Here is a 204,392-nt window from a genome sequence, read left to right as displayed (position 1 = left end):
CACCTTCGCTCGACAGCAGGTCGACTTCTCATGCAAGGTAGCCATGCACGAGAATACAGCAGAGAAAACAGACTTAACTCACTCATCCGCAACCACTAGCCGCGCTCACTTTCAACGGCATTTCCGCCACGCTTGCAATATAGTACACACTCCACCAACCACCAATTCCTGTCCTAACTTCCCTATTCCCAATACCCTAACCCCTATTCCCTTCCCAACCCCTCCTATGCTCCCCCCGTAGCTCCGCACATGGCTTCCGAGGTAACGACCGGAGCAACTTCCCGAGGAACGATGAGGGTTACTTCTACGGTTACCTCGACCGCTACTTCCTCCGCTGCTTCGCGGGCAACGAGTAGAGTTCCTCGTCCGGTTCCTTGCCCGGTAACGAGTCGGGTTCAATCCCGGGTTCCTTGCCGAGTTGCAGTCGGCTCTCCCGTCAGAGTTCCTTCCCGGATTACTCTGCGGGTAATCTTCCGACCAACGAGTGGAGTTTCTTGGAGAGGAACCTGAGGAGTTGTTGGTCGCGCCGCCGCCCGACTCCGTGGCTGGGGGCTTGGGATCAGGGGCTGGGGACTCGGGACCATGGACCAGGGGCTAGTGACTGCGAGATCGGTCGGCATCATCATGAGCTACTGCCACTTATAGAGGAATCGTTCCCAGGAACCGACATAGGACTGACCGGACCGCGCACAGGGCGGGGAAGCCAAGACTCAAGGCGCCCAGCGGCGGCCGACACTGGGAACAACGCCGGCGGCGCGGAATTGGGTTCGGGCCGGAGACTACATCCGTGTCCATCTGCGTTCATCAGGTGGTTAAGTATCGGATTCAGGGTCGGTTCGTCGTATTGACACGGGGACAGGGGGAACTAGAATCTATTCGGGAGAGGCAAGGCGCGCGGTGCGCCACCTTTCCAATCGGGAAGTATATAATAATGTGTACACCGATAAGGCCGTCTCTAAGTCGCGCCTCAGCGCATAACCCATAGAGGAGGAAACGTGCGCATTTTCAAGAGGCTCTTTCCCATCCTTGCTCTGGTCACGCTGACCAGCGTCGTATCGGCGATGCCTGCCGGGCCGGCCGCAACGGGCCACGGCGCGGGGGCACAGGTGGCGACGCCTCAGTTCGGCTTGCTCTCCGACATCCATCCGAACCCACGCCTCTACTTCGGAACTGTCGTCAGAGACACTTCAGACGAGCAATCCGTCCCAATCGGCACGGGCATGATACCATCCACGCTGCAACAGCAGATACCGATGGGCAATTCCGCCCGGGTTTCGTTGCTCTGCCGGATCTGGGTCATTTTTCAGATGGTTTTGAGATAGGCGCCAGATGTCAATGGTCTGACCGGACACCATGGAAACGTCGAGCGGGCCGGAGGAGATGCTAGAGTCGCCGCTCCTGGCCGAGATGGATCGGGTGATCGACGGTATCGCCCAGCGCGACCGGAAGGGCGCGTACGCGGCCCTGGAAGCGGTGTTCGAGGGTCTCAAGGCCGGTTACGAGCGGTTGAGCGAAGCCGAGATTTCGGAGTTTGCCGAGCTGGTCCACCTCGTGCTCTTGCAGTTCGCGCGCGGTGCGACCATCCGCGTCTCGGGCTCGAAGCAGCACCGCGAGCTGGACGTCTGCCTGAAGTACAACGACGTCTACGAGGCTGCGCTCTCCCGCGCGATGGAGTTCCTCTCCCGCAACCTGATCGACCATATCGAGAAGTACTCGCCCCAGCAGTACCTGCGCGCGGCGCTGCGGGTGCTGGGCAAGGAGTACCATCAGGTGCTGACGGAGTCCTACCATACCGACAGTATCCCGGAGGAGTCGGCAGCGTCGAGCGAGGACGAGGAGAACGCGGTCGCCGCGGCGCCTGAGGAATTCGCGCACAGGCACTCCCGTACCTGCCCGGAGGAGTTGTTGACCGCACTCGGCCCGGAAAACGGCAGCTCCCCGGGACGGGCCGTTGACCAGGAGTTGTTCTACAATTGGTACGAGGGAAACCTGTCGCGCTTCGAGCTGACGCGGCTGTACGACATGACGATGGACGGCGTAGACCGGACACTGGCGCGGGTCGCGCGGTCGTACCACGACGGCCGGCACTTCGGCCTCGTCCGGTGGCTGCTCGAGCTGGGCGATGACGGCGACATCATCTGGCTCCTGTCCAAGGGAATGACGGCAGCGGACGTCGGACGGAAGGTGCAGCGGAACCAGTGGGTCGTGTACAAGCGCCGGGATGCGGTTCTGAGGCGCTGCGCGGCGCTAGGGCTGACCGGGGATGAGGGGCGGGCGTTCTGCGCACGGCTGTTCGGGCCGCAATCCGAGGGGGCACGTCCGCCGAGCGACGCCGGGAATGCGTCGCGGATGTCTCCCCGGCGCGCCGAAGACGTCCCGCCAGTCAGGCGAGATTGGGCGGCCGAGCTGGAAGCGCAGGCCGCACCGGGCTAAGTTAAGGCAAAAGGAGAAAATGTGTCGGCCAGCCCGGCTTCCCGCTCCGCGAACTGCAGCCTGGTCCAGAATCTGATTGCCGACTGGGCCAGAGCCAAGGACAAGCCATTTCCGTATCTGAAGGTCGGCAAGCACCTTGCCGCATGCCCGACCTGCCTTTCGTGGGCCACGGCGATCGCCTACCAGCCTTCCGAGCACTACGTCCAGGCGCTGAGCCTGCGGCTGTCCTGGGTGATTGCCATCCTTGGTCAGTCGGTGCTCCGCGCGTGGTCGAACGACCAGGACTTGAGGTTCGACGTCGTGTGCGCGCAGGACCCCGAGTCGGTGCGGGACAGAATCGCCAAACGCCTGTCGCAGTGCGAGAGCTACAATTCCGAGCTGAAGGAGCGCGTGTCCGCGATACGCGAGTTGATGCCCGACCTTGCCACCGGCGCGCTGCCCGACGGCCTCGAGCCGTACGCGCTTGCCCGCTATTTCATCGAGACCGCGCTGCAGCTCGCGCCGCAATCCGGGCAGCGGCTCAAGCTCCTGGACCAGCTCGGCATTGCCGAATTTACGCGGGCGGCAGGGGAGCGGCGCGCGGGGCGCGAGGAACAGGCAGACCGGCATTTCGAACGAGCGAAGGACTATTACCGGCAGGTCATGGCCGTCGGCGTTCCCGGTCGCTCCGACGGCGCGGAAGGCAGCGTCGGCGAGAAGATCGACCAGGTTTCGGCGCGCTTGAGCCTCGCGCAGGTGGAGTACGTCCAGGGCAGGCAGTCGCGGCCGGCTTTGGAGAAGGCGATCGAGCTCTGCCGCGAAGCGGAGCGATTGGTCAGGGAGCTGGGTCTGGCCGAGCAGGATTTCACGCGAGTCTTGAGCAACCTGTTGATATGTTACCTGAGATTGTGCATTGACCACGGCCGGACCGACGCCCGGGAGCAGGCACGGCGTCTGGCCGAGGATGCCTGCGCCAGTCCGGCGGTGGCCCGAGTTTTCCTGAAGCGTTGGGTGACGGACGGCGAAGACCCGGAGTTGACCGAGCTGCTGGCTTTTCCGCAGGCCGAGGATATCGCGAGCTACCTGCGCCGCGAGGCAGAAAAGGTTCGCGGCGGCGAGGCTGCGGCGGTGAGGCAGTGCTCGCGGGCAATGGAGTGATGCGTGACACGCGGGCCGGAAACCGTGTTCCGCTTGACTCCGGGGTTTTCCGGCCTAAAGTTCTCACTGACTCGGGCCGTGAACGGCCTGAGTCGGCGGTCGACCGTGCTGACCGGCCCATTTTGTTCGGCCGATACGCAGTCGGTCGTTTGACAGCCTGACGGCTGTTGAATCATTCGTTCTTTGATGAGTCCCGGCTGACCTCGGGTGCTCCGCGGGAGCCGCGGACCGGGACCCGCAAATGGTGTGACATAAGGTAGCCGCGCAGCCGCGGCGGAACGTTCCCGGTGCGGGAATCGCTCCGACCGGCTCGGCGGTGAGAGAGCAAAGGGAGGCAGAATGAGTCTGTGGTGTGTTCAGGTCGGGCGCCATCGGCTGCGCAGGCTGGCCGGCGCGACGCTGGGTGCGCTGCTGACCGTGGCGATTTTCGGCTGCGGCCGGACCGCGCCGGAGGGATTCTGGGGGCCGACCAAGGACGATACGGCCGGCATCAAGCAGGTGGTTGAGGCCAACAAGGCCTACTTCCGAACCGGGTTGGCCGAGCTGGCAATGACGATGTGCGACACTGCCCTGCCCGGCACCACCGGGAAAGTCCTGCAGAAGCAGATGATCGGCGACCGGTTCACGCCGCGGTTCCGGCTGAACCAGATGGAGCATGTGCTCGACACGCATCAGTTCGAGTACACGTTCACCGCCAATCTGAATCTGGATACCGTGATGGAAATCGACTCCGCGGTGAATCCGCCCGAGACGACGTGGGTTCCGCCCGACGCCGAGACGACGTGCACGGTGACAATGGCCGAGACGATCCCCGGCACTTTGCGGATGCACGCGTGGGCGAAGACGCCCTACCTGCGGGACTCGATCATCATCGTGAACCCGAGCGATACCATCAGGCTGCCGTTCTACGACAGCGTCATGAAGCCGTGCGATACCGTCATACAGAAGCCGCTGAACGGCTACTCAGTCGAGGGCTGCGTGCTCAAGAAGGAAGGCGATACGTGGCGGCTCTGGAAACTGGCCGGCGGCGGGCGGTTTTATGCGCCCGACCCGAACGACGCGCCCACCATCTACGACGTCTACGTCAGGAGCAGCCGGAAAGACAGCATTACGCTCGACACCGTGGCGCTGCGACCGGACACGCTCCACTATGGCATCCAGCGGTTCTATGCGCTGGACTCCGCGAAACATCAACTGCTGACCTATTCGCCGGGAGACTGGTTCGCGCTGCTCGCTCCGTACACCAACCCGGGCGACGCCATTGACTATTTCTACTTCAACGGACACCGGCATGCAATCACGGATACGGTGAGACTGGATTCGCTGAGCTCCGGGATTTACCGGCTGACAGTCGAGCATCTCCCCGCGACGGTTATCTGGGAAGCAAAGGGCAGCTACAATGCCGTCGTCTGGGGCATTCCGATTCGGATACGGTAGAGGAGGCGAGAGATGAGGAATTTCAATCTTCGCGCTTCATATTTGGCGCTGTCCGTGCTGCTCCTGGCCGGGCTGGCGTTCGCCGCGAACACCGGCGTGGTCAAGGGCAAGGTGACGGATAGGAAAACCGGCGAGGTGCTGACCGGGGTCAACGTGCAGGTCGAGGGGACCGAACTCGGCAACGCCAGCGACGCCGACGGCAAGTACGAGATCATCAACGTCCCGCCCGGCACCTACACCGTGATCGCGTCATACCTGGGCTACAACGAAGAGAAGGTGACCAACGTGCTGGTCGTGCAGGACAACGTCGCGACCGTCGACTTCAAAATGTCGAACACAGTCATCGACATCGGCACGAAGGTCGAGGTAACCGCCGAGAAGTGGCACCCGGTGCAACGGACGAATGTCACGGTGGAACGGGTCATCACCGACAAGGACTTCAAGCGATTGCCGGTGACCAACCTGTCAGACCTGGTCGGCATGCAGGCGGGCGTGACCCAGACCGCCAATACGGGCTGGACCCACATCCGCGGCGGCCGGTACGACGATGTGGCCTACCTGGTCGACGGCGTGTCCGCGCAGGACGCGCTCGTCGGCACGCTCTGGTCGTCACCCAAGCCGACCGCCGACGCCCTGCAGTCGGTTGTCGTCATCACCGGCGGGTTCGACGCCGAGTACGGTCAGGCCATGTCCGGCATCATCAAGGCCGTGACCAAAGAGGGCGGGGAGAAGACGAACGGACACGTTGCCTACACGACCGACGACTTCTTCCCCCAGAACACCGGTTATAACTACGGGTATAACCGGATCGCGCTATCGCTGGGCGGCCCGACACCGATCTGGAACCGTCTCCGCTACTTCCTGTCGGCGGATTTCTTCCGGACCGCCGACGACGCCGGCGTCCGCTACAAGGTCAACGAACCCCGCGGTGAGTACGCGCTCGAGGGTAACGTGACCCTGCAGATGCCGAAGGAGTTCTTCCTGACGAAACAGGGATTGAGGTTTACGCTCGATGCCTATGGTTCTGACTACCAGTGGCAGGCCTGGGGCAACTCCTGGAAGTATGACCTGGCCGCGCTCTACGCGAACCGGGTCCGGTCGTACAAAGCGAACTTCACCATCAACCATATGCTTTCGCAGAGCACGGTCTACGAGGCGAAAGTCGGCATGTTCCAGACCTCGCTGATTCGAACCAACCGCAACTTCGACGCCGAGGCGGCGGACACGACCGGGGTCTGGGGCGCACTCCGAAAGGCCGGTATCTGGAACCGCTACATCTTCCGTGCCGAGGACTGGGTATTCAATAACCCCGAGGGGCTGGACAAGCAGAACGCCATACTCCAGCTCTACCGGTCTTACTGGCTCTCGCCGAGCGGAGACACGGTCTACGCGCACCCGGGCAAGAAGAACTGGCAGTCCCCATACCAGTTGGTTGACAATCCGTGGGGCGTGGCCAGCCTCTTCTACACCGAGGGCGATGCCGGGGTCTGGCACTACCGCGCGACCGACCAGGTACTGGGCAAGGTCGACCTGACCCATACGGTATCGAAAATCCACGAAATCAAGACCGGCATCGACATCACGCAGTACTCGCTCTCGGTCTACGAGAACTCGCTGCCCTGGGACCAGAATCCGTTCTGGGACGCGTACAACTACAAGCCGCTGCTCGCCTCCGCCTACATCCAGGACCGGGCCGACTTCGAAGATCTGGTGGTGCGGGCCGGCGTACGGTTCGACTACTTGGATTCGAAGGCAGAGGTGCGCGCGTTCCCGGAGAGCCTCGGTTCGCGTGAGGTGATCGCCGATTCCATGCTGCCGGTGCCGGCCAAGTACCGGCTGGCCCCGCGGCTCGGTCTCTCCTACCCGATTACCGAGCGGGTCAAGTTCCGCTTCAGCTACGGCCACTTCTACAAGAACCCGGAGTTCATCGACCTTTACACCTACAACGACCGGACCGCGGCCGAGTTGCGCAGCCGCGGCAACGTCATCGTCGGTAACGCCGACATGGGCGCGGAGAAGACCATCGCCTACGAAATGGGATTCGACTCGCAGTTGTCGGACATTTTCGAGTTTGACGTGACCGCGTTCTACAAGGACGTGTTCGACCTTGCGGGTGTGCGCGTCGTCCACGCCCTGCCGCAGCCGTATTCCGAGTACTACAACGTCGAGTACGCGCGGATCCAGGGGTTCGAGGCGACCATGTCGAAGACCCTCAGCCAGTACTGGTCGAGTTCGATCGGCTACACCTACCAGGTTGCCAAGGGAACGGCCTCGACCGCCACTACTCAGTACCAGCGCACGACGCCGCTGCAGCTTGACTACTACCTCGATCAGGATATCCGCCACTCGCTCCATGCCGACCTGGCGTTCCTGTTCCCGTCCGACTTCAAGGTCGTGCCGATGCGGGACGTGGAGCTGTCGGGCGTCTTCAGCTACAACACGGGATCGCCGTATACGCCGACCGACCAGAAGGGCAATCAGATCGGACTGTCGAACTCCGCCCGGCTGCCGAGCAGCTACGACCTCGACGGCCGAATCGGCAAAGACTTCCGCGTCTTCGGCCTGGCGTTCTCGCTCACCTGCGACATCACGAACATACTGAACACCGAGATCATCACGAACGTGTTCTCCACGACCGGCAAGCCGGACTACACCGGCGCCATCATCACGCCCGAGCAGTTTAGCGCCTCCGGGTTCCTGTTCGGCGACTACTATTACCATCCGGCGCGCGACTACAACCACGACGGCTTTATCACTCAGAGCGAGCAGTACCTTTCCTACATGAAGGCCTACACCGACGCCAATACCCCGCCGACATACTACGGTCCGCCGCGCAAGATCAGGGTCGGTCTGAGCCTGTCGTTCTAAGGAGCAACGATGAGAAGAATGACTAATCAACGATGCCTGGCCCCTGCCGGCCCCGGCCCGCGCCTCTGCCTGGCCTTTGCGCTCCTCGCGACCCTGGCGGTTCCACTGGCGTTGGCCCGAACCGCTACCCCACTGCCACCCGGCCACCGTGTCTACAGCCCGCAGACGTGGCTCAACATCAGCCGGTGGAAGTGCCCGTTCTACAACGATGGCAAGTACGGCATCGACAATACGATCAGTACGGGACAAGCCGGCGGCTCCTGGCCCCAGCCGCTCCACAACTGCTACCTCTTCGGAGCGGGTCTGTGGTTCGGCTCCATCAAAGTTGACAGCGCCAACCCGGACAAGCTGGACACGCTTGTCTCATTCGGCTATAACCCGAACTCCGGCGGCACTGAGATGTCGCCGGTCACGGTCGAGCACGCCGCCGATGGTACGGGCAGCACTGACGACCGGATGTTCGTTTACCCGACCGACTGGCCGCCGACGCCGCGCAGCCGCTGGGTTACGTCGTCCGACCTCGACACCATCGTGCCCAGGGAGAATTTTTCACTCCAGGACATGTGGTGCGCGTACTCGGACGTTCTGCCGGAAAACCACATTGCGCCCGGCAAGCCCCAGAACATCGACGTCTTCCAGACCGTCTATGCCTGGAACTACCCGTCGAATCAGGACATCTTCTTCATCAGCTACGTGGTGCGCAACGCCAGCGCCACTGACACGTTGAAGAAATGCTACATGGGCGCGTGCGTCGACCCGGACGTCGGAGTCGCGACCGACAACATGGTCGGAACCCTGCTCAACACGTACGTGCCCGGAGCCGGCTTGGTGACGGGTGTGGGGTATTGCGGCGACAACGACGGCTACGAGGCCCCGGGTACGCTGTGGGACGCCGGCACGCCGGGGGTCATCGCGTACAAGTTCCTCGAGAGCCCGCGTGACACAAACGGCCAGCGACTGGGCATGACCGCGTTCAAGAAGTTCACGATTGACATCGACCCGGTGACCGACGCGGCCCAGTACCTGACAATGGCCGGCTTCGACTACCGGACCGGCGTCTACTCGCCGTACGACTCGGCGCTCGATGTCGCTCCGGCGGACAAGCGGTTCATCCAATGCTCGGGTCCGTTCACGCTGCCGCCGGGCAAGATGACGCGGCTTATCGTCGCCGTCATGGGTGCGCCGTTCGGTGGGGCTAACCAGAAATGGGATAGCCGGCCGGTCGACTCGCTCGTTCATCTGGCCAAGCTGGCCAACCAGGCGCAGTTCATCTATGACCAGGGCTGGCTCCTGCCTGGGCCGCCGGTCGCACCGAACCTCACGATGGTACCGGGCGACAACCGGGTTCGTCTGGTCTGGGATAACCTGTCCGAGATAACGCCGGACCCCTACTGGCAGAAGGTCGCGAGCGACTCGCTCAAGCCGGGCTGGGATCCGAAATACCGGAAATACCCTTTTGAAGGGTATGCCGCCTACCGGTCCAGGAACGGCACCGACTGGGCGCTCATCGGTCAGTGTGACTTGGCCGACTCGATAAAGTTCAACTATCCGCCGGGCGGTGACTCGGCCCTGCCCGACAGCCTCTGGCTGAAGGCGACGGACAACGGAACGTTCTACTCCCTGCTTGATACCAACGTAACCAACGGGTTCACATACTACTACTGCGTTACCGCCTACAATTGGAACTACCAGACGACGAAGTGGGATTCTCTGCACCGAACCCCGCTACAATGGGACACGCTCACTCTGCGCTCCGGGCTCGTAACCAACTTCACGACCGTACCTCGCTGGGATGCGCCCAACTACGTGATGCCGACGACAAGGGTCGCCACCGCGGTGGGCGACACGACCGATACTCTTACTCCCCACAAATCCATGGCCGGCCTGAAGGCAAGAGCCAGCGTGGCCGTGCCGGCGCAGGTGACAAAGGACACGTACGAACTGCGGTTCCTCGGGCCACGTTACGGCGGCACCTCCACGGCAATCTACAGCTACTTCGTCGCCGATGCGCGCAACGACAGCTTGGCCGTTGATACCGCGTCATTCTACTACACGGCCGGTAACACGTTCGTGCGTTCGTTGCCGGTGTTCAACGGGCTGGCGCTCACCTGCACCCTCCACTTCGCCTCGCCGACCAAGGCCTTCGATTCGGCATACGCCGTCCACACGGCGCAGTACCCGGCTGAGTCGGTGAGCGCGGTAGCGGGCAACGTCGCGAGAACAACATGGGCGTTCCGCGGCTCGGACTACATCATCGTCTGGGGCAATACGCCCCGGTACATGACGGCCAAGGTGTTCGATGTCACCCACGGTGGCATCGAGGTGCCGGTGACGCACTGGACTGGGACTACGATGCCGGAATCAGCCGCGAACGGCTGGGCCTTTGTGAACAAGGCCAACCGGTATCCGACCGACACCCTGACCGGGCGGGCTGCCTGTGTATACATCTGCGGCGGTGACGTGGAGTTCAAGCCGTCCGGCGATACGCTGGGTGGATTGCTCTCGGCGATCCGGGCCGGCGACACCTGGCGCGTGGTGGGCCACAAGGCTGACGGCACGGCCCCGTTCTACAATGTCTACAGGGCACTCACGGTGCCAGGCCAGGCGGATACCGTTACCAGGATCAAGCTCAACGTCAAGGTCGTGCCCAATCCCTATGTCGTCTTCAACGGATGGGAGAAGACCTCGGACCAGCGGTACGTCAGGTTCACCCATCTACCCAACACATGCACGATACGCATCTACACACTGGCCGGAGATCTCGTGAAGGTCATCAAGCACACAGATACGAAGGTCCAACCGCTCGACCAGGGCGGGACCGAGACGTGGGACTTTACCAATGAGTCACCGGGGAGCACCGGCACCCAGGTTTCGGGCCAGCTCATCGCCTCCGGCGTGTACATCTACCACGTCCAATCGCCGATCGGCGAGTGTGTCGGCAAGCTTGTCCTCATCCACTAGGGAGGCAGCCATGAAACACAGAATCACTTATCTCCTTACCGCGGTGCTGCTGGCGTCCGTGGCGTTCGTCTCTTCGGCCCAGGCTGCATTCTCCAAGGTCGGCTCGACCGGAGCGGCATTCCTGAAGATCGGAGTCGGCCGGTCGACGGCAATGGGCGACGCCTTCGTCGCCATCGCCGACGACCCGTCGGCCGCCTACTTCAACCCGGCCGGGTTGGCCCGGGTCAGCCGCACGATCCAAGTTAACCACGTTAACTGGATTGCCGACGTCAACCACGACAACCTCACTTTCGTACTGCCGCTGACTAGCTTCGGTACTATCGCCGTGAACGTTACCGCACTAACGATGGGCCAGATCGAGCAGACTACGATCGACAATCCCAACACCACGATTCGTGAGGATGAAGGGACCGGTCTCTTCTTCAGCGCGTCGGACATGGCGGTCGGGGTCAGCTACGCCCGCATCATTACCGACAAGCTCTCCTTCGGCTTCACCGGCAAGGTCATCACCCAGACTGTCTGGGACATGTCCGCGTCGGCGTTTGGCTTCGACCTCGGCCTACTCTACAACACCGGATTCAAGTCCCTCCGCATCGGCGCCGCGGTTACCAACTACGGCACGCAGCTTGCCTTCACGGGTCGGGAGCTGGACTACAGCTTCTCCTGGCCGGACTCGGGTCCCAGCCAGATAAACGGTTCGTACAGCACCACGCCGGTTGGATTGCCCACGAATTTCCGCTTCGGCATCGCCTACGACATCATCGAGGCCCAGAATCCAGACAAAGACTCTCGTCTCACGGCCGCACTGGATATCAACCATCCATCTGACATCAACGAGACGGTGAACTTCGGTCTTGAGTATGGGATCGCCAATGCGTTCTTCCTTCGCGGCGGCTACGTCCTCAATACCGACAACTCCTACCAAGATGAGCTCGGCTGGTCGACCGGAATATGCGCCGGACTCGGCGCACGCGCCAAGCCGGTGCACGGATTGAGTATCGGTCTCGATTACACGTTCCGCTACTTCGAGTACCTGAAACCGACCCACCGATTGCAGTTGACGGTTGGATTCTAGGCCGACGAACAGAAACAGCGCCACAGGGGCACGGCTTGCCGTGCCCCTGCGGTCTTTCATGGTGCTGGCGCTGGTATTGTCGCTGTCGCCGCTGGCTGCCGCACAATGGACGGTGGGCGTGTACATGCCCGCGGACAACGACATGGACAACCAGGCGAACGTCGATCTGGACGAGATGAAACAGGTCGGGTCCACCAGTGACGTCAACGTCGTGGTCCAGGTTGACCGACCCGTCTGGGACCCCCTGCCAGGTTGCCATCGCTACTTCGTAAAGAAGGGCGGCGTGGATACGCTGGCCGACCTCGGTCAGGTCGACATGGCTGCCCCGGCGACGCTGGCGGACTTTGCCGGTTTCCTGCGAAGTCGCTACCCCGCCGCGAATTACATGCTGGTGCTCTGGGACCACGGCGACGGCTGGTATCCGGGCTACGGGCCGAGTACGAGTGCCATCTTCATCGACGATTCGTACGGTCACGAGATGGGGGTTGCCGGCGGCGAATTCGCGCAGGCAATGGCGGGCGTCAAGCAAGCCTTGGGCAGGCGCGTCACAATACTCGCCTTGGACGCCTGCCTGATGGACATGGTCGAGGTTGCCGACGAAATCCGCGACGACTGCGACTACATGCTCGCATCCGAGGCCCTGGTTCCAACCGGCGGTTACCCCTACGACAAGCTGCTCGACCGGCTTGCCAGCCAACCCACAGCCGAACCTTCTGAGTTCCTGCCCGGCTTCTGCTCCGATTACGTTGAGTCATACCCCGGGCAGAGAGTCGAGCTCTCCGCACTCGGCATGCCAGCGCTTGCCAAGTCGCTAGACCTCATGTCCGCGACCGTTCGCGACAGCATCGATGCGGCAAGTCCGGCCGTGAGTGCAGCCCGTGCCGGTGTCCAAACGATGCCGGGTTACCCGTTCCATGCGGACCTGATTGACTTCCTCTCTGGGCTGGCAGGCGACGTGCATTTCCCCGAAGCGCCCCCGATGCCGGTCGTGGAGTCGCTTCGTGCCGCGCTGCGCCTCGCAGTTGTCGTCAACGAGCGCAGCTCAGGATTTGAGCACGCCTCCGGTCCCGCCATCTGGTTTCCGGACAACTATCTCGCCTTCAAGAACTCAATCGAGTCATACTTGACCCTGCGCTTCGCTCTGGAGTCGGGCTGGCCGCAGTTCCTCAATCGCTATTTCGGCAGCGACGACATTAGGCCGGTGCAGCCGGTTGTCACGCAAAGTCAAGCCGGCGGGCGTAACGATGTCCGGCTATGGTGGGAATCCTGCTTCGACCTCTCGCCGGTGCGATACTGCCTCTTCGAGGTGACCGAGCCGCAAGTCTTATTCACTGACTACTGCAATGACTTCACCGCCTGGACTAACCTCGGCTGGACGACGAGCACGCAGGAGGTCCATTCCGGCCAGACCTCGTTCTTCTCCGGATCGGCCGACAACCTCGCGAACTCCATCGAGAGCGCCCAGCCGCTGAACCTGCCGGAAGGCGGTCTGCTGTCGTTCTACGCATGGTACTCCACTCAGGAAGACTGGGATTCACTCACCGGTTTCTTGCGAGACATTTGCTACGTCGAATGGTCGCCGGACCGCAGTGCGTGGCACGGACTGGATTCGCTCTATGGTGACGACGAGACGTGGAACGAGCGGCGGTATCTTCTGCCTGCCGGCGCGAAGTATCTGCGCTTCCGCTACGTGAGCAACGCCGGGATAAACCGACAGGGCGTGTTCATTGACGACATCAAGGTCTATTCGTTTGGCACCATGCGCACCGTGGCCGAAGGCATTCCAGACACGACCGCCTATGTGTTCGGTGTGCCGCACGACACTCTTGGTTACTACTATTTCGTAACGGCCTCAGACTCGTTCGGCAACATCTCGATGGCGAGCCAGTTCTACAATGTCGAGGTCAAGACTTGGGCCGAACCGTACACACGGCCGGCACCGTTCAGCAGCGACTGCAAGCTCGTACTGGACTTCCCGGCCGGAGAAACAACGGACGTCCGCATCTACACGCTATCAGGCACACTCGTGCGCCGATTCGACGATGTGACCCGGCATGTGCTCGACTGGGACGGGGACAACGCTGCGGGCAAACCGCTGGCGGACGGCCTCTATCTCGTTGCGGTCCAGAGCCGCGACTTCAAGAAGCTCGGCAAAATCGCGAAGGTCGCCAGGGAATAGGTCCAACGCCACCTGTGGGCCTTATTGTTCATCAGGGAGAATCTTCCCCGGATTGAGGATGCCTTCCGGATCGAGCGCATGCTTCAAGCTTTGCATCAGAGCGAGTTCTTGCGGTCCAACCGCCCGTTTCATCAACCATTTCTTGGTCGAGCCGATGCCGTGCTCGGCCGAGATCTGACCGCCGCGGCTGAGCACGAAGTCTGCAAGGTCAGAGACAATGGCCCGCTTCCTTTCGAGCCATTGCTGCCTGCTCCCTGTCTTGTCTTCCCTGCACATGCCGACGTGAATGTTGCCGTCGCCAATGTGTCCCCATGGGACAATCGGCACGCCGTGTTTCTGTTCCAGCAGCTCGAGCTTCTCAATCGTCGTGTTGATTTCGCTCAACGGCACCACGATGTCTTCGGTAGCAAGGCCGGCGTAGACCTCCTTCAGAATGTTGTGAAGCTCGCGCCGCGCGTGCCATAGCCGGTCCTGGTCGGTCGGGTTGTCTGCAACCAGCGGTTCGCGAGCGCCCAGTCGCATGGCCAGCTCGCCGACGGCCACGCAGTCGTCCATCACCCGTTGCCGGTCGTTGCCGTCCAGCTCGACGAGCACCTGCACCCTGGCATCTGGGAACGGCAGAGCGTCTTTCATCACCTGGTTCGCAGCGCAGACGCCCTTATGCTCGATGAATTCGACCACGGCCGGCATCAGGCGCTGGTCGTGCACCAGCCTGGCGACGAGCTCCAGGCCCTGGGACATCCGCTCGAAGGGAATGAGCAGGTCAACCAGGTAGCGCGGCTTAGGGATGAGACGCAGCGTGATGCCCGTTATCACCGCCAGCGTGCCCTCGGAGCCGATGAGCAGCCGGTTCAGGTCGTAACCGACGACGTTCTTATGCAGCTTGCCGCCATACCGAATGATTTCGCCGGACGCGAGCACCGCCTCAACACCGCGCAGGTAGTCCCCGGTTACGCCGTACTTGAACGCGCGGGCGCCGCCAGCGTTCTCCGCCACGTTACCGCCGATGGAACAGTCATCCAGCGATGCCGGATCCACCGGATAGTACAGACCGCTGTCGGCGCAGGTCTGCTGAACCCGGGCGGTGGTACTGCCCGGCCCGGTTTCGACCATCAGATTGCCGGTGTCAACCGCCGTGTCCTTCATCAGCTCGAGCGACAGTACGATTCCGCCGCGCAGCGGAACCGCTCCGCCCGACAGGCCAGTGCCGAGGCCGCGCGGAGTGACCGGCACATGCTCCTCGGATGCCAGGCGCAACACCGCGCTCACCTCTTCGGTGGAGGCGGCTCGGACGAGTGCCTCGGGCAGGTGCGGGGTTTCAACACTCTCGTCGTGACCGTAGTCGGCCAGCGCTGCCGGGTCAGTGATGACCCGCTCGGGCGCGCAGAGTTCGGTCAGTCGGCTGATGGCCACCGGGGAAAGCGGGCGGTAAGTCATACGTTAGCCTATCCGCGCACGTGACTCAGTCAACCGCGGCGCAGATCAGAAGGAGCTGGATGCGCTCTACCGATTCAATTCGATTCTGGCTCGAAAGAAGAACCCGGCCGCAAGCCGGGCTCCGGGATAGGCGTCGGACCGGGCCTGACTAGCTCAAGTGAGGCTCGATTACGGCGGCGATGTTTGCTTCGGGCGCGTAACCGACGTGGCGGGCCACTTCCTTTCCGCCCTTGATCAGAATCAGGGTCGGGATGCCGTGGACATCGTACTTTCCAGGAGTTGACGGACTCTCGTCGGTGTTGACCTTGCAGGCCCTCATTTTGCCCGCGTATTTGCCGGCCAGACTCTCGACAATGGGGCCGACCATTTTGCACGGGCCGCACCACGGCGCCCAGAAATCGACCAGCACCGGCAACTCCGACTTCAGGACTTCAGTTTCGAAAGTACCGTCGTTGACGTTCTTCACTTCAGACATCGATTCAATCCTCCTGCTGTGCTTCGGCGACAAGGCCGACCAGCCGGCGGAGCCAGGGTCTTGTCACCCGGTAACATACCTGATTGCCTTTTCGCTCATGGGATACCACACCGGCTGCCCTCAGCACAGCCAGTTGCTGCGAGACCGTGGCCTGAGCAACACCAAGACACTTAGTGATGTGCTTGACATTGCACTCCTGGTCCATAAGACCAGTCACCAACTGCAGCCTTAGAGGGTGGCCCAGCGCTTTGAATGCCTGAGCTATTCTCCGAGCCGCAGCCGGGTCTATGCAGCTTTTCATATACTTCTTGGACGCTCCATGTCTGGTCGGCGATTCCCGTTTCGCATCACGACCTCCGGCGAACCACGATATCGCCGTTGGTGGTCGTAATCATGATGGGAGACGCGCCGGAACCGATGGTTCCGCGTACGTGGTTGCTGGTTTGGGTGTTGTAAGTTACCGTGTAATCGTAGAAGGTTATCGATCCGTTGGTGTTCGTCGCGTCAATCAGCGCCGAAACGTCCACCGGCAGCAGCAGCGTTACCTTGCCGTTCGTGGTTTCGAGATCGACGCTGTCGGCGGCGCCGAGCGAGGAAACGTCACAGTCAATCGTGCCGTTGCTGGTCGTGCCGTGGACCGTGCCGCTGTGAACTTGAACTACCAGCTTGCCATTGGTCGTCGACAGGTTCGCGCTGCCGGTCGTGCCGGTCAATTGGACGTTGCCGTTGGTCGTGCTGGCCCTGATGTCACCGGCCAAGCTGGTCACCGTGATGCTGCCGTTGGTCGTGGAGAGGGAGAGGTCGAGAGTCTCCGGCGCCGCGATGTCGAAATCCGCGCCGTAGGGCCGGTCGCTGCTCGGCATGTCGGCCTTGATCTTGAGCTCGCGTCCGATGACCGTGTCGCCGTACACGACGTTCGCTAATGCTTTCGCCGCATCGGAGCTGTCTCGACCGTATGCATGCCTGGCAACGTCTACTGTGATGGCGGTGTCCGATGAAGCAGTAACGCTGATGGTCCCGTTCAGGGTCGCCGCGCCGAGTGCGCTGATGTCGGTGGCAGCGTACGTGTGCGCCTCCGGTATCACCAGCCTGTAGGTGTAAAGACAGGCAAGTGCCAACAGGACCACCGGGAGCATCCGGCAAAGCGGGCCTCTCATGCGTCTCTCATTTGCTACTGCGTCGAGGTCTCGTTCTGAGCTTCGGGCATCAGCAGCAGGCCGACGGAATAGAAGGGGCCGCCGAGGTGTGTCACCGGTGCGTCGCTGACTTCCGCGTCATTGGACAGGTGCCAAGTCGGCGTGAACGGTGAGTAGAGATAGCCCCCGCGCACAGTGATTCCGATTCGTCCCGCTTTGGTGTTCAGTATGAGACCCAGCTCCAGAGCGCCCATGCCTGCGGGGCGCAGCCCCGATGAGAACGACGCTGTGCGCGGCAGGTCACCCAGGAGCGAATCCAGTGGTGCCTGCGCCGAAGACTTGCTCCGCAGCCCGAACGACTGCGAGAGGCCGCCGAGCCCAAGCAGCGGGACGATGGTAAGGAAAGAGGCCGGCGCCAGCTTCAGGCCCGCCTCGCCGAAAATGCCGTTGGCGTCGGTTCGGAGCTCGTACGAGCTGTTCTCCGCGTCGTCCCATGTCCGGAAGAAAAGCGGGCCGATGAGGAACGAACCGGTGAGCGCGCGGAGTTCGATGCCCCAACCGTAATGGCGGCTGGCTGACGCCGGCATTCCGTGGTTCGCGAACGCCTTGTTGAAACCGGCTACCTGCGGCTGGTAGGCAGCGGCGAACGGGATGAGCCACGCTTCAGCCGAATTCTGCGCCGACGTCGGCACGGCCGCGGCTAGTAGAATGACGATCAGGAATATTCGCATGTTCGAGCTCCCATGAAGTAGTATAGAACGGCAGCTGGGTGTGTCAACGGAGGGACCCCACGCGCGAGGTCCGTCGCTTCGGGGCTATGCACGAAGCCGCCGATGGTAACACCGCCGGCGGCTTCGCAACAGTCGAAAACGGCTAGTTCGCTACCAAGACCTTTCGGACCGCGGCAGCCGATGGTGTGTGGTACCGGCAGAAGTAGACACCGCGGGGCACGAGGCGTCCGCTTCCGTCATCACGGTACCACGTAGCTGTGGCAAGTCCGTCAGCTCCGGTCGCGCAATTGAGCGAGCGAATCAGCCTGCCGGCCGCATCGAGGACTTCGACAATCGGCCTGCCCGATCCCGCGGGCTGCAGCCTGACGGCCATCTGCGTCGTCACGACGGTTGGAATCACAACCAGCCTCTGCAGGGGTTCCACCACGGTAATCGGCTCTTCAATCCCGGTAGTGCCATAGAACATCGCCAATGGCGCGGTGATCTGCGGCCACATGAACCGGTACCACGTGTCGGCTTTGGGGGCCGGGAACGGTGACGCGTTGGGTTGGGCGTCGATCGTTCCGTAGAGCGTGATCGTGTCCGGCCACGAGGGGACGTCGGGGAAATGGAAGGTGTCATTGCCCGACCCAATACCCCATCCCGGAGTGAGGAAAGTGTCAAGCTTCGAACCGACCTTCACGAGGGCCGAGTCCACAATGAGCGTGTGACCGTTCGGGTTAGTTACCCCGTAAAAGGTCGAACCGGCGTGGCTCACGCCGACGGTGGCGAGCGATACCAGGACGGCGGCCAGTCCGGCATAGAGCTTCTTCATACTATGTTACTCCTGTTTGGCGTTTCGCTGATTCAAGCCTGAGCGCACGACACAGGATACTCCTGCGGCCACACCATGTCAAGCTCAATAGCCGCCGCTTGACGAGGGGATTCCGCATTGTAGGCTACTCCCTGTTGGAAGCCTTCGGTCGGAAGTCGTTTGTGGCTGAGGATCTCTGATGCCGGGTCCGGACAGACTCGCCGTGTTGTTGTGCGAGGGGCTCTTCCCGACTGCGGTCGAGCTGGTTGCGGCCGGCCGGTTCGACGATGTCCGCCTGATCTCATTTCCCGGCGAGTGCGCCAGGCACAGCTGCGGGTGGCAGAATGTGGAGCGGGCTGCGGCAGCGGCAGGCGATTGCCAGCAGTTTCGAGTACTTGCGGGCGAGTGTCTTCCTGATTCCGACCCGGTCGACGCAAACGGACGCCCGATATCCGTCATTCGCCGGTGCGAGGGTCTGCCTGCGGCCCTGTCAGCATCCGGACGCGAACGACTCGTGTTGCTCGGCGAGAAGGTCGTTCTTGAGTGGCGACTGGAGTCTCAGCGGGCGCGGCTGAACGCCATGCTCGCAAGCGCTTACCGGCGTCTGACCGACTCGCAAATGGTTGAAGCGCTGGTGAGCGGGCTCGCCGACACCCTGGCCGAGGAGAAGGTGGTTTCGAAGGTGTTCGACCTGTTCGCGACGATGCTCGCCCCGGCCACGATGGTCTTCCTGGCATTGGAGGACGGCAGGCCGCAGCGCATCTGGTCGCAGCCGGCAGGATTCGGCGAATCGGAAGAAGTGAGACAGCGGCTGGCGTCATTCAGTCGGGCCTATGACTGGACCGAGAGCGGGGCCGGGTTCCGGGTGAGCCTGCGGCACCGGACCAAGAACCTGGGCGTGCTTGAGGTCGAGGGCGTTTCTTTCCCCGAACACAGAGATCACTACCTGGACATGGCGCTGGTCGTGGCCCGGGCGAGTGCGCTGGCGATTGCCGATGCCCGGCTCTACCGGGAGCTGAAGGGGCCCAACCGGTCGTATTTGGAGTTCGCCGAGGACTTGCGCGGCGCACTCGACGCGCGGAAGCGGGCCGAGGAAAGGCAGGCGCAGTTGCTGAAGCAGGTCGAGGCGGCGAACCAGGAGCTGGCCGACTTCGCGCACGTGGTCTCGCACGACCTCAAGGCCCCGCTACGGGCAATCGATTCGCTGGCGAAATGGCTCGCCGCGGACTACGAGGAGAAGTTCGACGACGACGGCAGGAAACAACTCGACCTGCTGCTGGGACGGGTCAAGCGGATGCACGACCTGATTGACGGCATCCTCCAGTATTCTCGGGCCGGCCGGACCCGCGAGCAGGTAGTTGAGGTAGACACGGCAGAACTGGTGCCCGAAGTGATAGACCTGCTGTCGCCGCCGCCGCACATCCGAGTGGCGATAAAGACCCGACTGCCCAAGGTCAACATCGAGCGGACGCGCATCAGCCAGGTACTGCAGAATCTGCTCTCCAACGCCATCAAGTACATGGACAAGCCTGAAGGGTTGATCGAGGTCGGCTGCACCGAGGAAGGCGGGTTCTGGAAGTTCTTCGTCAGGGACAACGGGCCGGGAATAGAGGAGAAGGACCGGGACAGGGTGTTCCAGCTTTTCCAGACCCTGAAGCCGCGCGACCAATCCGACAGCACCGGAGTCGGACTCGCGGTAGTCAAGAAGTCGGTCGAGCTGTACGGCGGCCGAGTCTGGATTGAATCTCAGGTCGGCAAGGGCAGCACGTTCTACTTCACCCTGCCGAAACCGACCCCGGCCGTTGGAGCCTAGTCAGGATGCAGGGGTCGGAATGTGAGACGCGAGATGCCGCGCGGCCAGGTCGCGTCAGTCGCGGAGTAAATCATGAGTGATGAGACGACCAGGAAGGATGCAGGAGTGACGTCGTCCGTGCGCTACCGCCTGTTGCTGGTCGAGGACGACGTCATCGACCAGCTTGCGTTCAAGCGGGCGGTGCGCGAGCTTGGTTCGCCCTATGACTACGCAATCGCCGGCTCGGTCGCAGAGGCGCGCGAACTGCTCAAGGGCAACCAGTACGACGCGGTCGTCACCGACTACGCGTTGGGCGACGGCAACGCATTTGATGTGATCGAACTGGCCCGCGGGCTGCCGCTCGTGTTCACGACCGGGGCCGGCGACGAAGAGATTGCGGTCAGGGCGATGAAGAACGGCGCTGACGACTACCTCGTGAAGGATCACGAGCGCGCATACCTGAAGAAGCTGCCGGTCACAGTCGAGAACGCCATCCGCCGGCACCAGGCCGAAGCGCAGGTGCGAAAGCTCACGCTGGCGGTGGAGCAAAGTCCGGCCTCGGTCGTCATTACCGACACCGAGGGCAGGATTCAATACGTGAACCCGAAGTTCACCAGCCTGACCGGCTATGCCTCCGACGAAGTGCTGGGCAAGAACCCGCGTATCCTCAAGTCGGGCGAGCACCCGCGTGAATTCTACCAGGGCCTCTGGACGACAATCCTGGGCGGCCGCGAATGGCACGGCGAGTTCCACAACCGGAAGAAGAGCGGCGAGCTGTTCTGGGAGTTCTCTTCAGTGTCACCGGTCCGCGACCGCGACGGCAACATAACCCACTTCGTCTCGGTGAAGGAAGACGTGACCGAGCGGAAGAGGATGGAGGAAGAGCGTGAGCGGCTGATTTCCGAACTCGACGCCTTCTCCCACACGGTTGCGCACGACTTGAAGAACCCGCTCGCCGCAGTGCTCGGATTCGCCGAGCTCCTGACCACGAAGGGCGTGAAGCTGAGTCCCAAGGACGTCGACGAGTCGCTCCAGGCGGTACACCAGAGCGCGCGCAAGATGAACAACATCATCGAGGAACTGCTGCTCCTCGCCGGCGTGCGCAAGGCCGAAGTCGAACGGCAGCCGGTCGACATGGCAGCGGTCGTACACGGCGCAATCCAGCGCCTCTCGCACATGACCGCGGAGTATAAACCGGCCCTGATTTTCCCCAAGGAGTGGCCGGTTGCGATCGGCTACGGCCCCTGGATTGAAGAAGTCTGGGCCAACTACCTGTCGAACGCGATGAAGTACGGCGGGAAGCCACCACGGCTGGAACTGGGCGCTGAGATCGCAGGAGAGAAGGCGAGGTTCTGGGTTTCGGACAACGGGCCCGGGCTTACACCGGAACAGCAGTCGCGGCTCTTCACGCCCTTCACCCGCCTGCACCAGATCCGCGCCACGGGTTCAGGACTGGGCCTTTCCATCGTGCGCCGCATCATGGAGAAGCTCGGCGGCGAAGCCTGGGTCGAGAGCGAACCGGGCAAAGGCAGCCGCTTTGGCTTCACCCTGCCGCGAGCTTCCGGAAACTCAACCACGGATAAACACGGATAGACACAGACTCCGGCCCGGCCTTAAGAGTCATCCTTGTTCATCGGTTTCTATCTGTGGTTTGTTGATCCCCGTCCTGGAAATGGAATAGCGGGAGGGTCGCTCCCGCTATAGTGGTCCCCTAAGGGGGATTCCCAGTCTTCAAATCAGTCCGTGTCCGGACTGTGGACACTTCACAACTTCCTCTAACCTACCCACCTTGTCCGCCTCTTTAGACGCGCAAGAAGGCTCGCGGATGCTCCGGCCATGTTTGCGCCGTCGCTTCCCTTCAGCAGAACCCCAAGCCGCACCAAGGGGTCTAAGAGTGTTTTAGAAAGAATGTGAGTGACATGAACAGAGATGATGAGATGGAAGTGACCGTGAATGATGAAAGAGGAGTCCGTGTTTATGCATGCGACAGTCTGGATTGTCGCCTGCTAAGCGGCTACGAAGTTAGTGCTGAGTATTGCTAGACGAAGGGTGGGTGCGGATGATATTGAGGCGCAGGGCCTATTCCTCCCAACCCCTGCGTCCTCTACAGCGGGTCATTGTGACCCGCTGTTCTCTTGCCTCCAGGCGGTCGGAGCGTTGTTCCTCTCCGCCGCCTCTGTCCCGAGGCCGCCAAGTTCCTGGCGGCCGCCCACAAATGCCACCACCGCGGCGCAAGACTCGGATTCGGTTCTTCCGGATGACGGGCATTATTCGCACCGGGATTCATCTGAGCAATTTGTGTAGTCTGCGAAATCTGTGGATGTCCTCTCCGGGCCATCTGCGTCATCTGTGACATCTGCGGTTACATCAGGTTTGGTTGCGGCCTCCGAGGCCGCGCTAGGTAATATGCGGTCAATCCTCTCGGGGCCTTGGCGTTCTTGGCGGTTGTCTTTCCGCCCCCTTATCTGCCTTCGTCTGGTATAATTGAACGTGGCCTTCCTGGTAGACCTCCTCATCCTCTTCGTTGTCCTCGCCGGCATCTTGGCTGAAGCGCGGCGCGGGCTGTTCTTCGCGCTGTTCGATGTGGTTCGGATAATCGGCGCCGTCTGGGCCGGGTTTGTTGCCTTCTCTCTCTTCCATCGCCTCTTCCATTCCTACGCGGCCGGGTTCGCCGCCTTCGGAATCGCCGCGCTCGCCACGGTCATGCTCGTCCCGGCGCTGCTCAGGCTGCTCAAGGCAGACCCTGACTGGGGCAGGACACCGCTGGGCCGCCTTGCCGCCGCCGGTATCGGGCTTGTCATCGGCTGCCTCATCGCCGCGGTGTTCGTCCCGGTCATCGGTCGCGGCCGATCGGGACAAGAGGCAGTACTTCGTTCAACCCTGGCCCGGCCGTTCGTCGAGGCCGCGCCTTTGCCTTACTACATTGCTGACGCCGTCAACCTCGATTTCCCGATGCTCAACGCCCGGGCAATCAGGTTCGAGGACGAAGGCAAAGCCGAACAGGCGGCGCTGGTCGAACGCATCAACTACTCGCGGCTGCATGGTGCAACCTGCATCGAGTGCGGGGCCAAGGTTCACTTCGACGGCTACTTCCGCCGCATCGGTGTCTCGGTTTCGCCGCGGTTCACCTGCCCGGTTTGCGGCCGGACATCGGATGGGTGTCAGACGTTTGAGGGATTCCACCGCATGTACGGCCACTGCCCCGTGGAAGTCGCCGAATCACTCGGGCCGATTGACTGCGGAGTCTGGCCAAACGACCGGCCGGTGTACCCCAAGGGCGTTTGTCCGGTGTGCGGCAGGTCGTTCCAACCGAGATAGCCGCAAACAACAAGCCGCAAGCTCCGGCCCACGAAGAACGCAAGCCCAAGCACAGGCCCCGGTTCTGAACTCGTCTCATCGTGGCCAAGTAGGCGGATCCAGTCAGCGGCGCGGCCCCGCTTCGGCCGAGGCTCCCCAGTAAGTTGTCCGGGAAGCTATCTGGTCAGCAACGGCCAGAGCTACCCCGGGACCAACGAGGACGGCAACCCGCGGAGTTAGCCGGACCGCAACGCTCCGACCAAACCGGAGAGGAATCGGTGGAGTAACGGGTGGACTAACCGGGGAAGCTAACCGGAGAGCAACCGGTAGACCAACCCGGCGAGTTGCGGAGGAAGTTCATCCGAGAATTGTGGTGGAGATGACCCTTCGGGCTATGTCCCAACCAATCCCTTAAGCTATCTTGGGGGTAATCCCCCGGGTGGGGGTGTCATTCCCCTCCTCAATCCTAAAGCCACAAGCTGCAAGCAGATACGCCGGAAGGCCGCGTAGGACTAATGATACGAATTAGTCTCATTCGGGCAGGCCAACGATAGCCCGGACCTGATATTGACAGGTCCAGGATTAGTCAAAATGGGTAGCGTCCCTATTTAGTCTCCTGGGGCAGGGTAGGCCGCTTGACTTTGTCAGGCGCGAAACCAAGATACCGCGGTTTCCTTCATGAATGCTGAAGAGTGGGCGCGAGAGAAGATGGACGGAGAGCTCGAAGCCACTGGCTGGGTTGTCAAGGCCCGGCCGGCGATTGACCTTGGAGCGGGACCAGGCGTGGTCGTGAGCGAGCTCACGCTCGACACGGGCGGAGCCGACTACGTCCTGTTCGTTGGCCGCAAGGCCTGCGGGGTAATCGAGATTGCCGACAACCTCGAAGCAGCGCTGTAGCAGTTCCACGGAATAGCGAGGGACTTGGAGGGATAGACATGCGATTCCGTCCTCCTATTTGACGCGCAGCGCCGGTTCCACCGGGTGCCGTACGCATACCGTATCCCCTCGGGGGAAATGACAGTGCCGAATCCGATTCTGTGGGCCGGGGTCTAAGATCGGTCGTTGAGGGTTCGAATGAAAGGAGCTTATCATGAATCGGATTATTACTCTTGCTTTGCTGGTTGCTCTTGCAGGTGTAGCGATGGCGGTCGCACCGGTCCAACGCGGGACAGTGGCACCGGTTGGGCTTATGCCCAGGGTTTCACCCTATCCTACAACCTATCCTGTGCTTCCACCTCGATCGGTGGCGTCGCTGTTCGGCTGGGTGAACCATCTGTTCGCGCAACAGCGGCTTCCGAGCGGCGTGCAGTCGGGCTGCGTACCGGGGTCCTGCAGGCTGGTTGATCCGAGGCTGCCCATGCGAGGGCTTGCGTACTGAGTAGGTGTGGGCGAGCGAACCCGGTAGATCGAAGGTAAGTGCTGGGGCAGCCTAAACTGCCCCAGTCGGGGCGACCTGAGCTGAAATGAAGGGGCGGGACGCAATGCGTTCCGCCCCTTGAGGTTTGTAGAGCCTAGTCTATCTTGATAGCCTTGCGGGTAAGCGTGGTGCTTCCGGTTTCGAGACGCCAGAAGTAGACGCCCTTCGCGACGCGGCGGCCTGAGTCGTCACGGCCATTCCAAGTGACGGAGTATGTGCCGGGGACGAGGGGCTGGGGAGAGGTGAGTACCCGAACCAGGGCTCCGGTCGCAGAGCGGATAGTCACGCTCGCCTGAGCGACATGCGGGATGTTGAATTGGATTGTCGCTTGTCCGCGCATCGGGTCGGGAAGGGGCCGTTCGAGGGAGAGGACTTTCGGCAGCCCGGTTGGTTCGGCGACCCCGGTGGTCGGTCTGACCACGATCGATTCGCGTGACACGTTGTTTCCCGGGTAGACGTCGTTGGCGAGCATTGTGGAGCAGGTCACTGCGAACGTGCCAAGCGCATGCGCGGTCCAGTTGGGGAAGGCGACCGTGTCGGTCTTGCCGGACCCCACCGTGACCGAGACCGTGTCGGCATAGCCGGTGCCGATGGTGAGCCGCGTGCTGAGGGTTTCGATGGCCGAGCCGAAGTTCTTGATGACAGCCCGCGGCGTGAACGTCGCCCCGGAGTCAACCGTATCCAGAGGCGAGAGGATCTGCGTGCACCCGGCGTCGAGCACGCGGACGATGACCCAACCTTGGCTCACGTCATTGCCGGAGTTGTCGTCGCTGAGGGCGGTGGAGCAGCGGGTGGTGTTGGTGCCGCGCGCGGTTGCCGTCCAGGACGCAAAGGTAAGGGTGGCCGAATCGCCGGCAGCGAGGCTAGTCACCCGCTGGGTGTCCGAGTAGGCGCCGATACGGAATTTGACCGTGAACGATTCCGTGTTGGTGCCGTAGTTCTTCACCTTGGCCTGGGGGCTGGCCGTGGCGCCCGAGTCAAAGGTGCCGGTCGGAACGGGGATTGCGGCGACGCCGACGTCGTGCGGCCGTATGAATTTGGCCGGAGCGTAAACTGCGACGTTGTAGTCGGGAATACTGACCGGCGTGTCGGGCGACACGGCGTTCGCGGGCCACATCAGTTGATTGGCAGTGAAGTAGTGGATGGTTCCGGTCTTGCCGTCGGAGACGTCGTCGATACACCGCACAAACACTGAGTCGGCCTCGCCATCCTGGAGGTACGGCGCACCGTCGCTCATGTCGAAGACGATGTTATGGTTCGGAAAGGGTTGGTTAACCAGGGGGTGACGCCATGTCCGGAAGTCCTTGGCCCAGCTCGGATACGCGGTAGAGCCAACGCCGAGTCGGATGCCGACCTTGTCACGGGCCGAGTGCGTTATTCTCACGCGGGCTAGCAGGGTAGGCGAGTAACCGACGAGGTCGTCGAGGTAGTAGCCCTGCTGGGAGGTGAGCGTCGCATTCGTGGCTGCCACGTAGGACATCCACCAGTATCCGGACTGACCCCAGCCCGTGCCCCAGGAGTTCACCATCTTGAAGGCGCCCATCCCGTCGTGCGTGGACTTGTTGTCATCGTACCCGACAATGGTCACCGCGTGGCCGCCGCGGTCGCCGCCGTAAGTGTCGGCCACGCAATAGGTGTAGTTGTAGTTCTGGATGTTGTCGAAGTTGGACCATACGCCGATGCCGATGACCGTCGTCAGCCCGGAGTCGATGCGCGCCTTGGCCTCATCGATGCCGGTAGAATCCTGCATCCAGAAAAAGTGGGCGGCGCCGCCGCGGTTCGGTATGGCGCGGGCATAGGCCGATTCGGAAGGCCAGCTCGTGCAGTCGTTCTGGTTGTAGGGACAGTCGGCCATGGATGCACAGCCCTGGTCGGCAATCAGGGCCATGGCGACGGAGAAGTCCGAGCCCGAGTCAACGCCGCCGTTAATCTGGTTGTAGACAAACGCCGGGCTGAACTCGTGATTGGTCGTCGAGTCGTTCCAATGATGCTCGACCCACTCGTAGTGGGTTTTCTGGTAGTATGCGATGGCCCACGCGGTGCAGGAGCCCTGGGAGCCCTGGTTCCCGACCGGCGGCATCTGGCTGGATATGTCACCCGAACCAAGGGCACGGGCAACATGTGCGGCGGCCGGGGCGGGCTTGTCCTGGATCATCCACGGAATCTTGCTCGCGTCCTCGCGAATCAGTCCGCACGGGTGCAGGGGCTGGGGAATGACGATTGACGATTGGCGATTGGCGATTGACGAACCAGCAGGGTTGTCGCGAGGCGACGACTTCGCCGGCGACTGGGCCCGCGTAGCGGTGGGGCCAACCAGCAACGCGACAAGCAGAAGGACGTGACGGCTACAGAAATGAAGTCTCATATTAGCACCTCCCAAAAAGGGGATCGATGCGGTCATTGTCGAAACGGGAAAACCTGAATTCTAGTGCGACCGTAGCGCCGGGACGCCCACGGCGGTCCTCGCCGGCGAACATCAACACCTGATAATTCTACCCGGCAGCGTGGGCTGACGTCAAGGCTGGTCGCCCTCGGTCCGCAAGCGCCCGGTGAAGCTCGTCCCGCCACTGAGGTCCGGCCGGCGCTAGTCCAGCTTGATGGCCTTGCGCGTGATAACGGTGTTCTCGCACTCAAGCCGCCAGAAGTAGATGCCCGGTGCGACGCGTCGGCCCGAGTTGTCGCGGCCGTCCCAGACAAGGGAGTAGTAGGCCGGGGAGAGTGAGGAGTTGCAGAGGGTTCGCACGACTGCACCGGTTATCGAGCGGACGGTGAGGATTACCTGTCCATGCCGGGGAATGCTGAACCGGATTACGGACTTTCCGCGCATCGGGTCGGGCGCAGGGCAATAGAGTGCGAGCACACGGGGCAGGACCTGTCGTTCGGCCACGCCGGTAGGGGGCAACACGACAACCGTGTCCCGCAGCGAGTCGTTTGCCCTGTTCTTGTCGGTCGGAAGCATGGTGATGCAGAGGATCGGGAATGCCCCGCTCGCTGGCGCGGTCCAGCCCGCGAAGCTCGCCGTATCGGTCGCGCCGGCCGCCAGCGTGAGCGGAACCGTATCTGCGTAGGATGCGCCGATGGCAAGCCGCGCGTTGAACGTCTCGTCGGTGGTGCCCAGGTTCCGTATCACTGCCCGCGGAGTCTCCGTCGCGCCGGAGTCGATCGTATCCGGCGGCGCGAGGAGCTGGATGCAGGCCACGTCGCGCACGCGCACCGCAACCGAGCCGCGCAGCGTGTCGTTGGTGTGGTCGACGTCGCCGCTGAGAGCGGTCGAACACCGAATCGCGTTCGCCCCGCGTGCCGTTGCCGTCCACGAGGTGAAGCTCACGAGAATCGAGTCACCCGCAGGCAGGCTGGACACGCTCTGGGTGTCTGCGTACGTGCCGATGCTCATGGTCACCGGGAAGCTGGCCGCGCCGGTCCCGCGGTTCCTGACGCGAGCCTGCGGGGTGAAGGTTGCTCCGGAGTCGACCGTATCGACCGGCGCGACAATGGCCGCTACCCCGACGTCGATGACTCGTACCGTGACCGAACCAGCCAGCGTGTCGTTGGCATGGACTTGGTCTCCCGTTAAGTTGGTAGAGCAACGTGTGGCATAGGTGCCTCGCTGTCCTGCGGTCCAGTTGCTGAATGATACCAGCACCGAGTCGCCCGCAGCCAGGTTGGAGACTGTCTTGGTGTTGTTATAGCCGCTACCGATGCGGAAGGTGGCCGGGAACGTCGCCGACGCCGTGCCGAAGTTCTTCACCCGGGCCTGTGGGGTGATGGTGGCACCGGAGTCGACCGTACCGGTCGGCGCAACTATGCTGGTCACACCGACATCGGTCACCCGCACGGTCACTGTGCCGGACAGCGCGTCGTTGGAGTGGTTCTGGTCACCCGTCAGAGCCGTCGTGCAGCGGGTGGCCGAAGTGCCGCGCTGCACCGCGGTCCAGTTGGCAAAGGAGACCAGCACGGAGTCTCCGGCAGCCAGATTGCTCACGGTCTGGGTATTGGTGTAGGAAGAGCCAATGCGGAAGGTGGCCGGGAAGGTAGCAGCGGACGTGCCGAAGTTCTTGACCCGCGCCTGCGGGGTGACGGTGGCCCCCGAGTCGACCGTTCCCGTGGGCGCGATGAGCGCGGTTACGCCGACATCTGTGACCGGCGCGTGCGCGACGGTGACCATTCCGGACAGCGTGTCATTACCGTGGATCTGGTCGCCGGTCAGAGCGGTCGAGCAACGCTTGACGTACGTGCCGGGCGGTCCGGCGGTCCAGTTAGTGAACGATACCTGTATTGAGTCACCGGCCGCGAGGTTGGTAACGTTCTGGGAGTCGGAGTAGATGGACCCGATGCGGAAGAAGACAGGGAACGTGGCGGAGTTGGTGCCGAAGTTCCTAACACGGGCTTTGGGTGTGACGACCGTACCCGAGTCGACAGTATCGGGCGGCGCAACGATTGCCGTCACGCCGACGTTTGTCACTCTCACTGTGACTGAGCCGGACATCGTGTCATTACCGCGTACCTGGTCGCCGGCCAGGTTGGTAGAGCAGCGGGTGACAGACGTGCCGCGCTGCACCGCAGTCCAGTCGCTGAATGACACCAGTATGGAGTCGCCGGCGGCAAGGTTCGTAACGGTCTGGGAGTTGGAGTAGAAGGAGCCGATGCGGAATGTCACCGGGAACGTCGCAGAACCGGTGCCATAGTTCTTCACCCGGGCCTGCGGAGTTACGGTCGTGCCGGAGTCGATGGTGCCGGTTGGCGCCGCTATCGCGGTCACGCCGACATTGGTGACGCGCACAACGACTGCACCGGACAGCGTATCATTGGCGTGGATCTGGTCGTTAGACAGTGCTGTTGAGCAGCGCGTAGCCAGCGGACCGCGCGGGGCCGCGGACCAGTTGGCGAAGCTCACCTGAACCGAGTCGCCCGAAGCGAGGTTGCTGACGGTCTGCGTGTTGGTGTAGCTCGAGCCGATGCGGAACGTCACGGGGAACGTTACGGCGTCGGTGCCGTAGTTCCTGACACGGGCCTTCGGCGTGACGACGGCGCCCGAATCGACGGTATCGGTCGGTGTGACAATCGTGAAGACTCCGACGTCGGTGACGCGCACCGTTACGGAACCGGACATCGCGTCATTGGAGTGGTTCTGGTCACCGGACAGCGCTGTCGTGCAGCGCGTGGCCGAAGTGCCGCGCTGCACCGCGGTCCAGTTGGTGAAGCTGACCAGAGTCGAATCGCCCGACGCGAGATTGGTGACGGTCTGAGAGTTGGAGTAGAAGGAACCGATGCGGAACGTAACGGGGAACGTCGCGGCGGACGTGCCATGGTTCTTCACCCTTGCCTGGGGCGTGACGGTCGTGCCTGAGTCGACCGTTCCCGCGGGCGCGACAATCGCGATGACTCCGACGTCCACGAAGGGTGCATGCTTGACGGTGACTAATCCGGACAGCGTGTCATTGCTGTGGACCTGGTCGCCGGCCAGAGCGGTTGAGCAACGCTTCGCGTAGGTCCCGGGCGGCCCGGCCGTCCAGTTAGTGAACGACACTTGAATCGAGTCGCCGGCCGCGAGGCCGGTGACGTTCTGGGAATCGGAGTAGACAGACCCGATACGGAAGAAGACGGGGAACGTCGCGGAGTTGGTCCCAAAGTTCTTCACGCGGGCCTGCGGAGTAACGACGCTACCCGAGTCTACTGTATCAGGCGGCGCGACGATGGCGGTCACGCCAACATTCGTTACTCTCACGGTTACGGAACCCGACAGGGTGTCGTTTGCATGGACCAGGTCGCCCGACAGCGCCGTAGAGCAACGTGTGGCATATGTGCCGCGCTGCCCGGCGGTCCAGTTCGCAAAGGACACGAGCACGGAGTCGCCGGCCGCAAGATTGCTGACAGTTTGGGTGTTGTTGTAGCCCGTACCGATACGGAAGGTAGTCGGGAACGTCGCGGCAGCAGAGCCGAAGTTCTTCACTCTGGCCTGCGGCGTGATGGTAGTGCCGGAATCGACCGTACCCGTTGGGGTCAGGATTTGACTGACACCGACGTCTAAGACGCGGACGATCACGGAACCGGAGAGGGTGTCGTTGTTGTGCACCTGGTCTCCGGTCAGGTTGGTCGAGCAGCGCGTGGCATAGGTGCCCCGTTGCCCTGCGGTCCAGTTGCTGAACGATACCAGCACCGAGTCGCCCGCAGCGAGGTTCGTGACTGTCTGGGTGTTGGAATAGCCACTGCCGATACGGAAGGTGGCCGGGAATGTCGCCGACGCCGTGCCGAAGTTCTTCACCCGGGCCTGTGGCGTCATAGTCGTGCCGGAGTCAACTGTCCCGGTAGGGGCGACAAGAGCGGTCACACCGACATCGGTGACCCGTACCGTCACGGAACCGGACAGGGCATCATTGGAGTGGTTCTGGTCACCGCTGAGCGATGTTGTGCAGCGCGTGACCGAGGTGCCACGCTGCACCGCAGTCCAGTCGGTGAAGCTAACCTGCACCGAGTCACCCGCGGCCAGGTTGGTGACCGTCTGAGAATTGGAGTAGAAGGAGCCGATACGGAAGGCGACCGGGAATGAGACGGTAGTATTGCCGAAGTTCCTGACGCGAGCTTTCGGTGTCACCACCGTGCCCGAGTCGATCGTGCCGGTCGGCGAGATGATCTGGGTCACGCCGACGTCCAGGAACGGTGCGGGTTTCACCGTGACCGAACCCGACAGGGTGTCGTTAGTGTGTACCTGGTCACCGGCCAGGGCAGTCGAGCAACGCTTGACGTAGGTGCCGAGCGGTCCAGCGGTCCAGTTAGCGAACGACACCTGGATTGAGTCGCCGGCCGCGAGATTGGAGACGCTCTGTGAGTCGGAGTAGACGGACCCGATTCGGAAGAAGACGGGGAAGGTTGCAGCGCCGGTGCCGAAGTTCTTCACTCGTGCCTTCGGGGTTACGACCGTGCCGGAATCGACCGTGTCGGGCGGCGCGATGATAGCCGTCACCCCGACGTTGGTGACCCTCACCGTAACCGAACCCGACAGAGTGTCGTTGGTGTGGATTTGGTCGCCCGACAGTGCCGTAGAGCAACGTGTGGCATACGTGCCGCGCTGTCCGGCGGTCCAGTTGGCAAAGGAGACCAGCACGGAATCGCCGGAGGCGAGGTTGCTTACAGTTTGGGTGTTGTTGTAGCTGGAACCGATGCGGAAGGTGGTTGGGAACGTCACGGCCGTAGAACCGTAGTTCTTCACTCGCGCCTGCGGGGTGATAGTAGAGCCGGAGTCGACCGTACCAGTTGGTGCCACAATCGCGGTCACGCCGACGTCGCTTGCCCTTACCGTGACCGATCCGGACAGTGTGTCATTGCTGTGGACCTGGTCTCCGGTCAGGTTGGTAGAGCACCGCGTAGCGTAGGTGCCTCGCTGCCCCGCAGTCCAGTTACTGAATGATACCACCACCGAGTCGCCGCCCGCGAGGTTACTCACCGTCTGGGTGTTGGTGTAGCCTGTCCCGATACGGAAGGTGGCCGGGAACGTCGCGGCAACCGTGCCGAAGTTCTTCACCCTTGCCTGGGGTGTGATAGTCGTGCCCGAGTCAACCGTCCCGGTAGGCGCGAGGAGAGCGGTAACTCCGACGTCGGTGACCCGCACAGTCACTGTGCCCGACATCGTATCGTTGCTATGCACCTGGTCGTTCGCGAGGGCAGTTGAGCAACGCGTAGCCAAAGTACCACGCGGAGCCGCAGTCCAGTTGGCAAAGCTGACCAGGACTGAATCGCCGGCTGCAAGATTCGTTACGGTCTGGGTGTTGTTGTAGCCCGTGCCGATACGGAATGTGACAGGGAAGGTGGAAGCGGCAGAGCCGTAGTTCTTCACTCGCGCCTGAGGTGTGATGGTCGTCCCGGAGTCGACCGTGCCGGTCGGGGCGAGGATCTGAGTAACACCGACATCGGACACACGGACTATCACGGAACCGGAGAGGGTGTCGTTCACGTGGACCTGGTCGCCGGTCAGGTTCGTAGAGCAGCGCGTGGCGTAGGTCCCTCGCTGTCCTGCAGTCCAGTTGCTGAACGATACCAGCACCGAGTCGCCCGCAGCGAGGTTGGAGACGGTCTGGGTGTTGGTATAGCTGCTGCCGATGCGGAACGTGGCCGGGAATGTCGCGGAGGACGTGCCGAAGTTCCTGACACGGGCTTGCGGGGTCAATGTCGTGCCGGAGTCCACTGTTCCCGCAGGCGCGACAAGCGCAGCAACTCCGACGTCGGTGACTCGCACCGTCACGGTACCCGAGAGCGTGTCATTAGTGTGGACCTGGTCGCTCGAAAGCGCGGTGGAGCAACGTGTAGCCAGCACACCGCGTGGAGCCGCGGTCCAGTTGGCGAAGGACACCAACAAAGAGTCTCCGGATGCGAGGTTGGTGACCGTCTGTGTGTTGTTGTACGAGGAGCCGATACGGAACGTCACTGGGAATGTGGCCGCGCCCGTGCCGTAGTTTTTCACTCGGGCCTGCGGTGTAATGGTCGACCCGGAGTCGACCGTGCCGGTCGGGGCGAGGATCTGAGTAACACCGACATCGGAGACACGGACGATCACGGAACCGGAGAGGGTGTCGTTCACGTGGACCTGGTCGCCGGTCAGGCTCGTAGAGCAGCGCGTGGCGTACGTTCCTCGCTGGCCTGCGGTCCAGTTCGCGAAAGACACCAGCACCGAGTCGCCTGCCGCCAGGTTACTGACCGTCTGGGTATTCGTATAGCCCGTCCCGATACGGAAGGTGGCCGGGAATGTCGCCGACGCCGTGCCGAAGTTCTTCACCCGGGCCTGGGGCGTCACAGTCGTGCCGGAGTCAACTGTCCCGGTAGGGGCGACAAGAGCGGTCACACCGACATCGGTAACGCGTACCGTTACGGTGCCGGAGAGAGTGTCGTTGCCGTGCACCTGGTCGCCCGAGAGTGCGGTCGAGCAACGCGTAGCGAGTGTGCCACGCGGAGCCGCGGTCCAATTGGCGAAGGACACCAACACGGAGTCGCCGGCGGCGAGGCTCGTAACCGTCTGGGTGTTGTTGTAGGATGAGCCGATGCGGAAGGTCACCGGGAAGGTTGCAGCCTGAGTCCCGAGGTTCTTGACCCGGGCCTGCGGTGTAATGGTCGACCCGGAATCGACGGTGCCGGTCGGAGCGACTATCGCGGCCACACCGACGTCAGTTACTCGCACCGTGACCGAGCCCGACAGCGTGTCATTGCTGTGTACCTGGTCGCCCGAGAGGCTGGTCGAGCAGCGGGTGGCGTATGTGCCGCGCTGCCCCGCAGTCCATGAACTGAAAGACACAACCACGGAGTCCCCTGCGGCGAGGCTGGTGACAGTCTGGGTATTGGTGTAGCCGGTCCCGATGCGGAAGGTGGATGGGAACGTGGCGGCGGATGTTCCGTAGTTCTTCACCCGCGCCTGAGGCGTAATGGTCGCGCCTGAATCCACCGTGCCGGTGGGCGCGATAATCGCAGCAACCCCGACGTCGGTGACCCGCACCGTGACTGAGCCTGACAGCGTGTCATTGACATGGACTTGGTCGCCGGTCAGGTTGGTAGAGCAACGCGTGGCATAGGTGCCGCGCTGGCCCGCGGTCCAGTTGGCGAAGGAGACCAGCACCGAATCACCGGCCGCGAGGTTGCTCACCGTCTGCGTGTTGGTATAGCCCGTTCCGATTCGGAAGGTGGCAGGGAATGTGGCGGAGACCGTCCCGAAGTTCCTGACCCGGGCCTGCGGCGTAACCGTGGTGCCGGAATCTACTGTTCCCGTGGGTGCGACAATCGCGGTCACGCCGACGTCGGTAACGCGTACCGTCACGGTGCCGGACATCGTGTCGTTGCCGTGAACCTGGTCGCCCGAGAGCGCGGTGGAGCAACGCGTGGCGAGTGTGCCGCGCGGACCTGCAGTCCAGTTGGTGAAGCTGACCAGGATTGAATCGCCTGAAGCGAGGTTGGTGATCGTCTGAGTGTTGTTGTACGAAGAGCCAATGCGGAAGGTCACTGGGAATGTAGCTGCTGCTGTGCCATAGTTCTTTACGCGGGCTTGTGGCGTAATGACCGTACCGGAGTCAACGGTGCCGGTGGGCGCGACAATCGTGGACACGCCTACGTCCGTGACCCGCACCGTGACCGTACCCGAGAGCGTGTCATTAGTGTGGACCTGGTCGCCAGTAAGATTAGTAGAGCAACGCGTGGCATAGGTGCCGCGCTGACCTGCCGTCCAGTTGCTGAAAGATACAACCACCGAATCACCGGCCGCGAGGTTGCTCACCGTCTGCGTGTTGGTATAGCCCGTTCCGATTCTGAAGGTGGCAGGGAATGTAGTGCTCACCGTGCCGAAGTTCCTCACCCTCGCCTGAGGCGTGATGGTCGTGCCGGAGTCAACCGTCCCGGTAGGGGCGACAAGAGCGGTCACGCCGACGTCGGTCACGCGTACCGTGACCGTGCCGCCCAGCGTGTCGTTCGAGTGGACCTGGTCGCCGGTGAGATTAGTAGAGCAACGCGTGGCATAGGTGCCGCGCTGGCCCGCGGTCCAGTTCGCGAAGGAGACGAGCGCTGAATCACCGGCCGCAAGGTTACTCACCGTCTGCGTGTTGGTGTAGCCCGTTCCGATGCGGAAGGTGGCAGGGAATGTGGCGGAGACCGTCCCAAAGTTCTTCACCCGGGCCTGCGGCGTAACCGTGGTGCCGGAATCTACTGTTCCCGTGGGTGCGACAATCGCGGTCACCCCGACGTCGGTAACGCGTACCGTTACCGTGCCGGAAAGTGTATCGTTGCCGTGTACTTGGTCACCCGAAAGTGCGGTGGAACAACGCGTGGCCAGCACGCCACGCGGGCTCGCAGTCCAGTTCGTGAAGCTGACCAGGGCCGAGTCGCCGGCCGCCAGGTTCGTTACCGTCTGGGTGTTGTTGTACGAGGAACCAATACGGAACGTCACCGGGAATGTGGCCGCGCCGGTACCATAGTTCTTCACTCGCGCTTGCGGGGTGATGACCGTGCCGGAGTCAACGGTGCCGGTCGGAGCGATTATCGTCTTGACCCCGACGTCTGTGACCCGCACCGTGACCGTGCCGCCCAGCGTATCGTTCGTGTGGACCTGGTCCCCGGTCAGGTTGGTAGAACACCGTGTAGCGTACGTGCCGCGCTGCCCCGCAGTCCACGAACTGAATGATACCACCGCGGAATCGCCGGCCGCAAGGTTCGAGACGGTCTGGGTATTGGTATAGCCGGTACCTATGCTGAAGGTTGCCGGGAATGTCGCTGTAACCGTGCCCAGGTTCTTGACCTTTGCCTGTGGCGTGATGGTCGAGCCCGAGTCGACCGTGCCGGTTGGCGCGACAATCGCGGTCACGCCGACATCAGTCACACGCACCGTCACCGAACCGGACAGCGTGTCGTTGGAGCGTACCTGGTCGCCGGTGAGCCCGGTCGAGCAGCGGGTGGCGTAGGTGCCGCGCTGACCCGCCGTCCAGGAACTGAACGATACAACAATGGAGTCGCCGGCAGCAAGACTCGTGACGGTCTGGGTGTTGTTGTAAGAGGAGCCGATCCGGAAGGTCACCGGGAATGTAACTGCAACCGTACCATAGTTCTTCACCCGGGCCTGCGGCGTGATGCTTGCGCCGGAATCCACCGTACCGGTCGGAGCGATTATCGTCTTGACCCCGACATCGGTGACTCGCACCGTGACCGTGCCGCCCAGCGTGTCGTCCGAGTGAACCTGGTCGCCGGTCAGGTTCGTAGAGCAACGCGTAGCGTAGGTGCCGCGTTGCCCTGCGGTCCAGGAACTGAACGACACCACCACGGAGTCGCCGGCGGCAAGGCCCGTGACCGTTTGTGTGTTGTTGTAGGATGAGCCGATTCGGAAGATTACCGGGAAAGTCGCGGCCTGGGTCCCGAGGTTCTTTACCCGTGCCTGCGGTGTGATGGTCGACCCGGAATCGACCGTGCCGGTCGGGGCAATGATCGTCCTGACGCCGACATCAGTTACCCGCACCGTCACCGAGCCGCCCAGTGTATCGTTGGCGTGATTCAGGTCGCCAGTGAGGCCGGTCGAGCAGCGGGTGGCGTAGGTGCCGCGTTGACCCGCAGTCCAATTGCTGAATGACACCACCACCGAGTCGCCGTTCTTGAGGTTCGAGACGGTCTGGGTGTTAGTGTAGCCCGAGCCGATGTGGAAGGTAACCGGGAACGTCGTGGTGTCGATGCCGAAGTTCTTTACCCTTGCCTGCGGGGTTATGGTCGAGCCGGAGTCGACAGTGCCGGTCGGGGCGAGAATCACGGTCACACCCACGTCATGCGGTCGGACCATCTTGGCCCGAGCATAGACCCCGACGCCGGAGTCAGGAATGCTCACCGGCGTGTCGGGCGATACGGCGGTCGCGTTCCAGACCAGGTGTTTGGCCGCGAAGTAGTTGATCGTGCCGGTCTTGCCGTCGTGAACGTCGTCGATGCACCGCACGAAGACCGTGTCGGTCTGGCCGTTGGTGATGTACGGCTCGCCTTCGGTCATGTCGAAGACGATGTTGTGGTTAGGGAAGGACTGGTCGACCCATGGGTACCGCCAGGTGCGGAAGTCCTTCGTCCACTTCGGACCTGAGGGGCGACCTACACCCATGCGGATGCCGACCTTGTCGCGGGCCGGGTGGGTGATTTTCACACGGCCGATCATGGTCGGGGTGTAGCCGATGAGGTCGTCGAGGTAGAAGCCGGCCTGCTGGGAGAGCACCGAGTCGGTGGCCGCCTTGTAAGACATCCAGGCGTACCCGGACTGGCCCCAATACGTGCCCCAGGAGTTGACTATCCTGAAGGCGCCGGTGCCGTCGTGTGTGGTCAGGGTGTCGTTGTAGCCGACGATGGTGATGGCGTGATTACCGCGGTAGCTGCCTGCGGGAGTGTCGGCCACGCAGTACTTGTAGCCGAAGCTGTCGATCCTGTCCCAGTTGTGGTAGACCTCGATGCCGATGACCGTCGTGACGCCGGAGTCGATACGCTGCTTGACCATTCTGATGCCGCTCGTGTCCGTCATGTAGAACCAGTGGGCGGTGCTGCCCCGGTTCGGGATAGCATGGGCATAGGACGATTCGGACGGCCACGACGTGCAGTCGTTCTGGTTGTAGGGACAGTCGGCCATCGAGGCGCAGCCCTGGTCTATCATCAGCGTGAAAGCGTCCCAGATACTCGACCCGTAGTCGGCGCCGCCGTTGATCTGGTTGTAGATGAAGGCCGGGCTGAACTCGTGGCTGGTGGTGGAGTCGTTCCAGTGATACTCGCGCCACTCGTAGTGGGTCTTCTGGTAGTAGCCGGTGGCCCACGCGGTACACGAGCCCTGCTGGCCCTGGTCGCCGACCGGTGGCATCTGGCTCGAGAGGTCGCCCGAAACCGAGAAGGTGCGCGGGCCGCCCGGATGCGGCTTGTCCAGAATCATCCCGGGAATCTTGCGCGGGTCCTGTACAATCAGGCCGCAGGGGTGCAGTTGGTAATTGGTGATCGGTGATTGGCGAGTGGCGACGGACGAGCCGGCCGAGCCATTGCCGGGCGACAGATTCGCGGGCAATTGGGGCTGCGCCACGGCCCGGCCAATCAGCACGGCGGCGAGCAAAACGAGCCAGTAAGGACGGACGTTCACCTTCATGCAATTACCTCCCGACCTGAGAAGGTTCGGCAGTTGCGACCCAAACGGAAAGTTTAACCTCCCAGTGTGGCGGTAATGCCGACTGGCCGATAGCAGTCCGTACCCACGGACACATTGCCATCATATTATTTTACGTGAACTTGAGAGAGACGTCAAATGCGTCCACTCGATTCCGAGGAGGCCGAAAGCAAATCCGGCAACGCGGTACTCAGGCGCGGAAGGGCAACGGACGATGGCCGCGCTGGAAGGCTCGGGTCAGTCGATTCTGACGGCCTTTCGGGTGATAACCGTCCCTTCGCTCTCGAACCGCCAGAAGTAGATGCCCGGTGCAACGCGTCGGCCGCGATCGTCGCGGCCGTCCCAGGTCATGGTGTAGTAGGCAGGGGGCAGCGCGGAGTTGCAGAGGGTCCTTACGACGGCGCCGTTTGCGGAGCGGATGACCACGCTTGCCCGGGCAAGGTGCGGGATGCCGAACCGGATTGAAGCCAGTCCGCGCGCCGGGTCAGGGCGGGGTCGTTCGAGGGAGAAGACCTTTGGCATCCCGGACTGTTCGGCAACCCCGCCGTAGGGCGTTACCACAATCGACTCGCGGGACGCGTTGTTCCCTGCGTCCACGTCGGCCGCCAGCATGGTGGAGCAGGTTACGGGGAAACTCCCGAGCGCGAGCGGGGTCCAGTTCGGGAAGGCAACCGTGTCGGTCTTTCCTGCCGCCACCGTGACCGAGACCGTATCCGCATAGCCGGTGCCGATAGCGAGCCGCGTGTTGAAAGTCTCGCTGGCCGTTCCGAGGTTCTTGATAACGGCCCGCGGCGTGATCGTCGCGCCTGAGTCAACCGTGTCGGGCGGCGCCAGGAACTGGGTGCAGGCCACGTCCCGCACTCGCACCGTCACCGATCCCGGCAGAGTGTCGTTGGCGTGGACTTGGTCGCCCGTGAGGTTAGTCGAGCAGCGCGAGGCGTAGGTGCCGCGCTGACCTGCCGTCCAGTTGCTGAAGCTGACCAGAGCCGAGTCGCCGGCCGCGAGGCTCGTTACAGTCTGGGTGTTGGAGTAGCCGGAACTGATGCGGAAGGTGACCGGGAACGTTGCGGCACCCGTGCCGTAGTTCCTTACCCGAGCCTGCGGAGTGACAGTAGCACCGGAGTCGACCGTGTCGGGCGGCACGACAATAGCGGTCACGCCGACATCGGTTACGCGTACCGTCACCGTGCTTGAAAGCGTGTCGTTGTAGTGGTTCTGGTCGTTCGTCAGGGCGGTGGAGCAACGCGTGGCCAGCAAGCCGCGCGGGCCCGCAGACCAGTTGGCAAAGCTCACCAGCACCGAGTCACCGGAGGCGAGGTTGGTGACGGTCTGGGTGTTGGTGTAGCCCGCGCCTATGTGGAAGGTCACCGGGAAGGTCGCGGCGTGGGTCCCATAGTTCTTGACCCGCGCCTGCGGCGCGACCACCGTGCCGGAGTCCAGGGTGCCGACGGGCGCGACAAGCGCTAACACGCCGACGTCGACGGTCGGCGCAGGAGCAACATAGACCGTGCCGGACATGGTGTCGTTGGTCGGTACAGCATCGCTGGTGAGACCAGTGGAGCAGCTCTTGACGAAGCTGCCGCGCTGCACCGCGGTCCAATTGGCGAAGCTGACCATGATGGAGTCGCCGGCCGCGAGGCTCGTTACCGTCTGGGTGTTGGAGTAGCCGGAACTGATGCGGAAGGTGACCGGGAACGTCGCGGCACCCGTGCCGTAGTTTCTCACCCGCGCCTGTGGAGCTAAGACGGCACCCGAATCTACGGTATCGGGCGGCGCGACAATCGCCGTGACGCCCACATCGATTACCCGCACCGTCACGGTGCCCGAGAGCGTGTCGTTAGTGTGGACCTGGTCGCCGGTCAGGTTGGTCGAGCAGCGTGTGGCATAGGTGCCGCGCTGCCCTGCGGTCCAGTTGGCGAAGCTGACCAGAGCCGAGTCGCCGGATGCAAGGTTGGTGACGGTCTGGGTATTGTTGTACCCGGCACCAATGTGGAAGGTGACCGGGAATGTCACGGTGTTAGTCCCGCAGTTCTTCACGCGGGCCTGCGGGGTGATGGTCGATCCCGAATCCACTGTTCCGGTCGGGGCGATAATCGCTTTGACGCCGACATCTGTAACCCGCACCGTCACCGTGCCTGACAGAGTATCGTTGGCGTGGTTCTGGTCGTTCACCAAGGCGGTGGAGCAGCGCGTGGCCAGCAAGCCGCGTGGGGCTGCGGTCCAGTTGGTGAAGCTGACCAGAGCCGAATCGCCGGCCGCCAGGCTGGTCACGGTCTGGGTGTTGGTGTATAAGGCCCCGATGCGGAAGGTAACCGGGAAGGTCGCGGCGTGGGTTCCGTAGTTCTTGACCCGCGCTTGCGGCGCGACGACGGTCCCCGAGTCCACTGTGCCGGTCGGCGCGACAATCGCGGTCACTCCGACATTGGTCACTTGTACCGTCACGGTGCCCGAGAGCGTGTCGTTAGTGTGTACCTGGTCGCCCGTTAGCCCGGTCGAGCAGCGCTTTGCGAACGTGCCGAGCTGTGTCGGGGTCCAGGTGGAGAAGGACACGAGCGCCGAGTCACCGGATGCGAGGTTGGTGACGGTCTGGGTGTTGTTGTAGGTCGTACCGATACGGAAGGTTACCGGGAATGTTACGACATCGGTGCCGTAGTTCTTGACCCGAGCCTGTGGGGTGATGGTCGCTCCGGAGTCGACGGTGTCGGGAGGTACGAGTATTGCGGTCACACCAACGTTGGTCACTCGCACGGTCACCGAACCGGACAGTGTGTCGTTAGTGTGTACCTGGTCGCCGGTAAGGCCGGTCGAGCAGCGTGTGGCGTAGGTGCCGCGCTGGCCCGCGGTCCAGGAACTGAACGACACGACCACGGAGTCACCGGCGGCGAGGCTCGTGACGGTCTGTGTGTTGTTGTAGGATAAGCCGATACGGAACGTCACCGGGAATGTCGCTGCAACCGTGCCGTAGTTCTTGACCCGGGCCTGCGGGGTGACGCTCGAGCCGGAATCAACGGTGCCGGTCGGGGCAATAATCGCTTTGACCCCGACATCGGTGACCCGCACCGTGACCGTGCCACCCAGCGTGTCGTTGGAGTGAACCTGGTCCCCGGTAAGGGCGGTGGAGCAGCGCGTGGCCAGCACGCCGCGGGGAGACGCGCTCCAGTTGGCGAAGCTGACCAGAATCGAGTCACCGGATGCAAGGTTGGTAACGGTCTGGGTGTTGGTGTAGCTGCCGCCGATGCGGAAGGTGACCGGGAAGGTCGCGGCCTGAGTCCCGAGATTCCTGACGCGGGCCTGCGGTGTAATGACGGTGCCGGAGTCAACGGTGCCGGTCGGGGCAATGATCGTCCTGACGCCGACATCAGTCACCCGTACCGTCACCGAGCCGCCCAGCGTGTCGTTGGCGTGGTTCTGGTCGCCGGTGAGGGCGGTAGAGCAGCGCGTAGCGTAGGTGCCGCGCTGGCCCGCGGTCCAATTGGCGAAGCTGACAACAACCGAGTCGCCGTTCTTGAGGTTCGAGACGGTCTGGGTGTTGGTGTAGCCCGAGCCGATGTGGAAGGTAACCGGGAACGTCGTGGTGTCGATGCCGAAGTTCTTCACCCTTGCCTGTGGGGTGATGGTCGAGCCGGAGTCGACCGTGCCGGTCGGGGCGAGAATCACGGTCACGCCCACGTCATGCGGCCGGACCATCTTGGCCCGGGCATAGACGCCGACGTTGTAGTCAGGGATGCTGACCGGCGTGTCGGGCGACACGGCGGTAGCGTTCCAGACCAGGTGTTTGGCCGCGAAGTAGTTGATGGTGCCGGTCTTGCCGTCGGAGACGTCGTCTATCGCCCGCACAAAGACCGTGTCGGTCTGGCCGTCAGTGACGTACGGCTCGCCTTCGGTCATGTCGAAGACGATGTTGTGGTTCGGGAAGGACTGGTCGGTTCGCGGGTACCGCCACGCGCGGAAGTCCTTCGTCCACTTCGGCGCCGACGGACGGCCCACCCCCATGCGGATGCCGATCTTGTCGCGGGCCGGGTGGGTGATTTTCACCCGGCCGATCATGGTCGGGGTGTAGCCAACGAGGTCGTCGAGATACCAGCCGGACTGCTGGGAGAGCACCGAGTCGATGGCCGCCTTGTACGACATCCAGGCGTATCCGGACTGGCCCCAGCCTGTGCCCCAGGAGTTGATTATCCGGAAGGCGCCCGGGCCGTCGTGCGTGGTCAGAGTATCGTTGTAGCCGACGATGGTTATCGCATGTCCGCCCCGGTAGCTGCCCGCGGGAGTGTCGGCCACGCAGTACTTGTAGCCGAAGCTGTCAATCCTGTCCCAGTTGTGGTAGACCGAGATGCCGATGACCGTCGTCAGCCCGCTGTCGATGCGCTGCTTGGCCGTCTTGATGCCGTTCGTGTCCTTCATCCAGAACCAGTGACCGGTGCTGCCCCGGTTTGGGATGGCGTGGGCGTAGGCCGATTCCGACGGCCACGACGTGTAGTCGTTCTGGTTGTAGGGACAATCGGCTACGCTCGCACAGCCCTGGTCGGCAATCAGAGAGAACGCATCGGAGAAGCTCGACCCCTGGTCCGCGCCGCCGTCAATCTGGTTATAGACGAACGCGGCGCTGAACTCGTGGCTGGTCGTGGAGTCGTTCCAATGGTATTCGCGCCACTCGTAGTGAGTCTTCTGGTAGTATCCGACCGCCCAAGCGGTACAGGAGCCCTGTTGGCCCTGGTCGCCGACCGGCGGCATCTGGCTGGAGATGTCGCCCGAAACCGAGAAGGTGCGGGCGCCGCCCGGATGGGGCTTGTCCTGGATGAGCCAAGGAATCGTGCGCGGATCCTCACGAATCAGGCCGCACGGGTGCAGCGGGTATTGGGGAATCGGCGATTGGCGAGTCGCGGCCGACGAGCCGGCCGAGCCATTGCCGGGCGGCAGATTCGTGGGCAGTTGAGGCTGCGCCACGGCCCGGCCGATAAACACGGCGGCAAACACCAGGAGCCGGCGAAAACAGACATTGGGTTTCATGTGATTACCTCCCGACCAGGGAAGAGACTATGGCTGTAACTAAAACGGAAAGAATCACCTCCCAGTGTGGCGGCAGCGCCAACTGGCCGACAGCAGTCCGCGTACACGGACATTTCGTCACGTTAATATCCTAGTTGAACCCTGGAAATACGTCAACTAACTCCGAGGCGACCGACAGCGGGCCACGGACCGCATTGCGCCGGTGGAGAGCCGACATGAGGGCGCCAAGGCCCTCCGAATGGCTGCGTCCGACCGCATTGACTCGACAATCCGGACAGCAACGGGAGGAACAACTCGGGAGATAAGCCTCGGAGCAATCCGGAGAGCAACGGCCGGAGCTACCTCGGGATCAACCCGGACAGGAACCCGCAGGGTTGGTCGGGCCGCAACGCTCCGACCAACCCGGAGAGGAACCGGTGGAGCAACCCGTAGACTAACCCTGAGAGCAAGTTGGAGGGCAACCGGTAGACCAACCCGGCGAATTCCGGTGGAGGTTCACCCGGGAATTGCTGTGGAGGTAACCCCCCTGTCTACTGCCTACTGAATCCTGTCTACTATCTGCGGGGCAATCCCCTAGGTGGGGGTGTCAGTTTCTCGGCTTCAGGCCTAAAGCCACAAGCCGCAAGCAGATAACCTCAAAGACCAGCTCCCGGCGAATGATACGGATTTGTCTCATCGGCTCCGAAGTCGGTTCCCGCCCGCCGGCGGCACTCTGCCGTCGGCTGTAGGCGGCGAGCGGTCAGGTGCCCGCGCGTCAAGAATCGCCGTTTCGTCACCGGACTTGGGGCACCGTCGATGAGCAACGCGCGCGTTTGGCGTTCGCCTGCCTATCACCAACCGTTCGTTCGCATCCTCTTGACTCGCTCCCCCGCGCGACTTACAATCGACTCATCGATCGTGCGGAATTCCCGAAGTCCGCGGAACGCCACGAACCACAGACATTAAGGGCGGAGATGTGACAAAGAAGGTCTACGCTCCTGACCTGATCATTCTCCTGTCCGCTGTCTGCCTTACCTCAATTGCCTCCGCCCAGACGAGTTGGTGGAGAACCTATGGCGGGGCAGGCACTGACTACGGCAACTCGGTACAGCAGACTAGCGACGGTGGCTACATGATTGCGGGCGCCACGTGGTCTTTCGGTGCCGACAGCGGCGCTTTCTATCTCATCAAGACTAATGCTCACGGTAACATGCTGTGGTCTAGAATGTACGTCGGCCCAGGATACTGCGCTGGCTTGTCAGGTCAGCAGACTAGCGACGGTGGCTACGTAATCACCGGCTATGTCGAGTATTCCAAGAGCGAGTTTAAAGATGTCTATCTCGTCAAGACTAGTGCATCTGGCGATACACTCTGGACGCGAACCTATGGCGGGTATGTCGATGACTGGGGCAACTCAGTCCAACAGACCGTCGATGGTGGCTACGTCATCGCCGGCTATACCTGCTCATACGACGCAGGCGGCGGGGACTTCTACGTCATCAGGACCAATTCCCAAGGCGACACCCTATGGACCAGATCCTACGGTGGAACAGACTACGACGAGGCCAGCTCCATCCGACAGACCACCGACGGAGGCTATGTCATCACGGGCACAACCAATTCCTTCGGCGCTGGGTATTCTGACATCTACGTCGTCAAGACCAACGTCTCGGGTGAGACACTCTGGACAAGAACCTATGGCGGGACAAGTAACGATTGCGGTTGCTCCGTTCAACAAACCACTGACGGAGGCTACATCATTGTAGGCTTCACGGCCTCCTTTGGTTCAGGGGTCTACGACCACGTCTTCCTCATCAAGACCGATGCTCAAGGAGACACGCTCTGGACCAGAACCTACGGCGGACCGCTGTACGATGCAGGCAACTCCGTCCAACAGACGACTGATGGCGGCTACATCGTCGCAGGTTATGCCTACTCGTCCCTCGGTCAAGGGCACGACGTTTATCTCATCAAAACCAATTCTCAAGGCGACACACTCTGGACCAGAACCTATGGTGGGACGGGATATGACGAGGCCCGCTCCGTCCAACAGACCTTGGATGGTGGCTACATAGTCAGTGGCACGTACGAGGACAGCGCGCCAGACGGCGATGATGTCTATCTCATCAAGACCGATTCGCTGGGCAACGTCGGCGTCGCGGAGCCTCTGACCGGGCACGCCTTGAGGCCAACTCATTTTCTGGTTCGGCCCAATCCGTTCACTTCCTTTGCCCGAGTCCCGGGGCATGAGACCGAACTCTTCACTCTGTCGGACGTCACCGGCCGGCAGGTCGCTGTGTGCAATGGCGACAGAATTGGTGCCGGCCTCCGGCCCGGAGTCTACTTCTTGTCACCAGCCGGCCCGAGGGCCGGCACGTCGGCTACCGCGACTATCGTCAAGACGGCCTTCTGATATCCGCCCGGCCGTTAGTTGATTGGAGATTGACGTCTGTAGATTGATGCGGCGGGTCAGGCCGATTTGCCGAGCTGGATGAGGACGACAGAAATGACGGTCAGGGCGATACCGAGCCAACTGCGGACGCCGACCTTCTCTTTCCACAAGACCACACCGGCCACGGCCAGCAGGCCGACCTCACCGGCGGCAATCACCGGGTAGACCACGAGCCCGGGCAGGCTCGAGAGCGCCAGAACGAGGAAGAGGTAGTTGCCGAAATTGGCTGAGCCGAGCAGGGTACCCCATTTGAGCGTATCTCTCTGCAGCCCTGGCCGGCGTACGTAGTAGAGCAGCGTGGTGACAAAGAATGCGGATACGAAGATAACCGTCTGGAACGGCATGGTTTCGTTTGTGGGCATTCCCTTGCTGAAGACGAGCGCCGGGATCATCGTGAGCCCCTCGACAAGAAAGAGCAGCACGAGCCAGAGCCGGGAAGGGAGACTTGAGATTCTAGATTCTAGGTTGGAGATTGCCGGGCTTGGGACACGATCCGGATTGTCGGACAATCCGGTCATGTCCCCGCCCTCGGCCCCTGCGTGTCTGGGTGTCCTGGTGGTTGAGTTCAGGGATTGGGGGTCAGGGGTCAGAGACTGGGGAGGAGTCGGAATTCCGGAGTTCGAAACCTTGGCGGTCTTGGCGTCCTTGGCGGTTGTCTCTTCTCCGACGGGCGTTTCACGCCTGGCGACATCGTACAGGACGAGCGCGAGCGCAAGCAGGGCCACGAAGCTGCCGGCTATCTCGAGCATTGAGGGTTGTTCGTGCCAGATGAACACGGCCGCGAGGAGCGGGATGACAACGGCCGTGCGCATCGCCACAACTGAATGGGCAAGCCCGGCTGCCTGTATCGCGCGAGCCCAGATGAGGAGGCCGGCAACGAAGAGAATGCCGGTGACGGCCGCAAGCATTGCTGCGGGACCCGAGATGTGGGCTTGTCCGAGCGCGACTGTGGCGAAGAATCCGATAACTGCCGCGACCGCGTAGTTGATGCGGATAAGACTCAGGCGCTCGAGCGAGAGGGCGTCTGCCCGTTTGAGCACGAGTCCCATGCCGACCGCCGACGCGACCTTGAAAAGGAGATAGACCACGGGGAAGTATCCTCGCCGCGGTTGGCGCGTCAAGCGCGGGAAGGTCGGCCAGGAACACCGAGACATGAAGACGAAGGGATGAAACAGGAAGGGCTGAAGCCCGAAGGGCCAAACCAGGAAGCCGGAGCTGGCGCTCATCCTTCATCCCTCAGCCTTCATCCTTCCCGTAGTTGGCGCTCTCGGCGTCCTTGGCGGTAGTCTTCTTGTTCCGGCTGGCCGGCTTGCATGTCGTCCGGGTTCGGGTATATTGGGCGCGTGATTCCCACCAATGTGCTCAGGCAGGCCACCCGTTTTCATGGCCATCTGGGGCCATGGCTGGTGCTCGGCCTCAAGGCCGGCACCTACGCCCGGCGGAAGCTGGCGGCCTCGCCGTTCGAGCTGAGAGCCCGGGTTTCTTGCCCCGCCGGTACTCCGTACACCTGCTTCGTGGACGGCGTCCAGTTCAGTTCCGGCTGCACTATGGGCAAGGGGAACATCAGCCACGTCCGAGCGAAGGGCTGCAGGGTCGAGTTCATGCGCGACGGAGAGGGAAGCGGGGTTCGACGCACAACCGAAGTCAGAGGTCAGAAGTCAGATGGCAGAAGTCAGAAGTGTGGAGCGGGACGAATTCACCTGACCTTGCGGCCTGAGGTGTGGGAGGAGCTTCACGCTGGGCCGGATGAGGGAATGGCCGGAGCGGCCCGGTTGGGGCGCGAGTTCGCCCGACGGCGGCTGGAGGATCTGTTTACCGAATGAGCCATGGCCGGCCAACCGCGGCTCTACTAGCTGCGTCAAACAGAACTTATGCGCTGGCTTCGTAACCTCGTCCGCGACTGGGGCCCGGTAATCATCGCTGTCCTGCTCATCCGTTCCTTCCTGGTTGAGGCGTTCATGGTGCCGACCGGCTCGATGCTCAACACCATTCTCATCGGCGACTTCATGCTCGTGAACAAGTTCGTCTACGGAGTGAGGCTGCCTTTCACCGACAGGACGATCGTGCATGTGTCGAGCCCGAAGCGCGGGGACATTGTTATCTTTCGGTTCCCGCTGGACCCGGACGTGCCGCCGGGGGCGAGCCGCATCTTCCCCGCCCAGCTTCCGCTGTTGCCTTTGTTCTGGAACAGCTCCAAAGGTTTCTTCCAGTGGTACACGCCGCTCTCCCTGATTAAGCGCTGCGTCGCGGTAGCCGGCGACACGGTCGAGTACCGGGACAAACAGCTCTACGTGAACGGCAAGCAACAGGTCGAGCCCTACGTGCAGCACGTTGATGGAAGGACATTCCCCGGTCTGCCTAAGCTCAGCGATTACCAGCGACGATGGGAGCGGCACGATTTCTTCCGTACCGAGCTTTCCGCCTATGTCCGCGACCAGTTCGGCCCGATCGTGGTTCCATCGGGGTGTATCTTCGTCATGGGTGACAATCGAGACAACTCGGAGGACGCGCGGTTCTTCGGCCCGCTCGATCTGCGCCACATCCGGGGCAAGCCGCTGGTCATGTACATGTCCACGGCCGCGGCCGGGTATCCCATAAACATTCCAAAGATGGCGCTCTCGCCGTGGGCCATCCGGTTCAACCGCATCGGCCGGCTCGTTCGTTAACGCCCTCAGGCGCGCAATCGACGCAAGCAAGTCTCAATGTGCTTGCCACGACGGTCTGCCATCTTGCATCTTGTGTCTTGCACCTTGCACTTTGACCCCTCCTGTCCTATACTGACCGTCTGTGCTGACAACTGACCCAGGCGCTAAGCTGTGAAGGGCGGGCTCGGCTGGCTGCGTAATCTCGGCCGCGAGTGGACGCCGGTGATCATCGCGGTCCTGCTCATCCGCTCGTTCGTGGTCGAGGCGTTCATGGTGCCGACCGGCTCGATGCTCAACACCATTCTCATCGGCGACTTCATGCTCGTGAACAAGTTCGTCTACGGGGTGAAGCTGCCGTTCACCGACAAGACCATTATCCCGGTTTCGAGTCCGAAGCGGGGGGACATCATCGTGTTCCGTTTCCCGGTCGACACCGACGACCCGCAGCCGCCGGAGCGCTACGCAAGGCTGTTTCCCCGCTGGCTGCCGCTGCTGCCGCTCTTCTGGGACAGTCGGGCTCACTTTTTCACATGGTACGTGCCCCGCAATTTCATCAAGCGCTGCATCGCCGTCGCCGGCGACACGGTCGAGTACCGGAACAAGGAGCTATACGTGAACGGCAGGCTGCAGGCCGAGCCGTACGCAGTGCACACGGACTCTCGGACGCTGCCCGGTTTCGAACCCACACCGCCGCAAGCCGATTTCCAAAGAGCCTGGGAGGAACGGGGGTTCTACGAGTCCGACTATTCCGCCTACGTGCGAGACCAGTTCGGGCCGGTGGTAGTGCCGGCCGGGCACGTCTTTGCTATGGGTGACAATCGCGACAATTCCGAGGACGCCCGGTTCTGGGGTCCGCTCGACCTTCGCTACCTGCGCGGCAAGCCGCTGGTAATCTACTTTTCGTCCGACGCGGCACCGAACATCGCCCGCGTAATTCTCTCGCCGTGGGCCATCCGGTTCAGCCGCATCGGCCGAATCGTCAGGTAAGAGAAGGTCGAAGTTGTAAGGACCATGGACGTATCAAGCCGTAAGTCCAAAGTCCTGGGTCAGACGTGGTGATTTACTGACCTGTCCGTCTGGCTTTGTCCCTGGGACTCTGCCTTTCATGCTTGCAGTTTGACCATCTCACTTCAGGTCCGGCTCGCACTTTTCCGGTGCGTCCAGGAACCGAATGTCAATCCGGTTGCCCGAAATGCTCTTGACCGTGAATGGTATCGAGGTTGTGCATCGGTCAATCCGGGCAAGCAGCTGCTGCGATGACTCTTCCGATATCACCTCGACCACCGCCGATTGTCCGTCGAGTGAGCTGGTCACCACCGAGTCGATTCCGGGGGCCTCGCTCCGTATGATCGACTTGAACAGCTCGACGCGCTGGTAGTCGGCGTTGTCGGCGTGAATCTCGGTGATAGTTGACGGGGCCTTCCAGTTGTCGAGTATTCTCGCCGCCAGTTCGGCCGCGGCTGAGTCGGCGGCGCGCTTACGCACGGAATCCGCACCAGACGGGGACTCGACAAGCATCTCGCTCGAACCCAGAACTCTGGTGGTCGCGGCGTCTACCGCCCGGGCCGAAAGCTCGATTCTGAAGACATCGGTCGGTTTGCTGCCCGCGGTCCGGTGTTCGCTCGACTGCTGCACCGTACCGGCTACAACTACCTCCGCACCGGAGCGACGCCCGACCTTGCTCGCGGCCGGGTCGTCGCCTTGGAGGATTCGGAGCAGTTCGTCTTTGTTCAGCGCCTGCATCACTGTGGCCTCGTCCACAACCGGGAAGCCGCGGGAGTGGAATGCTTGTGAGGTCAGCGCCTCGGTCACCCCGGGCCGGAGCATCTCGTCGGTGACGGCAACGATGCCTTCCTTGGGGATGTCCCTGACCAGGACTACGATGGTCGGTCGGCTGAGACCAACGGGGAGTTGCTCGGTTTCCGGCGCGCCGGGGGACGTCTGCGGTCCGGTCATGGTCGGGGGAACGGGCTGAGTCCGCGCCGGGCTCTGGGACGCGGGCGGGGCCATGCAGGCGGAGACAAGAACGACGCAGCAGACGGCACATAGTACGCCGACAGCGCCGGCTCGCATTCGGACTCCAGTATTCCTGCGTCCTTCACTATGCGTCTTGCGCGTCATGGAGCCCTGCTACATTGCCAGCCTGACGAGAACGCGGCCCGTGCCGACCAGGAACTGGATGGCGTTCTTAAACGACATCACCTTGTCCGCGTCCGTCTTGCCGAGGACGATGTCCGTGCCGAGCTTGCCGCGTACTCCTTTGACCTTGAGCACCAGCGGTGGGCGGGCGAAGTCGGGTCTGGAAAGAACCTGCTCAAGCTTGGCGACATACTGCACCACGTAGTTTCCGGACACATCCGGGTTTGTCAGGCAGTCGCGCAGGTCGAGCAGCAGGTTTCCGCTCTCGTCGTATATCTTGGGGGAGAGCGACGGCTTGAGGGCGGTGTTTGCACCGTCGAGGACCAGGCCGGAATATCGACGCAGGAAATCTTGCGACGAGTCGGAGACTTCTCCGGTGTCGGCTGCGCCTGCCGGCGTGTCCGCCGCGGGCAATGAGGTGAGTGCGTTCTCAATGCCGACCGCGCCATACAGGTCGCACTCAAGCTCGACTTCGACGGTCCCGCCCGTGGAATCGTAGGTGGCCGGGCCGCCCGGGCGTGCACCCTTGACGATGGCTCCAACGAGCCAGGACACGGTGTCGTGTTCGGCCATGAGATCCTGGAGCCGGTTGTCGGAGTCAACCCGGAGGCCTTTGACAATCTCGAGCAGGTTGCGTTGAGCGACGGTGACTGCGGCTTGCTCGGCCGTCTGCCACGCCTGGTTTCGGTCGGGGTTGCCCGGGTCGAGTACGCCGGCTCCCCGGGCACGGACAGTCATGCCGGACCAGTCGACGGCGCCGCCCGGTACAAGTTCCTCCACTTCTCCCGGAACGGAGACCTGGCCGACCGGCGTGGGCGCTTCGAACCTGGCCTTGGCTGCGGGAGTCGCTGCGGTGGCGATAGCTCCGGGCGGGACGCTGGCAGCTCTCGTTGCAGGGCTGGCCAGAACCAGCAGTGCCAGGCAGGGAAGCAGGAATCGTCGGCGCGGGAAGAGGTGTTCGGGGTTCATGTCTTAGCGGGACTGACCCTTTCCGTTCTGGATGAGCGGCGCAAGTGCCATGTCGAGAGCGCCGGAGAGCGCTGCGTCCGGCCCGTCAAAGCTCGATCCCTGGCCCTCCGCATAGTAAAGCACTTCGGCATTCCTGACCGATATGATTTTCACGAAGAGCTTGGCCTCGCGCTGTTCTGGGTTGTCTTTGAAGAAGTCGTTGTGTTCGAGCCTGGTTACGTCGACCGTCACAACTGCCTCGGCGCCCATCGATTGGCCAAGACGACGCACGTCACGTGGTTCCAGGATGCGGGGGCCGCCGGACCACTGTTCCTGCAGAATCCGCATGACCTCGGTGCGATCGATGAGAACGAAGCAGCCGGGTTTCATCATGAGGAGCCCGGCGCGGTCGTAGAGGCTGGACAGCTCTTCGTCGCCGTTGTGCGGAGGCAGGACGGCTATGCGCCATGTGCGGTCGAGCTTGAAATCGGGCGCAATGCTGTAGGATTGGTTGGCTTGCTGCATCTGCTGTATCGTCGCGGAGCTGCAGCCGGCAGCCGCCGCGGCAAGCAGCAACAGCGCGCCGAGGTTCATTGATCTTCCAGTCATCGGACATGCTCCCTTCGGTGAGATTGGACCAGAGATTATCAATTGCGCGGGGGCTGGTGTCAAACCGGGCGCGCTGGCGCGGCCCGGAGCAGAGTCATCGGTGCTTTCCGTCCGACCGCAGTTGTGCTCCGGCCCCGATCACCGCGAGCACCAGCCAGCAGACAATCATCAGGCCGTAGAGTGCCGACGGCCTTCCGGCTCCGGCGGTGCGGTGGTGAAACTTGAGCAGCTCGGCCGCCCCGAAAACGATGCCCCAGCTGCCGACAAGAGCCGAGAGGATGGAAACCAGCGGCCGTTCAAGCAGGAGGGTCAGGATGCCACCGACCATCGCGGCGATCACGCGTATGAGCATCGGGTGGTGCCAACCGGCTGCGGTGATAATTACACCCGCGAGCAGCGCTCCCGCGCCTGCGCCGAGCAGGAATACGCCGAACTTGTAGACCGCAGTCGCCAGGACTGCGAAAAGTACCCCGCACACCACGCCGACAACGACGGCAAAGACGTGGCTCGTGTGGGGCATGAGCCTGGCGACTGACAGACCGAGCACGAGTCCGACCCCGAACCCGGCCAGCGCGAGCGTGAGTCGCAGCAGCCGGTACCCGAAGAAGCAGACGACAAAGCCAGCGAGCAGAAGCGCGAACGGCGACAGGGTAGTAATCAAGCGCATCGACACCTCACCGTAATGACTCAAGAGTTCGGGGAATCAGGTGACGAAGTGCGGGGTGCGGAGTCGCTGCCAGAAAGGATAGGGCCGGCAATGGCCGCTTCGTGCTCAGCGCCTTCGGTGTGGATGTGCGTGGTCGCAGTCTGTCCAAGGTGTCTGAGCATATGTGGTGAAGAAGGCCAAGTCAAGTCGTTGGCATCCGTCAGGACCTGAAACGTCCGTCGGTTCACGGCGTCTAATACAGCAAATCATAGCTAGCGCTTAGGAGGTAAATATGGCTAGAAACATAACGACGTGGGATCCCCTTCGTGAAGTCAGCACGATGCGGGAAGATATGGAACGATTATTCGACTCGATGCTGGGCCGCTATCCTCGTGAACGCGAGCAGGCGCTGTGGGCGCCCGCCGTGGACGTCGAGGAAACAAGCGAAGCCGTGATCGTCCGCGCCGAGCTTCCCGGCATGAAACGGGAAGACATCAAGGTGAGGGTCGCGGAAGATACGGTGACGATCAGCGGCGAGCGGAAGTATGAGGCTGAGCAGAAAGACCGTACGTTCCACCGCATTGAGCGTGCATACGGCTCATTCCAGCGTACGATCGTGCTGCCGGTAAGCGTGCAGGGCGACAAGGCCGCGGCCAGCTACAAGTCCGGCGTCCTAGAACTCAACCTGCCCAAAGCGGAGAGGGTCAAGACGCGCGAAATCACAGTCGAAAGCAAGGACTGATAACGACTTAGTCGAGGGTGCGGTCCGCGTAACGTGGGCCGCACCGTTTCCGTGCTTGACCCAGTGCCGGATTCGTGTTCTAATAGAGCTGTCGGTGGACTACGTATGATCCGGTCGTATCAAGTTCCAATCCAGGCGCACTAGAAGGGCGACCAGGATGGTTTGTCCCGCGTGTGGCTCGCCCAATCCCCGCATGGCGCGGTTCTGCCGTACGTGCGGGGCCGCTCTGTCCGATTTACGCAGGAGCCGTTTCAGGTACGAGCGGCAGGTCCTCCGGCGCGCCCGGCCTGCGCCCATTCAGCCCAGGCCACAGACCAAGACTCCCAGCACCATCGGCCTTGTCCTCGGTCTATTATCTCTCACGCCGGCGACATTCGTAGCCGGGATACCTGCGATTATCATGTCCACTCTTGCGCTCAGGTTGCGCATGCCCGGCCGTGGAAGGGCCTACACCGGACTGGTAACCGGCGCGATCGGGACGCTGATACTCACGTTCGTGATGCTGCCGCCCCTATTAGCCTGGCAGCGTGGGCTTCGCCGGATTGCCGTGCTGGAACAGAACATGCAGTCCTATCGGGCCGCGCTGGAAGACTACGCCGCCAAGAATGACGGGGGCTATCCGAAGTCGGGCATCTCATGGGAAAAGGAGGACGAGGACGGGATGGTACTGCACTTCAAGGCCCGCAGCGGGCTTCTCAGCGGCATTCCGTTCAACCCCTACACCCACGAGCGCTATCGCAAAGGCAAAGACTTCTTCTACTGGCCCGAAAGCCTGACCGAAGCCGGGTTGGGTGCGGCAGTCTCACGCACCGACTCCGGTTGCCCGTACGTCGGAATGGCCGCGCCCGGCGGCGTGCCGGGTACCATTATTGTCCTGGGTTGGTCACCGCCTGAGGAGCGGGGCTCGCCGACCGAGTATGCCATTGTGGGTTACGGCCGCAGTACCGCTGAACCGCTATCGGTTCACGGTGGACAGACCTTCTTCGTCCTGCACAACTGAGACCAGACACGTCCGGTCGCTGCCTTGGATGCAATGACTTGACAATCTCGGAAAAGCCACCTATCCTATCCATCTAGACGACAGGAGACACGAATGAGAACGGTAGCGTTAGTCACGGTGATTGTGGCCCTTGCCAGCTTGTCCTGCGCCGGCCACGCGCGTGTGCAGACGTCGACGACAAATACGAAATGGCCGAAGGAAGCGCTGGAAACTCTGACTCCGGACGAGTTGGCGCAGTTCATCAAGGCCTTGCCGGCATTCAGCGGGGCCCTGAAGGCCGCGAAGTGGTCGAACCCTAATACCAAGGAAGTCGATGACCAGCTCGGCACCCTGAGCAGGATGGTAGAGAGCATGAACGTGCCTGGCATCAACGACTCGCTCAGGCCATACGGAGGTTGGACTAAGGTCCGCCCGACGCTCTACAAGGTATTCGCGGCAACGGCTGCGGTCTTTGTTGGTCGACAATCGCCCCAATTCATAGAAGGGTTGAAGCAGGACACCACGGAGCGCGGCAGGCACACTCTCAAGAACTTCGAGTTCTTCAAGACCGTTTGTGCGCAGATACCCGAGTCAAACAAGCAGCTGGTAGCTCAGCACCAGAATGATCTGCAACCTTTGGGTTCCCTTGGCAACTAGGAGTAAGTCACGCCAACCACCAAACCAGCAGCAGAATCTCAAGCTGGCCCGTCAATAGTGGCAGCAGCAAAGGGTTGTTATAGATAGGGTCTAGTAATTTATAGATACTAGCTGCGCGGTGATGGCTGCGGGCTTGATGGCGAGTACCCACTCCGGTCGTTATTGCGTAACACGAAAGAAGCCGACCGGCAATTCTAGAAGGTTACACTTGGGCCAGAACTAGAATGCGCGTCGTGCAGCAATCGCGTAGCCGCCATTGCGGGCCTTGGATTCCAACCGAGTGCCTCATCCCGGAACTGACTCGGTCTCGGCATCGTTATGCCTCTGCCTGACAACTCGAAGAACATGCTGTGTGCTACTGCGCGCATGCAGAACGATCGAACGCCCCCCTACGCGGGGTCCCTGCACCAGCTCGCACTCGGCCGGGCGCGGCCGCTGGGGGCAGTTTGCTTGGTCCGGTCGGCTCGTGATCGATCTGTCTCGACTTGGCTCGTCCGCAGCGATTTGACAGTGGCCGGAATCCCTCTATCCTGTCCGGTTTGTTAGAAAGGAGTAACAATGCGAGAAGCAACACTACTTACGTTAGCCGCGGTCCTTACGCTCTTCGGCTGTGCTCGCAAGGCGACGACTTCGTCCGCGAAGTGGCCGGCTGAGGCATACGGTAACTTGACTGAGGCCGAAATGGCCCAGTTTATCAAGATTCTGCCGACGTTCAGCGCCGCCGCGAAGGCGGCGGCTTGGAAGCCGCCCGCCAAGGGGAACGAGGGCGCAGTCGGTTTGCTCGCTCCCTTGGTCGAGGGCATGAACGTGGCGGGCATGGATGAGTCGTTGAAGAAGGTTGGCTCGGACTGGAAGTCGGTGCGACTGATTCTGTACAAGATAATGGCCGCACATACCGCTTCGGCGGTTGACGCATGGCCCCCGGGTTTTCTTGACCAAGTGAAGAAGGACACAAGCGCGGGCGCCAAGAAGGCCTATCCGGACATGCTGAACATAAAGGCGGTGTGCGCCAGCGTGCCGGCTGCAAACAAGGAGATAGTGAAGAACCACGAGCAAGACCTGATGCCGCTCCGGACGCTCAACCGCTGACCGACGTCGCTAGCGAGGTCGCCGAGAGCGCTGTTGCCTGGAGCGTTGTCCGGTCGGCGAGGTGCTCTGCCGGTTGTGGTGTCTAGTGATTTATGGATGCCCGGCACCGCACGACTACCTGCAACCCCAAGAGCGGGTGCGAAGTCTATGTTAATGCGCAACCCGAAAGGAACCTGAGTCTATGGAAGAATTGAAAGACGACATCAAGCGAGTGCACGAAGAGATTGAGCGCGAGAGCCTCTTCGTCCAGGCAATCACGAACGAGGTCGGCAAAGTGATTGTCGGCCAGAAGTATCTGGTCGACCGGCTCTTGGTTGGGCTGCTGGCGAATGGTCACGTGCTCATCGAGGGCGTGCCGGGACTGGCGAAGACCTACGCGGTAAAGACGCTGGCCCGAGCGATTGCCACCACGTTCCACCGGATACAATTCACACCCGACTTGCTTCCTGCCGATATCACCGGCACCCAGATATACAACCAGCGCACCGGCGAGTTCACCTCGCGCAAGGGTCCGGTGTTCGCCAACCTCGTGCTGGCAGACGAAATCAACCGCGCCCCGCCCAAGGTGCAGAGCGCTTTGCTGGAGGCGATGCAGGAACGTCAGGTCACGATCGGTGAAGACACGTTCAAGATTGAGGATCCGTTCCTCGTGCTGGCTACCCAGAACCCGATCGAGCAGGAAGGCACTTATCCGCTCCCTGAGGCACAAACGGATCGGTTCCTGCTGAAGCTGCGCGTCGGCTACCCGAGCAAGGAAGAAGAGAAGCAGATCGTTGACCGGATGACAACCGGCGTAGAGCCGACGGCATCGCCCGTTGTCGAGCCGGCCGCCATCATCCGCGCCCGGTCGCTCTGCACGCGGATATACGTGGATGAGAAGCTGAAGGACTACATACTGAGCATCGTCTTCGCGACCCGGCAGCCGAAGGATTACAACCTCGCCGACCTCGCGCCGCTGCTTCGGTATGGTGCTTCGCCCCGGGCTTCAATCTACCTGCTGACCGCCGCCCGGGCAATGGCGTTCCTGCGCCGGCGCGGGTTCGTGATTCCCGAGGACATCAAGGAACTGGCGCCGGATGTCCTCCGGCACCGCCTGATTCTGAGCTACGAGGCCGAGGCCGAGGAACTGACGACCGACGACGTCGTGAAGCGGGTGCTCGAAGGCGTCGAAGTGCCGTGAGGCCCGGCCCAGGAAAACCAACAAAGCAGACCGGCCGTAACGTGAAGCGGCCGGATACTGCTGGTCGCTCGCATATTCGCCAGATAGAGATACGTACGCGGCGGCTGGTCAATACTCTCTTCTCCGGCGACTACAAGTCATCCTTCAAGGGCCGGGGCATCGAGTTCCTCGACGTGCGCGAGTACCTGCCCGGAGATGACGTGCGGACGATAGACTGGAAGGTGACGGCGCGATTCGGCCGGCCCTACGTAAAGAAGTATGCCGAGGAACGCGAGCTGGTTGTCATCCTGCTCGTGGATGCATCGGGCTCGGACCGGTTCGGGACGAAGCGGCTGTTCAAGCTGGAGCAGGCCGCGCAGGTGGCGGCCACGCTTGCTTTCTCCGCCATCCGCAACAACGACAAGGTCGGGCTGGTTTTCTTCACCGACCATATCGAGAAGTACGTGCCGCCCAAGAAGGGCCGGGTTCACGTTCTCCGTTTGATTCGTGACATCCTCTACTTTGAGCCGGAACGCTGCGGCACGGACGCCAAACAGGCTCTCGAATTCCTGATGCACGTACTCAAGCGCCGGTCGATTGTCTTTCTGATCTCCGACCTGATGGGAGAATCATATCGACCCGAGACAATCCGGCAGCCGCTCGGCATCGTCGCCCGCAAACACGACCTCGTCGTGGTCTCAGTCAGCGATCCGGCTGAGAAGGAGTTGCCCAAACTGGGGCTCGTTGAGATGGAGGATGCCGAGACGGGCGAGCTCGCCACTGTGGATACATCCGACCCCGTACTCCGGAAGCGCTTTGCCGCAGCTCAGGCTTCGCGGCAGGAGGCGGCGGAGAAGCTGTTCCGGCAGCTCGGCATCGACCACATTCCGGTCTCGACTGCCGAGGACTTCACCAAGAAGCTGCACCAGTTCTTCCAGAAGCGGGCGCGGAGATACAGGTAGGAGAGGTCGAATGCACAGACCGGCACGGAATCTCACCACTAAGACACAAAGGCACAAAGTCCGAGTCGGATTCTGGACTATTAGTGTCTTGGTGTCTTTGTGGTTGATTCCCGGACCGACCCTGGCGCAGCCTGCGCCTGACTCTGCTGCGGCGCGGGACACGACCGTCCGTGATACCGTTGCTCGCGATACCACGCCTACATACCGCATTGTTGCCGGCGGGCCGGTGTCAGTGAGCGCGAAGCTTCTGCCCCGACCCAAGCGGGACCTGACCGTCGGGGACCGGTTCAAGCTGGAGCTGACAGTCCGGCACTACCGCAACACCAAGGTCGGCGAGCCGTTCAGCTCGAACCTGGACCCGTTCATGATTCTCGACCGGAAGAGCATCACCCGGTACGTGGGCGACACGATTGTCGATGTCCACACGCTGACGATGGCGGCGTTCGCGACCGGCGAGCCCAAGATGCCGCCGTTCATCGTGCCTTACCCGGCAGAGGGCGAAGTCGTCGCCGCTGCCTCGGATTCGATACCGGTCAAGGTCGCAAGCGTGATGCCCAAGGACATGAAGGACATCAACGACCTGAAGCCGCAGGTGCAGTTCCCGAACTTCCTGCCGATATGGATTATCCTGGGGATACTAGCGGCGGCCGGTCTGGGCTACGTGGGTTGGCGTCTTTACCAGCGCTACCGCCGGATAAAGCTGTACGGCACGCCGCTACCCGACCCTTGGGTTGAGGCGCTGGCCGCGCTCGACAAGGTGCCGGCCGACGACTGGCTTGCGTCAGGTCACTTCAAGCGCTACTACTATACGGTTTCGGAAGTGTTGAAGCGCTACCTGACCCGCCGGTTCGGATTCCCGGCCCTCGACCAGACGACCACCGAGATTCTGCGGGCGATGAAGGCAGCGAAAACACCGGAGCGCGAGGGCTTCGGCGACTTCTTCCAGCGAGCGGACATGGTGAAGTACGCCAAGTTCGTGCCGCCCGCCACGGAGGCAGCGGAGGTCATCGCCACGGCGCGCGAGCTGGTCAAAGTCACCACTCCGAAGCCCGAGCCCAGTCAGACAAGTCCGACGGGTCAGACCAGTCAGAACGTCAAGCCATGAGATTCGCCCATCCCTGGTTCTTCCTGCTCCTGCTGCTGGTGCCGGCCTACGTTTGGTGGCAACTGATCAAGCGCCGCGCCGCAGTGGTGTTCAGCGACATCGGATTCCTGCGCAGCTCAACGCCGCGCGGCAGTTACGGGCGAATCATCGTCCACACGTTCTACTCGCTTGCGCTGGTAACTATGACAATCGCTCTGGCTCGGCCGCAGCGTGGCCGCCAGTTCCAGGAGGTCGAAACGCGTGGCATCGATATCATGCTTTGCCTCGACATCTCGGGCTCGATGCAGGCCGAGGACTTTTCGCCCCAGAATCGTCTGGCCGTGGCCAAGCAGCGCGCGAAGGAGTTCATCGAGAAGCGCAATGGCGACCGCATCGGCCTTGTCATCTTCTCCGCGACCAGCCTGACCCAGTGCCCGTTGACCAACGACCACCAGATAGTCGAGAACCTTATTGACCGCGTTGACTTCGGGATGCTCGAAGACGGCACAGCCATCGGTCTCGGGCTTGCCAGCGCCGTGGCGCGGCTCAAGGACTCGAAGGCCAAGGACCGCGTGATTATCCTGCTGACCGACGGCGTCAACAACACGGGCGACATCGACCCGATTACCGCGGCCCAAACCGCGGCCAGTTTTGGTATCAAGGTCTACACCATCGGCGTCGGCAGCAAGGGGCTCGTGCCATACCCGGTGAATGACCCGATGTTTGGCCGCCGCTACGTGCAGGTGCAGATTGACCTTGATACTCAGACCCTACAGCAGATAGCTGACATGACCGGAGGCAAGAGCTTCCTTGCCTCGGATGCCCAGGCGCTCGGGCAGATATACGACGCGATCGACCGGATGGAGCCGACCACATTCAAGGTCAAGCAGTACACCGTGTACAATGAACTCGCGGGCCTCTGGCTGCTGCTCTCCGTCCTTGCCCTTGGTGCAGGAGCCGCGCTGGCGATGACCGTATTCCGGAGGCTGCCATGAGCGGAACCGGAGAAATCAGAATTCAGAAGTCAGAGACCAGAATGCAGAATTCGGGCTCCGGACTTTCTGACTTCTGGTTTCTGCATTCTGACTTCTGCATTATCCGGGGGTGCCTGTGATTAAGTGGGGCGAGCCCATCTACCTCTGGTTCCTGCTCGCGGTCCCGCTGGGGATTTCATTGCTCATCTTCCGCGGGGTGAACCGGCGGCGGGTCCTGTCGCGGGCGATTGACGCAGAACTGGTCGACCGGCTGACGCCGTCCCTGTCCCCGGGCCTGGCCACGCTCAAACAGTTGCTCCTGCTCGCCGCGCTTGCGTTCCTGTTGCTGGCCGCGGCCCGACCCAAGTGGGGAGAGAAGCTGCAGATGTACCAGGGCATGGGCATTGACGTCGTGATTGCTCTGGACGGTTCGCAGTCCATGCTGGCCCAGGACGTGAAGCCTTCACGGCTGGTCCGGGCTAAGACCGAACTCGAATCCTTTATCGATGGCCTGACCGGCAACGCCATCGGCGTGGTCGGATTCGCCGGGGACGCCTACGTCATGTGCCCGCTGACTACGGACGCGGATGCGGCCAAGCTCTTCCTCGACATCATCGGCCCGGACATGATGCCCGTGCCCGGTACCGATTTCGGCAAGGCGATCGACGCTTCGCTCTCGCTCCTGAACCCGAAAGAGAATAACTACAAGGCGCTGGTGCTGGTGACCGACGGCGAGGACCTTGGCAAGAACACGGCACAGGCAATCCAAAGGGCGGCCGAGCAGCATGTGCGGATATTCCCCGTTGCCTTCGCCACCGCCGAGGGCTCGCCGATTCCCGACTACGATGCGCAGGGCAATCTCACCGCGTACAAGAAGGACAAGAACGGGCAGGTCGTGATGTCGCGGATGAACGAGCGCGAGCTCATCGTGATGGCGCAGGCGACCGGCGGCCGGTTCCTGCGGGTTGAAGGGTTCTCGAGCGACCGACTCCTTGCCGAACTCGACCAGATGCGTAAGAAAGATATCGGCGGCGGCCAGTTCACCGACTACGTTGAGCGTTACCAGTTGTTCCTCATGGTGGCGTTCGTCCTCTTCATCGCGGGGCTCGGGCTGAGTAACCGTAGAGGAGCGTGGGCGCAGGTCAAATGGCTACGCGCAAAGGGCAAGGTGCAAGATGCAAAAGGCAAGATGCAAGATGAAGAAGCAGCATAGGCTTCGGTTCTTAGTCCTTTGTACTTTGTCCTTTGTCCTTGCCGCGCACGCGGCTGATGTCGGTGGCCTCATGCGGCAGGGAAACGGTCTGTACAACCGCGGCAAATACGACGAGGCGCTTTCTCATTATCAGATGGCCGAGGTGCTGGTGCCGGACGCGACCGCCATTCACTTCAACCTGGGCAACGCCCTCTTCCGGCTCGGCCGTTATCAGGATGCTGCACGCGAGCTTGAGCTGGTGATGATCGACAAGAAACCTGAACGCCGGGCAAATGCGATGTATAATACCGGCAACGTGGCATTCAAAGCAGGTCAGCTCGACCCGGCAATCAAGGCGTACGCCGGCGCCCTTGCCATCAACCCGAACGACAGGCAGGCAAAACAGAACCTCGAGTTCTGCCTGAAGAAGAAGCAGGAACAGCAGAACAAGCCGGATAGCTCCCAACAGAAGCAGCAGAATCAGCAGCAACAGCAGAACCAACAACAGCAACAGCAACAACAGCAGAACCAGCAACAACAGCAGCCGAAGCAAGGCATGGACCGGAATCAGGCCGAACGCATCGTCCAGGCAGTCGAGAACAAGGAAAAGGACCAGCAGAAGAAGCAGCACCAGGCCGGCGGCAAGAAGCAGGTGGAGCAGGATTGGTGAGTCGCTGGTTCTCGGTCGGATCCGTCCTATTGGTCCTATCGGTCCTATTGTCGGCGACAGTTGCCGCAGAACTTAACTTCTCCGCTGAAGCTGACCGGACCACGGTCGGCCTGGGCGAGCAGTTCCAGCTTACGGTAACGGTTGAGGGCACGAACATCGGCGCACCGCGTCCGGAGGTCCCTGCGCTTGATGACTTCGACCAACTCGGCAGCACGTCGTCCCAGTCCACCAACATCTCGTTCGTGAACGGACGAATGAGCCAGCAGAACAGCATCAGCTTCATCTACTTTTTGTCCCCGAAGCGGGTCGGCAGCCTCACCATCCCGCCTTTCAAACTTTCCCTCAAAGGAACGACCTACCAGACGCAGCCCATCTCAATAACGGTCACAAAAGAGAGTCAGGCCCCGCCCCCAGGCCAGCAGCAGCAACAGCAATCGCCCTTCGGTTTTCCCGGCAGCCCCGAACCCAGCAGTTCGGGCCGTGGCGGCGTCCACCTGACGGCATCCACTGACCGGACCACGGTCTATCAGGGCGAGCAGGTGACGGTCACCTTTGTCCTCTACACGCAGGCCCAGATCGGTGACCTCGGTGTCAAGGCGATGCCCGGTTTCACCGGCACTTGGACCGAGCCGCTCTTTGACGCCAAGGAACTCAACTGGCGTACCGCGACCTACAACGGTCAGCGCTACAACGCCGCGACGCTGAAGCAGGTCGCGCTTTTCCCCACGCAGTCCGGCGAGGTGAAGGTCGACAAGATGACGGTCAGCGGCCAGGTAGTCGTCGGCGGGTTCATCTTCCAGTCGGCCGAGCCGTTCGAGGCGTCGTCCGACCCGATTACGATAAACGTCAAGCCGCTACCCGAGGCGGGCAAGCCGCAGGGTTTCAGCGGCGGGGTAGGTGACTTCAAGGTCGCCGCCTCTTTGAGCGGTGACAGTTCGGTCGGCGGCGAGCCCATCACACTGGCCGTCAAGGTTACCGGCACCGGCAACATCGGGCTGGTGGGCGAGCCGCAACTCGCAGCCATTCCCGGCGTCAAGGTGCTGAGTCCGGAGACGAAGCAGAACACGAGCACACAGGACGGACGGATTGCCGGCGAACGTATCTTCAACTACCCGCTGATTCCGACCGCGGACGGCAAGTTTGTGATTCCCGAGATTGAGATGGGCTTCTTCAACCCGAAGACCGGCAGCTACTACACCCAGACGACGCCGCGCCTTGAGTTCGTGGCGACCGGCGCCACCGGCAAGACGCCGCTCGCGGAAACCGAGACCGGCGTCAAGACACTGGGCACCGATATCCTGCACATCAAGCCCGGTCTCGGTCCGGTCTCGCCAATCGCCAATCGCCATTCGCCATTGGCCAATCTCGGGTGGTTCTTCTACCCGGCCGGTATTGTCGTGTTCGGCGTCGGCGTCATGATGGGCCGGCATCGCCGTCGTCTCGAACAGGACCGCGGCTACGCGCGGCGCAGTCGCTCCAGCCGGCTGGTGAAGAAGGGCTTGGCCGAGGCGACCAGGCTCCTCGCACAGGGGAACGAGCGGGAGTTCCACGCTGCGCTGAACCGGGCAGTGGTGCGCTACGTCGGCGACCGGTTCAACCTCGAAACATCCGGCATGACCGGTGACCAGATTCAGGCAGAGCTGTCCAGTCGCAACATCAACGCGGACACGGTTTCGAGCCTGCTCGACCTGATCGCCTCGTGCGACGCGGCCCGGTTCTCGCCCGGCATGACGCGGTGCACGCCGCAGGAGACGCTGGAAAAGGCGAGAACGGTTTTGGAGAGGCTGTGAGAAGGAAAGTGGTCCAGTGGTCCAGTGGTCTAGTGGTCAAGTGGCTCGGCATCTTGACCTTTGCAGCTTGCAGCTTGCAGTTTGCAGTGGCATCGGCCTCCCCGGCGGACTTGTTCAGCCGAGGGAACGCGGCCTACGAGGTGGGCAACTACCAGCAGGCGGTCACGCTATACGACAGCGCGGCCGCGCGGATGACCAGCGCGGAACTGCTGTACAATCGAGGCGACGCCCATTTCAAACTCGGGGAAATCGGCCGGGCCATCGCTGACTACAACCGGGCGTACGTACTCAAACCGCATGACAAGGACATCGGCTACAACCTTGCTTTCGCGCGGCAGTACCGTCCCGACAAGTCTCTCACCATCGACAACCCGCTCATGAGGATGTTCACGGCCTTGCTGTGCGTACCCGACGCGGCGTCGGCGCGGGTGCTCGCTGGCCTTCTCTTCTTCCTGGCGTTGGCCGCGCTGGCCTTGCTCCTGATTCGCGGCCAGCGTCTGTTCGGCTGGATTGCCATCGGGCTCGGCGTCGTCTTTCTCTACTGCTTCATCTCCGCAATAAGCTGGGGTGAGGTCACCAACCCGGCGCATGCGGTCGTAGTTCAACCTGAGCTGACTTTGCGCAGCGGCCCGGGCCCGGACTACAAAGAGATTGCGGTCGTCCACGACGGGCTTGAGGTGATGGTACGCGAGCGGCGACCGGACTACGTCCTCATCCAGATTCCGGGTGGCGACGGCGGCTGGGTGGAATCGAACTCAGTCGAGCAGATCTTCGCCCGCTAGCCGAGGCCTCTGAGGCCAGGCTCGGAACGGACCGGAGATGAACCGCAGATTACGCAGATTGCACAGATGGTCCGGAATCGGAGCGGACCGGAGACTAGCCACAGGCCAGCACTGATGAACACCGATCCCAAGTCGCTATTCGCCGATCGCCAATCGCTACGACAGCGCCGAGTGGACTTTCTTGAGCAGCTCCGGGATGGGCAGTTGTTGCGGGCACTTGGATACGCACTTGCCGCATTCCTTGCAGGCAGAAGCGCGGTTCGCGGCATCCATCCAAGTTCGGTAGACGAGCTTCACCTGGTCTGAGCCTGGGAACATGGTCCAGTCGTTGTAGAGCGCGAAGTTGCGCGGTATGGCAACGCCCGACGGGCAAGGCATGCAGTACTCGCAACCCGTACAAGGGATGCCCCGCAGCTTCCGGTAGGCACGCTGGACCCGGGACACCAGTGCGAGTTCGTCCTTCGACATCGCCCCGACGCGGCTGCGGCTCGCGTAGCGGACGTTATCCTTCACCTGTTGCATCGTGCTCATCCCGGATAGAACCATCGACACTTCAGGCTGGCGCCAGAGCCAGCGCAGCGCCCACTCGGCCGGCGTGCGTTTGACTGGAGAGGAGTCCCAGAGCGCCTTGATGCTCGGCGCAACACGCCCGGCAAGGTCGCCACCGCGCAGCGGCTCCATGATAATGACACCGAGCCCCTTCTTTGCAGCGTAGTGCAGTCCTGCCGTGCCGGCCTGGTAGCGAGTGTCAACGAAGTTGTATTGAATCTGGCACGTGGTCCAGTTGTAGGCGTCCACTATCGGCTTGAACGCGGCCGGGCCGTCGTGGAACGAGAACCCGGTGTGCCGGACACGGCCCTCGCGCATGGCTGACTCCAGAAAGTCGAACACGCCCAGTTGGCGCACGCGCTCGAATGACTTGGCGTTGAGCGCGTGCAGGAAGTAGAAGTCGAGGTAGTCGGTGCGGAGCCGGCGCAACTGGGTCGAGAGCAGCCGCCTGAAGTCGGCGGGTTTCTTTGCCAGCCAGACGGGCATCTTGGTTGTGACCATCACCTTGTCTCGCGGCAGTCCGGCGAGCGCCTTGCCGAGCACCGGTTCGCTCCAGCCCATGTGATAGCCCCAAGCCGAATCGAAGTAGTTCACTCCGTGCTCGAAGGCGTAGTGCATCATCCGCACGGCTTCGTCCGCGTCAACGCCGCAGCGGCGCTTCGAGTTCTTCCGGCCGGGGAGCATGGGCAGGCGCATGCAGCCGAAACCGAGTGCCGGCACTTTGATGCCGCTTGCGCCGAGAGTGCGGTACTTCATAAGACACGAATTCTAACAGCCGCGAACGACTCCTGCAACTTCCATCTGTCCTTGCGAGAATCGAAACAGGAGCTAACCACAAAGGCACAAAGACACAAAGAGAGTCTTCTGTGTCTCGGCTTGACTGTTGCTGAATCCAGGCATATCCTCAAGACCATGGCAGACAAGGAGCGATAATGGAAATACTCAAAATTGCTGTCCCGGCGGCAACCGGCCTGCTGGGCGTAGTGAAACTGTTCGGCCAGCGCAACGCGGTGATGCGTTTCGTGACCACCGCACTCATCATCATCGGCGGCGCCGGCTCGGTCGTGCTCGTCCAGGAAAGCGGCAAGGTGGAGGAACGCCGGGCTATCGCGGCCGAGCAGGCCCAGCAGCGGGCCGAGGCAAAGCTCGATAAGATGACCGATGCCCTGCTCAACATTCAACAGGACCTCGCTGGGCTCCAGGTCGCACTCGCCAAGTCCCCAGGTGGCTCTACGGGTACGGCTGGAGAAGCGCTCAAGGCTACCCTCCAGAAGGTCAGCGATGCAAGACAGATTGTCCGGCTGCCCGAAGGCAAGATTGTTCCGAAGGTCACGCCGATTGTGCCCATACAGCCTGTGAAGAAGCAAACGCAGAGCGTGCCGATTCAGGCCCCAGCCACACCGGGACCCAAGACGGGCGCAACCGGCCAGTAGCTTGCTCAAATCCCTGCTGCTCGCGTTCGCACTCATCGCCGTTTCCCTCGCTCAACCCGACACGGCGTGGCTGTTCACATATCCGGCCAGCGAGTTTGGAGAGTCCCAACCGTTGGCCGCCTTTTTCGACGATACGGGCAACGTCTACGTCGCAGGATGGTCGCAGAAGAAACCAGAACGTCCCGACCTGCTCCTGCTCAAGATTGACTCACTCGGCCATCTGGTCTGGGAGAGGACGTACGATGGTGTCACTGCGGTCGGGGCGGCGAGAGACAAGTCCGGGAATATCTATGTCACCGGCTTCTCGGACGATACCTCCGATGGTTGGCTCCACACGCTGAAATACACGCCGAGTGGTGATTTGGAATGGGCTAAGAGCTATGGTGAACCGCCGCCTCAGTATCAGTACAGTTATGTCGGATCGATAGTCCTCGATGACAGCCAGAACGTCCACGTATGTGATAAGTCTGACTCGGCGTCCTGCACGGTTGTGCGGATCATCAAGTACCGGCCGGACGGCGTGCTAGCGAACGTAATGAGTTACACGCCCGGCAAGACCACGTCCCTGTCGTGGGGCGGCAGGTTCCACATTCTCAACGACGGGGGAGCATACCTTGCCATGACCATCGCGTCCCGCCCCGAAGGCTGGCCTCCCCACCTGCTGGTAGTAAGACTTTCTAGTCAAGGCCAAGTGCTTTGGCAGAAAACCTACAGAGAAGGGGACAGCACGTGGGACGACATAGAGTGGAGCCAGGTTGACGAGAACGCCAACATCTACACTACGGGGCACGCCAACACACACGACGGGCCTGAGAGATTCAGTACTATGAAGATGGATTCGTCCGGCAAGGTGATGTGGACAAGGGAGTATCCGCACTCCAAGAACAATGAGGGAGGTGACGGGTTCCTCTTGCTTCACAAGGGGAGTGTCTATGTCGCCAGCGGCAGGGACACGATCACGCTGGTGAAATACGACTCCCTGGGCAATCAGCTCTGGCTCAGCAAATACGGGAACGGCGACTTCGAGCTTGGGTACGGACAAGGATATGATGAGGATCATCCGGGTTTCTGCCCCATGAGTGTTGACGATTCAGGAAATATCTACATCACAGGGGACGGCCTTGACGAGTACAGAACCGGGAAAGGCACCGCTGTCGACAGCCTCTTCGCCTTTCTCGTGAAGTACGACCCTCAAGGAAGACCTGTTTGGGAGAGGAGGCGGCCCTGGACGAACAAGGGTCCTGATGGACTGTTCGATTTGGATTGGACCGGAGCGATAGTTGGTCTCGACAAGAAGGGCGCCACGTATGACATCGGGGTCAGCCGCGTCTCATCACGCGTGCGCGGCATCTACGTCCTGAAGTACCGGACGAGGTGAAGAAGGTGCCTGGAATTGTACCGGTTTCCTGCCGCGCGGGCGGATTTCTGGGTCACACAAAGCCCAAAAGAACTGACGGTTTAGTGACTCTCTCTGACCGAGCATAACTTCATCACGCTCGGTCGGTTAAGCCCTATCGTGTTGCGGAAAGTCCGCATATAGGGGTCGCCTGCGGGCTAGCTCTCGAAGGAGCGTTCGAAGAAGCCATGAAACAAGCCTTGAAATGAGCTTTGAGTTGAGCTTTCAGAGGAGCTTTGACGCGAGCTTTCGAAGGAGCTTTGAAGTAAGCAATCTAACAAGCGATGCGCTGAGCTTTGAGACGAGCAATGCTTGATGCGATGTGACGAGGTTTGAGCTGAGCGATGGAAGACGCCATGAAGTAAGCTTTCGAGTATGCATTCTGCGATGCTCTCCGGCGAGCTTCGAACCGAACTTCCCGACGAGCTTTGGCGGGTGCTTTGTGAGGCCCAACTGCGCGTGAGACGCGAGACCCGAAGCGCTACGGGCCGCGCGATTCCGAAGCCAGGGGTGCAGACGTTCCTTCGGAATGCCGGCTACCGGCCGCATTTGGGTCGACCTTGGTCTCGGCCTGGCTTTGGCATGGCCTGACTTCGCAAGGCGGGTCAAAGCACCCGCATTGGAATTGCGCGGCTCTAGGCCATCCTGAACTCGGCAGTGGCAGTCACACTGAAGCCGTAACTGAACGCCGCACCTAACTCACGGCTGAGCGCGCAAGTCAGGCTGGCGCTGGTTGCGCGACTCGCCGCGGAACTCAATTCCAAGCTGACTGCGGCGTTGAGGTCCAGAGTCTAGGCGAAGTTGGTCGCAGTCTTGATTGCGCCGTTGAGGGCTGCGCTGAGTTCGGCGCTCTGCCCGGAGCTGAAACGCGCGCTAAGTCCTTGATTGACGGCTACATTGAAAACCGCATCGTGTGCGGCTTTGAATACCGAAGTCACCCCCGGATTGACCCCCTCGATGCCGGTTCAAGTCCCGACTGCACCGCGCTGTGAAGTTCCATGTTGCGTTTTGCCTCTCAGGTTTCACTAATACTAGTGAGGGCCACATGGAGTAAGGACTAATGCCCAAGTCCCAATGACCAAGACGGCCTTGAAGGTTCGAGATGTCAGTAACCAGGCCTGACGGCCTGAAAGGAGACCCACTATGTCCGACGTAACACGGAGACTCTCGCGCTGGAAGGCGAAGTACTCGCCCGAGATTGCAGCGCAAACAACTGCCCGCATCTATGACGAAATGAGCGAACGCTACCAGGCTTCGTTGATTGCCCTGTGCGCCATGGAGACGGACACGAAGCAGGTGCTATCCGCAAGCGGCATCGACACGATGTTCATTGTCTTCTACCTCGACTACGCCCGGCAGTTGTTCCGGCTTTCACACGGCCGGACCATCTCCGGCCCGACGTTGGCGAAGGAAGCGCAGGTGCTACTGGAGAAGTGGCAGCGTCGCGGTCTCGACCCGAACGTGCTCGCTGCTATACGTTTCCAGGTCTTCAGTGTACCGGCGCCCGAGCCGTAGCGGCACGCGCGAGTCCGAAGTCGTACCGTCGTAGCGGTTGGGGCGCGCAAACGCAGGCAGCCCGCGAAGTGCGTCGCCCCACCGCCGACGTTGGACAGGTGGCACTTCGCCATCGGACGCGGGGCCAGTCAGGCGATTGTGTCGCCGACCATTCACGTCACTTCGTTCCCTTACGAGGGTCGTGGAGCGATCCAGCCGTACACAACACCATCGTCGCGTCAGCCCGTCCGCTTCCAGCGGCCGCTTTCATCACGGTGGGATGATAGGCGAAGAGATGTGGTGCGTCAAGAAGGAATCCCGCAAGTGGACGCGACCGACCGGAACCAAGTCACCGTTCGCAGTTCCCGGTCAATGACCAGACAACGACAACCGCGCGAAACAGCATGGAAGCGGTCGGGGATCAACCTCTTGCCCACATGAGTATTCCTCAATGCGTGTCCGCAGCGGTCTCTTTCCTGCGTTTCACACACGGACTGGCCCGATGCCAGTTAGGACGGTTCACGTCGCCTTGGCGTCTTCCATCCACATGGGGTTGGGTATCTCGAAGCGCAGCGGGCACGAGACCAGGTCGGAGAGCTTACATATGGTTTGCCTGCTGGCCGGCAGGCGCGGTCGTGGCGGCAGCCCGAGGAGGAGAAGGGTGTCCGCCCGAGGTCACGGATCGCCGCGGCTCACAGCCGGCGGATCTTGTAGGCACGCTCAGATTGGGCAGTTGCGTGAACCTGGACGACATGGCCGACCGACATTCGAGTGACCTTTGAGCAGTTCCGGCACCTTTCCGTGCAGCGGCCCTCTCTCGCCAGCCGCATGTCATCAGCTAAGTGCAGATAGTGGCATGGGTAAGGCAACACTTGAACGCTTGACATGAGGCGGCGAGCCGGTAGAATCGGCAATCGTGAAACCCTGCAACGCCGCCGAGCGTGCGGACGAGTATGGAGAACGAAGGTCAACAGGCTGGGTTCGGTCACTGTTCGTGCCGAGAACCTGGAAGCGCACCCTGTTCTACGTCATCACCGATGCGCTCGTGGTCGTCTGCGCGAGCGTGTTGACCCATCTGGCCGTCATCCGCCACGTTGGATCTGGTGTTGCCTATTACGAGCACGGCGTGGCGCCATTCACGGCCGCTGCAATAGCTTGCCAGGCAGTTCTGGGGTTTCTCTTCTCAAGCTACCGACTGAGGTGGTCTACTTTCTCGCTGGTTGACGTGCCGCGGATCATGTTGCCCAGCATCGGCACCGCGTCTCTGCTTGGTGGCCTTTCTGCTGCGCGAGTTTTCGGCAGCCTGTCTCCGTGGCCGGCCGTCACGTGGGGACTGCTGAGTATCTGCGGAGTCGTCGCCGTCCGCGCCAGCCGGCGTTTCTATGCCGAGGTGATTCGTCCGAAGTCCGGCAAGCGGGCGCTGCTGGTGATGTGCTCGCACAAGGGCTATTTCCTGCTTGATACGCTGCGGAGAACCCCGAGTTTCAACTATCGGGTCGTCGGTTTCATCGACCCCGAACCGAACAATCGGAACACAGTCAGCCAGGGCCTTCCGGTCCTCGGGACGTACGATGACATAGAGAACGTCGTGGCCCGGCATCGAATCGACACGGTGTTCGTCTTTCTCAGTTCCGACCCGACATTCGCAATCGGTGAATTCTATCAGCGGCTCAACGACCTCGGTCTGGAGGTGCGGTTGGTTCCGTCCATGGCGGATTTGATCGATGACCGAGCGGACATCGGAGCCCTGGAACGTCAGACCATCCACGAACTGACCGGTCAGCAGCCGGTTAGGGTCAACCCGCGCGAGATGCAGCACGTCTTCGGCGGGAAACGCATCATGGTTACGGGCGCGGGCGGTTCGATCGGGTCCGAACTCTGCCGCCAGCTTGCCCGTTTCGACCCGGCAATACTGGTCCTCTTTGAACGGGACGACTCAAATCTGTTCTACGTCGAACGAGACCTGCGCACGTCCTACCCAAAAACCCATGTGATGCCGTTCCTCGGCGATATCACCCGCGAATCGGACGTCGCCCGCATCTTCGGGCAGACCCGGCCGGACATCGTGTTCCACGCAGCCGCCTACAAGCACGTTCCAATCCTCGAGTTCCATCCGGCCGAAGCTATACGCGTCAACGTACACGGCAGCCACCTCGTGGCCCGCGCCGCCATTGACCACGGCGCCGAGAGCTTCGTTTACATTTCAACCGACAAGGCGGTGAACCCGAGCAGCGTGATGGGCGCGAGCAAGCGGATCGGGGAGAGGGTTGTGACGGCCATGAACGACTCCGGCGGAGTCCGATTCCTGGCGGTGCGGTTCGGGAACGTGCTCGACAGCCGGGGCAGTGTCACGACCATCTTCCGTGACGCCATCATGCGCCGCGAGCCGGTCACGGTCACTGACCCGGAGATGAAGCGCTACGTGATGCTCACAAGTGAAGCAGTCCTGCTGGTAATGCAGGCAGTGGCGATCGGCCGCGGCGGGGAAGTATTCGTCCTCGACATGGGCAAACCGATCAGAATAAAGGACTTGGCTGAGACGATGATCCGCCATGCAGGGCTGCGGCCAAATGTCGACGTACCAATTGTCTACACCGGCCGGCGTCCGGGCGAGAAGCTGCTCGAAGAGCTGCTGACCGCCGAGGAGGGCACGACCGCGACCGTGAATCGGCGAATCTATCGGGCCCGCATTTCGAGACCATCCGGCTATCCGGAAGTGCTCGACGATTTGCGACGGCTGGACCAGGTTGTCAAGAGCGGGGACGCGGAGCGGATCCGTGCCGAGATCGCCAAGCAAGTCAGCAGCTATTGCCCGGACACGGGCTATAAGAATGGCCGGCCAACTGCCTCGGGTGTGGCGGAGTATCCGCCCACTGCTCAGAGGGTGTCTGGCGCTGAGCGAAGCGGTGCGAAACCGACCGATCCCTCGGCGCAGCCGCAGAGCACGCCGACAGGAGATCCCGGTGCCGGGAGGCTGGCGCCACGCCCCGAAATTGCAGAGTCGACTGCGACGCACTCCGCGCCAGGTGTCGTTGCGGTCATGTCCCGGTATTCCCGGGAGAACACGAGTTCCATTGACATAAGGGAGGAATCATGAGTACCAAGAATCTGCCGGGCCTGGTCGTACTCGCGCTGCTGGTGCTCGCCGGCTCGGCTCCGGCCCGGTTCAACAGCCCGACGCTTCTGTATGAGACGCCGACTGCCGACGTACTGCCGGCGCGTACGTTTGCGGTTTCAGCTGATTTGACGGGTCCGCTCCTGAAGACAGACATGAACGCAAACTACCCGGAAGTCGACGCCAACGTGCGATTCTCGCCGGTCAGACATCTGGACTTTGCGTTGACTGCCTACACGTTCGCGGACTACGTCCTTGACGCAAAGTACCAGATCATCGGTGGTGATCCCAACCGATTCGGCCTGGCACTCGGTGTCCTTGACGTAGGGCTTCACGGCGATATCTCGCCTATCGGCCACGACACCGCGAATGCCTGGCCTGACTGGAAATATAATCGGGCCCTCCCTCAGTACGATCGCCAGCCCGAGAACTTCTCGGCGTACGCCGTGACGAGTATCCCGGTATCGAGCATACTCCGGATACACGTCGGTCTCGGCCGCGGGCGCTTCGTCGGGTACTCCGAGCGCAGCAAGTACTTCAACACCGGCGTCTTCTCCAGCAAGGGCCACAGCTGGGACTTCGCCCTGTTCGGAGGTGGAGAAGTGTGGGTCAGCCCCAAGGTCGCGCTGGTGCTCGAAGGGTCAAGCCGCGACCTGAACTCCGGAGTCAAGGCCAAGTTCGGCCCGGTCTGCGCGAATATTGCGTGGAACAAGATGGAAGGTCTGCTCTTCGGCCAGGACGAAGGCCGGTTCGGACGCTTCGAGCTCGGCGCAACGTACGAGTTCAGCCCATGGGCGCAACCGAAGGCGCCAACACCGCCGACACGGCCGCAACCGCTTCCGCCGACTCCGCCGCCTGAGACTCTGCCGCCGATCGCACCGGTCATCAGGCTATATCCCATCTGGTTCATGTGGGACAAGTCGGACATCACGGAGGTGGCCGCCGCCACTCTGCGGAGGAACGCTGACGTAATCCTGTCGCACCCGAACATCAAGTCGGTGACGCTCCTGGGTTACGCGTCCGAAGAGGGCACGATTGAACATAACCGTCCCCTGTCGGAACGCAGGGCGAACGCCGCACTTGCGTATCTCAAATCGCTGGGTGTCCCGGCTGACAAGCTGAGCTCACGGGGCATGGGAGTGTCGACGGGCAGGCCGCTGCCGATGCACCGGTCGGTCTACTTCCAGCTTGAACTGGAGCAATAGGTAGAGCCAAGCGAAGCGTGTCCATCGGTCGTAGCTCGATGTCCGTGGTTGCAGGGTAATGGCTGCGGAATCGAGCTACGGCGGCAACTGGTGGCACGAGGGACGCAGCGCGTGACGTGGGGCAGAGTATGGAAAGGCCGACCGGGACAAGGGTCACTACATGAATGACGCACGACCTACGATAAGGAGGACCGATTTGCAGTTCGCCGTTTGCAGTATGCCGGGCGCAGCAGAGCGCGCATCAGGTTCGCCTGCGGTCAGCAAGAAGAGACGTCTGCGGTTCCGTCTCCATGGTTCACCGTCCTCAGTCCTCGGCCCACGGTTCCTGGTACCGGTTCTCGCCGGGCTGCTGCTATTCGCCGGCCGGACGCCGGCCCAGACTCAGCCGCTGAATCCGGTTGTCAAGTACTACGTGTGGGGACAGGTGAGGGCGCCCGGCGCATACCAACTCAGCGTCAATCCGGACCTGGTGGAGTTGCTTTCCGCGGCAGGAGGGCCGACCACAACGGCGGACGTGAGGCACATAGTCCTGGTCCGGGCAATTACCCAGACGCGGACGCGGATCGACCTGAAGAAGGTGCTCGCCTCCGGGCAGGTCATTCAGCTGTCGCCCGGGGACGTGGTCATGATTCCGAACTCCGCCTGGTACGTCATCACCGACGCAATATCCGTGGTGACCGTGGTCGCCTCATTGGCCACGCTGGCCATTACATTCATGACTTGGGCGAGGGGCGGATGAGCCCGGTTCCGGCGGGTCTGCGACTCGTTCCCTTTTGTAGCGCTGAAAGAACGGGCAAGCAACGATGAACGAGCCAACCAACAACGCATTAGGACCTTTGACGGGACCGAGCGCTCCGGCACCTGAAGCGCGGACGAGCTTCCAGGACTACCTGGAGATACTCGTAAGATGGAAGTGGATGGCGGCCGGCGTGTTTCTGGGGGTTCTTGGACTGGTCATTCTCTCCATCGTCCGTACCCAGCCGGTCTTCGAAGCCCACGCAACGCTGATGGTGTCAACGAACAGCCCGAGCGATATCTTCGGCAGCGGCGCCATCGTCTGGCCGACGCAGCCGAACATCAGCAACGTCGTCATGCTGCTGCAGAGTCAGAGCATGCGCGACCGAGTAGCCAAGAGCCTGCCCGATCCGTCAATCTTGCCCGCTGCAGCGGTCAGGGCCGCGCCGATGAAGGACGCCGACCTCGTCTCAGTCGTGGTATCGGCGCCAACGGCAAACGGTGCCGTCGAGGTGGCAAACGGCTACGTCGATGCCTACCAGCAGTACGACCTGGACCTGAACCGGACTGCCGTCACAGCAATCCGGCAGTTCATCGAGGCTCAGTTGGCTCAGTTCGGGAACAATCTGGATTCGAGCGAACACAATCTCGCGGAGTTCAAGGCGACGCACAAACTCACGAACATAAACGAGGAAACTCAGGACTTGGTCGGTCGACAGTCCCAGCTCGGGGCCGAATACCAGGAGGCGATCATCGAGGCCAAGGGTACAGAGGCCCAGCTCGCACAGGTGCGTAACGAGATTCAGCGGGAGGGCAGGAGTATGGCGGACTCGAACGCCGTTTCGTCGCCCCTGGTCACGAACCTCAAGGCTTCGCTGAACCAGCTCGAGGTCGAAAAGACGAACCTATTGATCCACGGATTCGACAAGAACTCCGACCGCGTCCAGGGTCTCGACCGCCAGACTGACAGTACCCGGACGCGGCTGCGAGCGCAGACACAGGTCCTGATTGCCCAGCAGGGACTGGCCGACCCGGTCGGACACCTGAGCGGATTGTTCGAGATGGAACTCACCCTCGGCACGACCTTGGCTGCGTCCAAAGCCCGTCAGGCCGCTTTGGACTCGGCCAGGTCCAGCTTCGATGCCCGGATTGCTCGCCTGCCTGAGGCCGAGCGCCAGCTGGCCAAGCTGACTCGAGATGTAGAAACCGGACGCCAGGTCCACAACCTGCTGTCCCAGCGCTTCGAGGAAGCGCGGATTCAGGAGGTCGGGAAAATATCGTCGGTCCAGATAATCGACCGGGCCGCGGGCGCCAATCAGACCCAGCCAAACGTCCATTCACGCCTCAGCTTCGGGCTGGTGCTGGCCTTGGTCATGGCTTTGGGCTCGGTGTGGGCGGCGGAATTCCTCGATAACTCGATCCACGGCACGCGCGAACTGGAGCACTACGGATACTCAGTCCTGGGCAGCATACCTCAGCTGTTGACCGGGGGCCGGCGAATGCGTCGTGAGGAAATATCTTCTCACCTCATTACCCACACCGACGTGGAGTCCTCGGGCGCAGAGGCTTTCCGCATGCTGCGTACGGCGCTCGCGTTCGTCAGCGCGGAGCGTCCGGTGCGTCTCCTGGCCGTCACTTCGCCTGGTCCGAGCGAAGGCAAGTCGACAGTCGCTGTCAACCTGGCTTCAGTTCTGGCCCAGGCCGGTTCGCGTGTCCTGCTCATAGATGCCGACCTGCGCCATCCGATGCTGCATCACGTCTTCAAACGCGGCAAGAAGCCGGGCCTGTCCGACCTCATAGTTCTCAATACAGACCCGGCCCAGGCCATCTTTGCGACCGGACTGGAGGGGCTCTACTGTCTGACTTGCGGGACGACGCCGCCGAGCCCGGCAGACCTGTTTACGTTAAACGCCACCCGTGACCTTCTGAAGCGGCTGGCCGGGCAGTACGACTACGTCATCATTGACACGCCACCCGTCCTGGTAGCGGCTGACAGCCCGATTCTTGGCGCGCTCGTTGATACTACCATCATGGTGGTGCGCGCCGGACGGACCGCGCTGGAGGCGCTCGACCACGCGCGTACAGCAATGCTCGGCAGCGGCGCCCAAGTATGTGGAGTAGTGATCAACGACGTGAACCGCTCCGGCCGCTATGGCCGTTACTACTACTATTACTACAAGTATCACTATCGGTACTCGAAGCACGCTGCGGCCGCGGCAAAGGAACAGGACCAGACGACGAAGACCTAGGATCGGACCTGAGACCGTGACTAATGACTCGGGCCGGTCTGTGGTCTACGGTCTATGCGAGGGTGATGAGGCCGTCGGCCAGGGACGTAGGTTTTGAGCATCGACTCAGGCTCCAATCAACACCAAGGGCAGCACGAGAACGCCGCAGTGGGATTCTGCAACCGGCGGTAGTCATCGTGCGTTTGTACGGCCTGTAACCGCAGGCTTCGCGCGCTGCCGGGCGAGGAGCGGACGATCAGGGCTTTCCTGACTTCAGCCAGTTGACCAGCGAAACATTCCGGTCTTTCTCGGGACCTCGGACCAGTGGCAGGCCTCGCCTCGCGGTCCGGAACCAGTAGGCACGGACGACGTCTCTCACCCGCAGCAGGTAGTAAGACCAGAGAAACCCCGAGTTACGAGCCGCGGGATACACCGCGGCCATCTCGTCGCGGGACAGGAAGACCCGTCTCCACAGCAGTTTCACCTTGTCTCCGATTGACCTTGCACCTTCCATGTCGAACAGTGACATCCACTGGTGGTAGTCGGTCTGGGTGTATACGAATTGCATCGCCGCCTGAAGTATGGGCCGGTCGATACCGCCAGGCACCAAACCCTCGAGGACGTAGTCGGGGACTGCCGCGTTCAGCATGCGCCTTGCCAGATGGAGTTCCAAGCCCACATGTCTTGTCGCTCCCCATTCGTGGGCCAGGCGAACGACCTGCTGCCAGTCCATCTCGCGGCGGTAGTGGCTGATGGTCTGCGCGATGTCACAGAAGGAGCGCAGGCCAGTGAGGCGGTTGTCTCGGCCGAAGTGAAGACAGAGGTGGAGCAACAGGTCCTCGGGTGAGAGAGCCGTTAGCTGCACACCGGCCACCGTTGCCGGTCGGGCCCGGGCCCAGAGACCGACGGCGTCTATCTCCACCGGTCCGGTGAAGGGCGTGATAGTCCAATGCAGCTCCACAAAGAGGTTGCCGACAACGACCGGCGCAACGTGATGATGTCTTTCCACGCGGAACAGCTCGATGTCTCCGCGTTGCTGAAGAACCCCGCCATTGGCGATCAGGATGGTCTGGGCCTTTGACAAGTCGTCTTTCGGAACCATGAGGTCGATGTCGCACATCGGCCTGAGCGCAATGTCGCCGTACACCGCCTCTGCCAGGAACGCGCCCTTTAACACGATCACCTGGATGCCCGCACTGCGCAGGCAGCCAAGCAAGGACCTGAGCTCTCGATAGAGCCGACCGTTTCTGGCGGCGCTGATGAAGTAGGCCTGGCTCAACTGCGTCCAAACCGCGGGCGGGATGCGAGTCCGTGCGGTGCGTCCCTTCAGGCGCTTGAAAAGCAGTGGCGCAAGGCCGTGGCGGACGGCCGTGTCAGCGACTTCGCCCCAGTCAGCCGTCGTCGAGGTCCGGTCCCCGGCTTCCGGTTCTTCACCGTACAGACAACCGAGGAGCAGTTCGGCGGCTGAGGTGCGACTTCTTATGGGTATGTCGAGTTAGGTGTCGGGGTTCGGGGACCAGGGGGCAATGAGCGCGGATCGGGAAGGTCGTACTCATCAACAAACAGACGGAACGGCGGGCGGACGTGCCACGTCCCGAGGTGCGCATCGAACTGCCCTGCCAGCAACCTGCCCATCAGGAGCTTCAGGTGCGTGTGGGACGAACTGACGAAGCGCACGACCCGCGGCCGACAAGCTTGAGGAAGAAGGCGGTCGAACGGCCCGAGGCCCGCCGCGAGGTGGTACAGCCGGCGAGGAACAGATCCGCCGAACCCATAGAGATTCTGACCAAGTCGCACCCAACGAAGGGCGGCAAACCCGCGCCAACCGCCGTAGATGGCCCGGCGTCTGGCGCCTCGTTGCGCAATCGTAACGCGGCCGATGATATCAGCGGGCCGCAGAGTCCAGAGATCGTCCTTTGGGTTGTTGTCTCCCCGCGTCCGGATTTCGTCCTGCGGGCCACCGTCCCCGGTCTCCCGTCGCCTGACGGACACGACGCGGTGCACGATGGTTCTGCCGTTCTCGGCGGACTTGAAGCATACGACATCGCCCCGCCGCACGCGTTCGGCACAATAGGGCTCAATCCAAAGCAGATCCGGCTCGTGGAGTGTCGGGTTCATGCTCGGCCCGGCATAGACTACACAACGTCTTCCCTTGATAATGACCGATTCGATTGAGCGAAAGTCGATTGCCACGCTGGGTTTGGCCGGGGTTGTCTCGCCTGACCATTCGCCGCCGAGGTCTTCCACCCGACACTGTTCAACGGTCATGGTGATGCAGCCATCGATCGGCGCTTCGCAGGTCATCGCCATCCGCAGTCGCCGACTTCTCAACCGCTGATGGGAATACTACCGGTGAAGAAACACCGTGCCGCGGAGATTCGGCCGTGCTGTTCGGTTTATCCTGGTACCGGGCGGCTTGTGCCGAATAGAGGCGGGCGTAGATGCCGCCGAGATCGAGAAGTTCCCGGTGATTGCCGGATTCCACGACTCGTCCATGCTCGAGAACGCAGATACGGTCGGCCAACCGGACCGTGGAGAAGCGATGACTGACCAGCACTGCGCTTCTCCCATGGATGATGTTGCGGAAGTGTTCAAAGACCTCGGATTCTGCCAACGGGTCGAGCGAACTGGTCGGCTCGTCAAGAACGACGAGCTCCGAGTCCCGCAGAAACGCGCGAGCCAGTGCCACCTTCTGCCACTCGCCGATGCTCAGTTCCCGGCCATGCTTGAATTGATAGCCCAGCGGTGTGTCATAGCCCTGGGGTAGCTTACGGATCGCTGAGTCCGAACCGGAGAGTTCGGCCGCCCTGACAATACGACCCCGGTCGGGCTCGCTTTCCACGTCACCCAGCCAGATGTTCTCCCAGGCGGTCATGCTGTACTGCACGTAGTCCTGGAGAATGACGCTGACCCGCCTCCGCCACTTGTCCGGGTCGAGTCGGCGAATGTCAACGCCGTCAACCGTGATGCTGCCCGAGTCCGGGTCGTAAAGCCGGCAGAGGAGTTTCACGAGCGTGGTCTTGCCTGAGCCGTTGGCACCAACTAGAGCAATCACCTGGCCCGGCGCGATGCTCAGATTGACCGCCTCGAGCACTTTGCGGGAATCGCTCGGGTAGGTGAAGTGCACGTCGTGGAATTCGATGCCCCGGCTGATTCTGGTCGGGGCCGGCGCCGGGTTCGCCGGCGCCAGGAGCTTGGGCTTCAGGTCCAGGAACTTGTAGAAGTTGGAAAGAAAGAGATTGTCTTCGTAGAGCCCGGCCACTCCGCTTAGGACGCTTGCGAACGAGCCAACCGCCAGCTGAAAGAGAGAGTAGTACATCACCAGACTGCCGAGGGTCGTGGTCCCTTTGTAGACCCGATACGCAATGAAAGCAAGGGAGCCGAAGATGGCGGCTGAGGTCAAGGACTGAGCCAACAGACCGGCCACAGTGCGCCGCCGGGCCAGCGCTAGTCTTACCCCTCGCAGTTGCTGACGCAGGGCCTGGAACCGGGTCCGGAACAAAGACCCGAGGTTGAACAGGCGCAGCTCCTTGGCGAACCATGTACCAGTCAGCATGAAGTGGTAGTATGACGCCTGACGTTCCTTTTCCGTCTGCTCCAGTTCGAGGCGGTACTGGCGGCGGGCGTATAGTGACTGCACCAAAGCACCGGGCAGGGCTACGCAGAAAAGGACCAGCGTGATCAGCGGGGAGAAAGCGAGCAGCAGGCCGGCAATACCGACCAGCGAGACCGCATTCCGTCCGATACCGGTGAGGCGGTTGACCACGCCAATGGGGCGGGAGGAGGCTTCGATCTGAGCCCGCTGCATCGTGTCGAAGTAACTGGGATTCTCGTAGTACTCAAGGTCAGCCGCAACCGATTTGCTGTGCACGATGTCGGTCACCTTGTCGGAAAAGACCATGGACTGGTACTGCCCGAACAGCCCGGCCAATGAACCAAGCAGGGCCGAAACCAACGCTGCCGCGGCGGCGAGAGTGACCCAGAACAGGACCGGGCGAAAGGCGACAACCCCGACGTGCACCGTCATGGCGGCCTGAAGGGCATCGATGGTGCGTTTCATGAAGTAGGGTGCAAGCAGGGGCAGCAATCCCTGCACGACAACCATGACAAGATTCGTGACTGTCCAGCCCGGAGCGATGCCCCAGACCAGGCGAATCGCACGGCCAAGGTGGAGGCTCTGTTTCAAGGTCTCGCCAATCCCGGGCACGGCGTTGTCTGCGGTGTGCTCGCCGGTGTGGGCCATCCTTACAGCCGATCGGTCTCGTTCGTCAGTGAGACCTGGTGCACCGATTTTGCCCAAGTCTCTCGGGTCATGTCAAAAGTGAGAGCTAACCTTATGGATTTCGCCCCGGCCCACTGCCCAAGGCTAGCGAACATGCGTCGCTCAGGGCCCGCTTGTCCACGAACAGCCGAAACGGGCGTCGGATGTACCACCGTTCCATGAGTTCGTTGTATCGTCCGACTGTCTGCCGGTCATTTACCAGCCTGAGTAACACGCGACCACGGGCGTCGAAGCGCACTAGCCGGGGCCGCAAACGTCGCGGGAGGAGGTGGTCGAACGGGCCGAGGCCGGCAACATAGTGATACAGCGCGTGAGGGATGAGATAGGCGCTGCCTAGGATGCGTTCTCTCCAGCGTGCCAGCCAGAGCGTCACCAGGCCCCTGCGTCCGCCGTGGATTGCTCGAAATCGGACGCCGCGCCCCGCACCCGTTACTCGTCCGATGATTCCTTCAGTAGTCAAAGTCTCCAGGTCGTCGTGGGAGGCGTTGTCCGCCCGGGTCCGTATTCCGTTGACCGATCCCCGATCCCCGGTCCCTTGTCTTTCGACCGACACGACGCGACGCACAACTGTAGCACCGGTCACCGGTGACTCGTAGCACACGACGTCGCCCGGACGCAGTGGTTGTGTCCCACAGGGCTCGGCTTCAACCAACTCGGGGTCGCGAAGCGTCGGTTTCATACTGACGCCGGTGTAGACCAGACGCAACAAACCGTCGGTGACGCCGCGCGACGGCAGATCGGACTCCGCGGATGGTGGAGAGAATGACGCCGGGGTCAAGTGCGGGACATGACCACGGATTGGAGACATGACACGGTCGGTAGCGTTGGGTCCCTGATCCCCGGTCGCAGCAGGCAATACGCGCTCAATCTCCTCCCAAAATCGGCCAGTCAGGCTGAGCTTCAGCGAGTACGCCGGGACGGCAAGTGCCAGCGCCTTGGCAGCCCTGATTCCGGTGGAAACTGGGAAGGTCGGATCGGGGACCGGCAACAACGGGGTTCGGGCCAGATTCAGAGCCGATTCCATATGCAGAGCGCTCGCTTGCACTGGGCTGACCGGCCTCAACATGTCCGTGGTCCCTCGACCGAGGAAGAACAGCGCACGGAGTGCCACGGCCCGCTGGACGTCCCAGGAACAACCCGTTTCGCCTCGTGCCAAACGACTCCATGTCGGCCATGGGTGTGCCCAATACTGGCCGTTGTCGTCCCGCACGACCAGCGTCATGTCGTCGCACAACGTACGCCAGGGCGAGGGCAGGCGGAGGCTGGCCGTGCTCTTGCCGATTCCGCCCGGCCCGGCCATGATGAAACCGCTGCCGCGGTACTCGGCCAGCGCGCCATGCAGCAGCAGGGATTCTCGCCTGAGGGCCGCACGCGCGACGAAAGCGGCGATCATCTCCATTTGGACGACCTCTAATTCACGGTTCAGGCGGAAGGGAATAAAGCATAGCGGTGCGCAATCGTCGGTCGCGCCGTCGAATAGACCGGCTCGCGTACGACAGACCGCCACGTGAATCTCACGTCCGTGGTCTCCCGGGTCGAGCCGCATGACTTGCATGAGTTCAGCAACGGCTTCCGCCGATTGCCTGTCAGCGGGCCGAACTACCCAACGCTGACCGTCCGCAAGTGCCAGTCGAACCCCGATCCGGGGTCTTTCCCTGGTATTGTCCACTATACGCGTGACTCCTTATCGACTCAGCGGAAATGTCTGCGGGCTGTCTCTCTGAAAGAGCCTTCAAATTGCCAGAGGCCGTCGAGCGCAGCTCGACGGCCTCTGGGTAGTGTAACGGGCTATGCCCCTAGTATCTAAGTCCTCTATACTAGAAGGCAACCGAGGCGCCGTTGCCTGTGCAACTGAATGACGGCGACGTGCCAGTCTGGCATCCGTGCGCACTGCTTCCGTCGTTCAGACACGAGGCGCCTGCAGAAATACCGTTGAAGCAAGCAACTGCACTACCACCGCTGGGTCCACAGTTCGACGTGGCGGTAGTACCATTCTGGCACTCGCCATAGGCCAGTGACCGGTCGTCAAGACGAACGGCCCGCGGAGCTTCGTACTTCGGGTCTAGCGTTTTCTCCATCTCAGCACTCCTTATTCTCTTACAAATTCTGTTTGCCGCGTGTAGCCATTAGACACTTGGATTTTATCCCCCCCCTGCCATCGTGTCAAGATATTTCTTGCCCCCGCTCAATGGCGTCACTCGGACCCTTGGTTCCGTGATTCTTGTGCTTCCTCTGCGCCCGGCCGGACGGGAAAGCACCGCGGCGTGCCGCCTCAGCGCAGAGCCAGTTAGGGGAGACAAGCCGGCCGCTGTGAATGTAATTGTCTGCCACGCAACTCGTCCGGCACCGCTTGGCGAAAATGCACTCGCCGCATATGCCGGGATACGAATCGGCGGCCTCGAGTTCCCGACGCAAGGCGAGGATTATCGGGTTCGAGAGCCAGATGTCCCGAATGCGGTTTTCACCCAATCGCCCATAGACGAATTCCGGATGAGTCTGGCCGATGCCACAGAGCGCGATTTCGCCCGTGCCGAGGATGCCTAGAACGCCAAGCACACCGCAATCACCGGCTCGACCGTGGGTCCGCCAGAGTTCTCGGAATGATACCATCCCGGGCGGCATCTCCAGGATTACTGGAATCGGAGCTTTGGGACGCAAGTCGCCGGAAACCCAGCGGGCCAAGGCCAGGTAGTCGTCAAACCCCAACCCTTCGCCCTGCTCGTGCATCAGCGCCCCTCGGCCGGTCATGGTGACCGGATTCAACTTGACCGAGGCTGCACCGCGACTGGCGGCCAGCTTCACGACGTCCTCGATCTGGTCGCGGTTGCCGTGGTGCACGCTCATGATGACCTGGCAGTTCTTATATCCAGCGTTCACAAGATACCCGAGTCCCCGAAGAACGGCGTCAAACGCACCGGGCACTCGCCGAAACGCATCGTGGGTCTCCGCGTCACGGCCGTCCAGGCTGAGCGAGATGAAGGCGAGCTTCGTTTTCTCCCGCAGGTGGCGGGCGGCCTCGGCAGTGAGCAGAGTACCATTCGTTTCCATGTCCATGCCGATGTTCTCCTCGGTCAGCATGTCCACGATTTCAAGGAACCGAGGATGCAGCATGGGTTCGCCGCCGGTGAGCTTGGCATGACACAGGCCGAGGGTTTTTCCTTCGCGGACCGCCTCACGCAATGCATTCAGGTCAACCACGTTACCCGGGTCAGGCCTGCCGTCCGCCGTGAAACCCGGCGTAATCCAGCAGTGGCGGCAACGCAGGTTGCAGCTGCTGGACAGGTACAGGTAGTACGCACCCAGAGGCGGAACACCCTCGGGCAATGACGGCGGTCGAGTGGCTGGGGAATCGACGTCGGTGTTGGTTTCACACAATGCCATGTCTGGTCCTCACTCCTTGTTCCCTAGGTCTGATTTCTTGCGTGCGGTTCCTTTTCCCGCATTCTCAGTCCGTCGGCGGTCTCAGCGTTGCTGCCGGGTCCGACCTCCGCCCGCGTCTGCCGCCTTCAGCTCTTCGGCGGATGGAGGTTCGTCTTTCTCTTCTCCCTTGAACACGCGGTAGCAAACCAGCGGGTCACGTACATTCAACCTTCCGAACCGGGCCATGGCTGACCCCGGGCAGCCCCCTGCGCAGAAACCCGCATACGAGCAGTCCTTGCACGACGGCAGGGACTGCAGCGGTATCCGGCGGCGATAGCGCACTGCGTTTATTGCCGGGCTTTCGCGCCATACCTCGGCAAGCGAGTGGTGGCCGAAGACACCCATGACAAGCTTGGGCAGCATGTTGCAGGGGACGATGGTCCCGTCATGCAGTATCGCCAGCTTTGTGAAGACCCCTCCGCAGGAACAGAGGGTGCCGCGACCCGGTATACCCGTCTTTCCCTCAGCGCAGGCCTTTTCGATCTCGGCGAAGTGGGCAGCCGCAGCCAGCGGTCCGGCGGTCGCGCTTATCCGTCCATTGTACTTCTTGTTGAGATTCGTCAGGGTTTCCATCGCCTGCTTTCGCTCGGCGTTGGTAAGAACCACGTTCTCGCCGTAGCACCGGGCCGAGCCCATCTGCTCCGCCTCGTTGGTGCTGAAGCCGGGGAGGCCGACATCCTCGATCAGCAGCCGAGCCACGTTCGGCAGGTCATTCACGTTGGCCCGGTTGACCGTTACACGCACGGCGACCGGGAAGCCGGCCTCTTTCAGCAGCCGGAGGCCGCGCAGCGCCCGGTCGAAGCTCTTCGGCGGCCGGCTTTGGTCGTGGATCTCGGCACAGGACCCGTCGATCGAGACCTGAATCGAATCCAGCCTCAGGCGGCGCTTTCCTTTGGCAAACTCCTTGATCGTCTCCTCGGTGATGAGGGTCCCATTGGTGAGGATGCCATAGCGCATCTTGTTGGCGATGATACCGTCGATCAGCTCGAACAGGTCGGGCCGGGTGAAGACCTCGCCGCCCGACAGGGAGACGTTCTGAACCCCCAGCTTGCCCAGCTCCTCAAACAGAGCGTGCCAGCGCGCAGCGGGCATGTCGTTCAGTGCAGTCATCTCGTCGGCGTAGAAGCAGTACCGGCATTTGAGGTTACAGCGTCCGGTCAGCGAGAGATCGAGCGACTTCGGAAAACGGCTCAGGCCCGGCGGCGGCTCGGTGACGTCCGGCATCGGGAGGGGTTCGGGGTAAGTCTGTGCCACGGCTGAATCCCTAGACCGCGCCGTCGGTTTTCTGCTCGACCAGTATGAAGTCGGGTAGAAGTGACTGGATGAACTCTTCGGCGTCGTGAACAGCCTGTTCGCGTGCAATACCGGGGTAGACGGTGGTCAGGTGGCCGGCAATGTCGTCGAGGGTTCGAGGGGCGGTGATGAAGGACCAGACTGCACGTCCTGACGGATTAAGCAGGATGGTGTCGTCCTTGTCCGGGTTGTAGAGCATTGCCCCGTCTTCGCCTTCGTCAACGCATGAGACTACTTCGTTCGCACGGTAGGTCTTCGCATCACTCATCTTTTCACTCCCTCAGCGGTATTTCCTGACCGATGAACCCTTCGCCAGTCAGCTTGGCCAGGATCTCAAGTACGTCATCAGCCACCGAGTCAGGCGCATCCGGGAACCGGCTGCGTACAGCCGCAACAATCTCATCAGTCGTGCGCCTGCCGTCAACCAGCCTCCAGACCAAAGCCCCGGTGTGGTTAACAGCCATGGCCCCTGCCGTATCAGGGTTCACCAGCAGGGTCCAACCATCGGTTCCTTCTTCCTCCACGGCCGCCGGATTGGGTATCGGTCGACCGGGGACGGTTATGTCAGTATTAACTGCGAATTATAGCAATCGGTCGCAGCCTTGGCAATGAGATTCTGCCGTGGCAGCTTGTGGCTAGCAGTCAGTGGTTGACCGAGATCTGAGATGCTGCTTTGGCGTGATGCCCGTACTGCGAGCCGTGCTTGGGCTTGCGGCTCGATGTGCCACCTTGGGCTAGGGCAGAGTCAGTGGTCAGGGTTTCCCTGATTCGAGCCAGTCAATCAGCAAGGCGTTGGCGTCGCGTTCGCGGCCCTGCGCTATCAGACGACGTCGCGTTCGGACGTGAGACATGTAGGTTCCGATGCCGTCCCTGATTCGCAGCACGTAGTAGGGGAAGAGCAGGCGTGAATTGCGGGACATGGGATACCTCTCAGCCATCTCTTTACGGGAGAGGAAGACCCGCCTCCATGACAACCTTGCCTTGCCAACGACTGATCCTTCCCCCAGCAGGTCGAAGAACGGCATCCATTGGCCGTAGCCCATGCCAAGCTCGAAGATAGATTCGAACGCCGCCTCAAGAATGCGCGGGTCAATACCCCCGGGCACGAGCTGTTCCATGGCCGCATCGGGCACTCCCGCACCCAGCATGCTCCGGGCGAGATGGAGTGTCAAACCCACATGCCTTGCAGCACCCCACGCGTGGGCTCGCCCCGTGACCTGAGTCCAGTCTATCTGGTGGCGCATGCGTTGAATGACCTGTGTGATGTCGCAGAGGAAACGCAGCCCTGACATGTAGTGCTTGTGGGAGAAATGCAGACACAGGTGCAACAGCGTGTCTTCCGGCGATAGCGTCAACGCTTCGACGCCGGCTATCGTGGCCGGTCGTGCCCTATCCCAGAGGTCGGAACTGTCTACCCTGAATGGTCCCTTTGGGATGACTATGGTCCAGTGGACATCGACCGGGAGTTCGCGAACGAGAATCGTTGGAAGGTGCGGTTCATACTCGCAGCACGATTCGACGTCCTCAAGATGCTGCTGAATGCCGCCCATTGCTTGCAGAATCGTCCGGGCCTTTGTCAGCTCAGTCTTCCGAACCATCAGGTCCGCATCGCTCATCGTCCGGAGTGCGGGGTCGTCGTAGACCGCCTCAGCGAGGTACGCGCCCTTCAGCACGATGACCGGAATACCGTCGCTGAGCAGGCACTCAAGCACGCGTCGAAGCTCCAGATAGAGGCGCGTGTTCCGCTCGGCGTTGACGAAGTAGAGCAGCCGTAGCCGTTCCCGGGAGTCGGCCGGGACGTCGGTCTGAACGCCGCCTTCCTTCAGCCGCCGGTACAGGAGTGGCGCGAGGTTGTGTTCTTCTGCCAGTTCTATGACTTCGCCCCACGCGGCCGATGGTCGGGATGACCGCTGAAACCGGCCTGACAGAGAACTTAGGAGCAGTTCGACGGCTGGGCTCGTGTTTGCTAGTGCGATGGCGGATTCGGGTTTGGGGACTGGGGTTCGGCGGACACGGGCAAGCTATCAAGGGCCGGGGGCGAGTGAAGCGGATCGGGCAAAGCCTGCGCGTGCACGAACAGTCTGAACGGGCGTTGAATGCGCCACTCGTTGCGCCAGTCGTCGTACTGCCCCACCGTGCGCCTGCCCATCAGCAGCTTCAGGAACACGCGGTAGCGGGCGTCGAACCGTACGAGTCTGGGGTGGAGACTCCGGGGCAGCAGGTAGGTGAAGGGTCCAAGACGGGCTGCGCACTCGTAAAGCGTGTGAGGGACAATACCGGTGTGCTTCCGGATAGCCTGGCCGAGACGCACGCAACGGAGATACGCAAGCCCATACCACCCGCCGGCGATTACCCAACGCCGCGCTCCGCGCTGCGATGCGGTGACGCGACCGATGACGTCACGGGCCTGCAGCACCCACGGGTCTTCAGTGAGGTTGTTGTCGCCCCGAGTTCTGATACTGCCGGTCGGGATTTCGTCGTCCGTCCGCCGTCGCCCGACGGAAACGACACGGTGCACGATGATCCTGCCTGTGTCTCGTGACTTGAAGCAGACGACGTCGCCGCGCCGTACGTGTCTCGATTCGTACGGCCTGACCTTGAGCAAGTCGCGTTCCTGCAGCGTCGGATTCATGCTTGTCCCGGTGCAGACGATGCGCAATGAAACATCTGCGAACCGGGAACGTTCCGATGGCGAGTCCTCGGCCCGCGCCTGTTCCTGAACGACCGGCACGCAACTACGGTCTTCCGTCTTCTGTCCCCGGACTCCGATCTTTGGCAACACCCGTTCTATTTCCTCCCAGAACCGGCCGCCAAGGCTCAGTTGAAGCGAGTACGCCGGCACCGCCCCAGCCAGGGACCTGGCAGCGCGAATTCCGCAGGGAACCGATGACCGGAGGTCGGAAACAGGGGAGGACGCCGCCCGGACAAGGCCAATGTCGGATTCCAGTAGAATGGCGGTCGCCTGCGTGGGGGTGACCGGCTCCAGCTTGTCAACAAGTGCTTGGCCAAGGAAGAAAACTGCCCGAAGGGGTACGGCCTGCTCCACGGGCCACGAGCCTCCGGGCCCGCCAGACCAGAAGAGACTCCAAGTCGGCCACGGATGTGCCCAGTGCTGCCCTTTGTCGTCCCGCACGACCAGCGTCGTGTCGTCACACAGCGAATGCCAGGGCAACGGTAGACGGCGGCTGGCCGTGCTCTTGCCGATAGTGCCGGGACCGGCCATAACGAAGCCGTTTCCTCGATGCTCGGCCAGGGCTCCGTGCAGCAACATGCCCCCGCGAGACAATGCTTCCCGCGCGATTGTTTCTGCGATGCGCATCATCTGGGCAACCAGCATGTCCCGGTCGGTCGGAGCGTGAACACCAAGAACAACCGGTCCGCCGACGTCCGCATCTGACGGGCATGACTCGACGGACTCGTCTCCAAGGGACACGCACAACTCGCGTCCTTCCCGGCTTGGCCGGTCCGTACCGACAACGGGACCCAGCCGCATTACCTTGCCCAGTTCGACGACTATCGCGGCAGTCTCCTCGTCGAGCGAGTGAATCACCCACTGCCGACCGTCGGCGAGGACAAGCTTCAGACTGCGCATCGATTCGGCCCGCTACCAGGACCCAAAGTCGCCGCCGATGGCACGAATAACGCGAACTGGACCGAAACCAGCTACGAAGTTACGTCCTGTCTGAGGAAATGTGACCGAGGTTCTAAGAGTCAGGGATCCGTGCAGCTCTATGTTGTGACGGGAGTCCGACGACCCCTGTTGAGTACCAGCCCTGCTGTCTGACACCTGATAGTCCATGCGGTCCGGCGACGGTTCTCGGACTCAGGGGAGCGCGCTGCTACTCCAGACACTGGCGAATTGCAAGACGGATTCTGTCTTGCCCGAAGTGCGAATCGCCGCCCGCGACTTGCCGGTGCGACCTACCTGAAGGCCCCTCCCGAGCTACCACTATAGCAATGGTTGGCACTGTTACCTGTGCTGTTGCACCCGTTGCCCAGTGCGGAGGACCCGTGCGCGTAGCATAGAGTCGACGCGCTGCTGCCTGACATGCAGTTGTTTGCGGCTATGCCGCTTGCCGCATCGCGCAGGCGTACTGCACGAGGTGACTCGTACTTCCGGCCCGAAGGATCTGAATTAGCTGGTTTCAAGAGCACACCTCCACCGCTAGATTCGCAGGAACGGTACCCTTACAAGACATTAAGCTGATTCTACGCTTCTTGGTCTCTACGTCAAGTATTCCGTGGACACCGTGGACACCGTATTCCGTGGACACCGCTCTCCCAGTCAGAATCGGAAGTTCACCTCGCACACGGTCACCTGTCTATTCGGCACCGTCTTCGGACAACTCCCGTCTGCACCTCTGCATTCCGATTCCTGGTATCCAAGGCCCGCATCTTCGCCATACGCGTACATGTGCGGTTCCATCCGGTTCGGTAGCGGCCCCAGAGGCCGCGCCGCGTAGTCAGCGTCATCCGTAGCCATGACTCCGAGACCATTCGTCTTCTCCTCAGGGCGACGCTGCGCGTCGTCTGCTGGTCACTCCCACGGTATCGTATCCCGGCTTGAAGCCGTCCAAGAGGGTACCCGGGGCGCTCGCCCGTGGCTCGGCAGGGGTCAAGTGTTTTCCTTGACACGCGAACCGTCGCCGGTAGTGTTTTCGCGAGGCTGAGTGCGGATACCGGTGAGACCGGTCACTCTGAACGGTCAACGGTGTGATGAGGTTCTCACTGCCCGGCAGACTGACCGATTCGTTGTCTCTCCGATACCTCGCTCATAGTAACCACCCAACATCAGGCATGGAACCGGAGCCCTTCCGGTATGGAATGGTGCTGCCCCAAAGGTACGCGCGTGCGCGCCCGGGGAATGGCACGAAAGCTGAGGTGTTGCATGAGACAGTCTAAGTCAGCATCTTCGGGCCCGAAGTACGAGTCACCGCGTGCAGTACACCTGCGCGATGCGGCAGGCGGCATGGCCGACGCAGGCCAAAACTGCCAGACGGGGAGCGGCGCGACGTGGCTATGCTTCACCGGAGGGTCCGCACAGGGCGGTGGGTGTCACGACACAGGTAATAGTGCCAGCCATTGCTATAGTGGTAGCTCGGGAGGAACGTTCTAGTAGGTCCCACGTACTAGTCGTGGGCAGCGATTTCTTCGTCTGGGCGGGCGAACAGTCTGGGTTCTCGAGTGACTGGAACAGCAGCATGTCCCTCTGAGTCCGAGAACCGTCGTCTACTTCAAGTCATCCGACGCAGGTAGGACAATCGTGCATCGCGTCGTTTCCATCGGGCGAGGGTGGAATGGGCGCGGGGAACCGACCGGCAGTATTAGAACGCGTGGGGACAACTGTGGGCGGGACGACCCGTGGGTTCTGATATCATCGGTCGGGTCGCAGCAAAGCAGCGCGGAGCGCGGCGCCGCGCAATCGCCGGCGGGTGGCAGGGGCTTGCGTATCTTCGCTGCGTGCGTCTCGGCCAAGCCGTCCGGAAGCACGCCGGTCTTGTTCCTCACACACTTTACGACTTCGCAGCCCGCCTCGGGCCCCTCGACAGTCTGCTGCCCCGGAGTCTTCTGGCCAGACTCGTACGGTTCGACGCCCACTACCGCGTGTTCTTGAAGCTGTTGATGGGCAGTCTGGTGGTCGGGGAGTACGACGACCAGCGCGACCAGTGGCATATCCGCCGGCCCTTCCGGCTGTTTGTGGACGCGCGGGTTCTCCTAGCTGCTGTCTCTTCGTCTTTCGTCACTCGTCCCTCTTCCTCAACTGCTGCCCCCCAACCCCCGACCTCGAATCCACCATCGCAATAGCAGACAGGGCCTCAGCCGTCGAACTGCTACTCAGTTGTCTGTCTGGCCGGCTTCAGCGTTCCGCAGTCAGTCGCCAACCGTCGGCTGCGTGGGGCGAAGTCGTGGAGCTAGCAGAGAGCCACGGTCTTGGTCCACTCCTCTACAGGCGGCTCAAGGAGAGCGGGGTTCAGGCGGGCGTCCCGGCCGATTCCTGGGACCGGCTGCGACTGGTCTACTTCGTCAACGCCGAGCGGAACACGCGCCTCTTTCGGCAGCTTCGACCAGTGCTCCAGTGCTGTAGCGACGCCGATATCCCGGTCATCGTCTTGAAGGGCGCATACCTGGCTGAGGGTGTCTACGACAATGTCGCACTCCGGCCAATGGTCGACGTCGATCTCCTGGTTGCGAGAGCAGACCTACCGAGGGCGCAGGCCAGACTGCTTGGCATGGGCTACGGCCCCCAGAAGCGAGAGGACATTGATGCCCGGTGCCGGAGAAGCTCGGAACTCACCCCGTTTGTAGGGTTAGGTTCCAGCGTGGACCTCCACTGGAGCATAGCCAGCCCCACGAGTCCCCTCAGAGTCGATATCGGTGGACTCTGGAAGAGAGCGCAACCGGCGACCACAGCGGGCGTACAGGTGCTGGCGCTGTCACCTGAGGACCTGCTGCTGCACCTCTGCCTGCACACCTCTTACGAGCACGGCCTTGGGGAAGGACTGCGACAGTTTTGCGACATTGCTGCGACCATTCGACACTTTGGCGAACTGGACTGGCCTCAATTCGTGGACCGCTCTCGCGATTGGGGCGCAGGGCGCTACGTTGGTTTGGCACTCCGCCTGGCGCAAAGCATGTTGGGAGCCGAGGTGCCGGAAGACGTCATTGAGAGGTTGGTACCCGGTGGCATTGACGCACGCATACTGGAGACGGCGAGGGAATCCGTCCTCGCTCGCGCTAGCTACGTACGATGGTTGCCGTTCTTCGATGCGTTTGGCGCTAGGTCCTTTCGTGACAAGGCGAAGCGGTCCTGGCAGAGGGTGTTCCTATCCCGAGCTGAGATGGGGGCGAAGTACCCGGCGTCGCGCGGCAGGAGTCACCTCTGGCCATACTACTTGCTAAGAGTCAGAGACGTCATCCTAGCCTACTGGGCCCACATCTTCCGTCGCGCGCGGTTGATGCTTCGGACTCATGGCCGCGACCGCGCTGCCGACTTGGGCAAATGGCTGGGATCAGGAAAACCCTGACCGCTTCCATCTGCTCAGAACTTGGCCCGCTCCGTCTGCGAATGGCTTGGCTGCTTCCTCTAGCAGCGCCGCACGCTTCGATCCCCCCGCCTCGCGTCAGGTTCAGGATTAGCCAGACGCTGGCCCAGTAATGACTGCAGATAGTCTGCCTGAAGACCTGTCCCCTAAGTTCCGCGTCTACGAAATCCCAGCAGATTCTCCTTGACACGCGAACCGTCGCCGGTAGTGTTATCGCGAGGCTGAGTGCGGATACCGGTGAGACCGGTCACTCTGAACGGTCAACGGTGTGATGAGGTTCTCACTGCCCGGCAGACTGACCGATTCGTTCTCTCTCCGATACCTCGCTCATAGTAACCACCCCACATCAGGCATGGAACCGGAGCCCTTCCGGTAAGCAACAAGTGCCGTCCTAAGGGCGCGTGCGCGGAACGGCACGAAAGCTGAGGTGTTACATGACAAAATCGAGATTGCTGGCGTTGCTGGCAATCGCCGCGGCGGCCGGACTGATACTTGCCGGCTGCAAGGAACCAATGGGCTTTAACCCGGATGCCAATATCGCTTGGCATTGGGAGTCGAGCCCCAAGGTGTACACTCTCTGGGGCTATGGGGCAGGCGGTTGGGGCGGTTGGGGTGGCTGGGGCGGCTCGAGCGACAGCGTCGGTACGGTGAGCGTCTGGAACACGCCGGACACGCTCTATGTTACGTATGCGCTGGCCGGGAACTGGTGGCTGGATGAAGCTCGCCTCGACGCCGAGAATTCACTCAAAGACATCCCCCAGAGGCGCGGTCAGCCCCTCCCTGAGCAGTTCGCCTATGGTGGCAGGTTGCTCCCGCGTGTTCAGACCCGCACGTACGCAATTCCGAAAGACACGGGCTGGAGCGTCGGCGACACGCTCTACATCGCGGCGTACGGCGTAGCAGTCAAACTTGGTCAAGGAGGATGGGGGTGGATAAATCAGCAAGAGAACTGCTGGGCTGGCCCGTACTTCTTCACTGGCGACGGGGGCTTTGCCTGCTGCGGCAAGCAGGGGGCTCGGTACTTCAAGTATGCGTTCCAGAGTGCCCACAAGAACGTGACTCTGCCGAAGGACACGGTCACGATGGTCCCTCACTATCTCGACGGGGCACCTGGTGCGGACTGCTACTGGCGCGTGACGCTTTCGAACGTACCATCTGGATACGACGTGTGGAACGGCGATTGGAGAGGCTGGTGCATCCAACTGATGGCCAGCATGAAGGCGGAAAGCAGCTACCGCGTCCGACTCTGGTCGTCAATCGACCCCAACCTACCTCCTCGCCTGCAGGATACCGCGTGGTGCTACATCAACTATTTGATCAACCACAAGGCACAAGGCGCGACAGCATGGGATATCCAAGAGGCCATCTGGGCTTTGAGGGGTCAACTTGGTTGGCTACCGCAGCCCGATTGGCCTCCACTGACCCTGCAGATGTACAATGATGCACTGGCTCATGGCAAGGGCTGGTACGCAAGCAAAGGAGACCAGATTGCGGTAATCCTGGAGACTCCTGTGCAGGTCCAGCTCTGCATCATCGAAGTCGACCCATGATAGTCTAGCCGGTTACGAGACTGACTGACAACCTGCGGGCGGCGGAGGGTGATCCTCCGCCGCCCGTTCCTGCTGCCGCCGCGTCCGCGAAGGTGTGCACAACCCCTCATTGCTTCCGAGCACGCCCATCTTGTTTGCGCTGTGTGTGGCGGTAGGACGTCTTGTTCCCGGGGCACGAATGCGGCCTTGACTTAGTCTTCCTCGGTCGCTATCTTTATTCGAAGTTAGGTCCGATAGAGGGCACGCCAGCAAGAGCAAAGGCCGCGGGGGTCGGCGAAAAGTCGGCGCCCCGCACCAAGGAGGCAGCATGATCGTCATGGGCGGCTCGTTCGCGACGGCCGCTGTCCTGTCCGGTCTGGTCCAGTTGCTCGTGGTTCTGGTCGGGGCTGTGCTCATTTCGGCGGCAGTGCAGGGGTTCAAGGCCGAGTGGCAGGCTCTGTTCAAGCATCCGTTCGAGGGCGCACCTGCCCGTATCTTGGTCTACATTGTGTCCGCTCTGTTCCAGATATACAACGGTCACGTCCACAGCATCGGCCTTTGGGAGGTCGTGGTGCTCGCGATCCTGACTGCTTTTTCCGCGACCGGTTTGTACGACTTCGCCAAGAAGCGGCAGTCTGCGTAGTAACGACCTGGATACGTTGTTGCGGAGTACCGTCGGGTAGAACCGGATTTCTCTGTCTGGGAGTGCGGGAGCGATCGCTCCCGCTTCCTGTTATGGTGGTGACGGGGGCCGGAGCGGCAGGATGGACAGCATGAGCACGCCGGTGTCCTGGATGGGCGGCGGCTGGCCTTGTCGGGCTAGGTTGTTGAGGCCCGCGCGCGCACTGCATCCCACACGCGCACGAAGTTGAGGCCGAGAATCCCGGCGATGTCGGCCTCAGGGAATCTTTGCTGGCGCAGCCCGGTCCCAATCGCGCCCATCTTGGTTACGTCCTCAAGCCCCGGCAGCGCGCCTCCAAACCCGTCGAAATCCGACCCCAGCGCGGCATGGTCAGGCCCAACAAGCTGGCAGATGTGGTCGATGCAGTCGATCACGTCCTCGATTGACGCGTCGGCTTCGCGGTCGCGCAGGAAGTAGGGCAGGAACACGACCCCAATCACACCGTCGTGCGCGGCAATCGCCCGAATCTGTTCATCGGTGAGGTTGCGGTTGAAGTCGCGCCGCGCCCGGATTCCGGAATGGGAGGCGATGACCGGGGACGTGCTGGTATCGAGGATGTCGAACACGGTCTTGTCGGCGCTGTGCGACACATCCGCAATCATCCCGATTTCGTTCATTCGGCGTATCGCCTGACGGCCGAGTCGCGACAGCCCGTTGTTGGGTTTGTTGTCGTCACCGCTTGAGTCTCCGAGTTCGTTGGAATTGCACCATGTGATGGTGAGCGCGCGCACGCCACGTTCGAAGAACCGGTCGATGTTCTCAAGATTCCCTTCCAGCGCGTGTCCACCCTCGACCCCGAGAACCGCAGCAATCCTGCCTGCGGCCGTCGTCTGTCTGAACTCGTCCGGTGTCAGCGCCGGCGTGACCAGGTCCGGACAGCGTGCGCACACCTCGTCGAAAGTGTCAGCTCCTTTGAGGACGAAGTCACAATACTCGCCCGGCTTGAGTTCGGTCGGACTGACCCAAATGGCAAAGACCTGACCGTTGACGCCACCTTCTTTCATGCGCGGGAAATCGAGATGACCCTTGTCCGACCGCTGCGTGATATCCTTACGGCCGCGAATATGCTCGTAGAGCGCATCGGTGTGAAGGTCCACCAGAAGCGGAATCGGTTGTCCTTGTGCTACTGAGTTAGTCATGATGCTTGGGCACCCAGTATACAGCATACAGTATGCAGTATACAGGCTTTGTTGACTGCGGTCGGCCTGCACAAGAGCCAAGAGCCGGCGAACCGTGCTACAGCCGTGTCCGGCGTAGCCGGAGAGAGTTGGTGACGACGTTGATCGAGGACAGCGCCATCGCCACCTCGGCCATGATGGGATGGAGCAGGCCGAGCATGGCGAGCGGTATCGCGACAACATTGTAAAAGAGGGCCCAGAACAGGTTCTGCCTTATCTTCACGAAGGTCGCCCGTGAGAGCTGGATGGCCGCAACAACACCCGCGAGGCTGCCGCGCACCAGCGTCACGTCGGATGACTCGATAGCCACATCGGTACCGGTGCCGATGGCGATGCCGACATCCGCAGCCTTCAGGGCCGGCGCATCATTGATGCCGTCCCCGACCATCGCTACGCTGCCGAACTCCGTCTGCAGGTCCCTGACGACCTGCTGCTTCTGTGCCGGCAGCACCTCGGCGACCACGCGGCTGATGCCGGCCTTAATTCCTACCTCGGTCGCGGTCTCACGATTGTCGCCGGTCAGCATTATCGGCGTGATACCCAGCGCCTTCAGTCCCTCAATCGCGCGCGCCGAGTCAGGCTTCACCGTGTCGGCAACACCGATGACACCGACTGGCGTGCCCCCTGCTGAAACGTAAAGAGTCGTTCGCGCACGTCTCTTCAGGTCAGTCGCTGCCTGCTTCAGTGCACGGCAATCCACACCGCACTCCGTCAGCAGCAGTTCCTTGCCCGCGAGTACTTCAACACCGTCGACCATTCCTTTGATACCCTGGCCCGGCACTGCTTGCACGTTGGTCGGTAGCACCAGCTTCAGTCCGCGCGACTGGGCCGCTGCGACCACTGCACCTGCGACCGGATGTTCGGAGCCCTGCTCGATCGATGCGGCCAACCGGAGCAATTCGTCCTCTCGGCCTGGGACACCATCCGAATCGACGTCCAATCCGGTCGTGTTCCGCGCCGGAATCACATCGGTCACCGCCGGCCGGCCCTGGGTAATCGTGCCGGTCTTGTCGAGCACGACCGCTCGCACGTCCTTCAGCGTCTGAATCGCTTCGCCCGAACGGAAGAGAATGCCGCGCTCCGCACCCATGCCGGAGCCGACCATCAGGGCAGTCGGTGTCGCGAGTCCCAGGGCGCAGGGACAGGCGATTACCAGCACCGCGACCCCGGCAAAGAACGCGAGCGACACCACCGAGAGATTCGGACTCACCCATGGCAGAAACGTCGCCGCCCATGCGAGCATCGGCTTCAGGCTTGGTGCCAGGAAGAGCCAGGCGACGAATGTCGCCAGCGCAACAAGAACGACTACCGGGACAAATCTCGCAGTGACCTTGTCGGCGAATGCCTGTATGGGGATCTTCTTGCCCTGGGCTTCTTCAACCAGCCGAATGACCTGCGAGAGGAACGTATCTTTGCCCACTCGTGTCGCCTCGACCTTGATGAGACCGTTACCATTCACGGTAGCGCCGATGACGTCGTCGCCGGGCTTCTTCTCGACCGGGAGTGATTCGCCCGTTGCCATCGACTCGTCGATGCTGGTCTCGCCTTCGAGTATTCGTCCGTCGGTCGGTATCTTCTCACCGGGGCGAACGAGCATCAGATTGCCGGGTGCAAGCTGTGCCACCGGCACTTCCTTCTCTACGCCTTCGGCGAGCTGTATGCGAGCCGTCCTGGCTCCAAGCGCAACCAGCTTCCTGATGGCCTGAGAAGCCCGACCCTTGGCTCTCGCCTCGATGTAACGTCCGGTCAGGAACACGGCCATCACCATTCCACCGGCGTCGGCAAAGCTCTTTATCGGCAGGCCGGCCAGCACGGCGATGCCCGAGCCGAGGGCCGCAGCGACGCCGAGCACGATGAGCACGTCCATCGAGGCCGACCCGGCGCGCACCGACCCCAAAGCGCCCCGTACGACGTTCCAGCCCGGCCCAAACAGGACCGTGGCGCATAGGATCACGTCGAGCCAGACCATGCCCGACATGTGAAACACATGCAGACCGTGTAACGCCATGAGCAGCATCGGCACCAGCCCGAGTAGCCAGGCCCAGACCAGCCGGTTGGAGGCACGATGAAGCTCGACTGCGGAGTGGTCCTCGCCGCCGGAGGACTCGTGGATGATATCGTAGCCCACATCGACCACCGCCTTCTCTAGAGCCGGTACCGGCGAGACCTTGGGGTCGAATTCGACTATCGCCTTCTCAATGGCGAAGTTGACGTTCGCATTCTTCACGCCCGGCAGTCGGTTCAAGGCCTTCTCGACCGTGGCCACGCAACTTGCGCAGCTCATCCCTCCAACCGACAAGGTGACGGTCTCTGTCTTACCTAGTTCAGGCTTCTCGAGAATGACCGGCTCCGGCAACACCGGCGCTGTTGTTTCTTCCATCCCGGCCGACTCGGCTGTCTTGAGGAACCGGTCCGGCTCGGCCTGGAACCGCTTGAGGCAGTTCGGGTTGCAGAAGTAGTAGGTTTCACCCTTGTAATCCCACTTGCCCGCCTCGCTTCCCTCTTGTACCACCATCTTGCAGACCGGGTCAACGTGAGATTGACGATTGTAGATTGTAGATTCTAGATGGTCCGAGCTCTTGGCGTCTTGGTGTTTTTGTGGTGAGACGAATTCCTCGGGATTCTGCTGGAACTTGCGGGCGCACGTCTTTGAACAGAAGTAGTAGGTTACACCGTCATATTCCCTCTGTGCCGCCTCCTGCCCCTCGACCACTTCCATCTTGCAGACCGGATCAACGTGAACCGCGGCCTTCTTGCCGTTCATCTACTATTTGACGGGCGGAGTCCCACTCCGGTTCGTCACTGGTAGAATGACTCGATGCCAGGCTTACGGCACTCGCGGGCGCGGTGAACCACTGCTGCTATGCGACGTTGCCGAGTCTCCGCCCGCTTGGCATCCGCGACCCAACGCTCATAGAGACGGCGATAGGACGGCGCGAATCGGTTGAAACCCTGCCAGGCTTTGGGGTCTGCTCTGAGCGCTTCGACCAGGTCCAACGGTACGGCCGACGAGTGGCGATTGAAGTACGCCTGCCGCCACTTACCGGTCCTTCTCGCCGCCATGACCGACTCGAGCCCGGCCTTGCACATCCTGCCTTCGGCCACGAGGCGCTTCACGCGAGCTTTGTTGGATTGAGACCAGACACTGCCTGGCCGCCTTGGCGTCCAGCGCTGACGGAACTTCTCCGCGTCGACGGCCTTTATCTGGCCGTCAATCCAGCCGTAGCATAGCGCTTCGTCCAACGCCTCCAGGTAGCGCAACCCGGCCTTTGCGCCTTTCTTGTACATGTAGACCCACTCGCCCTGCGACTTCGCGTGATTGCGCCGGAGCCACGTCCGCCACTCGGCGGCGCCACGGAAATCAAGCGGTTCAGGCTGAGGGGATGGACTATGGACTTTGGACATTGGATTCAGGCCCTCGGAATTCGAGCTTGATTCGACATTCGTGCTTCGGACTTCGGGTTTCCGTTCTGCTGGCACCAGCCAGCAGAACGGAGAGGGTGGGATTCGAACCCACGGTACCCTTACGAGTACACGTGCTCTCCAGGCACGCCCGTTCGTCCACTCCGGCACCTCTCCGTGGAAAAGGATTCGGGGGGTCGAGGATTCAAGTGGTCCAGTGACAGATATTCGAATCCGCGACTGCCGCTCCGGCTAGCTTAGCGGATGCTGCCCGGCAGTCAAACTTGAAGTTACTTGATCAGGACCAGCGTCCCCGGCTTGACCGCGTCGACAATGGTCTTGAGCGGCATGGAGTCGAGCTCGATGTAGTTGTGGTCAATCGCCTCGGCCGGTACTTCATCGCTGACCTTGCCATGAATCACGATGTCCCCGCCGAGGAAGACTGCGCCCGCGCCAAAGGCGTCGGTCACGACGCGCTGAGCCGAGTCGGTCGGCGGCGGGACGCCCTCGAGCCGGTACAGCCAGTCCGGCCGGCGCCAGCTCGTCCGGACCTGCTTGTTCAGGACTTCGAGCGTTGCCTTGGGCAAGGCTGAGTACTCATCCGGTTCCTCCAAGATCTGGCGGAACTGGTACTTGGCCTCCAGAATCGTTTTGTCCTGAACCGCGAGGGTGATCTTGCGCTCCCCCCGGTTGATGACGAGATAAGGTTCGTGCCGCGACAAGGAAGCAATGCGGTAGTTCAGGTACTGCGCATCCTGTTCGAGCTTCGCCTTCACCGCCTGCAGGCTGTCATACTGGCCGGCAACAGCCCGCGCCTCAGCGTCCGCCTCCAGGGCCGCGCGCTGCAGTTCGCGTTTTCCCACCGCGTCGGTCAGCCGGACCAGGGCCAGGCTCCCGATGATGGTCGCAAGCACTGCCAGGAAACTTCTCATTTGAGCTGTCGGCTGCCGGGCTCGGGATTTCGGAACCGGACAATCCAGAGCCCAGAGTGCTGGGTCCAGAATCCAGAGTGTCGGGACATTCTGGATTCTAGTCTCTGGATTCTGAATTCTGGACTATTCGACTCGTGGCCCTTCATTAGAATATGAACACCTTGGTCCCGACCGGCACCGAGTCGTACAGCACCTTCAGGTCGTTGTACCCGACCCGGATGCAGCCGTGGGTTACGCTCCGGCCGAGCAGGTTCTCCTGCGGGGTGCCGTGTATCATCACTCCGCCGCCAAGGTCGAGCATGAACGCGCCGAGCACGCCCTTCTGCTGGCGCTTCGGCGAGCGGAGCGGCGGAATCGACTCGCCCTTTTCGAGGAACGCCCAGTCCGGTTTCACCCAGATCGGGTCTTTTGCTTTGCGGATGACGCTCATGATTCCACGCGGGGTCTGAAAGACCCACCGCTGGCTCCGGTATTTGAGCGTGTCGTTCCTGCCGGTCGATATCGCGGCCTCGAGTATCACCTTCTGGCCGCGGCGCAGGGAGAGCCGGTTGCCGTTGGGATTGACAACAATGTAGAGCTCATTGGTGAAGGCGGTCGCGAACTGGTCGGCGAGTTGCTTCACCGAACCATTGAGCGCCTCGATCTCGGGTCCGAGCTTCGGCAGCTCCAGCCGCATCGCGAGCGTGCCTGCCCGGGTCTTGTACAAGTTGTAGGTCAGATTCAGGATGTCCAGTCCGAGGCTCTGTTTGACCGGGAAGTAGACCTCCGACCAGGCCAGCACCATCAGCGACAGGACGATGATGCCGAGCGACTTTATCGGACTCATCAGGAATTGACGAATGACGAAGTGCGAATGTCGAATTCAGAAGGCAAACGCCGACCCGGCTCCCGGCCCGGGCCGGACGCGGAACGGTGCTCGGCGCTCATAGCCTGTCGTCTATCGCTCGTCGTTTCCCGTTCGCTATTCGCCAATCGTCATTCGCAACTCGTCATTTCACTGATGCCAGCGGGCAGTCTTGCCGCGAACATCAACGTGGATGAACGGCCCGCGCCAGCGGGTGCGGCTGTACCAGCCGATGCCGCCGGCCAGCTCAGGGTGCTGCTGCTCCAGCTCTTCGGCCCAGGAAGCCAGCAGCTTGGCGTCCTTGCGGTTCGAGTTGCCGTCGTGATTCAGGTCGTCCAGCCGGCCATCGTTGTCGGCGTCGATGATGATATCGGCGGCGCCGCCGTAGATGTGGGCGCTGTTCAGCCCGCGTTCCAGACGCCAGTTGTACGCCGGCGGTCGATAGCCGCTGAATACCGTGAACCGGTCGAAATTGACCCCGTGACGCTTGACGAGATCGGTGAGCAGCTCCAACTTGATCAGCAGTTCCTCGCGCAGGACCGTATACTTGGGGAACCCATCAATCGAGCGCGGCGCGAAGTCGCCGAGCGTGTAGTGCGGCGACACCGGCGTGTTCATGTTGTCGGGTGTCGTCACGATGAACCCTTTCGGCTTCGTGAAGTTCGGGAACGCCGCGATGGGCTTCGGGTACTTTCCGATCTTGACTCCCTTGAGATAACCCTTTTTGTCGAGGCTGTCAAAGGGTATCATCACAAAGGCGTTGATCCGGCGGACCGCCGTGCCGCTGGTGACGATTATCGGATAAAGTCCCGGCTCCTGCGGCGCGACCCAGCACGTCGTGTTTCCCATGTCCACCAGCTCGCCGGCCGAGGCAACCCAGCCGCTGCTGTTCACACGGTCGGAAGTCGACAGGCGGAGCGTCTCGCCCGGCAGCACGAACCGGCCGACGTTGTCCCAATCGTAGACGTAGCCGTTGATGTCGAGCGACAGCTTCGGGTTAACTTGTTCCCTGACAATGGCATCACTGAGGGTGGCGCCGGCCGCGAAGCCGGCGATGAGGACGCAGGAAACCAGTACCGCTCGCATTATTGCCTATGATAGTCAAACGCCTCGACGTGTCGGTTCGGGTCGAAGGCCCGGAAGTATAGCCGCAACAGCCAGCCGTGTCAATCCAGCTCCAAGCCTGCCTCGGTGCGGCAGTTGCGACAGAGGCCGTCTCTCGAACAAAGCGTCGGTGTCACCGCGCGAATCGCAGCGAGAGTCGCGGTGCGAACCGGTCCGCAAGTCCCCTCGCGAATCGAACCGCGAGACACCCTGGAGGTCGCGCGGCAAGTCGCCCTTCGGGTCGCGGCAGAAGTCGCCGCCAGAGTCGGTGTGCGAGTCCTCCTGCCAACCCCGGACCATCTCGCCGCGAGAGTCCCGGCCAGAATCGCGTCGTCAATCGCAGTCCGAACCGCGTCGCGTACCGCCACGCGAACGACCCCCCGAACCGTCCCGGGAACGGTTCCCAGGGCGATTCCCGACGCTAACTTTTCAGCCAATGCCGTGGCTTAACACATCGTGCTTTAATAACTTAGCTTTAGATGAGCGGAAAATGGGTAGCGTCCCCATTTAGATGGGTCTCCTGCGACGATTCGAGCCTTGTCTGCTAGCGCGTCAGGACGACCTTGCGGATGGCTTGGGCTTGGGCTTGAGCCTGTGCTTGGGCTGTCCTCACGAAGTAGACGCCCGGCGCCAGCGCCCGCACATCATTCGCGCCGGGATGCAGGTCCAGCACCTTCCGGCCCGTGATATTCAGCAGCTTCGCCCTGTATCCTGTCTTCTGCCTACTGTCTACTCCTAGATACAGCACCCCGCGGATGATGGTCGGCATCGGCCTGGAGCTTGTGGCTTGAGGCTTGAAGCCCTCCTCGATTCCGGACACAAAATCGCGCAGCACCGAGATGCTGGACCCAGCGCCATTGGCGACATAGACCCGGTTCTGAGTTGGATTCTGCGCCAGCGCGCACGGCCCGGCACCGACACCGATGGTCACGATGACCCCGTTGGTCTTACCATCTATGACGGTCACGTCACCGCTGAATTGGTTCGCGCAATAGACCTCGATGTCGGTCGGGTCATAGCAAAGGGCCCAGGGATAGCTGCCTGCCGTTACGGTGGCGAGGACGCTGTCGGTCGCGCCGTCAATCACGGTCACGTTGCCGCTGCCCGCGTTCGCGCAGTACACCTTGTTGCTGGTCGGGTTGTAGCAGAGGGCACTCGGGCCGCTGCCAGTGGCAACGGTGGCGATGACACTGTCAGTTGCGCCGTCCATGACGGTCACGCTGTCGCTACCCCGATTCGCGCAGTACACCCTATCGTTCGTCGGGTTGTAGCAGAGGGCATAGGGTTCACTGCCCGTAGTCACGGTGGCGATGACGCTGTCGGCGACACCGTCTATCACGGTCACGTTGTCGCTGTAGGAGTTCGCACAGTAGACCTTGTTGCGGGCCGTGTTGTAGCAGAGGGCACTCGGGCCGCTGCCAGTGGCAACGGTGGCGATGACACTGTCAGTTGCGCCGTCAATCACGGTCACGCCGCCGTCAAAGCTCGCGCAGTAGACTTTATCATTGGCCGAGTCGTGGCAGAGAGCGCTAGGACTCCCACCGGTAGCTACTGTAGCGATGACGCCGTCGGTCACACCATCTATCACGGTCACGTCTCCGACCATCCAATTCGCGCAGTAGACCTTGTCGTTGGTCATGCTGTAGCAGAGGGCCTCGGGCATTTCACCTGTGGCGACCGTGGCGATGACCTCGTTACTCCCGCCGTCTATCACGGTCACGCTGCAACTGCTATTGTTCGCACAGTAGACCTTGTTTTTGGTCAGGTTGTAGCAGAGAGCGTACGGCCACGTGCCTGTGCCCACGGTGGCGATGACCTCGTTGCTCTCGCCGTCTATCACGGTCACGTTGCCGCTGTTTTGATTGGCACAGCAGACCTTGTTGTTGGCCAAGTTGTAGCAAATGGCACAGGGGTAGCTTCCTGCGGCCACTGTGGCGATGACGCTGTCGGTGGCGCCGTCAATTACCGTCACATCGCCGCCCGCGTCCGCGCAGAAGACCTTGTCATTAGCGCGATTGTAGCAAAGCGCATCGGGGTGGAGGACTGCAGCCACGGTGGCGATGACACGGTCATTCGCGCCGTCAATCACGGTCACGGTCGTGTCTGCCTCGTTCGCGCAGTAGACCCTATTGTTCGTCGGGTTGTAGCTCAGGGCCCACGGGTGGACACCCGCAGTCACGGTGGCGATGACGCTGTCAGTCGCGCCGTCTATCACCGTAACGTTGTCGCTGCCCTCATTCGCACAGTAGACTTTGTTGCTGGTCGCGTTGTAGCAGAGGGCATAAGGGTGGCTACCTGCTGTCACGGTGGCGATGACGCTGTCGGCGGCACCGTCAATCACGGTCACGTTGGCGCTGCTGTAGTTCGCACAGTAGACCCTGTTATTGGTCGGGTTGTAACAGAAGGCACGAGGATAGCTACCTGTAGCCACGGTAGCGATGGCGCTGTCAGTCGCGCCATCAATCACGGTCACACTACCACTGTGTTCGTTCGCGCAATAGACCTTGCTGTTCGTCGGGTTGTAACAGAGAGCCAAAGGATTGCTACCTACAGTCACGGTGGCGATAACTCCGTTGGTTACGCCATCCACGACGGTTACCTTGTCGCTGTAGAGATTTGCGCAGTAGACCTTGTTTTTGGTCGGGTTGTAGCAGAGGGCGCTTCCGAGCGACCCGATCGGGATTCTGGCCAGCTTCTGGTTGGCCGCGCCATCAATGGCCAGCACGTAGTTGCCGTACGTGCCGGCGACGTAGACAGTGTTGCTGGCCGAGTCATACGCCAGACACTGCGGTTGAGACAGCCCGCCGAGCGAGTCGGGCAGATAGATGGTGGTCTCCAAGGTCTGTCCGCTGGCCGCCGACAGGCAGCAGCAGACGGCCAGCAGTACGCTCGATGTCCTCATAGCGTCTCCTTACCTCGTAATCGCGATCTTCGAGACAGCTTGTGCTTGAACCTGCGTCTGAGCCTCCCTCACGAAGTACACCCCTGGAGCCAACCCCCGCACGTCATTTGCGCCCGGCAGTAGATCGAGGACCTTCCTGCCGCTGATGTCGAGCACGCAGCCTGGGCCTGGGCTTGAGCTTGCTCTTCGGCTTCCTCTCAAGAAGAGCACGCCACGGACTAGTGTCGCGGCAGTGTAGGGACGAGGGACGACGGACGAGGGACGGGTTTCGAGGACGCCCGTGCCCGCAGGGACGCCGTGGAGGTAGTAGACGTCCTGGTTGCCGGTGTGATTGTCGTACCAGACGATGTGGATGCCTGAGACGGCGTCGCAGGCAATTGAAGGGTAGTTGACGCTTCCGGAGTCGAGCGCGGTGAGTGTGGTTGGCGAACTCCAGACCCCGTCGGTATCGCGCTGGGCATAGGCAAGTTGATAGTTGGTGCCGCCGGCCTGGCTGCACCAGACCACGTGGCATCGTCCGGCCGCATCGCACGCTATTGAGGGAAACTCCTGCTGGTATGACTGCTGTCCGCTTACGTCGTCGACGCCGGACCAGGTTCCGGCATCGCATTCTCGGTGAAAGACCTGCTGGTATGAGCCCGCCAAGCCGTGCCAGACGACGTGGACGGCGCCTTCCCGGTCGAACGCGGCGCAGGGCGAATACTGGCTCAGCCCGGCAGGGGCGGAGACAAGTTCGACTCCCTGCCATGTTCCGCCGACGCGGCGGCGGCAGTAGACCTGGCTGTAAGCATCGCCGAGGTCCTTGCCGACCCAGATAACCGCGACATCGCCGTTCAGACCCGCCGCGACCGACACCTGGTCATGGTTGACTGCCGCAGACGAGACTTGCACCACGGAGTCCCATCCGGTTGCCGGATGCCACTCTTTGAGGAAAACCTGGGTGTACATACCGGTGTCAGGCAGTTTGTACAGGGCTACTTCCAAATCGCCGGTGCCGGGCACACAGGCAACCGAGGGATACTGCTGTGGCTGGCTCGTGCCGGTGCTGTCAATCAAGGTGTCGACCCGCCAGTGATGCGTCGAAACGTTGTAACGTTTGGCCCAGGTGCCGACCCCAAGGGGGTTCCAGTTCATGACCTGCCAGGCGACATGTATGTTGCCCGCGCTGTCACAGGCCATTCCCGGTTGAGAACAATTGGCCTGCTGCGTGGTCAGCGTAGTCTCGGCCAGCCACGTGCTCGTGCCCGCGTCGTATCGCCGATACCAGACCTGATACGGGACGGTACGCTGGTCCAGCCAGACGACGTGGACATCGCCCGATGCATCGACCGCGAGGCCGTGTTGACCGGAGCGGCCCGTTACCTGGTTCGCGGAGTTGGCGGTGAGCCTGGTGATTGTGTCCCAGGTGACGGTAGCGGCGTGCGCCGTTGCGAACGCGCAGAACAAGGTAAGACATATAGGTCCAATCCGTCCTATAGGTCTCATGGTCGCCCTGAGCATATTCCCGTCGGCACGCGTGTCAATCTTCGCCTCACCCGGCTTGACCGGAGACCCCGTCGGTATTACGATTTGGGGATGCGTAACACCGAGAACCATGACGAAGAAGCCGGGGCGGTGCGGTTCAGCGTCTCGATGGAGCCGGAGCTGCTGACCGGGTTTGAGGCCCTTCTCCGGAAGACAGGCTGGTCCCGTTCCAAGGCAATCCGCGACCTGGTGCGAAGCCGGCTGGCCGAATCAGAACTTGAGTCCGGCTCAGCAGTGGGCGTGCTGTCATACGTCTACGGGCACGACCAGCCGGAGTTGGCGCGGCGCCTGATGCAGGTGCAGCACGATGCCTTTGCCGAGGTCGTTTCCTCGACTCATGTCCATCTCGACCGGCACGAGTGCCTCGAAGTGCTGATTCTCCGCGGCCCGGCGGCCGACCTGCGGGAACTCGCCAACCGCCTGCTCGCGCTCAAGGGCGTACGACAAGGCAGCCTGACCCTGACCCCGGCGCGCTGTCCGCTCGCCCGAGCACACCAACACGAGGCACACCATGCGAGGAGTTCCTGACATGGCAAAGAAGCTCTTGATGCGATTGTTCCTCGTCGGGGTTACGATCTTCGGTTGCGCCCGGCCGTCAGGCCGAATCCGTGTGGTCGCCTCTACCACGCTCATCAGCACGATTGTACAAACGATTGGCGGTGACCGATTCGCAGTCACTACCATTGCCCCGGCCGGGCTGTGTCCGGGGCAGTTCGACCTGAAGCCGTCGGATGTGACTGCGGCGAACAACGCCCGGCTCATCCTGAACCACGGCTGGGAAGCCTGGTACCCGGCGCTGGAGAAGGCGATCATCCCGCCCGGCCCGAGGAGAGTGACGCTTGCGACACAGGGAAACTGGATGATTCCCGAACTACAGAAGCAGGCAGCCGCTGAAATTACCACCTTGTTGCAGGGACTCGACCCGGGGCACGCCGACACATATCGGCTGGCAGGGTTGCGCTACGGGGCCGATGTCGACTCGGCCGCGGTTGCCGCACGGACGCTGCTCGCAGGAAAGCAACTGCCGGCGGTAATCGCGGCTGACCAGCAGGCGCCGTTCGTCGCGTCACTCGGATTCCGGGTGGTGGCGACCTTTGGTCGGGCCGAGGACTTCACCGCTCAGGGACTCACCCGCCTGGCTCGCGTCGCGCTCGACTCCGGCGCAAGCCTCGTCGTCGATAATCTGCAATCCGGCCCGGACGCGGGCAGGCCGCTCGCCGAGGCGCTCAAGGCAAAGCACGTCACCCTGACCAACTTCCCGCTGCACGGGTCCTACCGCCAGGCGCTGCTCGACAACGCATCGGCGCTGGCGCAGGCAGTTGGGACAGGGGCCGGGGACTAGGGGCCAGGGGTCAGGGCGAGGAACGAGTGACTGAGGCGGTTTCGCTCCGCTCGGTCACGGTCGGCTATCGCGAGCACGTCGCTCTGCGTGACGTTTCGCTCGACATCGGGCGCGGCGACTTCTGCGGCATCATCGGCCCAAACGGTGCCGGCAAGACGACTCTTCTCACCGTCATCAACGGCCTTGCTCGAATTCACTCGGGCTCGGTCAGCATCCTTGGCGAACTCGCCACCCGCGCGAACTTCGGCCGGCTGCGCCGTCGCATCGGTTACGTGGCGCAGCAGGAACGGGTGGACCCGCGTGCGCCAATCTCCTGCCTTGATGCCGTGTTGGTTGGCCGTTGTGGTCGCGCCGGCCTCTTACACCGGTTGACGCCGGCCGACCGAGAGCGCGCATTGGCGATGATGGAACTAACGCGGACGGCACACTTGGCCGAGCGCCCGGTTGGTCGGGTCTCGGGTGGAGAGGCGCGCAAGATATCACTCGCCCGCGCCCTGGTGCAGGAGCCGGAACTGCTGCTGCTCGATGAGCCGACGTCGAACCTCGACCCGCGGGCAGTAAGTGAATTCGGCGAGCTGGTGGTCGACGCCTTTCAACGCTTCCACCTGACCGTGGTGATGGTGACGCACCAACTTGACCATCTGCCGCCAGTCGCGAACCGAATCGTCATGGTCAAGAACGGCCGCGTCACCTGCTCTGGGGGCCGCGCCGCGCTCGACGACAAGCTCCTGATAGCCGAACTCTTCGCCGATGCCGCCTGAACTCGCCATACTCTGGCGGCCGCTTGCTGCCGCAGTTCTCGGAGGGCTGGTCTGCGGCATCGTCGGGGTCTGGGTCGTGATGATGAACATACCATTTGTCGGGGTGGCGATGTCGCACGCGGCCTTTGCCGGTGCGGTAACCGGACTGCTGCTCGGAGTAAACCCGCTCATTACCGCCGCGGTCTTCTGCATCGCCGCGTCGTTCCTCGTCGGCCCGGTTGCCGAGCGCGCTGACATCGAACCCAATGTCTCGCTTGGCATCATCTTCTCGCTCGTGCTCGGCCTCGCCTTTCTTGCCATCGGCCTGATGCGCGGCTCACGCGCCAACGCTCTCGGCCTGATATGGGGCAGCATCCTGCTCGTGGCCGGGCGCGACCTCGCGGTGATGGCCGGCGCGGCAGTAGTGGTGCTGCTGTTTCTCTGGCTGTTCTACAAGGAAATCCAGGCCGTGCTCTACAACCGGGAAATCGCCCGCGCGGTCGGGATACCCGAGCGAGCGCTCTTCTTCGCAATGCTGGTCTTGTGCGGCCTGTCGGTAACCGCCAACTTGAGCACCATCGGCGGGCTCCTCATCTTCAGCCTCATCGTCAACCCACCGTCAGCAGCGTACCAGTTGACCTATCGGCTGAGGACCATGTACTTGCTTTCGGCGTTGTTTGGGATTCTGTCGTGCCTGATTGGACTACTCGTCTCGTGGTTGACTGACGCCCCGGCGGGCGCGGTCATCATAGTAACGTCGAGCGCGTTGTTCGGGCTGTGCCTGCTCTTCTCGCCCAAGAGGCGAGCGGGTAAGGGACTAGGGATTAGGGGTTAGGGACTAGGGTCAGGAACGGTCGACGGAGACGCGGAGCGCTCGCACAAGAGCGCTCAACAGCCTCCCGACATCATCAATCTTGCCCTGGATCTTTGCGGTGCGGTCCGGCTTCACGAAACCCAGCTTCACGACCAGGATAATGTACGTCTCTAGTTCGACCAACGAACCCTTGCTGATGGACAGGTGATTCAGATAGACGGCCCGGTGTCGGGAACCATGGCCTTCGGCAATGTTAGCCTGCACCGATACGGCGGCTCTCGTCATCTGGGATATTAGTCCGAACCTCTCACTTGCAGGCAATTCCCGCGCGAGTCCATATGTCAGCTCGACCAAGGTGATAGCCTCTTGCCAGACCACGAGGTCCTTGTAGCTCCGAATGGGACCCTTCATCCTCCCGTGTCCTCTCTAACCCCTATTCCCTAACCCCTAGCCCCAATCCTACTTCCCCGGGCACTGCCGCACGACTTCGGCCTCGATTCCCTTTCCACCATACGCTTTATCGAACTGGGAACAGAACTCTGCCGCGAGCTTCTTCGCTCGCACGTCGTAGGCGGCTTTGTCCTGCCAGGTGTTGCGCGGGTTGAGCACGGCCGGGTCGGGCACGCCCGGGCAGCTCTTCGGAATGTCGAGGTGAAAAATGGGGTCGGTGAAGCACTCGACACTGGCAAGTGAACCGTTGAGCGCCGACTCGACGATTTCCCGAGTCAGGCTGATATCCATCCGTTTTCCCACGCCGTACGCTCCGCCGCTCCAGCCGGTGTTGACGAGGTACACCTTGGTGCCGTGCTTGTCCAGCTTCTCACCGAGCATCCGGGCGTACACACCCGGGTTCAAGGGCATGAACGGTGCGCCGAAGAAGCGCGAGAACGTGCTCTTCGGGTCAACGATGCCGGTCTCAGTGCCGGCAAGCTTGGAGGTGTAGCCCATCAGGAACCAGAGCATGGCCTGGTTGCGACTCAGGCGCGCAACCGGCGGCAGCACGCCGTTCGCGTCCGCGGTCAGGAAGAGAATCGTCTTTGGGTGCCCTGCGACCGGCGGTGTCTTGATGTTGGAGAGGAATGTCAGCGGATACGAGCCGCGTGAGTTTGGCGTAAGACGCTCATCGTCGAGGTCGAACCTTCCGTCCGGGTAGGTCATCGCGTTCTCGACAATCGCCCCGTGCTCAAGGTAAGGCGCTTCGTGGAAGCAGGCCTTGTAGATATCCGGCTCCTTGACCGGGCTCAGGTTAATGAGCTTGGCATAGCAGCCGTTCTCGAAGTTGGCAACACCCGAATCGCCCCATGAGTGCTCATCGTCGCCGAGCAGGGCACGGCGCGGGTCGGCCGAGAGCGTGGTCTTCCCCGTGCCGGACAGCCCGAGCAGCAGGGCCACGTCACCGTTCTTCCCTTCATTGGCCGAGCAGTGGAGCGACAGGATACCGTCGAGCGGCAGCAGGTAGTTCATCACGGTGAACATGTGCTTCTTGACGCTGCCGCAGTAGGCCGAACCGTAGACAACTCCGATGCGCCGGTCCATGTCCATCGCGATGACCATGTCTGACGTCTTAGCGGTCTTCGGCATCTTCCGCAGCCGACCGCTGTAGCGGGCCGGGTCGAGCTTTTCGTATGGGAGCACGATGAGCGTGTAGGGGCGTGAGGCAAAGCACGACTTGCCGATGTCGGCCGGCACCGGCCGGAACATGTTGTCAGCGAAGAGGACCGTCAGCGCCCGGTCGGAAACGACCCTGACCGGCAGCGCGTGGCTCGGGTCGGCCCCGAGCGACCTGTCCGCAACGTACAGCCGCGGCTTCTTCGCGAGCACGGCCAGCGCGTCCGCTATGACCATGTCGAACGTGTCCGGGGCAATAGGCAGGTTGTTCGGCGCGTCCCAGTCGATGTTCCTCTCAGACTCAGACCGGCGCACGATGACGGTGTCCTGCGGGCTGCGCCCGGTCGATTCGGGCGGGGTCCAGGTCGCAAGACAGCCGCACGCCGCGACCATCGCCTCGCGCCGCGCCACCACCTCCGCGATCATCGTCCGGCGGTCCGGGTTGACCTTGACTTCAGGATGCCGGTCTAGAACCCCATCAAGCTGCTTCTGCAGTTCGCCGTCCATGTCTCGCCTCCGTTACTTGCTGCCCGTCGCAGCCTCCCCTTCAATCGCGGCCTGGGCCGCTGCCAGCCGCGCGATCGGCACGCGGAACGGCGAGCAACTCACGTAGTCCATCCCGACGCGATAGCAGAACTTCACTGACTCGGGGTCGCCGCCGTGCTCGCCGCAGATGCCGACCTTCAGGCCGGGCCGGGCCGCGCGGCCTTTCTTGACGCCGATTTGGATGAGCGCGCCGACCGACGCCTGGTCGATGGTCTGGAACGGGTCTTCCTTGAGCAGCCGTCTCTCGAGGTACAGCGGCAGAAACGAGGCGACGTCGTCGCGGCTGAAACCGAAGGTCATCTGGGTCAGGTCGTTGGTTCCGAACGAGAAGAACTCGGCCGCGTGCGCCATCTCGTCGGCCAGCAGGGCCGCGCGGGGTATCTCGATCATCGTGCCGACCATGTGCGGTATCCGTTCTCTGCCCAGCTTACGGCAGACTCCGTCGTGCACGCGCGCGATGATTGCGTTCTGGTCCTCGAGCTCCTTTGCCTCACAGGTCACCGGCACCATTATCTCAGGCTCGGGCTGTTTCTTCTCGGCCAGCAGTTCGGCGGTCGCCTCGAATATCGCCCGCGCCTGCATCTCGGTAACCTCGGGGTAGGTAATCCCGAGGCGCACGCCGCGGTGTCCCATCATCGGGTTCGACTCGTGCAGGTCCTCGCCGCGCTTGCGCACGTCATCAACGGTCACGCCCAGCGACTTGGCCAGTGCCGCCTGTTTGTCTTCCGCCTTGGGCACGAACTCGTGCAGGGGTGGGTCGAGCAGCCGAATGGTCACGGGCAAGCCGTCCATCGCTTCGAGCGTTCCCTTCACCGCGGCCTTGACGTGGACGAACAGCTCGTTGAGTGCGGCCCGCCGCTCCTCGGTCGTCTTCGACAGAATCATCTTGCGCAGCAGGAACAGCGGCACGTCGCTGCCCTTGCCGTAGAACATGTGCTCGGTACGGAACAGCCCGATGCCGCCGGCCCCCAACCGTCGCGCCAGCGCCGCGTCGGCCGGCGTCTCGGCGTTCGTGCGGACGACCATCTTGCGGTACTTGTCGGCCAGCTCCATGAACTGCTGGAACCGCGGCTGCTCGGTCGCGTCCATCGTCGCCACCTTGCCCGCGTACACGCGTCCCCTGGTCCCGTTCAATGTCAGCCAATCGCCTTCGGAGAATACGCGGCCACGGATCGTAAGCTCCTTTGCCACCGCATCGACCGTGGTATCCTTTGCGCCGACGATGCAGCACTTGCCCCACCCGCGCGCCACCAGCGCCGCGTGCGAAGTCATCCCCCCGCGCGCGGTCAGGATGCCGGCCGCGGACCGCATGCCGTCGATGTCCTCGGGCGAGGTCTCCTCACGCACGAGTATGACCGGGGCCGCACCCTCGCCCCGTGACCTGGCTATCGCATCGGCCGCAGTGAATACTATGCGACCGGTTGCGCCGCCCGGACCCGCCGGCAGGCCTTCGCCTAGCAGCGTTGCGTCCTTCTCGGCGGCCGGGTCGAGTATCGGATGCAGCAGTTCTTCCAACTGAACGGGCTGGACGCGCAACAGCGCGGTTCGCTCTTCGATCAGCCCTTCGTCCAGCATTTCCATCGCGATGTTGATGGCGGCGACGCCGGTGCGCTTGCCGGTGCGGGTCTGCAACATGTAGAGCTTGCCGTTCTCGATGGTGAACTCAATGTCCTGCATGTCGCGGAAGTGCTTCTCCATCCGGTCGCGGTACTCTTTCAGCTCCGTGTAGAGCCCGGGCATCGCTTCCTCGAGGCTCTCCATTGTCTCATTCTGGACGTTGCGACTGGCTGCATTCAGCGGGTTCGGCGTGCGGATGCCGGCCACCACGTCCTCGCCCTGTGCGTTGCGCAGCCACTCGCCGTAGAACCGGGCGTCGCCGGTCGCCGGGTTGCGCGTGAACGCCACGCCGGTCGCGGACAGATTTCCCAGATTGCCGAACACCATCGCCTGCACGTTCACCGCCGTGCCCCAGTCGTCGGGCAGGTTCTCGATGCGGCGGTAGGCCACGGCGCGCTTGCCGTTCCAGCTCCGGAACACGGCCTGGATGCTGCCCCACAGTTGTTCCGCAGGATCCTCCGGAAAGGGCCTGCCGAACGTTTCGGCAATGCGCGTCTTGTATGAGGCGCACAACTCCTTCAGGTCCTCGGCGGTCAAGTCAGCGTCGCCCTTCCGCCCGGTTCGCTCTTTGAGCGCGTGCATCAACCCCTCAAGCTGGGCCCGGATGCCCTTGCCGTCTTTAGGCTCGATGCCCTCGGCCTTCTCCATCACGACGTCGGCGTACATCGTCAGCAACCGGCGATAGGCATCATAGGCGAACCGCTCGTCGCCGGTCATCGCCGCCAGACCGGGCAGGGTGCGCTCGCACAACCCGATGTTCAGCACGGTTTCCATCATCCCGGGCATCGACGCCCGCGCGCCCGAACGGCACGACAGCAACAGCGGGGCCTTGGGGTCGCCGAACTTCCGCCCCGCCTGCTGCTCGATGTACTCAAGGCTTGACTTGACCTCGCCGGCGAAGTCGGTCGGGTAGTCGCCGTTCTTCATGTAATGGACGCAGACCGCGGTGGAAATCGTGAACCCGGCCGGAACCGGTAGTCCGAGATTGACCATCTCTGCCAGGTTTGCGCCCTTGCCGCCGAGCGCGTCCTTCATCTGCGCCGAGCCCTCAGCCCGGCCGCCGCCGAAGCGATAAACCGACTTCATGTGCAAAGCTCCGTTCTACGGTTCAACTAATCAAACATCAATAGCTAGTCGTAAATCCGTCAGTGCGGCGCCGGTGCCGCAACGGTGGGCTACTCCTGCTTGCCGGCATCGCCGGCATCCGTGGAAAGAAAAGCGTCGAGGATTTCCCTGGCGCGCGCCATGTCCTCCTCCTCTACCAGCACCTCGCCCCAGACCGGACGCATCACCCGCGCGAGGCCGTCGTAGGCCGGCATCTGGAACGAACGAATCATCGCCGGAATCCCGTTCTCTTCGAACAGGTCGCGGACCGAGTTCGCCATCAACTCGTTTTCGGGCTTGTAGATTGCTTTGAGTGCCACGGAGTCAGCAGTATACACCCGATTCCGACGGCAGTCAAACCCGCCGAACCGATTCTGTGACCTCCTCACCCTCGCTTCGCTCTCCCTCTCCTCTCGGAGGAGAGGGATGGGGTGAGGAGCCGCCCGGTCAGTCCAAGCTAACGCGCAGACGCAGACCGCGCCGGCGCAGTTCCTTGATGTACGCGGCAGACGGCACGCAATTCTCGCCGGTGAACGCCCCGGCGCATCCGACTTGGCCGCGGCCCAGCATCAGCGCGACAATCGCCGCCGAGAAACCGGTCGTTCGCTCCATCGCGGTCAGTCCGCTCTTCCGATCCGCGTAGTCAATCAGTTCGTAACTTATCGTCCTTCCGCCACTCGGTCTCTTGATCCCTCGATCCCTTGATCCCTTCCCGTTCACTTCCACCCTCAGCAGCACCACATCATCCTTCTCCCACGGCAGCACTGCCTCGAGGCGGTGAATCAGCAGGTGACGCGGGACGATGAGTTTGCCGTCCACGCTAGTCGGCTTCATGTCGGTGAGACCAAGGTCGAAGAGCAACCGGAACTTGGCGCAGTGGCCCGGATACCTGATCGTCTTGTAATTGAGCGTCTTCACTCGACCGCGGTAGGTGTAGGGCAGCGTCGACGTCCCGCCCGAGGTATTGAACGCCTCCAGCTTGCCGAACGGCTTCGGGAATTCCAGTTCCTCGACTTCAGCCAGCGGCTCGCGCCACGTCAGCCTGCCTTCCCGCAGAACCAGGCACGGCTCGACGTACTCGTTAATTAGCCCATTGGCTGAGAAGACCAACGCGTAGTTGAGCGGAGGCCTGGGATGGCGCGGCAGCCCGCCCACTCGGATGTGGATGGCATCCGTGCGTTCCAGGCGCGAGAACCCGTCCGCAGCGAGGATGCTCACCATACCCGGTGCCAGTCCGCAGTCGGGCACCACGGTCAAGCCGGCCTTCTTCGCCTGCCCGCTCAGCGCAAGCTCCGCATGCACCACGTCGTTGTTCCCGCCGAGGTCGCAGAAGTGCGTGCGCGATGCAATGGCAGCGTGCGCCAGGTTAAGATTAGAGAAATACGGGACGCAACTCACCGCCACATCGCAGGGCCTCATCAATTCCGTCATGCGCCGCCTGTCACCGGCATCGGCTTCGAACGTCTTGACCTTCGCGCTACGCAGGCGGCGTTTCAGGTCCTGCAGCCGCTCCGCATCCACGTCGCAGATTCTCACCTCGTCGACGTCTTCCTGTCGCACAAGGTCGTAGGCCACTGCCCGCGCCTGCATTCCGGCGCCTATCACAATGAATTTCATCGTTGTCCTTTCATGGTAGGATACGGTACCGCGCCACTCTCCTCAGTCAACGTGGCGCCCAAACCTGCGCTACTGCTGGAAAGCGGAGAGGAGCGCGGAAGAGATAATGGGGATTTCGTCGCGGCGGAGGGTACGGAAGTCGAGCAGGTATTCGCCCTTTTCGACCCGGCCGAACACCGGGGGCCGATTGAGACGCATGCGACGGGCCAGCTCGTCGACATGCATCGTCTTCGGCGTGATGGCAACTACCCGCGATTCGAGGCTCTCGGTCGCGAGTGAGCCGCCGCCGATTTCGGAAAGAGCAGGTCTGACGGTGAACTTGGCCACGACGTTGTCGCCCTCACCCCAACCCTCTCCCGGAGGGAGAGGGAGAGGGAGAAGAGACTGAACCCGGCGCACGAGTTCATCGGCTTCGCCCTGCATCTGGTCCGTGGTCTTCAGCAGTAACTGGAAGAGCGCATGTTCCTTGACTGCGCGTTCCTCGTCAAGGAACAGCTCCAGTGTCCGTTCGAGCACGGCGTAGGTGAGCTTGCCGCAGCGCATGGCCCGGGTGAGCGGATGCTTCTTCAGCAGGTCGATGTGCTTCTTCTTGCCGACGATGATGCCGGCTTGCGACGCGGAAATGAGTTTGTCCCCGGAGAAGCAGATGACGTCCGCTCCGGCCTTGACCGATTCCTGTACCAGCGGTTCCTTGGGCAGGCCGTACTTCGAAAGGTCGACGAGCGCCCCTGAACCGAGGTCGTCCACGACGAGGAGGGGCGAGGGGCGAGGGGCGAGGGGCGAGCGATTGACCTCTTGGGCGAGAGCTACCATCTCTTCGAGGCTTACTTCCTTGGTGAACCCGGTAATCTTGTAGTTGGAGGTGTGAACCCGGAGCAGGAGCGCCGTCTCCGGAGTGATGGCATTATTGTAGTCGCGCAGGTGAGTGCGATTGGTCGTGCCGACCTCGACCATCTTGCATCCGCTTTGCATCATCACGTCGGGGATTCGGAACGCGCCGCCGATTTCGACAAGCTGGCCGCGCGAGACAATCGCCTCTTTGCCTTTGGCCAGCCCGGACAGGATTAGCAAGGTAGCCGCGCAGTTGTTGTTGACGACCATCGCCGCCTCAGCGCCCGTCAGTTCGCACAGCAGCGGTTCGATGTGCCGGTAGCGGCTGCCGCGCCGTCCGGTCTCGATGTCGATTTCAAGGCTGGAGAAGTGCTCGCTCACGTCAGTAAGCGCTTCCTGTGCAGCCTTGGACAGCGGCGCGCGCCCCAGCCCAGTGTGCAGAATGACGCCAAGGCCATTGATGGCGCGCGCCAGCGTCGGCTTGCGCTCTCGTTCGAGTCGGCGCAGCAACTCCGCCATTGAGAACGCTTGGGGCTTGCCGTCTGCGTGTTGCGGCTCTTTCAGGTTCTCCCGTAGCTCGTCGAGATAGGCTCGGATTGCCCGCACCGCCATGCGGCGGTGGACTTGCGCGAGCACGGGCGCGAGCGTCTCGTCACTGAGAAGTTTGTCCACCGACGGAAGTCCGCGCAGTCCGGTCTGCTTATTCTGACTTCCAGCTTCTGACCCCTGACCCCTGACCCCTGACCCCTTCTGCCTCACTGATGCACCAGCGTCTCTCTGACGAAGGTGGCGCGCCGTTCGTCGCGCTCCGACGCGGTCAGGTTCTCGCCCAGCATTGCCTGCAGGTTCGCGGGCCGGACGAGCACCATGAGCCGCGTGACCTGCTCCAGGTTAAGTTCGTTTACGATGCCGAGCGCGATCCCGAGTCTGAGGTTCGCAATCAGGTTGATAGCCTCGTCCGATGTGAGGATGCGCGCCCCCCGTAGCAGCCCGAGCGAACGGAAGACCTTGTCCTCGATCTCGACCCGGAGCTTGTTCATAAGGTACCCACGGGCCTTCCGTTCGTACTGGATTATCTGCCGGCTGATGTCGGCAATCGTCTCGATGATTTCCCACTCGGTCTGGCCGACCGTCTTCTGGTTGGAAATCTGGAAGAAGTTCCCTTTGGTTTCGGTGCCCTCGCCGTACAGGCCGCGCACCGCGAGGCCGATCTGCAACGCCCCGCGCAGCACCTTCTCAATTTCGCGGGTGATGACGAGCGCGGGCAGGTGCACGAGAACCGAGGCCCGCATACCGGTTCCGAGATTGGTCGGACACGCGGTCAGGAATCCGAACTCGGGCGAGAACGCGTACTGAAGTTGTCCTTCCAGCTTCTCGTCGAGCGTTGCTGCCGCAGTGAACGCCTCCGGGAAATCAAGGCCCGAGGCCAGAACCTGGAATCGGAGATGGTCCTCTTCGTTGACCATGAGGCTCGTAGCTTCATCTTCGCTGAAGTACAGCCCGCGCTTGGCTTTGGATGCAGTGAAGTCGGGCGACGCCAGGTGCCGCTCGACCAGGTATTGGCCGTACTGTTCGGAAAGCCGCTCGTTGTCGATGAACTCGCCGGCGGCTATGTAGCCGGAATCGGTGAGCGCCAGGCGAACGGCCTCAACGGTTCGCTCCTGGGCGTCCGCTTTTGACCGGTGAGTGAACGGCACCTCGGCAAGGTTTCGGGCCAGCCGAACGCGGGTCGAGAGCACGACATCGCTCTCCGGCCCGGCGGCCGCAAGCCACTTGCCAACAGTGCCGGTGGAGTTCATGGGAACTGAAGGAATCCAGGGGTCGAGGATTCCAGGATTCGAGTGACACCGCATTGGCCCCCTTGAATCCTTGAATCTCTGATTCCTCTGGCACTCATTCTGCTTCCGCGTGCTTGAGCTGGTCGCGCAGGGCGGCGGCTTTCTCGTAGTCCTCGTCCTGGATTGCACCGGACAGGGCCTGGCGCAGCTTCTGGATGTTCATCTGGACCTGCGCATGTTTGCGGCCGCCGCTCGCGGTCCGGCCCACGTGTTGAACCGCGTCGTGGATTCGGCGTATCACCGGCAATAGTTGGTCGTGGAAGGAAACGTAGCAATCGGCACAGCCCAGCCGGCCCTGTCGCTTGAATTCCGCATACGTCAGGCCGCAGCTCGGGCAGACCAGTTTCGCATCGGCCTCGTCGACGCGCGTCTTCAACTCGGCGATTATCTCCGCCGCGCCCGCCTTGAGCTGCTCGACCTCGGCGAACCCCCGCTGGCGCGCGCACTCGGCGCAAACCGAGACCTCGGTGACCTTGCCGTTCTTGTCGAGCTGGCTCACCTTCATCGTCGCCTCGCCCTTGCCGCAAAGGTCACAGAGTTTCATAGCCCGGACACTCCGGATAATTCAGAATTCAGAGAACAGAGACCAGAAGTCAGAAAGTCCGGCAGTTCTGCATTCTGGTATCTGAATCCTGATTTCTGCTTTGTCACCTCTCCTCCGTGAGTCTTCCTTCGGCTAGATGGAGCCGGCGTGTCGCTCGGTCGGCGACGGACTGATTGTGAGTCACTACCAGAATCGTCATTTTCCTTTCGCTGCTCAGTCGCACCATCAGGTCAACCAGCGCCGCCGCCGAGGTCGTGTCGAGGTTGCCGGTCGGCTCGTCGGCGAGAATCACCGCCGGGTTATTCACCAGCGCGCGTCCCACTGCCGCCCGCGCCTTTTCTCCGCCCGATAGCTCGGACGGCCGGTGGGTGAGCCGGGTCAGGAATCCGACGTCCTCGAGCACGCGGTGCGCACGGTCCATCGCCTCGGGCCGAGCCACGCCCGCAACAAGCAGCGGCATTGCCACGTTCTCCAGAACCGTGAACTCGGACAGCAAGTGGTGAAACTGGAACACGAACCCGAGCTTCCGATTTCTCAGTTCGTGGAGCTTGGACTCAGGGTAGCTGAAAACGTCAGCTGAATCAAGGAACACTCGGCCTCTTGTGGGGCGATCCAGCGCTCCGAGCACGTGCAGGAGGGTAGATTTGCCGGTTCCCGAAGGGCCGAGAATCGCCACCAGCTCGCCTCGGCTGACCTCCAGGTTCACGCCGCGGAGGATTTCCAGACGCTCAGCCCCGGTCTCGAACACGCGCCATACGTCGGTCGCGCGGAGCACGACCGAGGGGTCAGGGGTCAGGGGTTGGGGGTCAGGGTCCGAAACCTGACCCCTAGCCCCTAGTCCCTCATCCCTGGTCGCTTCACTCATATCTGATTGCTTCCAGCGGCACGAGCCTCGCCGCCTTCAAAGCCGGGTAGACCGTGGCCGCGAACGTGATGACGATGGCCGCGATGCAGACAACGACGAAGTCCTGCGCCAGCACCTGCACCGGCAGATTCTTGATGAAATAGACGTCGCCGGGCAGCGATACGAACCGGTACTTGTTCAGCAGCCAGCAGGCGAGCAGGCCGAAGCCCGCGCCGGTCACGGTGCCGATGACTCCGATTAACCCGCCGGCCCAAACGAAGATGCGTGTCACCGTGGCGGGCCTGGCGCCCATCGCCTTCAGGATGCCGATCTCGCGGGTCTTGCGGATAACCATCATCATCAGCATGCCGATGATGTTGAAGGCGGCAACCAGCACAATCAGCACCAGCACGATGAAGGTCACGACCTTCTCCAGCCGCAAGGCGGAAAAGAGATTGCGGTTCTGGAGGATCCAGTCCGAGGCGCGGTACGGATAGCCGAGCTGCCGCGTGATGATGTGCGCCGTGCGGTCGGCGGCGTAGACGTCCTTCACCTGGACCTCGAAACCAGTGACCATGTTCTCCATGTCCAGGAATCGCTGGATTGCCCCAAGCGACAGGAATACGAAGCTCGAGTTATACTCGTACATCCCGGAGTCGAAGATACCGTTCACCCGGAAGTACCGCGTGCGAGGGATGAAACCGAAGGCAGTCATTGTTCCGCCGAACGGTGAGGCGAGATTCAGGCTGTCGCCGATCGAGAGTCCGAGCTCACGCGCCAGTTCGACGCCGATGACCACGCCGCTGGAGTCGAAGGCGAAGTGTCCCTGCACGATATTCCCCGATATGCCGGTAATCTCCTTCTCGTGCTTCGGATCGACGCCGCGAATCACAACTCCCTCGACTCCGTTTTCTGAGCGGACCAGTGTCTTCGCGTAGATGAACGGTGCGACCGAAACAACGTCCGGCACCCGGGCAATCTCACGCTGCAACGAATCGCCGATCCAGGTGGGAATCGGCTCATACGAATACTTGGCTACGGTTACGTGCGGCGTAGCACCGAGAATCCGGTTGGTAAGTTCCTGGTGGAATCCATTCTCGACTGAGAGCACGATGATGATAGCCGCAACGCCGACGAACACTCCGCCGATGGCAATCGCGGTTATTCCGGAGATGAGGCGCCGACCCCGTCCGCGCAGGTAGCGTCTTGCCATGAACAATTCAAAGCGCATGGCGGACTCCGGATAGTCCAGAATTCAGAATCCAGAGACTAGAACCCAGAATTGACAAACCCGACATCAGGGTCTCGACTTGGCAGTGACAACGGACTTCACCACGATTCTGATCAACTCGTCCGCCTCAGCCAATGGTTCCGACAGCAGATCGGTCGGAAGCAGTTTTGCCCGCGTGACCAGCTTCAACCAGTACTCGGTCTCGCGCAATTCCTTGAGGACCACCTGCATCTTATGTGCGAAGTCGGCTCTGCTTTCGGCACCACAAGCTTCATGGAAGTTCGCACCTGCTGAGGAAGCAGAACGCACCAGTTGCCCCACCATGAAACGACCGGTTGCCGAGCGCTGCAGACGCGGGGCGAGCGCAACGACGCTGACCGCGAAGTCTAGCAGCCGTTCGCTCAGGTCCGATCGGAAGTCCCTCATCCTCGTCCCGTCCGTCGATTCTGGATTCTGAGCTCTGGACTCTGGATTCTGGATTATCCGAATCCCCTGTCACTCTTTCTGCGGGCGAAGTTGAGGGAATAGTATGACGTCCCGTATGGTCTGCGAGTTCGTGAGCAGCATGGCGATACGGTCGATGCCCAGCCCGAGCCCGCCGGTCGGCGGCATGCCGAACTCGAGCGCTGTGCAATAGTCCTCGTCAACCGTCGCGAACTCCTCGTTCAGAGCCACGCCTTCCTCAAACCGCTGCCGCTGCTCGGCCGGGTCATTCAGCTCGGAGAACGCATTGCCCAGTTCCATGCCGCACACCACCGGCTCGAACCGCTCAACCAACTCCGGGTTATCGCGGTGGCTCTTGGCCAGCGGCGTCGTCACCTTCGGATGGTCCATCACGAACGTCGGGTCAATGATGTGGTCCTGGATCAACTCGCTGAAGAGCTTGTCCAGCAGCTTGGCGCGCGAAATGTCCTCGGTGGTCTGGACGTTGAACCGCGCCGCGACCTTCTTGAGCATCGGCATCGAGAGCTTCATCGGGTCCGCCTCAATCCGCGCTGCCAGCGTATCCACGAACTTCATCCGCTGCCATGGCCGCCCCAAGTCCACAATATGGTCGCCGAACGGAATCTCAGTCTTGCCGCAGGCCTCGGTGGCGAGGAACTTGAACAGCTCCTCGACCAGGGCCAGCACGTCATTGTAGTCGGCATAGGCCCAGTAGAGCTCCATCTGCGTGAACTCGGGATTGTGCGTCCGGTCCAGACCCTCATTGCGGAAGTCCTTGCCGATTTCGAAGACCTTTTCCAGCCCGCCGACAATCAGCCGCTTCAGGTACAGCTCGTCGGAAATCCGCATGAACATCTTCTGTTCGAGTACGTTGTAGAACGTCTCGAACGGCTGAGCCGCGGCCCCGCCATATATCGGCTGCAGAATCGGCGTCTCTACCTCGTCAAACCCGCGCTCGGAAAGGAACCGACGCACTAGACCGGTCACCCTAATCCGATTCAGCAGAACCTGTCGCGACTCCTGATTGACAATCAGGTCAACGTAGCGTTGCCGATAGCGCATCTCCACGTCGGTCAGGCCGTGGAACTTCTCCGGCAACGGGTGGAGGGACTTAGTGAGCAGCACAAGTTCCTTCACGTTGACCGTGACCTCGCCGGTCTTGGTGCGGAACATCTCGCCCCGTGCTCCCACGAAGTCCCCGAGGTCGAGCAGGCTCAGGTTCGCGAACGCCTGCTCGCCCAGCGTATCCTTGCGCAGGTATAGCTGGAGCTTACCGGTCTCGTCCTGAATGTGGGCGAACTGGGTCTTGCCGTGCTCCCGCCGCGACATCAACCGTCCGGCGACGCGAACCTCAAGCGCGGGACATGACCCAATTCCGCTCGGGGAATTGGGATCGTGTCCCAAGCCGGCACCCGAAGGCTCTGAACTCTGGACTCTCTCGAATTCTGCAATCGCCTTCGCGTTCGTGTGGGTCCGGTCCCACTTGTAGGCATACGGATTGACTCCGGCCTCGCGCAGCTTGGCGAGTTTGGCCAGCCTGATTTCGCGGTCATGACCGCTGGTCTGGATTGGGCCGTCAGTCGTCGGCTGTCGGCTGTCGGCTTGACTAGGGTTGTCGCTCATCGGGCAAGACTATATCCGTGTCAGAGGCGAAGTCAAACAGACGAAGGGACTCGGGAAGCGGGCGGAATTCACCACGGAGGACGCGGACACAGAGTCGAGTGAAAGCCGGTGTCATCCCTGACCGAGTCATCTCCGTGTGCTCTGCAATTCACAGTGAGACTGGGAACCGAACGCAGTCTTTTACAGACTAGCTATTAGTAGTTAAACTACTAGCAGATGAGATTCGACACTGAAGACCGCCCCTTATGTCGCCGAAGAGATTTAGAGCCGAACTCCGCGAGCTGATGCTGGAACTGCACTGGCGGCAGTGGTGCGCGCTGGGCGTCGCCGGACAGGTTGAGCCCGAGAGCCATTGGGTGGTGGACCTTGAGGCCTTGGCTGTTTCGGTCTCACGGCTTGGACGGGCGGATGCAAGGTTGCTGAGACTGGCAGGTGAGTGGCTGGCGGTGAACCAAGAATGGGTGAGCACACCACGGCTGAGACGCATCAGTTCTGCGTTCGACACCGAGATGGACTCGGAGGCGCTGGTGCCGGACGCGTTAGCTCGCAGCCGGACCAGGGTCGTGAGGCCGGTCGTCACTCAGCCCGTGCTGCTGCAGCTCCAACTTCGGGCTCTGCTCGGCATGGACGCTCGTGCCGACGTCTTCGGCTATCTGCTGTTCAACAAGAGCGGCAACTCGTCCTCAATCGCGCGGGCGCTGTACGTGGACCAGAAGCGAGTCTACAACGTGCTTGAACGATGGAGCACCGCCGGTATTGTCCGACGTACGCCCGGCGGATATTCGCTTGTGCCGGACGCGATACCGGCTGCCGTGGCCGAGGCCCGAGACCGGACAGAATGGATCAACTGGACAACGACGTACCTGGCGCTGAACCGACTGCACGAGTCCATGGCAAAAGCGGCAACTGATGATCGCTACATACTGGCATCACTGGCTCGCGACGCCAGTCCCGAGCTTGAACCGCAAGCGGCAGCAGTCAGCGTGAACCTCGCGTCTGCCGACCGCTATCCCGGCGCAGCCTACTTTGAACCATTCGCAGACGGTGTCGTTGCCTGGCTCAAACGACTGCTCGGTCGCCGCGAGTAGTCGGCACGACACCACACGCCGCCATCACCCAAAGGCCGCCTTGGGCGGCCGCGCGGCGTGGCTCGCTTGACTGCGACTGTGACTGTCATAGACTGATGACAGGAGAGCCGATGAGCCTGCCCCATCATAGTAGAAGCGTCAGAATGGCCCTTGTCGGGCTGCTCGTGGTCGCTGCCATTTCTGTGGCAGCAGGGTCGGGAAGGAAGCCGGCGAAGGAGGTGCAGTCCGCAGTTTCCCTGCGGCACATCTCGACGAGCGAGGCTATGGACATCCTTCAGAAGTTCCCGGAGCTGGTGCCAAGCTTCTTGGCCGCCAGGAGGAATGATGCGGAGTACATGGCCGGCACGTTCGGATTCGTCGAAGTTTCCGAGCCGACGCTGGCACGCGTCTTTCCAGCGGCCCACTTCTACCTGGGCCACGACTTCACTTCGCCCCCCCGGCACCCCTATCTCATGGCAATTGATGAGGGGAAGGGCTACTCGATGCCATATGGCTTCAACCGGCTGCTCATAGACAACGGCATGAACGTAACCAACAAGAACATCATCGAGCTGGCAGAGGCCTTCATCATCGCGGCAATCTACGGCGAGCAAGGTCCTTCCACCGAGGTCACCTTTCTCGGAGCCACGAGGGCCAAGTACGTGATTAGTGGCGACGATTACGACGCCTGTGTGAGAGTCCAGATCGGCCAACAGACGGAGGAGTGGTTCTTTTCCCTCCCCGTCGGGCTGGGCCAGTTCGGGACTGTTGAAAGAAGAGGCCCGAAGGGATACATCGATGAGTACAATCCTGCCGAGGCAAGACCTCGCCATGGTCCAGGACAGGTGAACCCGACGCCAAACGCACCCAAACAACAGAAGTAGCCGAGGCCACTCTGCCCCAAGCTCCAAGCCTCAAGCCGCAAGCCATCCGCAAGGTCGTTCTGACCGAGGTAGTCGGCTGGAACTGACCAGGCTGCTGGGCTGAGGTTTGGGCATGCTACTTTCCGAATAGCCCGCCCGGTAGTTCTCCGGATTGTCCGCACAGTTGCTCGGGAGGTTGCTTTCCGAGTTACTTGCCCGGCTATTCTCCGGGCAATCTGAGGAGGAGCTCTTCCAATTACCCTCCCGGCAGCTTTCCGGATAGCTCGCCGAGTTCCTCTCCGAATAGCCCGCCGAGCAACTGACCGAAGAGCAGACCAGGTAGCTCTCCGGATTCCTCACCGGATTGCCTGCGGAGCAATCCTCGGAATTGCTCTCCGGGTAAGCTGGAGAATAACCTACAGAATAGCCGGGGGGATGGGATAGGGGAGAAACGGAAAGAGTGAATAGTGAATTGAAAAGAGATAAGTTAGGAGATTTCCGGGTCGGAATCCTTGGGGACTTATAAGAAACTGGGATGGTTCGGGCTGCCTCAAAACCGGCTTCCAAATGCTCCGTGCGTCCGAGGGAATCAGGGGCCTAGCCCTGCGCCCGAAGACGAGCCTCTCATAAGCTTGTGCCCCAAACCCGATATTGAACCACCAAGACACCAAGAACACCAAGCAGACAGAGCCGATTTCCGTCCTCACCCTCTTTGTGTCTTTGTGCCTTTGTGGTGAGTCTCTATGTCGGATTCAGGCTGGTGGCTGCGTCTTGATGGCCGGCGGATTGTCGGTATTCTTGTGGCAATCCAAGATGACTTGCGCCGAGCGTGCGCGGCTGGCAGCCTGACTTGAGCCACCGCGCTGGCCGGCGCTTACCAAGGGAGGAACCGTGAAGCTTCTCATCCGATGGCTGATTGCGGCGCTTGCCTTGTTCCTTGCCGCCTGGATCGTGCCGGGCATCAAGGTCGCGGCCAACGCGTGGTGGATCTATGCGGTGATGGCCGTCATTCTGGGTCTGGTCAACGCGCTCGTCAGGCCGGTCCTCAAGTTGCTATCCTGCGGGCTCATCATTCTGACGCTTGGTTTGTTCACGCTCGTCATCAATGCCCTGACGCTGTGGTTGTCGTCGTCCATCGCCGTCCACTGGTTTCACGTCGGCTTCTACGTGCGCGGGTTCTGGGCCGCGTTCTTTGGCGCGCTCATCGTCAGCATCGCCACCATGATCATGTCGGCGTTGTTCAGAGATAAGGACAAGTAGCTCAGCCGGTTGATAGTCGTCTGATTCCGGGTATTCTCTCGACAGCATGAAAGGCGACCGGCCGCGCGTTCTGCTTGTCAGGCGATTTACAACAGACGTCCTGTCGCGGATCCCGCGCCGGCCTAGGTCGCCGCAACGATGGATCCACAAGACTAGAAACTGGCCGCAGGTGGAGGACGCATGATTGTCACGCAGAGAGAACTCGACCAAACCTTCAAAGAACACTCAGTTCACTATGGTGGCGTGAAAGAGGACTACTTCGCAGTTCTCTACCTGATGAGGGAGTATGGTTACCAATCGGTCGAGGAGGTAGCCTGTCAGGTGGCATTCGGTGGCGATGACTACGGCTTCGACGCGTTTCATCTCGACATGACAAGACGGAATCTCTATCTGTTCCAATTCAAGTGGTCGGAGAATCACACTCTGTTCAGAGAATCGTTCAGGCGTCTGATCTCAGCAGGCATTCAACGCATATTCGGTGACCCGCTTCAGGACGAGAGACAGAATCCTCTTGTCGGACAACTCAAGTCGGCCATTATCGAGAACAAGGCTATTGTGGATCGCGTCATCGTTCAGTTCGTCTTCAACGGGGACGCGAGGGCTGCTGAGAACAGCCCTACGCTTACCGCCTTACGTGAGGAACTTGAAGACAAACGGCACGTCGTGAACGGATTCTTTGGGAGAGAGGTGGAATTCTTCACCCAGTTCGCTTCGAACCAGACCAAGAAGAAGTGGACCCCGCCTGTCCAAAAACTCCACAGGTACGATGTCGACATGCCCTGGCATGGAGAATGCGTCGGCCCCGCGGGAGAGCGCCTTCATGTGGGCACAGTCAGACTGATGGATCTCTATCGCATGTATCGTGAGATGGGGTTTAGGTTCTTCGAGAGGAACATTCGAGCGGGTCTGTCACCGGAATCGCGCCCAAATCGTGCCCTTAGAGCAGCGTTTCGGGACATTGTCCTTGCCGAGAGGGACGAGCCCAGCGTCTTTGCGTTCAACCACAACGGTGTCGCCCTGGCGGTCGAGGCTCTCGAGGTCGCCGATCGTCGGGCGACCATTGTGGAGCCCCGCCTTCTGAATGGTGCGCAGACTATCACGAGCTTGGCGAAGTTCGTTGATGACAACAAAGACAATGCGGCGCTTGTTAGTAACCGCAGCCGCCTTGAGGACGTACACGTCATCGCGAAGTTCATATCGGCTGCCTCGCGTGACTTTGTGGTGAACGTGACTGTCAGAAACAACCAGCAGAACCCGGTTGAGCCGTGGCATCTCAGGGCAAACGACGACATTCAGCTCGCCATACAAGAGAAGCTCAGGGACGACCTCCGTCTCTTCTACGAAAGACAGGAGGAGTCATTCGAGAGTCTGTCGGATTCCGAGCTCGAGGACCAGGGGTACGACGTCACTGTTGGCAGGGCCGTTGATATCAAGAAGCTGGCGCAGACGTTTCTTGCCATACAGGGGCAGACCGACCGGATGTCTCGGCTCAGGGATGTCTTTGGCGAGGAGAAACAGTATTCGGACTGTTTCCGCAAGTGCTACCTAGAGGCGGACAGCAGGAAGATCATTCTGCTATACAAGGTGCAGTTGAAACTGAATAGCGTCGTGCAGGAAATCGTGAAACGAGGCGAGAACAAGTACGACTACATGGGTCGAGCACGCAATCTCATTTGGGCGCTCGTGGTGCAGGGCGTGCTCAACGCGGACGACCTTGACGACCTAACTAACAGCTACGGCAACGACCTAGTCGTTCGGGGGAACTACCTCGATCGGCTCAAGCAAGTCGCTTCAACCCGCGTGAGATTCATCGTCGCTGAAGCTGTGAACAACAATGACGATCAGACGAGGCTCGCCCAAGAGAGCTATAGTTTCTTGCGGACTAATGCCATGTTTGACAGGTGCATGAACGTTGCTCGACGGAGATTCCAGTGGGAGAAGCTGCCGCTATAGTCCTGCTGGCGACGAGATGAAAGGCGACCGGCCTCGCGTTCTGGTTGTCGGGAGCTTCGTGACCGACCTCATGTTTAGAGTGAAGCACCGGCCCGGACCGGGCGAGACGATGCTGGCCGAAGACTTCGGTATGTTCCTCGGCGGCAAGGGGTTCAACCAGGCGGTCGGAGCGAGGCGACTGGGCGCTGACGTGTGCATCGTCGGTCGGGTCGGCCGCGACCCGTTCGGTGACATGTTCGTCGCCAAGCTGGAGCAGGAAGGAATCTGCCTGAGTGGCGTGACCCGCGACCCTGAGGCGGGAACCGCGATTGCCACGCCGGTCGTGGACGAGAACGGGCAGAACAGCATCATCGCCGCGCCGCGGGCCAACATGCGCGTGACGCCCGAGGATGTGCTCGCGGTAGAGGAGCAGATTGCCCTCGCCGACATCCTGATGCTCCAGTTCGAGATACCGTTGGCAGCGTCGCGGCGTGCCGCCGAGATTGCCCGGAAGCACGGAACACTGGTGCTGCTCGACCCTGCGCCGGTGAGGCATGGAGGACAGGAAGAATCCAGAATCCAGAATCCAGAGTCCAGGGTCCAGAATTGCGGGGATTCACCACAAAGACACGAAGACACAAAGGCGGACGGAGAAACCAGAGACCAGAAACCAGAAACTAGAAACCAGAATTGCGGAGACGGATTTCACCACCAAGACGCAAAGGCACCAAGTCAGACAGAAGGGGGCAGAAGCCAGAGTTCCAGAACGGAGATGCCGGAACACTCGACCACGAGACCACTGGACGACTTCTACTTTGACTACCTTGTGCCCAACGAAATCGAAGCCCACATGCTGACCGGCAGGATGACGCCGGAGGAAGCGGCGGCTGTGCTTCTGCCCGAGACGCGGCAGGGCGTGGTTATCTCACTCGGCGAAGAAGGCGCGCTGGCAGTTGACCGCGCCGCGCTGACCCGGTTCCCGGCGCACAAGGTGAACGTCGTGGACACGACCGGCGCTGGGGATGCGTTCCGCGCCGGATTGGCGGTGAGAATTGCCGAGGGTGCCAGCCTTGATGAAGCTGTGCGATTCGCCAACGCCTGCGGCGCTCTCGCCTGCACCATCATGGGCGCTGAACCATCCATGCCAAGGCGGGATCATGTCGAACGTTTCTTGACCCGAACCGAAAAGGAGTGAGCAGTGGGACTATTCCTGGATAGCGCGAAGATTGAGGAAGTAAGGCGGGCGGTCGAGCTCGGGTTTCTTTCGGGCGTGACCACGAACCCGACCATCATGGCGAAGGTGAAGGGGCAGCCGAAAGACATCATTCGGCAGATCTGCGCACTTGCGCCTGGGCCGGTGTTCTATCAGGTGACGGCAAAGACGCCGGAAGAGCGGGAGCGCGAGGGCAGGGAGTTCTTCGACATCTGCCGCGAGAAGGTCGTGCTGAAGATACCTGCCACAACCGAGAACCTGGCTTTGATGGCGAAGCTCTCACGGGACACTCCGTGTGCCGCTACCGCTGTCTACAGCGGAGCTCAGACTCTCGTCGCCTGCGAAGCGGGCGCTCGCTACGTGATTCCCTATGTGAACCGGGCTACGCGGTTACTTGGTGACGGGAACAAGCTGGTGGCCGAGATGGCGGCGGTGCTCAGGACGTCCGACAGATGTGTTGAGATACTGGCCGCGAGTATCAAGTCGGCCGATGAGGCCACGCAGGCCGTAGTGGCCGGGGCGAATCATCTGACGCTACCGCTGGACATACTGCTCAGTCTCGGCAATCACCCACTGTCGGATGCGGCTATCGAGGAGTTTTCGCGGGCGGGTCAGTAGTTTCGGGATTCACCACAAAGACACCAAGACACAAAGAGGAAGCGATGAAACCGGAAAGGCTGAACCGGGAGGCCGGAACCGGAATTCATCCTTCATCCCTCCGCCTTCATCCCTTCTGCGGTGGCTTTGTGTCTTGTAGGTTGTCCGTATGTTCTTCGGTCTTCGCCTCTTCGGCCGAGTCGCGGCGAAGTGCGACTAGCTGCGGGTGTTTGTAGGGCGACTGTTCCGACAGTTTCCGAGTGGCCTTGAAGAAAATAACCCAGAATAGAACCGCCATCGTGAGCAGGCTTAGCACCATCAGCGGCCTCTTGTCGAGCGAGAAAACAATGAAGTCGTATAGCCCGTGGGCGATGACTGCCAATCCGAAACCAAGAGCGGAAAGCCAGTTGCCGACACGGTCGTTGCGCGCGAACTTGGCCTCGCCGAGGAAGTAGCCCATCAGCACGCCGTCGAAGGCGTGGCTCGGCATCGCCAGCAGCGCGCGCATCACGCCGGTTCCGGCGCCGTTTGAGAAGATGTAGATGATGTTTTCTAGGGTGGCAAAGCCGAGCGCGGCCATGACCGAGTACATTATCCCGTCATAGGGTTCGTCGAACTCGGGCCGGTGGTAGGCGTAGAACCGGACGACAATGAACTTCGCGCCCTCTTCGACCAGGCCGACGATAATCATCGCGCCGAGGAAGGCATGGAGCAGGCTGGGGGTGCTTGAGCGCCAGCCGGTGAGCTTCTGAAGCGAGAGCGACGTGATTGCCGCGGGAACCAGTGAGGCGGCGCCCAGCGCGAACGTTACCAGCAGGACACCGATGGGTTCTCTTCGGTACTTGTCGCGGAGGTAGAAGAAGAGGAACAGGGCGACGGCCGGGGCGATGGCGAGGACGAGTAGTCCGACCATCAGGACGATTCAGAATTCAGAAACCAGAAGGCAGAATTCAGAAGTCTGGGCGGACAATCGGAAATCGACAAGCGGAAATCGAAAATGACTAGACGATGGGTTCGAAAAGATACTCTGCCCGGCCGGCGGGCGGTCGCTTGCGCAGGAATGTCACTTGGAAGGAAATCGGGCCGGCGTGTGCCAGCTCGAACCGGAGTCGGCCGTTTCGGAGCTGGTACTCGCCTTCGTCCAGCAAATAGGGTTTGGTCCGGGGCGGCGCGGCCTCAGCCGAAGGGTGAACGCGGCCGGGCCGGACGAAAGCTGCATAGAGCCGCGAGCGCGGCACAAGGCCGACATCGCGCACGACGACCGGCCAGCGGTTCTCAAGGAAAAGCGGCACACTATTGAAGCCGAGCGCCATGCAGTCGTCGCTGCGTCCGAGCAGTGCCCGGCCGAGCTGTGGCCGGGAACGCGAGTATGCCTGAACCGTGGCGCTTCCGTGAAGCGGGGGAAGCTGGTCGAGCCGGGTCGCGTGCGCTGCACGGCGTGGCGCTGAACGCCGGGTGTGGAAAAGCTGGCGGGTCTCTTCTACTACGCCGTCGAGATCCAGATGCTTCGTAATCAGGTCGGCCAGGGCGGCACGGCTGCGGGGGACGGAAACCTTGAGCCGGCTCCGTCTGACGAGACGCGCCAGCTCTGCGTGGGTGAAGTTGTCGAGGAGGCTGCGGGCCGGTTCGAGCCTGATGCCCTTCATGGAGTCAGTATACGAGGTGGGGCGCACCGGTCAAGCCGCGCACGGTCGCGCAGGACGGGCCCGCGCGGGAACCACTTCGCGCAGGTCATCGCACGTCCGCGTCCCGTCGACACCACCGTTTCCCTCGCGCCATACTCTGTCTGGAAACCAGCGCCCCGGCTCGGATGCCGGGGCGCTTCCAAAGGAGGGCGATGGTTCCTCGCGTATGCCGCGTGAATGTCGTGCATCTCAACCGGTCGGGATCCATCAGTCGGCCGGTTTCGATTCTGACTTGCTGTCGGCAGCGCAGTGTCGGTGTCAGACCACCGATGCTGCCGAATCAGGATAAGCCCCCCAGCGGGTCTTGTCAAGCGAACCTGACCGCAATCACTAACCATTGATAATCAGTGACTTACACAACTACTACAATGATGGGAGCATCCGGCCGGAATTGGGCGATGCAGATAGGCTGTTGAAATGCCGATGGTTAGAAACGGTAACCCCCTCCACGCCACTGCTCCTATGAGGCGGCAGTCCGGAAGTGCGGCGAATCAGCCTAAGACCTTGATGAACAGTGGCTTAGAATGCTCCGAGGTTGGTTCCACCAATCCCTGCGCCGATGCAGGGTGAGTCATTCTTGAGTCGAAAATCACCCTCTGCGTTGTCGAAGAACATCGGGTCTCGAACGATGTTGCTGTCGCCCGGAGCAACGCGGTCGAAGTCGAGCCCATTGCCAAACAGACAATTCCGTCGTACCACGAGCTTGCCTTCAGGTTGGTCTGTCACTACTCCGCGCGGGTTGAGCGCGATGATACAGTCGGTTATTACCGTGTTGGAATCGTCCCGGGCAGCGTGAATTCCGACCTCGCCATTGTCGGCAATCGTACAGTGAGTGATCTTCGCGTAGGAACGTCCTGCAAATGAGCTCAGGTAGATTCCCCGGTCGCCATTGTCGATAATCAGGCAGTGGTCGATGAACTGCTGCCCTTCTCTCACCCATATTCCGTGCGAGTCAGCGCCACGCAATGTGAAACCGGAAACCCGGTTGCTGTCGGTGCGCAACTCGATCGCCGCATACTGGTCGCTGGCATCAACGATGGTTGTGGCCGGATCGGCTCCAAGCAACGTGATGTGTCGCGTCTTTTCGACCTTCACGGGTTCGTGGTATTCACCCGGCATCACGAAAACGGTGTCGCCATCCCGGGCCGAGTCGAGCGCGGCCGTGATTGTGAGGAACCTGGTGCTGCTGTCCTGAGCGACTACCAGACGTCCAACCGGCGCGATGGAAACCGGCGGCGTGGGTTCGGTATGGACCGCGCAGGCGACGAGCGACAGTGCCAAGGCGATAGGAAAGCTAAGGCTCTTCATCCGAGAATGATTATGCGGTAACGTTCTTGTCTGTCAATCAGTGAAGGTCCGGCGGCGCGGATTCGCCAAGGACGGCCGGAACCGGTACCATTCCGCGGCTGACAGCATGCTTTCACCCGGGCACGGTGCAGTCGCCGGTTTCGAGCCCGTTTGTAGCTGCCGGCCCGGGCTTCCGTTGATTCACCTATTGCCAGAACCATATGATATTGCTACAATTACAGCGTGAAGGCGGCCCAGCATTGCGTCGTCGCTTTCCCGAAACTGGACAGCGAGGCGCAGATCCAGGACCTCAGAGAGCAGTTTCCGACCTGGTACTACCGGGTCAGGCCGTATATCCCGATGGTGCTGCCGTTCACGCCTGCCACCCTCGACGAAATCCAGAACGTTTCCGAGCACGTCGGTCGAGTCCGTCGCGACCTCCATCCGCTCGCCGTTTCCTTCACCCACTGCACCGAACACGGCGAGTCGCTTTTCTTCGAAATCCAGGATGGCCGTGACGAACTCATTCAGCTTCATGTTGCCATGACCGGCGCCGAACCGCTGTCTCTACTCGGCGGTGCGCCGGTCTACGAGCCCCAAGTCTGGCTCGGCCGCGTGACCGATCCCCGCCAGCGCGCCTACGCCTTGGCCGAGGCCAATCGTATCGGCCGTTCACTCGGCGTAATTGATGCTGTCACCTTGCTCAGAATCGAGCCGGACGAGGAACACAAACTCGTTGCTACCTTCCCCTTCGGCATCGGTCGGGTCGACTACTACGACCGATTCACGGCCTGAGCGCCGCCAGCCCCGACAAGTGCAGTTTCCCCGGGCTCAGGGCTCAGCGCCGGATGTACACCGTCACGTCGGATTCGACCTGATGCAACGCCATATCTCGGGCGTAGGCGCGGAGCTGGTAAACATGTCCCGTGTCGGCCCGGCAGTCAACCGCGACGCGGTACGTGTCGCCCTGCGGAGTGTCAATCAGGCCGAGCAAGTCGGGCCCGTTGAAGAACGCGACATCCTTCATTTGCTGGTCGTCCGTCGCCAGCACCGTCAGTTCGTAGACGCCGGCGGCGACGGTGTCGCCGTCGTGCGGGTAGACCCAACTGAGGACCGGCGGTGTCGTGTCCGGTTGCTGGGATTTGCGGTCGCAGCCCGACGGTAGGATTGCAGCCAGCGTGACTGCGGCCAACAGAGCGTACCTCATGGCGCGATTATTGCCGCATCAATGTAAGGGCTGTACTCGCGGCAGTAAAGCACTCCTGACGTATCCTCGTGGACGTTGATCGCCGCGTCGTAGTCATTTGGGTCGCTCGCCGGGACCAGTGAAGTGACGACCAGCCGGCCGACCACGGCGCCCCGCGTGATGTCGAAGGTATCGGTCGCGCCGTTCGGCGTCTGGACTCCCCAGCTATACCCGACCTCGATCTTGCGGCCATTCACGCTGAACGAGGACATTGAGACATTGAAAACCATCGAATGGGTGTTCGGTCCGGTGTTGTGGCAACCGGACGCAGCAAGCAGCGCCGCCATGGCTGCAGCGACCACGAATAGTCTCACGGTGCTATCATAGTCGACCCGCCTCCGCTGTCAAACACGATGGCCTTATCTCTCGGCGCCCGACGCCGGGCCGCAAGCGTCAGGCAACACGGATGCTGATGGCCTTGGGCAGGGCGGTCAGGCGGAAACGCCTGTAGGGTTGAGGCGAGAGCACGTCGCCGTCGAGCTCGATCTTCACCGGCTCGAGGAAATCGAGGTCCAGCTCAGGTGCGCGGAGCATCCTGACTTCCTTGAGAGTCACGTGGGTGCCGGCGACGAAGCGCGGCAGCTTCGTCAGAGCCGAGATTCGGCCCATGCTGAAGCCGATGCAGACCTCGATAAGCCCGTCGTCGGGTCTTGCCTCGGGCGCTACTTTCATCCCGCCTCCGTAGTACCGACCGTTGGCCGCGGCAATCATCAGGACGCGCTGCTCGGTCTCAAACTCGCCCGCACGAATCCGCACGAGTGGGCATTGCAGGTTACTCAGCGCTCTGATGACCGCAACCAGGTACAGCGGCAATCCGCTCAAGTGCCTTGACTTCTGCGCCTCGGCCGTGACGGTGGCGTCGAATCCGAAACCGGCCGCGTTGACGAAGTACGTTACTGCCGAAGAGGCATCGTTCGACATCTCAACTCGGATGACGTCGATTGGACGCTCCCTGCCCTCCTTGGCAACCCGGCAGGCTTCAGTCACGTCTGCAGGAATGCCGACGTTCTTCGGGAGGTCGTTGCACGAACCGACGGGGATGACAGCGAGAAGGGGTCGAGGGGTCGAGGATTCGAGCATTCTAGTGGAGGGCAGGAGGCCGGAGGCGACTTCGCGCGCGGTTCCGTCCCCGCCGACCGCGATTACCAGCTCCGAGTCACTCGCCGCCTGCGCGAGCGCGGTCGCGTGGCCGGGCGCGTTCGTCTCCATGATGGCCATATCCGGAAAGAGCCGCCTCAGCTCCTCGACTGCCCCGGCGCGCAGCTTCGCCCCTCGGGCCTTGCCCGCGACCGGATTCACGATGGTAACGACGCGCGCCATGCCTCAATCGTGCCAGCACACGCCAGCCGAGTCAAGAACCGCGCGCCGGGACTCGACCACTGGTCCACTTGACCACAGGTGCACTTCCCTCTGCCTTGACCTATTGGCTGTGTGGCGTATGATGGAGATGGTGGCGGCAATGAAAGCGCTGTACGTAGCGGATGTCGGCTTCGTCAAGCCGCAGGGGAGAATGTGGCCGAGTCGGCAAGACTCGCCGGCTAGCTGAACCATGAAACTCGAGACCGACCTTGCCCGCATACTGGAACTGGCCAAAGAGAAGGAAGCCGAGAACCAGGCGTTTCGTGTCCACATCAGACGTTGCTCTATCACTCCGGAAGAGATCGACGGCATCGTCCACCGTCTGTCGGGCATAGTCTCCTCGAAAATCGACTGCCGCACGTGTGCCAACTGCTGCCGAGAGTTGTATCCGGCGCTAAGCCGGAGAGATATTGCGCGGCTGGCGCAGGCCGTGGGTGTCACGCCGGACGTACTCGCGCACACGTACCTGAAGGAGGTTGAGGAGAAGGGGAAGTTCGTGCCCACTCAGAAGCCCTGCCCGTTTCTTCAGGACAAACTCTGCCGCTACTACCACAGCCGGCCCGAGTCCTGCGTCGACTTTCCCTTCCTGTACAGGCCGGATTTCGCCACCCATTCCGTCATGGCGCTCTGGAACCTGCCGTACTGCCCGATTGTCTACAACGTCTACGAACTCCTCAAGGCCGAAATCGCAGAGCTTGAGATGCTCCGCCGTTCCGCAAAGGAGGAAGACCTTGAATAGGATGGCAACGTTTGACTTCTGCCGGCGTCTTCAAATATCCGTGGTCGCCATTGCCACGGTCGCGACCATCTGCCGTGCAGGCTATTGGACCTTCGCACTGGTGGACAATGGGAGCATTGGGTCGTACGTGACCATTGACAAGACGAGTGACGGGACCATCTGGCTCGCCTACGAGAACCGCGATTCCGTCATCCGGCTTGCGCACGCGGACGCGGGGTGGTGGTACGAAGACTTGGATACGTCGCTCGTCCGGCCGCCTTTCTCGTTTGACATCGGGCCTGGAGATGTGATGGGCGTAGTGGGATCGGGACGACTCGCCGAACGCAGAGACTCCGTCTGGTCATCTGAGCAACTACCGATGCCCATGAGAGATGCGGCCTTAAGCTATGACCCGGCCGGTCGGCCATCGCTTACGTTCAAGGACAGCCTCTGGCGCGGGTGTCTTGGCCTGAAGACTGATTCCTCCTGGGATACGAATGTTGTCTACATGACGGATAGCAACACGTATTCCCTTACCCGCCCGGGTTGGCGCCGGAACGGCAACTGCGCACTCATTGAGGCCGACGTGTGGACCGAGGGTGGCTTGATTGACGGTTACGACGTCTCTCTCAAACGACGAGACAACGGTGTCTGGACAGACTTCGGCGGAGCGGGCGGACTCGACGGCGGCGGTTGCGGGTTTGCGGCGTTGGCTGACAGCTCCGACAGCATTCACACACTCTGGTCGGCAGGCGACCCTTACGGGACTGATGAACTTGTCTGCGATGGGGTGCGACTGGACGGTTACACTTCCATCGGCGCGGCCTGCCTGGACGGCTCCGGCCGCGTGCAGTGCGTATGGGTAGGCAACAATGCGCTGGAGTTCGACTTGCTCCATGAGCCGATACAGGTGGTCTTGAGCGGCGTCAGTATCACCTGCTGTGACATAACGACCGATTCACTTTCACAGCCCGTGATCGCATACCGCTTGAGCGACGGTTCCATTCACGTCGCCCACGGGGTGGGCGTTGCCGCACTGAGCGATGCGCCGCAGCAGTCGGCAGTCAGCAGCCTGTCGAGAATTCCCTCAGTCGTCAGGAACGTCCTGTTGCTGCGGCAGTCCTCAGGCCGCAAGCCACAAGCCGCAAGCCTGCTGGATGCGGCGGGGCGCAGAGTGGCGGAGCTGCATATAGGCGCAAACGATGTGTCGCGATTTGCGCCGGGCGTGTACTTTGTGGGAGATGGAGGAGTAGGCCACGAGCGCGCGGGAGTCAGGAGGGTCGTGGTGGTCAGGTAAGGAGATGCAATGAAAGCGTTGGTTGTCGTCGTTGCCATGACCGCATCTGTCTGTCTCGCCGGCTACTGGGAATTCGAACAGGTAGACAGCGGTAGCATTGGGTCGTACGTCGCGATTGACAAGACGAGCGACGGGACCATCTGGCTCGCGTACATTACCCGTGACTCCGCGATCAGGCTCGCCCACCGGGATTCAGTGTGGGAGTACCAAGACCTGGATACCGCCTTGGTTCGTCCCATATTCCCTTCGAATTTCCTTCGTGACAACCTCCCGTTCTCCTTCGACGTGAGCACGGACGGCGCCATCGGCGTGGTCGGACTGGGTCGGCTCGCCCAACGCAGAGATTCCGTCTGGGCGTCCGAGCGACTGCCAATGGTCATGTACGGTCTGTCCATGAGCTATGACCCGGCAGGCCGGCCGTCGCTCACTTTCAAGGACAGCTTGGGGCGCGGCTGCGTCGGCCTGAAGACAGGCCCATCCTGGGACACGAATGTCTTTTATGTCCCACAAAACTCGACGTGGGCTACTATTACCGCTCCGGCTTGGCGCCGGAATGGCAACTGCGCACTCATTGTGGCCGACTGGTGGAGCATGGGCCTGCAAGACGGTTACGAAGTCTCTTTCAAGCGAAGAGATAGCGGCGTCTGGACAGACTTCGGCGGAACGGGCGGGCTCGACGGCGAAGGAATCGGGCTTGCCGCGTTGGTTGACAGTTCCGACAGCATTCACACGTTCTGGTCGGCTGCCGACAACTACGTGGCGGACGAATTGGTCTGCGACGGCGTTGTCTTGGACGCCTGCACCAGCATCGGCGCGGCCTGCCTGGACGACTCCGGTCGCGTGCAGTGTGCATGGTGGGCCCGTGACAGCCTCCTCAAGTTCGTCCTGCTCGGGGAGCCGACACAAGTCGTCGGAGGCGCGGATCGGGTCGTCTGGTGCGACATCACGACTGACAAGTTGGCTGAGCCGGTCATAGCCTTCTGCCGAAGCGACGGCTCCATCTGGGTCGCACACGGCGTGGGCATCGTTGGATTGACCGATGAGCCGCGGGAGTCGATAGTCCGCAGTATGGCACGAGCTCCTTCAATTGTCAGGAACGTGCTGTTCCTGCCGCAGGCCTCAGACCACAAGCTCCAAGCCGCAGCCCTGCTGGATGTGGCGGGGCGCAGAGTGGCGGAGCTGCATATAGGCGCAAACGATGTGTCGCGACTTGCGCCGGGCGTGTACTTTGTGGGAGATGAAGGAGTAGGCCACGAGCGCGCGGGAGTCAGGAGGGTCGTGGTGGTCAGGTAAGGAGATGCAATGAGAGCGCTGGTCGTCGTCGTTGCCGTGACCGCATCTGTCTGTCTCGCCGGCTACTGGGAATTCGAGCAGGTCGATAGCGGGAGCATTGGGTCGTACGTGGCCATTGACAAGACGAGTGACGGGACGATCTGGCTCGCGTACCTCACCCGTGACTCCGCCATCAGGCTTGCCCACAAGGATACAGTGTGGGAGTACGAAGACTTAGACACTGCGTTTGTTCGACCCCCGTTCTCATTCGACATCGGCCCTGGAGACGTGATTGGCGTAGTGGGATCGGGACGACTCGCCGAACGCAGAGACTCCGTCTGGTCATCTGAGCAACTACCCATGCCCATGAGTGGCGTGGCTTTCAGCTATGACCTTGCCGGTCGGCCATCGCTTATGTTCAAGGATAGCCTTGGCAACGTGTGCCTCGGTCAGAGAACTGACTCGGGTTGGGACACCAGCTTGGTCATCCCTCCCGACTCCAACTACTCGGACTGGTGGATTACGTTCACCCGTCCGACCTGGTGCTGGAACGGCAATTGCGCGTTCATGGAGAGTGACGACGGGGTCATGGGTGGTTTCTTTGACTTTTACAATGTCAGTCTCTACACGCGAGACAGTGGGGTTTGGACGTCAGATACAGAGGCAGGCGGGATCCATGGCGGTGGCGGCGTCCTTGCCGCGTTGGCGGCCGACGGCTCCGACTACATTCACACATTCTGGTCGGCGATGGACCCTGTGAATGATAAACTTGTCTGCGATGGGGTGCGGCTGGACAGTGTCACTTCCATCGGCGCGGCCTGCATGAACAACCCCGCCGGCGTCCAGTGCGTGTGGGCTCGGGCAGGCCGCATCAAGTTCGCAATGCTGGGGGGAGAGACGTCGGTCGTCCGAGATTCGGTAAGTCCGGGCAGGTGCGATATCACAACTGACACGTTTAATGAACCCGTGATTGCTTACTCCGACCACGGAGCCATTTGGATAGCTCACGGTATGGGCATTTTGGGATTGAGCGATGCGCCGCGGGAACTGGGAGTCCGCAGCTTGCCGCGAACGCCCTCAGTCGTCAGGAACGTGCTGTTTGTGCCGCGAGCTGAAAACGGGGACAGTCCCTCGGAGCGGCTGCGTCCGACTCGGCGCGGTACAGTCCCCATTTTCCGCGCTGTCCTCCTGGATGCGGCGGGGCGCAAGGTCGCGGAGTTGCACTCCGGCGCGAATGATGTGTCGCGACTTGCGCCCGGCGTGTATTTCGTGAGGGAGCGGGGAGAGATGAGTAGTGAGCAAGAAGACGTTAGGAGGATTGTCGTCGTAAAGTAAGGAGGAGTCTTGAGGTTCTGCATCATAGTTTTGATTCTCTGCGCTTTAGTCCCACCCCACGCGGCAGCGCAGGGCTGGACCGGGCCGTTCCTCTTGGGCGACAGCATCGGCGGCATCAAGCCGTCGGCCTGCAAGGAATGGGTGTTCGGTGACACGACGTGCATGGTCTGGCAGTCCTTCGCCAGTGGCGTCCGCTGGGAAGTGTTCGGTCAGCTCTGTTCATTCACTGACGGCAACGGGTGGGGGCCTGCTACACTAATCTCCGGAAACCTGGCTGCAGTCAACCCTGCCGTCGCCTGCGTTAATGACGCGTCTTCGGGCAGGCCTGTTTTCTGCTGCGTCTGGGAGCACCCCGCCGGTACGGCTGATATCTACGCGCAATTCGACACGGCCGGACAGGCGTGGAGTTCACGGGTTCTGGTCGGTTCCGGCAAAACTGCCGGCGTCGATTCGACGTGGCCGCAGGTGATGGCCATCAGACACGGCAGCCCGTACGACACGGCCTGGGTGACTTGGACCTGTCAGGATACGGACGGCTGGCACATCGACTATTCGTTCAACGGCGGTGATTCGTGGACGACGCAGCGGGCTGCGGTGGTCCAGGTCGACACGATTCGCCACGCGCGGCTCGGCCGCGGCTACCACGGGCTCTACTATGGTTGCCCGCTGCTCGTCTGGGAGACACACGGCGACATCTTCTACAGCGAGTACGTAAGTGGGTCCTGGCTGACGCCGCAGGAGGTCGCGCACTCGGCGGCGCTGGACCGCAATCCCGATGTGATAAGCTACGGCCCGACGCCGGTCGCTTTGGGACCATGGATTACATGGGAATCGACGCGCGACGGCGACACGGCTGTCTACGGCACAGCGATGGACACGTTCTCGGTCGGACGACGGTGGTGCGACTCAAGCGGAGCCGGCAGCAACTTCACGCCCTGCGGAACTCCGGCCGAGTACACGACCGAGTCCTGGAATCAGGCTGCGGTGGCGTGGGTGTCGAACCGGAACGGAGGTTCTGATATCTACTCGCGGACAATGTTCTCGAGCCAGGACGTTCCGGTGTGCATCGACTCCGCGCGGAAGACCAACCCGACCATGACCACAGTCGGTGTTACCGAACACTGGTGCATATGGCAGAGCAGTGACCAGCAGATCTGGGGCAGCTATCTGTGCGCCTCAGGGGTAGAAGAGAGCCTCAAGCCACAAGCCTCAAGCCGCAAGCCGGCCACGACGGTCGTTCGCGGAGCGCTGTTCCTTCCGGAAGCCGCAAGCTGCAAGCCACAAGCCGCAAGCCTGCTGGACGTGAGCGGGCGGAAGGTGATGGGCCTGATGGCGGGCGCGAATGACGTGAGCCGCCTCAGCCCCGGCGTGTACTTCGTGCGAGAAGCTCAAGCGCAAGCTGTCCGAAAGGTGGTCCTGACGCGCTAGAGCGCGGCCTCAACAGCACCGGTCGGGACTGGCTCCGCTGCTCGCCAGAAGGCTCCATAGATTGTTCGTCCAAGAGCTTGCTGGATGGCTTCCTGCATTCCTGGTGTCTATATACCGCCGCAAGCTGCCGTCCTTGGAATGATCAAGGCCATGGTCAGCGCCCAATCAGCCGACACGCTGCATACCCGTCTTCAAACTACTCAGCAAACCACTCAGCAAACCACTCGGTAATTCACTAGGTAATTCACTCGGCGAGTCACTCGGCGTGTCACTAGGCAAGTCACTTGCCGACTCACTAGACGAGTCACTGGGTAAGTCACTCGGCAACTCACTGGGCAAGTAACTGGGCATGTCACTTACCATGTCAGTCGGTAAGTCACCAGGCGAGTCACTCGCCCAGTCACTCGGTGACTCACCAGGCAAGTGACTCGGTAAGTCACTCGGTAAGTGACTGGGGGAGTCACTGGGGGAGTGACTGGGGGAATCACTGGGGGAGTGACTTACCGAGTGCTGGCGCGGGTGACTCTGCATGCCAATTATCACCTTAAATATCAATAGCTTATGCTTGTTGATAGCGCCAGTTGATGGATGGAATACGCTCTGGTACTATGGCGTTGCAACAAGCAAGACACGAATGGAGGAACGATATGACTGACCAGAAGAAGAGAGCGGTCCGCTCGAAGGCTAGGTACAACCTGAAACGAGTCGGGGAGACGCTTGGCGACCTGTGCGAAGACTTGGCCGTGCGCTACGAAGCAACCATTCCCCGGGTATGCGCCATGTAGACCAAGGGCGAAGCGGTCATCAACGCCTGCGGGGTCTCGACGCAATGCCTTCCGATCCCGCCGTCTGAATCCTGCAACCTGCCAACTGGAAACTGGTAACTCGCGCCGTGGGCGCGTCAGGTCCTGGCCAAGATACGGACGTCTTCGACCTAGCTTGGCCGAAGTCGTAGGGACGTCTGCTGTCTGGCGCTGGCGCGTCCCGGGCGAAGAGAGATTACTTGACTCGTCTAACATGGCCGGGCCATCGCAGGAGCGAGTGCTCGAAGTGATGGAGGGGCGAGCTGAACGGGCTCGTCTGACATTACAGGCGAGTTGAATGGGTCAGCCGGGATGACGGCAGCCCGCCGTTCCATGAGGAGGCGAAGCCTCGGTCTCCAGAGCCGATATTGAAGCCACGAAAGACACGAAACGAAAGAGGAGACCATCCGCAGTTACGCAGATTACTCAGATGTTCCGGAATCCGGAGCTGAATCTGCGGAATCTGTGGATGTCTGCCTCATCTCCGTTTCCTTGTGTTTTCGTGGTCATCTATTTCGGATTCAGGGCGGTCGGTGCGAGTTGACTTACCTGCCGGTGCGGCTATCATTGCCTCGAACATGGCGAAGAAATACACCGTTCTTGAGACTTGGATTGTCAATACTGCCAAGCCGGTCGAGTCCAACAGCGCAGAGCAGACTTTTGACCGTATGGAGCGGCAGGGCGGCGGGAAGCTGCCGGTCATCGACGTTCCGATTGAGTACGGGCTGGAGCAGCATTTCCTCGACGAGGCGCAAATCCGTGACTTCGCCTCGCACATGGGTGGCGCCCAGGACATTCTGGACATCGGGCCCGGCGACGGCTGGCCGTTGCTCCGCCTCGCGCCATTGTTCAGGGCCGTGACCGGCGCCGAGCCGTCGCAGCGCCGGGTGGATGCCATTACCGCCGGCGCCGAGAAGCTCGGGTTGAAGAACGTCACGGTGAAGAAGGTGCCGGTTACCGGGCTCGATTTCCCCGACAACCGGTTCGACGGCGTCGTGGCCGCGACTTCCATCGAGCAGAGCCCGGATCCGTACAAGGCGATTGCCGAGGTGTTCCGCGTGCTGAAGCCGGGCGGCCGGTTCCGCGTCTTCTTCGAGGCGAGCGAGGGGCGCGAGCGTGAGTTGAGCGAGGACATGATGCTGACCGAGACGACGGATTCGCTCGGTTACCACTATTCGCTGAAGCACACGCGGCCGCCGTGGGAGCGGAACTACCTCGTGAAGTTCGCGAACACGCCGGAGATGAAGGAGGAGTTCCAGAAGCTCCGCGACCTGGTCGAGCGGATCGGCACAAACCCTTCGGCCAATCCGGAGGTCGGGCTGCAGTTCCTCGAGCGCAATCAGGCGGCTATCACCGGCGCGAGTTTCTACGAGCTCGAGCACTTCACCAGCGAGGCGATGAAGGAAACGCTGGAGGACGCCGGGTTCGTCAACGTCAGGATTACGTGGTCGGCCGTGACGCTGGCCCGGAGCCTGTGGCCGCGTCTGAAGGACTCCGCGTTGACCGACGTGCAGGCGCAGGCGGTCTGCGCCGGGCTCGCCGACCTTTCGGTACGGCTCGAAGCGCCGGCCGGCCTGGGTGAGCCGGTGGTCGGCACGAAGCCGGCGTAAGCGCGGCGCGGCTGCGCCGCGCAACTGCAAAGTCGTAAGGACAAAGCAGGTCGTAAGTCCTGAATCACACTTTTGCCCTCTCCCATTTTCCTCATTGTTTTGTCCTTAGCACTTTGTGCCTGGTCCTTTTCCCCGAGCTTTTCCTTGCTTTTGCCTGGCTGCGGTTCATAATGGCAGACGTGGACGCCCCCTCAGCCCGCTTACAAAAGGAGCATCTATGAATAGGCACTTTGTCACTTTTGCCCTGGTCGCCCTGGTGCTGGTCGTCGCGTGCCGGAAGCAGGAGGCCGGTCCGTCGTTAGGCGCTACCTACGCGCAGGTCGCGCGGCCGGCAGTCTGGCGCGTTCTGCCCCGGACCCAGGCGGAAACGCTCGGGCTCGCGCCCGGCGACGTCATCTTGTCCTACAACGGTGAGCCGGTGAAGACCGTCGACGAACTGGTGCAGCTCCAGTTTCGGTCGGTTGGTTCTCAGGGGAAGATCCCGATGACCGTGCTGCGCGGCGACGCTGAGAAGACGTTCACGGCCGACCCCGGCGTGCTGGGCGTGCTGCCCGACGCCGAGCGGTATCCGGCCGGGCTGGCGGTCGCGCTGAAGGACATCCTGGCCTATTACGGCGTGACCGTGGACTACGACTGGCTGGCGGCCCTGACCGGTGAGTCGTTCGCGTTCACCGCCCGGCGCGACGGTTGCCGCGCCGCATGGCCGGACGGGCAGGCCGGGCACTATCTGCAGACCATCACGAAGTACTACGGCTTGTCGTTCCGACCCGTCCTTGCCCCGGGCCAGGATTCGGCCCGAACGGCGGGCCCATCTCAGCGGGAGGCGCTGGCCACAATCCGCGCGCGGTTGGGCCGGGGTAAGCCGGTACTGGTGTTCGGCGCCTGGTCCGGCGGCAACGGCGAGAGCTGGGGCATCGCGACGCGGTGCGGCCCGAACGACTCGCTGCTGCACGGCTATGCCCTGGGCTCAGGCGGCGAGGTGGCGCTGAGCGGACCGATCAGGGAGGCGTATGAGGTCGCTCATCACGCCACCGGCGAACCCGACCCGGGCGACATGCTGACCACGGTGCTGACTCAGGCGCTTGAGTTGGGCCAGGCGTCGGCCGATACGGGCTGGCAGTCAGGCATTGCCGCGTACGACATCTGGATTCGCAGCCTGGATACCATACCGTTCTGCCCGGCGAGTCAGGACAGCGGCCGGGCGGACTTCGACCGACTCATCTGGACCCTGCTCGCCAACAAGGAAAGCGCCAACGGGTACCTGCAGGACATGCTCGAGGCGCTTCCCGACCAGTGCGACCTGATCAACGCAATCATGGGCAAGAACCAGGCGATCATCGGCAAGCTCGAGGGGATCATCCAGAGCGGCGTTCAGGTCGGGACGCGTGAGAGCCAGCAGAAGCTGGCCCGTGCGGTGAACGAGATTGAGTTGATCGAGGTCGACCAAATGGGTCTGTACCAGAACCTGATCGGCGAATTGTAGGACGGAAAGCGAGTCTTGAGAGCCGGACCGGCGACCCCGGTCCGGTTCTGTTTTCATCGGCCAACGGTTGTAGAAGAGGTCCTCGCGGCCCGTCGTGGAGCCATTCACGCCGCCGGCTGGGAGCAGAAGAGAGAAGAGTGAAGGGAGACGTGCCAGGAAGGACGAGCTTCTCGCTGCCGGCATCGGGCTCGTCGATGGAGTCCGCGTCCCGCAGTCGGCTGCGGTCGGGTTTCTGACTTCCAGCTTCCGGTGTCTACCAGGTCTTCCCGACGCCGTAGAACCGCCAGTCAGCGCCGGCCCGCTCGAGATAGACCTCGATTCCCCGCGGGTGGTGCTTTCGGCCGAGAACAGCGTACCCGGTCGGAGTCAGGTCTACGGTCACGAGAGCCATGTCACCCATGAGCCTGACCAGCGCGAGGCTGAGCAGGAACTGGGTGCCTGGCAGGTGGCTACCCTGTCTTATCTCCGCCACCGTGGTCCAGAAGATCGGCAGGCTGTCAAGATGGAACTCGCCCTCACCCGGTAGACCGAGGCGCACCATCACAACGGTGTCCGGCCGCTTGAACCCTGCCCGGAACCGATCGAGTCCCGGCCTCGAGAGCACGTAGCGCACGCCGGCCTCGGCCACCCGTATCAGTTCGAGCGAGTCGGTCTGGCCATACGCGAAGCTCGTGTCCATGACCCGGGACAGCCAGACGAGTTCCCAGCCGTTGTCGGTGTACAACCAGTTCTGGTAGACATAGTTGCAGTCGCGCTGGCCCTGGAATACGAACCAGCTCGAAACGTACCCGGCCGGGCCCTTGACGTCTACGACCTTGTGGCTGGCGCGGACGATACGGCGGCCGGCAGTCCACCGGACAAAGGCGGATTCGAAACTCGCGAACGAGTTCTCGGCGGCAAACGCCGGCGTGAACATCCGGTAGATGTCGCGGGGATGGTTGTCGACAATGGCCTCGGTCAGGCGTTCGGCATTGAGAGCGAGTTCGTAGCTGGACTTCAGCCTTGCCGCGGGGGAAATGCCCGAGGCCGCCCCGGTGAGTGTCACCAGGAGCAGCAGGCAAGCTCGAAGCCCGCAACCCGAATGACAAGTGAATACGCGGAAAGCGCGAAGTCCGAATTGGACGTTTCCTCTCATTCGGGGTTCAGTCGGAATTCGAGTATCGTCATTCGGACTTCCTCGCGCAACGGGGTCTACCGGATTTGAACCGGCGATCTCTGCCGTGACAGGGCAGCGTGTTAAACCAGGCTACACTAAGACCCCAGCGGATTGCGCCGAATGCGGCGCACCGGCTAATCATATTCGGCCCGCGGGATAAGTCAAACCCGTGCTGGAGTGATGGTACCACGGCGACAACGTCTTCAGGGCTGTTCCAGAGTGAAGGTGCCATGGGTGCGGGCGTGGTTGAGAGCCGCCGACCGCCGGCCCGCGCCTCAGTCTATCTTCATGAACGTCCGTGCTTTTCTTGATTCTTCTCGTGTTTTCGCTAATAGTTAGGCGCCATGGGCATAGGCTCTTACGGACCGTTGCGACCACAAGGTCCACGCCAGTCAGATGACAAACTGCGTGAGGCGGGTGCCAGACGTCAAAGGTCATAGTCACCGGCGGCTGCGGCTACATCGGTAGCCACACGCTGGTCGAGCTGCTGTCGGCCGGGTTCGACGCGGTTTCGATCGACGATAACTCCCGCTCCGGCGAGAGCGTCCTGGACGGCGTCGAGCGGATCACAGGAAAGAGAGTTATCAACCACAGGATTGACCTGCGCGATGCGGCGAGTACCGAGGGCGTATTCAATCAGCACCGCGATTCGGTCGCGGTCATCCACTTCGCCGCTTACAAGACCGTGCCCGAGTCGGTGGCAAAGCCGCTGCTCTACTACGACAACAATATCAACTCCCTGCTCAACGTTCTTGCCTGCACCGGCAAATACGGGATTCCGCACCTCATCTTCTCGTCTTCATGCTCGGTCTATGGTAACACCACAGCGCTTCCCGTCGCGGAAGACACGCCGTTCGGCGAGCCGGAGTGTCCCTATGCCCGGACCAAGCAGATGGGCGAGCACATCATCACGGATACCGCGAGAACCAGCGAGACCGGTTTCGTTTCGCTGCGCTATTTCAATCCGGTCGGCGCGCACGCTTCGGGCGAAATCGGGGAGACCCCTTACGGCGAACCGGATAACCTCTTCCCGCGAATAACGCGGGTTGCGGCCGGCAGACTGACTGAGCTCGTCGTACACGGCAGCGATTACGAAACACGCGACGGCACGTGCGTCCGCGACTACGTCCACGTCTCCGACATCGCCCGCGCCCATGTCATGGCAATCGACTACCTGCGCAAGAAGGGACGCGGAGGACGAGGGACAGAGAAGGTAGCGGCCATCAATCTCGGGTCGGGGACGGGCACGACCGTGCTGGAGGCGATTCAGGCCTTTGAACGGGCCACCGGCCGCAGGCTGAAATACCGTGTAGGGCCCCGCCGCGCCGGCGACGCTGCGGCAGTCTTCTCCGACAACCGCAAGGCAGGGGAGCTCCTCGGTTGGCGGCCGGAGCGCGGACTCGACGAGATGATGACGACTGCCTGGTGCTGGGAGCAGAGACTTTCCGCTGTGCTCGCGGCATCTTCTGTCCCTGAATCCGCTCGCCCCGACCAGAACTCGGGCCGCAATTAGCATGCTTCGTCTGCGCTCGCCGGATGTGCGTGATTCGACGACTGTCCAAGGCCAGATGGACAACGTCGGCTCCGGGCGCAGGTGGTGGGTGTTTGCCGGGATATTCGCGCTGGCAGGGGCCGCACTGGTGCTGATTTCTACCGCCAGGTATGGGGCCGGAATTGCACCTGACTCGGTTAACTACCTCGACGTAGCACGCAGCCTCGTGGCGGGAAAAGGGTTCGTCTTCCACGACGGCAGGCCGATGGCCATATACCCCCCGCTCTATTCGATGCTGCTGGCGCTCATTAGTTCTGTAACGCGGCTCGACCCGATGCTGTTCGCACATGTCGTCAACTCCGTGCTCTTCGCGCTGGTTATTCTCATGTCTGCCATGCTGTTTCGACCCGGTTCGCGGCCCACGATGGCTTATGGTGTGCTGGGGATGTGCGCCGTCCTCCTTTCCAGAGCATTGATACCCGTCTACGTAATGGCCATAGCCGACGGGCTCTTTGTTACCTTGGTTCTTGTCTACCTGCTTGCGGCTCACAGTTACTGGCAGAGCCGACGCCGACGGGTGCTCTTCGTCATGGCCCTGGCGGCGGCGTTCGCGTGCGTTGACAAGTATCTCGGGCTTGCCCTCGTGCTGGCCGGGGTCCTGACGATGATTCTGGCCCCGGGCATGAAGTTCGGCAAGCGAATCGTACGTGCGTGCGGCTTCGCCGCCGTTGCGCTGGTACCAATTGCACTTTGGATGTTACATCTGCAGCGACTCAGGCACGTTGGGACGGCGATCGACGTCAATTCCACCCGCACGATGGCGGAGATTTCGTCTGCCTGGGTTGGTGGTATCGCCTACTGCATTCGCACGGCGCTCTCGTGGTATCTTCCCGGACCCGCCGGGCTTCTTTTGCTCTTGGTACTCGTCGTTGCGGCAACTGCGATAGCGTTCTTACCGAGGTCGAGAGGCAGAATTGTCGGCAGCTTGAAGACCACCTTCCGGATCTATTTGCCGTCAATCATACTGGTCATGGCATACGCGGTCGTACTAGCGTCGGCTCTTGCCGCGAGAGGGGGCGACGGATTCGTTGAGGAACGATATGTCTCCTACGTCTACATTCCGATTACCCTGATTCTCCTTGACCTGTTTGCCCGCCTGCTGAGTCCGCTCCAGAATGCACGTGCCGGCCTTGTACGTAGCGCGCCGGCACTGCTTCTTGCCATCTGGCTGTTCTTTCCATTGCGGAGCGTCCTGGCCGACACGGCCACGCGGTTCCATGAAGGTGCCGGAGAATACAACACCACAAAGTGGCGGCAGAGCGAGACCATAGCATACGCGAGGCGGACACTGTCCGCGGCCGATGTCCACGTGTACAGCGACGGCCCCGATGCGCTCTGGGAATTGGGCCGCGTGAATGCGAGGTCTGTGCCGTTTAGAAGCGACGTCAGACTGGACGCTCTCAGGGGTTCCTGGCCTGACCGCAACGGGTCGGTTCTGGTGTGGTTCAACATGACCTGGCGCAAGTCGATCTACTCACTTGATGAATTGGAGCGGGTTGCTGAATTCGAGGAGGTGGCTCACTTGAGTGACGGCTGGGTTTACCGAGTGTCGCCGCGTCCGAAGACAACGGCCGACCCGAGCACGCCGCCAGGCACCGTTCCGGGCCAGCCGTCCGCAGGCAACGGACGGGGTTCTACGCACACGGTCGGTACGCTCGGGCGCAGGCAATAGAGTGTGATGATTCACCAGGGGCCGGCGACGCTTCCGTCTCTACTATGCAAGTCTTCGGTCGAAGGCTTCAAGAGAGCGGCGATTGTCCAGGACCGTCCGTCCATCAGCGACTGCTCTATCCGCCCTACGCGGCGCAGGAGTACGCCCTCAAGGGTCGCGGACATGCAACTGCACCCTCATTGGCGTGGGTTCAGTTGTGACCGGTGAAATACCTCCGCGCAGCCTGGCAGTCGGGACGCCCGCTCGAGATAGACGTGCCCGAAGGATGGAGTCGAAGATAGTGAGTCTGAACCGGGGGCAGGCCTCATCCTGAGTTCCGCCACCGAAAGCGACCGGGAAAGCTACTCTCGAAACTCGTCCGGAAGCTCCCCTGAAAGCTGCCGCGAAAGGTCCTTCACGGACTCTCTGAGGGCTTCAAAGAAGCGCCTCATGGACGGTACGCACAACTACTTGAGAAACCGTTTCTTCGGTTGCTTCACTTGTCGCTCGGTTGGAAGGCCGGAGGGTCGGCTCTTCTGCAGATCGCTTCCAACGTCTTCTCAAAGTCCCGCCCATATGTTCTTCCAGGCCCTGTTCATCACTTTGGTCGATTCTGTCTTTGGCTGCCGCCCCCTGGGCAGTGGGCGGTTCATCCACTCCCTCGGGCAATAGTGGTGACCGCGGCAGAGGGATACCATAGGTTGTGGTGCGTCGGGACCGGCTCTTGTCCGTGCTTGACATCCCGCCTCCCAGTTCCTATCCTCCGCAGCTAGATGCTCTTCAATTCGTATCCCTTCATATTCCTCTTCCTGCCGATTGCGCTGATCGGGTACTTCTTCCTTAACTGGAAGAGGCTCGTCACGGCGGGCAAGGCCTGGCTGGCCCTCTCATCCGTCGTCTTCTATGCCTATTGGAACTGGAGGTTCGTAGCGCTGCTGGCCGCCAGCATCTGCTTCAACTATGCGGTCGGTGCGACGCTGCTGCGACTGCCGCCCGGTGCCCGCAGAAGGAAGGCGATTCTGGCCGCCGGGGTCGTGGTCAACCTGCTGGTGCTGGGATACTACAAGTACGCAAACTTCTTCATTGCCAACTTCAACTCCTTCCTGTCGGCCCACGTCGGAGCACTCCGGCTCATTCTTCCGCTGGGCATCAGCTTCTTCACGTTCACCCAGATTGCGTTCCTGGTGGACAGTTCCAAGGGAAAGGCGAACGAGTACAGCTTCCTGAACTACATTCTATTCGTCACTTTCTTTCCGCACCTGATTGCCGGCCCCATCATTCACCATCGAGAGATGATGCCTCAGTTCGACCGGTTGAGGAACAAGCTGCTCAACTGGAAGAACCTGTCACAGGGGGCCTACCAGTTCTCAATCGGGCTGGCCAAGAAGGTGATAGTGGCCGACGCGTTCGCGGTATGGGCCGACAAGGGTTTCGCAGCCCACGCGCCGCTGAACTTCATCGAGGCCTGGACGGTGACGCTCGCGTTTACACTGCAGTTGTACTTCGACTTCAGCGGCTACACCGACATGGCGCTCGGCCTGGCGCGGATGTTCAATATCATCTTGCCCAGGAACTTCAACTCGCCCTACAAGGCCCTCAACGTACAGGACTTCTGGAAACGCTGGCACATGACCTTGAGCCGATTCCTCAGGGACTACGTCTACATTCCACTGGGGGGCAACCGCAAGGGCAAGCTCAGGACCCACCTGAACGTGCTGCTGACGTTCGTCATCGGTGGGTTCTGGCACGGGGCAGGATGGACGTTCATGCTCTGGGGCTTCCTGCACGGGCTGGGTAATGTCATCCACCGCATCTGGGAAGGAGCGAACCTCAGGCTGGGAAGGGCGCTTGCCTGGGTCATGACCTTCGGTTTCGTCAGCGTCTGCTGGGTGTTCTTCAGGGCCAGGACGTTGCCGGGAGCGGTGTCGGTCCTGCGCGGCATGGCCGGCCTGAACGGAGTGCAACTTCCGCGCCTGCTGGCGGGGCATTTGTCATTGCTGACACGGGTCGGTGTAGAGTTCACCGACGGTTGCGTGGAGAATGTGTGCGGGCGCGGGACCGGGCCGATCATGATCGCCCCGGCAGCCGGGATGATAGGTGCTTTCCTCCTGGTCTGCATCCTGCTGAAGAACTCCGATGAGATGACCGCGCGATTCTCGCCCAACGCGCGCACGCTGATTCTGGCGACGGTTCTGTTCGTCGTCTCGTTCCTGAGCATGAACAAGGTGAGCACCTTCCTCTACTTCAACTTCTAGGCACATGATGCGCGGCAAGCTTCGCTACAAAGTCTGGATGCGCCGGCTGCTCTTGTACGTGACGTTGTGTCTGGCCCTCGTCGCCGGCACCGTGTTCGTGATTGACCCGCTCCAGCACTACCGGCGCGCGACGTTCTACCGCCCGTTGTGGGAGAACCAGCGCTACTACAACCCGGGATTCGCGAAGCACTACGACTACAACTGTATCATCACCGGCTCGTCGATGGTACAGAGCTTCACTCCTTCGGAAGTGGGCAAGAAGCTGTCCCGGCGGGTGCTGCTTACATCCATCGGCGGCGGGAGACCCTACGAGGAGAACATCCTGCTGAATACCGCGCTGAGGACGGGCAAGGTCAGGACCGTCATCTGGGGCCTCGACCTCAACGAGTTCGGCGGCGGCACCAAGGTACTCAACTTCGGGCCCGGGAGCATGCCGTTCTACCTTTACGACGATAACCCGTTCAACGACTACCATTACCTGCTGAACCTGGATGTGCTGGTATCGGACTGCAGGCGGGCGCTCGCTGCCAATCTGCTCCACCTGACTCGCTACAACCGGGAGATGAACCTGGACAGTTGCCAGTACGTAGCGGATCGGTTCACGTTTTCGCGTGAGACGACATTGGCTACGTGGCGGGACGCGCTGCGACAGAATGCCGGGCCGGTGCAGGTCCGTCCCGGTGACCTGGATACCATGAAGCGCTGCTTCGACGTCAATGTCATGCCTTTGATCGGACGCCACCCGGCGGTGGAATACTACTTCTTCTACCCACCGTATTCGGTCCTCTTCTGGAGCGTGAGCGGCCACCGGCTGGAGACCCTGATGGATCTGAAGCGCTACATCTTCCAGCGGACCCGCGGGCTGCCCAACGTCCGGATATTCGACTTTCAGGACATCGGTGACATTACCATGGACCTGGACAACTACATGGACTACAGTCACTATTCACCTGCCATCTGCCGATTCATGGTGGACGCCATGAGCCGGAACGAGTATGTGGTCACCGACAGCAACGTCGAGCAGAAGATCAGCCGGCTCGAGAGCGAGGTGCAGAAGTTCGACGATTCCCTTGCCGCGGCGCGCTCCGATTCCTCCCGTGCCCCACTTGACTCCAGTCGGACATTGCATAGTATCCACTGATGATGCTTAAAGTACTCGTTACAGGGGGAGCAGGCTTCATTGGTTCCAACATCGTTGAAGAGCTGCTCAAACGTGGCCATTCAGTCCGGGTCATCGACAATTTCTCAACCGGCCGGCGCGAGAACCTGGCCCCTTTCCTGAAGGATGTCGAACTGATCGAGGGCGATGTCCGCTCGCTCGACGTGCTGCGCTCCGCGATGTGCGCTCACCCGACTTCGACCGCGTCCTCGTCCGGCCCGGTCGACTTCGTACTTCACCAGGCCGCCCTGCCGTCGGTCCCGCGCTCAATCAAGGACCCCGTGACAACACACGAGGTCAATGCTACCGGTACGCTCAACGTGTTGATTGCCGCCCGGGATTGCGGAGTCAGGCGGGTCGTATATGCCTCATCGTCTTCTGTCTATGGCGACTCGGCGGAGCTGCCCAAGCACGAGAGCATGACACCGAATCCTCTGTCGCCCTACGCCTGCGCCAAGCTCGCCGGCGAACACTACTGCCAGGTCTTCAGCCGGCTATACGGCCTCGAGACCGTGGCACTCCGCTACTTTAACGTGTTCGGTCCGCGCCAGGACCCCGGCAGCCAGTACGCTGCTGTGATACCCAAGTTCATCGCCGCCATCCGCGATGGCCGGCGCCCGGTCATCTACGGCGACGGAGAGCAGTCGCGCGACTTCACGCCGGTCGCGAATGTCGTCGCGGCGAACCTGGCAGCGTGTACTGTCCCGCTGCAGTCCTTGGCCCTTGGTCCTTCGTCCCAGACCAAGGACCAGACGACAAAGGACAAGATGACGACCCCGCCGTTCTTGTTGTGCAATGTCGCTGCCGGTGAGCGTTACACTCTGAACTTCCTTGTGAGCGAGATCTGCCGGATTGCCGGCAAACGCGTCGAACCGGAGTATGCTGTCGCTCGACCCGGTGATGTCAAGCACTCGCTCGCGTCGGTCAATGTTCTGAGGGACAGACTCGGCCTCAAAGAGCGCGTTTCCTTCCCGGAGGGACTCGAACATCTGGTCCGAACGACCGGGAACGAAGGATAGATAGCTGGGTGACCTGCCACTCTACCGCGACTTCCGCCAGCAGTCATAGCCATGAGTGTACCTGACGCGGCCGATGGCGGCTCGATTCCATCAGGCAGGCGGCTGCCCAGAATCGTCATCCAGCCCAGCCGGGGCCTGCTCCATGTTGACTGGCGCGGTCTGGCAGAGTATCGGGACCTGCTTGTGCTCCTTGTCCGTCGGGATTTCCTGTCGAGGTACAAGCAGTCTATCCTGGGGCCGGCCTGGTTCGTCATCCAGCCGGTCCTTACGACCGTCGTCTTCACGGTCATCTTCGGCAACGTCGCCAAGCTCCCCTCGGATGGCATGCCGAAGCTGCTTTTCTATCTTTGCGCGCTGGTGCCGTGGAACTACTTCGCGGCGAACCTCAACGCCACCTCGACCACGTTTACGGCGAACATCAGTCTCTTCGGCAAAGTCTACTTTCCCCGGCTGGTTGTGCCGCTGTCGGCAGTCGTTTCCAACCTGATCGCCTTCGCAATCCAGCTACTGACCTTCCTGGCTTTCTTTACCTATTTCAAGTTCTTCTCCGCCGCCGGGCCGCTCATCAGGCCCAACGTCGAGCTCCTCCTCATGCCGTTGCTGGTTGTCCAGACCGCGGCCGTCAGCCTGGGTTTCGGCCTGCTGGTAACAGCGCTGACCGTGAAGTACCAGGACTTGGTATACGCCATGGCGTTCCTGATCCAGCTCTGGATGTACGCGACTCCGGTAGTATACCCCTTGTCGATGGTCACCAACCTGAAGTGGCGCATCGTCGCCGCGCTTAATCCGATGACCGCTGTGGTGGAGCTGTTCAAACACGCATTCCTGGGCGTCGGGACGGTAAGCCCCCGATACACCTTGATCTCGGTCGCGATGACCCTGCTCGTCCTGTTCCTCGGGCTGGTGATGTTCAATCGGGCTGAACGGACATTTGTGGATACGGTGTAGGCGATGAGGTCAAGGCTAAGGTTGAGGTCGAAGTTAGGAGCAAGGGTTAGGCCAAGGTCAGGGCTAAGGTCCAGGAAGGTCTATGTCTGAATCTCGACCTCGACCAGAATCTCAACCTAATCCTCCATCTCTACCTCAACCTAGACCGGCCTATCTTTCATTCAAGGACATGCCTGTCTGGCAGTCGGCCATGGCGGTGGCTGAGCAGGTCTTCGTCTTGACCGACAAGCTGCCGCGCAAAGAGGACTATGGGTTTACATCGCAGATTCGGCGAGCGGCCCTCAGCATCTCCGCAAATATCGCGGAGGCTTTCGGCAGAAGTCACACACCCGACAAGGTCAGGTTCTACCACGTCGCTCGTGGCTCGGTCACGGAGACCCAGAGTCATGTGGAGTATGGCAAGCGCGTGGGCTATCTGACTGCGACCGTCGCCCGTGAGATAGCCGACAAGCTAGACGCCATTCACGCCGACCTGAACAAAGTCATCTCAACGCTCAGAAGGTCGAACCGGTGATCTATGGCTCGGCCTTAGCCTTAACCTCAACCTTGAGTTGCCATGCCTGATCCCATCATCGAAGTCGAGCACCTCTCCAAGCTCTACGAGCTGGGCGCGATTGGGGGCAGGACACTGCGGGAGTCCCTGGAACGCAGGTGGCACACGCTGCGCGGCAAAGAACATCTGACGCAGAAAGTCGGCGCGAGGCACGCAAGCGTCGGACCCGACCACCCACAGGCCGGTCCTCGACCCAATACAATCTGGGCTCTAAGGGACGCGTCGTTTACCGTCCAGGCGGGCGAGGTGCTGGGGATCATCGGGCGAAACGGCGCCGGCAAATCCACTCTCCTGAAGCTTCTTACACGGATTACCGAGCCGACTTCAGGCCGCGCGTTCGTCTACGGGAGGGCGGCATCGCTGCTCGAGGTCGGGACCGGCTTTCACCCGGAGCTCACCGGCCGCGAGAACATCTACTTAAGCGGCGCGATTCTCGGCATGAAGAAAGCGGAGATCAGTCGGAGGTTTGACGAAATCGTGGCCTTCTCGGAAGTCGAGCAGTTCATAGACACGCCGGTCAAGCGCTACTCCAGCGGGATGTACGTCCGGCTGGCATTCGCGGTCGCCGCTCATCTCGATCCGGAAATCTTGCTGGTGGATGAAGTGCTCGCAGTCGGCGACGCGGCCTTTCAGAAGAAATGCCTCGGTAAGATGGGGGACGTGGCGGGTGAAGGACGGACCATCCTGTTTGTAAGCCACAACCTGCAGGCGGTTCGCACGCTCTGCCCGAAAAGCATACTCATCGACGCCGGGCAGGTTGCCATGGATGCTCCTACCGACCAGACACTGGATCTCTACAACCGGCGTCAGCGCGAGGTCAAGGTCGATGCCGACACGGCCATGCACAGCGAGAAGCACCGGCGCGGGTCAGGCGCTGTTCGTTTCACGCACATCGCCGTGCAGGACGAGCGCGGCAGCGACCGCTACGACGTCGAGGTAGGGGGAATCATACGGTTGGTGATGTCCTACAAAGTCATGAAGGACATACCCGACCTGCTTGTGTCGGTGGCGCTGCGTTCCGGCAATACCGGCGAAATTGTCACGACTGCCAGGCACGTCATCTCGCCCGCGTCCGTCCGTGCGCAAACCGAGGGGTCGGTCACGATTGACTTCCCCGACATTCGCATTCGTCCGGGTACCTATCCTCTGTACTTCTGGCTGGGCAATTCGGACGCGCAACCGTTTGATGTGGTAGATGACATCACCGCCCCGCTTGTCGTCACTGCCGGCGGCAGCGCCGACGGCCTCGGCTTGGATGCCTCGGCGCCGGTGGGGTATTTCTCCATCCCCTCAGTTCTCAGGAGTTCGCAAGGTTCGACGCAGGGAGGTCAGCACTGATGCTTGGCGACAAGGTAATCTTGATCACGGGCGGGACCGGTTCCTTTGGTCAGAAATTCACCGAGATAGTTCTGTCGCGTTTCAAGCCGCGCAAGTTGATTATCTTCAGCCGCGACGAACTGAAGCAGTTCGAGATGCAGGGAAGGTTCAGCGAAGAACGCTATCCGTCCATCCGCTACTTCATCGGCGACGTGCGCGACCGACAGCGGCTGTACCGGGCCTTTGACGGCGTGGACGTCGTTGTTCATGCCGCGGCGCTGAAGCAGGTGCCTGCGGCCGAGTATAACCCCAGCGAGGCGGTGAAGACCAACGTGCTCGGCGCGATGAACGTGCTCGATGCGGCAATCGATTGCGGCGTCAAGAAGGTGATTGCCCTGAGTACCGACAAGGCAGCCAATCCGATTAACCTCTACGGTGCAACCAAGCTTTGCTCCGACAAACTCTTCGTGGCTGCGAACAGCTACTCCGGGACACACAGCACCAGGTTCAGCGTGGTTCGGTATGGCAACGTCGTGGGCAGCCGGGGAAGCGTTGTGCCATACTTCCTGAATCGTCGCGCAACCGGCGTCCTGCCGATAACCGACGCCCGGATGACGCGCTTCTGGATTACACTGGAGCAGGGGGTGGAGTTCGTACTCAATTCGCTGGAACGCATGACCGGCGGCGAGATTTTCGTTCCCAAGATACCGAGCATGCGCATCACCGACCTGGCTCGTGCCATCGCGCCGGAGTGCAAGACCGAAGTCGTGGGCATCCGGCCCGGCGAGAAACTCCACGAGACAATGATTTCCGAAGACGATGCCCGCCACACGGTTGAGCACGACGATTACTACGCAATTCTACCGGTGATTCACTCGTGGTCCGCGCAAGAGTACATTGCCGAAAACGGCGGTAAGCCGTGCCCGGACGGTTTCTGCTACAGCAGCGACAAGAATACTCAGTGGCTCTCCGTGGATGAACTGAGAACCATGGCCGGCGCCCGCGAAAAGCACTCCTGAAACTTCTCGGAAAGCCCGGTCGCAGGCCCGAAGCAAGCCACCGGCCAAGGCTCCGGCCGGCGTAACGGTCAGCGCGTCGCTCTTCAGCGATTGCGCAGACCCACACATCGTTCTCAGAACCATCACGAGCAGCAGCGCGATTGTCGGCGCTTGATTCAGCGCACGGCGCAGAGTATCGAACCCGAATCGAGAAACCGCTGCCGATTGGACTCGGCAGGTCACTAGGCAAGTCACCGCTCAAGTCATTCGGCTGGTCAGTCTGCAGGTCATCCGGCAGGTCAACCAGCGGTTCACCCACCAATACACCCCACGACTCGCCCCTAGGGTCACCTACCGACTCAACCACTAAGTTATCCGGCAAGTAAGTCGGTAGATGAATTCCCAGCTCAGTCTGTAACTAATCCCCCGACTGACCCAGGGGTTCACCCGCCAGTTCAACGGGGTGATCACCTACCGGTTCACTCGGGGAGTCACTCAGGGAGTGACTGGGGGAGTGGCTCGGGGAGTGACCCGGTAGGTGCTATCCTGATTCATGAGTCACATCGACTATCGTCTTACATTTGAGTGCCTTACGTCATCTAGCTGCCACATTTCACGTTCCACTACAAACAGTCCAGAATGAACGGCTCAGAACTCTGAAATACTACGGTTCTTGGTTGGAGACCAGCCTCTGGCTTCCGGACGCTGAGTTGTTCATGGTCCCGATGCAGGAATGCGATGGTGTGAGACAGGCAGTACGAATGGAGGAACAGAATGGCTGACCCGGTGAAAAGTGCGGCGCGATGGAAGGCGAAGTACAAGGTCGAGCGGGTTAAGGACACGCTCAACGACCATCGCGAGGGAATGGCCCTGCGCTACGAGGCGGCGATGACCGAACTCTGCGCGATGGAGACCAATGTCAGGGAGGTCATAAACGCCTGCGGGGTTTCGACCTCGCAGCATGTCCCTTGCCTCAGTTTCGGCCGGCAGCTCTACAAACTGAGCCGGCAGAGGCACATCTCGGGCGAGAGCTTCGCGATGGCTGTTCAGGTACTTCTGGGCAAGCGGGCGGCCCGTGGCTGCGATCCTAGGGTCCTGGCCAAGATACGGACGGATGTGTTCGACATCGGCGAGCCGGCCAAGCGGTTACACGCGCAGGAGTTGCGCCTTCCCCGGACAGCCGCCGGCAGGTTTGGCAAGCCGCTTGTTGCGGGCCGTGAGCCATGAGCTGTTGACTCTCGTGTTACGCAAGCTAACATACTCCGATGTACCATCCAAACACCAACGCGCCGGGACGGGCTCCCTGCGAGGAATGGAATGACGTCACTGGCGATTGACGGCGGTGCCCCGGTCCGCCCGAAGCTGCTGGCCTACGGCCACCAGTCCATTGACGAAGAAGACATCCGGGCGGTCGTAGAGGTTCTGCGAGGGGATTGGCTGACCACCGGTCCGAGGGTCGCGGAGTTCGAGCGCGGCTTCGCCAAATCCGTGGGCACGAATGAGGCTGTGGCTGTAAGCAGCGGTACCGCTGCCCTTCACGCCGCGATGTTCGCCCTCGAAATCGGCCCAGGTGACGAGGTGATTGTGCCGGCCATGACCTTTGCCGCCAGCGCCAACTGCGTCGTCTACCAGGGCGGCACGCCGGTCTTCGCCGACGTGGACCCGGACACGCTGTTGCTGAATCCGGGCCAGGTCGAGTCCCGCATCACTCGCCGCACCAGGGCGGTCATCGCCGTTGACTACGCCGGGCAAGCCTGCGACTATGACGTTCTGCGCGAGGTCACGGGCAGGAACAGGCTCGCACTGGTCGCGGACGCCTGCCACGCCATCGGCGGCAGCTATCGAGAGCGGCCGGTCGGCTCGCTGGCAGACCTGAGCACCTTCTCATTTCATCCCGTGAAACACGTCACGACCGGCGAGGGCGGCATGATTACGACCGACGACCCCGAACGGGCAGGGCGCATGCGTATCTTCCGCAACCATGGCATCACCACCGACCATCGTCAGCGCGAAGAGAGGGGCTCCTGGTTCTATGAGATGACGGAACTCGGCTACAACTACCGGATGACCGATTTCCAGTGCGCCCTGGGTCTAAGCCAGTTGGCGAAGCTGCCGGCGTGGGTTTCCCGGCGCCGCGAGATTGCCGCGACCTACAACCGCGCTTTCGCCGACATGCCGGAAGTGAGGCCGCTGCGCGTCCGGCCCGGAGTGGGTCATGCCTATCATCTCTATGTGGTGCAGTTGCAGCTTGAGCGGCTGAAGGTGGACCGCGCCCGCATCTTTGCGGCGCTTCGTGCCGAGAACATCGGCGTGAACGTCCACTACGTTCCGGTGCACCTACACCCATTCTACCGGCGACGTTTCGGCACGAAACCGGGCGACTGCCCGGTGGCCGAAGAGGCGTATGACCGAATGCTGACGCTGCCGCTCTTCCCCGCGATGAGCGACAGTGATGCCAGCGACGTGGTCCTTGCTCTGACCAAGGTGATTGGGGTGTACCGGAAGTGAGAGTCGTAGCCATCATCCCTGCCCGGGCAGGGAGTAAGCGAATACCCGACAAGAACATCAAGATTTTCGCGGGCCTGCCGATGATTGCCCATTCCATCCGAGCTGCTCAGAAAAGCGGTGTCTTCGACCGGATCATCGTTTCAACGGACTCGGATGCGATTATGGAGGTCGCCAAGCGATTCGGAGCCGAGGTGCCTTTCCGGCGTCCGGCCGAGCTGGCAGACGACCACACCGGTACCGATGCCGTCATCATCCATGCTCTCAATTGGCTCGCCGAGCACGACCAGCCGGCCCGTTACGCCTGCTGCATCTACGCGACCGCCCCACTCATCCGGCCGGAGTACATCAGCAGAGGGTTGGAGGTTATGCGTGAGCATGAGGCTACCTCGGTTTTCTCGGTTGCGACGTACCCGTACCCTATCTTCCGTTCGCTGAAACTGAACGACCGGGGGCGTGTCGAGATGGTCTGGCCCGAGAATCTCTCCAAACGGTCGCAGGACCTGCCTGACGTATTCCACGATGCCGGTCAGTTCTACTGGTGCGACGTGGAGAAGTACCAGCGCGAGAAACGCTTGCTCTCCAGTGACGCCCTGCCCATCTTGATACCTCGTTATCTCGTCCAGGATATCGATACTCCTGAAGACTGGGAATTCGCCGAGAAGCTGTTTGCGGTCGCCGGCCAGATGCCTGATTCGTCTGACGCACGCGACCTATGAGCAAGGCACTCTTGGCCCGCGTCCCCGCCACGGTCCACATAAGGAGGCCGGCAGGTTGAAGTACTGCAAGAAGTGCGTCCAGCCCGATACAAGACCCGGTCTCGTATTCGACAAAGAAGGCGTATGCGCGGCCTGCCGCTACTGGGAGGAGACGGCTCGGATTGACTGGGCCGAAAGAGATAAGAGGCTCCGCGAGATTGCCGATTGGGCCAGGGGAAGAGCAAGGCAAGGCTTCGATTGCATTATCGGGGTCAGCGGAGGTAAGGATAGCCACGTCCAGGCCTTCTATACAAGGGACCGGCTCGGACTGCGGGCGCTGCTGGTGAACTGCGCGCCCGACGGCATCACGGACGTGGGACGCAGCAACCTCGAGAATCTGGTTCAACATGGGTTCGACATGATTTCCTACCGACCGAATCCCCGCGTAATCCGCGCGCTTGCGCGGCGGTCGTTCATCGAGCACGGCAATCCGGTCAAGCCATCGGAGTACTCGTTGTTTGCCGTGTCATACCAGGCCGCCCTGAGGTTCGGGATCCCGCTGGTCATCCAGGGGGAGAACCCGGCCGCCACGCTTGGCGTCGTTGAGAGCATCCCCCCGGGCGACGACGCCCTGATGATCAGGCAGCACAACACGCTGGGCGGAGGGAACGCCGGTGACTGGGTGCAGGATGGTATCGGGCTGAAGGACCTGCAGTTCTACCAATTCCCGGACGCGGCCGAGCTCGGACGGGCCGGAATCAGAGCCATCTGGATCGGCCACTATGTGAAGGAGTGGTCCTACAGCGCCAATATTCAGTTTGCGGTCGATCACGGCCTCCGGGGAAGGCCGGGCCACGAGCCGAGCCTGACCGGACGGTTGAGCCCGCACTGCTCCATCGACTCCGACATGCAGATCGTCAACCAGATGCTGAAGTTCTACAAGTTCGGTTTCGGTTTCGTCACCGACGAAGTCTGCTACTTCATAAGAGAAGGACGAATGTCAAGACAGGAGGCGGCCGAGCTTGTGGAGCGGTATGACGGCAAGTGTGACGAACGTTACATCCGTGAGTTCTGCGAGTACATCGGCATGGATGAAGCGGAGTTCTGGACGATCACCGACCGGTGGGTCAACAAGAGCATCTTCGAAAGGGACGGGGCCACGGTAAGATGGAAGCCGAGATTCAGGGTAGGCAGGGACTTCCCCACCTAGATGAATCGATGACGAGGGGACGCGACGTTCAGCGCGGCGAGCGACGAAAGACAGTTGAAACACTCCTGATCCGCGCAGACGCGAATACCGAGATCGGCACGGGACATCTGATGCGCTGCCTCGCACTTGCTCAGGCGTGGCAGGCACAGGGCATGCGAACTACGTTTCTCAGTCACTGCCCCAGTCCTGCGCTTCGTCGGCGCGTCCGCACTGAAGGTGCGCGATTTGTGTCGCTGAAGGACGCGCACCCGAATCCGGCGGATCTGCACACGACGTTGCGGCTCATCGAGACACTCAAGCCGGACTGGCTCGCGATTGACGGCTACCACTTCGACCCGGAGTACCAGAAGGCAGCGCGCGCCGCCGGGGTGCGGATGCTCGCCATCGACGACATGGCGCACTGGCCGAAGTACCATGCCGACATCGTGCTCAACCAGAACCTGGGCGCCGAGAAGCTGCACTATCACTGCGACCGCGACACCAGGCTGCTTCTCGGTACGCGGTACGTGCTATTGCGGACCGAGTTCCTGAAGCGGCGAGGCCGGGAGCGAGAGACACCGCGAGAGGCCCGCAAGGTCCTCGTGACGATGGGCGGAAGCGACCCGGACAACGTGACGCTCAAGGTTATCCGTGCGCTGGAACGGGTTCCCGTAGAGGGGTTGGAGGTGACCATCGTGCTCGGGGCGAGCAATCCTCACCGAGCGGCCCTGCAGGTCGCGGTGAGGAGCGCCAGACTCCAGTCACGCGGCCACCGGATACACCTGGTGCGGAACACCCTGAACATGCCCGAGTTGATGGCCTGGGCGGACACTGCGGTCGCGGCCGGCGGCAGTACCTGCTGGGAACTGGCGCACGCGGGTGTGCCCAGCCTCGTGCTCGTGCTTGCGGACAACCAGACCATGGTTGCTGACGCGCTTGACCGGGCCGGAGTCGCCAGGAAGACGGTGGTCTCCCGGCTGTCTGCGGATATCTCGGCGCTGCTTGCCGACGAGGGCCGACGTCGCGCGATGAGAGAGCTTGGATTGCGGACGGTCGATGGTGCCGGAGCCGAGCGCGTGGTCGTTGGCTTGCGCGCCGCGGAGTTGACGCTGCGTCGCGCGCGTCTCGATGACAGCCGGCTGGTCTGGGAGTGGAGAAACGATTCTCAGGCCCGTGCTGCGTCGTTCTCGTCGGAGGTGATCCCCCTTCACACCCATGAGCAGTGGTTCCGGAACCACGTGAGTTCACCGACCGATTTCTTCTACGTCGCGTTGAACAGCGGTGACCAGCCCATCGGCCAGGTTCGTTTCACGGTAAGAGGCGACGAGGCGGTCGTCTCGGTTGGCATTGCCAGGGAGGCGCGCGGCCGAGGCTACGGTGCGCCCTTGATATTGCGCGGCTCTCGGCAGTGCTTCGCCGACAGCCGGGTGGAGTCCATACAGGCCTACGTCAAACCCGGGAACACGCGTTCCCTGCGGGCGTTTCAGAAAGCAGGGTACGCTGAAGCAGGCACCACCGTTCAGAAGGGACAGCGAGCTCTGCGGCTGATGGCGAGACGAGAGGACTTTGTGTGATCGTCGGACGCCGGGAAGTCGGCCGCGGCAAACCCACCTACATCGTTGCCGAGATGTCGGCCAACCACAACCAGAGCTTTGAGCAGGCAGTGCGGATTGTCCAGGCCGCAAAGGAGGTTGGTGCTGACGCAGTCAAACTCCAGACCTACACGCCTGATACGTTGACCATCGACTGCGACAACGAGTACTTCCGCATCAAAGGGACCGCCTGGGAGGGCAGGAATCTGTATGACTTGTATGGCGAGGCATACACTCCCTGGGAATGGCAACCCAGACTCAAGGAGGTCGCTGCCGGGCTCGGGCCGGACCTTTTTTCCAGCCCGTTTGACGATACCGCGGTGGACTTTCTCGAGAAGATGGGAGTGCCCGCCTACAAGATTGCTTCATTTGAGCTGGTGGATACTGCCCTCCTGGAGAAAGTCGCTTCGACCGGGAAACCGGTTATACTATCAACCGGTATGGCGACGCTCGCAGAGATTGAGGAAGCCGTCCAGACGCTCCGGCTGGCTGGATGCGCCGAACTGGCATTGCTCAAGTGCAACAGCGGGTATCCGGCTCCGCCGGAAGAGATGAATCTGCGAACGATTCCGCATATGTCAGAGGCATTCGGTGTGCCCGTGGGGCTTTCCGACCATACCCTTGGCATCGCGGTCCCGGTGGCTGCGGTCGCGCTGGGAGCCTGCATCATTGAGAAGCACTTCACGCTGTCGCGCGCTGATGGCGGGCCGGACAGCGCTTTCTCCTTGGAACCGCCGGAGTTCAAGACGATGGTCGACGCCATCCGTGTTGTTGAGAAGGCACTGGGCGTGGTCAGCTACGAACCGACAGAGCGTGAGGCCGCAAGCCGCGTACTCCGGCGTTCGCTGTTCGCGGTTGAGGACGTGAAAGCCGGCGAGGCCTTCACCGGGAAGAACGTTCGCTCAATCCGGCCCAGCCACGGACTGGCGCCCAGGCATCTGCCCGAAGTCCTGGGGCGTCGAGCAGCCAGAGACATCGCGCGCGGCACGCCGCTGTCGTGGGATGACATCGAGGGAGGACGCGGAACCTGACTCCGTGCGCCGCATGACGGCTCGCGAGGCACCGTTTGAGCCGCGAGGCCAGCGTTGCGAGGCACGGCGAAGACTATGAGAGTGGCTGTTTTCTCTACGCACGTGCTCTGGACTCCGCACTATGAGACGGAGTTGGATATCATGCAGGAGCACCTGGACGCCGGGGACCACGTCACCCATGTTGTCTGCGACCGGGGCTTGAGTACGTGCGATCTGATTGTCTCCCACAACGTCCGCCGGGGCCTGGATCCGCTGCTTCCGGACCGCGACCGCTGCGACGCCTGTGTCAGGAGGAGGAACAACGGCGCGAGGCTGCTGAAGGGGCGCGTGCGGCGCGAGAGGATCGCCGCCCCTTCCGGCGTGGCGAAAGCCCGTCTGCAGTCTGGTTTCGTCGACAAGGACGAGCTTCGACATTATGTCGTCGACGGTTTTGACGCGGGTGAAGCCGCACTCTCGTCCGTCATCAGCTTCTGCCGGGACCCCAAACCCGACATGCGGGAGCACTCTCAGCTTGTCCAGAGGTACCTGAGGTCGTGCGACGACCTGTATTCGTTCACGCAAGACTTCATCAGGCGCGCACATCCTGACCGAGTCTACGTGTTCAATGGACGATTCGCGTACACCAGAGCCGTCCTGAGGGCCTGCCAGGCGAACAAGACCGAGTGTTTCGTCCATGACCGCGGCCATGACATACAGCACTACGCGATTTACGAGAACGCGCTGCCCCACGACCTGGAGTATGTAACGTCGCTAATCCGCAGCCGGTGGGCAGCCGAACCCGACATTGAAAAGAAGGCAGGCATTGCCGATGCCTTCTACTCGCAGCGAAGACGCGGAGAAGAGCAGTCCTGGTTTTCGTTTGTCGGCGAGCAGAAGCCGGGCTTGCTGCCCGAAGGCTGGAACGGAGCGAAGCGCAACGTGGCGATATTCTGTTCCTCGGAGGATGAGTTCGAGGCAGCCGGGCAGGAGTGGCGAAATCCTCTGTACTCGGACCAACTTGAGGCAATTCAGCGCATACTGGCCGATCCCAGGATTGCTGGCAATAACGAAGTTCACCTCTATCTCCGGGTACATCCTAATCTTCGCAACGTGGATAACCCGTACACCCGGGCACTACGCGGGTTGTCGCAGCATAACCTGACGGTAATCCAGCCCGATTCTCCGGTCAGCACATACGCTTTGATGGACAGCAGCACCAAGGTTCTTTCCTTTGGCTCCACTGCCGGCATCGAGGCGGTGTATTGGGGCAAGCCGTCGATGCTCGCCGGGATGTCATTCTACCGTTCTCTGGGCGGCAACTACGTCCCGAAGTCTCAATCCGAGCTCGCGGAGATGCTTGTTTCCGACCTGGCCCCGAAACCAAAGGAAGCCGCTTTGGTGTATGGATACTACATGGGGTCCTACGGCAGACCCCACAAGTACTACCAGGCTCTTGGAATCAGGCAGGGGACGTTCAAGGGCCGGGACCTCCAGCAGCCAGCCCCGGGTTTGAGGGCTCGCATGCTCAGGGGCAGGGAGATGCTGCTACGTCGGTGGAGGCGGGCACAGCCTCGCCAGGGATGAGCGGTGCCGCTAATGCCTCTCGTATCGGTCATATGTCCGGTCTACAACTGCGAGATGTACGTCGAACAGGCGGTGAGAAGTGTCGTTGACCAGACGTACCAGAATTGGGAGTTGCTGCTGATCGATGACGGCTCCAGCGACAGCAGCTGGAATACAATTGAGCGACTGGCGAACTCGGACAAGAGAATCTGCGCACTACACCATGAACGGCACGCCAATCTCGGTGTCAGCGCAACACGTAACCTCGGAATAGCGCGGGCAAGTGGTGACTACCTCGCATTCCTGGACGCGGACGACGTCTGGTTGCCGGGCAAGCTGGAGCGCCAGATCGACGTGGTCACGCGGTATCCGCAGGTTGGATTCGTGTACGGTCAGGCGCTGTGCATCGACGAGGCAGGCAGGCCATTGTCAGAGCCCAGGAGTGCCTGGAGCCTCGAAGGTGTCATTGGCGGAGGGTTCGAGGAGCGCCCGGTCTGGGCCTACAGGCATATCGTGGCAGGTCGCGGTTTCTTCCCGCCCTGCTCTACGATACTCGCTCGAACCGACCTCGTAAGGAGGTGCGGAGGATTCATACTTGCCCTACGCCATCAGGTCGAGGACTACGTGCTCTGGACTGAGCTATTGAAGCTCGCCCCCGCCTTCTACGTTCCATTGACACTGGCCATGTACCGCGTCGGCGCTCAGAGTTGGACTGCCCGTCAAACCGTTTCTTCCAGAAGGGACGCTGAGTGGGAGTACGTAAGGACGCTGGCCAAGGTGTTCGGCCGAGCCGACGGTCCCATCTCAAGAAGGGCCGCGCGGATGGTCAGCGACATTCTCTTCTCCGGCGGCGCGGAACGGTCCGGTCGGCTTGCCAGAGGCGCTCGCTCGCTCGGTGGGGTCATGGTCGACCGCCACTTCGGATTCTCGGGTAAGCTCAGCGTGCTTGGGTATCTGGCCACTGAGGGAATCCCGCTGGAATTGATGGCGGCGCTCCGACATCGCACCCGATCGCTGTTTGGCTCGAAGGCCCGACGGACTGCAGTCGCAGACACGGTCGACAGGAAATGAGCGGCGAGGTTCGCGCCCTGTGGCAGAACACCGTCCATTGGGAGCCGAAGTCAGTGTCGGTCATCATTCCGACCTACAATCGTGCCCAGTCGCTCAAGACTACTCTGGACAGCCTGCTCAACCAGGACTACCCGTCCGACCGACTGGAGATCATCGTTGTCGACAATTGCTCGACCGACGGAACGAAGGAAGTCGTGCAAGTCTGTCAGGCGCAGGCCAAGCTACCGGTCAAGTACGTCTATGAGGATAGACCGGGAGCTCACTTCGCTCGGAATACAGGGGCCAGGCACGCATCCGGTCAGTTGTTGTACTTCACGGATGACGACATGATTGCGGACCCGGGACTGCTCGCCAATCTCGTGCCCGTCTTTGACGTGTTCCAGGACGTAGGTTCGGCGACTGGAAGCATATTGCCGAAGTGGGAGACGGAACCGCCTCGGTGGTTGGCCCAGCATTGCCCAGGCAGTATCATGGGATTGCAGATGAGACCCGAGACAGTCGTGATCTCGGAGGATGACGTAGGCGTGTACAGCGGCCACATGGGCGTGTTGCGGGACGTTTTCTTCCGGAGCGGCGGTTTCAGACCCGACATCGTGGGAGATGAAACGTTAGGTAACAACGAAGTAGGTCTAAACATGAGAGTCAAGGAACTTGGCTACAAGTTCGCCTACGTCAGGCAGGCCAAGACCTACCATGTGATTCCCGCTTCGAGGCTGACGCAGACCTACCTGAACGGGAGAATGGCCCACCAGGGCAGCTTTGAATGCTATGGCTGGTACAAGGCTCAGGAGCCTGGTTCCTTCCGTCTTGCGCTCGGGATGGCCGAACAGCTCGTCGGCATGGTCCAAGCCGGTTCTCAGAGCGTCCTTCGGATGCTGCTTATCAGAGATACCTGGCGCATTAGTCATGCGAAGATACATTACCGCATCGGCCGGATGAGGTGCTGCTGGGGACTGCTTCGTGACCCTAGCTTGCGTCAGCTCACGCTCAAGGACGACTGGCTCACATGACGAATGGCGAATGGCGATTCCGGATGAGGGACGAGGGACGACGGGCGAAGGGCGCGGCCATGGTTCGGTTCGTTTCGCGCCGCTTCGGGCATCACGGCGAACATACGGGCTATTGGCTGCTCGCGGCCAGATGGCCCGGCAACCAGCGAACCACGATCCTGCCTGGTTCCGGCGAGTTGGTCGGGCCCGCTTGGGCCGGGCCGGTGGAAGCCCGACTCGTCGCAGTTGCCCGGGCGCTGACGAAGTGCATGCTGGGGGCCGCCGCTTCTTTCGGCCACGTCCGGGTATTGCACGTGCTCTATGGCGAGAACGACCTTCCCATCCCAAGGTTCCCGGGATCTTGCCGAATTGTCACCACTCTGCACCAGCCCGCTTCCTTCCTGGGTCGGGACAGCCGAAGAGTGCAGTGGTTGAGACACCGGTTGCGCAATGTGGACCTGATCGTTGCGCTGAGCTCGGAGCAGTCAGCTTTCGTGCAGAGTGTGGTCCCTGACAAGCAGTGTGTATTCGTGCCCCATGGAGTCGACACTGATTTCTTCAATAGCCGGGGATTCTCCAGAGGGAACACGATCCTCATATCCGCCGGGTGGCTCCGTGACATGGATTTCGCACGCGATGTCGCCAGACATGCCGTGGCCATTGACCCGAGCGTCACGGTGCGAGTCTTCGGGAACAACGCAACCCAACTGGCAGGCGTCTCGTCCAGGGTCCAAATCATGTCGCATCTCAACGATGAGGAATTGAGGCGGGAGTACTCCTCATGCGCCGTAATGTTACTCCCGCTGCTCGGGACGGTCGCGAACAACGCTCTGCTTGAAGCACTGAGCTGCGGGACCTCGATTGTCGCCCCGGACCTTCCTGCCACAGTGGAATACCTTGGCGAGAACGGTACCTACTACGCCCGGACTTCATCCGCTGAGGACGTCGCTGAACTTCTCTGCAGTCTGGTCGAAGAGAACTCCCAGCGCCCGAGACAGGGCTTGAGGGAACGAGCGCTGAGCTACGACTGGAGCAGGATCGTGCCTCAAATGGCCTCCGCGTACGAATCAATATGCGGATAGGTTTTGTCTGCACTCGTTTCTTCCCTCCGGAGGGTGCCGTGAGCGGTATCGAGGTGTTCGTCCGAACTCTCGTCGAACGGCTGCAGCAACTTGGCCACCATGCGGTCGTCATTACCGCTGCGGCTGCCGCGTGGCACGGCGCGGAACCGGACCGCGTCGGAGACATTCCGGTGTACCGCTTCGCCGAGTCGACGATCAAGCCGCGTCTGCTCACGCACAGGTTCCAGTATCTGCAAACAGTCGAGCGGGCTGTCCGGAAGGAACGGCTGGACGTTGTGGAATGCTGTGATGAAAGCGGGCTGCTGTGGTCAAAGCGGTTCGGCTGTCCGCTGATTGTGCGCATGCACCAGAACGGGTCGGTTCGTTTGAGGATGATGGGGTTACGCCCGGAGCCGGTCGGTGACTTCTTTGTCCGAAGACTCCTTAGGATCGCGGACCTCCGCGTGGGGGTCAGTGACTGGGTCGCGCGGATGACGCTTGACACGGTTGGGCTGAATGACCTTGATTACCGGGTAGTCTACAACGGAGTAGACACATCGGTATTCACTCCGACCAACACCCGGGCCGACGCCGACCTCATCCTCTACGTAGGCCAACTGAACGACCGCAAGGGCCTCGACACCCTGTTCGCTGCCATCCCGGCCGTCATGCGCCAACATCCCGCCGCCAGACTAAGGTGTGTGGGTGCGAATCGCGCGGAGTCGGGCCTCCCGCCTCCGTCCGAGAAGTACATGTCCATGATTCCATCGTCGCTCAGGTCGCGTGTGGACTTCGCCGGTGAAGTAGCGAGGGAGAGGATGCCCGAGGAGTTCAGACGTGCCGGTCTGTGCGTATTTCCCTCGAGAGCGGAGGGCCATCCGATCGCGGTCCTGGAGGCCATGGCCTGTGGAGCCCCAGTCGTGTTCATGAGAGATGGAGTCGGTCCCGAGGTGATAGCGGACCGCGTGGATGGACTGCTCTGCGATACGCGCGATCCTGCGGTTCTGGCGAGTACGATGTCGGAGGCACTGTCGTCGCCTGGTTTGAGAAGCGGTCTCGGAAAGCGGGCTCGACAGAAGGTGGAACTCAAGTTCTCCCTGGACAAGACGACGGACGAGAACGTGGCGATGTACGAAGAGATGGTGAGAAGTGAATGAGCGCTAGTCCGCGGGTCGGCGTGGTTGTCGATCGTTTCACCTGTCCCGGCGGTGTTCAGACCTGCTTTATCGAACTGGTCGCAGGTCTGAATCGAGTAGGAATAACGCCCGAGATCGCATGGGATGAGCCAACTGACTGGCAGGCAATCGGCAGCCCCGTCCTCGACACGACCTTCGGTGGTGGCAGTCTGCCTATTGGCTCAAGGACGGTTCGGAGTCTTCCTGCATGGCTGCAGGACCCGGCTTTTCGCTTCAGCGTTCGCTTCGCGAGACTAAATCTTGAGCGCTACGATTTCATCTACTGCTTTCAGGCAGGCATACGCATGCCGGCCTCCACGCCTAATGTCTGCTGGCTGACCGGTCCGGCCTATCTCCAGTTGCCTGACCCGTTAAGTACTGAAGATGACGGTCGTGCCAGATGGTCGCTCAAGAACTGCGCCGTGAGGTTGATCTCGCCGCGCCTGCATCCTGATCCCAATTCGCGCTACGTCGCCATCGCAGAGTGGATAGCCGACCGCTTCCTTCACACCTATGGCAGCAGATTGCCGGTAATCTGGCCACCGGTCAGGGAGCGAACCCGCCCGGGCAGCGGTCCAGGGCCGCGCCGAGCGGGTTTTCTGTTTCTCTCCCGTCTTGAGGGCTACAAGAACCCGGAAGTGATGCTCGGGCTGGCGCAACGCTTCCCGGATGTACCCGTAACGGTGGCGGGCGCGACAATCGGTTCTTCAAAGGAGCCCGACAGAATCAGGCGCCTCGCCGCGGAGCTGGCGCTGAGGAATCTTACCGTCGTGGAGGACCCGACCGATGACATGATCGGTCGTCTGTTCGATTCGCACCTGGTGTTTGTCTTCCCGGCGCGCTGGGAGCACTTCGGAATCGTAACGGTGGAAGCGATACAGGCCGGTCTGCTTCCGTTGGTGCATGACTCGGGCGGCCAGCGCGAGATCGTACCCATCGACAAACTGAGGTTCAAGAGCGAGAAGGAACTTGCTGAAAAGGCGGCCGCACTCTTGGCAACAACTATCGCGGACCAGCGTGAAACACTGGCGGTTCTGCAACGCCACGTTGCCAGAGGCTCGCCCGATAACTACAGAAAAGAGATGATCATGCTAATGTGCCAAGACCTGGGTTTGACTGAACTGGCGAGCCGAGTGTAGAATACGGGACAGTACTTATGTGCACTTCAGAGTCAAAGTACTTGTGCGGACCGCGCGCAGTGCCGATGCCAGGCAAAGAGAGACGTGTTTCCGTCGTTGGCCCGTCGTGAGCGGCCAGCTGGGTGTGAACCAGGATTGCATCACCTTTGCCGGTGATCTGCATGCGCCGGAAGTATTTCGGAGCGAACTGCCGCTGTCGCCGCCATGGGTCTGCAACCTCGAGGGCCCGGTGACCAAAGCGCAAGCCGGAACGTCGGGGAAGATCAATCTGAAGATTGAGGAGTTCGTTCTTGAGGAGAGTCTCGGCTCGCTCCCCGCAGCCGTTTCACTCGCAAACAACCACATCATGGACTACGGAGAAGCCGGCCTGAAGGACACCCTTGGCGTTCTGCAGAAGAGGGGCATCCAGGTTTTCGGGCTGGGGAGAACGGGAGCCCGATCCGAACGGCCCGCACGGATCAAGTGTGCCGGACTTGACGTGGCACTGCTGGGCTATGTCTGCCGATCGACTAACCCCGCCGTGGGTGCTGAAAACTCGCCGTCCCTCATGGACGATGGGCTTATTGAGCACGACATCCAGCAGGCGAAACTCGATGGGGCTGCCAGGGTAGTGCTCTGCCTGCACTGGGGGCAGGAAGAAGTTCCGCTTCCAACCCCACAAGACCGCCTCAAGTCGATTGCCTACGTCAGGGCCGGGGCCGACCTCATAGTCGGGCACCACAGCCACTGTATCCAGTCGTGGGAAGTCATAGACAAGACGCCGGTCTTCTACGGGCTCGGCAATCTGGTGATGCCTGATCGGCTCCGGATTCCGGACAGCTTCGACGACGCCGGTCACCCGCAGCACTGGTGCGAAATGAGGCAGCACAAGTGGAACCGAGAGTCTCTTCTCGTCGATTGGCACCCCGCGAGCCGGGAATGGCATGTTCGTACAGCGGTCTTCCGCCGCGGTCTGCTCAAGGGACACGGGGTCGCCTCGAAACGCCGGGAACTGCGCGTCCCTATCGGCGACGAGTACGCAAGAAGGCATGAGAACTCGGTTCGCAGCAGCCGTTGGAGGGCGGCGTGCGCCGACCTGTTGACACGACCGAGAGTTCCGACACGAAGAGGACTGATCTTCGCTCTTCGGACAGCGCCGGGCCGGACCGATCATCAAGAGGGGGAGTCTTGAGCCAGCGCCTGGGCCTCCACGTCCGGCGCGGCAGCTACAGCGACCGCTGGGTGGAGTACTGCCAAGAGAGAGGGATTCCCTACCGGGCCGTGGATCCGTTCCGGCCGGACCTGGTGAAGCAGGCTCAGGGACTCAGGGCATTCGCCTGGCACTGGGATCACACTGACCCCCGGGCCATCCTCATCGCACGGCAGGTGACGCAGGCGCTGGAAGCAGGCGGACTGTTGGTTTTCCCCAACTCCGCCACGTGCTGGCACTTTGACGACAAGGTCGGCCAGAAGTATCTGCTTGAAGCCGTGGGAGCCCCACTGGTACCGAGCTACGCGTTCTACGACCTCGAAAGCGCGCTGGCCTGGATCGAGGATACGTCCTTCCCCAAGGTCTTCAAACTGAGAAGAGGGGCGTCGTCGAGCAATGTGCGCCTCGTCCGCACGGCACGCGAAGCACGCAAACTTGCTGCCAGAGCCTTCGGGAGCGGTTTTGACCCGGTGGCATCGCACTTCAGTGACTGGCAAGCGAAGCTCGCGCTCCACGCGCAGGAAGGTGAAGCGGGTGGGCAGGCCAGCCACCTGCTTGGAATCTTACGCCGGGCGCCAAGGTCGATCCGAAATATCGCCCACATCAACCGTATGATGCAGAAGGAAAGGGGCTACGCCTATTTCCAGGACTTCATCCCCGACAACAAGTTCGATACTCGCGTTACGGTAATCGGGGACAGGGCGTTCGGGTCAATACGGATCGTGCGGGAGGGCGACTTCCGCGCCTCGGGCAGCGGCCACAACGACACCAGCCCGGAACGCGTAGACCTCGACTGTGTGCGAATTGCCTTTGATGTCAACGACAGGATCGGCGCGCAGGCGCTGAACTACGACTTCCTGTTCGGGATGGAACGGCAGCCTTTGATAGTCGAGATCAGCTATGCAGCGCCGATATACTCGATATACGACTGCCCCGGGCACTGGGACAGGGCGCTGGGATGGCACGACGGACACATGTACCCTCAGGACGCTATTATCGAGGATCTGCTGAGGGGCATATGGCCATGAACCCAAGCGCGGCTGAGCTGGAGCCGCGCGTTTCTTTGCTGCGGGATGACGATGCGTGGAGAGACGAACGTCTGCGCACGACCTGGCGCGCGCTCTGGGCGCAATCGCCGGGCGCAACTCTGTTCCAGACATGGGACTGGCAATACAATCACTGGCGATACCTCACAAGGCGTGCCAGGACGTTTCTCCTGACGGTCGGGGAGCCGGAGCCCGTCCTGATGGGCGTCTTCTATCAGGTGCGCGACAAGCGCAGTGGCTTGCCCAAGGTTGCCTTTGTCGGCGACGACCAGGCGGACAATCACCTGCTGCTGGTCCAGCCGGGTGTGCCCGAGTCGGTCGGAGCGCGCGCCATCGGGGAGTTTCTGAAACAACGACTGGTTCGGGTTCCGCTGGTTGCGTTCACCAACGTGCCTGAGTCGAGCTGGACCGGGCGCGTGCTCCAACTCGTACGGTCGGATCGGAATGCCAGATTCTCAGAGCTTGTCACAACCGAGGCGTTCGCCATAAGCCTCCCGCAGACGCCGGAGGAATACCTGGCCGGGCTCGGCAAATGGACCAGACATCATGCCCGCGACGACCTGCGGCGGCTCCAGCAGCAGCATGACTTGAAGTTCGCGGTCTATACGGACGCAGGTGAACAGTGCCTGTCAGCCATCGAGTCGGTTGACCGCGCACGTTGGGGCGACGGCAGCAACTACTGGCGCAGCGCGATGCGTGATTTCGAACGTTCCTGCATGCGCGGGCTGGCGTCATCCGGAAGCTTCCTATCAATCGTCCTCTGGTTGGACAACAAGCCAGCGGCGTTCGTCTTCGGAGGGGTCTCGGGCTCCACCTGGCTTCTGCTGAGGACAGGATACAATCCGAATATCGCGCCCAAACTGAGCATCGGCAAGGTGACATTCCTGTATGCCATTCAGCATGCGATCCGACAGGGCTTGCGCGAGTGCGACCTGTCGCGTGGTGGAGAGGCCTACAAGCAGTGGCTTGGCGGAGTGGCTCGCACCAACCTCCAGTTTCTGGTGTATCGGAGCAGCTTCGACCGCTGGCTCAGTCAGGCGCTCGCGTCGCTGATGGAGAGTGCCAGGAGCAACTCCTTCCTGCGAGCCAGTTACCTCAGGCTGCGCAAGGAGGACGCTAATCGATAGCTTGGTGGTCGCGACGCGGGAAGCGGACGTCGGCTCATTCTGGTGGCGCCATGAGTTGATGTGGCGGCAGTTATGTGTACTCTGGCGTACTCCAGTGCGATACTTACCAGACGGTTCAATCTCACCAGACGTCACGCCCGTGGCGTTCAGCACCGCTGCGGCTGACGGCGGAGTAGAGAGCGACCGACTCTGGTCGCGGCTGCACGAAACTGTACCCGGCGTCGTTTTCATCGCGCCGGGCGACTCGAAGGAGGAGCGCCCGATTGCCGAAGGCCAGAGCCGGGGCATCCGGCGCGATGGGTGCTCCGCCGAATGCCGCGTGGTTCTAACGCTTACATCCGATAGCACATTGGCCAGCGGACTACCAAAGAGGATTGCCTACCTCGGACCGAGACCTGATTTCGTCTATCTGGACGAGATCGCGAAGAACGGGCACGTTCTGGTCAGCGCCGACGGACTGCCTGTAATTGTAGAAAGACGGCCGCATCTCTTCATGGGGGTCTCTCCGTGGCAGCTCGGGAGTCCGGTGATGCCCTACCTCTATCCTCTGCTCAAGGCGTGGCTAAGCCAACGCGCTGGGCTGGAGACTATGCCGGCGTCACCACTTGCGGCGTTCCGATTCGACGACCTTCCTGCCACAGCACATGAAGTCATCAGCGCGTCGCGGGTCGACGAGCTCGACCACGCTCGCGCCGCGACAATCGGACGTCTGCGGCGCTTCGCGAATGAGCGAGGCGTGGTCATGAGCTTCGCATATTCGACGCACTTCCCTACCGCGGACGGGTTCGGGCGCATTGCCGACCGCATGCCCTGTTCGGTTGCCGAGTTGAAGAAAGGGCAGGCTGAGGGTTCATTCGAGATCGGGTCGCACGGGATGGTCCACCTGCGACATCCCGGTGACCGACGGCCAGAAGCTGAGTCCGACCACCGCGAGTTCATCGACCTGGACGAGCGCGCGACCGAGGATCACATTGCCGCCAGCAAAGGCGAAATCGAGCGGGCCTTCGGCCTTGCGCCGCGTTTCTTTGTCGCACCGGCCTGGGCATACCGTCAGGGCGTCACCAAGCCCGCGGCCGCAAAGCACGCCGCCATTTCCATCGATTCCACGCAGCACGTCGAATCCGGAGACTGTCCGCCGATCGGGGCGACCGACCCGGAGACGCAAAGGCCGAGTCTCGCCGAGACCTTTCGCCCCGGAGCCAGCCTGCTCAATTTCACGAATCCCGATTTCTGGCGCTGTTATGCCGTCGCGGGAATTCCCATCCACTTCATGCAGCATAGCGACGTAGACCGCGACCGGCTGGGCTGGGTAATCCGTGGCATGGCTGCCGGCCTGCCGCAGAGCGGCAGGCTGCGTCGTCTCGTGCTCGCGATGGACAGCGCTAGCACGCCGGCCTACAGGCGGGCGGTAGCTGCCTTTGTCATCGCCGTTAATGGAGTCGGGTTCGGCCGGGCCGTTGCGCTGTTCCTGAGAGAAGCCAGACTGGATGTCTACCGGGTCATGGGCGCAGCACTTTCAGCCGGCTACCGGTGCGTTGCCGTGTCCGCCCTGTACGAAAGCCTGTCAACCAGGGGCTGAACGTGCGCATCCTCCACTGGGTAAGAGTCGGCAACAAGCTTGGCGGTTTCGAACGGTATACTATCCTGCTCGCCCGTGAGTGCCAGCGCCGCGGCCACGAATTGACGGTGATGCACGATGTCCCGAATACCGTGCGAGAATACCATGAATCGCTTGAAGGCGCCGGGGCCAGATACATGGAATCCGGCAATTCCTGGGAGGCGCCGGTCCGGTCAACACGTACCGTGGCCGTACTTCTCAGGGAATGGCGACCGTCGGTTGTTCACGCGCACTTCATCAACCCGCTCATGCTTCCGGCGCTGCGGGTACTCGGCAAGAGTCTGGTCTACGCCACCTTTCACTCCGGTATCGACCGCAAGATCACTCCTCGCATCAGGCTGGTCTGCAAGCTCCATGAGGTATTTGCCCACCGGCTGTTCGCGGTATCGGAGCGGGTCCGACGCGACAGCATACTTGCCGGTGTGAATCCCGTCCGGATAGCCACGTTGTATCTCGGGCTCGACCTCGAAGGTATCCGGGCGGCCTCGGACCAGTGCTCCGATCCGATTCCTGAAGGCTTCGGAGACCCGCGGCTGCGACGGGTCATATCCGTGGCTCAGTTCCAGCCGGTCAAAGGAATGGTGACCGTCACCGAGGCGGCGATAAGCGTCCTACGGAGAATGCCCGATGTCGTCTGGTGGCTGGTCGGCGCGGACGGGCCGGACATGCCCATGGCGAAGGCCCTCGTGAGGAACGCCGGCCTTGCCGACCGTGTGCTCTTTCTCGGGCAGCGGAACGATGTCCCGGCACTCATGAAGCGGTCCTGCCTCCAGGTCGTGGGGTCTCGCTCGGAAGGGCTGCCGCTGATGATAGTCGAAGCCGCGGCGCTCGGGGTTCCGACCGTCGGACCTAACATCGGCGGCGTTGACGAAGCTGTCTTGGACGGAGAGACCGGCATTCTTGTAGACCGGCCCACCGGGGAGCGGCTGGCAGAAGCAGCAGAGCGTCTGCTTTGCGACGACGCGACGCGCGAACTAATGAGCAACCGCGCGGCTGCATTTGCGCGCGAGGCATTCGACGCCAACGTGCACATCGGCAAGCTGCTCGACACTTATGAACACGATGCCGACACCACTCCCAATACTCGACCCATCTGGCGCACGATCGGTTTCACTACTGTGGCTCGGCACCGGGCGGCCACGCAGCAACCTGATGTTGATCGCCTGCGGCGCCGCGGGCTCAACCGGAGCAGTCAAGAGCGATGATTGAGTCCTACGTTCTGGGTATCTACCTCGCGGCGCTGCCGCTGGACCAGCTCAGTGTGCAGGGAATCACGGTGCTGAAGTGGGTCGGTGCACTCGCGTTCGGGGTGTGGGTGATCACGCGCGTGCGCTCGTTTGACCCGATCCGATGGGACCGCAGCATGACTCTGATGGCCCTATTCGTAGCGTGGGGCATGGTCTCAGTGCTGTGGAGCGTAGACCCGGCTCTGTCAATGGGGTCAATCCCGACCTACCTGCTCCTGTTTGTTTCGTACTTCCTGATCGTGAACGTGATACAAGGGGAGAAGCAGCTGTCGGTAGGCATGATCGCTCTCTGGCTGGGAGTGCTCGTGCTGCTGGTCAGCGGGGTCTTGGACATGGCTGGCATTCGACAGCAGGGTGAGACGTATCGGGTCGGTGGGGTCACGGGCAACCCGAATGGCTACGTGGCGCTGCTGGTCGCCTGCATACCATCCGGCTACTGGTTTCTCTCGCGGACCCGATTCCCGCTGCGCAGAGCGATCACGGTAGGAGCGCTCGCTGTCGCGGGAGTCACTGCCATCTACACGCAGTCCCGAGGCGGAATCATCTCGATCGCGGTCTTCTTCCTGGTTCTGCTTGCCTACCGGCGGACGAGGGGCCGCGCCCTGGTGCTCGCCGCTCTCGTCGTGATACTCGTGCTGCGCGCGGCGCCGCTGGCATTCTGGGAGAGATGGCAGGAGACACAGTCGCAGGGAGGAGACGTCCGCACGAAGGAGCTGTGGCCGGCCGGGATGCGGGCCATCGAGCAGCGTCCGTTCACAGGCTACGGTCTGGGCACCAATCAGGATGCGCTGAGGATGGTCCGTGGAGGCGCGGGCGGGACCGAAGTCCACAACGCGCCGCTGGCCATCGGCATCGAGTTGGGGCTGCCGGGACTGGCACTTTACCTTGGCTTCATTGCCTACTCCGTTGTGCGACTGCTGCGGGCCCTGGCGGCGACGGCAAGGCGGGGGATTTCGAAGGAAGCCGCCTTGTTTGCCGCGGTACTGCTGGCAAGCTTCGCCGGCTACCTCGTCAACTGGCTCAAGGGCGGAGGGATGGAGTACTCGAAAATGCTCTGGGTAGAACTGGGATTGATGAACGCCTACGTGCGACTACTGGAACCGCCCCAGCGCGCCGCCGTGCGGCCACGCCGGCCGCTACCCGGGCGGAGCATGACTCGCGTCCAGGTCTGATGAGGATCGCCCTTCTCACCGAGAGTCTGGGGAGCGGCGGAGCGGAGAGGCAGGTCTGCACACTCGCCGGTGAGTTCAAGCGACGGGGTCATAGCGTGTGCGTGGCGACGTACGCCGCTGGCGATTTCTATCGGGCTTTGCTGGAGCGCGAAGGCGTTGGACACCATTCAATCGGTGGACATGGCAAGGTCATGTGGGCTCTGGGCGTGCGCAGGTTCCTCAGGAATTACGGACAGGACGTGGTGCTTGCGTTTCTGGACGGCCCGTCCGCGTACGCCGAAATGGCGGCTCTGCCGAACCGGACTTGGGGGCTGGTGGTCTCCGAGCGTTCGGCCGGCAACCGCAATCAGTCGCGGTTCAAGGCGTATCTACACACCCTCGCGGATTATGTGATAACGAACTCGCACTCGGCCAGGGTCCCGATTGAGGAGAGGTTGCCCAGACTGAGGCCGAAGTTGATCACCATATATAACGCCGTGAACGTCTCGCGTTCCGCCGCCGCCCGCGTTGACGCGGATAACCGGCGCGGGACCAAGCTGATCGTCGCCGCGCGCCTCGACCAAAACAAGAATGCTCGAGGCCTGCTGTCGGCGCTCAAGACTCTCCATGATTCGGCTCCCGGAATCCGCGTGCAGGTGGACTGGTATGGTGACCAGACCGTGGACCGCCGAGCGGCACAAGCGGCGCAGCAGGGAATCATCGACCTCGGGCTTGAGGGAGCTTTTCGTCTGCACGCTCCCGTCAGTAACATCCATGACATTGTGGCCGATGCGGACGCCGTTGTGCTGCCATCCTTCTACGAGGGACTTCCCAATTCAGTGTGTGAAGGAATGATGCTGGGAAAGCCCATCCTGATGAGTGCGGTATGCGATGCAAGCAATCTGGTCGAGGATGGCGTCAACGGGTTTCTCTTCGATCCGTACTCACCGAAGGCAATCGCGGACGCGATCGCGAAGTTCGCCGCCCTGACACCGGAGGATCAGAATCGCATGGGGCGGGTGAGCCGGGCCAGAGCAGAGGCACTCTTCGACGTCGGGATCGTGGCCAATCGCTACCTGCGCGTCCTCGAGGCCGCGGCAGCACATGAACAGGTCCGGATTGACCATTGGCCCTGCGCCGATCCTCGCTTGTCACGCGTGGTCCGCGAATCCAGGACACCGGGGTATTGACGCACTCGCGCCCGCACGGTCCAACCGAGGCATGACGTTGCCGACCGAAGGCTCGCGCCGACTGCGCGTCCTGTTCGTGATACCGGACTCTGAGGAGGGTTCGGGAAGCATTTTCTCCAAGCGGCAGGCTGACGCTCTTGAGCGGGCGAACATCGATCTGATACGATTCTACCTGCGGCCATGGGTTTCTCTGCCGGTATTCGCGGCTGAGGCCCTGCGCTACCGGCGGGAGGTAGGGAGGTTGAGGCCTGATATCGTTCACGCCCAGTATGGGACGATGACGTCCGCACTTTGTGCGGCACTACCTGGCCGAAAGCTGGTCGTAACATTCCGCGGGAGCGATCTCAATCCCGACTCGGGCGTCGGTTTCATCAGGTTGCATTTCGGCCACCTTCTGTCGCAACTCTCGGCCCTTAGGGCCAGTCGGACCGTGTGCGTCAGCCAGGAACTCAAGGACCGGCTGTGGTGGCGACGGAACGCAGCGGAAGTCATTCCTTCGGCAGTCGATGCCGACGTGTTCCGTCCCCAGCCCAAGGACGAGGCCCGTCGAGCTCTGGGCTGGGACATGTTCGAGAAGGTCGCGCTACTCAATGTCGGTAACGATCCGGCAAACAAGGGATTGAAGACCGCCGAAGCGGCAGTGAAGGTCGCGAGCGCGGCAATCGGGCCGATCCGGCTGCTCGTCCTGAGCGGCGAGGTCGCGCCCGAACAGATGCCGCTGTACATCAACGCCTCGGACTGCGTGCTGGTTGCGAGCGACTGGGAGGGCTCGCCGACGATTGTGCAGGAAGCCATGGCCTGCAACGTGCCGGTTGTATCAACCAACGTGGGCGACGTCGCCGAGCGGCTGGAGCCGGTCGTGCCATCACGCGTCACTGATCGGTCGCCGGCAAACCTCGGCGCGGCCCTCGCCGAGGTACTGAGTCTCGGGTTGCGCTCAAATGGTTCGGAGCATCTGCGAGAGGTGTCGCTGGGTGCGACCACGCAGCGGCTGATCGACCTGTACGCCCGGGTGGCTTCGGGCGGCAATGAATCGAGACCGGCGGCCGAGGCAGAAGGCTGATCAGATGTGCGGAATCGTCGGAATATGGCGGCAGGCGGGCCACGTGTCGGTCTCCGAAATCACGCGCATGTCCGAGTTGATCAGCCACCGCGGACCGGACGACGCGGGGGCGGTCCTGATCCAGTCGCGGAACGGCGCCTCGCAACCGCTTCACGCACGACAGAGTGAGGACGGCGACAACGCCGACCTCGGCCTTGCCGCTCGACGGCTGGCAATCATCGACCTGTCATCGGCCGGGCACCAGCCAATGAGCGACGGCGGCTGCACGCTGGTATACAACGGCGAGATTTACAACTACGTGGAACTGCGTCAGGAACTCGAGACGCTGGGCCACTCGTTCAGATCCACGAGCGACACCGAGGTCCTGCTGCATTCCTACCTGGAGTGGGGCACCGGATGCCTGCCGCGGCTGAACGGCATCTTCGCGTTCGCCGTCTGGGACGCCCGGTCCCGCCAGTTGGTATGCGCGCGAGACCGGCTCGGCGTGAAGCCGTTCTACTATCACCTCAGCGGCAGCGAGTTCATCTTCGCCTCGGAGATCAGGAGTATCCTCGCGGTTCTGCCGCGCCGGCCGGATCCCGCGACCGAACTGGTATATGATTTCCTGGCGGCCGGCCGTCTGGATCACACCGACGATACCTTCTTCAAGGGGATCAGACGACTGCCGGCGGCTTCGGTCCTCACCATCGACCAGCGCGGACTCCGCAGCAAGGAGTACTGGAAGTTGACCGAACAGGCCGGGCCGAGCTGTTCGCTCCAGGACAGCGTGGAGCGGTTCCGGGACGTCATTACCGACGCAGTTCGGCTGCAGATGCGTGCCGATGTCACGGTCGGATGTCTGCTCAGCGGCGGCATGGACTCCTCGGCCGTGGTCGGCGTCGCGTCGGGCATGACGCCGAGGCGGATGGGCACTTTCACGGTCCGGTACGAAGACCCGCAAATGGACGAATGGCGATACGCGGAGGCAGTCGCCAGTTCCCGCAACGCGGACATCGTTCCCCTGGTGGTTACGCCGGACGATTTCTGGACCGAGCTGCCGCAGGTTGTGCGGTCCCAGGAAGAGCCGTTCGGCGGCCCGCCCATCTCCGCCGAGTGGCTGCTCATGCGCACGATCCACCGGGCCGGCCTGCGCGTAGTGCTGAACGGCCAGGGCGGAGACGAGATTCTCTGCGGATACGCCAAGTACTACTACTACTCGCTGTTCGAGATGTGGCGACGGCGCCAACTCGGCAGCCTGCTGGCCGCGCTCGGGATAGGCCTGTTCAACGGCGGGTCGCACCTCATCAGCCTCGTCGATGCGCGCCGCTACGGCTATGTGCCGGCCGCAATCCGCAGCGGGGTCAGCCACCTGCTTCAGCCCGAGTTCAGACAGGAGCATGCCGGGCGTGATGTCGCCCGGCCCTGGGGCAGCGTGAGACGCCAGCAGATAATGGACCTGATGAAGTACAGCTGTCCGATACTGCTCCGCTACGACGACAAGAACGCGATGGCCCACTCCATCGAGGCGCGCGTGCCGCTGCTCGACCATCGGCTGGTGGAACTCGCCGTCGGCCTGCCGCTGGAGCACAAGCTGTTCGGGGCACGGGCCAAGCGGGTGATGCGGATTGCGCTCAAGGACTTGATTCCGGATGTCGTCCTGCGACGTCGGACAAAACTCGGGTTCGGCGGCACGTTCACCTCCTGGGTTGACCAACTCGGCGGCCGGCTGCGGGTGTGGCTGGACTCGAGACAGCTGGCGATTGACCCCTACGTGCGCAGAGAGGCACTCCGGGAGCACGTCGACAGAAAGGACGCGAGCGTCTTCCGTCCGCTGATCCTCGACACCTGGCTTGAGTGCTATGGCTACAAGAACTGACGTCATTTCCTGCCGCGCGACATGAGCCCGACCCGTCGAGTGCGGTGGTGACACTAGCCGGGAAGTACAGTGTTACCGCGGAACGGAGGCTGAGACTAGGTGGCAAGCGCTGAATCGCTGCTCGTGTCAGTCGCAATGCCGGTTCGGAACGAGGTCGGTTTCATCGAACGGAGTCTGTCGAGCGTGCTGGCCCAGGACTTCCCGATGGCGCAGGTCGAGATTCTCGTCGTGGACGGAATGAGCGAGGACGGGACTCGGCAGATAGTCGGTGACTTCGCCCGGCGTCACGCTTCGGTTCGTCTGATCGACAATCCGGACAGGATAGTGCCTAAGGCGCTGAACGTCGCAATCCGGGTCGCGCGCGGTCACTGGCTGGTTCGGCTCGACGCCCACTCGACATACCCTCCCGACTATCTGCGCCGCTGCGTCGACACCGCGAGACGGACCGACGCCGACAATACGGGCGGGGTCTGTATCACCCTGACCCGCGACGAGTCGGACGGAGCGCGGCTGGTGCAGGCGATCTCAACGAGCGGCTTCGGAGTGGGCGGGGCGCGGTTCCGCGTCGGCGGAGAAGAGGGCCCGGCCGATACGGTGCCGTTCGGCTGCTTCCGCCGGAGCGTGTTCGATGATGTCGGGCTGTTCGACGAGCGCCTTACACGGAACCAGGACTATGAGTTCAACCGTCGCTTGTCGGCAGCGGGCAAGCGGGTCTGGCTGAATCCGGCGATAAAGGCCGAATACTACAACCAGGCGAGGCTCAGCGGCCTGTTCGAGCAGGCATTCGCCACGGGCAAGTGGAACCCGTGGATGTGGCATGTCGCTCCCTATGCCTTTGCCTTGAGGCATGCAATACCGGGTCTCTTCGTCCTTGGTCTCCTCGTCGTCGTCGGCATTGGGGTCATTGTCCGTTCGGGCTGGATAGCTATTGCCGTGATAATTGCGCCGTACCTTGCACTCGCGATCCTCGCCTCGGTTAGGCAGTCCGGTCGTTACGGCCGCAGGCTCCTGGCTCTTCTGCCGCCGCTGTTTCTTGCCTACCATGTCTCGTACGGACTGGGCACACTCTGGGGCGGATTGAGGTTGCTGCTCGGCGCCACGCCGGTTCAGAGAGGACGCGAGCCATGGCCGGGGGCGGGTCGCTACCGCGCCTGGACCAAGCCGCCGCGGAACGGATGAGCTGTTTCCGCTCTCCGTATTCCTCTGTCCTGGCCGTGAATTCCCGAGTCTGACGTGCTGAAGAGGATGTTCGACGTCGTCTGCGCGTTCTTCGGGCTGGTCGTGCTCTCGCCGCTGCTCGGCGTTCTCGCCCTCGTGGTCAAGCTGGGCGACAGGGGGCCGGTCTTCTATCGCGGAGTCCGGACCGGGCTGAACGGCAAGCAGTTTCGCGTACTCAAATTCAGGACGATGGTGGTTGATGCGGAGAAGACCGGGGTGTCCGCGACCGCGGACGACGACCCCCGGATTACGCCGATCGGCCGGTTCCTCCGGAAGTACAAGCTGGATGAGCTGCCGGAGCTCATGAATGTCCTGGTCGGGGACATGAGTCTGGTCGGGCCTAGGCCCGAGGTCCCGCAATACACGGCCATGTTCACCGGTGAGGAGCGGTCGATCCTCACCGTGCGTCCGGGGATAACCGACTGGGCAACGCTGTGGGACGTGGATGAAGGTGCGGTTCTGGCCGGCAGCGAGGACCCGGAGCGGGCCTATCTTGAGAAAATAAGGCCGGAGAAGATACGTCTGCAGCTTATCTATGTCCGCGAGCGTACGTTCGGCACGGACGTGAAGATCCTCTTTCTGACGCTGTGGGCTATCGTCGCGCGGCGACGTCCGGCGGCCGGTGAACATCAGCGCAGGTCTTGACGGAAGGCCCTGCGTCGGGATGATAAGATAGTCGTGAAACGCGTCTACCTGTCACCGCCCCACATGTCGGGCCGCGAGCTGGAGCTCATCCGGGATGCGTTCGAGACGAACTGGGTGGCGCCGCTCGGGCCGCACGTGGACGCATTCGAGCGGGAGTTCAGCGACGTGGTCGGCGTTCCGCACGCGACGGCGCTGTCGTCCGGAACCGCGGCACTGCATCTCGCCCTTCGTATTGTCGGACTGCAGCGGGGTGAAGATGTGGTCTGTTCCACGTTCACCTTCGCCGCCAGCGCCAACGCAATCGCCTACGAAGGCGGGGTCCCGGTGTTTATCGACTGCGACGAGCGAAGCTGGAACATGGACCCGGGCCTGCTGCGCGAAGAGCTTGCCGCCCGCGCGGAGCGGGGGAAACTGCCACGGGCGGTTGTTGTGGTTGACCTTTACGGACAGAGCGCAGACTATGGACCGATTGTCCGGGCCTGCGATGAATTCGGTGTGCCCCTGATTGAGGACGCGGCCGAGGCCCTCGGCGCGACCTACTGGGGAAGTACGAACGATGGACGAGAAACGAAGAACGTCCGTTCGGCAGGTTCGTTCGGCAGGATGGCGGCGTTCTCCTTCAATGGGAACAAGATCATCACGACCGCGGGCGGCGGGATGCTGGTGTCGCATGACAAGTCAATCACCGACAAGGCCCGATTTCTCGCCACACAGGCGAGAGACAAGGCCCCATACTACCAGCATACCGAGATCGGCTTCAACTACCGGATAAGCAACATCCTCGCGGCCATCGGCAGAGGGCAGTTGAAAGTCCTGCCCGAGCGGATTGCCGCCCGCAGGCGTAACTTCGAGTATTACCGGCACGCACTGGGCGATCTGCCGGGTATCGGGTGGATACCCGAAGCGCCATACGGCCGCTGCACCCGCTGGCTGACATGCCTGACGATGGGAGGACGGGAGACGGGAGACAAGAGACAGAGGACAGGGAACGGAACGCCGGAGACGAGTCCTGCCGGTCCACGGTCATCGGTCCTCGGTCTTCTTCAGTCGCTCGAAGCGGAGAACATCGAGGCCCGCCCGCTCTGGAAGCCGATGCACCTGCAGCCCGTGTTCAAGGACTATCGAGTCCGGGGCGGAGCCGTGTCGGGACGGCTGTTCGAGAGCGGTCTCTGCCTTCCCAGCGGCTCGTCGCTGACCGACGAGGACCTCGACCGCGTCTGCTCGGCTGTCCGCCGCGCATGGCCCGCCGAGATTCAATAGGTACCACTTAGCTCTCGTCCGTCGTCATCCACAAGTGGGGACCCATTTTCTTTCTGTCTGCGCATAACTCATTGGTACAGCTAGTATTAGCTTGAGAATGACGCCGAAGGCCGGGCCTCGGGAATTGCCCTGGGAACCGTTCCCGGGACGGTTCGGGGGGTGGTTCGCAGGGCGACAGCGATGGGGACTCTCCGTCCGACTCTGGCCGGGGTTCTCAGGGCGGTTCGCCTCGTGACCTCGACCGGGATTGTCCCAGTGATTTGCAGGAGCATCTGCAGGAGCGTCTCCGCGGCGACTCTGACAGGGTTTTGCAGGGCGACGTTCGGGGTGATTCGCGGAGGGATTCTGAGGGTGATTTCCGGCGGGATTTGCAGGGCGATTCTGGTGGGGACAGGCAGGGCGAAGCGCGAAAGAGCGGTGGATGCTCCCGCCGTCCAGAACGGCTCGGGAAAATGAGGGACAGACGTCAGTAGGGACCCGGACGAAGTCAGAAGCTGGAAGCTGGATGTCAGAAGTCAGAAGTGTCCGGGGGAGGCCGACAGGTCCACGTAGCGACGCGAGGAACGCGTCGCGGATGTGTCCCCAGCGCTTGCGTCGAACTCAGTGCGGGACAGTCCCAACCTTGGCGCGGCACAGGCCATGTTCGTGCCCGTCGCCGGTTTGTGATTTGACTTTGCCTGTGAATCGGCTATTGTTTGGACGCTAATCACTGGAGGAACGAAGAAATGCCTTTGACGAAAGAAACCAAAGACAAGCTAATCGAGGCCCACAAGCTCCACGAGAAGGACACCGGGTCTCCTGAGGTGCAGGTCGCTATCTTAACCGAGCGAATCGGGATGTTGACCGAGCACCTGAAAATTCATAAGAAGGACAAGCACTCGCGCCGCGGGCTCATTAAGCTCGTGAACGAGCGGCGCCGCCATCTTGATTATCTCAACAAGCATCACAAGCCTCGCTACGAGAAGATCGTGGCTGAGCTGAAGTTGAGGGGTTAGGATGCAAAGAGTCGAGAAGGAAGTGTGCGGACGCACACTGTCATTTGAGCACGGTCGTGTCGCCCGCCAGTCGGACGGCGGCCTGCTCGCCCGCTATGGCGATACCGTTATCCTCGCCAGCGCGGTCTATGCCAAGGAGCCGCCCAAGGAGTACCTGGACTATTTCCCGCTCATCGTGGACTACCGCGTGTTGGCCTATGCCGCGGGCAAGATTCCGGGCGGGTTCTTTAAGCGCGAGGGCAAGCCCCGCGACAAGGAAACTCTCACCTGCCGGCTGATCGACCGGCCCATCCGGCCGCTCTTCCCGGCCAACTTCCGGGCCGACACGCAGATCGTCGAGTATCTGCTTTCGACCGACCTTGAGAATGAGAGCGAGTTCCTCGGACTGATTGCGGCGTCGTGCGCACTGCACATATCGGATATCCCGTTCCAGGGGCCGATTGGCGCGTGCCGGGTCGGCAAGATCAACGGCGAGTTCGTGCTGAACCCGCCGATGACTAAGGAACCCGAGGCCGAGATGTGGATGCTGTACGTCGGCATCGGCGACCAGGTCATGACCATTGCCGGACAGGCCCGCGAGGTGTCGCCCGAGGACATCGACAAGGGCTGGGAACTGGCCCAGCCGGTCATCAAGCAGACGATTGACCTGCAGAACGAGCTGCGGGCGCTCGTGGGCAAGCCGAAGCTCGTAAACGACAAGCCGAACGTTCCGCCGGAGCTCGAGGCCGCGATTCGCAAAGCTGCGGCCGACGGGGTGAAGGCGGCGAACGATATCGTGGACAAGCTCTCCCGCGGCAATGCCCGGAGTGCCCTGCAGCGGACGGTCATCGCCGGGCTGGCCGAGAAGTTCCCGGGTTCGGACAAGATGATTAAGGAAACGCTGGACGAGATGTTCGGCGAGGATATGCGGCGCCGGGTGCTTGATACCGGCGTACGGCTCGACGGCCGCAATGAGACCGAGGTCAGGCAGATTGACTGCGCGGTCGGGGTACTTCCACGGGCGCACGGTTCGGCCTTGTTCACCCGCGGTCAGACCCAGTCGCTCGCCGCGACCACGCTCGGCACCAGGCAGGACGAGCAGGTCATCGATGACGTCGAGTTGGAAGTGGAGGAGCGGAAGTCGTACATGCTCCACTACAACTTCCCGCCGTTCTCGGTCGGCGAAGTGAAGTTCCTGCGCGGCCCCGGCCGCCGGGAGATCGGCCACGGCGACCTGGCCGAGCGCGGGCTCGAAGCGGTCATCCCGAGAGATGAGAACTTCCCGTACACGGTGCGGATTGTCTCGGACATTCTCGAATCGAACGGCAGTTCTTCGATGGCGTCGGTGTGCGCCGGCTCGCTGTCGCTGATGGACGCGGGCGTGCCGGTGAAGGCCGCTGTCGCCGGCATGGCGATGGGCCTGATTACCGACGGCGACATCGCCAAGGGCGCGAAGTACCGGATCGTCACCGACATCATGGGTGACGAGGACCACTACGGTTACATGGACTTCAAGGTTGCGGGTACCCGTAAGGGCATCACCGCGATCCAGCTTGACCTGAAACTGCCGGGCGTGCCTTACAGCGTGCTCGCCGAGGGCATCAGGAAAGCGACGACCGCACGGTTCCATGTGCTCGACATCATGGACAAGACCATCGACAAGCCGCGCGCCGACCTTTCGAAGTACGCGCCGCGCATCGTCTCTATCGTGATTGACAAGGAAAAGATCGGTACGGTCATCGGGCCCGGCGGCAAGATGATACGGAAGATCACCGAGGAGACCGGCGCGACCATCGACATCGAGGACGACGGCACGGTGACTATCGCTTCCAACAAGGTCGACTCGCTGAACGCGGCCAAGGCGTGGGTCGAGTCGCTGGTGGAAGAAGTCGAGGTCGGCAAGTTGTATGAGGGGACCGTGACCCGGCTGATGAACTTCGGCGCGTTCGTTGAGGTGCTGCCCGGCAAGGAAGGGCTGGTCCATATCTCCCAGCTCGGGCCGGAGCGGTACAACCGGGTCGAGGACGCGGTGCACGAGGGCGACAAGGTATGGGTCAAGGTCGTGGAGATCGACGACATGGGCCGCGTGAACCTGTCGCGGCGTAAGGCGATGGAGGAGCGCGGCGAGATACCGCCCTCCGACGACTCGGGTATCGCTGCACGGCCGCCGCGGCGCGGCGGACCGCCATTCCGTGGCGGTGGCGACCGGCACGACCGGCGCGGGCCGCGACGTTAGTCAGAGAGACTGTAAGGGCAGGGGTCGAGCCGCACCGGCGATTCGACTCCTGCTTCTCTAGGAAAGGACAAAGTCGTAATGACAAAGGATCAAGCAAATGGGAAAGGACAAAGTAACTCGGCCGGCAGATTGGACTTCGGGCTTTTCTCACTTGCTTTGTCTCTTGTGTCTCGTCCTTGATACTTCCACATGACACAGCACAACGATATGAGTGACGGAATCCGGACCACGACGCTGCCTTCCGGCCTGGTTGTGATTTCCGAGCGGCTGCCGCAGATCCGGTCGGTAGCCCTCGGTCTCAATTTCCTGACCGGCGGCCGTGACGACCCGCCCGGCAAGGGCGGCATCGCGCACATGATCGAGCACATGGTCTTCCGTGGCACCAAGGACAGGGACGTGATTGCCATCAATATCGCGGCCGAGTCGCACGGCGCCGAATTGAACGCATTCACCGACAAGGAGTCGACCTGCTTCTACGGCCGGTTTCCCGGAGACCAGTTCGGACCGGTTACCGACCTGATGGCCGGGACCGTGAACGGCCCTGCCTTCCGCGCCGAGGAACTGGCCAAGGAGAAAGAGGTCATCTCCGAAGAAATCCGCACCAGTCAGGAGGACCCGGATTCCGTTGCCCTTAACCTGCTCTTCCGCGCGCTCTACGGCGACCACGGTATGGGCCGGCAGATTCTGGGCACCATCGATTCGGTCAACGGGCTGACGGATGAGGACCTGCACGTCCGGTACTCGAGCTGCTACGGACCGGCCTGCGGCGTGGCCGTGGCCGTGGGCGATGTCGAGCACGAGCGGCTGGCTGATTCGCTCGCGACGCTGCTTGATACCCGGCAGGACTGCCGGCCGCCGGCAAGGACGGCGGTCGCGAGGACGCAACCCAGCGTCCTCGCGGAGACGAAGAACGAGCTTTCCCAGGTGTACCTGTGTCTGGCCAAGCCGGCGCTCTTCTATGCCGACCCGCGCCGGCACGCGCTGGCCGTGCTGAACATGGCGCTGGGCGGCGGCGTATCGTCGCGGCTGTTTCAGCGCTTGCGCGAACAGGAAGCTCTGGTATATTCGGTTGGCAGTTTTGCCGAGCAGTATTCGGATGCGGGACTGCTCGGGGTCTACCTCGTTACCGACCATCGGAAGCTGGCGCGGTGCGTGGCAGTCATGCGCGAGGAACTCGCGCGGCTGCGCCGCGACCGGCTGACCGACGAGGAATTCGAGCGGGCGCGTAACATGACCAAGAGCTCGGTGCTGCTGTCGCTCGAAAGCACGAGCACGCGGATGATGCGCCTGGCCCGGGCCTGGCAGTTGCTGGGCCGGGTCGTGACCGTCGATGAGACGGTGGAGGCATATAACCGGTTGACTCGTTCGGACGTCGAGAACCTGCTGGATGAGCTGCTGGCCGGTGAGTTCGAATACTGCGGCGCGGTCGGGCCGCTGTCAGAAGAAGCAGTGCGCCAGACGCTCAACGCTTGACGCGTCGGGCGCAAAGCGTAGACGAGAGGAGTCGAGATGACCGAGGTCAGGCTTTCAAAGCGCGCTATCGAGATGCCCGCGTCGCCGATACGGAGGCTGGTGCCGCTGGCGGACAAAGCCAAGGCGCGCGGCATCAAGGTCTACCATCTTAACATCGGGCAGCCGGATATCGAGACGCCGGTCGAGATGATGAACGGCTACCGCAACGTCGACATCAAGGTGCTGTCTTACGGGCCGTCGCAAGGCTTGAAAGAGTACCAGGACGCGCTTGTCCGTTACTACCACAGCGTGGGCATCAAAGTCGAGCGCGCCGACATCCTGGTTGCCACCGGCGGCAGTGAGGCCATATCATTCGCGTTCGACGCGGTCGCCGACCCGGGGGAAGAAGTCATCGTGCCCGAGCCGTTCTACACCAACTACGCGGGCTTTGCCGCGACCGCCTCGCTCAAGCTTGCCCCGGTCACCTGCCTCGCGGAGACCGGCTTCGCCCTGCCGGGCAGGGATGAATTCGAGAAGGTGCTCACCAAGAAGACCCGGGCCGTGATTTACTCCAGCCCGGGCAATCCGACCGGCGCGGTTTACCTCCGTCAGGAGCTCGAGATGCTCGCGGGGTTCTGTCGCGACCACGGCCTCTACCTGATTGGTGACGAGGCCTACCGCGAGTTCATCTACGACGAGGATACGCAGCATACGAGCGTGATGAACCTCGCCGGCATCGAAGACCGGGCGATTCTGGTGGACAGCGTGTCCAAGCGCTACAGCGCCTGCGGCGCGCGGGTTGGTTGTCTTGTCAGCCGGAACAAGGACATCATCGCCGCCGGGCTCAAGTTCGGTCAGGCCCGGCTGTGTCCGCCGACCGTGGACCAGCTCGCCGCGATGGCGGCGGTGGACGTGCCGGAGAGTTACTTCAAGGAGATGCGGCAGGAGTATCAATGCCGCCGCGACGTCGTTTGCGCGGCGATAGCGAAAATACCGGGAGCGCTCTGCGTGAAACCGCGGGGCGCGTTCTACGTGGTCGCCAAGCTGCCGATTCGCGACGGCCAGGAGTTCGCCTCTTTCATGCTCAACGAGTTCCAGCTCGACGGCGAGACCGTGATGGTCGCGCCGGCCGACGGGTTCTACGCGACGCCGGGCAAGGGCAAGGACGAGGTCAGAATCGCCTACGTGCTCAACTGCCTGGACCTCGACCGGGCGATGAAGATTCTGGCCGCGGGCGTCGAGGCGTACAACAGGCGGAAATGACGAATGGCGAATGGCGAATCGCGAAAGAGTCACGGCATCCGCCAGGTCTCTCATTCGTCATTCGGGCCTAGTCACTCAAGTTCCTTCACGGGGTGTACCCCGTGAAGATCTGCATGGTCTCGGACAACTACTATCCGTACGTCGGAGGAATAGCGGAGCACGTCCATTTCCTGGCTACCGAACTGCGCAAGCGCGGCCACGTGGTCAAGGTTCTTACTGCCCGCGTCGGCGGGCGCATGATGGAAGTCATGGACTCGACGCCGGACGAGGACCAGGTGAAGCGCATCGGCTACGGCCTGGTGGTCCGGACGAACAAGTCTTTTGCCCGGGTAACGGTCGACTGGCAGCCCGTGGCAAAGATCCGGCGCTACTTCGAGGAGGAGCGTTTCGAGATCGTCCACGTGCACGGCTCGCTGGCGCCGACCCTGCCGATTGCGGCAATACAGGCGTCGCGCGTGGTCAACGTCGTTACATTCCACGCCGGTCATGAACAGAGTCTGGGGTACGCGCTGTTCCGGACCGAACTGATGCCCTATTTCAACGCCGTCCAGGGCCTGATTGCCGTGTCCGAAACCGCGCGACTGTCGTGCTACAAGTATTTTCCGGGGCCCTACCAAATCATACCCAACGGTATCGACCTGACCTTCTTTCGGCCTGACGCCGACCGCGTGCCTGGGCTGGACGACGGCCGTCCGCGCATCCTGTTTGTCGGCCGGTTCGAGCCACGCAAAGGGCTCAAGCACCTGCTGTCAGCGATGCCCGAAATCGTCAGGCACGTCCCGAACGTCGAACTGGTCGTCGTCGGCACCGGCCTGCTCGGGTATTCCTACAAGTCATATCTGCCCGCCGAGGTGCAGCAGCACGTGCGCTGGGCCGGACTGGTCAAGAACGAGGAAAGGCCGACGTACTACGCCAGTTGCGACGTCTACTGCTCACCGGCGACCGGTCAGGAGAGTTTCGGCATCGTCCTGCTTGAGGCGATGGCGACCGGGAAGCCGGTCGTGGCGTCAGACATCGACGGCTATCGCTCGGTCATGACCGATGGCCGCGAGGGCCTGATGGTCCCGCCCTGCGATCCTTCAGCCCTCGCCAAAGCGATTGTGAAGGTCCTGCTTGACCGCGAGGCGGCACGTCGGTTCGGAGAGAATGGCCTGTCGCGAGCACAGGACTTCTCATGGCCCAAACTGGCGGAGCGGGTTGACGGGTTCTACGAGGAGCTGGTGCGTGAATACCCGGTGCCTCGTTACGGCCGGAGAAGGAACTGACGTGGGCGACGAGGAAGAACGACTGACACCGGTTCCACCCTCGGATTCGCTTGATCAGCACTCCGAGATCTTCAGCGCCGAATCGGAGATCGCCGAGACGGTCGCGACGGCGGCCCGCACCAAAGGGAAGAACCAGCTCTGGTCGGTACTGAATAACGCCGAGTTCCAGATCTTTTCGTGGTCCCAGGCCGTGTCCCTGTTCGGCGACAAGCTCGACTACATGGCGCTGCTCGCCATGATCGCTTTCTTCTCGACAAAGTACGGATGGGCAAGCTCGCGCGCAATCTCCTATTTGTCGGTGATTGTCGCGCTCCCGGTCATCCTGTTCGGACCGCTGGCCGGTATCCTGGTGGACCGCTGGGACCGCCGCAAGGTGATGATTCTCTGCGACTCGGCGCGGACCATCCTGGTGTTGGCGATACCAATGGTGGCACTGGCGACGTCGAACCTCTATCTCGTCTATGCGGTCGCGTTCATGGTCTTCCTGTTCGGGCTCTTTTTCAACACGTCCCGCCTGTCTATCATCCCGAACCTGGTGGGCAAAGAGAACCTGCTCGGCGCCAACTCCTTCATGAGCGTCGTCGGGCGGATTGCCACCTTCCTCGGTATGCTTGTCGGCGGGCTGATTGTCGATTGGGCCTGGTGGCAGCACCTCGGCATCAAGCCGACGTGGAGCGCGGGATTCTACATCGATTCGTCCTCGTACCTGGTCTCGGTCATTGCTCTGCTCATCATCTTCCGGCGTCTCACTCATACCTGGCAGCCGGGTGGACGGGGCCGGCGCGACGTGACCGAGGTCAAGATGTTCGTCACCCAGCAGGCGCGGATGCTGCACGAAGTCCGCGAAGCACTGAGCCTGGTGCGGAGTTCGCCGTCGGTCTTCTTCGTCTACTGCTCGGTCTTCATGCTCGTGATAATCGGTGCGGCAGTATTCGTGCTCTACATCCCGATTATCCAGGGAACGAAGGAACTCGGCGCGGGACTGGGGCTGGGGACCAAAGGCGTCGGGTTCGTCGCGGCCATCGGTGCGGTCGGACTGGTGGTATCGTCCATGGGCTATGGTGTGCTCGGTCACCGGCTGAAGAAACACATCGTCATGTTGTGTTCGTTCCTGGTGCTCGGGCTCGTGGCAGTGGGACTCGCGGTTTCGAAGACCTTCGCTCCGGTCGCGCCGCTGGCGTTCATCGCCGGGCTTGCCATGTCGCCGGTGTACATCGGTATGGATACCCTGCTGCACGAGTCCGTGCCGGAAGCGGCGCGCGGCAGGATATTCTCCACGCGCGAGTGGCTGCTGCATCTGTCATTCGCGATCACCGCGTTGGTCACCGGCCAGTTGACCAACTTCTTCTCGACTCGCCACCTGCTGTTCGCCGTCGGAGTACTCATAACGGTTGCCAGCATCGCCGGGTTCTTCCTGACCCGCGGCAGGAAAGTTGGATGAGGATTCAATGACCATTGGACCAGGCCGGAGGAACGTGCCATGAATGACGTGCGCGTGCTTAGAATGGCACGGACGATGGCGCGGTACAGCCTTAACCTGAAGCCGCGCGAGACGTTCCTGATCCTCACGTCGGTACCCGGCTTCCCGCTCGCCCGAGAAGTGTATCGCGAGGCGCTGGAACTTGGCGCTCTGCCGATAGTCCGCACCCTGCATCCGGAACTGGATGAGATGCTGTATCGGCACGGAAACGATGACCAGGTAAAGTTCGTGCCGGAGTACGAGATTCAGGAACTGGAGCGACTGAATGCCCGGCTGGCAATCCGTGGGGACGACAACGTCATGGCCCTGGCTGGCGTTGACCCGTCGCGGCTCACGCTGGGACGTCAGGCACGGCGTCCGCTGATGGAACGAATGATGGCCCGCAAGGCAGTCGGCGAGTTGAAGACCTGCCTGACCCAGTATCCGACCAACGCCAGCGCCCAAGAGGCGGGGTTGTCGCTCGCGGACTACGAGGATTTCGTCTTCCGTGCCTGCTTTGCCGACCTTGAAGACCCGATTGCCGCCTGGCAGGAACTCTCCCGACAGCAGCAGGCGCACGCCGATTTCCTCAACAGCGTGAAGACCATGCGAGTCGAGGGGCCGGGCACGGACCTCACCGCGTCGGTTGCCGGCCGCAAATGGGTGAACTCGGACGGCAAGGCCAACTTCCCGTCAGGCGAGGTCTTCACCGGTCCGGTCGAGGATTCAGTCGAAGGCCGGGTCCGGTTCGACGTTCCGACGCTCTTCTCCGGCCAGCCGGTAGAGAACATACAGCTCGAATTCAAGGCAGGCAAAGTTGCGGCGGCGCAAGCAGAGCGGGGCGACAAGATGCTGCAGTCCGCGCTCGATACCGATGCCGGCTCGCGCTTCCTCGGCGAGTTCGCGTTCGGTCTGAACTACGGCATCACCCGCGCGACGAAGAACATCCTGTTCGACGAGAAGATCGGCGGGACCATTCACATGGCGGTCGGCGCCGGCTACCCTGAGACCGGCAGCCGGAACCGCTCCGCGATACACTGGGACATGATCAAGGACATGAAGCAGGGACGAGTGTACGCGGACGGAAAGCTCGTGTACGAAGGCGGGAAGTTCACGGTCGGTTAATGCAGAAGTCAGATACCAGAAGCCAGAAATCAGAAAGTCCGGCAATTCTGCATTCTGGTCTCTGGATTCTGAATTCTGGTTTGTCCGAGTCTGAACTACGGAGGTGAGCTATGTCTGATTCAAGAGTCGAGAAGCTGGCCAAGGTCCTGGTCAATTACAGCATATACGTCAAGAAGGGCGACTGGGTAAGAATCGAGGGAAACGCGGTCGCGCAGGACCTGATACGGGCCGCGTACATCGAGGTGCTCAAAGCGGGCGGTAACCCGATGACGAGAATCGGCCTGCCGCGCCTGGCCTACGATTTCTACACACATGCCGCGGACGACCAGCTCAAGTTCATCTCGCCGACGTCTGAACTGGAGACGGACCGGATCGATGCGAGCCTTTCCATCTGGGCAGCCTGGAACTCAAAGGAGCTGTCCGGCGTGGACCCGAAGAAGATGGCCGTTGCGCAAGCCGCGCGCAAGAAGCAATTCGACCGCTATCTCAAGCGCATCGGTGCGGGAAGCCTGAAGTGGTGCGGAACCATGTTCCCGAACGACTCCTCAGCCCAGGACGCGGAGATGTCCCTGACCGAATACGAGGACTTCGTGTACCGGGCAGGCAAGCTGGATAAGAAAGACCCGGTGTCCGAGTGGCAGAAGGTATCCCGGGCGCAAGCCAAGCTCGCGCGTTTCCTCAACACTCTGAAGACTATTCGGATCGTCGGGCCGGACACCGACCTGTCATTCAACGTGGCCGGCCGGAAGTGGATAAACTGCGACGGGCACGAGAATTTCCCGGACGGTGAAGTCTTCACCGGTCCGGTCGAGAACTCGGCCGAGGGGAGAATCCGTTACACGTTCCCGGCCATCCACGGCGGTCGCGAGGTCGAGAACGTGCGGCTCACCTTCAAGGCGGGAAAGGTGGTCGAAGCGAAGGCGGACAAGGGCGAGCAGTACCTGCTGGCGATGCTCGACTCCGACGCCGGGGCGCGTTACGTCGGAGAGCTTGCCTTCGGCACCAACTACTCCATCAAGCGGTTTACCAAGAACACGCTCTTCGACGAGAAGATCGGCGGTACCATGCACATCGCCGTGGGCGCTTCTTTGCCCGAAAGCGGCGGGCGCAACAAGTCCTCTCTGCACTGGGACATGGTTTGCGACACGCGCAAAGGGTTTACGGTCTACGGCGACGGCAAGGCGATAATGAAGGACGGGAAACACAAGGCATTCTAGATTTCTGATTGTGGATTCAAGATTGACGGAGCAGGCGAGAGAATCGTGAAATACCAGGCGCAGTTCGATGAGTTGAAGGGAATCGTACTCGGGGCCAAAGGGCCCGAGGACATGCAGTCGCGCGTGGTCACGAGCCTGCGCAGGAGTTTCCCGAACTACAACTGGGTCGGCGTCTACCGGCTTGAGGGTAAGGAACTGGTGCTGGGTCCCTTTCTGGGCAGGCCCACGGAGCACACTCGGATACCGGTCGGTACGGGCGTCTGCGGCGCGGCGGCGGTATCAAAGAAGACCGAAGTCGTGCCCGATGTCGCGGTCGACGCCCGCTACCTTGCCTGCTCGCTCGAAACCCGCTCGGAAATCGTCGTGCCGATACTCAAAGGCGGCGCGTTCTGGGGCGAGATTGACATCGACTCAGACCAACCGAACGCGTTCGGCCCGGACGACCAAGAGATGCTGGAAGCGGTCGTCAGCCTCATGTCGGAACGGCTGTAGCCACAGCCAAAGTCCGAAGCTCGAATCCTCGAATGCAGGAGTGGCACTTGAACGCGATGGAGGTCACCATAGACCGCAAAGCCCCTCCCGGCGAAGCTTGATCCTAGTGATGCACCCGCCAACGCTGCCGTTTCTCAGTCATTCGGTATTCTGACTTCAATCGTCATTCGTGCTTCGTCATTCGAGTTTGTCGTTCCGCCCTTCGTCCTTCAAGCTTGAGGCCGGCCGCTAGTCTCTAGCAGCCGGCCCCTGCGTCGAACAGACTCCTAGTGCTTCGCGTCTACCTTCTTATAGTCGGCCGGGACTTCGAAGGCCGTTGCCGGGACCGCGTCCAGCGAAACCGATTTCACCTCGTGGTGTGATGAGAACATTACGCCTGCATCCTGCGGGTTGGACGACGGCTTCGGGGCGAGCTTGTTCGCCAGCAGGCCGCCCAGACTGGTCGGCGGCTCTTCCGGCTGGGCCTGCGCTTCAGTCTTCCTCGCGGTTGTGTCGCCTTTCATTTGCCACTTCACATCGGTGACAATCGGGTAGCCCTCGACTTTGGCCATCTCCTTGCCGACTTCCTCGAGCTTGTCCGCCGTCTCCTTGGAGTCGAGCCCGTACATCGAGGTCAGCATGCTGGCACCGAGTTGGTTGCTTTCCTCGGGTGACAGGCCGAGGCCGAGCTTCTGTGCATACTCCTGGCCGAACGCGTTCTCGATGTCGCGGGCCTGCTTCAACTGGTCGGTCAATGGCGTGTTCCACAGGTCGGTCGTCATCACCTGTGTGGTCTGGCTCTTTGACGCCGTGTCTTCCAGCACCACTTCCCAGGTGATGAGATACTCCGTGCAGGCGAAGCCGTTGATGGTCTTGGTCGCGCCGGTCTTGGTTACCTTGATGTCCGACTTCACGATCTTGTAGGGCTTCTGCGCCGGGCCGCTCTTTGTTCCGCCCTTGACTTCCTGGCCGGTCAGCGCGGTGATGGGCCGCTCGGTGTAGGTCTTCTGCGGCTGGTTCACGTCCCACACCACGCCCTTGTCGAGCCGCGTGATCTCGACGCTCGACTGCGGCTTCCCGGCGAGCGCGCCCATGACGCCACCGACCATCTTCATGGTGTGGTCGTCGGAGCGCTTATCGCCCTGATACTGGGTCACCGAATTGATCTCGGTCGACCCCATACCGGCGACCATTGACGCGCGGGTAACGGTCTCGGTCTTCAAGTCGGCGAGCGCAGGGCCGGCCGACAGTGCAACGAGCACGAGCAGCAACGGAAGAGACTTCATGGGTACTCCTTTTGCCCGATTATAGGTCGCGGCCTGACGCAGTCAACAGAACGTCACTGCGGGCGGTCGGTTCGGCCTCTCTTGTCAGCCTCGCCGGACTTTGGCATGTCTCGGGCGATGAGCGTCTGTCCAGCCGTGGCCGCCGCGACTTTCTCGTAGAGAGTTTCCGGCACGATGTCCGCGCCGTTCGGCCACGCAATCGTCCCGCCCTCTAACGCGCTTGCGGTCAACCCGCCGCCTAATCGCCAGCAGCAACCCCGGGCTGCGCTGCACTTCATCAATGGTCAGCGGAATCTCGTCGTCCATGTCATCAGACCGAACGTGGGCACGGCCTCACAGTCGAACCTGTCAACGAAGTCTGCTGGTGGCATCAGGAACCCCGGACGCTTCAGACCCTCAGCGGTAAGCATGTTGACGGGTTCCGCTTGTGTAGCCGATACCTGCTCGCATCCTTGGCGTACCAGTCGCTCTTGGGGTTGGCGGTCTCGCGCTCCAGTTCGGAGTGGCGCTCGACGAACACGTCGGAGATGTGCTTGAGGAATATCAGGCCGAGCGCGACGTGCTTGTACTCGGCTGCATCCATCACGCCGCGGAGCTTGTCCGCAGCCTGCCAGAGTTGGGCCTCGAATCCTACGTTCGCGCCGTTGCCGTTCTTCTGCTGAGTGTTCTTCGTTCTGGCCATTTCACCGCTCCTGGGGTACGCCAAATCGAGTTCGGAATCTTAGGTTCAGGGCGGTCAAAGTCAAGCAAGGGACAGCGGTCAAGTGGTCGAGTGGTCGAGTGGTCACGCGGCGGGACGATTGAAAGCGGGGTCTGGCGCAGGGCTGGATGCTGTTGCAGGAGCAGGAACGGCGGCCGTTACGAGTGCGGGAACGCGGGCCGGAACGGACGCTGTTTCGGGGCCGGGAGCAACCGCTGTTACGGGCGCAGGTACAAGAGCCGTTGCGGCAGCAGGGCCGGTAGCCGTAGCGATACGAGGACCGGGTGCAGGTCAGGGTGCAGGTGCAGTGCCGGGGCCAGGTGCTGTTGGGGTTCGAGTACTGGAGGCTGGTGCGAGGGCCGAGCATGGGGCCGGAGCGGTTGCCGTTGCAGCGGCCTGAACGGCTGCCGTTTCCGGGGCTGGGCCGGCCGCAGGAATGAGGGCCGGATAGGGGGCAAGGACTCCCCCAACCGTCTAGGGGATGGAGAAACTCGGACAACGCAGAAGTCAGAATGCAGAGACCAGAATGCAGAACTCACAGAACGGGAAAGACTTGGGACGCGACGACGGGGGCGAAGTCAGAAGGCTGAGGCTAAGAGCCGAAGGTCAAGACCGGGGATGTGGAACGATGAACGCGTGGATTCCGGGTTCACCGAGAGAGCAAAAGAACTGAGGGTTTAGTGATATTCGCCAACCGAGCGTAACTCAATTATCCTCGGTCGATTAGGCACAGTCGGGTCGCGGAGAATCCGCATATAGGGGTCGCCTGGGGACTAGCCTTCGAATGAGCGTTCGAAGAAGCCATGAAAGAAGCTTTGAGGCTAGCTTTGAGTTGAGCTTCCAAAGGAGCTTTGATGCGAGCTTCCGACTGAGCTTTGCGGCAAGCGATGTGAGAAGCAATGCGCTGAGCTTTGAGACGAGCGATGCGCGATGCGATGTGACGAGCTTTGAAGTGAGCGATGGAAGAAGCGATGCAGTGAGCTTTCGAGTAAGCATTCTGCGACACTTTCCAGCGAGCTCTGAAACAAGCTTTCTGACGAGCTTTCAAGGGAGCTTTGATGTGAGCTTTGGCGGATGCGTGGAGCGCTGCAGTTGAGTGGTCGCGCGCAGGCCGAAGCCGGGCATGACGAAGAGACTGTCCCCGGAGGGCGGCTACGGAGTGCGTCGGGACAAGCGATAGGCGATGACGCGCAGGAGACTGGTGATTTCGAGAAGCGGGAGGAGGACGACAGCTTTGAGCCAGAAGAGGCCGGAATGGTCGTGCTTGCGCAGGTAGCGGAAAGCGGAGCGGTGCGATTCGGGTATCATCTTCACTCGCACCTGTCTGGTGCTCGCTCCGTGGCGGTGGACCACGCGCGCGTCGGCAACGTAGACCGTCTTCCAGCCGGCGTCGGCCATGCGTTTGGACAGGTCGACGTCGTTGTAGAAAATCGGGAAGCGTTCGTCCATCACGCGAGGGACTGGGGACGAGGGACTAGGGACGAGGGACGAATGACTTGGGGGCAGAGAATCGAGGACGGTCTTGCGAAGCATCAGACAGGAGGCCATGGGCTGCTCGACTTCCGAAGTTTGGTCGTAGTCGAAGTACTTCATCTTCCAGCGGCCGAAGAGGTGGCTCTTCGGGAACAGGCGCGCGAGGCCGATGAGTTCCCAGAAGAGCGACACCGCGGTCGGGAAAGAGCGGATTGAGAACTGGGTCGTGCCGTCAGGACTGACGAGTCGCGGGGCGACCGCTCCGACCTGAGGATGCTCGTCGAGGTATAGGGACAGCGCGTCCAGGGCTCCGAGCTCGATTCGCGTGTCCGGGTTGAGCAGCAGCACGTATTCTCCGGTCGCGAGTTTGAGGCCCTGGTTGTTGGCGCTGGCGTAGCCGACATTTCGCGTGCTCGCGACCAGCTTCAGGTGGTGATACCGGCCAAGTTTCTCTCGGGTAGCATCGCTGGAGGCATTGTCTACGACGATGACCTCGAACTCAGAGCCGAAATGGATGGAGTCGAGGCAGGACTCGATGTCGGGAGCGGAGTTCCAAGTGACGACCACAATGGAGAGCTTCATGATGCGGAGGAATGACTAATTGCCAATTCCCAATTCCTAACTAATGACCAATGTGGAAATGACCTGCGGCCAGACTCGGGCTGGGACTTGTGTGTTCCCGCGTTGATTAGTCCTTCGTCATTAGGACTTAGGACTTGTGTCCTACACGGAGCGGTAATAGTCGAGGAGGTCGGACAGCGTCTGGGTGAAGGGGATCTCGGGCTTCCAGCCGGTCGCGGCGGCGAACTTGGAGGGGTCGCCGGTCAGGAGAGGGATATCGTGCGGCCGGAACTTTGCCGCCGAACTCTTGACCTGCACTGGTACTCGTGCAAGGCCGCACAGGTAATCCACGCCTTCTTTGATTACCAGCGGCTTGCCGGACGTGACGTTGTAAGTCTCGCCGGCCGTGCAGCGTTCGAGGGCGAGGAGATAGGCCCGGACCACGTCCCGGACGTCGGTGTAGTCGCGTCTGATGCTCAGGTCGCCCATCTCGATGACTGGCTCCCGCTTGCCGTGCTCAACCTGGGCGATGGCGTTCGCTACCTTGGGGAAGACAAAGGTCGTGGCCTGGCCCGGGCCGGTATGGCTGAACGGCCTGAGAATCACGACATCGAGTCCGAACGCCCGGTGGTAGAACAGGCCGGCCTCGCTGGTCATGTGCTTGCTGAGGGCATAGGGGCTGAGCGGCAGCGATGGCAGGTCCTCGCTCAGGGGACGGCCCACGTTGGAACGGCCGTAGACATCGGCGGAGGAGATGAGGACGACGCGGCACTTGAGCTGGAGCTGGCGGACTGCTTCGAGGAGCTTGAGCGTACCCAGCGCGTTGACCTCGTAGGTTGTCATCTGGTGTGATTCGGACAGGGCTACGGAACTGAGGCCGGCAAGGTGGATGATGCCGTCCGGCCGG

158 protein-coding genes, 2 tRNA genes and 1 pseudogene (1 of these 161 only partly in view) are annotated in these 204,392 nt (G+C 61.7%); 102 read left to right on the top strand and 59 right to left on the bottom strand.

Annotated elements, in window-relative coordinates:
* Nucleotides 1-995 precede the first annotated feature (995 nt).
* From VMH22_14375 to VMH22_14340, 8 genes are all read left to right on the top strand, one after another.
* Nucleotides 996-1,322: a hypothetical protein gene (locus VMH22_14375; protein HTW92874.1), complete on the top strand. Its 327-nt coding sequence runs from the start codon at nucleotides 996-998 to the stop codon at nucleotides 1,320-1,322.
* Between the two features lie 31 nt (nucleotides 1,323-1,353).
* On the top strand, nucleotides 1,354-2,433 hold the full coding sequence (locus VMH22_14370; GenBank protein HTW92873.1) for a hypothetical protein: 1,080 nt from the start codon (nucleotides 1,354-1,356) through the stop codon (nucleotides 2,431-2,433).
* 21 nt (nucleotides 2,434-2,454) lie between these two features.
* Nucleotides 2,455-3,570 (top strand): hypothetical protein, encoded by a 1,116-nt coding sequence (locus VMH22_14365; protein ID HTW92872.1) that lies wholly within the window; start codon nucleotides 2,455-2,457, stop codon nucleotides 3,568-3,570.
* 339 nt (nucleotides 3,571-3,909) lie between these two features.
* The gene (locus tag VMH22_14360) at nucleotides 3,910-5,007 is read left to right on the top strand and encodes a hypothetical protein (protein ID HTW92871.1); all 1,098 of its coding nucleotides are present in this window, start codon (nucleotides 3,910-3,912) and stop codon (nucleotides 5,005-5,007) included.
* A gap of 12 nt (nucleotides 5,008-5,019) precedes the next feature.
* Nucleotides 5,020-7,875 carry a TonB-dependent receptor gene (locus VMH22_14355; GenBank protein HTW92870.1) on the top strand — a complete coding sequence of 952 codons (2,856 nt, stop codon included), beginning with the start codon at nucleotides 5,020-5,022 and terminating at the stop codon, nucleotides 7,873-7,875.
* Between the two features lie 9 nt (nucleotides 7,876-7,884).
* Entirely contained in the window at nucleotides 7,885-10,836 is a 2,952-nt protein-coding gene (locus tag VMH22_14350) for a hypothetical protein (GenBank protein HTW92869.1), read from the top strand.
* A 10-nt stretch (nucleotides 10,837-10,846) separates the two neighbouring features.
* Nucleotides 10,847-11,911 (top strand): PorV/PorQ family protein, encoded by a 1,065-nt coding sequence (locus VMH22_14345; protein ID HTW92868.1) that lies wholly within the window; start codon nucleotides 10,847-10,849, stop codon nucleotides 11,909-11,911.
* Nucleotides 11,901-14,090, top strand: a complete 2,190-nt coding sequence (locus VMH22_14340; protein ID HTW92867.1) for a clostripain-related cysteine peptidase — start codon at nucleotides 11,901-11,903, stop codon at nucleotides 14,088-14,090. The genes VMH22_14345 and VMH22_14340 overlap by 11 nt, the downstream gene beginning before the upstream one ends.
* 21 nt (nucleotides 14,091-14,111) lie before the next feature.
* Here VMH22_14340 and VMH22_14335 read toward each other — a convergent pair whose 3' ends face one another.
* The 6 genes from VMH22_14335 to VMH22_14310 all read right to left on the bottom strand — a co-directional run bounded on the left by VMH22_14335 (nucleotide 14,112) and on the right by VMH22_14310 (nucleotide 18,683).
* A complete protein-coding gene (locus tag VMH22_14335) occupies nucleotides 14,112-15,527 on the bottom strand; it encodes an FAD-binding oxidoreductase (GenBank protein HTW92866.1) in 1,416 nt (471 codons plus the stop codon).
* Between the two features lie 148 nt (nucleotides 15,528-15,675).
* Nucleotides 15,676-16,002 (bottom strand): thioredoxin, encoded by a 327-nt coding sequence (trxA, locus tag VMH22_14330; GenBank protein ID HTW92865.1) that lies wholly within the window; start codon nucleotides 16,000-16,002, stop codon nucleotides 15,676-15,678.
* Between the two features lie 4 nt (nucleotides 16,003-16,006).
* Complete coding sequence (locus VMH22_14325) at nucleotides 16,007-16,303, bottom strand: metalloregulator ArsR/SmtB family transcription factor (protein HTW92864.1); 297 nt, start codon at nucleotides 16,301-16,303, stop codon at nucleotides 16,007-16,009.
* A 46-nt stretch (nucleotides 16,304-16,349) separates the two neighbouring features.
* Nucleotides 16,350-17,159: a DUF4097 family beta strand repeat-containing protein gene (locus VMH22_14320; protein ID HTW92863.1), complete on the bottom strand. Its 810-nt coding sequence runs from the start codon at nucleotides 17,157-17,159 to the stop codon at nucleotides 16,350-16,352.
* A 14-nt stretch (nucleotides 17,160-17,173) separates the two neighbouring features.
* On the bottom strand, nucleotides 17,174-17,869 hold the full coding sequence (locus VMH22_14315) for a hypothetical protein (GenBank protein ID HTW92862.1): 696 nt from the start codon (nucleotides 17,867-17,869) through the stop codon (nucleotides 17,174-17,176).
* Nucleotides 17,870-18,011: 142 nt separating this feature from the next.
* Nucleotides 18,012-18,683 (bottom strand): hypothetical protein, encoded by a 672-nt coding sequence (locus VMH22_14310; protein ID HTW92861.1) that lies wholly within the window; start codon nucleotides 18,681-18,683, stop codon nucleotides 18,012-18,014.
* A gap of 178 nt (nucleotides 18,684-18,861) precedes the next feature.
* Here VMH22_14310 and VMH22_14305 point away from each other — a divergent pair, with 178 nt between their 5' ends.
* The 5 genes from VMH22_14305 to VMH22_14285 all read left to right on the top strand — a co-directional run bounded on the left by VMH22_14305 (nucleotide 18,862) and on the right by VMH22_14285 (nucleotide 25,129).
* Nucleotides 18,862-20,475 carry an ATP-binding protein gene (locus VMH22_14305; GenBank protein HTW92860.1) on the top strand — a complete coding sequence of 538 codons (1,614 nt, stop codon included), beginning with the start codon at nucleotides 18,862-18,864 and terminating at the stop codon, nucleotides 20,473-20,475.
* Nucleotides 20,476-20,547: 72 nt separating this feature from the next.
* Entirely contained in the window at nucleotides 20,548-22,047 is a 1,500-nt protein-coding gene (locus VMH22_14300; GenBank protein HTW92859.1) for a PAS domain S-box protein, read from the top strand.
* Between the two features lie 891 nt (nucleotides 22,048-22,938).
* A complete protein-coding gene (locus tag VMH22_14295; protein ID HTW92858.1) occupies nucleotides 22,939-23,772 on the top strand; it encodes a CvpA family protein in 834 nt (277 codons plus the stop codon).
* Nucleotides 23,773-24,429: 657 nt separating this feature from the next.
* Nucleotides 24,430-24,648 carry a hypothetical protein gene (locus VMH22_14290; protein ID HTW92857.1) on the top strand — a complete coding sequence of 73 codons (219 nt, stop codon included), beginning with the start codon at nucleotides 24,430-24,432 and terminating at the stop codon, nucleotides 24,646-24,648.
* 193 nt (nucleotides 24,649-24,841) lie between these two features.
* Nucleotides 24,842-25,129 (top strand): hypothetical protein, encoded by a 288-nt coding sequence (locus tag VMH22_14285; protein HTW92856.1) that lies wholly within the window; start codon nucleotides 24,842-24,844, stop codon nucleotides 25,127-25,129.
* Nucleotides 25,130-25,262: 133 nt separating this feature from the next.
* Here VMH22_14285 and VMH22_14280 read toward each other — a convergent pair whose 3' ends face one another.
* From VMH22_14280 to VMH22_14270, 3 genes are all read right to left on the bottom strand, one after another.
* Nucleotides 25,263-27,533 carry a FlgD immunoglobulin-like domain containing protein gene (locus tag VMH22_14280; protein HTW92855.1) on the bottom strand — a complete coding sequence of 757 codons (2,271 nt, stop codon included), beginning with the start codon at nucleotides 27,531-27,533 and terminating at the stop codon, nucleotides 25,263-25,265.
* A gap of 219 nt (nucleotides 27,534-27,752) precedes the next feature.
* The gene (locus VMH22_14275; GenBank protein HTW92854.1) at nucleotides 27,753-38,780 is read right to left on the bottom strand and encodes a CARDB domain-containing protein; all 11,028 of its coding nucleotides are present in this window, start codon (nucleotides 38,778-38,780) and stop codon (nucleotides 27,753-27,755) included.
* 255 nt (nucleotides 38,781-39,035) lie between these two features.
* On the bottom strand, nucleotides 39,036-43,808 hold the full coding sequence (locus VMH22_14270; protein ID HTW92853.1) for a CARDB domain-containing protein: 4,773 nt from the start codon (nucleotides 43,806-43,808) through the stop codon (nucleotides 39,036-39,038).
* Between the two features lie 955 nt (nucleotides 43,809-44,763).
* Here VMH22_14270 and VMH22_14265 point away from each other — a divergent pair.
* Entirely contained in the window at nucleotides 44,764-46,200 is a 1,437-nt protein-coding gene (locus tag VMH22_14265) for a hypothetical protein (GenBank protein ID HTW92852.1), read from the top strand.
* Between the two features lie 56 nt (nucleotides 46,201-46,256).
* On the opposite strand, the gene VMH22_14260 is transcribed toward VMH22_14265, so the two are convergent.
* Complete coding sequence (locus VMH22_14260) at nucleotides 46,257-47,327, bottom strand: hypothetical protein (GenBank protein HTW92851.1); 1,071 nt, start codon at nucleotides 47,325-47,327, stop codon at nucleotides 46,257-46,259.
* A 255-nt stretch (nucleotides 47,328-47,582) separates the two neighbouring features.
* Here VMH22_14260 and VMH22_14255 point away from each other — a divergent pair, with 255 nt between their 5' ends.
* The 3 genes from VMH22_14255 to lepB (VMH22_14245) all read left to right on the top strand — a co-directional run bounded on the left by VMH22_14255 (nucleotide 47,583) and on the right by lepB (VMH22_14245) (nucleotide 49,871).
* Nucleotides 47,583-48,062 carry a formylmethanofuran dehydrogenase subunit E family protein gene (locus VMH22_14255; GenBank protein ID HTW92850.1) on the top strand — a complete coding sequence of 160 codons (480 nt, stop codon included), beginning with the start codon at nucleotides 47,583-47,585 and terminating at the stop codon, nucleotides 48,060-48,062.
* Between the two features lie 48 nt (nucleotides 48,063-48,110).
* Nucleotides 48,111-48,905, top strand: coding sequence for a signal peptidase I (lepB, locus tag VMH22_14250; GenBank protein ID HTW92849.1), 795 nt, complete (start codon nucleotides 48,111-48,113; stop codon nucleotides 48,903-48,905).
* A gap of 150 nt (nucleotides 48,906-49,055) precedes the next feature.
* Nucleotides 49,056-49,871: a signal peptidase I gene (lepB, locus tag VMH22_14245; protein ID HTW92848.1), complete on the top strand. Its 816-nt coding sequence runs from the start codon at nucleotides 49,056-49,058 to the stop codon at nucleotides 49,869-49,871.
* Nucleotides 49,872-50,009: 138 nt separating this feature from the next.
* Here the strand turns inward: lepB (VMH22_14245) and VMH22_14240 are convergent, their stop codons facing one another.
* From VMH22_14240 to VMH22_14225, 4 genes are all read right to left on the bottom strand, one after another.
* Complete coding sequence (locus VMH22_14240; protein HTW92847.1) at nucleotides 50,010-50,957, bottom strand: hypothetical protein; 948 nt, start codon at nucleotides 50,955-50,957, stop codon at nucleotides 50,010-50,012.
* A 57-nt stretch (nucleotides 50,958-51,014) separates the two neighbouring features.
* The gene (locus VMH22_14235; protein ID HTW92846.1) at nucleotides 51,015-51,992 is read right to left on the bottom strand and encodes a hypothetical protein; all 978 of its coding nucleotides are present in this window, start codon (nucleotides 51,990-51,992) and stop codon (nucleotides 51,015-51,017) included.
* A gap of 3 nt (nucleotides 51,993-51,995) precedes the next feature.
* Nucleotides 51,996-52,580 carry a hypothetical protein gene (locus VMH22_14230; protein HTW92845.1) on the bottom strand — a complete coding sequence of 195 codons (585 nt, stop codon included), beginning with the start codon at nucleotides 52,578-52,580 and terminating at the stop codon, nucleotides 51,996-51,998.
* A 94-nt stretch (nucleotides 52,581-52,674) separates the two neighbouring features.
* Nucleotides 52,675-53,247 carry a DUF4203 domain-containing protein gene (locus tag VMH22_14225; protein ID HTW92844.1) on the bottom strand — a complete coding sequence of 191 codons (573 nt, stop codon included), beginning with the start codon at nucleotides 53,245-53,247 and terminating at the stop codon, nucleotides 52,675-52,677.
* A 271-nt stretch (nucleotides 53,248-53,518) separates the two neighbouring features.
* On the opposite strand from VMH22_14225, the gene VMH22_14220 reads away from it, so the two are divergent.
* From VMH22_14220 to VMH22_14165, 12 genes are all read left to right on the top strand, one after another.
* Nucleotides 53,519-53,968 carry an Hsp20/alpha crystallin family protein gene (locus VMH22_14220; GenBank protein ID HTW92843.1) on the top strand — a complete coding sequence of 150 codons (450 nt, stop codon included), beginning with the start codon at nucleotides 53,519-53,521 and terminating at the stop codon, nucleotides 53,966-53,968.
* A 400-nt stretch (nucleotides 53,969-54,368) separates the two neighbouring features.
* Nucleotides 54,369-54,968 carry a hypothetical protein gene (locus tag VMH22_14215; GenBank protein HTW92842.1) on the top strand — a complete coding sequence of 200 codons (600 nt, stop codon included), beginning with the start codon at nucleotides 54,369-54,371 and terminating at the stop codon, nucleotides 54,966-54,968.
* Between the two features lie 93 nt (nucleotides 54,969-55,061).
* On the top strand, nucleotides 55,062-55,604 hold the full coding sequence (locus VMH22_14210; protein ID HTW92841.1) for a hypothetical protein: 543 nt from the start codon (nucleotides 55,062-55,064) through the stop codon (nucleotides 55,602-55,604).
* Between the two features lie 558 nt (nucleotides 55,605-56,162).
* Nucleotides 56,163-56,693, top strand: a complete 531-nt coding sequence (locus VMH22_14205; GenBank protein HTW92840.1) for a hypothetical protein — start codon at nucleotides 56,163-56,165, stop codon at nucleotides 56,691-56,693.
* A 190-nt stretch (nucleotides 56,694-56,883) separates the two neighbouring features.
* Entirely contained in the window at nucleotides 56,884-57,873 is a 990-nt protein-coding gene (locus tag VMH22_14200; protein ID HTW92839.1) for a MoxR family ATPase, read from the top strand.
* A 41-nt stretch (nucleotides 57,874-57,914) separates the two neighbouring features.
* Complete coding sequence (locus VMH22_14195; GenBank protein HTW92838.1) at nucleotides 57,915-58,814, top strand: DUF58 domain-containing protein; 900 nt, start codon at nucleotides 57,915-57,917, stop codon at nucleotides 58,812-58,814.
* A 10-nt stretch (nucleotides 58,815-58,824) separates the two neighbouring features.
* On the top strand, nucleotides 58,825-59,919 hold the full coding sequence (locus VMH22_14190; protein ID HTW92837.1) for a hypothetical protein: 1,095 nt from the start codon (nucleotides 58,825-58,827) through the stop codon (nucleotides 59,917-59,919).
* Nucleotides 59,916-60,893: a VWA domain-containing protein gene (locus VMH22_14185; GenBank protein HTW92836.1), complete on the top strand. Its 978-nt coding sequence runs from the start codon at nucleotides 59,916-59,918 to the stop codon at nucleotides 60,891-60,893. The genes VMH22_14190 and VMH22_14185 overlap by 4 nt, the downstream gene beginning before the upstream one ends.
* Before the next feature lie 109 nt (nucleotides 60,894-61,002).
* Nucleotides 61,003-62,085 carry a VWA domain-containing protein gene (locus VMH22_14180; protein HTW92835.1) on the top strand — a complete coding sequence of 361 codons (1,083 nt, stop codon included), beginning with the start codon at nucleotides 61,003-61,005 and terminating at the stop codon, nucleotides 62,083-62,085.
* The gene (locus VMH22_14175) at nucleotides 62,069-62,734 is read left to right on the top strand and encodes a tetratricopeptide repeat protein (GenBank protein ID HTW92834.1); all 666 of its coding nucleotides are present in this window, start codon (nucleotides 62,069-62,071) and stop codon (nucleotides 62,732-62,734) included. Before VMH22_14180 ends, VMH22_14175 begins: the two co-directional genes overlap by 17 nt.
* On the top strand, nucleotides 62,731-64,524 hold the full coding sequence (locus tag VMH22_14170) for a BatD family protein (protein HTW92833.1): 1,794 nt from the start codon (nucleotides 62,731-62,733) through the stop codon (nucleotides 64,522-64,524). Before VMH22_14175 ends, VMH22_14170 begins: the two co-directional genes overlap by 4 nt.
* An 86-nt stretch (nucleotides 64,525-64,610) precedes the next feature.
* Nucleotides 64,611-65,306: a tetratricopeptide repeat protein gene (locus tag VMH22_14165; GenBank protein ID HTW92832.1), complete on the top strand. Its 696-nt coding sequence runs from the start codon at nucleotides 64,611-64,613 to the stop codon at nucleotides 65,304-65,306.
* A gap of 156 nt (nucleotides 65,307-65,462) precedes the next feature.
* Here VMH22_14165 and VMH22_14160 read toward each other — a convergent pair whose 3' ends face one another.
* Nucleotides 65,463-66,611 (bottom strand): aldo/keto reductase, encoded by a 1,149-nt coding sequence (locus VMH22_14160; GenBank protein HTW92831.1) that lies wholly within the window; start codon nucleotides 66,609-66,611, stop codon nucleotides 65,463-65,465.
* A 176-nt stretch (nucleotides 66,612-66,787) separates the two neighbouring features.
* Between VMH22_14160 and VMH22_14155 the strand changes: the two genes are divergently transcribed.
* The 7 genes from VMH22_14155 to VMH22_14125 all read left to right on the top strand — a co-directional run bounded on the left by VMH22_14155 (nucleotide 66,788) and on the right by VMH22_14125 (nucleotide 77,482).
* Nucleotides 66,788-67,288: a hypothetical protein gene (locus VMH22_14155; GenBank protein ID HTW92830.1), complete on the top strand. Its 501-nt coding sequence runs from the start codon at nucleotides 66,788-66,790 to the stop codon at nucleotides 67,286-67,288.
* Nucleotide 67,289: 1 nt separating this feature from the next.
* Nucleotides 67,290-68,666, top strand: coding sequence for a hypothetical protein (locus tag VMH22_14150; GenBank protein HTW92829.1), 1,377 nt, complete (start codon nucleotides 67,290-67,292; stop codon nucleotides 68,664-68,666).
* A gap of 1,161 nt (nucleotides 68,667-69,827) precedes the next feature.
* Entirely contained in the window at nucleotides 69,828-70,199 is a 372-nt protein-coding gene (locus VMH22_14145; GenBank protein ID HTW92828.1) for a hypothetical protein, read from the top strand.
* 895 nt (nucleotides 70,200-71,094) lie between these two features.
* A complete protein-coding gene (locus VMH22_14140; protein ID HTW92827.1) occupies nucleotides 71,095-73,275 on the top strand; it encodes a nucleoside-diphosphate sugar epimerase/dehydratase in 2,181 nt (726 codons plus the stop codon).
* The gene (locus VMH22_14135) at nucleotides 73,272-74,498 is read left to right on the top strand and encodes an OmpA family protein (protein ID HTW92826.1); all 1,227 of its coding nucleotides are present in this window, start codon (nucleotides 73,272-73,274) and stop codon (nucleotides 74,496-74,498) included. The genes VMH22_14140 and VMH22_14135 overlap by 4 nt, the downstream gene beginning before the upstream one ends.
* A 196-nt stretch (nucleotides 74,499-74,694) precedes the next feature.
* The gene (locus tag VMH22_14130) at nucleotides 74,695-75,237 is read left to right on the top strand and encodes an SLBB domain-containing protein (protein HTW92825.1); all 543 of its coding nucleotides are present in this window, start codon (nucleotides 74,695-74,697) and stop codon (nucleotides 75,235-75,237) included.
* 64 nt (nucleotides 75,238-75,301) lie between these two features.
* Nucleotides 75,302-77,482, top strand: a complete 2,181-nt coding sequence (locus VMH22_14125) for a polysaccharide biosynthesis tyrosine autokinase (GenBank protein ID HTW92824.1) — start codon at nucleotides 75,302-75,304, stop codon at nucleotides 77,480-77,482.
* 235 nt (nucleotides 77,483-77,717) lie between these two features.
* Here VMH22_14125 and VMH22_14120 read toward each other — a convergent pair whose 3' ends face one another.
* The 10 genes from VMH22_14120 to scmC (VMH22_14075) form a co-directional block, all read right to left on the bottom strand.
* Nucleotides 77,718-78,902, bottom strand: coding sequence for a nucleotidyltransferase family protein (locus VMH22_14120; GenBank protein ID HTW92823.1), 1,185 nt, complete (start codon nucleotides 78,900-78,902; stop codon nucleotides 77,718-77,720).
* Between the two features lie 38 nt (nucleotides 78,903-78,940).
* On the bottom strand, nucleotides 78,941-79,729 hold the full coding sequence (locus VMH22_14115) for a signal peptidase I (GenBank protein HTW92822.1): 789 nt from the start codon (nucleotides 79,727-79,729) through the stop codon (nucleotides 78,941-78,943).
* Nucleotides 79,719-81,761, bottom strand: coding sequence for an ABC transporter ATP-binding protein (locus VMH22_14110; protein ID HTW92821.1), 2,043 nt, complete (start codon nucleotides 81,759-81,761; stop codon nucleotides 79,719-79,721). The genes VMH22_14115 and VMH22_14110 overlap by 11 nt, the downstream gene beginning before the upstream one ends.
* Nucleotides 81,762-81,795: 34 nt before the next feature.
* A complete protein-coding gene (gene scmC / locus VMH22_14105) occupies nucleotides 81,796-83,298 on the bottom strand; it encodes a SynChlorMet cassette protein ScmC (protein HTW92820.1) in 1,503 nt (500 codons plus the stop codon).
* 608 nt (nucleotides 83,299-83,906) lie between these two features.
* A complete protein-coding gene (locus tag VMH22_14100) occupies nucleotides 83,907-85,124 on the bottom strand; it encodes a radical SAM protein (GenBank protein HTW92819.1) in 1,218 nt (405 codons plus the stop codon).
* A gap of 81 nt (nucleotides 85,125-85,205) precedes the next feature.
* The gene (locus VMH22_14095) at nucleotides 85,206-86,417 is read right to left on the bottom strand and encodes a radical SAM protein (protein HTW92818.1); all 1,212 of its coding nucleotides are present in this window, start codon (nucleotides 86,415-86,417) and stop codon (nucleotides 85,206-85,208) included.
* 10 nt (nucleotides 86,418-86,427) lie between these two features.
* Complete coding sequence (locus VMH22_14090) at nucleotides 86,428-86,724, bottom strand: PqqD family protein (GenBank protein ID HTW92817.1); 297 nt, start codon at nucleotides 86,722-86,724, stop codon at nucleotides 86,428-86,430.
* Nucleotides 86,725-86,728: 4 nt separating this feature from the next.
* Nucleotides 86,729-86,980: a PqqD family protein gene (locus VMH22_14085; protein HTW92816.1), complete on the bottom strand. Its 252-nt coding sequence runs from the start codon at nucleotides 86,978-86,980 to the stop codon at nucleotides 86,729-86,731.
* A gap of 228 nt (nucleotides 86,981-87,208) precedes the next feature.
* Nucleotides 87,209-88,384, bottom strand: a complete 1,176-nt coding sequence (locus VMH22_14080; GenBank protein HTW92815.1) for a nucleotidyltransferase family protein — start codon at nucleotides 88,382-88,384, stop codon at nucleotides 87,209-87,211.
* A 38-nt stretch (nucleotides 88,385-88,422) separates the two neighbouring features.
* Nucleotides 88,423-90,048: a SynChlorMet cassette protein ScmC gene (gene scmC / locus VMH22_14075; GenBank protein ID HTW92814.1), complete on the bottom strand. Its 1,626-nt coding sequence runs from the start codon at nucleotides 90,046-90,048 to the stop codon at nucleotides 88,423-88,425.
* 1,769 nt (nucleotides 90,049-91,817) lie between these two features.
* On the opposite strand from scmC (VMH22_14075), the gene VMH22_14070 reads away from it, so the two are divergent.
* The 4 genes from VMH22_14070 (at nucleotide 91,818) to VMH22_14055 (ending at nucleotide 95,671) form a co-directional block, all read left to right on the top strand.
* Nucleotides 91,818-92,261 carry a hypothetical protein gene (locus VMH22_14070; GenBank protein ID HTW92813.1) on the top strand — a complete coding sequence of 148 codons (444 nt, stop codon included), beginning with the start codon at nucleotides 91,818-91,820 and terminating at the stop codon, nucleotides 92,259-92,261.
* Nucleotides 92,252-93,481, top strand: coding sequence for a nucleotidyltransferase family protein (locus tag VMH22_14065; protein HTW92812.1), 1,230 nt, complete (start codon nucleotides 92,252-92,254; stop codon nucleotides 93,479-93,481). Before VMH22_14070 ends, VMH22_14065 begins: the two co-directional genes overlap by 10 nt.
* A 452-nt stretch (nucleotides 93,482-93,933) precedes the next feature.
* Nucleotides 93,934-95,049 (top strand): hypothetical protein, encoded by a 1,116-nt coding sequence (locus VMH22_14060; GenBank protein ID HTW92811.1) that lies wholly within the window; start codon nucleotides 93,934-93,936, stop codon nucleotides 95,047-95,049.
* A 307-nt stretch (nucleotides 95,050-95,356) separates the two neighbouring features.
* Nucleotides 95,357-95,671, top strand: coding sequence for a hypothetical protein (locus VMH22_14055; protein ID HTW92810.1), 315 nt, complete (start codon nucleotides 95,357-95,359; stop codon nucleotides 95,669-95,671).
* 176 nt (nucleotides 95,672-95,847) lie between these two features.
* On the opposite strand, the gene VMH22_14050 is transcribed toward VMH22_14055, so the two are convergent.
* The 9 genes from VMH22_14050 to VMH22_14010 form a co-directional block, all read right to left on the bottom strand.
* Nucleotides 95,848-96,849 carry a dipeptidase gene (locus tag VMH22_14050; protein HTW92809.1) on the bottom strand — a complete coding sequence of 334 codons (1,002 nt, stop codon included), beginning with the start codon at nucleotides 96,847-96,849 and terminating at the stop codon, nucleotides 95,848-95,850.
* 97 nt (nucleotides 96,850-96,946) lie between these two features.
* On the bottom strand, nucleotides 96,947-99,652 hold the full coding sequence (locus VMH22_14045) for a heavy metal translocating P-type ATPase (GenBank protein HTW92808.1): 2,706 nt from the start codon (nucleotides 99,650-99,652) through the stop codon (nucleotides 96,947-96,949).
* 35 nt (nucleotides 99,653-99,687) lie between these two features.
* Entirely contained in the window at nucleotides 99,688-100,293 is a 606-nt protein-coding gene (locus VMH22_14040) for a YdeI/OmpD-associated family protein (GenBank protein HTW92807.1), read from the bottom strand.
* Nucleotides 100,294-100,380: 87 nt separating this feature from the next.
* A tRNA-Ser gene (locus VMH22_14035) sits at nucleotides 100,381-100,467 on the bottom strand.
* Between the two features lie 113 nt (nucleotides 100,468-100,580).
* The gene (locus tag VMH22_14030; protein ID HTW92806.1) at nucleotides 100,581-101,222 is read right to left on the bottom strand and encodes a hypothetical protein; all 642 of its coding nucleotides are present in this window, start codon (nucleotides 101,220-101,222) and stop codon (nucleotides 100,581-100,583) included.
* A 145-nt stretch (nucleotides 101,223-101,367) separates the two neighbouring features.
* A complete protein-coding gene (locus VMH22_14025; protein ID HTW92805.1) occupies nucleotides 101,368-102,048 on the bottom strand; it encodes a L,D-transpeptidase in 681 nt (226 codons plus the stop codon).
* A gap of 168 nt (nucleotides 102,049-102,216) precedes the next feature.
* Nucleotides 102,217-103,152: a peptidase M15A gene (locus VMH22_14020; protein HTW92804.1), complete on the bottom strand. Its 936-nt coding sequence runs from the start codon at nucleotides 103,150-103,152 to the stop codon at nucleotides 102,217-102,219.
* Between the two features lie 562 nt (nucleotides 103,153-103,714).
* The gene (locus VMH22_14015; protein ID HTW92803.1) at nucleotides 103,715-106,072 is read right to left on the bottom strand and encodes a beta-propeller fold lactonase family protein; all 2,358 of its coding nucleotides are present in this window, start codon (nucleotides 106,070-106,072) and stop codon (nucleotides 103,715-103,717) included.
* A gap of 9 nt (nucleotides 106,073-106,081) precedes the next feature.
* Nucleotides 106,082-107,557, bottom strand: a complete 1,476-nt coding sequence (locus VMH22_14010) for a hypothetical protein (GenBank protein ID HTW92802.1) — start codon at nucleotides 107,555-107,557, stop codon at nucleotides 106,082-106,084.
* 90 nt (nucleotides 107,558-107,647) lie between these two features.
* Here VMH22_14010 and nikR point away from each other — a divergent pair, with 90 nt between their 5' ends.
* From nikR to VMH22_13990, 4 genes are read left to right on the top strand one after another with little or no spacing between them, the layout of a single operon-like run.
* Complete coding sequence (gene nikR, locus VMH22_14005; protein HTW92801.1) at nucleotides 107,648-108,124, top strand: nickel-responsive transcriptional regulator NikR; 477 nt, start codon at nucleotides 107,648-107,650, stop codon at nucleotides 108,122-108,124.
* Nucleotide 108,125: 1 nt separating this feature from the next.
* Nucleotides 108,126-108,938, top strand: a complete 813-nt coding sequence (locus tag VMH22_14000; GenBank protein HTW92800.1) for a zinc ABC transporter substrate-binding protein — start codon at nucleotides 108,126-108,128, stop codon at nucleotides 108,936-108,938.
* A 26-nt stretch (nucleotides 108,939-108,964) separates the two neighbouring features.
* On the top strand, nucleotides 108,965-109,699 hold the full coding sequence (locus tag VMH22_13995) for an ATP-binding cassette domain-containing protein (protein HTW92799.1): 735 nt from the start codon (nucleotides 108,965-108,967) through the stop codon (nucleotides 109,697-109,699).
* Entirely contained in the window at nucleotides 109,689-110,513 is an 825-nt protein-coding gene (locus tag VMH22_13990) for a metal ABC transporter permease (GenBank protein HTW92798.1), read from the top strand. Before VMH22_13995 ends, VMH22_13990 begins: the two co-directional genes overlap by 11 nt.
* Nucleotides 110,514-110,522: 9 nt before the next feature.
* Here the strand turns inward: VMH22_13990 and VMH22_13985 are convergent, their stop codons facing one another.
* The 12 genes from VMH22_13985 to lysS form a co-directional block, all read right to left on the bottom strand.
* Nucleotides 110,523-110,903, bottom strand: coding sequence for a four helix bundle protein (locus tag VMH22_13985; protein ID HTW92797.1), 381 nt, complete (start codon nucleotides 110,901-110,903; stop codon nucleotides 110,523-110,525).
* Between the two features lie 48 nt (nucleotides 110,904-110,951).
* Nucleotides 110,952-112,607 carry a phosphoenolpyruvate carboxykinase (ATP) gene (locus VMH22_13980; GenBank protein HTW92796.1) on the bottom strand — a complete coding sequence of 552 codons (1,656 nt, stop codon included), beginning with the start codon at nucleotides 112,605-112,607 and terminating at the stop codon, nucleotides 110,952-110,954.
* 12 nt (nucleotides 112,608-112,619) lie between these two features.
* The gene (gene ppdK / locus VMH22_13975; protein HTW92795.1) at nucleotides 112,620-115,349 is read right to left on the bottom strand and encodes a pyruvate, phosphate dikinase; all 2,730 of its coding nucleotides are present in this window, start codon (nucleotides 115,347-115,349) and stop codon (nucleotides 112,620-112,622) included.
* Nucleotides 115,350-115,438: 89 nt separating this feature from the next.
* Nucleotides 115,439-115,687 (bottom strand): DUF2007 domain-containing protein, encoded by a 249-nt coding sequence (locus VMH22_13970; GenBank protein HTW92794.1) that lies wholly within the window; start codon nucleotides 115,685-115,687, stop codon nucleotides 115,439-115,441.
* A gap of 127 nt (nucleotides 115,688-115,814) precedes the next feature.
* The gene (locus tag VMH22_13965) at nucleotides 115,815-116,984 is read right to left on the bottom strand and encodes a saccharopine dehydrogenase C-terminal domain-containing protein (GenBank protein ID HTW92793.1); all 1,170 of its coding nucleotides are present in this window, start codon (nucleotides 116,982-116,984) and stop codon (nucleotides 115,815-115,817) included.
* A gap of 69 nt (nucleotides 116,985-117,053) precedes the next feature.
* A complete protein-coding gene (selA, locus tag VMH22_13960) occupies nucleotides 117,054-118,574 on the bottom strand; it encodes an L-seryl-tRNA(Sec) selenium transferase (GenBank protein ID HTW92792.1) in 1,521 nt (506 codons plus the stop codon).
* Complete coding sequence (locus VMH22_13955; GenBank protein ID HTW92791.1) at nucleotides 118,571-119,614, bottom strand: protein arginine kinase; 1,044 nt, start codon at nucleotides 119,612-119,614, stop codon at nucleotides 118,571-118,573. Before VMH22_13955 ends, selA begins: the two co-directional genes overlap by 4 nt.
* 94 nt (nucleotides 119,615-119,708) lie before the next feature.
* Nucleotides 119,709-120,197, bottom strand: a complete 489-nt coding sequence (locus VMH22_13950; GenBank protein ID HTW92790.1) for a UvrB/UvrC motif-containing protein — start codon at nucleotides 120,195-120,197, stop codon at nucleotides 119,709-119,711.
* Nucleotides 120,198-120,300: 103 nt separating this feature from the next.
* Nucleotides 120,301-121,062 carry an ABC transporter ATP-binding protein gene (locus VMH22_13945; GenBank protein HTW92789.1) on the bottom strand — a complete coding sequence of 254 codons (762 nt, stop codon included), beginning with the start codon at nucleotides 121,060-121,062 and terminating at the stop codon, nucleotides 120,301-120,303.
* Nucleotides 121,055-122,254: an ABC transporter permease gene (locus tag VMH22_13940; GenBank protein HTW92788.1), complete on the bottom strand. Its 1,200-nt coding sequence runs from the start codon at nucleotides 122,252-122,254 to the stop codon at nucleotides 121,055-121,057. The genes VMH22_13945 and VMH22_13940 overlap by 8 nt, the downstream gene beginning before the upstream one ends.
* A gap of 84 nt (nucleotides 122,255-122,338) precedes the next feature.
* Nucleotides 122,339-122,698 carry a four helix bundle protein gene (locus VMH22_13935; GenBank protein HTW92787.1) on the bottom strand — a complete coding sequence of 120 codons (360 nt, stop codon included), beginning with the start codon at nucleotides 122,696-122,698 and terminating at the stop codon, nucleotides 122,339-122,341.
* Nucleotides 122,699-122,767: 69 nt separating this feature from the next.
* Nucleotides 122,768-124,339: a lysine--tRNA ligase gene (lysS, locus tag VMH22_13930; protein ID HTW92786.1), complete on the bottom strand. Its 1,572-nt coding sequence runs from the start codon at nucleotides 124,337-124,339 to the stop codon at nucleotides 122,768-122,770.
* A 245-nt stretch (nucleotides 124,340-124,584) separates the two neighbouring features.
* Here lysS and VMH22_13925 point away from each other — a divergent pair, with 245 nt between their 5' ends.
* The 6 genes from VMH22_13925 (at nucleotide 124,585) to VMH22_13900 (ending at nucleotide 131,292) form a co-directional block, all read left to right on the top strand.
* Nucleotides 124,585-125,427, top strand: a complete 843-nt coding sequence (locus VMH22_13925; protein ID HTW92785.1) for a hypothetical protein — start codon at nucleotides 124,585-124,587, stop codon at nucleotides 125,425-125,427.
* A 110-nt stretch (nucleotides 125,428-125,537) separates the two neighbouring features.
* Nucleotides 125,538-126,290 (top strand): hypothetical protein, encoded by a 753-nt coding sequence (locus VMH22_13920; GenBank protein ID HTW92784.1) that lies wholly within the window; start codon nucleotides 125,538-125,540, stop codon nucleotides 126,288-126,290.
* Nucleotides 126,291-127,160: 870 nt separating this feature from the next.
* On the top strand, nucleotides 127,161-127,529 hold the full coding sequence (locus VMH22_13915) for a phage holin family protein (protein ID HTW92783.1): 369 nt from the start codon (nucleotides 127,161-127,163) through the stop codon (nucleotides 127,527-127,529).
* 180 nt (nucleotides 127,530-127,709) lie between these two features.
* Nucleotides 127,710-129,482 carry an AIPR family protein gene (locus VMH22_13910; GenBank protein ID HTW92782.1) on the top strand — a complete coding sequence of 591 codons (1,773 nt, stop codon included), beginning with the start codon at nucleotides 127,710-127,712 and terminating at the stop codon, nucleotides 129,480-129,482.
* A 16-nt stretch (nucleotides 129,483-129,498) separates the two neighbouring features.
* Complete coding sequence (locus VMH22_13905; GenBank protein ID HTW92781.1) at nucleotides 129,499-130,656, top strand: ribokinase; 1,158 nt, start codon at nucleotides 129,499-129,501, stop codon at nucleotides 130,654-130,656.
* Nucleotides 130,657-130,659: 3 nt separating this feature from the next.
* Nucleotides 130,660-131,292, top strand: a complete 633-nt coding sequence (locus tag VMH22_13900; GenBank protein ID HTW92780.1) for a transaldolase family protein — start codon at nucleotides 130,660-130,662, stop codon at nucleotides 131,290-131,292.
* Nucleotides 131,293-131,398: 106 nt separating this feature from the next.
* On the opposite strand, the gene VMH22_13895 is transcribed toward VMH22_13900, so the two are convergent.
* From VMH22_13895 to VMH22_13885, 3 genes are all read right to left on the bottom strand, one after another.
* A complete protein-coding gene (locus VMH22_13895) occupies nucleotides 131,399-132,184 on the bottom strand; it encodes a PrsW family glutamic-type intramembrane protease (GenBank protein HTW92779.1) in 786 nt (261 codons plus the stop codon).
* Nucleotides 132,185-132,272: 88 nt separating this feature from the next.
* A complete protein-coding gene (locus VMH22_13890; GenBank protein ID HTW92778.1) occupies nucleotides 132,273-132,917 on the bottom strand; it encodes a hypothetical protein in 645 nt (214 codons plus the stop codon).
* A gap of 558 nt (nucleotides 132,918-133,475) precedes the next feature.
* Nucleotides 133,476-134,264 (bottom strand): right-handed parallel beta-helix repeat-containing protein, encoded by a 789-nt coding sequence (locus VMH22_13885; protein ID HTW92777.1) that lies wholly within the window; start codon nucleotides 134,262-134,264, stop codon nucleotides 133,476-133,478.
* A 222-nt stretch (nucleotides 134,265-134,486) separates the two neighbouring features.
* On the opposite strand from VMH22_13885, the gene VMH22_13880 reads away from it, so the two are divergent.
* Entirely contained in the window at nucleotides 134,487-135,038 is a 552-nt protein-coding gene (locus VMH22_13880; GenBank protein HTW92776.1) for a 2'-5' RNA ligase family protein, read from the top strand.
* Nucleotides 135,039-135,081: 43 nt separating this feature from the next.
* Here the strand turns inward: VMH22_13880 and VMH22_13875 are convergent, their stop codons facing one another.
* The 3 genes from VMH22_13875 to VMH22_13865 all read right to left on the bottom strand — a co-directional run bounded on the left by VMH22_13875 (nucleotide 135,082) and on the right by VMH22_13865 (nucleotide 136,809).
* Nucleotides 135,082-135,450, bottom strand: coding sequence for an Ig-like domain-containing protein (locus VMH22_13875; protein HTW92775.1), 369 nt, complete (start codon nucleotides 135,448-135,450; stop codon nucleotides 135,082-135,084).
* The gene (locus VMH22_13870) at nucleotides 135,447-135,803 is read right to left on the bottom strand and encodes a hypothetical protein (GenBank protein ID HTW92774.1); all 357 of its coding nucleotides are present in this window, start codon (nucleotides 135,801-135,803) and stop codon (nucleotides 135,447-135,449) included. The genes VMH22_13875 and VMH22_13870 overlap by 4 nt, the downstream gene beginning before the upstream one ends.
* 79 nt (nucleotides 135,804-135,882) lie before the next feature.
* A complete protein-coding gene (locus tag VMH22_13865) occupies nucleotides 135,883-136,809 on the bottom strand; it encodes a diacylglycerol kinase family protein (GenBank protein HTW92773.1) in 927 nt (308 codons plus the stop codon).
* Between the two features lie 229 nt (nucleotides 136,810-137,038).
* Here VMH22_13865 and VMH22_13860 point away from each other — a divergent pair, with 229 nt between their 5' ends.
* The 8 genes from VMH22_13860 to VMH22_13825 all read left to right on the top strand — a co-directional run bounded on the left by VMH22_13860 (nucleotide 137,039) and on the right by VMH22_13825 (nucleotide 146,794).
* The gene (locus tag VMH22_13860; GenBank protein ID HTW92772.1) at nucleotides 137,039-137,587 is read left to right on the top strand and encodes a YkgJ family cysteine cluster protein; all 549 of its coding nucleotides are present in this window, start codon (nucleotides 137,039-137,041) and stop codon (nucleotides 137,585-137,587) included.
* A complete protein-coding gene (locus VMH22_13855) occupies nucleotides 137,580-138,863 on the top strand; it encodes a hypothetical protein (GenBank protein HTW92771.1) in 1,284 nt (427 codons plus the stop codon). Before VMH22_13860 ends, VMH22_13855 begins: the two co-directional genes overlap by 8 nt.
* 9 nt (nucleotides 138,864-138,872) lie before the next feature.
* Nucleotides 138,873-140,156, top strand: coding sequence for a hypothetical protein (locus VMH22_13850; protein HTW92770.1), 1,284 nt, complete (start codon nucleotides 138,873-138,875; stop codon nucleotides 140,154-140,156).
* A gap of 9 nt (nucleotides 140,157-140,165) precedes the next feature.
* A complete protein-coding gene (locus tag VMH22_13845; protein ID HTW92769.1) occupies nucleotides 140,166-141,470 on the top strand; it encodes a hypothetical protein in 1,305 nt (434 codons plus the stop codon).
* 9 nt (nucleotides 141,471-141,479) lie between these two features.
* A complete protein-coding gene (locus VMH22_13840; protein ID HTW92768.1) occupies nucleotides 141,480-142,898 on the top strand; it encodes a hypothetical protein in 1,419 nt (472 codons plus the stop codon).
* Between the two features lie 647 nt (nucleotides 142,899-143,545).
* Nucleotides 143,546-143,683, top strand: a complete 138-nt coding sequence (locus VMH22_13835) for a hypothetical protein (GenBank protein ID HTW92767.1) — start codon at nucleotides 143,546-143,548, stop codon at nucleotides 143,681-143,683.
* A gap of 596 nt (nucleotides 143,684-144,279) precedes the next feature.
* Nucleotides 144,280-145,311 carry a class I SAM-dependent methyltransferase gene (locus VMH22_13830; protein ID HTW92766.1) on the top strand — a complete coding sequence of 344 codons (1,032 nt, stop codon included), beginning with the start codon at nucleotides 144,280-144,282 and terminating at the stop codon, nucleotides 145,309-145,311.
* A 217-nt stretch (nucleotides 145,312-145,528) separates the two neighbouring features.
* A complete protein-coding gene (locus VMH22_13825) occupies nucleotides 145,529-146,794 on the top strand; it encodes a PDZ domain-containing protein (protein ID HTW92765.1) in 1,266 nt (421 codons plus the stop codon).
* Nucleotides 146,795-147,047: 253 nt separating this feature from the next.
* On the opposite strand, the gene VMH22_13820 is transcribed toward VMH22_13825, so the two are convergent.
* Nucleotides 147,048-147,839 (bottom strand): hypothetical protein, encoded by a 792-nt coding sequence (locus VMH22_13820; GenBank protein HTW92764.1) that lies wholly within the window; start codon nucleotides 147,837-147,839, stop codon nucleotides 147,048-147,050.
* Between the two features lie 140 nt (nucleotides 147,840-147,979).
* Nucleotides 147,980-148,055: transfer RNA gene (locus tag VMH22_13815), tRNA-Asp, on the bottom strand.
* Nucleotides 148,056-148,386: 331 nt separating this feature from the next.
* On the opposite strand from VMH22_13815, the gene galE reads away from it, so the two are divergent.
* The 42 genes from galE (at nucleotide 148,387) to VMH22_13605 (ending at nucleotide 199,486) form a co-directional block, all read left to right on the top strand.
* Entirely contained in the window at nucleotides 148,387-149,463 is a 1,077-nt protein-coding gene (gene galE / locus VMH22_13810; GenBank protein ID HTW92763.1) for a UDP-glucose 4-epimerase GalE, read from the top strand.
* A gap of 1 nt (nucleotide 149,464) precedes the next feature.
* Nucleotides 149,465-151,174 (top strand): hypothetical protein, encoded by a 1,710-nt coding sequence (locus tag VMH22_13805; protein HTW92762.1) that lies wholly within the window; start codon nucleotides 149,465-149,467, stop codon nucleotides 151,172-151,174.
* Between the two features lie 752 nt (nucleotides 151,175-151,926).
* A complete protein-coding gene (locus tag VMH22_13800; protein HTW92761.1) occupies nucleotides 151,927-153,408 on the top strand; it encodes an MBOAT family protein in 1,482 nt (493 codons plus the stop codon).
* Nucleotides 153,409-153,412: 4 nt separating this feature from the next.
* Nucleotides 153,413-154,549, top strand: coding sequence for a hypothetical protein (locus tag VMH22_13795; GenBank protein HTW92760.1), 1,137 nt, complete (start codon nucleotides 153,413-153,415; stop codon nucleotides 154,547-154,549).
* Between the two features lie 2 nt (nucleotides 154,550-154,551).
* The gene (locus tag VMH22_13790; protein HTW92759.1) at nucleotides 154,552-155,586 is read left to right on the top strand and encodes an SDR family oxidoreductase; all 1,035 of its coding nucleotides are present in this window, start codon (nucleotides 154,552-154,554) and stop codon (nucleotides 155,584-155,586) included.
* Between the two features lie 51 nt (nucleotides 155,587-155,637).
* Nucleotides 155,638-156,534 carry an ABC transporter permease gene (locus VMH22_13785; protein HTW92758.1) on the top strand — a complete coding sequence of 299 codons (897 nt, stop codon included), beginning with the start codon at nucleotides 155,638-155,640 and terminating at the stop codon, nucleotides 156,532-156,534.
* A gap of 169 nt (nucleotides 156,535-156,703) precedes the next feature.
* Nucleotides 156,704-157,048: a four helix bundle protein gene (locus VMH22_13780; GenBank protein HTW92757.1), complete on the top strand. Its 345-nt coding sequence runs from the start codon at nucleotides 156,704-156,706 to the stop codon at nucleotides 157,046-157,048.
* Nucleotides 157,049-157,090: 42 nt separating this feature from the next.
* Nucleotides 157,091-158,425 (top strand): ABC transporter ATP-binding protein, encoded by a 1,335-nt coding sequence (locus tag VMH22_13775; GenBank protein ID HTW92756.1) that lies wholly within the window; start codon nucleotides 157,091-157,093, stop codon nucleotides 158,423-158,425.
* Nucleotides 158,425-159,423, top strand: a complete 999-nt coding sequence (gene pseB, locus VMH22_13770) for a UDP-N-acetylglucosamine 4,6-dehydratase (inverting) (GenBank protein HTW92755.1) — start codon at nucleotides 158,425-158,427, stop codon at nucleotides 159,421-159,423. Before VMH22_13775 ends, pseB begins: the two co-directional genes overlap by 1 nt.
* Before the next feature lie 753 nt (nucleotides 159,424-160,176).
* Nucleotides 160,177-160,629 carry a hypothetical protein gene (locus tag VMH22_13765; protein ID HTW92754.1) on the top strand — a complete coding sequence of 151 codons (453 nt, stop codon included), beginning with the start codon at nucleotides 160,177-160,179 and terminating at the stop codon, nucleotides 160,627-160,629.
* A 90-nt stretch (nucleotides 160,630-160,719) separates the two neighbouring features.
* On the top strand, nucleotides 160,720-161,910 hold the full coding sequence (gene pseC / locus VMH22_13760) for a UDP-4-amino-4,6-dideoxy-N-acetyl-beta-L-altrosamine transaminase (GenBank protein ID HTW92753.1): 1,191 nt from the start codon (nucleotides 160,720-160,722) through the stop codon (nucleotides 161,908-161,910).
* Nucleotides 161,907-162,626, top strand: coding sequence for a pseudaminic acid cytidylyltransferase (gene pseF, locus VMH22_13755; protein ID HTW92752.1), 720 nt, complete (start codon nucleotides 161,907-161,909; stop codon nucleotides 162,624-162,626). Before pseC ends, pseF begins: the two co-directional genes overlap by 4 nt.
* A 55-nt stretch (nucleotides 162,627-162,681) precedes the next feature.
* Nucleotides 162,682-163,815, top strand: coding sequence for an N-acetyl sugar amidotransferase (locus tag VMH22_13750; GenBank protein HTW92751.1), 1,134 nt, complete (start codon nucleotides 162,682-162,684; stop codon nucleotides 163,813-163,815).
* An 8-nt stretch (nucleotides 163,816-163,823) separates the two neighbouring features.
* Complete coding sequence (gene pseG / locus VMH22_13745) at nucleotides 163,824-165,368, top strand: UDP-2,4-diacetamido-2,4,6-trideoxy-beta-L-altropyranose hydrolase (protein HTW92750.1); 1,545 nt, start codon at nucleotides 163,824-163,826, stop codon at nucleotides 165,366-165,368.
* Entirely contained in the window at nucleotides 165,365-166,417 is a 1,053-nt protein-coding gene (gene pseI, locus VMH22_13740) for a pseudaminic acid synthase (GenBank protein ID HTW92749.1), read from the top strand. The genes pseG and pseI overlap by 4 nt, the downstream gene beginning before the upstream one ends.
* Before the next feature lie 75 nt (nucleotides 166,418-166,492).
* A complete protein-coding gene (locus tag VMH22_13735; protein HTW92748.1) occupies nucleotides 166,493-167,980 on the top strand; it encodes a hypothetical protein in 1,488 nt (495 codons plus the stop codon).
* 12 nt (nucleotides 167,981-167,992) lie between these two features.
* A complete protein-coding gene (locus VMH22_13730) occupies nucleotides 167,993-169,030 on the top strand; it encodes a glycosyltransferase family 2 protein (protein ID HTW92747.1) in 1,038 nt (345 codons plus the stop codon).
* A complete protein-coding gene (locus VMH22_13725) occupies nucleotides 169,027-170,040 on the top strand; it encodes a glycosyltransferase family A protein (protein HTW92746.1) in 1,014 nt (337 codons plus the stop codon). Before VMH22_13730 ends, VMH22_13725 begins: the two co-directional genes overlap by 4 nt.
* Nucleotides 170,037-171,101 carry a glycosyltransferase gene (locus VMH22_13720; GenBank protein ID HTW92745.1) on the top strand — a complete coding sequence of 355 codons (1,065 nt, stop codon included), beginning with the start codon at nucleotides 170,037-170,039 and terminating at the stop codon, nucleotides 171,099-171,101. Before VMH22_13725 ends, VMH22_13720 begins: the two co-directional genes overlap by 4 nt.
* Before the next feature lie 38 nt (nucleotides 171,102-171,139).
* A complete protein-coding gene (locus tag VMH22_13715; GenBank protein HTW92744.1) occupies nucleotides 171,140-172,237 on the top strand; it encodes a glycosyltransferase family 4 protein in 1,098 nt (365 codons plus the stop codon).
* Nucleotides 172,234-173,394, top strand: a complete 1,161-nt coding sequence (locus tag VMH22_13710) for a glycosyltransferase family 4 protein (GenBank protein HTW92743.1) — start codon at nucleotides 172,234-172,236, stop codon at nucleotides 173,392-173,394. Before VMH22_13715 ends, VMH22_13710 begins: the two co-directional genes overlap by 4 nt.
* 106 nt (nucleotides 173,395-173,500) lie before the next feature.
* Nucleotides 173,501-174,565, top strand: coding sequence for a CapA family protein (locus VMH22_13705; protein HTW92742.1), 1,065 nt, complete (start codon nucleotides 173,501-173,503; stop codon nucleotides 174,563-174,565).
* Complete coding sequence (locus VMH22_13700; GenBank protein ID HTW92741.1) at nucleotides 174,562-175,611, top strand: hypothetical protein; 1,050 nt, start codon at nucleotides 174,562-174,564, stop codon at nucleotides 175,609-175,611. Before VMH22_13705 ends, VMH22_13700 begins: the two co-directional genes overlap by 4 nt.
* Complete coding sequence (locus VMH22_13695) at nucleotides 175,602-176,756, top strand: GNAT family N-acetyltransferase (protein HTW92740.1); 1,155 nt, start codon at nucleotides 175,602-175,604, stop codon at nucleotides 176,754-176,756. Before VMH22_13700 ends, VMH22_13695 begins: the two co-directional genes overlap by 10 nt.
* Nucleotides 176,757-176,850: 94 nt before the next feature.
* Nucleotides 176,851-178,335 (top strand): hypothetical protein, encoded by a 1,485-nt coding sequence (locus VMH22_13690; protein HTW92739.1) that lies wholly within the window; start codon nucleotides 176,851-176,853, stop codon nucleotides 178,333-178,335.
* A gap of 2 nt (nucleotides 178,336-178,337) precedes the next feature.
* Nucleotides 178,338-179,579: a glycosyltransferase gene (locus VMH22_13685; protein HTW92738.1), complete on the top strand. Its 1,242-nt coding sequence runs from the start codon at nucleotides 178,338-178,340 to the stop codon at nucleotides 179,577-179,579.
* The gene (locus VMH22_13680) at nucleotides 179,576-180,793 is read left to right on the top strand and encodes an O-antigen ligase family protein (protein ID HTW92737.1); all 1,218 of its coding nucleotides are present in this window, start codon (nucleotides 179,576-179,578) and stop codon (nucleotides 180,791-180,793) included. The genes VMH22_13685 and VMH22_13680 overlap by 4 nt, the downstream gene beginning before the upstream one ends.
* Nucleotides 180,793-181,962, top strand: coding sequence for a glycosyltransferase family 4 protein (locus VMH22_13675; protein ID HTW92736.1), 1,170 nt, complete (start codon nucleotides 180,793-180,795; stop codon nucleotides 181,960-181,962). The genes VMH22_13680 and VMH22_13675 overlap by 1 nt, the downstream gene beginning before the upstream one ends.
* A 31-nt stretch (nucleotides 181,963-181,993) precedes the next feature.
* The gene (locus VMH22_13670) at nucleotides 181,994-183,025 is read left to right on the top strand and encodes a glycosyltransferase family 4 protein (GenBank protein HTW92735.1); all 1,032 of its coding nucleotides are present in this window, start codon (nucleotides 181,994-181,996) and stop codon (nucleotides 183,023-183,025) included.
* A gap of 4 nt (nucleotides 183,026-183,029) precedes the next feature.
* A complete protein-coding gene (asnB, locus tag VMH22_13665; protein ID HTW92734.1) occupies nucleotides 183,030-184,880 on the top strand; it encodes an asparagine synthase (glutamine-hydrolyzing) in 1,851 nt (616 codons plus the stop codon).
* Between the two features lie 99 nt (nucleotides 184,881-184,979).
* Nucleotides 184,980-186,059 (top strand): glycosyltransferase family 2 protein, encoded by a 1,080-nt coding sequence (locus VMH22_13660; protein HTW92733.1) that lies wholly within the window; start codon nucleotides 184,980-184,982, stop codon nucleotides 186,057-186,059.
* A 54-nt stretch (nucleotides 186,060-186,113) separates the two neighbouring features.
* A complete protein-coding gene (locus tag VMH22_13655) occupies nucleotides 186,114-186,743 on the top strand; it encodes a sugar transferase (protein ID HTW92732.1) in 630 nt (209 codons plus the stop codon).
* Nucleotides 186,744-186,806: 63 nt separating this feature from the next.
* Nucleotides 186,807-188,003, top strand: coding sequence for a DegT/DnrJ/EryC1/StrS family aminotransferase (locus tag VMH22_13650; protein HTW92731.1), 1,197 nt, complete (start codon nucleotides 186,807-186,809; stop codon nucleotides 188,001-188,003).
* Nucleotides 188,004-188,728: 725 nt separating this feature from the next.
* Entirely contained in the window at nucleotides 188,729-188,998 is a 270-nt protein-coding gene (gene rpsO / locus VMH22_13645) for a 30S ribosomal protein S15 (GenBank protein HTW92730.1), read from the top strand.
* A gap of 1 nt (nucleotide 188,999) precedes the next feature.
* Nucleotides 189,000-191,213: a polyribonucleotide nucleotidyltransferase gene (locus tag VMH22_13640; protein ID HTW92729.1), complete on the top strand. Its 2,214-nt coding sequence runs from the start codon at nucleotides 189,000-189,002 to the stop codon at nucleotides 191,211-191,213.
* A gap of 189 nt (nucleotides 191,214-191,402) precedes the next feature.
* A complete protein-coding gene (locus tag VMH22_13635) occupies nucleotides 191,403-192,686 on the top strand; it encodes a pitrilysin family protein (GenBank protein HTW92728.1) in 1,284 nt (427 codons plus the stop codon).
* Nucleotides 192,687-192,722: 36 nt separating this feature from the next.
* Entirely contained in the window at nucleotides 192,723-193,928 is a 1,206-nt protein-coding gene (locus VMH22_13630; GenBank protein ID HTW92727.1) for a pyridoxal phosphate-dependent aminotransferase, read from the top strand.
* 101 nt (nucleotides 193,929-194,029) lie between these two features.
* Nucleotides 194,030-195,193: a glycosyltransferase family 4 protein gene (locus VMH22_13625; GenBank protein ID HTW92726.1), complete on the top strand. Its 1,164-nt coding sequence runs from the start codon at nucleotides 194,030-194,032 to the stop codon at nucleotides 195,191-195,193.
* Nucleotides 195,153-196,634, top strand: coding sequence for an MFS transporter (locus VMH22_13620; GenBank protein ID HTW92725.1), 1,482 nt, complete (start codon nucleotides 195,153-195,155; stop codon nucleotides 196,632-196,634). Before VMH22_13625 ends, VMH22_13620 begins: the two co-directional genes overlap by 41 nt.
* Before the next feature lie 39 nt (nucleotides 196,635-196,673).
* Nucleotides 196,674-197,777 (top strand): aminopeptidase, encoded by a 1,104-nt coding sequence (locus tag VMH22_13615; GenBank protein HTW92724.1) that lies wholly within the window; start codon nucleotides 196,674-196,676, stop codon nucleotides 197,775-197,777.
* Nucleotides 197,778-197,887: 110 nt separating this feature from the next.
* A complete protein-coding gene (locus VMH22_13610; GenBank protein ID HTW92723.1) occupies nucleotides 197,888-198,994 on the top strand; it encodes an aminopeptidase in 1,107 nt (368 codons plus the stop codon).
* Nucleotides 198,995-199,039: 45 nt separating this feature from the next.
* Complete coding sequence (locus VMH22_13605; GenBank protein ID HTW92722.1) at nucleotides 199,040-199,486, top strand: GAF domain-containing protein; 447 nt, start codon at nucleotides 199,040-199,042, stop codon at nucleotides 199,484-199,486.
* A 266-nt stretch (nucleotides 199,487-199,752) separates the two neighbouring features.
* On the opposite strand, the gene VMH22_13600 is transcribed toward VMH22_13605, so the two are convergent.
* The 3 genes and pseudogenes from VMH22_13600 to VMH22_13590 form a co-directional block, all read right to left on the bottom strand.
* Nucleotides 199,753-200,751 (bottom strand): hypothetical protein, encoded by a 999-nt coding sequence (locus VMH22_13600; protein ID HTW92721.1) that lies wholly within the window; start codon nucleotides 200,749-200,751, stop codon nucleotides 199,753-199,755.
* A gap of 53 nt (nucleotides 200,752-200,804) precedes the next feature.
* On the bottom strand, nucleotides 200,805-201,029 hold the full coding sequence (locus tag VMH22_13595) for a hypothetical protein (protein ID HTW92720.1): 225 nt from the start codon (nucleotides 201,027-201,029) through the stop codon (nucleotides 200,805-200,807).
* A 179-nt stretch (nucleotides 201,030-201,208) separates the two neighbouring features.
* Nucleotides 201,209-201,433 (bottom strand): annotated as a pseudogene (locus VMH22_13590) (type I restriction-modification system subunit M N-terminal domain-containing protein).
* A gap of 302 nt (nucleotides 201,434-201,735) precedes the next feature.
* Here VMH22_13590 and VMH22_13585 point away from each other — a divergent pair.
* Nucleotides 201,736-201,891 carry a hypothetical protein gene (locus VMH22_13585; protein HTW92719.1) on the top strand — a complete coding sequence of 52 codons (156 nt, stop codon included), beginning with the start codon at nucleotides 201,736-201,738 and terminating at the stop codon, nucleotides 201,889-201,891.
* 712 nt (nucleotides 201,892-202,603) lie between these two features.
* Here VMH22_13585 and VMH22_13580 read toward each other — a convergent pair.
* Nucleotides 202,604-203,506, bottom strand: coding sequence for a glycosyltransferase family 2 protein (locus VMH22_13580; GenBank protein HTW92718.1), 903 nt, complete (start codon nucleotides 203,504-203,506; stop codon nucleotides 202,604-202,606).
* 141 nt (nucleotides 203,507-203,647) lie between these two features.
* A protein-coding gene (locus tag VMH22_13575) for a GDP-mannose 4,6-dehydratase (protein HTW92717.1) crosses the window boundary here: on the bottom strand, nucleotides 203,648-204,392 show its 3' portion. It continues 185 nt past the right edge of the window; only the last 745 of its 930 coding nucleotides appear in the window; its start codon lies off the right edge, out of view; its stop codon occupies nucleotides 203,648-203,650.

The organism is bacterium (assembly GCA_035505375.1).
In the GTDB taxonomy this organism is placed as follows: Bacteria; Hydrothermota; Tepidihabitantia; order Tepidihabitantales; family Tepidihabitantaceae; genus UBA2258.
Note: the sequence above shows the minus strand (reverse complement) of the source record. Positions and strands in the feature narration are given on the sequence as shown.

Excerpts from the sequence above, each read along its gene's own strand:
- VMH22_14370 (HTW92873.1), top strand. The coding sequence starts at position 1,354 with ATGGAAACGTCGAGCGGGCCGGAGGAGATGCTAGAGTCGCCGCTCCTG.
- VMH22_14360 (HTW92871.1), top strand. The coding sequence starts at position 3,910 with ATGAGTCTGTGGTGTGTTCAGGTCGGGCGCCATCGGCTGCGCAGGCTG.
- VMH22_14355 (HTW92870.1), top strand. The coding sequence starts at position 5,020 with ATGAGGAATTTCAATCTTCGCGCTTCATATTTGGCGCTGTCCGTGCTG.
- VMH22_14350 (HTW92869.1), top strand. The coding sequence starts at position 7,885 with ATGAGAAGAATGACTAATCAACGATGCCTGGCCCCTGCCGGCCCCGGC.
- VMH22_14345 (HTW92868.1), top strand. The coding sequence starts at position 10,847 with ATGAAACACAGAATCACTTATCTCCTTACCGCGGTGCTGCTGGCGTCC.
- VMH22_14335 (HTW92866.1), bottom strand. The coding sequence starts at position 15,527 with ATGACTTACCGCCCGCTTTCCCCGGTGGCCATCAGCCGACTGACCGAA.
- trxA (HTW92865.1), bottom strand. The coding sequence starts at position 16,002 with ATGTCTGAAGTGAAGAACGTCAACGACGGTACTTTCGAAACTGAAGTC.
- VMH22_14325 (HTW92864.1), bottom strand. The coding sequence starts at position 16,303 with ATGAAAAGCTGCATAGACCCGGCTGCGGCTCGGAGAATAGCTCAGGCA.
- VMH22_14320 (HTW92863.1), bottom strand. The coding sequence starts at position 17,159 with ATGAGAGGCCCGCTTTGCCGGATGCTCCCGGTGGTCCTGTTGGCACTT.
- VMH22_14315 (HTW92862.1), bottom strand. The coding sequence starts at position 17,869 with ATGCGAATATTCCTGATCGTCATTCTACTAGCCGCGGCCGTGCCGACG.
- VMH22_14310 (HTW92861.1), bottom strand. The coding sequence starts at position 18,683 with ATGAAGAAGCTCTATGCCGGACTGGCCGCCGTCCTGGTATCGCTCGCC.
- VMH22_14305 (HTW92860.1), top strand. The coding sequence starts at position 18,862 with ATGCCGGGTCCGGACAGACTCGCCGTGTTGTTGTGCGAGGGGCTCTTC.
- VMH22_14300 (HTW92859.1), top strand. The coding sequence starts at position 20,548 with ATGAGTGATGAGACGACCAGGAAGGATGCAGGAGTGACGTCGTCCGTG.
- VMH22_14290 (HTW92857.1), top strand. The coding sequence starts at position 24,430 with ATGAATGCTGAAGAGTGGGCGCGAGAGAAGATGGACGGAGAGCTCGAA.
- VMH22_14285 (HTW92856.1), top strand. The coding sequence starts at position 24,842 with ATGAATCGGATTATTACTCTTGCTTTGCTGGTTGCTCTTGCAGGTGTA.
- VMH22_14280 (HTW92855.1), bottom strand. The coding sequence starts at position 27,533 with ATGAGACTTCATTTCTGTAGCCGTCACGTCCTTCTGCTTGTCGCGTTG.
- VMH22_14275 (HTW92854.1), bottom strand. The coding sequence starts at position 38,780 with ATGAAGGTGAACGTCCGTCCTTACTGGCTCGTTTTGCTCGCCGCCGTG.
- VMH22_14270 (HTW92853.1), bottom strand. The coding sequence starts at position 43,808 with ATGAAACCCAATGTCTGTTTTCGCCGGCTCCTGGTGTTTGCCGCCGTG.
- lepB (HTW92849.1), top strand. The coding sequence starts at position 48,111 with ATGCGCTGGCTTCGTAACCTCGTCCGCGACTGGGGCCCGGTAATCATC.
- VMH22_14240 (HTW92847.1), bottom strand. The coding sequence starts at position 50,957 with ATGCGAGCCGGCGCTGTCGGCGTACTATGTGCCGTCTGCTGCGTCGTT.
- VMH22_14235 (HTW92846.1), bottom strand. The coding sequence starts at position 51,992 with ATGAACCCCGAACACCTCTTCCCGCGCCGACGATTCCTGCTTCCCTGC.
- VMH22_14230 (HTW92845.1), bottom strand. The coding sequence starts at position 52,580 with ATGACTGGAAGATCAATGAACCTCGGCGCGCTGTTGCTGCTTGCCGCG.
- VMH22_14225 (HTW92844.1), bottom strand. The coding sequence starts at position 53,247 with ATGCGCTTGATTACTACCCTGTCGCCGTTCGCGCTTCTGCTCGCTGGC.
- VMH22_14220 (HTW92843.1), top strand. The coding sequence starts at position 53,519 with ATGGCTAGAAACATAACGACGTGGGATCCCCTTCGTGAAGTCAGCACG.
- VMH22_14215 (HTW92842.1), top strand. The coding sequence starts at position 54,369 with ATGTCCACTCTTGCGCTCAGGTTGCGCATGCCCGGCCGTGGAAGGGCC.
- VMH22_14210 (HTW92841.1), top strand. The coding sequence starts at position 55,062 with ATGAGAACGGTAGCGTTAGTCACGGTGATTGTGGCCCTTGCCAGCTTG.
- VMH22_14205 (HTW92840.1), top strand. The coding sequence starts at position 56,163 with ATGCGAGAAGCAACACTACTTACGTTAGCCGCGGTCCTTACGCTCTTC.
- VMH22_14190 (HTW92837.1), top strand. The coding sequence starts at position 58,825 with ATGCACAGACCGGCACGGAATCTCACCACTAAGACACAAAGGCACAAA.
- VMH22_14185 (HTW92836.1), top strand. The coding sequence starts at position 59,916 with ATGAGATTCGCCCATCCCTGGTTCTTCCTGCTCCTGCTGCTGGTGCCG.
- VMH22_14175 (HTW92834.1), top strand. The coding sequence starts at position 62,069 with ATGAAGAAGCAGCATAGGCTTCGGTTCTTAGTCCTTTGTACTTTGTCC.
- VMH22_14160 (HTW92831.1), bottom strand. The coding sequence starts at position 66,611 with ATGAAGTACCGCACTCTCGGCGCAAGCGGCATCAAAGTGCCGGCACTC.
- VMH22_14155 (HTW92830.1), top strand. The coding sequence starts at position 66,788 with ATGGAAATACTCAAAATTGCTGTCCCGGCGGCAACCGGCCTGCTGGGC.
- VMH22_14145 (HTW92828.1), top strand. The coding sequence starts at position 69,828 with ATGTCCGACGTAACACGGAGACTCTCGCGCTGGAAGGCGAAGTACTCG.
- VMH22_14135 (HTW92826.1), top strand. The coding sequence starts at position 73,272 with ATGAGTACCAAGAATCTGCCGGGCCTGGTCGTACTCGCGCTGCTGGTG.
- VMH22_14125 (HTW92824.1), top strand. The coding sequence starts at position 75,302 with ATGAACGAGCCAACCAACAACGCATTAGGACCTTTGACGGGACCGAGC.
- VMH22_14115 (HTW92822.1), bottom strand. The coding sequence starts at position 79,729 with ATGACCGTTGAACAGTGTCGGGTGGAAGACCTCGGCGGCGAATGGTCA.
- scmC (HTW92820.1), bottom strand. The coding sequence starts at position 83,298 with ATGCAAGTCATGCGGCTCGACCCGGGAGACCACGGACGTGAGATTCAC.
- VMH22_14100 (HTW92819.1), bottom strand. The coding sequence starts at position 85,124 with ATGGCATTGTGTGAAACCAACACCGACGTCGATTCCCCAGCCACTCGA.
- VMH22_14090 (HTW92817.1), bottom strand. The coding sequence starts at position 86,724 with ATGAGTGATGCGAAGACCTACCGTGCGAACGAAGTAGTCTCATGCGTT.
- scmC (HTW92814.1), bottom strand. The coding sequence starts at position 90,048 with ATGCGCAGTCTGAAGCTTGTCCTCGCCGACGGTCGGCAGTGGGTGATT.
- VMH22_14060 (HTW92811.1), top strand. The coding sequence starts at position 93,934 with ATGACAAAATCGAGATTGCTGGCGTTGCTGGCAATCGCCGCGGCGGCC.
- VMH22_14055 (HTW92810.1), top strand. The coding sequence starts at position 95,357 with ATGATCGTCATGGGCGGCTCGTTCGCGACGGCCGCTGTCCTGTCCGGT.
- VMH22_14050 (HTW92809.1), bottom strand. The coding sequence starts at position 96,849 with ATGACTAACTCAGTAGCACAAGGACAACCGATTCCGCTTCTGGTGGAC.
- VMH22_14045 (HTW92808.1), bottom strand. The coding sequence starts at position 99,652 with ATGAACGGCAAGAAGGCCGCGGTTCACGTTGATCCGGTCTGCAAGATG.
- VMH22_14040 (HTW92807.1), bottom strand. The coding sequence starts at position 100,293 with ATGTCCAAAGTCCATAGTCCATCCCCTCAGCCTGAACCGCTTGATTTC.
- VMH22_14030 (HTW92806.1), bottom strand. The coding sequence starts at position 101,222 with ATGAGAAGTTTCCTGGCAGTGCTTGCGACCATCATCGGGAGCCTGGCC.
- VMH22_14025 (HTW92805.1), bottom strand. The coding sequence starts at position 102,048 with ATGAGTCCGATAAAGTCGCTCGGCATCATCGTCCTGTCGCTGATGGTG.
- VMH22_14020 (HTW92804.1), bottom strand. The coding sequence starts at position 103,152 with ATGCGAGCGGTACTGGTTTCCTGCGTCCTCATCGCCGGCTTCGCGGCC.
- VMH22_14015 (HTW92803.1), bottom strand. The coding sequence starts at position 106,072 with ATGAGGACATCGAGCGTACTGCTGGCCGTCTGCTGCTGCCTGTCGGCG.
- VMH22_14010 (HTW92802.1), bottom strand. The coding sequence starts at position 107,557 with ATGAGACCTATAGGACGGATTGGACCTATATGTCTTACCTTGTTCTGC.
- nikR (HTW92801.1), top strand. The coding sequence starts at position 107,648 with ATGCGTAACACCGAGAACCATGACGAAGAAGCCGGGGCGGTGCGGTTC.
- VMH22_14000 (HTW92800.1), top strand. The coding sequence starts at position 108,126 with ATGGCAAAGAAGCTCTTGATGCGATTGTTCCTCGTCGGGGTTACGATC.
- VMH22_13990 (HTW92798.1), top strand. The coding sequence starts at position 109,689 with ATGCCGCCTGAACTCGCCATACTCTGGCGGCCGCTTGCTGCCGCAGTT.
- VMH22_13985 (HTW92797.1), bottom strand. The coding sequence starts at position 110,903 with ATGAAGGGTCCCATTCGGAGCTACAAGGACCTCGTGGTCTGGCAAGAG.
- VMH22_13980 (HTW92796.1), bottom strand. The coding sequence starts at position 112,607 with ATGGACGGCGAACTGCAGAAGCAGCTTGATGGGGTTCTAGACCGGCAT.
- ppdK (HTW92795.1), bottom strand. The coding sequence starts at position 115,349 with ATGAAGTCGGTTTATCGCTTCGGCGGCGGCCGGGCTGAGGGCTCGGCG.
- VMH22_13965 (HTW92793.1), bottom strand. The coding sequence starts at position 116,984 with ATGAAATTCATTGTGATAGGCGCCGGAATGCAGGCGCGGGCAGTGGCC.
- VMH22_13955 (HTW92791.1), bottom strand. The coding sequence starts at position 119,614 with ATGAACTCCACCGGCACTGTTGGCAAGTGGCTTGCGGCCGCCGGGCCG.
- VMH22_13950 (HTW92790.1), bottom strand. The coding sequence starts at position 120,197 with ATGAAACTCTGTGACCTTTGCGGCAAGGGCGAGGCGACGATGAAGGTG.
- VMH22_13945 (HTW92789.1), bottom strand. The coding sequence starts at position 121,062 with ATGAGTGAAGCGACCAGGGATGAGGGACTAGGGGCTAGGGGTCAGGTT.
- VMH22_13940 (HTW92788.1), bottom strand. The coding sequence starts at position 122,254 with ATGGCAAGACGCTACCTGCGCGGACGGGGTCGGCGCCTCATCTCCGGA.
- VMH22_13935 (HTW92787.1), bottom strand. The coding sequence starts at position 122,698 with ATGAGGGACTTCCGATCGGACCTGAGCGAACGGCTGCTAGACTTCGCG.
- lysS (HTW92786.1), bottom strand. The coding sequence starts at position 124,339 with ATGAGCGACAACCCTAGTCAAGCCGACAGCCGACAGCCGACGACTGAC.
- VMH22_13925 (HTW92785.1), top strand. The coding sequence starts at position 124,585 with ATGTCGCCGAAGAGATTTAGAGCCGAACTCCGCGAGCTGATGCTGGAA.
- VMH22_13920 (HTW92784.1), top strand. The coding sequence starts at position 125,538 with ATGAGCCTGCCCCATCATAGTAGAAGCGTCAGAATGGCCCTTGTCGGG.
- VMH22_13910 (HTW92782.1), top strand. The coding sequence starts at position 127,710 with ATGATTGTCACGCAGAGAGAACTCGACCAAACCTTCAAAGAACACTCA.
- VMH22_13905 (HTW92781.1), top strand. The coding sequence starts at position 129,499 with ATGAAAGGCGACCGGCCTCGCGTTCTGGTTGTCGGGAGCTTCGTGACC.
- VMH22_13895 (HTW92779.1), bottom strand. The coding sequence starts at position 132,184 with ATGGTCGGACTACTCGTCCTCGCCATCGCCCCGGCCGTCGCCCTGTTC.
- VMH22_13890 (HTW92778.1), bottom strand. The coding sequence starts at position 132,917 with ATGAAGGGCATCAGGCTCGAACCGGCCCGCAGCCTCCTCGACAACTTC.
- VMH22_13885 (HTW92777.1), bottom strand. The coding sequence starts at position 134,264 with ATGAAGAGCCTTAGCTTTCCTATCGCCTTGGCACTGTCGCTCGTCGCC.
- VMH22_13875 (HTW92775.1), bottom strand. The coding sequence starts at position 135,450 with ATGAGGTACGCTCTGTTGGCCGCAGTCACGCTGGCTGCAATCCTACCG.
- VMH22_13865 (HTW92773.1), bottom strand. The coding sequence starts at position 136,809 with ATGGCGCGCGTCGTTACCATCGTGAATCCGGTCGCGGGCAAGGCCCGA.
- VMH22_13860 (HTW92772.1), top strand. The coding sequence starts at position 137,039 with ATGAAACTCGAGACCGACCTTGCCCGCATACTGGAACTGGCCAAAGAG.
- VMH22_13850 (HTW92770.1), top strand. The coding sequence starts at position 138,873 with ATGAAAGCGTTGGTTGTCGTCGTTGCCATGACCGCATCTGTCTGTCTC.
- VMH22_13845 (HTW92769.1), top strand. The coding sequence starts at position 140,166 with ATGAGAGCGCTGGTCGTCGTCGTTGCCGTGACCGCATCTGTCTGTCTC.
- VMH22_13835 (HTW92767.1), top strand. The coding sequence starts at position 143,546 with ATGACTGACCAGAAGAAGAGAGCGGTCCGCTCGAAGGCTAGGTACAAC.
- VMH22_13830 (HTW92766.1), top strand. The coding sequence starts at position 144,280 with ATGGCGAAGAAATACACCGTTCTTGAGACTTGGATTGTCAATACTGCC.
- VMH22_13825 (HTW92765.1), top strand. The coding sequence starts at position 145,529 with ATGAATAGGCACTTTGTCACTTTTGCCCTGGTCGCCCTGGTGCTGGTC.
- VMH22_13805 (HTW92762.1), top strand. The coding sequence starts at position 149,465 with ATGCTTCGTCTGCGCTCGCCGGATGTGCGTGATTCGACGACTGTCCAA.
- VMH22_13800 (HTW92761.1), top strand. The coding sequence starts at position 151,927 with ATGCTCTTCAATTCGTATCCCTTCATATTCCTCTTCCTGCCGATTGCG.
- VMH22_13795 (HTW92760.1), top strand. The coding sequence starts at position 153,413 with ATGATGCGCGGCAAGCTTCGCTACAAAGTCTGGATGCGCCGGCTGCTC.
- VMH22_13790 (HTW92759.1), top strand. The coding sequence starts at position 154,552 with ATGCTTAAAGTACTCGTTACAGGGGGAGCAGGCTTCATTGGTTCCAAC.
- VMH22_13785 (HTW92758.1), top strand. The coding sequence starts at position 155,638 with ATGAGTGTACCTGACGCGGCCGATGGCGGCTCGATTCCATCAGGCAGG.
- VMH22_13780 (HTW92757.1), top strand. The coding sequence starts at position 156,704 with ATGCCTGTCTGGCAGTCGGCCATGGCGGTGGCTGAGCAGGTCTTCGTC.
- VMH22_13775 (HTW92756.1), top strand. The coding sequence starts at position 157,091 with ATGCCTGATCCCATCATCGAAGTCGAGCACCTCTCCAAGCTCTACGAG.
- pseB (HTW92755.1), top strand. The coding sequence starts at position 158,425 with ATGCTTGGCGACAAGGTAATCTTGATCACGGGCGGGACCGGTTCCTTT.
- VMH22_13765 (HTW92754.1), top strand. The coding sequence starts at position 160,177 with ATGGCTGACCCGGTGAAAAGTGCGGCGCGATGGAAGGCGAAGTACAAG.
- pseC (HTW92753.1), top strand. The coding sequence starts at position 160,720 with ATGACGTCACTGGCGATTGACGGCGGTGCCCCGGTCCGCCCGAAGCTG.
- pseG (HTW92750.1), top strand. The coding sequence starts at position 163,824 with ATGACGAGGGGACGCGACGTTCAGCGCGGCGAGCGACGAAAGACAGTT.
- VMH22_13735 (HTW92748.1), top strand. The coding sequence starts at position 166,493 with ATGAGAGTGGCTGTTTTCTCTACGCACGTGCTCTGGACTCCGCACTAT.
- VMH22_13730 (HTW92747.1), top strand. The coding sequence starts at position 167,993 with ATGCCTCTCGTATCGGTCATATGTCCGGTCTACAACTGCGAGATGTAC.
- VMH22_13725 (HTW92746.1), top strand. The coding sequence starts at position 169,027 with ATGAGCGGCGAGGTTCGCGCCCTGTGGCAGAACACCGTCCATTGGGAG.
- VMH22_13720 (HTW92745.1), top strand. The coding sequence starts at position 170,037 with ATGACGAATGGCGAATGGCGATTCCGGATGAGGGACGAGGGACGACGG.
- VMH22_13710 (HTW92743.1), top strand. The coding sequence starts at position 172,234 with ATGAGCGCTAGTCCGCGGGTCGGCGTGGTTGTCGATCGTTTCACCTGT.
- VMH22_13695 (HTW92740.1), top strand. The coding sequence starts at position 175,602 with ATGGCCATGAACCCAAGCGCGGCTGAGCTGGAGCCGCGCGTTTCTTTG.
- VMH22_13680 (HTW92737.1), top strand. The coding sequence starts at position 179,576 with ATGATTGAGTCCTACGTTCTGGGTATCTACCTCGCGGCGCTGCCGCTG.
- VMH22_13675 (HTW92736.1), top strand. The coding sequence starts at position 180,793 with ATGAGGATCGCCCTTCTCACCGAGAGTCTGGGGAGCGGCGGAGCGGAG.
- VMH22_13670 (HTW92735.1), top strand. The coding sequence starts at position 181,994 with ATGACGTTGCCGACCGAAGGCTCGCGCCGACTGCGCGTCCTGTTCGTG.
- asnB (HTW92734.1), top strand. The coding sequence starts at position 183,030 with ATGTGCGGAATCGTCGGAATATGGCGGCAGGCGGGCCACGTGTCGGTC.
- VMH22_13650 (HTW92731.1), top strand. The coding sequence starts at position 186,807 with ATGTCGGGCCGCGAGCTGGAGCTCATCCGGGATGCGTTCGAGACGAAC.
- rpsO (HTW92730.1), top strand. The coding sequence starts at position 188,729 with ATGCCTTTGACGAAAGAAACCAAAGACAAGCTAATCGAGGCCCACAAG.
- VMH22_13640 (HTW92729.1), top strand. The coding sequence starts at position 189,000 with ATGCAAAGAGTCGAGAAGGAAGTGTGCGGACGCACACTGTCATTTGAG.
- VMH22_13635 (HTW92728.1), top strand. The coding sequence starts at position 191,403 with ATGACACAGCACAACGATATGAGTGACGGAATCCGGACCACGACGCTG.
- VMH22_13630 (HTW92727.1), top strand. The coding sequence starts at position 192,723 with ATGACCGAGGTCAGGCTTTCAAAGCGCGCTATCGAGATGCCCGCGTCG.
- VMH22_13615 (HTW92724.1), top strand. The coding sequence starts at position 196,674 with ATGAATGACGTGCGCGTGCTTAGAATGGCACGGACGATGGCGCGGTAC.
- VMH22_13610 (HTW92723.1), top strand. The coding sequence starts at position 197,888 with ATGTCTGATTCAAGAGTCGAGAAGCTGGCCAAGGTCCTGGTCAATTAC.
- VMH22_13600 (HTW92721.1), bottom strand. The coding sequence starts at position 200,751 with ATGAAGTCTCTTCCGTTGCTGCTCGTGCTCGTTGCACTGTCGGCCGGC.
- VMH22_13595 (HTW92720.1), bottom strand. The coding sequence starts at position 201,029 with ATGAAGTGCAGCGCAGCCCGGGGTTGCTGCTGGCGATTAGGCGGCGGG.
- VMH22_13580 (HTW92718.1), bottom strand. The coding sequence starts at position 203,506 with ATGAAGCTCTCCATTGTGGTCGTCACTTGGAACTCCGCTCCCGACATC.